The following is a 224,969-nucleotide window of genomic DNA, read 5'->3' as shown; positions in this document are numbered from 1 at the left end:
GATAGTTCACGGTCATCTTGGGCCGCGCCATATATTTCAGCGACAGGCCGATGGCACCGATGACGTCCAGCATCATCGCGCCCTTGGTCGCCTGGACGATACGGGTGAACATCAGGGCTTATCCTTGGGGGCGGGCGTCGTCTTGGGGGCGGTCTGGGGAGTTGTCTGGCTGGCGCGCCAGTCCTGTTCGATGCGGTCCTGGCGTTGTTGCCACTGATAGCTCGACTCCGGCATGCGCGTATTGTCGGGCGCGCAGGCGGCCGTCAGCGTCAGCAGGCCGAAGGCGATGACGAGACCCTTCATCACGACCCCACCACGAAGACGCGCCAGGCCGAGACGATCACGACCGCCACCAGCGAGGTCGGCAGGAAGATCTTCCAGCCCAGGCGCATCAGTTGGTCATAGCGATAGCGCGGCACGAAGGCCTTCACCATCGAGATGCACACGAACCAGAAGACCGTCTTGATCATGAAGGTCAGCAGATAGATCGTATAGGCGATCCAGGCCGGCAGTCCGTCCATCCAGGCCTGCGGCACGCCGGGGTTCCAGCCGCCGAAGAACAGCAGGCTGATCATCGCCGACATAAAGACGATGTTGACGTATTCGCCCATCATGAACAGCAGGTACGGGGTCGAGCTGTATTCGACCTGATAACCGGCGACCAGTTCGGACTCGGCCTCGGGCAGGTCGAACGGCGGGCGGTTGGTCTCGGCCAGGGCCGAGATGAAGAAGATGATCGACATCGGGAACAGGATCACGACCAGCGGCCAGGTATCCGCGCCGCCGCCGAACCCGTACCAGTTCCAGAACATGCCCTTCTGGCTGTCGACGATGGCCGACAGGTTCATCGTGCCGGCCAGCAGGATCACATTGATGATGATCAGACCCAGCGAGACTTCATAGGACACCATCTGCGCGGCGGAACGCAGCGAGCCCAGGAACGGATACTTCGAGTTCGAAGCCCATCCGCCCATGATGATGCCGTACACGCCCAGCGACGACACCGCGAAGATGTACAGGATGCCGACGTTCAGGTCCGAAACCACCCAGCCGGGCGCGAACGGAATGACCGCCCAAGCCATGAAGGCCAGGATCACGGTGATGATCGGGGCGATGATGAAGACCGCCTTGTCCGCACCGGCCGGGATCACGACCTCCTTCAGCACGAACTTGATCATGTCCGCGAAGGACTGAAGCAGGCCGAAGGGACCGACGACGTTCGGACCCTTGCGCATCTGCACCCCGGCCCAGACCTTGCGGTCGGCCAGCAGCAGGAAGGCGACGGCGATCAGCACGCCGACGGTGATCAGCAGGACCTGACCGACGGTGATCAGCGTCCAGCCCAGAGGCGTGGCCCAGAAGGAAACGGGGTCCATGGCTTACTCCGCCGCCATTGCGACCGGGGCGATCCGCAGGGCGGACAGCTCGGCCATCGTCGCGCTGGCGCGCGCTATCGGATTGGAAAGATAGGGGTCGGTGATCGCCGAGGCGAACACCCTGTCGCCCAGATCACCCTTGGCGCCCAGGGCCGCCACGTCGAACGACGCCGGCGCGGGCAGATAGTCGATCCGGCCGAAGGTCGGATGATCGCCCATCAGCTTGGCGCGCAGCTGCTCCAGCGTGTCGTAAGGCAGGGTCTGATCGACCCGAGCCGACAGGGCGCGGATGATGGCCCAGTCTTCCTTGGCCTCGCCCTTGGGGAAGACGACGCGTTCGGCCATCTGCACCCGGCCCTCGGTATTCACATACAGGCCCGACTTCTCGGTGTAGGCCGCGCCCGGCAGGATCACGTCGGCGCCGTGCGCGCCACGGTCGCCGTGGCTGCCCAGATAGACGCGGAAGGCGTTCGAACCGGTCGGATCGACCTCGTCGGCGCCGAGCAGGAACAGCACGTCCAGCGCATCCGGCTTCAGCATCTCGGCGACCGTCAGGCCGCCTTCACCAGGCACGAAGCCCATGTCCAGACCGGCGACGCGCGCGGCGGCGTGATGCAGGACGTTGAAGCCGTTCCAGCTGTCGGTCACGACGCCGACCTTTTTCGCCAGGGCGCCCAGAGCGTTCAGGACGGCCGGGCCGCCCTCCCCGTTCAGCGCGCCGGAGCCGACGATGATCGCCGGACGCTCGGCCTTGGTCAGGAAGTCCATCGCCGACTTGGGCAGCTTGCCCAGGGTCTGCGAACCGGCGCCCAGATAGGCGTAGTCGAACGTCAGGTCGGCCTGTTCGCCGATCAGACCGATCTCGACGTCGCCCTTGATCCAGCTCTTGCGCAGACGGGCGTTCAGCAGCGGCGCCTCGATGCGCGGGTTCACACCCACGATCAGGATGGCGTCAGCCTTTTCAATGCCTTCCAGGCCGGTGTTGAACAGCCAACCCTCGCGCGGACCATAGCCCAGGGCGGCGCCGTCCTGGCGGCAGTCGGTGTTGTTCGAACCCAGGGCGCGGAACAGGTCCAGCGTCGCCTTCATCGACTCGGCGTCCTGCAGGTCGCCGGCGATCACACCGATCCGGTCGGCCGGGGCCGCCTTCAGCTTGGCGGCCACGGCGTCCAGCGCCTCGTTCCACGAGGCGGCGCGCAACTTGCCGTTCTCACGAATCCACGGGCGATCCAGACGGCGTGCGGTCAGACCGTCGACGACGTAACGGCTCTTGTCCGACAGCCACTCCTCGTTGATGCCCTCGTTGACGCGCGGCAGGACGCGCATCACCTCGGAGCCACGGAAGTCGGCGCGGATGTTCGAGCCAAGGGCGTCCATGACGTCGATGGTCTCGGTCTTCTTCAGTTCCCACGGACGATAGTGGTACTGCCACGGACGGTGCGTCAGGGCGCCGACCGGGCACAGGTCGTTGACGTTGCCGGACAGTTCCGAGGCGACCGACTTCTCCAGATAGGTCGTGATCTCGGCGTCCTCGCCGCGCGAGATCATGCCGATGTCCGGCACGCCGGCGACTTCGGTGATGAAGCGGACGCAACGCGTGCACTGGATGCAGCGCGTCATGAAGGTCTTGATGGTCGGACCCATGACCTTTTCTTCGACCGCGCGCTTGTTCTCCGAATAGCGCGAGCCGTCGCGGCCATAGCCCATGGCCTGGTCCTGCAGGTCGCACTCGCCGCCCTGGTCGCAGATCGGGCAATCCAGCGGGTGGTTGATGAGCAGGAACTCCATCACCCCTTCGCGGGCCTTCTTGACCATCGGCGTGTCGGTGAAAATCTCCTGACCTTCGGCGGCCGGCAGGGCGCACGACGCCTGCGGCTTCGGCGGCCCGGGCTTCACCTCGACCAGGCACATGCGGCAGTTGCCGGCGATGGACAGGCGTTCGTGGTAGCAGAAGCGCGGAATCTCCTGCCCCGCGCGCTCGGCGACCTGGAGCACCGTCATGCCGGGCTCGAACTCGGTTTCGACGCCGTTGACCTTGGCGACTGGCATCAGCGGGCCTCTTCTTCAGCGGGAACGGCCAGTTCGGCCTGTTCCGTGGTCCCATCCGGGAGCGTCTGTGTGATGGTGATCGCGTCGCCGTCCATGACGTAACGGATCACCGGGTCGCCCGACTGGTTCATCCAGCGAACGAGCGTTGCATCGGGCAGATCGAGCGGCTTCCACACGATCAGATCGTTTTCGACGCGGCAGTCGGCGCGCATCCGCCCGCCATCGACCGGCGCGCGCCATGAGGCGTGGACCACGCCGTTCTCGACGCCGTCGACGGCGACCGCCGACGGCTCCTGGCCATGCACCTGGGCCAGACCGGCCTGGCACACGCGGCGCAGTTCGCCGACGGTCAGAACCTTGGGCGCCGTCTGCACGGCGTCCGAAGCCTTGACCTCGGCCGACACCTTTTCCGCAGGCGTGGGCGCAGCGTCACGCTCGCCGCAAGCGGCGAGAGCGAAGGCTCCGATCACGATGGCAGGCGAAAGGCGCATTCCTACTCCGCGGCGATCGCATGGCCGGCGAAGTTCGCGCGGCGGCTGCGGTAGTTGGCGATGCGGTCTTCGATCTCGTGACGGAAGTGACGGATCAGGCCCTGCACAGGCCAGGCGGCGGCGTCGCCCAAGGCGCAGATGGTGTGGCCTTCGACCTGGCTGGCGACGTCCAGCAGCAGGTCGATCTCCGACGGATCGGCCTCGCCCACGGCCATCCGCTCCAGCACGCGCCACATCCAGCCGGTGCCTTCGCGGCACGGCGTGCACTGACCGCAGCTCTCGTGCTTGAAGAAGTAGCTGATGCGCGCGATCGCCTTCACGATGTCGGTCGACTCGTCCATGACGGTGACGCCGGCCGTTCCCAGCGATGAGCGAACCTCGCGCATGGAATCGAAGTCCATCATGACCGTCTCGGCCTGTTCGCGCGTGATGACCGGGCAGGACGCGCCGCCAGGGATGATGGCTTTCAGATTGCCCCAGCCGCCGCGAACGCCGCCGCCGTGATCCTCGATCAGCTGACGCAGCGGGATCGACATGGCCTCTTCGACGACACACGGCGTGTTCACGTGCCCCGACAGGGACATCAGCTTGGTGCCGGTGTTGTTCGGACGACCGAAACTGGCGAACCAGTCCGCGCCGCGACGCAGGATCGTGCCGACGACGGCGATGGACTCGACGTTGTTCACCGTGGTCGGGCAGCCGTACAGGCCCGCGCCGGCCGGGAACGGCGGCTTCAGACGTGGTTGGCCCTTCTTGCCTTCCAGCGATTCCAGCAGGGCCGTCTCTTCGCCGCAGATGTAGGCGCCGGCGCCGTGGTGGATATAGACGTCGAAGTCCCAGCCGTGGACGTTATCCTTGCCGATCAGCTTGCCTTCGTAGGCCTGCTTGACGGCGGCTTCCATGCGTTCGCGCTCCAGCACGTATTCGCCGCGCAGGTAGATGTAGCAGGCATGGGCCTGCATCGCGAAGCTGGCGATCAGCGCGCCTTCGATCAGCAGGTGCGGATCATGACGCATGATCTCGCGGTCCTTGCAGGTCGCGGGCTCGGATTCGTCGGCGTTGATGACCAGGTAGTGAGGACGATCCTTCACTTCCTTGGGCATGAACGACCACTTCAGGCCTGTCGAGAAGCCCGCGCCGCCACGGCCGCGCAGACCCGAGGCCTTGACGTTGTTGATGATCCAGTCACGGCCAAGGTCCAGCATGTCCTTGGTGGCGTTCCAGGCGCCGCGATTCTTCGCCCCGTCCAGCGTCCAGTCCTGGAAGCCGTACAGGTTGGTGAAGATGCGATCCTTGTCTTCGAGAATGCCGATCATGGCCCTCAGAGTCCTTCCGCCAGACGGCGCTTGTGGTGACGAGTGCGCATCCAGATGGCCGCAATGACCATCACCCAGCCCGCCGCCAGCATGAAGTAGGAGAGATTGACCGCCCACGGTCCGACCGCGCCCTGACGCGAGATCAGGATCAGAACGGCCGCGCCGACGACCATGGCCAGTCCGCCCGCGCGCAGCGGACGCCCGACATTGCGCAGTTCCTTGCGATAGGCCGCACGGCCTTCGTCGGTGCTCAGATCTGGCGGCGCCATCAGGCCGGCGCCTTCTCGACCGGCGCCGGGTCGCTGTTGGGCAGCTTCTTGATCGGCTTGGCGGCCGACCCGTCGTAAAGCGCGGCGTCCAGCAGCGTCTTGGCGCCGCCCGTCGGTTCCGACGTAATGCGACCCGCATATGATCCCGGTTTCGGCGTCTTGCCGGCGGCGAAATCGTCGATGATCTGGCCGATGGTCTCGGGCGTCAGGTCTTCGAAATAATAGTCGTTGATCTGGGCCATCGGCGCGTTCGAACAGGCGCCCAGGCATTCGACTTCCTGCCAGGTGAAGCGGCCGTCGGCGGACAGATGGTCCTTGGGACCGATCTTGTCCTTGCAGACGCGCATCAGCTCATTGGCGCCGCGCAGCATGCACGGCGTCGTGCCGCACACCTGGATCAGGGCGGTCTTGCCGACCGGCTCCAGCATGAACATGGTGTAGAAGGTCGCGACCTCCAGCACCCGGATGAAGGGCATGCCCAGCAGTTCGCCGACGGCGCGGATGGCGGGTTCGGAGACCCAGCCCTCCTGCTTCTGCACCAGCCACAGGACCGGGATCACCGCCGACTGACGACGGCTTTCCGGGTATTTCTTGATCCACCATTCGGCCTTGGCCGTGGTGTCGGCTGTAAAGGCGAACGAGGCGGGCTGTTCCTTGGCGAGACGACGAACGCTCATCGGTCCACTTCTCCGAAAACGATGTCGAGCGAGCCTAGGATGGCGGACACGTCGGCCAGCTGGTGACCGCGGTTCATCCAGTCCATGCCTTGCAGGTGACGGAAGCCCGGCGCGGATATCTTGACGCGATAGGGTTTGTTGGTGCCGTCGGAGACCAGATAGACGCCGAACTCGCCCTTGGGTGCTTCGACCGAGGCGTAGACCTCGCCCTCGGGCGTCCTGAAGCCTTCGGTATAAAGTTTGAAGTGGTGGATCAGGGATTCCATCGAGCGCTTCATCTCGCCACGGCGCGGCGGCGTGATCTTGTTGTCTTCGACCAGCACCGGCTCGCCGGGACAGTTGCGCAGCTTGTGGATGCACTGCTCCATGATCCGCACTGACTGCTTCATCTCTTCGATGCGCACCAGATAGCGATCCCAGCAGTCGCCGTTCTTGCCGACCACCACGTCGAACTCCATCTCGGCGTAGCATTCGTACGGCTGCGACTTGCGCAGATCCCAGGCGACGTCCGAGCCGCGCAGCATGACGCCGGTGAAGGCCCAGGCCAAGGCCTGTTCCTTGGACACCACGCCGATATCGACGTTGCGTTGCTTGAAGATGCGGTTCTCGGTGACCAGGCTTTCGATGTCCTTCAGCGCCGGCGGGAACTCGTGGCACCAGCGACCGATGTCGTCGATCAGGTCCATCGGCAGGTCCTGGTGAACGCCGCCGGGACGGAAGTAGTTGGCGTGCAGACGCGAGCCGGACGCCCGCTCGTAGAACACCATCAGCTTCTCGCGTTCCTCGAAGCCCCAGAGCGGCGGCGTCAGGGCGCCGACGTCCATGGCCTGGGTCGTCACGTTCAGCATATGCGACAGGATTCGGCCGATTTCCGAATACAGGACGCGGATCAGCTGCGCCCGGTAAGGCACCTCGATGCCCAGCAGTTTTTCGATGGCCAGGCAGAAGGCGTGCTCCTGATTCATCGGCGACACATAGTCGAGACGATCAAGATACGGCACGTTCTGAAGATAGGTGCGGGCCTCCATCAGCTTTTCGGTGCCGCGGTGCAGCAGGCCGATGTGCGGATCGACGCGTTCGACGATCTCGCCGTCCAGCTCCAGCACCAGGCGCAGCACGCCGTGCGCGGCTGGGTGTTGCGGACCGAAGTTGATGGTGAACTTGCGGTCTTCCATGTCGCGCGCATGGGCGGTGCGCGTGTCGAGATCGTCCTCGAACACATCGACGCCCATCGGCAGGGTGGGGTTTCCGTCAGCCATTACGCCTGGCCTCCCGCCTTCTCGTCGCCCGGCAGGACCGGAGCGGGGTATTCGGCGCCTTCCCAAGGCGACAGGAAGTCAAACGTACGGAACTCTTGCGTCAGCTTGACCGGTTCGTAGACCACGCGGCGCTGTTCCTCGTCGTAGCGGACCTCGACATAGCCCGTCATCGGGAAGTCCTTGCGAAGGGGATGCCCCTCGAAGCCGTAGTCCGTCAGCAGGCGACGCATATCCGGGTGGCCCGAGAACAGCATGCCGTACATGTCGTAGGCTTCGCGTTCGAACCAGTTGGCGGCCGGATAGGCCGAGATGACCGAAGGCACCGGCTGGGTCTCGTCGGTCGACACCTTGACGCGCAGGCGCGCGTTCCGGGTCATCGACAGCAGATGATAGACGACCTCGAAACGCTCCTTGCGATCCGGATAGTCCACGCCGCAGAGGTCCAGCAGCTGCTGGAAGCCGAACTGATCGCGCAGCGCCGTCAGAACCTCGACGATTCGCTCGCGCGGCGCCACCAGCGTCAGCTCGCCAAAGGCGATCTGCGCCTCGACACCCAGCGCGCCGACCATCTCGGCGCCCAGCGGCGTCAGGGCGGTTTCTTGTTGCGCTTGAACAGCCAGAGACGTCATCGGTCGATCGTCCCCGTGCGACGGATCTTCTTCTGCAGTTGCAGCAGGCCGTAAAGCAGCGCTTCCGCTGTCGGCGGGCAGCCGGGCACATAGACGTCCACCGGCACGACGCGGTCGCAACCACGAACGACGCTGTAACTATAGTGGTAGTAGCCGCCGCCGTTGGCACAGCTGCCCATCGACACGACGTAGCGCGGGTCGGGCATCTGGTCGTAGACCTTGCGGATGGCCGGGGCCATCTTATTGGTCAGGGTGCCGGCGACGATCATCAGATCCGACTGACGGGGGCTGGCGCGTGGCGCCATGCCGAAGCGTTCGACGTCGAAGCGCGGCATCGACATCTGGATCATCTCGACGGCGCAGCAGGCCAGGCCGAAAGTCATCCACATCAACGAGCCCGTGCGCGCCCAGTTGATGACGTCGTCGGCGGCGGCGACCAGATAGCCCCGCTCACCGAGCTCCATGTTCACGGCCTCGAAGAACTTGTCGTGGACCTTGGGGTCATAGCCCTCGACGGTCGAGCGCGCGGCGGCGCCGGCCGGAACCAGCGGCGCGCCGGAAGCCGTGACCAGGGTCGTCGGCGTGGAAGTGGCGACTACTCCCATTCTAGGGCTCCCTTCTTCCACTCGTAGATAAAGCCGATGGTCAGCACGCCCAGGAAGACCATCATGGACCAGAAGGCGAAGACCATTCCGGCGTGCGACAGGTCGAACATCGACACCGCCCACGGGAACAGGAAGGCGACTTCCAGGTCGAAGATGATGAACAGGATCGACACCAGATAGAAGCGGATGTCGAACTTCATGCGCGCGTCGTCGAAGGCGTTGAAGCCGCACTCATAGGCCGAAAGCTTTTCGGAATCCGGATTCTTCGGCGCCAGCAGAAGCGGCAGCGCGATGAACAGGATGCTGATCAGGCCGGCGACGCCCGCGAAGATCACCACCGGAAGATATTCGAGAAGGAATGCGTTCATTCGAAGAACCTCGTCCGCCGGGGAGAGGCGGGATTCGGCGCTTCTTAGACCCAAGAACGTCCCCGTTCAAACCCCTGCGGACATTGGCTTTTCATTGAGAATGGATCGCAAGTTTCTGCGCCATATGTCGCAGGCCCGACGCTTGCGCGGCTGGCGTCCGCAAAGCCCTATTGCGGGCCTGATCGTGTAACCGAAAGTCATCCGAATGAGCGCAGCCAGCCGCGCCCTGAACGCCGTGGAGCGGATCGGGAATCGCCTGCCCGATCCCGTCTTCCTGTTCCTTTGGCTGATCGCTGGACTGATCGTCCTCAGCATGGTCGGCGCGGGCCTGGGGTGGTCCGCCGTCAATCCCGTCACCGGCGATCAGTTGGTCGCCAAGAGCCTGCTGTCGCCTGAGAACCTGGGCCAGCTGATCATCGGCATGCCGCGCACCCTCGCCGACTTTCCGCCGCTGGGGATCGTCATCACGATCATCTACGGCGCATCGGTCGCCGAGCGGACAGGCCTCTTCGCCACCGCCATTCGTGGCGCCCTGCTCAACGCGCCGCGCGCCATACTCACGCCGATCGTCGTCGTCACCGGCATGGTGTCCCACCACGCGTCGGACGCGTCATATGTGGTCGTCATTCCCCTGGCGGCCGTAATCTTCGCCGCGGCGGGCCGCAATCCGCTGGCCGGCCTCGCAGCCGGTTTCGCCGCCGTCTCGGGCGGTTACGCCGGCAATCTGTTCCCGGGCGCCAGCGATGCGCTGATCCTGGGCATCACCGAACCGGCCGCTCAACTGATCGACCCGTCCTATTCGGTGAATATCGCCGGCAACTGGTTCTTCATCGTCGGGGTCGTCTTCGTCTTCACCCCCATCGTCTGGTTCCTGACGGATCGCGTGATCGAGCCGCGCCTGGGCGTCTGGAAGCCGGCCGAGGGCGTCGCCGCCCCCAATGCCTCGGAAAAACAGCCCCTGACCGCCGCCGAGAAGCGCGGCCTGCGGTTCGCAGGCCTGGCGGTTCTGGGCATGATCGCCCTGTGGGCCACGCTGACCTTCCTGCCCGGCTCGCCGTTCGTCGATCCCGAGGTCGACCCGGAGCAGAAGTTCAATCCGCTGTACAAGTCCCTGGTCGCCTTCTTCGCCATCACCTTCTTCGTCGCCGGCGGGGCCTATGGCGCGGGGTCCGGCACGATCAAGTCGCACCGCGACATGGTGACGATGATGCGCGACGGCATCGCCCAGCTGGCGCCCTATATCGTGCTCGCCTTCTTCGCCGCCCATTTCGTGGCGATGTTCAACTGGTCGGGCCTCGGGCCGATCCTGGCGGTGAATGCGGCGGCCGGACTGAAGACCCTGGCCCTGCCCGCCCCGCTGCTGCTGATCTGCGTCGTCTTCGTTTCCTGCTTCTTCGACCTGTTCATCGGCTCGGCCTCGGCCAAATGGTCGGCCCTGGCGCCCATCGTCGTGCCCATGTTCATGCTGCTGGGCATTTCGCCCGAGATGACGACAGCCGCCTATCGCATGGGCGATTCGGTCACCAACATCGCTACGCCCCTGATGAGCTACTTCCCGCTGATCCTGACCTTCGCCCAGCGCTGGGATCCACGATTCGGGCTGGGATCGCTGATGGCGACCATGCTGCCCTATGCGGGCGCCTTCCTGGTCGCCGGTCTGGCCATGGTGGCGGCCTGGGTCGCCTTCGACCTGCCGCTGGGGCCAGGGGTCGGCGTCCACTATGAACCGCCCGCCCCGGCCGTGGCCGCTCAGGAGCCCACCAGCGGCGGCCTGGCGGGCCCGCACAGCCCGCCCCAGGCGGCCATCGTCACGCCGTCCACAGCCCCGTCGCGTTGAGGGTCGCGTTTCTCCGAAAAGGTCGCTTGACGCGATGTGCCAGCCCGCCTAAACGACGCCCCTCGCCGGGGCGCACAGCCGCTTCGGCCGGGAAACGCGGGTGTAGCTCAGTTGGTTAGAGTGCCGGCCTGTCACGCCGGAGGTCGCGGGTTCGAGCCCCGTCACTCGCGCCACTCTCTCTAGCAATAGATGGAGTGGCGCACACCGCCTTCCCAAAAAGCTTTCGAAACAGCTCAAAAGTTTCGACCTGATACGCGGGTGTAGCTCAGTTGGTTAGAGTGCCGGCCTGTCACGCCGGAGGTCGCGGGTTCGAGCCCCGTCACTCGCGCCACTTCTTTTCCAGACATTGCAAAAAGAAGTGGCGCGCCCCCGTTTCGGAACGCGCCTAATTCAATCGCTGATCGCCGTGCGTCTGCACGACCGATCAATGGAGCGGCAGCGCCGTATCCGGGTTAACGAAGGCCGCCTCGCCCGTCAGCTCGCCATAGACCACGCACAGATCCTCGAACACGCGGTTCCAGGCGAACTGGCTGACCGCCTTCTCGCGCGCCGCCCGACCGATGGCTTCGATGTCGCGGGCGAACAGGGCCTCGACCGCCTGGGCATAGTCGTCGGCGTCGGCGCTGACGGCCAACTGGCCCACGCTCTCGTCCACCGTCTCGGCGACGCCTCCTGCATTGACCCCCACCACGGGCCGCCCGCACGCCATGGCCTCCAGCACGATCAGACCGAACGGCTCCTTGTCGTTGGCGTGAACGAAGGCGTCGCAGCTGGCGATGATCTTGGCGACCGCCTTGGGATCGCTTTCGTACGGCATGGAGATGACGCGATCTTCCTCCGGCATGCCGGCTCCCGCGCCGACCAGCACCAGATAATAGGGCGCGCCCAGCTTCTGGACCGCCTCGATCAGCACGTCGACGTTTTTCTCCTTGGCCGGCCGTCCGGCGAAGCAAAGCAATCGCGCATCCTCGCCCAGGCCCAGCTTGTTCAGCAGCCATTGACGGTCCCGGCGTTCCGGCCGGAAGGTGTCGATCTCCACGCCCAAGGGACGGATGACGATATTGTCGACGCCGGCCTCCTCAAGCCGCCGCGCGATGAACCGGCTCGGCGACACCACACGATCGAACTGGGAAAATAGTTTGGCCCAGCGCTTCTCGACCGGCTTCTTGGCCCATTCGCCGAAGTGCAGCGCCGCCAGACCCGCCGGATCGGAGTGGCAGAAACCGACGACCGGGCATCCGACCCGCTGACCGGCCTCCAGGGCGCCCTGCCCCGGCGTATAGGGATCGCCCGCCTCGATGATCGACGGCTTCATCGCCGCCACCCAGGCGCTCCAACGCTTGACCGAGCTGGGCCAGCGATAGCCGTCGCCGAACGGCAGCTTGGTCGCCCGCAGTTGCACGATGCCGTCGGCGCGCGCCTTGTGCCGGGCGCCGGGCACGATCAGCGAATGGCTGACGCCGGGCCGGTTTGATTCGATCCAGGCCTTCTTGGACAGGATGTAGCGTTTCACCCCGCCCGAACGCGGCGCATACAGCATGGTGGTGTCCACCAGGCGCGGCCGCTCGTCCATCGCCGCCGCCTTCAGGGCCCGCAAGGTATCTGCGACTTCCACGTCCAGCCCCGGAATCAGTCGGAGTTCGCTTTCCTGAACGTCGAGGTCTGTCATGCTCATGGAGTGTTCTCGCCTGGTCTGGGCTGTCGAACGCCGAAGGGGTTCGTTGGATGCGTCGCCGGGACGCGGCCTTTAGACCTTGCGTCGGCCGTAAACCCCGTCGCGGCAAAGCTCAAGAGCGGCGCGCTGCAAAACGCTCCGTATCCCCCGCAACGCTCGCGAACCGCAGAACGCCGGTCCGGTTATAGCGAGGCGCACGAGCTATTGCGGCCTTGTATTCGCCTCAAATTCGATAAACTTGGAAGGCTGGCGCGGACCCTGCTAAGGGATCGACCGTACCGTGATGCGTGACCACCAGGGGTTTCTACCGAATGCGTATTCTGCTCGCGACCGCCGTAGCGATCGCCCCCTTGATGGCCGCCGCCGGAGCTCAGGCCGAGATCGTCATCTCGACCGCCCGGACCACGCCGATCCAGACCTCCAATGCGACCGGCACAGCCGCCGATAACATCCGCATCGCCAGCGGCGGCAGCGTCGCCGTTGGGACGGGAGCGGCTGTAACGCTGAACTCGAACAACAGCGTCGACATCGACAGCGGCGGCTCGATCACCATCGCCAATGCGGCTGACGGCGCGACCGGCATTCAGGTGAATGGCGGTAACACCGGCACGGTCACCGTCGGCGGCGCGATCAACATCACCGACACCCTGACGGAACCCAAGGACGCGGACGAAGACGGCGATCTCGATGGTCCGTTCGCCGTGGGAACCGGCCGCTACGGCGTGCGTGTCTCCGGTGCGGCGCCGTTCACCGGCGACATTAACACCGAAACGTCCGGCTCCATCCGGGTCGAGGGCAACAACAGCTACGGCATCGGCGTCGAAACCGATGTCGTCGGCTCGATCCAGAGTCTCGGCACGATCGGCGTGCTGGGCGACAACAGCACCGGCATCCGTGTCGCTGGCGATGTGTCTGGCGACGTCGAGGTTCTCGGAACCGTCACGGCGAACGGCGCCGGATCTCAGGGCGTAGCGGTGGAAGGCGACGTTGGCGGGGTCTTGAAGCTTCAGGGCCAGATCGCATCGACCGGCTACCGCTACACCACTCCGCCTCCCACCCGTCCTGAAACCGGAGACTATGCCGACTCGATCGTGTTTCTCGACGAGCTCGACGCCGACGACCTTCTGCAAGGCGGCGCGGCCGTGAGCGTCGCCGGTAATGTCGCCAAGGGTGTGCTTCTCGACGTCGCCCCCACCTATGCCAACGGCATCGAAGGCGATGACGACGGCGATGACGTCAAGAACGGTGACGAAGACGACGACGGCGATGGCAAGAAAAATCGGGACGACACCGACCGCGACGGCGACGGCATCCTCGATACCGCGGAAACCACGGCCACCATCACCTCGCTGGGTGGCGCGCCCGCCCTGCAGGTCGGATCTTCCACGCAAAGCGTGAATGTCGGCGTCGTCGGCACGGGCGCGGACGCATTCGGTCTGATTAATCGTGGCTCGGTTACAGCCAGCGGCGTCTACACGGGCGTCGCCAGCCAAGCCTTGGTTGTGGGTGTGAACGGCGGTCAGACCACCACGATCCGGGGCGGCATATCCAACGCCGGCACGATCGCTTCGTCGGCCCTCAACGCGAACTCCACCGCCATCCGCCTCGGCGCCGGCGCCTCCACGCCGACCATCGCCAACTCCGGTTCGATCCAGACGACGCTGACCAGCAATGTGGCCAGCACCGCAACCGCCGTCCAGATCGATGCGGGCTCCAATCTGTCCTCTTTCACCAACTCCGGAACCATACTCGCTGGGGCCGCCGGTAATCGAGTCGACGCGACGGCCATCAGGGACGCGTCGGGCACGCTTGCCAGCCTGACCAACACGGGCAGTATCCGCGCCATCGTTGCAGCGGACGAAGATGACGACACGCCCGTGGACAGCACCGCCACCGCCATCGACGTTTCGGCCAACACGACCGGCGTGACGCTCGTTCAAAATGGCGTGGTCGATGTCGAAGACGACGACACCACCACGGTCGATACCGACGGCGACGGCGTGTCCGACACGCAGGAGCCCGCAATCGAGGGAAATATCCTGTTCGGATCCGGCGCCGACACGCTGGACGTTCGCAACGGCACCGTCGTCGGCGACATCAGCTTCGGTACTGGTGCAGACCGGCTGTCCATCACCGGCGGCGCGACCGTCTCCGGCGCGATCACCGACGCCGACGGCCTGCTGGACATCAATGTGGCGGACGGCACCCTCATTGCCGGCCAATCGACATCGACGACCATCTCGAACCTGGACATCGGCGCGGACGGCACCCTGCTGGTCTCGCTCGACCCGGCAAACGACACGACGCCCGGCTTCAATGTCACTGGGACGGCGAACCTGGCGGAAGGCGCCGGCCTGGGCGTGCGCTTCACCTCGCTGTTGGAAGGCCCCGAACGGTTCACCATCATCCAGGCCGGCACGCTGAACGCAGGCACTATCGACCAGACGCTGGTCGAGGCGAACTCGCCTTATCTGTACGTGGTCAACGCCGCGGCCGACGAAGCCGCCGGCGAGGTCTATGTCGATGCCCGCCGCCGCACCGCCGAGGAAGCCGGGCTCATCTCAGTCGAGGCTTCAGCCTATGACGCGGTCTATGGCGCGTTGGGCGACAATGAAGCGTTGCGTAACCTGTTCTTGTCGCAGTCCTCACGTGAGGACTTCATCGACGCCTATGAGCAGATGCTTCCCGATCACTCCGGCGGCCCTCTGATGTCGCTTTCTGCCGGGGTCGATGCGGTGACGCGGGCGCTTACGGGTCGCAACGCCTCAGCAGCGCCGGGCGAGACCAGCGCCTGGGTGCAGGAGATCAACTTCTACGCCGACAAGGACAAGACCGATTCCTACGGTTTCCGCTCGGAAGGCTTCGGCGTCGCGGGCGGTGTGGAGAAGGGCTCCAGCCTGGGGGCCTTCGGCATCTCCGCCGCCTTCACCTCGTCGGACATCAAGGACCCCGAAGCCGAGGCCGAAGAGGTGCTCTCGGCCAATCTCTTGGAACTGGGCCTCTACTGGCGCGCCCAGGGTCAGTACTGGACAACCTGGGCCCGTGCGGCCGGTGGTTACGCCTCCTTCACCGCCGACCGCTCTCTGGTCGCCAGCGGCGTCTATCTGAACAACAAGTCCGACTGGCACGGCTGGACGGCGGCGGTCGCCGGCGGCGCATCCTATGAGCGCAACTTCGGTCGCCTGAACGTTCGCCCAGAAATCTACGGCGAGTATTTCAGCCTGTCGGAAGGCGCCCGCAGCGAGACCGGCGGCGGCGACGGCTTCGACCTCGACATCGATTCGCGCGACAGCCACATCTTCTCGGCGGTGGCCGCCATGAACATCGGCTACGGCTTCGGTCGTAACGGTTGGGTACGTCCCGAACTGCGCATCGGCTATCGCCAGAACATCTCGGTGGACGCAGGCGAGACCATCGCGCGCTTCGCCAGCGGCGGCCCCGACTTCATCCTGTCGCCGGACGCCGTCGAGGGCGGCGGACCGATCCTGGGCTTCCGCCTGAACTTCGGCAACGAACTGGGCATGCTGTCGGTCACCGGCGACGCCGAACTACTGGAAGACTACGTCCGCTACTCGCTGCTGCTGCGCGCCAGCTTCCGCTTCTGATCAAAAGCGAACGCCAGAAACACGAAAGGCCGCCGGAGCGATCCGGCGGCCTTTTTGTTTGGTAGGCGGCGACGGGTTCGAACCGCCGACCCTCTCGGTGTAAACGAGATGCTCTGACCAGCTGAGCTAGCCGCCCCCAATGCAGAGCCGGGCTTATGCCCGTTGGACTTCAACCGTTCAAGGCGCTTTTCAAACCTTCCCCAGCACGAAAGCGCGCGGTGCGGGATGCGGGGCGCGCCACGGCGGCCCCCGTCTGGGGATTGCGGGCGACGCCGGCCTTGCGTTCGACCGCGACGAAACTGCCGAAGCCGATCAGCTTGACGTCCCGGCCGTCCGCCAGGGCTTCGGCCACACCATCGGTAAAGGCCTCAAGCGCCGACTTGGCCTGGTCGCGGCTGATGTTCGCCGCGCTGGCCATTCGGCCGATCAGTTCCGCTTTGGTCATCTGTTCCCCCGGGCGAATCACTAAAGGACAGATCGACGGTTGCGTCAAAAACGAAAACGCCGCCGGCATGCTCACCGGCGGCGCTCTCTATTCAACTCGACGTTAGTGGCTGACGGCGGCCGGCGGCCCGTCGATGAGCGGAACAGGCGCAGGCAGCGGATCCGTCGCCTCGTCCCATTCGACCGGGGTCAACGTACCGACCAAGGCCCACTTTAGCGCCTCGTCCGCCGTCGAGATCGGCACGATCTCCAGCGCCGACTTCACATTGTCGGGCACGTCGGCAAGGTCCTTTTCGTTCTCTTGCGGGATCAGCACCGTCTTGACGCCCGAACGAAGGGCCGCGAGCAGCTTCTCTTTCAGCCCGCCGATGGCCGTGACCCGGCCGCGCAGGGTGATCTCGCCGGTCATGGCGATGTCCTTGCGGATCGGGATGCCCGTCAGGACCGAGACCATGGCCACGGTCATGGCGACGCCGGCGGACGGACCGTCCTTGGGCGTTGCGCCGTCCGGCACGTGGACGTGGATGTCGGTCTTCTCGAACACCGGCGGCTTGACGCCGAAGGCGAGCGCGCGCGAGCGGACATAGGAGGCGGCGGCGGAGATCGACTCCTTCATCACCTCCTTCAGGTTGCCGGTCACGGTCATGCGGCCGCGGCCCGGCATCTTGATCGCCTCGATGGTCAGGATGTCGCCGCCGAACTCGGTCCAGGCCAGGCCCGTCACGATGCCGACCTGATCCTCCTCGTCCGTCTCGCCGTAACGGAACTTCTTCACGCCCGCATATTCGGCCAGCTTGGCGTCATCCACCGTGATCGACTTGGCGCCCGTCTTGGCCATCTCGCGCACTGCCTTGCGGGCCAGACCGCCCAGGGCGCGTTCCAGCGACCGCACGCCGGCTTCGCGGGTGTAGTAGCGGATCAGGTCGCGGATCGTATCTTCCGGGATGATCAGCTCATCGGCCTTCAGACCATGGTCCGTCAGCTGTTTGGGCAGGACGTGACGCTTGGCGATCTCGACCTTCTCGTCCTCGGTGTAGCCCGACACCCGGATGATCTCCATCCGGTCCATCAGCGGCTGCGGCATGTTCAGGCTGTTCGCCGTCGTCACGAACATCACCTGGGACAGGTCGTAGTCCACCTCCAGATAGTGGTCGCCGAAGGTCGAGTTCTGGGCCGGATCCAGCACCTCAAGCAGGGCCGAGGACGGGTCGCCGCGCCAGTCGGACCCCAGCTTGTCGATCTCGTCCAGCAGGACGAAGGCGTTGGTGGTCTTGGCCTTCTTCATCGACTGGATGATCTTGCCGGGCATGGAGCCGATGTAGGTCCGGCGGTGGCCGCGAATCTCGCTCTCGTCGCGCACGCCGCCCAGCGACATGCGGACATATTCACGCCCGGTCGCCTTGGCGATGGACTTGGCCAGCGAGGTCTTGCCGACGCCGGGAGGGCCGACGAGGCACAGGATGGGCCCCTTCAGGCTGCCGGTGCGGGCCTGGACAGCCAGATATTCGACGATCCGTTCCTTGACCTTCTCCAGGCCGAAGTGGTCCTCTTCTAGGATCTCCTCGGCCTTGATCAGGTCGATCGGCTTCTGCTTGGCCTTGCCCCACGGCACGGACAGCAGCCAGTCGAGGTAGTTGCGGACCACGGTCGATTCGGCCGACATCGGGCTCATGTTGCGCAGCTTCTTGACCTCGGCCTCGGCCTTGGTCCGGGCTTCCTTGGACAGGCGCGTCTTACGGATGCGCTTCTCCAGATCCATGATCTCGTCGCGCGCGTCGTCGGTCTCCCCCAGCTCGCGCTGGATCGCCTTCATCTGCTCGTTCAGATAATATTCGCGCTGGGTCTTCTCCATCTGGCGCTTCACGCGCGAGCGGATCTTCTTCTCGACCTGAAGGACCGAAATCTCGCCTTCCATCAGGCCGTAGACCTTCTCCAGCCGCTTGGGCACGTCGAAGGTTTCCAGAAGGCCCTGTTTGTCGGCGATCTTGACCGACAGGTGGGCGGCGACCGAATCCGCCAGCTTGGACGCGTCGGTGATCTGGGGGATGGAGCTGAGGGCCTCGGGCGGGACCTTCTTGTTCAGCTTCACATAGTTTTCGAACTGCTCGACGACGGCGCGCAGCATGGCCTCGGTCTGCGAGGCATCGCCCGGCTCGTCCTCGATCTCGACGGCCTCGGCCTCGAAATACTCCTCGCGGTCGGTGAAGCGGGTCAGGCGCGCCCGGCCCTTGCCCTCGACCAGCACCTTCACCGTGCCGTCAGGCAGTTTCAGCAGCTGCAACACAGTGGCCAGCACGCCGATGGGATAGATGGCGTCGGGCGACGGGTCGTCATCGACGCTGTTCTTCTGGGTCGCCAGCAGGATCTGCTTTTCGCCCTTCATGATTTCGTCCAGCGCCTTCACGGACTTCTCGCGGCCCACGAACAGCGGCACGACCATGTGCGGGAAGACGACGATGTCTCTCAGCGGCAGGACGGGCAGGATCTTTGGTTCAGTCATGATGCGTACTCCTGGGCCATTGATCATCTCCGGCCCGCCGCCACGGTCCGCCGGGCAAGAGGCCCGACCGGCGCATGACGGCCCGTCGATTCCGACGGCGTTCGGATGAGTATGTGGTTTGAAAGACCCACGGTTCAAGCGTGACCGATGAACCACCCACATCTGCGTGGTCGCACGGCCCGCGATCGCGTCGCTTTAGGCCCGCATTATGCGACGCGGCGCTTTCGACATGGCGGCTTTACGGGGTTCGGGCGTCTGCTTGGGATCCAAGGAGATGCCCCATGAGCCGTTCACATCTGCTGGCGGAATCGCTGAAACGCCCCGCCCCAAAGCCGACCTCCGTCCAGATGGCGATGACCTTCATCGGCGCCCTGTTCGGCGCGCCGATTCTTCGGGGGCCGTCGCGATGATGCAGGGCCATGTCGAAGGCGGGGCCGCAGCCCCCGTCCCACCCCGACGATACAGGGTGGTGCCCCGCGCAAGCGGCTGGGCGGTGGCGATCAACAGAGCCACGACCCGCCCCCTGCCCGACCGCGCCGCCGCCGAACGCCTGGCTGCACGATTGCAGGCCGAGGCCGACCGCCTGAACCGCGACCAGCACAGGCGCACCCAATGATCGCCGCCCCGCCCGTCCCACCCGCCGTAGAAATTCTGACGATCCAGCCCATCGGCAATCGCTGGCGCGTCACCTCAAGCGACGGTCTGTTCGAGGGCGTCTTCACCGACGCCAAGAGCGCCGTCCGATGCGCCAAGGCCGAGGCGGAGGCCCATCCCGGTCACATACTGTTGCTAGCCGAACCCCGCATGGCGGCTTAAATTAAAAAAGGCCGGAGCGATCTCTCGCTCCGGCCTTCGCCTCTATCGCTTCTGGCGGCCCGATCAGGCGGCGCCGTCGGCCTTTTTCTTCGACACTTCGGAATAGATCAGCAGGGGCTGAGCCTTGCCTTCGATCACCTCGGCGTTGACCACCACCTCTTCGACGCCTTCGAAGGTCGGCAGTTCGAACATGGTCTCCAGCAGTATGCCTTCCAGGATCGAACGCAGGCCGCGCGCGCCGGTCTTGCGGGTGATGGCCTTCTTGGCGACGGCGATCAGGGCGTCGTCGGTGAAGGTCAGCTCGACATTCTCCATCTCGAACAGGCGCTTGTACTGCTTGACCAGCGCGTTCTTCGGCTCGGTCAGAATGGTGACCAGCGCCGCTTCGTCCAGGTCTTCCAGCGTCGCCAGAACGGGCAGACGGCCGATGAACTCGGGGATCAGGCCAAACCGCATCAGGTCGTCGGGCTCGACGCCCTTCAGGATATCGCCCGTGCGACGCTCGTCGATTTCCTTGACCTTGGCGCCGAAGCCGATCGAGGCGCCCGCCCCTCGCGCCGCGATCACCTTCTCAAGGCCGGCGAAGGCGCCGCCGACGATGAACAGGATGTTGGCGGTGTCGACCTGCAGGAACTCCTGCTGCGGATGCTTGCGGCCGCCTTGCGGCGGCACGGAGGCGACGGTGCCTTCCATGATCTTCAGCAGGGCCTGCTGCACGCCCTCGCCCGAGACGTCGCGGGTGATCGAGGGATTGTCCGACTTGCGCGAAATCTTGTCGATTTCATCGATGTAGACGATGCCGCGCTGGGCGCGCTCGACGTTGTAGTCGGACGCCTGGAGCAGCTTCAGGATGATGTTCTCGACGTCTTCGCCCACATAACCGGCTTCGGTCAGGGTCGTGGCGTCGGCCATGGTGAAGGGCACGTCGATGATGCGCGCCAGCGTCTGGGCCAGCAGCGTCTTGCCCGAGCCGGTCGGCCCGATCAGCATGATGTTCGACTTGGCCAGTTCGACGTCGTTGTTCTTCGTCGCGTGGTTCAGGCGCTTGTAATGGTTATGGACGGCGACCGAGAGCACCTTCTTGGCGTGCGACTGACCAATGACGTAGTCGTCCAGGACGTCGCGAATCTCCTTGGGCGTGGGAACCCCATCGGTCGTCTTCTTGAAGCCGATCTTGTGCTCTTCGCGGATGATGTCCATGCACAGTTCGACGCATTCATCGCAGATGAAGACGGTCGGGCCCGCAATCAGTTTGCGGACCTCGTGCTGGCTCTTTCCGCAGAACGAGCAGTACAGAGTGCTTTTGGCGTCTGAGCCGGCTGCTTTGGTCATAGACCCTTATCTCACTCCCGCGGGGCGAACCGAAATGGCCCGAAACGCGCTTCCCTCACATTGATGCCAGTACTCTGGCTGCGAAGGTCTTCAAAAAATGACAATTACCCATCCCACGTGCGACGACAACCCCGAAGGCGGCAAGGGATTGTTGCAGTGCGTGGATGGATCAGTGTCGGCGGGGATCAAGGCGAATGTCTGACATGGGGATCGTGCAGGATTTGCGCCAGTCCAAGGCTAAGGGGCGTCCCATTGTCGCGTTCGATTTCGATGGGACACTGACGATTCGCGACAGTTTCACCGAATTCCTGCGTTGGCGCGCCGGTCCCGGCGCCTGGGCTTTGGGTTTGGTCAAGCTCGCGCCTGCCGTGGCGGCCTATGCACGGGATCGCGACCGGGGACGGATCAAGGCGGCGTCGGTGAAGGAGTTCCTGCAAGGCGCCGATCGTCAGACCCTTGAAGCCGAAGCCGAGCAATTCGCGCAGGACGTCTGGCCGCGCTTCATGCGGCCCGATGCGCTTGCGGTCTGGAACGACTGGGGCGAGCGCGGTGCCCATCGCGTGATCGTGACCGCCTCCCCCACCACGACAGTCGCGCCTTTTGCCCGAAAGCTGGGCGCGGAAGCTCTGCTGGGCACCGAGTTCGTATTCGACACGGACGACCGAATCACAGGCGCCTTTGCGGGTCCGAACTGTCGGGGTGAAGAGAAGGTGCGACGGCTTAAGGCGGCCTATGGCAACGACATGACCCTGGTCGCCGCCTATGGCGACACCTCCGGCGATACCGAAATGCTGGCCATGGCGCAGGAGCCGGGCTTCAGAGTATTCCGCCAGAAGCCGTGACGCCCTTCAGTTGCCGTCGGCGTCCACGTCGAACACGACGGCCTTGCCGCGCGAGGCCGGATCCCATCCGGCTGCGATAGCCGAGGCGATGGCGGTGCGCACTGCATCGACATTGACCCGCTGCTTTTCGACATCCGGCCGGCCATTGGGTCGCAGCGGCGGCGGGAACTGCACGATGGCCTCGCGCTTGAAATCGACATGGCGCAGGGAGACGGCCATGCCTTCCCAGACGTTTCCGCCCTTGGGCTGAGGCTGGCGACGAAGTTCCCAGGCATAGGTTTCGCCGTCGACTTCGACCGTGCCGCTTGGATCTCGTGTGAACTGCATGGCGGTTCCGATAGCACAAAATGAAAAAGGCGCGCCGCGATCGGCGCGCCTTTTTTGGTCGTTTTTCGGGCGGCTTAGTTGCCGGGCGATTTAGTTGCCGGGCGTCTTCACGCCGTCGGCGTCCGCCTGTTCGCGGCGATCATAGACGTGGTCCACGATGCCCCAGGCCTTGGCTTCCTCGGCCGACATGAAGTGGTCGCGGTCCAGGGTCTTTTCGACTTCCTCATACGTCCGGCCAGTGTGGTGGACGTAGATCTCGTTCAGACGCTTCTTGGTGTAGCGGATGTCGGCAGCATGCAGTTCGATGTCCGACGCCTGACCACGGAACCCGCCCGACGGCTGGTGCACCATGATGCGCGCATTCGGCAGGGCGATCCGCTGACCCGCCGCGCCGGCCGTCAGGATCAGCGAGCCGGCCGAGGCGGCCATGCCCATGACCACGGTCGAAACCGGGCTCTTGATGTATTGCATGGTGTCGTAGATCGCGAGCGCCGAGGACACCTGTCCGCCAGGGCTGTTGATATACATGCTGATTTCCTTCTTCGGGTTTTCCGACTCCAGGAACAGCAGTTGGGCGCAGATCAGCGACGCCATGCCGTCCTCGAACGGCCCCGTCAGGAAGATGATCCGCTCGCGCAGCAGGCGAGAGAAGATGTCGAAGGAGCGCTCGCCACGGCTGGATTGCTCCACCACCATGGGAACGAGGTTCATGTTCATCAGTTCGATCGGATCGCGCATGGATGCCTTTTCGGGATGCCATGGGCGCGATTCAAGCCGCGCCCTTCGTCCTAGCATATCGCGTTCGCGTGCCCCTGACGCAAGGCGGGACTTTGTGATCAGGGCTGTCGGTCGTTCGCCTCGACACGGTCGTCGCGCTCACCGACCATGCCGCGCACAATATCCCGCGCCTGCTGAGTGGGGCGGGCCCGATTGCGATTGGCCCGATACAGGGACGCCAGATAGTCGCGATCCCACTGGGTCAGCCCGGCCAGTCTATCGGCCTCGGGCGAGAACAGGTTAAGGACGCTGTCATAGCCATTCGCGTCGGCGTCCGGCTCGACCTGGGCCAAAGCGATCATCGCCACATAATCGCTGAGCGCCCCGAACCCCACCGTACCAATCTTACTGACATCGAGGATGATGATCACGCGCGCCAGGTCGTCACGAATATTGGAACGCAGCCGCGACGCATCCCTGACCGTTATGGTCGGCGGCTCTTCGTTATCCAGTCGAACCGCGATCTCGCCGGTGTCTGCACTGACCGGCAGGCTGACATGCCACCAACGGACCGGAGCGTCCGTGGTTTTGAACCGCCTCAAGGCCTGAGATCCGAGATCCGTGTTGCTGCGCGCGGGGCGAAACCCCTGAGGATTGTCGTCCACCAGCGCCGAGGCCAACGCCTTGGCGTCGGCAGATGCCACAACCATGATGTCCGGGCGGCATCCGGGCTCGCCGACCTCAAGGCCCACGTCCACGGCGGCCTTGGCCACGCGATCAACCATGAACTGCGCATACCGCTCGTCCATGTTGGCGACGCCTACGCAGATCGTACGATCCCAGCGCGCGAGACCTCGCCCACGAGGCGGCGCGGCGATGTCGTCGATGAAGGACTGAACCTGCGGTTCGAGCCGCCGCCCGGTGACCTCGACGTCTCCCAGTTCCGCTGGCGTCTGCGGGCTCGCGGAAGCCTGTTCCTGAGCGAATGCCGGAACGGCGATGGACAAGGCGGCGGTCGAAAGGAGCGCGACAAGCATGTTCATCGAAGTTCACATCTGATTGTTCTGGAAACAGAAAAGGGCCCGCAAATTGCGGACCCCTCACAACTATCACTTCGCAATGAAATAACCAGTTACGCTTCTGTAAGAACGAGACTTACGCCTCCTCGTCTTCCTTCAGCAATTCTTCCTTCGTGATCGGCGTATCGGTCACGTCGGCGACGCCCACGATCAGGTCCACGACCTTCTCTTCATAGATGGGGGCGCGCATCTGGGCGGCGGCGTTGGGGTTCTGGCGGTAGAAGTTCAGGACGGCCTGTTCCTGGCCCGGATAGTTGCGGGCTTCCTGCAGGATGGCGGCGTTCAGCTCCTGGTCGGTGACCTGAACGTTGTTGGCGCGACCGATCTCGGCCAGCACCAGGCCCAGGCGGACGCGGCGCTCGGCGATCTTGCGGTATTCGGCCTTCAGGTCTTCGTCGGACTTGGCGGCGTCTTCTTCAGGCAGACGGCCGGCGGTCTTGTCGGCCTCGACCTGTTGCCAGATGCCGTCGAACTCGGCGTCCACCATCTTCGGCGGCAGCGGGAAGTCATGGGCTTCGTCCAGTTGGTCCAGCAGGGCGCGCTTCAGCTTGAAGCGGGCGGCGCCGGCGTATTGCTGGTTCAGGTTCTGGCCCAGCAGTTCCTTCAGCTTGTCCAGCGACTCCAGACCGATGCGCTTGGCGAAGTCTTCATCGACCTTGGCTTCGACCTCAGCCTTGATGGCCTTCACCTTGACGTCGAAGGTGACCAGTTTGCCGGCCAGGTGAGCGGCCTGATAGTTCTCGGGGAAGGTGACCTCGATGGTCTTCTCTTCGCCGACCTTGGCGCCCGTCAGCTGCTCTTCGAAGCCGGGGATGAAGCGGCCCGAGCCGATCACCAGGTCCGCATCCTCGGCCGTGCCGCCTTCGAAGGGTTCGCCGTCCAGCTTGCCCAGGAAGTCGATGGTCAGTTGGTCGCCCTCGGCGGCCTTGACGGTCTTGCCCTTCTTGTCCTCGTAGGACTTGGCCTGACCGGCCAGTTCCGTCAGGGCCTCGTCCAGATCGGCGTCGGACGCTTCATAGGTCGGGCGATCCAGCTTCAGGCTCTTGGGGTCGATCGGCGTGAAATCAGGCATGATTTCCAGAGCCATCTCGTAGGCCAGGTCTTCCTCGCCCTTAATGACCTTGTCCATGTCGGACGTCAGCTTCATCTCGGCGGGAGCGGCCGGACGGACCTTGGCCTCGTCCAGGGCCTTCTGGCTGGATTCGTTCAGCTCGGCGTTGATGATCTCGCCCATGAACTCACGGCCGAAGGTCTTCTTGACGTGGGCGACCGGCACCTTGCCCGGACGGAAGCCCTTCAGCTTCACCTGAGGCGCGACTTCCTTGACGCGGGCTTCGAGCTTCTCGTTCAGCTCCGCAACGGGAATGGTCACCGCGATCACGCGGCTGAGGCCTTCGTTCGACTTTTCGACGACTTGCATGGTCGGGATTCTGACGCTCTGTGGCGCATGGGCCTTAAGGAGGGCCGGCGCGGAATGGATAAAGCAAGAAGGCCGCCCTGACCCAGGTCTTGGGAAGGAGCGGCGCCTCGAAGCCCGCCCTTATGTCGAGAAGGGCCCCAAAGGTCAACGCGGGCGTGATCGCGGCCGGTGGTTTCGCGCATCAGGCAGGGTTATGTTGGCCGCATGAGCCAGCCCGCCTCCCCCATCGGCGTCTTCGTCACGCCCGTCACCCCGCTTCAGCAGAACTGCACCACCGTCTGGTGCACAGCCACAAACAAGGCCGCCGTGATCGATCCGGGCGGATCGGTGGATGTCGTTCTGGGTGAGGTTCAGCGGCGCGGCCTGACGCTTGATCAGATCTGGATCACACATGGCCATCTGGATCATGCGGGCGGAGCCGCCGAGATGCAGGAGAAGACCGGCGTCCAGATCACCGGCCCTCAGAAGGCTGATCAGTTCTGGATCGACCGAATCGTCGAGAGCGGACGGATGTATGGCCTGCCCGACGCTCGCCCTTTCACGCCTGACCGCTGGCTGGAGGACGGCGACACCGTCAGCCTAGGCGAGACGACTTGGGACGTGCGCCACTGCCCCGGCCATACGCCGGGTCACGTCATCTTCTTCAATCGCGCGGCGCGATTCGCCCAGGTGGGGGACGTATTGTTCAAGGGATCTGTCGGCCGCACCGACTTCCCGCTCAGCGATCCGCCAGCCTTGATCCGCTCGGTGATCGAAAAGCTCTGGCCGCTGGGCGACGACGTCACCTTCGTGCCGGGACACGGACCGATCTCGACCTTCGGCGAGGAACGCCGCACCAATCCCTTCGTGTCGGACGCTGCAATGAGACAGGCCCCGATCCAGCGTGAGCCGGCGGGGCCTGCCTAAAGCTCTCGCCTGGATCAGCGGCGCAGGATCATGCCGATGATCACGCCGATGCCCAACGCATACAGGGTCGCCTTCATCGGACTGTCCTGAATGTCTTCCTGGACGCGATGCACGCGACCTGAAATCTTCTCGCGCACCAGACCTACGTCTTCGCGCACGGCCTGGCGAATGGAGGCGGTTTCGCCGAAGGTGCGGCGTTCACCACCGGCAAGAATGGCGTCGGCTTCGCGGTCCAGACGCTGCGTCAGATCGTCATCATCCAGAACGATGTCGTCTGGCGAAGGCGAAGTAATGGTTGTGTTGGTCATGTCGATCTCCGGGTTCGCACAACAAACCGACCGGGCGACCAGTGGTTCCTTTGAACGTCCATGGCGGGGTCGCGTTGGTTACGGGCAAGGAGAAGATCATCATGACCTACATCGAACCCACCCCCACGACACCCCAGCCGGAAATCCAGCCCGAGACCACGCCTCAACCGGAAATTCAGCCGTCCGACACGCCTGACGAAGTTCCACCGATGGAACCCGATGGCGGGGGCGAAGGTGATTCCAGGCCTTATGGAGCCGGATGAAGTCAAACCACGAAGACGCTCAGGGGTGTGACAGTAAAACAGGGTTCCGAACGGAACCGTCACGGAGTCACTGGGTTCATTTCAGCAAGCGCAACGGCAGCACTGAAAGGATACCGATGGACAGCCAGCCCTCACGACCCTCCGGCGTTTCCAAGAGAGGTTTCGCCTCCATGGATCCAGAACGTCAGCGCGAAATCGCGCGCAAAGGGGGCGCCAGCGTCCCCAGCGAAAAACGAAGCTTCTCCCAGGATCGCAGCCTCGCCGCACAGGCCGGCCGCAAGGGTGGAGAAGCGTCTCACGGAACCAAAAAAGACGCGGACGCCGCAGACGGCGAATAACCCGCTGAGAGCTATAAAAACAGGGCGGCCCGTCGATCGACGCGCCGCCCTTTTTCTTTGTGTTTGGCGCGTCGCGCTGTGCGACGCGCCAAAGCCGATTCAGGCCCTGAGCAAAGCCAGAGCGACGCTGGGTTCAGGCGACACGTCAGTACGCACCACGGACCAGCCGGACGCCTTCGCCATGGCTTCGACGGACTCTGGAGTGAACTTGCGTGAGCTTTCGGTGTGGATCGTCTCGCCGCTCATGAAGCGGAACGACTGATCGCCGATGCGAACCGTCGTCGGGGTGATGGCCTGCAGATGCATTTCCATCCGTGACGCCTCGGCGTTCCACACCGCCCGATGCGTAAAGGCGTTCAGATCGAAATCGGCGTCCAGTTCGGCATTCGCCCGAACCAGCAGATTGCGGTTGAAGGCGGCGGTGACGCCTTGGCTGTCGTCATAGGCGGCGACCAGGATCGCCGGATCTTTGACCAGATCGACGCCCAGAATGAACAGCGCCCCCTCCCCCAGCATCCGACGCGCGGCCGCTAGAAATCGTTCCGCCTCGTCCGGCTGAAGATTGCCGATGGTCGAACCGGGGAAGAAACCGATGCGGCGGCCGTGCGGCAAATCGTCCGGCAGGGGCGCCAGATGTTCGAAGTCGCCCAGCACCGACTGAACGGTCAGGTTCGGATAATCCGCGCGAATGCGGGTCGCGGCATCCAGCAGGGCCGTCTCGCTGATATCCAAAGGCACATAGGCCCCCAGGTCGGGCACGGCGTCCAGCAGGATACGAGTCTTCTCGCTGGCCCCGGACCCGAACTCCACCAGCACGGCGTCCGGCCCGAAATCGGCGGTCAGGGCCGCCGCGCTCTCACGCAGCAGCGCCGTCTCCTGCCGCGTCGGATAGTATTCCGGCAGGGCCGTGATGTCTTCGAACAGCCGCGAACCCTCGGCATCATAAAACCATTTGGGCGGCACGGCCTTCTGGTCGCGCGACAGGCCATCGACAATGTCGCGCCGGAATCCTGCGGTCTGGGCGTCGTCCGTCGGCGCGGCGTGCCTGTGCGGGGCGTGCCTGTGCGGGGCGTCTTCGGCTAGTCTCAGACCCATGAAGGCCCACCTTTGTTGCGGGTAGAAGAAGTTCCGATACGTCACTCGGGCATGATCGGACGGCGTGGCGAAGGCACCGCCGCGCAGAACCATCTGATTGGCCATGAACTTGCCGTTGTATTCAGCGGCTGTGCCGGACGTCGGCTGGAAGCCGGGGTAAGGCGCATAGGCGCTGGACGTCCACTGCCAGACCTCGCCAGACAGGTTCGAAAACCCCTCGGGCGCGGTCGTCGCCGCATGTTCCCATTCCGCCTCGGACGGCAGGCGTTTGCCGGCCCAGCGCGCATAGGCGTCGGCCTCGTAGAAGCTCACATGGCGCAAGGGCGCGGCGGGATCGACCGGGGTGCGGCCGGTCAGCCCCATGACCGTCCAGTCGCCGCCGTCGCAGCGCCAGTACAGCGGCGCGGTCCAGCCTTGGGCCTTCACCGTCGCCCAGCCGTCCGAAAGCCAAAGGTCCGAGCGGGTGTAGCCCCCGTCCTCGATAAACCGTATCCAGTCGCCGTTGGTCACCAGATCGGCAGCTAAAGCGAACGGCTCCAGCCAGACCCGGTGTGCGGGGCCTTCATTGTCGAAGGCGAAGCCGGCACGGCCATGACCGATCGACACCAGGCCCGCGTCGAACGAGACCACGCCGCCGCGCGTCGTCTCGACCGGCTGCTCGCGGGGTTCGACCTCATAGGCGGCCGGGTCGAGCGGCGAACGCGACATCAGGTTCAACAGATCCATCAGGAACAGTTCCTGATGCTGCTGGTCGTGATGCAGACCCAGTTCGAACAGATACCGCTCCAGCCCGCTCGACGGCCCCTGCGCCAACCAGGCGGCCATGCGCCGGTCGATCTCGCGGCGATACGCCAGAACCTCATCGACCGAGGGGCGGGTCATCAGCCCACGCTGGTCGCGCGGCACCCGCTCGCCCAGCGCCTCATAGTAGGAGTTGAACAGTTGCTGGAAACGCGGATCGACAGGCCGATAATCTGGATCGCACGCCAGGATCAGCGCTTCGAAGAACCAGCTGGTATGGGCCAGGTGCCATTTGCCGGGGCTGCAATCGGCCATGGACTGCGCCGACAGGTCTTCGACCGACAGTCCCTGGGCCAGGGCAGGCATCGCCGCCCGAACGCACCGGAACCGCGCCACGTCCGACGCCGCCCGCGTATCGGGCTCGAATCGAGCATTCATATCAGCCGTTCCGTTCCGCGCCAGTCCCGCTGCCCGGACCGGGCGTCGCGTCGTTCAAGCAGATCGAACGTCACGCCACGGTCGGGGTTCCCCGGTGAGTCGTCAGGGATTTGGTAAGTCTGGCTGCGAATTCAACGCACCGGCCTGCCGCCATGCTTGGCGTATTCCAGCCGGGCGATGGTGCGGTTGTGGACCTCGTCCGGGCCGTCGGCGATTCGCAGGGTGCGCACCGTCGCATAGAGTTCGGCCAACGGCGTGTCGCCCGAAACGCCGGCGCCGCCGAACGCCTGGATGGCGTCGTCGATGATTTGAAGCGCCATGCGCGGCGCGGCGACCTTGATCTGCGCAATTTCGGAACGGGCGTTCTTGGCCCCTGCCTGATCCATCATCCAGGCGGCCTTCAGCACTAGGAGGCGGCACATCTCGATATTGGTGCGGGCGTCGGCGACCCGCTGCTCCCACACCGAATGTTCGGCCAGCTGCTTCTTGAACGCCGTCCGGTTCAGCAGCCGCATGACCATCAGCTCCAGCGCCCGTTCCGCCGCCCCAATCACGCGCATGCAGTGGTGGATGCGGCCGGGGCCAAGCCGCCCTTGCGCGATCTCGAACCCCCGGCCCTCGCCGGCGATCAGGTTTTCGACCGGCACGCGGACGTTCTCCAGCACCACCTCGGCGTGGCCGATGGGGCGTTCGTCATAGCCGAAGACCGTCAGCATCCGCTCGACCCGGAAGCCAGGCGTGTCGACGGGCACGATGACCTGCGACTGCTGGGCGTGGCTGGCGGCGTCGAAGTCGGTCTTGCCCATGACGATGGTCATGGCGACGTTCGGGTGCGCCATATTGGTCGACCACCATTTGCGGCCGTTGATGACATAGTGGTCGCCGTCGCGCTCGATCCGGGTCTGGATATTGGTGGCGTCGGACGAAGCCACTTCGGGCTCGGTCATCAGGAAGGCGGAGCGAATCTGGCCGGCCATCAACGGCTTCAACCAGCGGTCCTGCTGGGCGGCGTCGCCGTACATGTGCAGGACTTCCATATTGCCGGTGTCGGGGGCGTTGCAGTTGAACACCTCGGACGACCACAGATGGGCGCCCATCATCTCGGCCAGCGGCGCATAATCGAGGTTGGTCAGGCCCGCGCCCCCATTCTCACCTTCATGGCCGCCCGGCAGGAACATGTTCCACAGGCCGGCGTCACGCGCGGCGGCCTTCATCGCTTCCATGACCGGCGGCTGACGGGTCGAGTCCTCGCGCACCTGCGCGAAATATTCGTGCTCGCGGGGGATGACTTGTTCGTCCAGGAAGCGGCGGACCCGGGCGTGCCAGTCCAGGGCCCGGTCTGAATGTTTGAAGTCCATGGCGTTTTCCTCTTCCCGTTCGCGCCTCTGCCGGGCGCTCGATACGAAAACGGCGCGGCCCCGATCAGGAGCCGCGCCGCCATAACTGGTCGTTCAGGCCGGCATCAGCGCTTCAGCAGCGGAGCCAGCTTCTGGGCGATCATCATGTCGCCGGCGATCTTCAGCTTGCCCTGCATGAAGGCCATCATCGGGTCCAGCTTGCCTTCCGACAGGGCCATGAAGTCATCCCACTTCATCGAGACGGTGGCGTCGGCGGGCTTGTCTTCGTTGGTGACGGTATTCGGCACCGAGGCGCCGTCGATGTAGATCTTGCCCTCGTCGCCGAGGTCGAGCTTCACGGTCTTGCCCAGACCGGAGTTGTCGCCGACGGCGCCGCGGATGTGTTCAGTGACTTGTGCGAGATCGGGCATTGGGGGCGTCTCCCTAAAAGGACGTTGTGAACTACGGGTTAGCCCGCATCGACGAGGGCGCCAAGATCACGTCGGGTAAAGGTCGCATCACTTCTCCGGATCGCCATCCCGAAAGCGCCATTTCATCGCCAGCACGCCCGACGCCATCACAAGGGCGCAGGCGTTCGCCACCGTCACCGGCCAGGCCTGCGTCATCACGCCATAGATCACCCACAGGACAAAACAGGTCACCGTCAGCGAATAGGTCTTCAGGCTGACCGAAGACGCGTCGCGCTCCTTCCAGATTTTGATCGCCTGGGGCGCGAAACTGGTGATCGAGCAGACGGCCGCCGCCGAGCCGACGATGTTGGCGATCAGGTCGCTCACGCGATGATCCGCCGTTGAAAATGAAAGTCGCCGTCGGTCATGCCGCAATCCCTCGCGGCCGCCCCGAACCGATGTCACGGACGAACGACAGGCGGCGGCCGCCGCGCCTGCGTCGCCTGTTCGAAGGCGTAACCCAACGAAAGGATGCGTGCGTCCTCCCACTTCCCGCCGAGGAAGCTCAAGCCCACCGGCATCCCCCGATCAAAGCCCATCGGGACGGTCAGGTGCGGATAGCCGGCGACGGCGGCCAGCTGGCTGGCCGAGCCCTCCATGTCATCCTCGTCCTTGGGATCGTTGGTCCAGGCCCGCGAAGTCGTCGGGGCGATCAGGGCGACCAGGGCATTGTCGCGCATCAGCCGGTCGATCCCCTCCGGTCCCGCCAACCGCAGCGATGTCGCGCGCGCCTCCATGTAATCAGCCGCCGTCAGATCCCCCATCGCCTGAGCGCGCTCGAAGATGTCCTGACCGAACAGCACCGTCTCGCGCGGTTCGGCAGCATTGAAGGCGATCACGTCGGCCAGGGTGCGGGTGCGGACCTGTTCCGGGTCGGTCGAGGCCAGATAGGCGTTCAGGTCGTGCTTCAGCTCGTACAGCAGCACCTTGAACTCGGCCGCTCCGATGACCCGACCATCCGGCCCCTCCGGCAGGTCGACCAGCACGGCGCCCGCATCGCGCAGGGCTTGCAGGTTCTGCTCGAACACAGCCTGGGTCTCGGCCGAATACCCCTTCAGGAACCGCATCACCCCGATCCGTGCGCCGCGCAGAGAACCGGCGTCCAGCCCGGCGGCGTAGTCCACCTTTCGCGCGTCGGCCTCGACCGTTGCTGGATCGGCCGGATCGGACCCGGCGATGACCGTCAGCACCTTGGCGGCATCCCGGACCGTCGTCGCCATCGGCCCGGCCGTATCCTGGGAATGGCTGATCGGCACGATATGGGTCCGCGACACCAGGCCGACGGTGGGCTTGAACCCGACCACGCCGTTGACCGAGGACGGACAGGTGATCGACCCGTCCGTCTCCGTCCCGATGGCGACCGGCGTCAGGCCCAAGGCCACCGCCGCCCCGCTGCCTGACGACGATCCGCACGGCGTGCGCGCGGGATCATAGGGGTTCAGCGTCTGCCCGCCGACCGCGCTCCAGCCGCTGATCGAGTCCGAAGACCGGATGTTGGCCCATTCCGACAAATTGGTCTTGCCGACGATCACCGCCCCGGCGGCCCTCAAACGGGCGACGAGAGGCGCATCCCGACCCGGCGCATTGCCGGCCAAAGCCAGCGAACCGGCCGTGGTCGGCATGTCGGCCGTCTCGATATTATCCTTCAGCAAGATCGGCATACCGGAAATCGCCGACGCGCCCCGGCTGGGCGAGGTCTCGGTCCAGCGCAGCACCGCATGGGCGGCGTTGTTCGCCCGCCCCGTCGCGACCACGGCGGACGCGGACGGATAGGCGCCCTGCCCGGCCGCGCAGCCCGCAAGGGCCAGCGCGGCCGCAGCGGCCAGGATCAGTCGGCGGCTGGTTCCGCCCGCTCGCCGATCGTGCGGTCCAGGAAGTCGAGATAGGTGCGCCATTGCTGAAGTTGCCTCGGTTCGCCGCGGACGCCGTGTCTCTGGCCGGGATAGAGCATCATTTCGAACGGCATGCTCTTGGCCTGGAGGGCGTCGATCACGCGCGTCGCATTGCCCAAGATGACATTGTCGTCGGCCATGCTGTGCAGGATCAGCAGACGGCCGGTCAGGTCGTCCAGACGCGGCAGGACGTCGGTGGCGGCATAGCCTTCAGGATTGTCCTGGGGCGTGGACATGTAGCGTTCGGTGTAGTGGGTGTCGTACAGGCTCCACTCGGTCGGGGCGGCGCCGGCCAGGGCCGAGGCCAGACCGGCCTCGGGCTCGGTCACGGCCAGCAGGCTGAGGAAGCCGCCGAAGCTCCAGCCCATCATGGCGATCCGGTCCGCATCGACATAAGGCAGTGTCTTCAACCATTTGGCGGCTAAAGTCTGATCCTCGACCGCAGGAATGCCCAGACGGCGATAGATGCTGGTCTCGAAGGCCTGGGACCGGTCGCCCTCGCCGCGATTGTCGACCCGGAAGACGATATAGCCCGCCTCGGTCAGCAATTGGTTGGTCAGGGGCTGCCAGCTCTTCTGCACGCCCGCGCCGGTGCCGGGGCCGCCATAGACCTGCATCACCACAGGATATTTCTTGGACGGATCGAAGTCGGGCGGTGTCGTCATGCGCCAGACCAGGGTCTGGCCGTGGCTCTGCATCGTACCGAACTCGGGCGCCCGCAGCCGCGAGACGTAGGGGGTGAAGGGGTGTGCAGCGTCGAGCCTGTTCTCCTCGATCCAGCGCACGCGCGTCCCGTCGATCCGGTACAGAGCCGATTGCGTCGGCGTCGCCGGATCGGAATAGTTGCCGACATAGGCCGTCGCCGGCCCGTTGACCGAAACGCTCCACCAGCCGCCGCCCGGCGTCACCGCGACCGGATCGACCGTCCGGTTCAGACTGGCCCGGAACATCTGCTGTTCGATCGGCAGTTCCTCGCCGTCGCGCATCGAGGCGGTGAAATAGACGTCGCCGGTCTGTTCGTTGACGCCATCCAGATGCTTGACCGGATAGTCGCCGCGCGTGATCGCCCGCAGCCGCCGCCCGTTACGGTCGTACAGATACAGGTGCCGCCAGCCGCTGTCCTCGTTGGACCAGATGAACCGGCCGTCGGCCAGCACGCGGAAGTCGTTGTTCAGATCGACCCAGGCCGAGGCCTTCTGGCTCAGGATCACGCGCGAGGCGCCGGTGGTCGGATCGACGCTGAGCAGGTCCAGCGTCTTCTGATCGCGCGACTGGCGCTGGACATACAGGGTCTTGCCGTCGCCGGCCCAATCGACCCGCGCCAGATAGATGTCGGTATTGGAGCCCAGGTCCACCTTGACCCGTCCTCCCCCCTGCAGATCGCGGACATAGAGTTCGACCACCGCATTGGGGCGGCCGGCGCGGGGATAGCGCTGCTCGACCATGGTCGCGCCGGCGCCGGTGATCTCGAAGCGCGGCACGATGTCCACCGGGCTTTCGTCGACGCGGGTCAAGGCGATGTAGCGTTCGTCGGGGCTCCACCAATAGCCGGTGTCGCGGTCCATTTCCTCCTGGGCGATGAACTCGGCCGTGGCCCAGGTGATCAGACCGGCGCCGTCGTCGGTGATCGGCGTCTCCTGGCCGCTGGCCAGATCATAGACGACCAGGTTCTGGTCGCGGACATAGGAGACATAGCTGCCCTTGGGCGAGACCTTGGCGTCGATCTCGTCGGCGGGCGTCTCGGTCAGGCGGCGCACCTCGCCGTCCGCCCGATTGGCCAGGAAGATGTCGCCTTCCAGCGGCGCCAGGATATAGCGCCCCTGCTGATCCCACGAATATTCGACCACGCCGCGCGCGCTGATCCGCATCCGCTCGCGCCGCGCCTTCTCTGCCTCCGACAGCTCGCCCGCGTCGGGAACCAGCGCCCGCGCGTCGATCAGCTTGTAGGGTTCGCCCTCGCCGGTGGGCGCGGCCCACAGGTCCTGAACGTCCACATTGTCTTCGCGCGAGCGCAGGAAGGCGACCAGTTGCCCGTCCGGCGACAGGCTGACGCCTTTGGCCACCGGGCCGTTCAGGCTGGGGCTGGAAAACACCCGCTCGGGCGTCAGGATGTTGGACGGCGTCTCCTGGGCGAGTGCGGAACCGGCCGACAGAAGGATGGTCGAAGCAAGAAGGACTGTGCGCATGGTCGGTGACGCTAGCGGCCCTTCTGCAAGCCGTCACGAGGAAAAGTCGTCGTCTAACGAAAGGCTTTTCCTTCCCTGCGAGCGGGTCTCAGATTAGAGAGACCGCACCATGACCGACGCCGCCCTCTCCCCCGCTCCCGTGAAAGCCAGCCCGTTCAATGAACTGGAGGTTCTGTGGGTCCGCCATTGGACTGACAGCCTGTTCAGCTTCGGCGTGAAACGGCCCGAGGACTTCCGCTTCCGCTCGGGCGAGTTCGTCATGATCGGCCTGCCGGGCGAGGATGGCGGCAAGCCCGTCCTGCGCGCCTATTCCATCGCCAGCCCCTGCTGGGCCGAGGAGCTGGAGTTCTTCTCCATCAAGGTCGCCGACGGCCCCCTGACCTCGCGCCTGCAAAAGATCGTCGCCGGCGACACGGTCCTGATGGGCAAGAAGCCGACCGGCACCTTGGTTCTGGACGCCCTGACCGGCGGGGAGCGGCTGTTCCTGATCGGCACCGGCACGGGGTTGGCGCCGTGGCTCAGCGTCGCGCGCGATCCCGACACCTATGCCCGCTTCGGCCATGTCTATGTGATCCACACGGTCCGCAGCGTCGCCGACCTGGCCTATCGCGACTTCTTCACCCGCGAAATCCATGACGATCCCCTGGTCGGCGAAGAGGCTCAGGCCCAGTTGACCTATTATCCCACCGTCACGCGCGAGGATTTCGAAACGCCCGGCCGGATCACCGACCGCATCAAGTCCGGCGACTTCTTCCGCGACCTGGGCCTGCCCGAGGGCTTCGATCCCGCCCGCGACCGCGCCATGCTGTGCGGCTCCATGGCTATGATCAAGGAAGCCGGCGAACTGCTGGAGACCTATGGGCTGAAGGAAGGCTCCAACGCCGAACCCGCCGACTATGTGCTGGAACGCGCCTTCGTCGGCTGACGTCTTGGCTTGCGCGGCCTGAGCGGCTAACCCCACCGCCATGCACCACCCTGCTCTTGTCGCCGTCGACGCCCGCGTCGATCCCGCCGAATGCCAGTCGATGGCCGATGTCCGCCAGGGCGTCGATGCTCTCGACCGCGCCCTGGTCGCCCTGCTTGCCGAACGCCAGCGCTACATGGACGCCGCCGCCCGAATCAAGCCCGACCGCGACGCCGTCTTCGACCAGGCCCGCATCGACGACGTGGTGGCCAAGGTTCTCGTCGCCGCCGAGGCCCATCACCTGTCGCCCGAAATCGCCGAACCCGTCTGGCGCCTGATCATCGACCGCTGCATCGCCCACGAGTTCGCGACCTACGACCGGACTCGCAGCTAGGTCAGCGCACGTCAGCCATCCTATCGGCGCGGGAAGTTCGACCTGATTTCAGAGTGTTGAGCCGCGGCAGCGTCAATCGACCTGGCGCCGCTTCCGGGCGCCGTATAATGGCTGTCCGATCTTTGACATCGCTGCGCGCCTTGCCTGCCGAATTGCACTTTCTTGCACTTTGCACGCGTTTTCGGAGTGAAGTGCAATTTCGGCGTCCGCTGAAGTTGGACTCGTTTGGACACTTGGACTGTTTTTTCCGAGTCCAACTTTCACCCCGACGGCCTCAGGCTTTGAGGCCCCGCAGCATCAGTTCGTGGCGATAGGCGGCGACATCCGCCAAGGCCGCCTGAAGCGCATCGCGAACCCGCTCCAGCGCCGGCGCGGCCAGCGTCTGGTCCGCGCCCTCCGCCTCGGCGCAGATCGCCGCCAGGTCTCGCGCGCCGATGCCCGCCGCCGCGCCCCGGATCGTGTGAACCCCGTCGCGCCAGCCCTCGGCCTTGGGATCCAGCATGACGGACCACAGGCCGGCCTGCTGGACGAACAGGCCCAGCACCTCCTCGTTGATGGCGTCATCCCCGCCCGTCATGCCGTTCAGCACGGCGAAATTCACCGCGCCGGTCAGATCGCGCAACGCCATCAGGCCGCCGTCTCCTCGCCCTTGGCCAGGCGCGAGTTCTTGGACGACCAAAGCAGATAGATCGCCACGCCGATCACATTCCAGACCAGGAAGCCGATCTGCGTCACCGGCTTCAGGCTCAGGAAGAAGACGATGCAGCCGATCACGCTGACTGCGCCCACGACCGGCCACAGCGGCGCCTTGAACACCCGCTTGCGGCCGGGCTCGCGGATGCGCAGCACGATCAGGCACACCCCGACCGAGCAGAAGGCCGCCAGAGTGCCGGCGTTTGCCAGGGACGCCAGCTCGTCCAGCGGAAGCAGCCCCGCCAGGATCGCCACCACCACGGCGGTGAACACCGTCACCACCGCCGGCACGCCCCGGCTGGACACCTTGGCCAGGCGACGCGGCAACAGGCCGTCGCGCGCCATGCCCAGGAAGATGCGGCTCTGACCGAACAGGAAGGCCAGCAGCACGGTCGGAAGCGCGATCACCGCTGCCGCCGCGATCCACTGGGCCGCCGTCCCCTGCCCCATCTCACGCAGAATCAGCGCCAGGGGCTCTGGGCTGCTGGCGAAGCTGGCAACCGGCCGCGCGCCGATCGCCGCCGCCGCCACGACCAGATACAGCGCCGTACAGATCAGCATGGAGCCGACGATGCCTATGGCCAGGTCGCGCTCGGGCTTCTTGGTCTCCTCCGCCGCCGTCGAGATGGCGTCGAACCCATAGAAGGCGAAGAAGATGATCGCCGCCGCCGCCATCACCCCCGTCTGGACGAAGGGCGCGCCGAAGCCGTTGGGCATGAAGGGCGTGAAATGCTCGGGCTTGAACGCCGGCAGGGCAATGGCCACGAACACCACCAGCGCCGCGATCTTGATCAGCACCAGCACCGCGTTCAGCGTCGCGCTCTCCTTGGTGCCCAGCAGCAGCAGGCCCGTCACTACGCCGATGATGGCCACGGCCGGCAGGTTGATGATCCCGCCTGCGTGCGGCCCGGCGACCAGCGCCAGCGGCAGGTCGATCCCCAGCCCGCTGAGAAACCCGACGGCATAGCCGGACCAGCCCACCGCCACGGCGCTGACTACCAGCGAATATTCCAGGATCAGGCTCCACCCCACGACCCAGGCGATCATCTCGCCCAGTACGGCATAGGAATAGGTATAGGCGCTGCCCGCCGTCGGCATCATGGTAGACAGCTCGGCATAGGCCAGGGCCGCGCAGGCGCAGACCAGTCCCGCCAGGCCGAAGCTGATCATCACCGCCGGCCCCGCCAGCCCCGCCCCCACGCCGATCAGCGTCAGAATGCCGGTCCCGACGATGGCGCCCACGCCCAGCGCCAGCAGGTGCGGCCAGCTCAGCGTCGGCTTCAGACGCGGTCCGTCGTGCGGCGCCATCATGACATCGATTGATCGACGCCGGTTCCAGAAGGCCATGAAGCTCGCTCCCCCGCCGCTTGCCGCGGCTGATTCCACGGGGACCATACCCCGCCGAAGAAAGTTTGCGAAAGCGCTTGCCAACCCCCGAACCGCTGGGTAGTAGGAGCGCCCTTCGGCAAGGCCTCTGGTCCCCGAAAACGCAGACGATCGGTCGGGTGATTAGCTCAGTTGGTAGAGCAGCTGACTCTTAATCAGCGGGTCGTAGGTTCGAACCCTACATCACCCACCATCGTCTTATTGATTTCATTGCATATTTAGGCAGACGAACCGAGCGCCTATCGTAAGGCTATCCTTTAGGACGGCTATTAGGACGGTGGTTAGGACGGTGGATTACGGTCGGCGTTGCCTGACGATCTGGCCGTCGCGACCCCGGCACTGTTCCGACCGTAAGCTCGCGGATGGTCGGAGATGACACCGCCACTCAAACTAATGCCCCTCGCTTCCGAATCGGAGGCCTCTGATGGCGGCGCACATGGCAAACTCAACTGACTCCCCTGCACGCTCTCGCTATCTGAGGACGCCCGAAGCAGGCCACTTTCTGGGCCTTTCAGGGCGAACCCTTGAGAAACACCGCACGTACGGAACTGGACCGACCTACCGAAAGATCGGAGGTCGAGTGATCTATGCAGTGCACGACTTAGAAGCTTGGGCAGATCTCGGTCTACAGAACTCGACTGGGGAGCCCAGGAGTCAGATCCGAGCCGCTAAGCCACAGGATGGAGGACGTGCCGCGATTTGAGGCGCGGCGTTTGAAATATGCCCACTCGATGGTTCGATTGCTCATAAGGCTCAGTCGCTCCGGCGATGAGTTCGCGTCGGTTCATTGCGCATTTCCTTCAACGCGGCGGCAAACTTCATGGTCCGCCCAGTGGCCTAGGACTAGGCTGGCGCTTTGGGACGATGGATGACACAATCACCGTGATGCATGACTAACGTCCGGCAACGCGCCTGTTGGCGGCGCCGACCCCCTGACACGCATGCTCCGGTCTCTTCGGCTGGAGGGCCTGGAGTACGGCAGACGGCGCCTGCCAGGGGGATGGGCGTACAGCTTCCCCGAAAAAGACAATGCGTACTTTCATTTCATTGGAGAAGCTTCCTGCTGGCTGCTTGCGCCAGGCGGGAAATGGGTCGAGCTTCAATCGGGTGACGCCATCCTGCTGCCGCGCGGCGACGCCCACGTCCTAGCCAGCGCGCCCGACGCGAGCCAACCCCCATTCCCGGCATGGCAGTGCCGTCCGTTGTGGGAGGACCGATACGAGCCTGATGCTGCTCACGCGCCGGATGAAGTGATCCTCTTCTACGGATCGATGCGTTTTAATCTCGATCGTTCGCACCCTTTGTTTCGCGGCATGTCGCCGGTCCTACACGCGCGGGCGTTGATCGGATCGGAGTGTCTCATTTCGCCGCTGCTCGATGCACTCGCCGCTGAGATGGTAAGCTACCGCGTCGGGGCAGCAGGAATTGCAGCACGATTAGCCGACGTTCTTGCCGTCCAGATCATCCGCTCATGGATGGAAAGCGGAGCATCGAGCGAAGGCGCCTGGATCAGGGCGGCAAGACAGCCAAGGATTGGCGAAGTCATCGCCGCGATCCATGACAATCCCGGTGGGAATTGGTCGGTCGCGAGCCTTGCCGCGATCGCAGGCATGTCGCGTTCCGCCTTCGCTACAGCCTTATTCCGATATCTTGGGGGACACACCCGCACGTTACCTGACGGAGGTTCGGATGCAGCAGGCAAAGCAGTGGATCGCACAGGACAGTGCCCGCATCGCTGAAGTCGCCGAGCGCTTGGGTTACGATTCAGAGGCGTCATTCAGTCGAGCGTTCAAACGCGTCATGGGCGCGTCCCCAAGTCGCTATCGTGTGACCAAGGGCTGAAACGCCGGGACACGACTTTTCCGCCGGCAGTTATCGTGTGTCATCCTGCAGGACACGCGACCTGGATGTGAGCGTCGGTGGTTATCACGCGATCAGGCAAGATTTCCCAAGTCCGGCGCATAGCGCTCGCCTTCGACATCTAAAATCTGCAGGGCTCCCCCGATGCTGTGAACGATGGCGGCGGAAAAGCTGTCTTCGTACAAGAAGTAGTTGCTGATCAGGCCGTCAGAAAAGTCGAAACGGAACGCGATTTCCCATGTGCCGGTTCGACCCGTCTTTGGGCTTTCGGCGTGAACGGTAGCGAACCCCACGACGGTATCGTCATCGGCAACCCAGCGCTCGATACCATCGACGCGACTGATTTGGGCTGCGCCGAGGCGTCGCTGATAAACTTTCACAGCCTCACAGCCGCGATGGTTGCCCGACCAGGGAATAGCCGATGAAGGATGAGGCGAAGCTGCCGATATAACTGTGTAATTGACGTCAACCGCCATGGTTCGTCAATCACGGATAGGTCGCCGAAAAGTACTCCGTCTATATATTTCTTTGCGACGGCGAGGTTTTGTTTCGATCGGTCGGACATCATGGCTCCTTAAGCGGATCGCCGACGTGCGCGCCCGTTTGGAGGCATGCTTCACGAAGAGCCGATCACAGTCTCTACTGTTCTACGAGGCGGCGGTCCGTCCATGATCTAAAAGCCGTTTTTATATGCCGTTTGTCTCGCCAAGTCCGGCTGCGCCACTTTTTCCGCGGCCGCAGCCCACACCGCTACCCCCGCCCGAAGCCGCCTTTCCGCTTCGGGTGCAGGAAGCTCATCTGCAATGCAGCCTGGACGTCCGGTTTCCACCCTCAACAGCCATAGGCGGCGTCTGCTTGTGTGCGACGCGATCAAAGCACTGATGTCAACCTCGCAAGCCGACCCATTGCTGTCATTGGGCTAAGCTCCCAAATCAGGATTATGACCTTGTTCGATCAAATGGGGCTCCGGCTGCCCATCATCCAGGCTCCAATGGCAGGGGTCTCCACTCCCAAGATGGCGGCTGCAGTCAGCAATGCCGGGGCGCTGGGTTCCATTGGTGTCGGCGCGACGAATGCCGCCGGCGCGGCGGGGATGATCGATGATGTTCGCCGGCTCACCGATGCCGCTTTCAACGTCAATGTCTTCGTTCACAATGCGCCGTGCCGTGATGCTGACCGCGAGGCGTCTTGGCTGACTGCAATGGGCCCCTTGTTTGAGGAGTTTGCTGTCGCGCCGCCATCTTCTCTCACGACGATCTATAGGAGTTTCGCCGACGATGATGACATGCTGCGCGTGTTGATCGAGCGAGCGCCTCCTGTTGTCAGCTTCCACTTCGGTTTGCCGGAAGAGGCAAAGGTGACGGCGCTGCGGCAGGCGGGATGCGTCTTGATCGCCACGGCGACCAGCCCGGGAGAAGCCCTCGCTGCGAAGAAGGCTGGCATGGACGCCGTTGTGGCCCAAGGATTTGAAGCCGGGGGGCACAGGGGCGTGTTCGACGCCGCCGGTGATGATGCACAGTTAGGAACACTCGCGCTCACGCGGCTCTTGGTGGCGAAGGCCGGATTACCTGTCATCGCCGCTGGCGGGATCATGGATGGACAGGGCGTAAGAGCGGTCCTGGACCTCGGGGCGACAGCGGCCCAACTGGGGACGGCGTTCATTGCCTGCCCGGAAAGCGCGGCTGATGACGCGTATCGCGCAGCGCTACAGAGCGACGCCGCTCACTATACCACAATGACAAACGCTATCTCGGGGCGGCCTGCACGTTGCCTACGAAACCGCTTCACCATTTGGGCCGAGAGCGCCATTGAAGTCACGCCCGACTACCCTGTCGCCTACGACGCAGGAAAGGCCGTGAACGCAGCCGCCAAGAAAATGGGCGAGGGTGGCTTTGGCGCGCAGTGGGCCGGTCAAGGCGCTCCCCTGTCCCGATGCATGGGCGCTGCCGAACTCGTTCAGACGCTCGAACGCGAACTTATAGGCTAGATCTGCTTCGCAGCTAAAGCGGATCTGGGGATTGTCCGCTTTCCGGCAGGATGCCCAAGCCGGTTCACCGGTCGATCTGTGCTGCTGGGCCGTCATCCACGGCTCAGCGTCGCGATCCCCGGCTCAACCCTCTCAGGCCGCCCTAGTCATACAGCGCACTGTAACTCGACGAGAAGGGTCGCAATGGCCTTCTTTTTAGCTAAAGCGGCCTCGATCAGCCGGTCGATCTCCGCTTCTTTCTGCTGAAGTGCCGCGACCAGCATCGAGGGCGATGGCGTCGCCCCGTTAGGGTCGGGCATGCCTCTTTTGATTTCAGCCAGCGAAAAGCCCAGGCGCTGAGCCTGGTCCAAGAACCGGAGGGCATCGGCAGCATCAGCGCCATAGCTTCTATAACCATTGGCGGCGCGCGGCGCCTGCGCGAGCAGTCCGCGCGCCTCGTAGAAGCGTATCCGGGAAATGGATATCCCGGTTTGTCTCGCCAGCTCACCAATACGCATAAACGTCTTGACCCTCGATCTAGGTCGAGGGTTCATACCCGTGCTCGACGAGGATACCAGCCGAAAAGGCAAAAGAGTTGAGCGCAAAGACAATCATCATCACTGGAGGCACGTCCGGCATCGGACTTGCTGCGGCCAGGGCATTCGCTGACCGGGGGCAGCGCCTGATCCTCATCGGGCGTGATGCGGATCGGGGTCGTGAGGCTATCGCCCGTCTAGCCCCCTCACCGGCAGGACCCCACCGTCTGATTTCAGCGGACCTGTCGCTGATGTCGCAAGTGCGGAGCGTCATCATGGACATCGAGGCCACAGAAGAGCGTATCGACGTTCTGGCCAACAATGCCGGCGCCTGGTTTCAACATCGCGCGCTGACGGCAGAAGGCATCGAGCGCACCGTGGCGATCAACCACCTCGCCCCTGTCGCGCTGACCCTCGGCCTGAAACGCCTGCTGCTGGCGGCTCCGGCCGCCCGCGTCGTGAACACCGGGTCGTTCGTCTACAGGCAGGCGCGATACGATCCGGATAATCTGCAAGCGGAGAAGCACTTCTCGACCAACGCCACATACGCGGCGACTAAGCTCTACAATCTGATGGTCACCCGTGCCCTGGCCAACCGTTGGCTGGATACGGGGATCACCCTCAACTGCTTCAGCCCCGGCTTCGTCGCCACGGAGTTCGGCCGCGGAGAAAGCGGCCTGCTCGAACCTCTTTATCGCTTCACCCGGCTGTTCGCGATCCCCCCGGAGAAGGGCGCCGCCACACTCATTCATCTCGCTGATACCGCCGTATCGGCAGGCATCAGCGGAGCTTATTTCGAGAAACGCCGCCGCCGCGATGTCCGCGGCCCTGCCGCAGACTTGGATCTGTGCGAGGCTCTGTTGGACTGGAGCGTCCGCTTCACCGGTTTCGACGCGAGAACGGTTTGATCGTTAGTCGGACACGCCCGCCTCAGTTTACGGGACGTGGAAACGCCGATGGCGGCCCGCAGTCTCGACATCAGCAACTGCTGGACCATCAGGTCGGGCTTCCGTGTCGGCGCAGATCCGGCCTGGGTGGCTGCCGCCATCTGAGATTTAGTCGGGCAGTCCCCGGGTCCAACTACCCTCCATGCGCCTTCTTGGCCTTGGTCAGTTCGATCATGCCCTGAGCGATGCCCATCTCCGGAACGATCTCGCCGGTGCGGTCCGAGATGGCGTCGAAGCGGGCGGCGACCTGTTCGGGCGCATCCTCGCCAGTAATGAACGCTCCTTGCGTCAAGGTGACATAGGCGCGTTCGAATCCGCCGGCCCCGGCGGCCAGGATGGCGCGGCTGGGGGCGTCGCGGCTGACCAGATACAGCAGGCCCGGCGTGACCAGGGCAGGAGACAGGGCCTCCAGCGGAAGCGCCGCGCCCAGATCCTCGGTCATGCGGGTGTGGGCGGTGGGCGCCAGGCAGTTGACGCGGATGTCGTTCTTGGCCCCCTCGATCGACAGGGTCTGCATCAGGCCGACCAGGGCCATCTTGGCCGCGCCATAGTTCGACTGTCCGAAGTTGCCGTACAGGCCTGACGACGAGGTGGTCATCACGATCCGGCCGTAGTTCTGCCCCCGCATGATCTCCCACACCGCCTTGGTGCAGTTGACCGCCCCCATCAGGTGGACATCGACGACGAAGCGGAAATCCTCGATCTCCATCTTGGCGAAGCTCTTGTCGCGCAGGACGCCGGCGTTGTTCACCAGGATGTCGATCCGGCCCCATTTCGCCATGGCCTGATCGACCATGGCCTGGACCGCCGCATAGTCCGTGACGGAGGCGGCATTGGCGATGGCCTCGCCGCCGGCCGCCTCGATCTCGGCGACCACGGCCTCGGCGGCGCTGGCCGATCCGCCCGAGCCGTCGCGGGCCCCGCCCAGGTCGTTGATCACCACCCTGGCCCCGCGCGCCGCCAGCGCCAGGGCGTGCTCGCGCCCCAGGCCGCCGCCCGCGCCCGTCACGATCGCCACCTGTCCGTCGAACCGCATCGTCATACCCCGTTCTTCGATTAACTGTTATAAATCCGCAGGCTTGCGTGACCGGCGCTTCATGCCAACTCAACAGCAGGCAACGGCCTCTTAAGGAGGCCCCTCAGAGTGTCGCGCGTCTGAATGTATGAAGCCACGATGTGGTAAAGCGAGCTGGCCGGCGCAGGCTCATCTAAGAAACTCTTAGATTCAAACATTTTGTCACGCCACACGCCGTGTTCCATCAAGTAGCTCAAAAGCGCTCTTAGGGCGAGACTTGCTTGACTTATGAATTCATTCTGATGGTGACTATCGCAGTGAGATGCAAAAAACATTGAGGCCTTGAGCCATTCGGTCTGAGGCCACAATCTCGCGCGCGACAGGCGTAAAGAACCATCATCATTCATCTCATCGACGGCCACGCGACGGCTCGGATCGACCCCTTTCAGGCCCGCCGCGTAGATGCGTCGCGCGTCATCGATGACGTTTTGGTCAGCACGCGCTTGGCCGTAGCGTGCCAGGAGCCAAGCCCACTCAAATTGATGACCTGGCTCCACAAGACGACCATCAAGGCCGTCCGCCGGCGACCAGTCCGCCTCAAAGAATTCTCGAATGTATCCGCCTTGACGGTCGATGAAACGGGTCTGTGCCAGGCGCACGATCTGATCGGACATGAGCCGCCAGCCTGGATCACGCCCCGCCTCTTCCCAAGCGAGAGACGCTTCGAGAAGGTGCATGTGCGCGTTGGATTGATAGGGGTGGGCGCCAGCCTCCCGCATGCCGCCTTGGATGTCGGCCGCCTCACAAAGTCCGTCACGCAAGGCGACAGCGTCGCGCTCGAAAATGGTAGAGCCATAAGCCCGCGAGATGCTCGCCAGAGCGAGCAGATAGAAGGCCTGGTCATATAGGTAGGCCGTCTCATCGAGCGTCTCCCCCCCATACGCTACGCGCGTGCGCATCAGTCCGTCGGATCGTAGGAAGACCTCATTTAGACGCTTGAGACCCATCTCGATCGCCGGCCTCCACGGACCATTCCAACCGCACCGTCCCGCCTCAGCGAAGACATACAGTTGCCGGGCCTGAACCCGTGCACGACGAGGCTCGACAAGTCGGCGGCCATCTTGGCCCAGGCGTTCTTCAAATGCCCCGACCGCGTTGAGCCCTAGCGTGCACCAAACCGGCAGCGCCGCTTGCCGAAGCCATGTTGTCAACGCGGCTGCGTCTGCGAGGAGTTCCTCATCAAAGCCTTCCGAAGAGTGCGAGACAAGTCCATGTTCGGGCAAACTCATCGGATGGCGCTCAACATCTGCTGTTGTGGAGCGAGGCTTGCTGGTTGGCCCACCCAATCCCGATTTTCGCGCCATGTCGTCGAAACTGACGGCGCTGTTCCTTGGCGACGATCGTTCGTTCTCTTATTCATGATCTGATCTTCCCAGGGTCGGATTGGGAGGCGGTCCGGGCCATGATCAACGCGCCTTCGAGCCCTGCATGCTCAAGCGCAGCGGCAATGATGTAGGGCGAACTTTCCGCCACGGCCGACGCGCCGTAGTCGTTGAGCTCCAGCTTCATCCGAGCTTCGATCTCGGGCAGAAGCTCCGGCGTGGACATGACCCCGCCGCCCATGATGATCTTTTGAGGCGACCATGCCAGGAGAAGCGATGCGGCGAGCTGACCGAGGTAGTCGCAGACGATCGCACGCACCTCCGGCGTCTCATCAAGACGCCGTCCCCCAAGGCGCACTGCCAGCGCTGGACCTGCCGTCAGCCCTTCCACACAATCTCGGTGGAAGCGACAGGTGCTCGGGTGCGCATCGCCCTTGGCGCGCCTGACGGGAAGGTGGCCGATCTCGGGATGCAGTCCGCCTTTTAGCGTCCGTCCATCCATTACGAGCCCCCCGCCAATGCCGGTTCCGATGGTGACGTAGGCGACGCTGTGAAACCCGCGACCCGCGCCCAGGGCGTGTTCGGCGAGCGCCGCAGCGTTCACATCCGTGTCGATGACGACAGCGGCCTTGAGGCGCGTTTCAAGAGCACGCATCAGATTGAAACCCGTCCAGCCCGCCTTGGGCGTGGCCAGCATACGGCCGAAATCGGGAGAGGCCGGATCGACGATGACGGGGCCGAAGCTCGCGACGCCGACCCCTCCAATTTGCGCGCCGACAGGAAGCGCGGCCTGGATCGTCGCGACTAGGGTGTCCACAACCCGTTCCGGTGTCACAGTCGGAAATCGCGTCTCGGTCAGAGTGCGACCCGTTTCGTCGATCACACGACACACGATCTTCGTGCCGCCGGTTTCAATCCCGACCAGCACCGATGGAGGAGACGTCATGGGATGGGCTCGGACAGCGGGGCCGGCCTAGCGACGCGAGACGTGACGGATCGATCGCCGCCATGTTCCGCGCAGGCCTCGAGCGCAAGAAGGATTTCAAGCACGTGAGCGGCAAGCCGGCCGCTGACGCGGGGTTCACGCTGCTCGCGTATCGCGCGGACCAGTTCGATCAGACCCAGCCCGCGTCGGTCTCCCAAGATCGGTGGTGACGTCGGGCCGATCGGCTGACCGGTCGCCGGATGCAGCCCGGCTTCGATCGTCTGCATCGCGTTCACGATGGTCGCGGCATCGAGAGGCCCGGTTCCGCCGGGTTCGCCGGCGATGGTCGTCCAATCGCCCTGCCCGCGCCCAAGACTGACCTCACCCCCGAAAGCGTTCGGATCGGGACATGCCAAGGTGCCGGTCTCGCCGTAGAGTTCGATCGGCGGACGACGATGCTGGCGCACGTCCCAGGACAGGGTCAGCGCGACGTTCGCTCCGCTCTCGAACAGGAGGACGCCGTTGACGGTCGTGCAGACCTCGACCTGGATGGTCTGGCCCGCACGGGTCGGGCTGGTGACCGTGCGCTGGGCGCGTGGCGATGATCCGATCGCTGCGACCCGTTCGACCGGCCCCAACAGGTTGATGAGTTGGGTGACCGCATAAGGACCGATGTCCAGCAAAGGCCCGCCGCCCCGACCGTAGAAGAAGGCGGGGTTCGGATGCCAATGTTCCATGCCGCGTGACGCCATGGTCGCCGCCCCGCCGACGATCTTGCCCACAACGCCATCGTCCAGCAGCTTCCGGGCCGCCTGGTGGCCAGGCCCCAGGAAGGTGTCCGGGGCGCAACCGATCTTTAGTCCCAGCCTATCCGCCAGCGCGATCAGCTCGTGGGCATCCGATAACGAAGTCGCGAACGGTTTCTCGGTGTAAAGATGCTTGCCTGCCTCAAGGACGGCGCGGCCGATCTGATGGTGAAGTTCCGGCGGCGCGAGGTTCACCACCACCGAGATCTCGGGATCGGCCAGCATGGCTTCGGTGGTCATAGCCAGACCGCCATACCGCTGCGCCTGAGCGGCGGCAGAGACCATGGTTCGGCTCGACACGGCCTTGAGCCGCAGTTCGGGCGAACGACTTATCGTGCCGAGATAAGCATGACTGACCATGCCGGCCCCGATCACACCGATCGCAGGCAGTGATGGATCTTTTTTCAACACTTCAATCATCCGAAGCGGTGCGCCCGCGCAGGCTGCGCCGCGAGGCGCGGCAATCCGAGCGGCAGGCTGTCGTCGCCGTCAAGAAATCGACGAAGAGAAACCAGCCGAGATGACATTTCGGTCGCTTGCCGTTCCAGTTGTTGGCGCAGCACTAGAACGCGCGTCGCTTCGGGAATTGCGTCGTCCATGAAGGCGCGGATATCCGCGATCGCGACGTCCATGCTCCTGAGCTGGACAACGAGATGCGCGATGTCGCTCTGGCGGGGCGTGAACAGGCGCTCACCCTGACGCGTCCGGCTCGAACAGATCAGGCCCTCGTCTTCGTAATGGCGCAAGGCCCGTTGCGTCACCCCGCATGACCGGGCCAGATCGCCGATGCGGGTCGCCGCGACGCCTGCGCGATCCCGGCTGGCGTTCACAGGGCGCCTGGAGCCCTCGTCGGCGAGACTGCGCAAGTCGCAGCTTCCGCCCCGCTCTACTCCCAGATGGGCGATTTCATTCATCCAGGCCACCATTCATCTTACCCGGCGAGGTTTCTGCAAGCTTGTCGAGGGATGAAGGCGGTAAAGGCGCGTTGACCATCGCGACCCAGATGCCGATCAACGAAATGATTCCGGTCACCACGCCCAACCAGGCGAGCGCCATGCCCAGACTACCGGGTCCGGAGATCACGGAGCTGATCCACCCGATGACGACAGCGGTCACCGGTCCACCAATGACCGTGCCGACGATCTTCAACGCGGCCAAGCAAAGCGCGCGTTCTTCATTCGGGATAAGGACGGCAATGGCTGCGTTGTTGACCAGGCCCACGATCACACCTCCGATGAGCAGGGCGAATAGCACCCAGGCAAAACCGCCGACCGTCGGCATAATCGGATACAGGCTGGCGGGGATGCTGAGCGCGGTGGCGATCAAGGCAGGCAACAGGATGCCGCCGCGCATCTTCAGCTTGTGTCCCGCATCGGCGGCGAATCCGCCGATCACGGATCCGATGATGCCTGACGCCAGGATCACAACACCAACCCAGGCGCCGAACTGGCCCGGCGTCTGATTATACTGTCGGATCAGCACCGAGCCCATCCAGATCGCGGCAGCGCCTTCGGCCATGCCACCCGCGAAGTTGCCGATAAACAGCGGTCCAAGGAACGCCTTTTGTCGCCAGAAGGCTCGCAGCGCCTCGCCCACCGAGGGGTTGGGATTGGCGACCTCGTGGCGTTTAGGTTCCTTCATCAGGAACAGAGGCAAGACACACAACGCCGATCCAATCCCGACCAGCAGGTGGGTCTGACGCCACGCCGCCATATCCGGAAATGCTGTCAGAGGGTGGGCCTCAAGATAGCCGAACAAGGTTCCACCGATGGCAAAGGCCGCCGCCGCGCCGGCCCAGGCGCCGACAGAGACAACCAACATGGAGCGCCCGCGACGCTCGGGAGCACAGACGTCGGCGAGGAGGGAAATGAGGACTGGAAAGGCGGTACCGGCCCCGATGCCGGAGATCAGTCGGGCAGCGAACAGGCCATAAAAATTCTCGACGAAGGCCATGCCTATCGCCCCTAGCGCCCACATTGACGCCAAAAAGATCAGCAGGCGCGTGCGTGTCCCATGGTCCACCATCCAGGCGACCGGCAGAGCCAGGAGGGTGGCGGGAATGGCCCCCGCCACGCCAACGACCAGCCCAAGCTGGAGATCGTTCAGACCCAGGTCCGCCTTGGCCGCTTCCTGTAGCGGTGCAAGGATGCCGCCGACCGTCAGGGCCGAGAATATGGTCAGCGTCAGGAGCCATATCACGCTCCACTTGGTCTTTCGGAAAACGCTCGAAGCAGGCGTCGCAGGCCCCGAGTCCGGGTCGATCGGCACGGTTGTCATTAAGCTGTCCTCTGACACGGGCGCCGGGCCCGGTTTGATTAGGTGCTGCTGCTGAAAAGGGTCTCGGTCCTGGGCCCGTCGATGGCCTGACCGGCGCATCTTGCGGCGGCTTCAGGCTGCGACCGAAGGCTGCCGATCATCCCTATGCGCCCCCGTAGACAGCGCGGAGCCGGGTCTTGTCGATCTTGCCTGTCGCCGCCAACGGCATGCTCGGCACACTGACGATCCGGTCCGGGATCCACCAGTCGGCCACCCGCCCCTTCAGCGACGCCACGACGGCCGCCTGGTCCACGTCTTGCCCCTGACGCGGTTCGATCACCATCAGGGGACGCTCGCCCCATTTGTGATCGGCGCGACCGATCACCGCCACCAGGGCGACATCGGGAAGCGCGCCGACAAGACCTTCCATCTCGACGGGATTGATCCACTCACCCCCCGACTTGATCAGGTCCTTGGATCGACCCGCGATCGTGAGAGCGCCCTGATCATCGATGACGGCCAGATCGCCGGTGTCGAACCAACCCTCCTCGTCAAGCGCAGGCGCCTCGGCGTCGAGATACTGACGCAGCACGCTATGGCCGCGCACCTTGAGGTGACCCTCGACGTTCCGTTGCTCCGACAAGGGACTGTTGTCAGCATCCGTCAGCCGGATATCGAGGCCCATCGGCACCTGGCCCGAAGCCCGCGCGGCGCGAGGCTGGGTTGACGGCGGAGAGATGGTTCCCAAGGGCGACAGTTCGGTCATGCCCCAACTCGTCTGGACCGTGACGCCGAGACGATCCTCGATCCGCTGCAACAAGGCGTCGGGACAACTGGCGCCGCCGAGCGCCACCCGCTTGAGGCTTGGAAGCGCCTCGCCTGTCGCATCGAGATGATCCAGCAGACCCAGCCACACGGTCGGCACGCCGGTCGCGACGGTTACATTGTGGCGCTTGATCAGTCCTGCCAACGACGCGCCGTCGGTGTGACGGCCCGGCAGAACCATCGCCGCCCCGACCGCCGGCGCGGCGAAAGGGATGCCCCAGGCGTTGGCATGGAACATCGGCACGGCGACCAGGATGGTATCCGCCGCCGTCAGGGCGAGCGTGTCCGCCTGCATCATCCGCAGCGTGCTCAGATAGTTTGCGCGGTGGGTGTAGAGGACACCCTTGGGTGCGCCGGTGGTGCCCGAGGTAAAGCATAGACCGGCGGCCGCGCGCTCGTCGAAGTCACCCCAATCCACGGGGCGGCCCTGGGTTGAGAGAAGGTTTTCCAGGCCGATCCGGTCACCGCGGCCCCCGTCCCCGCGGCTGTCATCCCCCTCCCCGTCGAGGATGACGACCCTTTCCAGCCTTGGACAGGCTTCGACCAGTGCGTCGGTCAGGGTGGCCAGCCCGCCCCCGACAAACAGCACCCGATCATCGGCCTGATTGACCATGGCCGCGAGTTGCGCCGCCGTCAGACGCGGATTGAGGGTGTGGCAGACCATCCCCACGCCCATGGCGGCATACCAGACCTCCAGATGGTGCTGGGTGTTCCACGCCAGGGTTGCGATCCGATCTCCTGGGTTCAATCCGATCGCCAGCAGCGCCCCGGACAGGCGGTTGGCGCGATCTCGCAATTCCCCGTAATGGATGACCGCATCGCTCCCGACCGCACGGCCAGTGATGACGGGCGCCCGACCATGCCACTTGGCGGCATGGTCGAGAAACCGATCGACCGTCAGGCCGTAGTCCTGCATGGACCCTGAAGTATTGCGCGACACCCTGTCGTTCCCCGACACTAAAAAGTTTTCGTCAGACGAACGCCGTACTGGCGCGGCGGACCGGCGTAGCGTTGGCCGCTCTTGACCGCACCGACGTATTCCAGGTCGCCCAGGTTCGTGCCGTAGGCCTGGAGTCGCCAATCCCCCGCCGCATTCTCGTACGTCAGTTGCGCGTTGAAGATGTCTCGCGCCTCCAGACGATCCCCGAGGGCTTCGTTGGCGAAGATGGTGGCCCAGGTCTCCGAGATATGGCTGTAGTCCAGCCGGGGCGTCAGTCGGCCGGACCCGAGAGCGAAGGTATATTCCACCCCGGCGCTGACCGTCAGTTCGGGCGCATACGTCTGGGCGTTGCCACCGACATTCCGGCAGGTCGCCGAAGCCGGGCCTGTCGACGGATTGCAGTTCCCCGTCAGCGGCCCGCGGGCGTCGAGAGCGAAGAAGTCGGGCAGTTCCGAATGGGATACGGAGGCTCCGAGATCGAAGCCGAGATTGCCGAATCGACCCTGAGCGGACGCCTCCAGGCCGTAGATCTCGGTCTTTCCCGTGACGTTGCTGATTGCGCTGGACGTCGGTACGACGGGGTCGCCGAGAATGATCTGGAAATTCTCGTAAACATTGTAGTAGGCGCCCAACTGGGTCCGCAGCCGCCCGTCCAACCAAGTGCTTTTCCAACCCGCCTCATAGTCGAGAACGTCTTCGGATTCGAAAGGCTTGGGCGCCACGAGGGCGAGGTTTGGCCCGTTCAGACCGCCGGCCTTGTGACCTGTCGCGACGAAGGCATAGACGAAGTTGTCCGCATCCAGGGTCCAGTTGACCGCGACCTTGCCGGTCACCTTCTCGTGGCTTGTCCGGTCGTCCTGCACCAGAGACAGTCCCAGCAGCGGGATCGCGGTCAGCCCCCGGTTCTCCGCAGTCGAGCGAGAGTAGCGAGCGCCCACCTGGATCTCCAGCGCATCGGTAAGCTCGTAGGTGATCTGTCCGAAACCTGCGGCGGTGGTCTTGGGATTGTCGCCCTCGGTCGTCAGAGTGACGAGGAAGGGCAAGGGCGGGAACAGCGTCGCGGCGACAGACCGCCCCTGCGGAAACTGCGTCCGGTCATCCTGGTAATAGGCACCAAGGATCCAGCCCAGACGCCCTGTGTCGGGCGAGATCAGGTTCAGTTCCTGTGACAAGATGCGCTCGGTCGCGTAGATTTGGACCGTCTGATTGTTGATTGGCAGCAGGCCGAAGCCGCCGTCCGAATCCGATCGGACCTGGGTCGTGCCGTCCTGATATCCGGTGATCGAGCGCAGCGTCACGCCGTTTTCGAATGTGTAACTGACGTTCAGAACAGACCGGACCGACTCGTCTTTGGCGAGGAAGGGACCATTGGTTCTGATGTTGAACAGCCCGTCGTTCGCGCCGAGCAAGGTGGTCGGATAGCCCCCCAGATCGATGTGGCTGTAATCGGTCTTGAACAGCACGCGCAGAGCGTCGTTCGGCTGCCAGAGAAGGCTGATGCGGGCGCTATTGCTGTCGACTGCACCAGGCTCCCCTAGCGAAGCGGCGCCTTGGATCACGGAGTAGAAGCTGTCGCGGGTCTCGCGATTAGCCGCGAGGCGGATCGCCAACGTGTCGCTGATCGGCAGGTTGACCGCACCGTGAACCCTGATGTTGTCGTAGGTTCCATACTGGGCGCTGACATAGCCGCCGAAGCCGTCAAGATCGGGATTGCGCTGGGTGATGAAGACCGCGCCGCCCGTGGCGTTCTGACCCGCGAAGGTGCCCTGGGGCCCCCGCAGCAGCTCCAGGCTCTGAATGTCATAGAAGGGCTCGTTCTGGAAATAGGCAGGGAAGACCGCCACACCGTCACGATAGGTGACCACGCCGACGCCGATGTTGGAGTTGTTCTCGGTCTTGCCTATGCCGCGGATGTTGAAGCTATTTCCCTGACCTGAATTCTGAACCGTCACGGACGGCATCGAGAACTGAAGGGTCTCGATGTTCGTGACCCCCTTGTCCTGCAGTTGCTCGCCGCTGAGGACTGAGGCCGCCACGGCGGTGGTCTGCAGATTGGTCGTTCGACGCTCCGCCGTAACGACCACTTCCGCAAGCGTCGCCGCCTGCCCCTCCACCACCTGGGTGGCTTGGGCGTGCGCCGCCCCGCTCCCAAGCAAGGCGATGACGGATGTCGTGATCCAAAGCTTTCCAGCCATGATTTTAGCCTCCCTCGATGTCTGCGCTTCCAAAGGCGATCTCCGTCGCCTGCCCGGCCTGTGTTCCACCAAAAAACTGAGCCGTCAACATTCATTAGTGACACAATGAATGTTGACATCGCGACGGGGTGAATGGGAGGGTTGGTTTACTGTGCCGCAGAGCGCCGATCGAGAACGCCGTTCCGGCGACAATAGGAGGAAGACCAGTGCCCTACACATCCAACGGCGGCATCCGTCTCTACTGGGAGGCGCAAGGCGAAGGGCCGCCGATCCTTCTGATCATGGGACACAGCCTTAGTTCGGCCATGTGGTACGCCGCCAAAGAAGGGCTCGGCGATCGCCATCGACTGATCTGGTTCGACAACCAGGGGACAGGACAGAGCGGGTCGCGCCGGCGAACGTCGATCGCGGAAATGACCGCCGACGCCGTGGCGGTGCTCGATGCGGCGGGGGTCGACAAGGCGCACATCTATGGCGTCTCAATGGGCGGGGGCATCGCGCTGGAGTTCGGCGCCCGCTATCCGAACCGCGCCCGCTCACTGATCCTCGGCTGCACCAAGGCCAAGCTGCCGGATGGGCCGCCTCGGGGGAAGTGGAAGGTCAGCGTGATCTATCGCCTGCTGCCGCTGCTCAAACTCTTCGCCAAGCCCGGACCGTTCAAGAACGGTTATGGCGACAACGCGCCCGACGACGCGATCGCCCGAGACAAGGCCATGGGCAAGAATGAAGTCTTCTCGATGCCGGGCGTGATCGCCCAGAGCCATGCCATCATCGACTATTCGATCACGCCTGAAGAGGTCGCGGCGGTGAAGCTGCCGGCCCTCGTCCTGCACGGCGACCAGGATCAGGCGGTGCCCTACGAAGACGGCAAGAGGCTGGCGGAACTCTTGCCCAACGCCCGGCTCGTCACCTTCGAGGGCATAGGCCACAACTATTTCATCGGCGCCGGTGACCGCGCAAATGCCGAAGTCGACCGCTTCATCCAGGCCGTCGAAAAAGCGGCCTAAGCCCTCGGTTCAAACCATCGCCTCATTCGTGCGGAGCACAGACATGTCCAGAACCCTTGTCGCCGGCGTCGGCATGATCCCCTTCGCCAAGCCCGGCCAGAGCGCCGACTGGGACGTCATGGCCGAGCAGGCCATCCGCCTCGCCCTGACCGATGCCGGTGTCGGCTATGAACAGATCCAGCAGGCCTATGCCGGCTACGTCTACGCCGACTCGACCGCGGGACAGTCTGCGCTTTATCGCGTTGGCTGCACGGGCATCCCGATCGTCAACGTCAACAACAACTGTTCCACCGGCTCCACCGCCCTGTTTCTGGCGCGCCAGATGATCGAGGCGGGCGTCGCCGACTGTGTCCTCGCCTTCGGCTTCGAGCAAATGATGCCCGGCGCGCTTGGTGCGGTGTTCAACGACCGCAAGCGGACCCTCGACCATCATCTGACCGTGCAGGAACAAATCCTCGGCTACGACGACACCTCGCCTCTGGTGGCCCAGCAGTTCGGCGGGGCGGGACTGGACTATCAAAGCCGCTACGGCGCGGCCGACGAGGTGTTCGGGATGATCTCGGTCAAGGCGAGACGCCACGCCGCCAACAATCCCATGGCCCTGTTCCGTGATCCCCTCTCGTTGGATGAGGTGATGCAATCGAAACATCTCTACGGCCCCCTCACCCGTTATCAGGCGTGTCCGCCTACCTGCGGGGCCGCAGCGGCCGTGCTGGTCTCGCCGGCTTTCGCGGCTCGGCATGGGCTGGACGCCCGGGTCGAAATCCTCGGCCAGGCGATGACCACCGACTATGCCGACACCTTCACCGGCCGCTCGATGATGAGCGTTGTCGGCTTTGAAATGACGCGCGAGGCCGCTCGCTCGGTCTACGAACAGGCGGGCGTCGGACCCGACGATATCCAGGTCGTCGAGCTGCATGACTGTTTCACCGCCAACGAACTGATCAGCTACGAGGGCCTGGGTCTGTGCGACGAAGGCGAGGCCGAATCCTACATTCGTGACGGCCAGAACACCTATGGCGGGCGCCACGTCGTCAATCCGTCGGGCGGGCTTCTGTCCAAGGGCCACCCGTTGGGCGCCACCGGCCTAGCCCAGTGCTACGAGCTGACCCAACAACTACGGGGGTCCGCCGACCGCCGTCAGGTCGATGGAGTCAGCCACGCCCTGCAGCATAACCTCGGACTCGGCGGCGCGTGCGTGGTCACCCTGTACGGGGTCGCTTGAGATGACCCTGCTTAGTAGATGGGAACTGAAGGATTTCGACCCCGGAACGGGTCTGGGCCAAGGCGCCGCTAAGCAGGACGGCGAAGGCTGGCTTCCGGTCTCGGCCCCCGGCGACACCTATCTGGCCCTGGTCGAGGCGGGTCGGCTGGCGCATCCTTATCAGGGGCGTGGCGAGGACCCAGCCGCGTGGGTCAGGGACCGGGAGTGGTGGTGGCGGTGCGGGTTCCTGACCCCCTCGGCGTCTTCCGGCGACCGGGTCGAGTTGACGTTCGAGGGGCTGGACACCTTCGCTTCCGTTTATCTGGACGGCGAACTGCTGGGTCGAACCGACAACATGTTCCTGCATCATGCGTTCGACATCACCGAGCATGTCCGCCCCGGCGAGAACCATCTGCTGGCGGTCTGTTTTGATCCTCCAGCGCAGTCAGTCGGCGCCAATGTCTTGCCTATTTGGAGCGCCTTCAGCGACCGGATCAGCCATTCCAAACGCAATCAGATCCGCAAAGCCCAGTTCGGCTGGGGTTGGGACTGGGGTCCTGACCTGCCCACCGTCGGCGTCTGGAAACCTGTCCGCCTCGAAACCCGCCCGCAGGAACGGATCGGCGGCGTCCGGTTCGACACACTTGTCGCCTCCGCCGAGGCCGCGCAGATCCTGATCACGATCGAGTCTCCGGCCGACGAGGCGCTGATGGTCGAGGTTATTTTCGCCGACCCTGACGGTGCCGTGGTGCTCCATCGGCGCTTACAATCGGGCGACGCCTCGCTTGAACTGACCCTAGAGAGTCCAATGCTCTGGTGGACGGCGGATCTGGGTGATCAACCGCTCTACACTCTGACCGTTCGTCTCTCTGCGGACTATCGTCTTCTGGACGAAATCCGCCAGCGGGTCGGGATTCGCACCATAGCCCTCGATCAGTCGCCCGATCCTGGAGAGCCGGGCGCGACCTTTTTCCGCTTCCTCCTAAACGGCCATTCCATCTTCGCAAAAGGCGCCTGCTGGGTGCCGACGACCTCCTTCGTCGGCGACACAGCGTCCGAACCCTACGAGCGGCTCATCGATCAGGCCGTGAGCGCGAACATGAACATGATCCGTGTCTGGGGCGGCGGCATCTATGAGCCGGACGCCTTTTACGACCTGTGCGATCGCAAGGGTCTCCTGGTCTGGCAGGACTTCATGTTCGCCTGTGCCCATTATCCCGAAGACGACGCATTCGTGACCTCAGTGCAGGCGGAAATCGAACAGCAGGTTCGGCGTTTGCGCCACCACGCCTGTCTCGCCGTCTGGTGCGGCAACAACGAGAACCAGGCGATACACCGGATCAATGAGGACAATACCGGCGTCACGTCTCTCCTCTTCGGCCTTAAACTGTACGACGATCTGATGCCGGCCCTGCTCGAACAGCTGGACCCGGCCAGGCCCTACCGACCCAGCAGCCCTTTGGGTGGAACCAATCCTAACAGCATGAAAGCAGGCGACGTCCATAACTGGACCGTGTGGCACGGGCTTCCACCGATCCCCGATGACCGGATGGTCGGAGAGTTCCGGACCGATCCGGAAGGGGTGTCCTACCTACGCTATGCCGAGGACACGTCTCGCTTCGTCTCGGAGTTCGGATTGCAGGCCGCCCCGGCCCAGGCGACGCTTAAGCGTTGGATGGAGTCCGACGACCTCCACCCCGACAGCGAGGGCTTTCTTGCCCGGATCAAGGACGAGGCGCGCAAGGCCTATGCGATGATGGAGCCCGTCACCGGCCTGCCGTCAACGTTGCAGGAGTATGTGGACTTCTCCCAATGGTGTCAGGCTGAGGGGCTGAAGTTCGGGATCGAGCATTTCCGGCGTCGCCGCCCCCACTGTTCCGGCGCCCTGTTGTGGCAGTTCAACGACTGCTGGCCCTGCGTCAGCTGGAGCCTGATCGACTACGACGGCGTGACCAAGGCCGGCTATCACGCCGTGCGACGCGCCTTCGCCCCGATCCTAGCCTCCTTCCGTCGCGCGGATGACGGCCGGATCGAACTCTGGATCAGCAACGACGGCGCGCAGCCCATCGAGGGTGTGGCGACCCTCGTGCTACAGGGCCTGGACGGCACGGAGCGATGGCGAGAAGAGCTGGCGTATTCGGTCCCGGCCGGGGGTCACGCCATCGCCTGGCAAGGCGACTCGCCACAGGGCGACGACATTGTCCTGAGGGTCTGGTCGATTGACGACGCCTTCGAGGCCAATCGATATCTGCCGGTCACCATCTCCCGGCTGGCGCTCACTCCCGGCGCCAGGCCCGTCGCTTCCGTGACCCGTCTGGGCGCTACGGCGCTCCGCATCGATCTGACGGCGGACGTCTATCTCGCCTTCGTGCATCTCACCTCTGATCGCTCGGACCTGACGTTCAGCGACAATCATTTCGACCTTGCGGCGGGTGAAGCCAGATCCGTCGTTGTGCGCGCGCGCGGGCCGCTGGGGCCTGACGATGTATCGATCAGATGCTGGAACGATCGCGGGTCCTGATTGAAACCCGCTATGGAGGCCTAGATCGGCGTGGTTCCGGTGCGTTCCTGCTCGTAGATCGCCCGGAAGCCGCCGGCCATGAAGGTCGCCATACGCCGCTTGATGGAGGCAAAATCTTCGGAATGGCAGAGCCCGCCGGACAGGACGTCGATCCGGCCGGTTCGCGCCAAAGTAGTGATCAGGGATCCGGAAACGAAGTGATAGCCCCAGAAGATGTCTTCGTCGGACATCTCCGGCATCGCCTTCTTCAGCAGGGCGATCAAACGGATGACCACCGGGTCCATCAGTCGGTTCAGGAGTTCGGATCCCCACTGCGGCGTATTCGCGACCTGGGCGGCCAGGGCGGCGTAGTTGCGCCACGCCTCGCCGCCTGTTCGATAGGAATCTAGGTCGGTATCGAGAAAGGCGTGCAGAGCGCCTTCAAGCGTGACCTTGCCGCCTACCGAAGCTTCGTAGGCATCCATGGCCTCGATCCGCCTGTTGGCGGTGACAGGCGCGCGCCGTTCGACGACCGCGTCGAACAAGGCTTTCTTGTCGTTGAAATAATAGTGCACCAACGACGTATGAACGCCGATCGCCTTGGCCACCTGCCCGAGCGACACTCCGTGCAAGCCATGCTGCGAAAACAAGGTTTCTGCGGCATCGAGAATCTGCTGCATCGTTTCCGCGCGCTGTTCCGACTTGGATCGAGCGCTGGATTTAGGCGTACCGGCACGGCGGGGCGATTTGGATGTTACCAACAAAGGACTCCTGAACTCAGGCAAGGCCAGACTTCATTAGACGTTCGACAAAGATAGTGCAGCCCTTGCGACTTCGCTTCCAGTTCGGCCGTAGCCGCGAAGGCCGTTCGAGGGACTGCGAAGCCTTAGGACTTCCGTCAAATTCCATGACTCCCGATCCAGGCCAAGGCGACGCACTGCCACCGCGGAAGTTTAAGGGTGGCGCGGCGACGCGTCACTCTCTCGCACGCCGGAGGAACCACCACTCCCTCATTACATTCATTATGTTGACAATGAATGTAAATTTGGCGTTATTTTGCTGCTCCCTTGGATCGCTAGGGAGATTGTCCAGCATTTGCCGCGATCCGGTCAGGAGCCCCTAATGCGTCTGAGCACTTTCGGCATATTGTGTGGCGCGGCCTCGCTTGCGGCCTGTAGTCCCACTGGGCCTGATTCCGCTGCGAATCCCGTCGAGGCCACAGAATTGGCCATTGCAAGCGAGCCCGAAACAGAGGTGCCGCTCCCCGTCGGTCCGACTTCTCCGTCGCCTGGGTCGAACGCCTCGGATCAATCCATCAACCCAATACCGACCGCCCCGATGAGTCTGACCGGATGGACGGGGGAATGGTTTGGTCCAGAGGGTCTGTCTCTGACGATCCGATCTGATGGTCCACGACGTGTTCGGATTAATTTGAAGGACTCGCTGGACTCCAGTGCTCAGTACGTCGGCCAGGTGAACAGCGACTCCATCTCCTTCGAGCGCCAGGGCGTCACCGAGACCCTGCGGCGCGGCGTTGGAACGGAAACAGGCTTCTCCTTCCTGAGGTCGCGCAAGGACTGCCTGATCGTGAGAACGAACCAGGAGGGCTATTGCAGGCGCGCCGCCTCCCAAAACGCTTCTGCGCTGACACCCTGGCTTGGTCGCTGGCAGGGCCCGGAAGGTTTGTTCATGGACGTCCAGCCTGGAGCGTCGGGCGACCAGGTCCGGCTGACCGTGAAAGACAATCTCGACAGCCAGGATAACTATGTCGGACGGTTCGACGGCTCGGCCATCCGTTTCGAAAGACGGGGCCGGACCGAGGCAATCCGTCGAGGAAACGGATCTGAAACCGGCTTTTCGTTTCTCCGCTCGCGCCAGGACTGTCTGATCGTGATTGCCGGACGCGAAGGATATTGCCGCCCATAACGCGCGCAGTGGAGCGATTTACGTAACCAACTGCGACCGCAGATCGTCCGTCCTGGAGAAGCCTATTGAAACCGATGATCGCGCCAGAGTGGGCGATTGGCCCGTTCAGTCGCCCGACGCGACTGTTGGAGAACCGCCGCGACGTGCGGTTCGACTGCCCCGTGTCGCTGAAACAGGTCGAATGGGCAGCCAAGGATCTGTTTAACCCCGGCGCCATAGTCCACGAGGACAAGGTCTGTCTGCTGGTACGCGCCGAGGACAATGCTGCACGATATTCGGGGACGTCACGCATCGGTCTCGCCACAAGTGTGGACGGGCTGACGTTCGAGCTAGAGCCGGAACCGGTTCTCTTCCCGGCAGATGACCGATGGCAGGCGTGGGAGTGGTCGGGCGGGCTGGAAGATCCCCGCGTCGTGCAAGCGCCGGACGGTCGATTCATCTGCACCTATACGGCGTTTGATGGAAAGGTCGGTAGCCTGTTCGTGGCGTCATCCACCGATCTGAGAACCTGGACCAAGCATGGACCGGCCTTTGCTGAAAGCAACTACGTCCGCCTTCCCACGAAATCCGGCGCCATCATCACCCGGGTGCAGGATGACCGGTTGGTCGCGGCGCAGATCGATGGTCGCTACTGGATGTACTGGGGCGAAGGCATGATCTTCGCAGCGGTCTCAGACGATCTTATCCATTGGCGACCGATCGAAGCGGACGGTTATCCAGACAAATATCTGACCTGGGATCCCCAGAGCGTCGGTCCATCAGGACACTGGAGCAGAGACCGCCTTGAAGGCCGTCCCGGCCTTCGATCACTGGCCGGTCCAAGACGTCGGCGCTTTGATTCCTGGCTCACCGAACCAGGCCCTCCCGCCGTGCTGACGAACGACGGCGTCGTGCTCATCTACAACGGCGCCAATGCGCCCGATGACGGCGCCGAAAATGTCCCGCCGTTTGCCTACCAACCGGGTCAGATGCTGTTCGACAGGGAAGATCCCACGGCGGTGATCAGTCGCGTCGAACAGCCCTTTTTGACCATAGATCCGGTCGAGGCGCATGGGCAGGTCGGCAATGTCTGCTTCGCCCAGGGTCTGGTGTTGTTCAAAGGCAAGTGGCTGCTCTACCTGGGCTTGGCCGACTCACGTGTCGGCGTCGCGACCGCTGAGTTCAGACAGCGCTGACGAATGACGACGAGCCAGGGACGTCCGCCGTGAGCGACTTCATTATACCTTCGACGCGTCGCAGACATGGCGGGCCTAGACGTCGGATCTGCGTCGACCAAGGCCTCGACGACTATGTCGGCTCCCATCAGCGGCGCGGCACAGGCTCGGCTTGCGGCCCATACCGATAACGCCCTGGAAATCCAGCTAAGCCTCGTGTCCTTGCTAAGGCGGGGGAACTGAGTCGCGCATCGTCAGAATTCGACCCGCCGTCGACATCGGCGAATTTGAATCACGTGATTGATTACGCGCCCCCCCTGGTCCTGGTTCACCATGCGGTGAAGACGGACAGACATCAGTCATGTGCTTCTACGCTTCGGCCTAGCCAGAGCGTCTTGGCCTTGCCGGCCGCCGCAGAGATGAGAATGGCGGGGATCGCTTCCAACGCAAGCCATCCCAGAGCAACGACGAACAGGGGCTCCAGGCCTGTTTGCACCAGCATCACAGGCGCCTGACCAAACACCATGATCGGCCCCCAGCGCCATGATCTCGTGGGGAAGAACCAGCTAAACGTTGCGCCGATCACCAGGGACGCCAGAAACCACGCAAGATAATAGGGAGAGTCCCACGGCTCTACTGCGGCCAGCGTGACGCTCGCGGCCGCCCAGAAGCCGGTACCGATAATGGACACAGCGAGAAGGCGAAGACTGTCTTTTTTCATGGTGTTTTTATCCAAAAGTTTCATGGTCATAATGAGCCCCGCGCCAAACAGCATGGACGTTGCTCGTCGGCTCTCACGCCGGCAGGCTGCGGCGACGCCGAAGTCCCAGAGAAAGCAGCAGCAAAAATTCACGCCGCCATAAACGCGATTTGTCGTCCATGCGCCATGAGCAGTCATGCAGAGGCATGGCCAGGCGGAGCTTCCGTCGCGGCCTCTTGCCAGACGACCTACTGCTTCATGGTCGGGGAGATAATCTGCTAACTTCGAGAAAGATCATCATCGAGAAAGAGAAGACGATGGACCGCCTCGAAGGCATGACGATCTTTCTGATGGTGATCGAGAAGGGCAGCTTCTCCGGCGCCGCCCGCGAACTTCGCATCCCGGTCCAGTCGGTCAGCCGTAAGGTCGCCGACCTTGAAAATCATCTCGGGACCCAGCTGCTCACCCGCACGACCCGCAAACTCAGCCTGACGGATGCAGGCATCGCCTTTGCGTCTACCTCACGCCGGATCGTCGATCTGGTGGATGAGGCGGAGCGTGAAGCGGCCGGGGAGTTCGTCACGCCTCGGGGCGATCTTGTGGTGACCGCCCCGGTCTTTTTCGGCCGGCTGCACCTCGTCCCGATCGTGGCGGATTTCCTGGCCATGTTCCCCGACATCAACGTCCGGCTTGTGCTCGGCGACCGGAACCTGGACCTGCTCGACGACCAGATCGACATGGCTTTGCGCATAGGGCGGCTGCCCGACAGCGGAATGATCGCCACCCGAGTGGGCCAGGTGCGAGGCGTCGTCTGCGCCAGCCCGCGTTTCCTTGCCGCCCATGGCGCGCCGCGCAGGCCCGCCGATCTCGCTCACTTCCCCTGCATCGCGACCGAAGGCCCGACCTCGCCCGCGGGCTGGCGCTTCCGTGACCCAGGACGTGACAAGGTTATCGAGGTGGCGGTTCGCGCGCGGCTGACGACGGCGGCCGACGCCGCGATGGAGGCCGCCGTTCTGGGCCTCGGCTTCACACGCCTGCTTCACTACCAGGTTGAAGCGGCGCTTCGTTCAGGCAGCCTCGAACTGGTCCTTGAGGATTACGAGGATGAACCTTTTCCTGTTCACCTCGTGCACGCGCCACGCGCGCACATGCCCCTCAAGATGCGTCGTTTCATCGACTTCGTCGCGCCGCGCCTTCGAGACATCCTCATCCGGATCGAGACCGGCGCCTGAGACGACACAGGAAGCGGCGGCAGACCGGTTAGCCGAGGGCCTTAGAGTTGGCGGACCGTGCCAGTTCGCGAATAGCGCCGGTCTCAGTTATGCGAACGAAGCCGCAGGCCTGATCAGGATTTACGGCTCAGAATCCGCCGCTTACTTTCACGGCATGATTGAAGGTCTATCGCAAAATCGGCGCATTATCTCCCAGGCTCTGATGATGCACAAGTCATGGGCACCGCTGCGCCGTCGCGCACATGAAGGAATGACCAATGACCGACCCGACTCTCGCTCGCCGCTCAGTGATGAGCCTCATGGCCGTCGGCGGCGCCCTCGCGCTTGGAGCGCCTTCCACGCAAGCACAGACCGCCGCCCCCGCTGGCCCGGCGGCCTCCCCAGTTCGCTACAAGACGCAGCGGGTCGACGACCTTGAGGTCTACTACCGCGAGGCTGGCCCCGCAGACGCCCCGGTCATTCTGTTGCTCCACGGCTTCCCGAGTTCGAGCCACATGTTCCGCGACCTCATCCCCGCGCTGTCGGATCGCTACCGCGTCATTGCGCCGGACCTCCCCGGCTTCGGCGAAACCAAGGCGCCGTCGCGCGCCGACTGGACCTATTCCTTCGCCAACCTGGCCAAAACGATGGAAGGTTTTGTCGATGCGATCGGCCTGGATCGCTATGCGATCTACATCTTCGACTATGGCGCGCCCACGGGTCTGCGGCTGGCCCTCGCCCAGCCGAACCGCGTCACCGCGATCATCAGTCAGAACGGCAACGCCTATGAAGAAGGCCTGAGCGAGGGCTGGAGCCCGATCCAGCGGTACTGGCAAACCCCCTCCAGCGCCAATCGTGAAGCCTTGCGCGGCTTGTTCGCCTCCGATGCAGTTCGCGACCAGTACGTCACCGGCGTCAGCGACCCATCGCAAGTGTCGCGCGACGGGTCCAATCTGGACTCGTGGTTCCTGGGCAAGCCTGGGCGAGATGAAATCCAGCTGGACCTCCTTCTCGACTACCGCACCAATGTGGATCTCTATCCGGCGTTCCAGGCCTATTTCCGCGACAAGAAGCCTCCACTCCTCGCCGCTTGGGGACGAAACGATCCATTCTTCCTTCCGGTCGGCGCCGAGGCCTACAGGCGAGACCTGCCGGCCGCCGAAGTCCACTTCTTCGACACCGGTCACTTCGCCCTGGAAACCCACAGTGCCGAGATCGCCGGACTGATCGGTGATTTCCTCGGTCGGCATCTCCAATAGTCCCGCCTAACCCCGGCGAGAAAGCCAAAGCCATGTCCGAAACCCTCACCGACGGCGTCCACCACATCGGCCTCGCCGTCCGAGATCTCGACGAAGCAGCGAGCTTTTTCTGCGGGGTTCTGGGCTTCTGGGAACGGGGCCGGAATGACGACTATCCGGCCCTGTTCATTTCAGACGGCAAGATCATCTTGACGCTGTGGCAAGTCGCCGATCCAGCCTATTCCATTGCGTTCGACGGGCGCGGCAACATCGGCCTGCATCACCTCGCCCTCGCCGTCCAAGATAGAGCGATGCTTGACCTCGTGCATGACCGGGTTCGGACGCATCCTGGCGTCACGGTAGAGTTTGCGCCTGGGCCGACGAAGCCCGGTTCAGATAAGCTGCACATGATCTGTGCAGCAGCAGGAGGCATCCGTATCGAGTTCATAGCACGATGAGACTCAGCCAAGCTCGAATCGTCTCAGTGCCGATCATAAATTTGGGCGGTTAGAACACGCGTTGCACCGGTAGGCTTCTTGAGATCGCCCGCGACCAATAAGCAGACGTTGCCGATGACCGCCGTGATCCAAAACCGGTCATCCCTTGCTCGTCATTTGAGGGGCCACCGGTTCACATCCCCAATAGCGCGCCAAGAGCCCCTCGTCGTTGAGGAGGACTACGAGCCGCTTGAGGATCGCCCACGCCGTTTCCGCGTCGGGCGGATGCGCCCTGGATTTCGGCTGTCGCCTGAGATTTCGTCGGGGTGGCTGAGTGGTGGCCCGCGACGCCTATTCTGCCAGCGCGCTTCGGTTTGCCTCGGCCAAATCAGCGACCGATCGCCCGGCTCAAGTCCCGTATCGAAGAATAGGTTTCCCCATTCACGCTGTACCCTCGCGGCGAGTGGCGAATGACCAGGTCGGCGCTGCCCTCGCCCGTGCTGGTCACGAAGCCCATCCGCTCGACGTAGCGCGCCAACCAGACTGCCGTCGTATCGACGGCGTCGATAAAGACCGCGCCTCGCGCCGCACCGCGCGTCTCGAACCGTCCCGATTGAAGCGAGAAGACAAGATTGGCCTGATCAAAGGCCTCGCCGATCGCACCGGACAATGCGACATCCTCGGGCGCGCCATCGATGAAGCGGCCGTGACCCGGCAAGAGCCAGATCCGGTCCGCCGCATTCAAAGAGAGCTCCAGGTCGTGACTGGACAGGATGATCGAGACGCCCGTCTCATGCGCGATCCGCCGCAAGGTCGCTGTGATGGTCACGCGGCTGGGCAGGTCGAGGAAGGCGGTGATCTCGTCCAGCAGCATGACCTGCGGACGTTGCGCCAGCGCGCGGGCGATCATCACCCGCTGTCGCTCGCCGTCAGAGAGACTGTCGACGAAACGATCTCGCAGGTGCTCACCCTCGACCTGCTCCAGCGCCTCCGTCGCGATCGCGCGATCCTCGTCCGACAGCGCACCCGTCCACCCCGTGTAGGGCTGTCGCCCCATTTCGACGAGTTCGCGGACGCGCAGGGCGCCGACCTGGGGCCGGTCGGTCAACACCACGGCGACCTTGCGCGCCCGCTCGGCGGTGGGCCAGGCCCGCACAGGCCGATCATCGAGCCGGGCTTCGCCGCTGATGGCGGGGATGAAGCCGGCGAGCGTGCGCAGCAGCGTCGACTTGCCCTGGCCGTTGCGGCCCAGAAGGCAGATGAACTCGCTCGGCTCAACCGTGACCCGGTCCAGCGTCGACAGGACGCGTCGGCCATAGCCGATCTGTAGATTGGCGATCGCGTACATCAGCCCTCCCCTCCGCGCAGACTGCGCGACCGCAGCAGCAACAGGATGACGAGCGGCGCGCCGATCAGCGCCAGGATGGCGTTGAGGTGCAGGAAATGCTGCTCCCAGGGCAGGTGGACCACGAGGTCCGCCGCCAGGGCCAGGACCGCCCCGATCAGGGCGGTCGCCGGGATCAAGGCTCCGATCCGCGCTGATCCTATTAGGCCGCGCGCCAGATGCGGTACGATCAGACCGACGAAGGCCACCGGCCCACAGAAAGCCGTGACCGGGGCGGCGAGCAGGATGGTGGCTCCCAGAACCAGCCGGCGCAGACGGTGAACATTCACCCCGAGGCTCTCGGCGTAAACATCGCCCAGCAACAGGGCCGTCAGCGGCTTGGCCAGCACGACGGCGCCGAGGAGACCCAGGGCCAGGAGCGGCCCCAGAGTGACGAAATCGCTCCAGACCACATTGGCGAAGGTCGCGTCGTTCCAGGCGGCGAAGATGCGCCCCTGGCTGCGGTTGGTGAAATGCAGCAGGACGCTGATCAGCCCCTGGGCGAGGAAGCCCAGCATCAGCCCGAGCACCAGCAGGGTGACCGTCCCCACACGGCGCGCCATGGCGCTCATCGCCAGCGCCACGCCGAGCGTGCCAAGGACCGACCCGACGACGACGCCGAGACCCGCGAAGCCCGTGAGGATCATGAGGAACCCCGGACCGACGATTGCACCCGCCACGATCACCAGGGCCGCACCGAACTGCCCGCCGGCCATCAGACCGAGCGACCAGGCATCGGCGAGCGGATTGCGGAACAGGGTCTGCATCAACAACCCGGCCAGCCCCAGGGCCGCGCCGCCAATCACAGCGGCCAAGACCCGAGGCAAACGCAGGTCGACGACGATGCGGGATTCCATCGATCCGGAGCCGATCGATCCCAGCCCCGCCACGACGTCCCCTGCGCTCAACATCACCTGGCCGATCATCAGGCTGGCCAGACTGACGATCACCAGCACGGCGGCCAGACCCAGTCCTACGGCCAATGACCGCATCGAACCCGCGCTCATCGGTACACACCCCGGTCCACCGCCTTCAGGAACCGGAAGGGCTCCGCCACCAGCTCCGGATGCAGCGCCTTGACGAAATCGGCGAGCACCCAATCCGGTCGGACGAAGACGGTCTGGTACCAGTCATAGGCGTTGGCGGAGAGATTGCTGCGCCCCGTGTTGGCGAACAGACGGCCGTCACGGAATGCCGGAGAGACGCGTTCGATAGTCGTGCTGCGAGGCGGGGCCGCGTGGAGATCGCCGATGATCCAGGCCTCCGCCTTTGCTGCCACAGGCAGGATCTGTTCGGTCGACAGGGTTTCGGACGACCACTGGCGAGGGTCCTCCGGCCGGAGCAGCAGATTGAGCCCTCCGGCGTCGGCCAGATAGGCCTGTTCCGCGCCTCTAACCGTGGCGACCCAGCGATCTCCGCCGGCTGGATAGGCCCAGAGCATGGGCACGGCGGGCCTCGCCGCGACTGCCGTTTTCAGCGCCTGCACCCTCATGTCGATCTGGGCGAACAGCCGGTCGGCCTCGGCCTCTCGACCGGTGAGGAGGCCGTGGAGCCGGATCCATTCGGCGCGTCCGAGGTAGGTGGGCTCGTCCTCGGCGAACGTCGGCACGACCGTCAGGCCGAGACGCCGGGCGCGATCCAGGACGGGTGTTTGCGCCAGGTCCGACAGACGCATCAGAAAGACATCCGGACGGACGGCCAGCAGGACGTCGAGATTGGGCGGAGCATGCCAGTTGTAGCCGATCTGGCCGATGCGTCCGTCGATGACGCCCTGACGTACCGCATCGTCGAAGGACACGCGACCGCCGACGGCCACCAGCCGATCCTTGACGCCGAGCTGGCCGAGGAAGGCCTCGTCTGAGGCTGCGTTGGCCGCGATCCGTATCACCGGGGTGCGGATCACCGTCGCCTCGCGCAGCGAATCAGGAAGCGTTGGCGCCGCAGCTCCCCGGGGCGCGAGAACCAGGACGGCTTCCTGCTCCTGGGCCTGTCCGCCGCTTTGATCTGCGACCGGCGCCCTAAGACGCGCGACGACGTAGCCCTCGTTCTGCTCCAGCCGTAGGTAGCGCGCATGGCGAAGCGGAATTGTCTCTCCGCTTGGCGCTACGGCGTCCGTCCCTCGAACTTGAGGTTCTGAACAGGCGGACAGGGTCGCAGCGCCCGCCGTCAGCAGAAATGATCGTCTCAGCATTGCGCTTTACACCCCCTGTCGGGTCCGGATCCGGGCGAACAGAAATATCAGAAGAGGGGGTGACTAACTGCAATGTTATAGCATAACAAGCCCGACCATTTCGGGGGACTTGATGAAACTGCTGCTCGCCACCGCCAGCCTCGCCGCCCTGTGCGCGGCGCCCGCATTCGCCCAGGACGATTCGATCCTGCGCCAACAGGATGACGCATCCGAGCTCGATGCGATTACCGTCTTCGGACGCCGACTCGGACGCATACCCGGCGAGACCGCCACCAAGACCGGCGCGCCCGTTCTGGAGACGCCGTTCACCGTCAACATCGTCACGCGAGAGCTGCTCGACCTTCGCAACGTCTCCAACATCGGCGAGGCGGCCGAGACCGTCAGCGGCGTCCAGCGCACGATCGGCTTCTCCGGCAATCAGCGCTTCCGCATCCGCGGCTTCCAGAACATCTCGACGCTGCGCGACGGGTTCCGCCAGTCGGTCAGCCAACCCGAGATCGATCTCCAGGGCGTCGAGAGCATCGAGGTGCTCAAGGGGCCGGCCTCAGCCCTCTATGGCCGCTTCGAGCCCGGCGGCGTCGTCAACTTTGTCTCGAAACGCCCTTATGCAGAATCGGGCGGCGAGGCCTTCATCGTCGGCGGCTCCAACGCCTACTGGCGTGGCGGCCTGGACGTGAACGCCCCCCTCACGGCCGACGGCACGGTCCTGGCGCGCCTGAACGTCGGTTACGAGAACGCCGACAGCTACCGCGACCTAGTCGACAACGAGCAGCTCTACATCTCGCCTGTCGTCGAATGGCGGCCTGACGCCGACACCAGCCTTCTGGCCCGGCTGGAATATCTGCAACGGGACGCCGCCTTCGATCGCGGCTTCGGCGCCAACGCCGCCTTCCTCGATCAGCCGGTCAGCCGGAACTACGGCGAAGAGTTCATGCGGATCGAGAAGGAGCAATGGGTCGCAGGTCTGGAGTTCAACCGTCGCCTGAACGCCGACTGGCGGCTTCGGCTAGGGGGCTTTGTGTCGGCAGTGGATGTGCCGGAAGAGCAATTCTTCAACTATGGCTTCCCGCCCCTGTCCGGCACGACGGTCAATCGCAGTTTCGTCAGCTATGACGAGACCCAAGACGACCTGACGCTGCAGGCCGAACTGTATGGCCGCCTCGTCACCGGCCCGCTGATCCACCGCCTGCTGATCGGCCTCGATCACAGTCGTGACGAGCTGTCCTTCCTCAATGGTCAGATCGCCTATGGCCAGCCGATCGACCTGCTCAACCCGGTCCAGACCGGCCGACCAACGACCTATCTCCCGGTGGGCGACAGCCACTACGACTACACCGCGACCGGCCTCTACGTTCAGGACGAGATCGCCTGGAACAACTGGCGGCTTCTGCTGGGTGGCCGGCTTGAGGAGGTCGAGACCTACGCCTTCAGCGCCGATTTCGTGGATCCTGGCGTCAGCCGCACGGACAGCCCCTTCTCTCCCCGCGCCGGGCTGACCTATCTGCTGACGCCGCACTGGTCGCTGTATGGCAGCTGGGCCCGGTCCTCGCGCAACGAAGGCGATGCAGGGCTTCTGGAAAGCGGGCTGACGCCCAAGCCGACGCGCGGCGAACAGTTCGAGTTCGGAACCAAGGCGCTGGCTTTCGACGGAAGGGCCGAGCTCACCCTGTCCGCCTTCGAGATCACCAAGACCGGCGCGGTCGTTTCCGATCCGGTGGACTTCAATCTGGTCATCCAGGCCGGAGAAATCCGCATGCGCGGCGTCGAGGCCGAGGTCTCGGCGCGGCCGCTCGATCCCTGGACCCTGGTGGCGTCCTACGCCTACAGCGACAGCGAGATCGTCGAAGACACCAATAGTGTCATCGTCGGCAACCGTCTGGCCGGCGTTCCGGACCACCAGGCCGCCCTGTGGACCTCCTGGGCGTTCGACGGCGCCCTTGACGGCCTGACCGTCGGTGGCGGCGTCTTCCATGCCTCCAGTCAGGCGGCCACCACCAGCAACACCCTGGACCTGCCCGGCTACACCCGAGTGGATCTCAACGCCGCCTATGCCTTCGGAGACGGCTACGAAGTGCGGGTGAATGTCGACAACGTCACGGACGAGACGATCTTCATCACCGGCGGCTTCTCCCAGATCTATCCGCAGGCGCCGCGCACGGCGCGCCTGACCCTGAGCAAGCGCTGGTAGGATGCGGGCCGCCCTCGCCTTCACCGCCGCTCTCGTTCTGGCCGAGGCGGCGCAAGCCCGCGCCGCACCCGCTCAGCCGGCGATGACGGAAAGCCAGGCGCCGCGACCGCCCGCCCTGAACCATGTCTATATCGTGGTGGATGGACCGACCTTCGAGGCCCTGCGTGACGCCCCCGAACTGGCGGCGCTGCTCGGCCGAACGGACGGCGGCTTGCCCGACTACGCGCCCCCCGCCCCAGACGCGGACCGCGTCTTCTTCCGGGGGCGCCAGACCTATCTGGAAATCTTCGCGCCGGAGAACCGGTTCAACGAACCTGTCGGCAAGGTAGGGCTGGGCCTTGGCCTGGATGCCCCGGCCGAATTCGAGGCGGTCGAGCAGGCTTGGCGGAAACACTGCGGCCACCGCGCCAGACGCACGCCGGTCGCCTACAGCCGAACCAAGCCGCCGACACCCTGGTACGACGCGGCCCAATGCGATGACACCGCTGTGGGACCCGAGCTGGCGGTCTGGGCCATGGTCTACCGGCCGGAGTTCCAGCGCTGGCAGGCCGAAGCCGGCCCCTCCAGCCTCCCCGTCACGCGCCGGGCCGACATCCTGGCGCCCCGCGCCTTGGCCGGTCAGGGACGGTTCGATATCGCGGGACTAACCCTGGCGCTGTCGGCTGACCTGCGCGAGCGGCTCATCGGCCAACTGGTCGTAGCCGGTTTCCAACGCCGGGACGTGCCGGACGCCGTCGAGCTTCAGGCCGACGCCTTCCTCCTGAGGCTGGTCGAACCGTCGGGCAGAACAGGTTTGATCGCCATCGACCTGGCGACCGCATCCCAGTCCCCGCCTGACCGCGTGCTGGGGGCCGCCCTGTTGACGGCAGAGCCTGGCGGTCGCGCCCTCCTCCGCTTTCCCCCCGATCAGAAAACGCGCGCCGAACAGGACCAGCCATGACCGAAACCGCACCCATCCGGATCGAAGACCTCGTGGTCGATTACGGCGCCGACGCCGTGCTGACCGGTCTTTCGCTCTGCGTGCCCGCCGGCAGCATCACCGCCTTGCTGGGCGGAAATGGCGCCGGCAAGTCCACGACCCTCGCCACCCTTCTGGGTTTCGTGCGCGCGCGCTCGGGCACGGTGCGGGTCGATGGGATCGATCCTGGGGCCGATCCCGATGGCGCGCGGAGGCGCATCGCCTACCTTCCTGAGAACGTCGCGCTTTACGAGCATCTGAGCGCTTCAGAAAACGCCGAATATCTGCTGGCCCTGTCCGGCGAGACGCCTGCGCGGGAGGCGCTCTGCGAGGCCTTCCGCGCCGCCGGCCTGCAGGAGGCCGCCTGGTCCCAACGCCTGGCCGGTTTCTCCAAAGGCATGCGACAGAAGGTGGCCATAGCGGTGGCTCTTCTGCGCCGAACGCCCGTTCTGCTGCTGGACGAACCGACGTCCGGCCTTGATCCTCGCGCCACGGCCGACTTCAACGCTCTGGTCAGCGCGGTCCGGGACCGGGGCGCCGCCATCCTGATGGTCACCCACGACCTCCTGAGCGCCGCAAACGTCGCAGACAGAATCTGCTTCCTCGACGCGGGACGCATCGTCGAGGACCTCGAGGCCGAGGGTCCTGACCGGTTCGACATCCGCGCGCTCCACAGACGCTTCGCGGTCACCGAGCGAGCGGCCGCCGCATGAGAACCACGCTCCTGATCGCACGCGACGAGCTGCGATTGATGATCCGTAATAAGGTTGCTCTCATCGCCGTCGTGCTGATGACTCTGCTGACGCTCACCGCCGTCGCCAGCGCCTGGTCGCATCAGCAGCATGCGGCCGACCTCCGCGCCCGGCATCAGTCGGAGGCCGAACAGGCCTTTGACGCTCAGCCTGACCGGCACCCGCACCGAGTCGTCCACTATGGGCACTTCATCTATCGTCCATTGAGCCCGCTCGCGGCCTTCGATCCTGGCGTCGACGCCTTCACCGGCAGCAGCCTCTTTCTCGAAGGCCACCGGCAGAACACGGCCAACTTCGGTGACGTGCGTCAGAGCTCCATGCTCGTCCGCTTCGGCCAGCTTACGCCGGCCTTTATCCTTCAAACCGTCGCGCCGCTCCTGCTGATCTTTCTGGGCTACGGCGTGCTGTCGCGAGAGACAGAGCGCGGCACCTTGCGGTTGCTGCTCCTGCAGGGCGCTCGACGCTCACAGGTCGTCGGCGGCAAGCTGATCGCGCTCGGCGCCGTCACGCTTCTGGCGGGCCTGCCGGCGATGATAGGCTTCGCTTTAATAGCGGGGAAGCCCGGCGCCTCGGCCCTTCCCATGATGATCACCGCGTTGGGTTACGGCGCCTATCTGGCGCTTTGGGCGATAATCATCGTCTTCGTTTCCGCTTGTGTCCGCCGCAGCCGCACCGCCTTGATTGGGCTCATCGGTTTCTGGGCTGTGACGGTCATCCTGCTCCCGCGGGTCGCGCCCGACATCGCCAACGCGGTCGTGCCGCTAGAAAGCCGGCTGCAGACGGATATTGCCATCGGCCGCGACCTGCGTCGTGCCGGTGATAGCCATGACGCCAACGATCCGCATTTCGCGGCTTTCCGGCAGTCTGTGCTCGATCGTTACGGCGTCGACCGGATCGAGGACCTTCCCGTCAACTACAAGGGTCTTCAGGCGATCGAGGGCGAACGCCTGACCTCCGAATTGTTCGATCAATATGCGCGCAGGGCCCATGCGGCCCAGCTGCGCCAGAACCGAATTGTCCAGACTGCCGGCCTGTTCAGTCCCGCCATCGCGCTTCGTTCGATGTCGATGGCCGCAGCGGGCACGGACCTGGCCGCGCATCAGCGTTTCCTGGACCAGGCTGAAGCCTATCGTTTCGATCTCGTCCAGCGACTGAACCGACTACAGGCTGAAAGCGTCAGCTATGCGAATGACACCGCCAGTGACGCCGGCGCCGACCGCCGCAAGCGGATTGCCGCCGACCACTGGCGACAGATGCCGCAGTTCCTCTACCGACCGGCAAGCGCATCGGACCTGGCTCGCGCCGCCTTGCCCGGCCTTCTCGTCCTAGTCGCCTGGCTGAGTCTCGCCGGCCTGCTGCTGACCGCCGCCTTACGCCGCCTGGGAGGCCGCTGATGTCCTTGTGGATATATGAAGTCGGATTGATCCTTCGTTCGCCCGTCGCCCTGATCGCCACGCTTCTTCTGGCAATCTTCGCGGGTGCCGCCGTCCTGGCCGGTTTGCACGAGGTCTCGCGTCAGCAGGCCGCCATCGCAGCCATCCCCGCCGCTCAGGCCGAGGACAACGCCGCTGTCGCCGTTCGCGTGGCGGAAAGTCAGGACGCCGGATCGGCCGCCTACTACAGCTTCCATCCCACTTGGAACGCCCCATCGACGCTGGCCTTCGCCGCCTTGGGTATGCGGGACGTCTCGCCCCACATGCTGCGCATTCGCGCGCTCGGTCTGGAGGCGCAAATCTACGACGGCGAGACGTTCAACCCCGAACTGGCGCTTCCAGGCCGGTTCGACTTCGCCTTCGTCCTTGTTTTCCTAGCGCCGCTGTTCGTCATCGCCCTATTCCACGACCTGACGTCCGGCGAACGGGAGGCGGGGCGACTTCGCACGCTCGAGGCGCTCCCCCACGGCGGTCGTGCTCTGTGGCTTCGACGGTCCGGTCTGCGCTTCATCATGCTGTGGACGGCTCTGGGCGTTCCCTTCTTGCTGGGCGCGTTGGTCTCACGCGCGCCCCTTGCGGGGACCGCAGCCTTCGTTGTGATCGTAGCCGCCTACCTCCTGTTCTGGATCGCCGTCGCTCTGCTCGTAAGCCGGCTGCGCTGGAGCTCGGTCGCCAACGCCGCGGCGCTGGCAGCGATCTGGCTCGTGCTCGCCCTGGTGCTTCCCACGCTCGCCAATGTCGTCATCAACCGCGCCCTTCCGGTCGAGCAGGGATCGGAGATCGCCCTTGCGCAGCGCGAGGCGGTCAACGGCGCCTGGGACATTCCGCGCGAAGACACGATGCGCAGGTTCTACGCAAATCATCCCGAGTGGGATGGCATCGCGCCGCTTCCCGAGACCTTCCACTACAAATGGTACCTCGCCTTTCATCAGGTGGGAGACGAGAGCGTTGCGGATCAGGTCCAAGCCTACCGGACGGGCCTGGAACGCAGAGACGCCGCCGCCAGAACACTCGGCGTCTTGCTGCCGACCGTCGGCGTCCAGGCCGTCCTGACCCGGCTGGCCCGGACGGACCTCCAAGCCCAGCTGGCCTATCAGAACGATATCCGCGCCTACCACCAGCGACTGCGCGCCTTCTATTACAGCTACCTCTTCCATGACCGCCCGTTTGCCGCCGCAGATTTTGGGCGGGCGCCGACGTTCGTTGAAGGTGGCTGATTTCGCATGACCGCCCAAGCGCCACGGACGGCGCCGCTTCGACGATTGGACGCGCTCGTCACTATGCGTCGCAATCCATACCGACCCGCTGCATCCAGCGACATCACACACGCATTTACCTCCCTCTGATGAGCCTCGAACCATGTCTTTGCGTCAGCCTTCAACCCGGCTGCGGCTTCTTTGCGCCGCTTCCTCGATCATCCTCATGCCATCGCTGGCAATGGCCCAAGACAAAGACATTGCGTCGCCGCAGCTTACGGGGGTCGGCCAACTCGACGAAGTCGTGGTTACGGGCAGATCGCTGGGCGAGCTGGGCAGGCAGTCGCACCTGCCGGTGCAACTGCTGGCCGGAGAAGAATTGGTCCACCGGCGACAAGGCGGTCTGGGCGAGACGCTTGCAGGGCTGCCCGGCGTGCACCTCGACAGTTTCGGCGGCGGCGCCTCCCGGCCGGTGATCCGAGGCCAGACCACGCCAAGGATCGAGATTCTCTCTGACGGCGCAAACCTTTTCGACGTGTCATCGACCTCGCCTGATCACGCGATCACGACCGATCCGCTTCTGCTGGACGGCATCGAAGTGCTGCGCGGGCCCGCCGCCTCCCGCTACGGCGGCAATGCGATGAATGGCGCGATCAATCTGATCGACAGCCGCGTGCCCAAGGTCCTGCCCCAAGGCGGCCTGACCGGAGCCGTCGAGGCGCGCTATGGCACAGGCGACGACGAGCAGGCGTTCGTTGGCCGTGTCACGGCCGGGCTCGAAGCCTTCGCCGTCCACCTTGAAGGCTCGCATCGCAGCGCCGACGACTACCGGATACACAGCGCCCATGGATCTGACAGGCTGACGGACTCTTTCGCGGAAAGCTCGAACTACGGCGTCGGCGCGTCCTGGATCACGTCTAAGGGTTATATCGGCGCCGGCTGGTCTCGGATGGAAAGCGAGTACGGCCTCCCCGGCCACACCCACGCCAATGGCGTCTGCCACACGCACTATTACAATGACTACCTCGACCTGCATTGCCGCGGACATGGAGGATTTGTCGATCCGATCACGACGCCCGACGACCACACAGCCTACATCAAGCTGACCAGCGATCGTGCCGATCTCCGCGCGGACTATGACAACCTGCTGCCGGGGCTCACCCACCTTCGCCTGCGTGCGTCTTACACCGACTACCGACATGACGAGTTCGACGGCCCGACCCTCTTCACCCGATATGCCAACGAGGTCTGGGACGGCCGGGTCGAACTGACCCACAAGCCCCTGTTGGGCTTCACGGGCACCTTCGGCATTCAGTACACCGACGGAACCTTCGCCGGTCTGAACATCAACGATTTGGCCCTGCCCTTCCCCGAAGACGACTATGGCTTGGACGGGGTCGCCGACTATCTTACTGATAATGTCGCCGTTTTCCTGAGCGAGCGTCGATCAATCGGTCCCATCGACTTTGAAATCGCGGCTCGCAAGGATTGGCGCACGATCAGCGCCAGCCCCCCGCCCTTCCGGACCACCCTGCCCGAAGACAACTGGGCCTCCGAGTACTATGGCCCGAACTGGCGCGAGGTGCTCGAGGGCTTCGCTCTCGACAGCTTCGATCAGTTGCACCCTCGAACGGAGCACAACCCATTCTCGGCCTCGTTGGGGGCGACTTGGAACATCGACGCCGAGTATGCTCTGGCGCTGTCTTTGGCTCACACCGAACGGGCTCCGAGCGTGCGCGAGCTCTATGCCAACGGCAACAACCTGGCGACCAACAGCTACGAAATGGGCCTGACGCAATCGCCAGGCGACTGGCTGTGGGACGACTTTCCGGTGTCGTTCCCGCGCAGCGCGCCTGACCTGCTGGAGGAGACCCGCTCGATCAATCTGACCTTGACCAAGGCGACCGGCCCGACGCGGTTCGAGATCAGCGCCTTCCATCAGCAGATCGACAACTACATCTTCGCGCGCCTCATCGACACCGACAGCGAGCGCGGCGCGGCGCATAACTGGCTGCTCTATGTCGCCGCTGACGCCGCATTCAGCGGGATTGACGGTCAGATCAGCCACGATCTGAGCCGCGCGGCACGCGTCACCATTTTCGGCGACTATGTGCGAGCAGAAATGAAGAGCGAGAACGACAACCTGCCCCGCATCCCGCCGGGTCGTCTGGGCGTCCGCTACGCGTGGAGCTCCGGCCCGCTGTCCGCCGACGCCGAATACTATCGCACCTTCGAGCAGGATCGGGTCGCCGCCTATGAGACACGCACCCCCGGCTTCGACATGCTGAACGTCACGGTTTCCTACCGTCTAGATGTCGGCGCCGAGCGCAGCGTCGATCTCTTTCTTCGCGGGACGAACCTGACGAACGATCTAGCATATGTGCATACCTCCTTCGTCAAGGACCAGTCACCCATGCGCGGCCGCAACTTCGTCTTCGGCATGCGTCATCGTTTCTGATGTCTCCGATCGCGAGCACCGGACGTTTTCAGATCAGAAGATGTCCGGCGCCCTTGGAACAGCGGATGCTAAATGTCGCCGGTCTTGGATTTATCATCGCTCGCCGCGCCCTCCGCTTCTGACCACAGGCCCAGCGAGACATCTACTCGCAGGTCAACTTCGTAAATTGGCGCTTGCGCCCAAACCCCCTAGCCCTCTTCGAGCTGATAAAGTCGGCAGTGCGCCAGTAAAGGACGGCGCTGCCAGTCTAACGTTAAATTGTTTCCACTTCAGACCGCCTAACGGTCTGATCGGAGATCGCATTTCGTGAAGCAGCTATCCTTCAAGCGTCATCGCTTTCTTGCGGGGGTGATCCGCCACGCCGTATGGCCCTACTTTCGCTTCAGCCTCAGCCTTACCGACGTTGAGGAGTTGTTGGCCGAGCGGGGGATCGACGTCAGCTATGAGACGATCCGCTGCTGGACGATCAAGTTTGGGCCGCAGATCGCACGACGGCTGAAGAAGCTCCGCCCCTCCCCTTCTCCTCGCTGGCATCTCGACGAAGTCGTTTGCTCAATCGGCGGAAAGCGCATGTTTATTTGGCTCGCTGTGGACGAAGAAGGTGAAGTGCTTGACGTTGATGTTCAGCGACGGCGAGCCACTGACGCGTCCTTAGAGCTGCTAGAGCGTCTTCTGCGAAATCAGCCTGTCGAGCATGAAAAGATCGTGACCGACGGTCTCGCATCATACCAACCAGCCTTAGGTCAGCTTGGTCTGCGGCATCTGCATTCCCTTGGCCGGCCTCGAAAAAACAATCGGGCTGAGAACTCTCATGTGCCGATCCGACGACGAGAGCGGCAGCAGCAATCCCAAGCTTCGGCCCAGCGCTTTCTCACCACTCACGCCTCGGTCTCCAACACCTTCTACACCCAACGACATCTCATCAGCCGACCCATCCTTCGTAGTTTTCGCGATAGCGCTGAGGCAGCTTGGACCGAAGCTACTGGATGAGATTTCGTGTGTCTGGGACAGGGTCCAGCCATGCCGTTAACCTGACAGCGCTTTCGGCGGGGTCTTCCAGACCCGTTTGCATTCGAAGGGGGGGGCGGGAGATCGGTCACACGCCCCCTTTTACGGCCGCCAGCCGGATGTCAGGGCGCCCGATGCGCCGCACGCCAAGCCGAGATTCGCGTGACGGCATTTTCCCTCATCGCCCCATAGAACAGACCATACTCGTTCAGGTGATAACTGCCCGCCAGCCGCGTCAGCTGATCGCTGTAGGCCTCGGGCGCCTCCCCGAGGTCGACCTCCAGCATTCCGTCGTGGCAGCGCGCCCCCGTCAGGCCGGGCGTCGGGGCCGGAACGGGCGTGGTGTGAGGCAAGGGAATGCTGCCGGGGTTCTGCGCGGCCGGTGTCGCCGTCTCCATCGACCCCGCCCGCCAGGTCAGGGGATTGACGCAGATCGCCGGCGGCTGGTCCGCCTCCTTCAGCGCCCCCTGCCACCAGTAGGTCTTGTCGTTGATGACCATGCGGGAGATCGCGCTGCCGATCTTGGAGGCGTTCCAGCTCAGCACGCAGCCTGTCTGCTCCGCCGCGTCGCAGATGGGCAGGCCGATCTCCGGGAAAGCGTTCGGCGTATAGCCGCCGATCAGATAGGCGACGACCATTCGATCCTGCAGCGGCGTGCCCAGGATTTCCCGCTGCAGCAGCTGAGCCGCGTGCAGCGTCCCCTGGCTGTGCGAAGCGAGGATGAAGGGGCGCCCGTCATTGTGCTCGGAGATGAAGCGGCGAAAGGACGTCGCGACGTCCTGATAGGCCAGATCGACCGCGCCCTGGTCGCCCAGGCCCGTCAGCGTCGCCTGGCGATAGCGTGGAGCGTAGATGCGGCAGCAGCCGTTGAAGACGCTGGCCTGGCCCAGCAGGACGGCGGGATTGAGCGGGGCCAGTGTGTCGTCGGCATCCCACGACCCGTTCAGGCTCTCCTTGTCGGCGATGGTGGTGGGGGAGATGAAGAATACATCGGCAGGGGCCTCGGCCTCCACCACCGGCGTGAGGCCCAGGGGCGTTGATCGCTCCAGGCCACCCCGTCCCGGAAAGGCCAGCCAGGCCTCGTCTCGGGCATAGTCCGGGGCGGCGGGTGCGGTCAAAGGGTCAAACGGAGGGGGCTGCTTGCCACCGCAGCCCATCAGGAGGAGGACGCCAAACAGAACGGCGGCACGGCGGGTCGAAGCGCGTGACATGTGGTGATCCTCAAACGTCTTTTAGGATGGTCGCCTGAGCTGAGGCTCCCACCACGAGAGCGCCTCGTCAACATTCATTATAGCATTAATTAATGTATGCATTTACTCTCGCCCGGCCTTGAGCGGCCAGGACAGCAGGCTCGCAATTACCGCGTCGGCAGTCGTCTCCCTGGCCAGAAGCGCCCCATGGCCTTGCAGATTGGCATATCTGCCCGGGCATGGCCCTAGAGCACGAGCAGCCAGGCCCATTCGAACTGGTGTCCCGGTCGGATCAAACGACCGTCTGCGCCGAGCGAGTCGGACATCTACCCAGTCCAGCTTCCGCGAATGCCGCCGCCGCAATGTCCGCGGCCCTGCCGCAGACTTGGATCGATGCGAGGCTCTGTTGGACTAGAGCGTCCGCTTCACCGGTTTCGACGCCAGAATGGTTTGATCGTTAGCCGGCCACATCGTTTGGCTGGACGCGCGCACCCGATTCAGGTGCGAGCGTCCGCCTCGTGCGCAAAAAAGACGATGGTCTCGCGTCTACGGCGCCGCTCACAGGTTTCGCCAGGCCGATCGTGGACCACTATGAAATCGGGTGACGATAAAGGCCAGATATCGCCGGATATTGGAGCGAGGAGAGCAGGCGCGGGTGGATCCGACCTGATCGTCTTTCAGATCCCGGCCCTCGAACTCCAGGTCTGGAACGTCTCCGGCTCAGCTTCGTCAGCAACGGACTTCAGATACTTCGGCGCCCAACTGTCGCGGAGGAAGTCCTCCATGCGCGTGGGCAAGGGCGCGCGTTCGCCGTGAAAGCGGACCCGGCCGCTGTTGAGGGCCTCGATCGTCTGGTCATCGTCGAGCCAGTTTTCCTCCGAGCCGAAGCGTTTGAGGTATTCGTCCTTGATGTCGTCACGCGTTCTGTCGATGAACCGGTACTCGACCGGCCGTCCGATTTCCCGGCTCATCAGGGCCGTAATCTCCGGCATGGTGAGATCCTCCGATCCGACCTCCCGGATGACCCGGCGCTCTCTGGTCGGATGGGTCAGTTCCTGGGCCGCCAGATCGGCGATGTCCCGGGTGGCGACCCAAGGGGTCTTGAGATCCGGATCCAGAGACCAGCCGATCCCGCCGTGCCGGGCGACAGCTTCAGTCCAGAACAGAAGGTTTTCCATGAACCAGGCGGCGCGGAGATGGACGAGGTCGATATCTGTCAGCGCGTTCAACGCCTCTTCGAGGTGATGAAAGCCCTCGAAATGGCCAGTGTCGCCCCGGACATCGGATCCGATAGCGGTCAGATTCACCGCAAGCTTGACGGGCGAACCCTTCAGTGCGGCGACGAAGCGGCGTGCGACCGCTGGATAATGGCCACGCAGGTTGCTCCAGTCGGTCTTGACCATGAGGAAGGCCGCCTCGACATCCTCAAATATCGCGTCCAAATCCCCCGCCCCCGTATCGAAGCTTCCGATCACGGGTTGGGCCCCTTCGGCGACGAGGGCGTCCAAAGCGGGGCCGCCACGCGAGAGCGCCTTGACTTGATGACCCTCGGCCAGAAGAGTTCGGGTGAGTTGGGCGCCGATCCTTCCGGTGGCCCCGACGACAGCAATGCGCATCACGTTCTCCAAGACTTGTGAGCGCTCGGGATAGCGGGTTTGCACCCTGTCCGGATTTAAAGATAATGCCATATGATCTCTAAATTCGGCCAAATCGATCAAGGAGCACCCGTCTGTGGGCTAGGCTTCGACCCGGATCGATCCGATCATCCAGCGGTCGCCTTCGATGTCGATTTCAAGGACTACCAGGCGGAGGTGCCGCAACACAGCCACCGACAGGGCCAGTTGGTGCTCGCCCTCCACGGCGCGGTGACCTGCACGGTGGCGGACAGCCTCTGGATCGTCCCACCGGACTGCGGGATCTGGATTCCGGGCGGGATCCCGCACAGCAACTCGGTCACCGCCAACGCCCGCCTATCCTATCTGTTTGTGGAGCCGGCTGCGGCGGCGATGCCTGACGAATGCTGCACGCTCTCCGTCTCGCCCATGGTCCGCGAGATGATCCTGCGCTTGGCCGCCGAACCGAACAAGGCCCGAACGGGGGATCATGCCGGCCGGCTTGTCCGCGTGCTGCTCGATGAGCTGGCGCGGATGCCGAGACAAGGGCTGAAGCTGCCCGTCTCCAAACATCCCAAGATCGCCGCGATCACGGCCGCCCTGACGCTGGAGCCTGCTGACCGGCGCACGCTCCGGCAATGGGCGTCCCATGTCGCGATGAGCGAGCGTTCTCTAAAACGATTGATGGTTCAGGAAACGGGACTGACCTTCGGTCGGTGGCGCCGCCAGCTGCATCTGGTGATCGCCCTTCGCGAGCTCGCCGGCGGCGCGACGGTGCAGAGCGTCTCCATTGACCTCGGTTATGAATCCCCCACGGCCTTTATCGTGATGTTCAAGAAGGCTCTTGGCGCTACGCCGACCCGCTATTTCAAGACCTCGGCGCCCGACCGCCACTAGCCGGAAAGCCCTCGCGACGCCCGCGTGGGTTTTTGGCGGACGCCGATTGTCAGCAACTGGTGCGTCGGGGCCCAGAATCAACGTCGGTTCGCCGTCCGCATTGACGTCCGCTGTAGGATCCAAGGTTAAGATCACAGGCGTTGCGGAAATCGACTGGCCCTAGCCCCATGCGATCGACAACGCCTTGCATCACCACTGTCGCGTGCGGCGTCGCGCGTGGATTGCGTCTGACGTGACCCCCGTCTCTCATCCAGCCATAACGAGAGAGCGGAAAGTAGGCTCCAGACTCAATCTGCATTGTGGTTTTTGGTAGCCTTGGGCAGTTGCATCAACTCGATGGTCGCGCCATCGGGGCCGACGGCGTAGATCACCTTCGTTCCCGCTCGGGTACCGCCAGAGATCACCTGCGGCTTTCCCTGTGGCATCCATTCGTAGACTGCAATCCGTTCCAGAAGACTGTCTATGTCGTCCACAATAAGAGCTAGATGAGCAAATCCCGGATCGAATGGCCTTGAGGCTCGATGTTGCAAGTCGACACCACGATATTCCAGCAGTTCGATCATCTGCCCTGCCAGCGACACTACGGCCATGCGGACGGTAGCTCCGTGAGCCCCGGTCACCTCCCCAAGGAATTCCCCATCCATATCGCCAACCCGAACCAGTTGCCCACCCAAACCTTCAACCCAAAAACGAAGGGCCGAGTCCAGCGAAGCAACGGAGAACCCGACATGGTCAGCGCGACGCACGGCGAAATCTGAATTCTCAAGCACATTTCTCTCCAAAGCGGTATTAGACTGTGGTTCGGTATCTTCAGCTTCGGCAGGCCGCAATGGCGCAGGCTCTTTAGGCGCTAAGCCATGGCCAGCTTCTGGTATCGCCCAACTATGCGCCGGGGCTCGACTTGTTAACGGCTGTGATCGGTCCTAGCCACCAGCGTGCCTATCACCGGACGCTCCGAACGGCAGCTTCGGGTCGAGTAGTGACGAAGGCCCCCGATCAACAAGCGGACATTCAGGCGTGGCGACCAAGCAGCCCGAAAGCGGCCTCCCGGATTGGCCGAGATGCGTCATGAGCCGACGTGGCCGCCTTCCCAAACGCGACCTGGTCTCCCCGATCTGCTGGCTACAACCTTGTCTGTCTGCGACATTCGTCAAAAGTAGTTTGTGCCGGCTTGGCATCTACAGCCAACCCCGTAAAAATGCCGGGCGGCGGGCCTCGACCGGATAGCCTTCGATCTTGAGCCAGGGGACGTTCTGCGTCGGCGGCGATCGCGGGTGAAGACGTTGAACTTCACACAGAAGTTCCCGGCCCGCCCCCTCCCCCTGTGCAACCCGTCACGGACGTCGTCGTCACCATCGGGCTCTACTCAGCCGTAGCCATCGATCTTTTTCGGACACCGGGACCTCCGCCAAATCCGCATGGTCGCGCCAGTGCGTAATGACGCCCTGCTGGACCTCAAAGACGCTGATGGCGCGCACGTCCAGCAATCCTCCGCAGCGTGCCGCAAGGAGGTAGGCGCTGTCTGCGATCACGAGATCATCTTCGGCGACGCATTTGAGGATGTGCAGTTCGAAGAGCGAATAGCTTTGAAAGAGCCGGCCCCAGAACCCGAGCAGCGCCGTTCTGCCGATAAGGTCGCCCGCGATGTCGAACCGTGCCGCGACATGCTCAGCAAGATAGGTTTCAAGCCGTCGTACGTCGCGACATGCGATCTCCTTGGCGAAAGCTTGGACAACAGTTCCGGGCATCGACGACATGATCACAGTTCAGATGAGCGATCATGATCCGATTCTTAATCAAAAATCGCGCGCTGCGTGTGGGACCCAATTAATCCGGTTCAATCACGCCGGCCCGCACCGCGACTGCGACCGCCTCGATTCTTGTCCGGACCCGGAGTTTCGAACAGACCTTCTCCAAATAGCTGTCGACCGTGCGGGGCGACAGCCCAAGGATACCACCTATATCCCCCGAACTCTTTCCGCGAGTGACCCAGATGAGGCATTCGAGCTCCCTCGGGCTCAACGCGAAGCGCTGCGATCCGACATCCATTTGATGGTCTGGGGGCATGATTTACCTCGCCTTTGACTTTCGCATCGTGGCCCGCCCTCTCCGACCCGACAACGCAAACCCGTTGCGGCGACCCCGCAAGGATCTTGCGGAAATGCGTCAGCCAAACCCGGTCTTTCCGGTCGCGTGCCGTGCTTCGCGGATCACTTGCCCTGGCGGATCACGGCCCCTAAACGGGTTGGTGTCGGGCGCCGTCATATAGGGGCGGAACTTGAGCCGGGGCCTGCCTTTGGCGGAGGCGGCGTTTCACCCTGAAGTCGCGGGCCTCTTCGCAGAGGATTCCTCGCCCGACCCCTCCGCCTTGCACACAGACTCGGTTTGATTCATGCTCAGCCGTCGGCGTTCGCGTCGATAGGGGCCGGGAATCCCCTGTGCGAAGCTCAACCTTTACGACCGCGCCCTAACGCGCGGCGTCCGTCCGCCATCGGCTGCGGCGCACCCCTGAGTGCGTCCGGCCCGCGCGGACGCGCTCTCGGATTCCCGCCGTCTGACAGCCGGCTGGAGGTCGCGTTGAGCGATGTGAAGGAGTTGAATCCGGACGCAGCGGCGAGCCTCAACGGGCTCTACCGCCGCTATTCGGGATGGCTGGAGAAGCGGCTTCGCGGGCGTGTGGGCATCGACGAGGCGGACGACGTAGTGCAGGAGACCTATCTGCGTCTCACCCCCTATCTCCTTGAGGACATCCGGCACCCCAAGGCGCTGCTCCTTCGGGTCGCCCTAAACCTTGTCCGCGACGAGCATCGCCGTCTGGTCCGGCGGGACCGCGCGTTGCAAGGTGAGGCTCCGATCCTGGGCACCGCGGCTGACGCGCCTGTTGATCGCCTCCATCTCAAGCAAATCCTCCAGACGATGCCGCCTCTCTACAGGGACGTCTTCGTCTTGAGCCGGTTTGACGGTATGACATACGCAGAGATTGCTCTGGCTCACGGGATCAGCTTGGCTACAGTCGAACGACGTATGGCCAAGGCTGTCGAGCACTGCATGGCGCAACTGGACGTCTAAGGCGCGAACGATGACTGCCGACAAAGACCTGGACGCAAGACGCCGCGAAGCCGCGTCATGGTTCGCGACCCTCAACCAGAAGCGGGTCGCGGCTTCGGACATCACAGCCTTCAGCCAATGGCGCCGCAACCCGCAGAACGCCGAAGCCTATTCGCGCATCGAGACCATGTGGGAGGCGGCGGGAAGCCTCAAGGGGGACGCCGATATCGCCGCCTTGACGCAGGGTGCGCGCGCTCGAGCCGACGCGTCGCGCCAATCCCAAAGCCGGTTGGCCAAAAGTGTCGTTCCCATAGGGGCGATCGCCACGGTCGCCGCGCTCGCGGTCGGCGTCGCCCTGTGGTCCAGCCGACCTCAGTCTTACGAGACGGCTATGGGGGAGCGCCGGGTGGTGGTTCTGGCTGACGGGTCACGGGTGACGCTGGACACCGACTCCAGCATCCGCGTGAAGCTGACCCGCGGGCGACGCGCCGTGGAACTGGCGAGCGGTCAGGCCTTCTTCGAAGTTCGGGGCGATCGTGCCCGCCCGTTCATCGTCCGCGCTGGGGACACCGACGTGACCGCCGTCGGCACCCGGTTCGACGTGCGTCGATCGGGGGACGGCGCTCAGGTGACCCTCGTCGAGGGCAAGGTCGATGTCAGCGATCGTTCGGCGGTCTCTCAGGCGTGGTCCCTCACGCCGGGCCAGCAGATCGTCACGACCTCGCCGCGTCACGCCGTCCGGACCGTGGACGTCGCCTCGGAAACGAGTTGGACGACGGGGCGACTGATCTTCGCTGGCGACACCGTCGAAACCGCCGTCGCCGAGGTCAATCGCTACAGCCGCACCAAGGTCGTACTTCAGTCGCCTGGCATCTCCCGCATCGCCGTCAGCGGCGCTTTCAACACGGGCGACGTCGAGGGGTTCGTCTCCGCGCTCGTCGAGCTTTATCCCGTCGTCGCCGAGCGAACTCCAACCGGTCAGATCATCATTCGTGACGCCCCTGCGAAAAATGCGGCGGTGCGCTGAGGGGTTTTGCCGCGCCCCTTCGTCTCTTCCCCGACCCGCGTCTGTGCGGGTATCCATTTCGGGGGAGTGTTATGCGTATCGGTCCTTGTTCCACTGCGCTTGGCGTATTGATGCTCGCTGCGGCGACGCCCGTCATCGCCCAGGCGCAAACGGCTGCCGTGCAGTTCCGCGTTCCCGCCGGCCCGCTGCAAACCGCACTGCCCCTCTTCGCGGCCCAGAGCGGCGAGCAGATTCTCTATTCCACCGACCTTGTCGCCGGTCGTCAGTCTCCCGGCGTCAATGGCGCGCTTCGGACTGACCAAGCCCTCACCGCCCTGCTGCAGGGCACCGGACTGCGCGCCCGGCGGACGAGCGCCAACACGCTCGTCGTCTTCGATCCCTCCGCCCGTGCAGAGGCGACGGACGAGGCGGTCGAGATCGCGGAAGTGATCGTCACTGGCAGTTTGATCCGCGGCGTCGCCGACGGCCCCTCGCCCGTCATCACCGTGACCCGGGACGATATCGACCGGCAAGGACATGGAACGGTCGCCCAAGCGCTTGCCGCCCTGCCCCAGAACTTTGGCGGCACCGGTAACGATGCCGCCATGAGCAACGGCGGCGACCGGAGGGGTACGAACAGCTTTTACGCCTCGGGCGTCAATCTGCGCGGCTTGGGCAGCGATGCGACTCTCGTTCTGGTCAACGGCCGACGAATGGCGGGCACAGGAAACAAGGGCGACTTCGCCGATGTCTCCACAATACCGACCAGCGCCGTGGCCCGCATCGACGTGCTGCTCGACGGTGCGTCAGCGCTTTACGGAGCGGATGCCGTGGGCGGCGTCGTTAACATCATCCTGCGTGAGGACTATGACGGCGCCGAGACGCGGGTCCGGTACGGCGTCACCTCGGATGGGGCGAGCGATGAGTTCCAGATTGCCCACACCGTCGGGGGGCGGTGGTCGTCAGGCTCGATCCTGGGCACCTATGAATACAATGACCGCAGCCGCCTGGCGGCATCCGAGCGGGACCGGGCGAACGACGCGGACTTGCGGCGGTTCGGAGGCGCCGACCGGCGTCGCATCTTCAGCAACCCCGGCAACATCGTCGTCTTCGACGCCGCAGCCGGCGGCTATGTCCCCACCTTCGCCATCCCCAGTGGGCAGAATGGCGAAGGCCTGAGCCCGAGTGACTTCATCGCCGGTCAAGGCAATCTCTACAATCACCGCGAAGGCTTGAACGTCCTGCCGGAGCAAACCCGACACAGCGCCTATCTGATCCTCAATCAGGACCTCGGCGACCGCGTCTCGGTCAACGCCGATGTTCGCTATGGCCTGCGCGAGTTCGAGGCGGTGTCTCAAGGGTTTCCAACGACCTTCACCGTGACCGCAGCGAACCCCTATTTTGTGTCTCCGACAGGCGCGACATCACACATCATCGCCTATAATTTCGGCCGCGATCTCGGCAATCCGAGGATCGAAGGCCGCGCCGAAAGCCTGGGGGCCTCGATCGGGGCCAAGATCGATCTGGCGGGAAGCTGGCGGCTGGACACTTACGCCGCCTACGCGCGCGAACACGGTGAAAACTCAAGCAGCAATCAGCTGAACTCCACCTTCCTGCGCGAGGCGCTCGGCGCGATCGCCGATAATCCGGCGACCGCCTACAGCGCACCGCGCGATGGATACTTCAATCCCTTCGCCGACGGCTCGAACAGCTCTCCGGCAGCCTTGGCCTTCATTGGCTCCGGCTGGGCGCGCGGGGTCGGGGAGACGACGGTTTCGTCCGTCAATGCCCTGGCGGACGGGTCCCTATTCACCCTTCCCGCCGGGGAGGCCAAACTGGCCGCCGGCGTCGCCTTCCGCCGCGAGACCTTTGGTCGCTGTCGCCAGCCTACGACATCACCTGGAGCTACAATCCGACCGGCCTGTGGACGGCGCGGCATCAGATGTCGATGAACGGCAAGCGTGACGGCTTCACTCTCGACGATTTCGACGCCAGCGCCCGCACTGCGTCGATCAATGCCCGCCGCGCCCGGGCGATCGTCCAGGAGGTCCGCGACGCGGTCGAGCGGTGGCCGGAGTTCGCCGACGCCGCCGGCGTCGGCGCGGACTGGCGCAAATCCATCGATCCGTCACTGAGGACGGTGCTCTAAGTCGACCGCCCGTCGCCTTGTTTGAGCGCGCCTCGGTTACGGGCGGGTGGTTGAGGTCCGGCTTCGCCGGGACGGCGCATCGATCAAAACCGACGGCAGGGCATGCACGGCCAGGCGCGCCGCCTGAACCTCAAGCTTGCGGATCGCCGCCCGAGGTCCGGCCTTCAGCCGAACCGCATCCGGATCTTCCGCCATCAGATCGTCCAGCAAAGTGCGACTGGTGCTGTTGAGCCACCGGCTCAGTTCGTCACTGGACGGACGCCCGCGTTTTACCGCAGCGCCGATGAAGAAGGCTGACAATCGCTCCTGCTGGGCGCGCAGATGATCCCGCATCAGCTTGGATCGCGTGATGTAGCCCGAGTTCACGCCCGGCAGTGCGTGGTTCATCAGAAGGTGCATGTCGACCTCGGAGACCTCGGCGGCCTGGGCCAGCGTCCGGTAGGTCTGACGCAGGTCGTTGCCCCAATGGCTGAGGACCGCCCGGTCCTCCTTATGCTCTGTCATGTGACCGCAGGGCGCATCGCTCGGGAACAGCCACACGCGACCGCTCTCCGGATAGATGATCGGCGCGATCCGCCTGAGCCGGAAGATGGATTCCATCATCGCCCGCGACAGAGGCACGTCAAAGGCCTTTATCTCTCCGCCCTTGGGCTTGGAGAGATGCATGATCCGGTGTTTCAGATCCAGATCGGTGACGCGGACGTTCTTGAGCACCTCCGGCCGGGACCCCGACAGCAGGGTCATCAAATGGAACTCGCGGCGGATCGGGTTCGTGATCCTGGCAAGTTGTTCGAACCAGCCCGGTAGGTCTGTGACCCCCATAGCGGTGTCCTTGCGCTTCTCCGGGTTCCAGTCGACGGCGGCTGCCGGGTTCTCCGGCGGAAGCGCACGGCACGTCTTGCGGGCGTGATTGTAGACGGCGCGGAAGGTGCGCATGGCGCCGTTGGCGATGGCGGGCCCGTTGTTCGCGCTGATCAGGTCGTGACGATCCGCCAGGAGGCGAGGCTCGTCACCGAGCTCGGAGAGCGGCCGGTCGAGCCAGTCCGCGAACAAACGCTCCATATGATCGGTGTACCCCCGGATCGTGGCGGGGCTGCGCTGTTTCCGTTCGAGGTGGGAGACCCTGAACCGCGACCAGGCTTCCCGCACCGTCGGGACGCCCAACGGCGCGGCGCGCGCGGCCTCGTCCTCGGCCTTCTCGGCGGCCTTGGCCGCGGCCAGAATCTCTACCTTCTTCTTGGGACGCGGATCCTCGCCAGCGGCAATGAGCAGCAGGAGTCCCCTCGCCTTCGCGCGTGCGGCGCGCGTGTTCAACTCGCCGACCTCGCAGACCTTCATCTTGATGGTTGAGCGCGTGCCGTCGTCGCGGCGCAGATCAGCCTAGATGATGAAGGTCTTGGTCGAGGCGCCGATCCGCACCGCGAAGCCGGGTTGTTCGGTGTCGCGGACCACGATCTGCCCGCTTCTGGCGAAGGGCATGCCGATGAGAATTTTGTCCGTTAGAGCGAGGCGCTGATCTGGCATTTGCTGACGTTTTCGGCGTTAGGACGGTGCCGAAACCCCCTATTAGGACGGTGATTAGGACGGTGAACTCCGGCTCGAGAGTCTCTTTCTCGAAATGCGAAGAAGACGCCAAATGTGCGCTAGAGGGTATATAATGTCAATTATTTCAATTGCTTGATCGCGCTCTAGCGTGCAATCGGCGGGGTCAGGAAAACCGAAGAACGGGTTCTCTTAATCAGCGGGTCGTAGGTTCGAACCCTACATCACCCACCATCGTCTTCTTCTTCTAAAATGAGAACTGCCAAGAGCTTGTCCGCCGGACGCTCGACAGCCTGCCGTATCTCACCGCTCGCTCGCGCAGATTTTAACGCGGTCGTTGACCCAGCACCCTTCGCTGAACCTGGCCGCGCCCAAAGGGTCGCCGGCGCGCGTGTCGTCGGGATCGGCGTTCCATGTCGCGGTCGCGGTTCCGTCGCCATTGGTCGTGACCACGGCGAAATGAGACTGCGCCGGCTTGCCGTCCGACCAGGCGTTTAGCGTGTAGCCGCCATCGCCGAATGGAAACACCAGGCACGGCCCATCGACATGCACACGGCCATCGACCGCGAGGTAGCACGCCTGCCGCGAAGACGTGGGCGAGGCCGTCGATGCGGCGGCGGCCGACGGAGCCGGCGCCTGGGCCTCGACGCTTGATCCATATCCTTCGGACGAGACGGACGACGAGGCATGCGCATCGGCCCGAACCGGATCAGAGCTTTCGCCGCAGCTTGCGACCAAGCCGCCGAGAAGTCCGCAAAGGACGCCGATCGACAATCGCGATCCGCGCTTGATCTGGTGCATCACGACGCGCTTTCCTTCAGCCGGTTTCATCCTCCAACCCCGGCTTAACGCCCTTGTTCCGCCCGCAGCACGCGTTTTCGGGATCGCGGTTGGGTTCTGACCCAAAAGAAGCTTTCGGGCTTGGATTTCGCCTCGCTCGGCTTAAATGCCAGACCCCGCTTTCAGTTGGGGCCCTTGCTCGACGGAACCCGCACCATGGCCGACTACGACTACGACCTCTTCGTCATCGGCGCCGGTTCGGGCGGGGTTCGGGCGGCGCGGCTGACGGCGCTGGACGGCAAGAAGGTCGCGGTCGCCGAGGAATACCGGGTCGGCGGCACCTGCGTCATTCGCGGCTGCGTGCCCAAGAAGTTCATGGTCATGGCCTCCGAGGTCAGCCACGCGCTGGAAATCGCCGAAGGCTACGGCTGGTCGTTCGACAACGCCAAGTTCGACTGGCCCACCTTCCTTGAGGCCAAGGACGTCGAGATCGCGCGCCTGTCCGGCATCTACGCCGCCAATCTGGGCAAGGCCGGCGTCGAACTGGTCCACGGCCGCGCGGTCCTGAAGGACGCCCACACCGTCGAGATCGTCGGCAAGAACCGCACCATCACCGCCGAGAAGATTCTGATCGCCACGGGCGGGCGGCCGTGGAAGCCGGAAGACATGCCCGGCATTGAACACGCCATCACTTCGGAAGAGGCCTTTCACCTGCCCGAACTGCCCAAGCGCATCCTGATCGCCGGCGGCGGCTATATCGCGGTGGAGTTCGCGGGCATCTTCGCCGGTCTGGGCGTCGAGACGACCCTGATCTATCGCGGCCCCAACATCCTGCGCGGCTTCGACGACGACGTGCGCGCGCATCTGGCGGGCGAGATCGAGAAGCGCGGCATCAAGGTCGTACTGGGCTGTCAGCACGAGAAGATCGAAAAGACCCCCACCGGCCTGGTCAACCACCTCGAAAACGGCATGAAGCTGGAAGCCGACGTGGTCATGTTCGCCACCGGCCGCATTCCCCACGTCAAGGACCTGGGCCTGGAGGCTGCGGGCGTCGAGCTGAACGACGAAGGTGCGATCAAGGTCGATCCCTATTCGAAAACCACGGCCGACAACATCTGGGCCATCGGCGACGTGACCGACCGGATGAACCTGACGCCCGTCGCCATCCGCGAGGCTGTCGCCTTCCACCAGACCGTCTATCGCGACAACCCCCAGCACTTCGACTACGAGGCCGTCGCCACCGCCGTCTTCAGCCAGCCGCCGGTCGGCGTCGTGGGCCTCAGCGAGGCCGAGGCGCGCCGGTCATGCTCGAACGGCGTGGACGTCTATGTCACCCGCTTCCGCCCGATGAAATACGCCTTCACCGGCTCGGACGAGCGGGTGCTGATGAAGTTGGTGGTTGACGCCGACAGCCAGCGCGTCGTCGGCGTCCACATCGTCGGCCCGGACAGCCCTGAGATGATCCAGTTGGCCGCCATCGCCGTAAAGGCCGGCCTGACCAAGGCCCAGTGGGACGCCACCTGCGCCGTCCACCCGACCATGGCCGAGGAACTGGTCACGCTAAAAGAGAAGCAGTCCGGTGCCACCTCGGCCGGCTGACGCCCTTACGGACGGGGCCGGTCGCGGAACCGTTCCAGCAGGTCCAGCCGTGTGCTGAACGGAACCGGCGTCACCGTCGGCCCGGCGTTGCCGAAGTTCATCAGCCGGGTATCCCCTGCCCTGGCGCGCGGCCATTCGATCCGGCCGACGCCATTGGGATCGCCCGAACGCGCAAAGGCGGTCCAGTAGCCGATCATGGCCTCCGACGCCTTGCGATCCCGATCCTCGACCGGATACGGCAGGGTGTTCAGCGTGCCGAACACATAGGGCCGCTCGATCGCATGGGTCGCCCCGCCGTGCGGCTCGGGATTCTGCGGCGACGAGATGTCGAACCGATAGAGCCAGGCCGGATGACCGGCCTTGTTGTGCAGCCGCGCCAGCATCCGCGCCGGCTCCGAGAACACCAGGTCCGTAATGGACAGCTTGTCGAACGCCTCCAGACCGCCATAGGCCTGAACCGCGTCGGCCCGCTCCAGCCAGGTCATGTCGTCGTCGATCTGGCCATAGCCGTTGCGGTCCGTCGGTCGCATCCACCAGAACTCGGCGCTGTTCGTGCCGATGATCATCGGCACCGGCGCCTGCCGCCCCGCCTTGAACGCCGCCTCGACCGTGGACGGCACGATCCGCCCGTCGATCAGCGTCAGGTCTCCGTTCGCGAACACCGGCGGCGGCGTCAGAAACATCTCCGCCGGCGCGGCGCGCAGATCGGCGGCGGTTCTCAGACCCGCGCCGAATGACCAGACCTCGCCCCGCTCGCGCGCCGACGGGGCGCCGTGCGGTCCCTTCTTGTCCAGCGGCGTCTGCAACTCGCGCCCCAGGCCCGACTGCACCACGGCCCGGTCGAACAGGCCCCGCGCTGGTGGCGAGATCATCAGCCGCGTCACGATGGCCCCGCCTGCCGACTCGCCGAAGATGGTGACGTTCTCGGGATCGCCGCCGAAGTCCGCGATATTGGCGCGCACCCATTTCAGCGCCGCCGTCACGTCCATCAGGCCATAGTTGCCCGCCGCCTCGCCCGTCGGACGCTCGGCCGCCAGCGCCGGGTGATCGAAGAAGCCCAGCCGCCCCAGCCGATAGTTAAGCGTCACCACGACGACGCCGCGCTTGGCCAATGTCGTGCCGTCATACAGCGGCGCCGTGCCCGACCCGTTCACCAGACCGCCGCCATGGATCCACACCATGACCGGCGCCGGCTGGCGCGTGCCCACAGGCCGCCAGACGTTCAGGTTCAGGCAGTCCTCGCTCATCGGCAGAGGTCCCACGCCCGGATCGCCGTTCGGCGGCGCCTGGATGCACAGGGGCCCATAGGTCGAGGCGTCACGCTGACCCTGCCATGTCGGCGCCGGGCCCGGCGGGCGCCAGCGTCGCTCGGCCGTCGGCGGTGCGGCGTAGGGGATATTCTTGAACGCGGCCACGTCGGCATCGGCGCCTCCGATCAGGACGCCTTGCTGAATGCGGACAGTGGGCTGGTCGGCTGCGGGCGCCATCATGAGCGAGAGGGTGGCGAAGACGCCGGCGATTGTCATCCCCGCTGCTTAGCAAATCCTGTGATCGCGCCAATGACCTTGCGATCACAGTTCACGACATCTCGCTGTAGAACCGATTTCAAAATCGTGCGTTATCGCCAAGCTGGACGGGGTAGGCGTTGAACGACACGACACAATCAAGCGACCTGACCGTCAATCTGGGCGCGGCCTTCGAGGCTTCGCCCAACCCGTATCTGTTGCTGACGCCCGACCTGCGCATCGCAGAATTCAATCAAGCCTATGTGGACGTCACAGGCGCCAGGCGCAGCGAGGTGATCGGCCAGCTTCTGTTCGCCGCCTTCGACTCCGGCCCCGGAACCGAGGCGCCGGAAAACGTGCGACAGGTCCGCGCCTCTCTGGAAAAGGCGCGCGATACCCGACAACGCGATCACCTCGCCGTCGTGCGCTATTCGATGCCAAAGACCTTGCCGGACGGCAGCGAGGCCTTTGTTGAACGGATCTGGAGCGCCACCCACACGCCGATCCTGAACGACGCGGGCGAGGTGGTGCTGCTGCTTCAGCACACCATGGACGTCACGGATCTGTCCCCGAACATTCAGCCGGACGAACCGACCACGGCGCTGGATGCGATCATCGGAGGCTCGGTCCTGCGCCGCGCCCAGTCCGTGCAGGAAGACAATCGACGCCTTGAGACCGAACGCAATCGCCTGGTCGAGATGTTCATGCAGGCGCCGGGCTTCGTGGCCATACTGTCTGGCCCGGAACATCGGTTCCAGATGCACAACGACGCCTACAGCCAGTTGATCGGCCACCGTGACATCGCCGGCAAATCCTTGCGTGACGCCCTGCCGGAACTTGAGGGTCAGGGCTTTTACGAGTTTCTGGACGAAGTCTTCGCGACCGGCGAGCCCTATGAAGGCCGCGAAAGCGTGGCCCAGCTGCAGCGGACTCCAGACGGCCCGCTGGAAACCGTCTATCTCAACTTCATCTACCAGCCGATCCGCGACGGCGCGGGCGCGGTCGTCGGCATCTTCGTCCAGGGCCACGAAATCACCGACAACGTCCTGGCCGCCCAGCGTCAGAAGCTGATGATCGACGAACTGAACCACCGGGTGAAAAACACCCTGGCCACGGTCCAGTCGATCGCCATCCAAACCGCACGTTCCAACACCGATCCCGCAGGCTTCGCCGAGACCTTCCAGTCCCGGATCATGGCCCTGTCGCACACCCACAATCTGCTGACGCAAAGCCATTGGGAAGGCGCCGACCTGCGCGCCATATTGGAGCACGAGACCGAGGCCTATGGTCATACCCGCATCAGCCTGAACGGACCGCCGGTGTCGCTGGAGCCCGCCATCGTGCTGTCTCTGGGCATGATCTTCCACGAACTGGCCACCAATGCCGCCAAATATGGCGCTCTGCACACGCCAGAAGGTCGCATCCTGATCGACTGGGCGCTGGCGGATCAACGCGCGCCCAAGCTCAAGCTCAGCTGGCGCGAAATGGGCGGGCCGAAAGTTACGGCGCCGGACAGAAGAGGCTTCGGTAGCCGCTTGATTGAACGAAACATTCGCCATGATCTGGCGGGCGAGATCGATCTGGTCTACGCCCCCGATGGATTGATCGCGGAACTGACGGTTCCGCTCGACAGGACGGCTTCACGATGACCCAACCCCTGAGCGGCCGCCGCGTCCTGGTCGTCGAGGACGAATCCCTCGTCGCCATGCTTTTGGAGACGATCCTGGAAGACATGGATTGCATTCCGGTCGGTCCGGCGTCCAACATCGACGACGGCGAGGCCCTGGCCCGCGACACCGAAAACCTCGACGCCGCCCTGCTGGACGTCAACGTCGCCGGCCGTCAGGTCTTCCCCGTCGCCGAGGTGTTGAAGGCGCGTGGCGTGCCCTTCGTCTTCTCGACCGGCTATGGCGAAGGCGGCCTGCCCGAAGAATGGCGCGGCCAACCCACCATCCAGAAGCCCTTCACCGAAGCCGCCATCCGCGACGCCCTGATGAAGGCCATGGGCGTCGCCCAGGCCTGAGCCCTAACTCGGCATCCGCCGCGGCGCGAACCAGCCCGTGTCCGTCATCTGAACCGATCCCGCAACCGCCAGCACCTTGAGCGTATGGGTGATCAGCCGCTTCGCGCGCGGCCGACTGCCCTCGAACTCGTCGATCAGCTCGGTCGGCGACATCGGAACGCCCTGTCTGCGAAGGATTGAAAGCAGGCTCGACGCCAGGACGCCCGGTTGTTCAGGCAACAGCGCCTTTTCCTTCGATGTCGGCAGAAGAGGCTGCGCCGGTCTCGCAACGCCTTGGCGGACCTTGCCGGCCTGATAGGCAGGTCGCAGGAAGCGGATGTCGCCCTGCTCCTCCTGCTCAGCCCTGGCCTGGTTCAGTTGGATCAGGCGCTCGACGATCTGGCTGTCCGCCAGATCGTCAGGCCAGCCATAGGCCTTGGCCACCAGTTGATCGAGACGCTGGTGCAGATGGTCGATGATGCCGACGCGCCCATGGTCGTAGATCGCGCGTTCGGCGTCCGACACGTGATCGCCCAGGCCTATTCTTGCTCTGGCGTTGTAAAGCCCGGTCATCGTCAAGGCGTCACTGTCGCGCAGGACGCCAGCCCTCACGGCATCGAGTTCCTCGGCCAGGACGCCGATCTCGGCCGCCAAGGCGGCGCCGGCATCCGGAAATGGGAAGGTGTCGAAACAGGCGCCTTTCACATAGACGGCCTCGCGTTCGTATTCGCCGATACGGCCCGCGTTGGCGGCGAACCATGCGCGATGCTGGCGCGACGACAAGACGCCGAGCACGAACGGATCGTCGCTGGCGATCACCACCAGCTTGTTGTCCGGCAAGGTGGCGGCGTCCATGAATCGAAACCAGCGATGTTTGGCGGTTTCTATGGTGACGATGAAGCGGCTCAATCCTTCCAGGGCGTCCCGCAGATCGCGACGCGGCTCTCCGAAAATCCACCAGTTGTCACGATAGGCCGCCCGGTTGTTGCGATCCCGATCCGGCTTCACCGTCTCCAGAAGATGCTGGAACAGCAGCGGATGACGACGACGCGCCTCACCCTCGTCCCAGCCGAAGAAGTCGATGACCTGCAGACCGCGTGACCGATCCGCCAGATCGCGGCCATTGCGATAGTCGCGAACCGGCGACGGCGCCTGCGGGTCCGAGCCGGACAGCAGGCGTTTCGCCTCCTCCGGCGCGACCTGAAAGCCCGCGCCCATCAGCTGCACGCCACGATAGGCCAGCACGGCGTTGGCCTTCAGCTGTCGGATACGCGTCAATCGACTGTCCAGCATCAGGTCCGGGCCGATGTCTCCGTGCCGCTCTTCAAACGTCTTGGCATCCGCATCCTTGACTCTCAGCCAGCGTCCCTGCCCGTCAGGCTCGCCGCGCTCGGCGACGGACATGGCGATCCTGACGTCGGCGCATCCCGCGCCCCTGGCCCACGGATGGTCCGCGATGGCGAAGACGATCCTGATCGGCGGCCGTTTGGCCAGATGGTGCGCGATCACGCGTCGCGAGAAAGTCTGGGTGATCGAGTTCGTCGTGATGAAGCCGAACCGACGCAAACGCGTGTCGGGGCGAGCAAGGATTTCCGCGGCTCGATCCCACCAGGCCATGACGAGGTCTGCAGACAGAAATCGGCCGTCCCGGATCGCCGCGAGGGCATCGACGTAGCCGTCGCCCAACTCTCGTCTCAGGCCCTTGCCGCCGATGAAGGGCGGATTGCCGACGATGAAATCAACCTCTGGCCAGGGCGTCGGGCGCGGATCGACATAGCGAATCGTTTGTCGCTCGGCCTGATCCCGCCGGTGGACCACCTCGACGCGCGAGAACTCCAACAGGGCGTCGGCCTGCCGAATGGTGCGAAAGTTCTTGAGGATGGGCTCCGACGGCATCGGCGCGCCGGATATGCGGAAGTGCCACTGAAGATGGCCGATCCACATGACCATCTCGGCGATCCAGGCGGCGTTGGCGTTCTTTTCGATGCCGTAGAACTGCTCGGGGCTGACCACCCGCCCGTCGAAAGCCAGCACGCCCTGGTGTTCGCCCATTTCTCCCAGCGCGCTGAAGATCTCCTCTTCCAGCTCCTTCATCATCCGCGTGGCGACATAGAGAAAATTGCCCGTGCCGCAGGCGGGATCCAGCACGCGCGTCTTGCACAGCCGGTCATGAAAGGCGTGCAGACGGCGACGCGCCTTTACGACGTCGCCCTGCATGAAGTCCGCAACGGCTTCGCCCTCCACCGCCTCCCAATCCGCGCGCAAAGGCTCCATGATCGTCGGCTCGATCAGGCGCTCGACATAGGCGCGCGGCGTGTAATGCGCCCCCAGTTCGGCCCGCTCCGCCGGGTCTAGCGCCTGCTCCAACAGAGTTCCGAAGATGGCGGGCTCAACATCGGTCCAGTCGCACTTCGCCGCTGCGATCAGGGCGGCCAACTCGCCTTCCTCGATCGGCAGCGTCTCGACCGTACTGTAGAGGCCGCCGTTGAACCGGCGGATGGGCTGGCGGGTGGCGACGCAATAGCCGCCCTGATCCATGGCCGTGAACAACGACCGCGCGCCCTGATGGAATCGCTCCGCCTCCCCGCGATAGCTTTCCAGCAACCCCAGAAAGCTTCGCCGTTCGATCAAACCGACGCTGTCCGCAAACATGGCGAAGATGCACTGCATCACGAAACGCGCGGTCTTGCTCGCCTGGGCGGCGCGATCGACGGGCCCGAGCCCGGCCTGACGCCGACCGTTGATCGACTTCACCAACCAGGCCAGAGACGTCGCGATCTCGGTCGTCACCGCCGCCGACCGCGCCGCCGGATCGAGCGACATCGGATCGGTCCAGACCCGACGCAGCCGCTCGCGGATCTCGGGCGAGCGCAGCTGGTCCAGAGTGATCCGGTAGCCCGCCCGATCCGGGAACGGCGCATAGATCTTGCCTTGCCGCGCAAAGTCGGACCACAGCTCTATCGACCGTCCGACATCCACCGCGATCAGGAAAGGCGGCCATTCGGCCAAGGCCTTGGCGTAGTTTTCGGCCTGGCGCTTGGCGACCCGCATAACCCGATCAACGGCGTGCGGCGATGACGCGAGTCCGCGTTTGGAAGACTTGCCCAACAGGGGCCAATTGGGCCGCCGTGTCCATCGGTCCGCCGTCACGACGTTTGTCCGACTGTTTGGCCTCAAGAACAAAGCACCCTAGCTTGGCGCAATCGATCCGTCCCGCTGTGGTCGATCCATCATCATGACGAAACTGGACCGAGCGTTCGAAGCAATAGTCGAGGTCGCCAGCGCGCACGTCGTCCGGCGCCGGTACCCCGATCAGTCTGCACAGTTGTATGATGAAGGTCTGATACTGAGACCGCTCGCTGATCGGCGCAGCGGACCAGTGTTTGATGAAGGCTTGAACATCGTTTGATTGTTCTGCGGCCATGCAGACAATCTATGGTTCGATTCATAAATGCAATCTATACGTGCTTTCCGCCTCGGCATGCCGCGTTCAGCAAAGGCTTGCCCAGCCAATAGCAAAGCTCGGCCGGTCGCGAGATGTCCCAGATCGCAAGGTCGGCGGCTTTGCCGGCTTCGAGCGTCCCGATCTCGGCCAGCATCCCCAGCGCTCGCGCCGCCTCTCGCGTCGCGCCCGACAAGGCCTCCTCTGGGGTCAGGCGGAACTGGATGCAGGCGAGGTTCAGCGCGGCGGTCATGGAGGCGACGGGCGAGGTGCCGGGGTTGCAGTCGGTGGCGACGGCCATCCGCACGCCGTGGCGGCGCAGCAGATCGACGGGCGGCGTTTGGGTCTCGCGCAGCATCAGATAGGCGCCGGGCAGGAGGACAGCAACGACGCCGGCGGCGGCCATGGCGGCGACGCCGTCTTCGGTCGCATGTTCGATATGGTCGGCGGACAGGGCCTGATAGCGCGCCGCCAGGGCCGCGCCGCCGCCGTTCGACAACTGGTCAGCATGCAGCTTGACCGGCAGGCCAAGCGTACGGGCCTTGTCGAACAGGCGCGACACCTCGTCGCTCGAAAAGGCGATGGGCTCGCAATAGGCGTCGACCGCATCGACCAGACCTTCGGCATGGGCGGCGGGAAGGATGTCGTCGATGGCCAGATCGACATATGCGGCGCGGTCGTCGCGATATTCGGGAGGCACGGCGTGCAGGCCGAGGTAGCTGGTGCGGACGCGCACCCCGCCTTCGCGTCCGATCCGGCGCGCGACGCGCAGCATCTTCAGCTCGGTCTCGCGATCCAGGCCATAGCCGGACTTGATCTCAACGGTCGTGACGCCAGTATCTTTCAGCCCCGCCAGCCGGGTCATGGCCGAGGCGAACAGGTCGTCTTCCGATGCCGCCCGCGTAGCCTTGACCGAGGAGACGATGCCCCCGCCGGCACGGGAGATCTCTTCATAAGTCGCGCCGCCCAGTCGCTGCTCGAACTCGGCCGAGCGGTCGCCGCCGAACACCAGGTGAGTATGGCAGTCGATCAGGCCCGGCGTGATCCAGCGACCGTCCAACCGCTCGGTTTCGGCCGCATCCACGGCGGGCAGATCGGCCCGCGGCCCCACCCAGGCGATCCGGCCGTCGGCGACGACCACGGCCGCGTCCTGAATGGCGCCGTAGGGAACCGGCCCCTCGACCATGGTGGCGACGTGGCAGTCGATCAGCAGACGGTCGGCCTTCATCGGCGGGCCTCCTTGGCCAGAACGGGGGAATGGGCTGACGAGAAACGCGCCACCAGATCATAGCGGTCGCCGGGGAAGGTCTGCCAGACCCGCGTCACCCCCTGCCCGTCCCGCCACGTCCGCCGCTCGACGCACAGGCAGGCGGCGCCGGGCTTGAGTTCCAAAAGGCGTGCGGCGCGGGCGTCGGCCGCGATGGCCGAGATGCGGTTCTCCGCCTCGGTCCAGGGGGCGGAGTCCAGCAGCCAGCTTCCCGGCGGAACCGTCTGAAAATCAACATCTATGGCTTGCGACGCTGCGCCCAGGGCGATCAGCCGGTGCTCCAACGCCAGCGGCGCCCCGTCGGCGCTGTGTAGACAGGTCAGGTCCAGCAGACGACCGCCCGACGCCAGTTCGATTTCCTCCGCCCCCTCCGGCTCGCGCTCGATCCGCTCCAGAAGGACATAGGCGTAAGCCTGCCCTCGCTCGATCACCTCGGCCCGCAGGTCGGGAATGGCCAGGACGGCGGCATGGGCCTTGGGCTGGGCGACGAAGGTGCCGGCCCGGCGACGGCGCGTCACCAGCCCCCGGCCCGCCAGCTCGGAGATGGCCTTTGACACCGTCATGCGCGAACAGCCGTAGCGGTCGGTCAGTTCGTGCTCGAACGGAATCCGGTCGCCGGGCGACAGATCGCCGGACAGGATGCGCCCCTCCAAATCGGCGTAGATGCGGCGGTGCAGGCTCACTCCAGCACCGTCGCCAGCGCGTTGCGATAGCGCGCCTTGATGGCGTCGCGCGCGATATGGCGGCCGTCCTTCACGACCTCGCCCCCCGCGCGCCAGACTGACGAAATCGAGCCCGTCGGCGCGCCGAAGATCCAACTGTCGAGCACCGCATCGCCTGATCGTCCGGCGAAGGCGACGCCGCTTGCATCCAACGACACGATGTCCGCAGACGCCCCGACGCTCAGACCCGATACGGCGCCGGTGGCCTGGGCGCCGCCCGCCAATGCGCGCTCGAACAGAGCGCGGCCCGTCGAGCGCTGGAGGTCCGCCATGACCGCCCGACCGCGCAGCGCCAGGCGCTGGCTGTATTCCAGCATACGCAGTTCCTCGGCCACGCCGATCTGGACGTTGGAGTCCGTGCCGATCCCGAACCGCCCGCCGGCGCGGGTGAACTCAGCCGCCGGAAAGACGCCGTCCCCCAGATTGGCCTCGGTGATCGGGCACAGGCCGACGACGGCGCCACGCGTGACCACGCCGCGCCATTCGGTCTCGGTCACGTGGGTCGAGTGGATCAGGCACCAGCGCGCATCGACCGGCGCATTGGCCAGCAGCCATTCGACCGGCCGCGCCCCCGACCAGGCCAGGCAGTCCTCGACCTCCTTGGTCTGTTCTGCGACATGGATATGGACCGGCCCCTCGCCCGCCAGCGCGGGCATGGCGGCCAGTTCGTCCGGGCTGACGGCGCGCAGGCTGTGCGGCGCCACGCCGACCACGGCGTCCGGCAGATCGGCGGTCAGGATGCGGCATCGCGCGATCAGATCGGCGAACCCATCCAGGTCATTGATGAAGCGCCGCTGGCCGTGCGACGGCGACTGTCCTCCGAACCCGGCATGAGCATAGAAGACCGGCAGCATCGTCAGGGCGATCCCGGTCGCCTGCGCCGCCGCGACGATCCGCGTCGCGATCTCGGCCCGGTCGGCATAGGCGGCGCCCGAGGGGTCGTTATGCAGATAGTGGAACTCGGCGACGCGGGTGAAGCCGCCCTCCAGCATTTCCATGAAGGCCAGGGCCGTGATGGCCTCGATCTCTTCCGGCCCGCCCCGGTCGAGGAAGCGATACATCAGTTCGCGCCAGGTCCAGAAGTCGTCATCGGCCCCATCTTGGTTTTCTGGCCCGCGCGCCTCTGTCAGGCCGGCCATGGCCCGCTGAAACGCATGGCTGTGGACATTGGCGACGCCCGGCAAGGCGACTCCGCCGCCCCCATCCCCGCCAATGCCCGCCACGCCCGCTTCGAGACTGACGATCCGCCCGCCCGCCACGCCGATGCGGACATCGTGCGCCCAGCCCTCCGGCAACAGGGCCGCCTCGAACCAGAGGGAGCGATCCACGGGCTGCGGCTGAAGGGTCACTGGACAGGTCCGTCGTGTTGCGATCAATATGTCTAGACATACCACGACGGATCGATTTGGCGAGGGAGGCTGGACGGATGCAGGACTGGCTGACCGTGCATGAAGGTTCGGCGCCGCTGGTGATCGGCCTGCCGCACACCGGGACCGACATTCCCGCCGCCATCGAGGCGCGGATGACCTCCGGCTGGCTGGCGCGCAAGGACGCCGACTGGTGGGTGGATCGGCTGTACGACTTCGCCGTCGACATGGGCGCGACTCTTGTCCGCACCGGCGTGTCCCGCAGCGTCATCGACGTGAACCGTGATCCGTCGGGCGTCTCCCTCTATCCCGGCATGACCACGACCGGCCTGTGCCCTACCGAGACCTTCGATGGCGAGCCGCTGTATCGGGCGGGCCAGGAGCCCGACGGGGCCGAGATCGCCGAGCGACGCGCGACCTGGTTCGATCCCTATCATGCGGCCCTGCAGACCCAGTTGGATCGGCTGCGCGGCGACGGTCCAGTCGTGCTCTACGATGCCCATTCGATCCGCTCGATCGTGCCACGCCTGTTCGAGGGCGAACTGCCTCAGTTCAACATCGGCGACAATGACGGCGCGACCTGCGCTGGAGACCTGACCCAGGCTGTCGAGGCCGCTTGTGCGATCAGCGGCGCCAGCCTGGTCGTCAACGGCCGGTTCAAGGGCGGCTGGACCACGCGCCACTATGGCCGGCCCGAGACCGGCGTCCACGCCATCCAGATGGAGCTGGCGGACCGGGGCTACATCCTCGATCCATCAGGACTCGTGTCGCCGGACAACTGGCCCAGCCCCTACGAACCCGAACGCGCCGAACCTATGCGCCAGCATCTGCACCGGGTGCTGACCGCCTGCATCGCCTTCGCCGAGAGCCAGAGATGAACACGCCCAACGCCCGGATCGTCCGCAGCCCGCGCGGGCCGGACAAGACCGCCAAGACCTGGGCGGCCGAAGCCGCCATGCGTATGCTGATGAACAACCTCGACCCAGAGGTCGCCGAGCGGCCCCAGGACCTCGTGGTCTATGGCGGCATCGGCAAGGCGGCGCGCGACTGGGCCGCCTTCGACAGGATCGTCGAGACGCTGAAGACGCTGGAAGCCGACGAGACCCTGCTGGTGCAGTCGGGCAAGCCGGTCGGGGTGTTCCGCACCCATGCCGACGCCCCACGCGTCCTGATCGCCAACTCCAACCTGGTGCCCAAATGGGCGACCTGGGAGCATTTCAACGCACTCGATCGCAAGGGCCTGATGATGTACGGCCAGATGACGGCCGGGTCGTGGATCTACATCGGCACCCAGGGCATCGTCCAAGGCACCTATGAGACCTTCATGGAGGCCGGTCGCCAGCACTATGGCGGCGACTGGTCGGGCAAGTGGATCCTGACGGCCGGCCTGGGCGGCATGGGCGGCGCCCAGACCCTGGCGGCGACCATGGCCGGCGCCTCCTGCCTCGCCATCGAATGCCAGCGCAGCCGGATCGAGATGCGGCTGAAGACCCGTTACCTCGACGTCATGGCCGAGACGCTGGACGAGGCTTTGGCGCTGATCGAAGACGCTGGCAGAACGGAAAAATCCATATCTGTCGGATTGTTGGGCAATGCAGCGGATGTTCTGCCTGAAATGGTCCGACGTGGCATTCGCCCCGATCTGGTCACCGACCAGACCAGCGCCCACGACCTGATCAACGGCTATCTGCCCTCCGGCTGGACCGTCGCCGAATGGGAAGACAAGCGTGTCAGCGATCCCGACAGCGTCGCCGCCGCCGCGTGCACCTCCATCGTCGAACACGTCAAGGCGATGCTGGCCTTCCAGGCGATGGGCGTGCCGACGACCGACTATGGCAACAACATCCGCCAGGTCGCCTTCGACGCGGGCGTCGCCAACGCCTTCGACTTCCCCGGCTTCGTGCCCGCCTATATCCGCCCGCTGTTCTGCCGCGGGATCGGCCCCTTCCGCTGGGCCGCCCTAACCGGCGATCCAGACGATATCCGAAAGACCGACGCCGCCATGAAGCGGCTGTTCCCCGACAACGCCGGCCTGCATCGCTGGCTGGACATGGCGAGCGAGCGTATCGCATTTCAAGGCCTTCCGGCCCGTATCTGCTGGATCGGATTGGGTGATCGCCACCGCGCCGGCCTGATGTTCAACGAGATGGTGGCGTCGGGCGAACTGTCCGGCCCCATCGTCATCGGCCGCGATCATCTGGACAGCGGATCGGTCGCCAGCCCAAACCGCGAGACCGAGGCCATGATGGACGGCTCAGACGCCGTCTCCGACTGGCCCCTGCTGAACGCCCTGCTGAACACGGCCTCGGGCGCCAGCTGGGTGTCGCTGCACCACGGCGGCGGGGTCGGGATGGGCTATTCCCAGCATTCGGGCGTCGTCATCGTCGCCGACGGCACCCCTGATGCCGCCAGACGGCTGGAACGGGTGCTGTGGAACGACCCCGCCACCGGCGTCATGCGCCACGCCGACGCCGGCTACGACATCGCCAAGGCCGCCGCTCGTGAGCACGAACTGAACCTTCCCAGCCTCGCCTGATCTAATGTTCCAGGCCGGTCGACTGCCGGCCCTCATCTCCTAGGAAAGCCGCATGGAATTCGCCGCCGTCGCCCTGCCTCTGGCCCTGGGGATCATCATGTTCGGCCTCGGGCTGGATCTGACGCCAGCCGACTTCGTGCGCGTGGCCAAACAGCCCAGGGCGGCCGCCGTCGCCCTGGGCTGTCAGTTGCTGGTGCTGCCGGCCATCTGTTTCGCCCTTGTGCTTCTGTTCCGCCTGCCGCCCATCCTGGCGGTGGGGATGCTGCTGCTCGCGGCCTCGCCCGGCGGCACGACCGCCAACCTCTACAGCCATCTGTTCCGGGGCGATGTGGCGCTGAACATCTCGCTCACGGCGATCAATTCGGTCATCGCCGTTGTGACCCTTCCGGTCATCACCAACCTGGCCATCGCCTGGTTCCAGCCCGGCGACCTCAGCGTCGGCCTGCAGTTCAAGAAGACGCTGGAGGTGTTCCTGATCGTTCTCGCGCCGGTCGCACTGGGCATGACGGTGCGGGCGCTGAAACCGGGCTTCGCCAAGGCCATGGACAAGCCTGTCCGCATCGCCTCGGTGGCGATCCTGGTCCTCGTGATCCTCGGATCGGTCGCCAGCAGCTTCGACCTTCTGGCGGCCAACGTCCTGCTGCTCGGCGGGATCGCCATCGTCTTCTGCGTCCTGAGCCTGACGGTCGGCTACGTCGTTCCGCGCCTGCTGAAGATCGAAAAGTCCCAAGCGGTGGCCAGCGCCTTCGAGGTCGGCATCCACAACGCCACCCTCGCCATCGTCATCGCCCAAGGCGTGCTGCAACAGCCGGAAATGTCGCTGCCGGCGGCGGTCTATGGCGTCTTGATGTTTCCCATCGCGGCGCTGTTCGGCCTGTGGGTTTCACGGCGGCCCGGCTGAGCCGCAGACAGGAACAAGCAGACATGACCCTTATCCTCGGCCACTCGCCGCTCACACTCGCCCAGTTGCGCGCCGTCCTTAACGGCCCTGTCACGGTCGAACTGGCGCCCGCCGCCTGGACCGACGTGGACCGGGGCGCGGCCGTGATCGCCGACATCGTGGCCCAGGGCCGCACCGTCTATGGCGTCAACACGGGTTTCGGCCTGCTGGCCAACACGTCCATCGCGCCTCAAGATCTGGAAACACTTCAGCGCAACCTGGTGCTGAGCCACGCCTGCGGCGTCGGACCATTGCTGCCCGATGCGGTGACGCGCCTGTTGATGGTGCTGAAGATCGCCAGCCTGTCGCGCGGCGCCTCGGGCATACGGCGCGAGACGCTTGAGGCCCTGATCGCGCTGGTCAACGCGGATATCCTGCCCTGCATTCCGTCGAAGGGCTCGGTCGGCGCCTCGGGCGATCTGGCCCCGTTGGCGCATATGAGCTGCGTCCTGATCGGCGTCGGTGAGGCGCGCGTGCGCGGCCAGACGCTTGAAGCAGAGGCCGCGCTGGCGACGATCGGCCTGACGCCCCTGACACTCGGCCCCAAGGAAGGCCTCGCCCTGCTGAACGGCACCCAGTGTTCGACCGCCCTGGCCCTGGCGGGCCTGTTCGCAACCGAAGCCGTGTTCGCCGCCGGCATCGCGGCCGGCGCCCTGTCGGTCGATGCGCTGAAGGGCTCCGACGCCCCGTTCGATCCGCGCATCCATGCCCTGCGCGGCCAGCCGGGTCAGATCGCCGTCGCCGGCCGCCTTCGCAACCTGATGACCGGCTCAGCCATCCGCGACAGCCACCGCGACGACTGCGCCAAGGTGCAGGATCCATACTCCCTGCGTTGCCAACCCCAGGTCATGGGCGCGATCCTGGATGTCCTGACCGGCGCCGCCGCCACGCTGGAGCGCGAGGCCAACGCTGTGACCGACAATCCGCTGGTCTTCATCGAAGACGAGGACATCATCTCGGGTGGCAACTTCCATGCGGAACCCGTTGCTTTTGCAGCCGATCAGATCGCCATGGCGCTGTGCGAGATCGGCAATATCTCCGAGCGCCGCACCTCGATCCTGGTCGATCCGAAGATGAGCGAACTGCCGGCCTTCCTGGTCAAGGAAAGTGGTCTGAACTCCGGTTTCATGATCGCCCAGGTCACGGCCGCCGCCCTGATCGCCGAGAACCGGATGGTGGCCCATCCATGCAGCGTGGACACGGTGCCCACCAGCGCCAATCAGGAAGACCACGTTTCCATGGCCACCCACGGCGCGCGCCGCCTGCTGGACATGGCCGAGAACGCGGCGACGGTGGTCGGCATCGAACTTCTGGCCGCGGCGCAGGGCCTGGAATTCCATCGTCCGCTGACCAGCTCCCCCGCCCTGGAACAGGTCTTCGCCATCGTGCGAGAGGCCGCCGCTCCCTATACCAGCGATCACTATTTCGCGCCTGACATCGCACGCGCGACAGACGGCGTGCGCGCCGGTCGCTATCGGGCTTTCGCCGCAGACCTCCTGCCCTCGGCCTGACGGCTTAGCCGCCAAGAATACCCAGGTGCTCCAGCAGGATCGCCGTGCCCAGGCCGATCAGGGCCACGCCGCCGACGATCTCGGCAGACTTGCCAAATCGGGTTCCCACGGCCTTGCCGATCAGCATGCCGATGGTGGTCAGGACGAAGGTGGTGAAGCCGATCGAGGCGGCGATCACCCAGATGTTCACGCCGATGAAGGCCAGGCCCACGCCCACGGCCGCCGCATCGATGCTGGTGCCGATGGCGGTGGCGATCAGGGCCCAAGGGCCGGACCGGCGCGGCGCAGCGTCGTCTTGCGCATCGCGTGGCTTGGCGCCCTCCCAGATCATCTTGCCGCCGACGATCAGCAGAAGCGTGAAGGCGATCCAGTGATCCACCTTCTCGACCAGGCCTGCGGCGACGATGCCAAGCCCCCAGCCGATCAGGGGCGTGATCGCCTCGATGACCCCGAACACCAGCCCCGCCTTGATCGCGTCCTTCACGGCCGGACGATGCGAGGCTCCCCGGCCCACGGCGGCAGCAAAGGCGTCCGTGGACATGCTGAGGGACAGGATGGCGATTGTTCCCGGGGTCATGGACTGCACTCGACCGGACGCAAGACAGCGGTTCCACTCCGGCCGGTGCGGCGGTGGAACGCGCTGGTCTCGCTAGGCGGTGATGGTCCGCTGATCGCGCCACGCGCCGAAACGCGAGTGTGTTGACACGATCCCGACGTCTCGACGTCGGAAGCTACTCCCCAACAGGAGGCGGTCCTCTACACGGGCCGCCGAAGGATTGGCAACCGTGCAGATCAGTCGAAGGGGTGCAGCGGCGCCCGTCTCAGAGCCGCCAGATTGGCTGAGTCGGTGCAGAAACAGGCGGTTCTCAGCTGTCGAATGACCAGCTGAAAATGATCTACGACCGCCTCGGTCGAGATCGTCGCCGCCGCCAGAACCCCCGCCGCCTGCCCCGCCACGTCCGCGCCGAGACGAATCGCCTTGGCGACATCCAGGCCGTTTCGCACGCCGCCCGATCCAATGATGACGGCGTCCGGGCAGGCGCGCCTGACGTCCACCAGCGCGCGGGCCGTCGGCGTGCCCCAGTCGGCGAAGACGGCGGCGTGGGCCTTGTCCGCCGGATCGACGGCGCGTTCGCTCTCGACAAGCCCCCAGTTGGAACCGCCGGCCCCGGCGACGTCCACGGCGGCCACGCCCATGTCCACCAGTCGCCGCGCCGTGTGACCCGACAGGCCCGCCCCCGTCTCCTTGACGACGACCGGAACCTCCAGCTTGCGGACCAAGGCTTCCAGCGCCGCGCCGACGCCCCACCAGTCGCGGTCACCCTCGGGCTGACAGGCTTCCTGCAACGGATTCAAGTGAACGACCAGGGCGTCGGCGTCGATCATCTCGACCGCCCGCCGGGCTTCGTCCAGCCCGAAGCCACGCGTCAACTGGGCCGCCCCGATGTTGGACAGGATGAAGGTGTCCGGCGCCCGACGACGCAGCGTCCGGTCCAGACCGCCCGCCGCCCCGCCCTCGACCGCCGCGCGCTGCGAGCCGACGGCCAAGGCGATGCCCAGATGCTGGGCGGCCTCGGCCAGGCGCGCATTGATCGCCTCGGCGCGCGTCGGTCCGCCGGTCATGGCGCTGATCAGCAAAGGGGCCTTCAGCCGCCTGCCCAGGAAGTCGGCGCCGAGGTCGATCTTGTCGTGATCCAGATCCGGCAGCGCCTCATGGACGAAATGCACCCGGTCGAAACCCGCGTCGCGCGCGTGTCGGCCGCGCCCGGCCAGCACCACGTCCAGGTGTTGATCCTTGCGATTTGGCGGGGTGGCGTCGGTCATCGCCTTATTTCGGCGTCACGACGATGGGCGCCTCATCGTGGGCGGCGACCGACGCGCCGGCCGGCTGACGCTCCACCGTCAGAGCATAGGCGCCCGTCTGATTGGGGCCATAGGCGCGGGCGCGCACCAGATACCAGCCGTCGTCAGGCGCGGTCCAATCCAGCTTGGCGTGGGCGTCCGACAGGCCGTCGTCGTCGGTGGCCAGGCTGGAGAAGTCGCCGTCGTCATCGACTTGACCCAGGTCGATGAAGGAATCGAAGGCATTCGAGACCATGGTGATCCGCAGTTTCTCGTCCTTCTTGGCCTGGAACCGATAGGCGTCGAAATAGGCGCCTTCGTCGCTGAGCGCCGCGCTGTTGGACAGGGTTCCGCGAACGGTTCCGCCGACCAGCAGACTGCCCGGCTTGGGCTCAGGCCCACGATCCAGCAGTTCGAGCGAGTAAAGTCCCTTGCCTTCCGAATCCAGCGGCGAGGCCCGCACCACATAGTCGTCGGCCGACGGCAGGGTGAAGTTCAGGCGCGAATCCGTGCCTTCCGCCAGGCCGTCGTCATCGCTGGCCAAGGCTTCGAACGTATCACCGACCTCGCCGATTTCCAGATAGGCGTCGAAGTCGCCCGAGCGCAGAATGGCCTGGACGCGCTGCCCCTCCGTTCCGGTGAAGACATAGGCGTCATAGCGTTTGCCGTCGTCGCCCTGAGGGTCCTCGTCCGTGATCTCGCCCTCGACCTTCTGCCCGAGGGTCGCCGGGGTCGGTGGAGGCGGCGGCGCGGTTTCGGTCAGCGTCAGCGTATAGTCGCCCTCCGCCTCGTCGCTGAAGCCCCGCGCCTCGATGATGTAGTCGCCGTCGGCGTCCAGGGTGCGGGCGATGCGCGAATCCGTTCCCGATCCGGCGCCGTCGTCATCCTCGGCCAACACGGTATCGTCCGACGCGCGCCGCAGGGTCAGATAGGCGTCGAAGTCGCTGGACTTCATCTCGATGGCGACGCGCTGGCCGTTCGTGCCGGTGAAGCGATAGGTATCGGCGCGCTGACCGCCGTCGTTGACGGGGCTGTCGGACCCCAACTCGCCCTTGATCTCGTCGCCCACGGCGATGGGCTTGGACGGCGCGGCGGGCGGCGCCTCGGCCAGACCCACCTCATAGCGGCCCAGGCCGTCTTCCAGCGACGTGGCCCGGATCACATATTCGCCTGCCGTCGGCGCCGTAAAGGTCAGGCGCGAATTCAGCCCGCCGCCGGGCGCGTCGTCGTTGGAGCCGATCTCCACGAAGTCGGGACCGTTCATCCGCCCGACCCGCACCAAGGGATCGAAGGCCTCGGAATCCAGCGTCACGACGAACCGGTCGCCGGCGTTGGCGCGGAAGGCGTAGGCATCATAGCGGCCGCCGTCCTCCTGCTCCGGATCGCGCGCGGTCAGTTCGCCGCTCTCGGTCGCACCGAGGCGGATGCCGCTAGGGCGCGGGGCACGCGGCGCGGCCGGGCGTTCCTGCAGCGACAGGCGATAGTCGCCGCCGTCCAGCCCGCTCAGTGTCCTGGCCCGCAGCACATAGGCGCCCGCCCGTTCTGGCGTGAAACGCAGACGCGCGTTCGTGCCGTCCTCCAGCCCGTCGTCGTCGGTCGCCAGCGGCTCGCCCTCTACGCCGTCCGCATAGACCGCCAGAAAAGCGTCGAAGGCGTCGGACCTCAGAATGGCTTCCAGACGCTGGCCTGCGCGTGCGTCGAACCGGTAGTCGTCATAGCGATAGTCGTCGTCCGCCGCCTTGCCGTCTGCGTCCGTCAGGGCGCCGTTCACCGTCGCGCCGATCCGCAAGGGTTGCGCGTCCTGGGCCAAAGCCGGCGCGGCGGCCCACAGAAGGGCGACGGTGCTGACTGCGGCGGCAAGAGACGGACGATTCATGAATTCCTCCAGCATTGGACGGGGATCATAGACGCCGAACCGTGACGGCTGTAAATCGCCGCCATCCTCATTTCCCGCCAGACGGAGCTGCCATGTCGGCCCAATCCACGCCTGCGACCCTGATCGACGGCAAGGCCTTTTCGGTCGCCCTGGTGGAGCGTGTCGGCGCGGCCGTCGCCCGGCTGGAGAGCGCACACGGCGTAAAACCCGGCTTGGCCGTCGTCATCGTCGGCGAGGATCCCGCCAGCCAGATCTATGTGCGTAACAAGGGCGAGACGACCCTGCGCGCCGGCATGCGCTCCGACACCCACCGCCTGGCCGACACCACCAGCCAGGACGAACTGCTGGCCCTGATCGCCCAGTTGAATGCGGATACGGGCATCCACGGCATCCTCGTTCAACTGCCCCTGCCCGCTCACATCGACGCCTCGGTCGTGCTGGACGCCATTTCCCCGGACAAGGATGTGGACGGCTTCCACGTCGTCAATGCGGGTCGTCTGGCCGTCGGACTGCCGGGCCTCGTGCCCTGCACGCCGCTGGGCTGCCTGATGCTGCTCAAGGATCAGCTGGGCGACCTGTCGGGTCTGAACGCCGTCATCGTCGGCCGCTCCAACATCGTCGGCAAGCCGATGGCCCAGCTTCTGCTCGGCGAGAGCTGCACCGTGACCGTCGCCCATTCCCGCACGCGCGACCTGCCCGACGTGTGCCGCAGCGCCGACATCCTGGTCGCCGCCGTCGGTCGCCCCGAGATGATCAAGGGCGACTGGATCAAGCCGGGCGCGACCGTCATCGACGTGGGCATCAACCGCGTCCCCTCGGCCGATCCCGTCAAGGCCGCCGAGGGCAAGACCCGCGTCGTCGGCGACGTGGCCTTCAAGGAGGCGGTCGAGATCGCCGGTCGCATCACCCCGGTGCCGGGCGGCGTCGGCCCCATGACCATCGGCTGTCTGCTGGCCAACACCTATTCGGCGGCCTGCCGCATCAACAATATCCAACCGGAGCCATTGGACGCTTGATGCATTCATGCGGCGGGTCAATATTCGACCCGACGGCGATCAGCGCCGACAGGGAGATGTCATGGTTCGCCTCAACGCTCGCGCCCTTGCTCTGACGGCCGCACTCCTCATCACCCCGGCTGCGGCTGCCTGTGGCTACAACACCATCCCGACCAAGCAGGAACGCGCCGAGGCGGCCTGGGCGGACGTGCAGAGCCAATATCAGCGCCGCGCCGACCTGGTTCCCAATCTGGTCGCCACCGTCCAGGGCGCCGCGATCCAGGAACGCACCACCCTGACGGACGTGATCAACGCCCGCGCCCGCGCCACCTCGGTCAACGTCTCGGCCGACGACTTGGATAACCCGCAGGCTTTCCAGCAGTATCAGGAGGCCCAGGGCCAACTGTCCGGCGCCCTGTCGCGCCTGCTGGTCACGGTCGAGGCCTATCCGCAACTTCAAGCCAACCAGAACTTCCTGACCCTGCAGTCTCAGTTGGAAGGCACCGAGAACCGCATCGCCATCTCGCGCCGCGACTACAATGAGGCTGTTCGCGACTACAACACCACGCTGCGCACCTTCCCGCAGGTGATCTGGGCCAAGACCCTGCACGGAGGCTCGCAGCCGATGCAGTTGTTCACCGCAACCGCCGCGGCCCAGTCGGCGCCCCAGGTCAACTTCAACCTGAACGCCCCGCCCGCAAACGCTTCGGCGCCCGGCGGCGGCGCACCGGCCGTGGCGCCGGGCGCGACCCCGCCCGCGCAGTGACAGGTCTTCAAGCGGCGGCGCGGCGTCCGACGGGCCTCGCCGCCCTCCTTCTGTGTCTGGTCGCCGCCCTGCTGTTTGCCTTTCCGGCGACGGCCCAAACCAAGCTCGACTTCCCGCCCCTGACCGGGCGGGTGGTCGATCAGGCCAATCTGCTCGATCCCGCGACCGAACAGGCTCTGACGGAAAAGCTGGCGGCGCTGGAGGCCAGCAGCACCGACCAGCTTGTCGTCGTGACCGTGAACAGTCTGCAGGATCAGGAGATCGAGGACTACGGTTATCAACTGGGTCGCGCCTGGGGCATCGGCCAGAAGGAAAACGACAACGGCGCCTTGCTGATCGTCGCCCCCAACGAACGCAAGGTCCGCGTCGAAGTCGGCTATGGGCTTGAGCCGATCCTGACCGACGCCTTCTCGTCTCAGGTCATCCGCGACGACATCCTGCCGTCCTTCCGCGACGGCGATTACCAGGCGGGCGTGGTCAAGGGCGTGGATGCACTGATCGGCCAACTGTCGCTCGACCCCGCCGAGGCGCAGGCGCGAGCCCAGGCGGCTGCGGCGCAGCAGACTGACACCAAGCCCGAGTCCATCATCCCAGTGGTCATCATCGCGGCCATCTTCCTGTTCATGTTCCTGATCGCCATGCGGTCCGGGCGCGGGCGGCGCAGCAACGTCGGATCCGTGCTGCTGTGGGCTGCGTCCGAAGCGCTGCGAAGCTCGGGACGCGGCGGTGGCGGATGGGGCGGCGGTGGCGGTGGGTTCGGCGGAGGCGGCGGCAGCTTCGGCGGCGGCGGCGCCTCGGGGGGATGGTGATGCAGATCACGGACAACGACCGCGCCCGGATCGCCGAGGCCATCTCGGCCGCCGAGCGACAGACGTCGGGCGAAATCTTCTGCGTGATCTCGCGACGGGTCTCCACCTATCTGGACGTCAGCCTGGCCTGGGCGGCAGGCGCCGCCCTGCTGGCGCCCATCGTCTTCATTCCCTTCTTGCTGGATTTCCGCTGGCCCGGCGATGGCTGGGAAGCCGCGCATGATGCCGCCCAAGCCGCCACCACGGGTCAGGCCCTGGCGCTCTATGCCTTGTCTCAAGCCGTGGTCTTCGTCGGCATCTTTCTGTTGACGCGCATTCCCGCCGTTCGCAGGCTGGTCACGCCTGCCGGTGTCCGGCGTGGTCGCGTCAGAGAAGCCGCCTTGCAGCAGTTCATGGCCCAGGGTGTCCATGTCACCACCGAACGCACCGGCGTCCTGCTGTTCGCCGCGCTGGACGAACATCAGGTCGAGCTGATCGCCGACGAAGGCATCTACGCCAAGGTGGATGAGGACGCCTGGGCCCAGGCCGTCGCCGTCCTGACCCGCGAACTGCGGGCCGATCGTCCAGTCGAGGGTTTCGCAGCCGCTGTCGACCTGTGCGGACAGGTTCTGGCCCGACACTTCCCGCCGCGCCCCGACAACCCCAACGAACTGCCCGATCACCTGATCCTGCTCTGATCGTCGTATCGGGGTCGCATTCGCGCGTCAGAAGGCCTAGCCCACGGTCAACGTCCAAGAACCGACACGTCCCCAAAACCCTCATGCCTCGCCTTCTCACCTATAATGTCCACCGCTGCGTCGGCACGGATCGCCGGCTGGATGTCGGCCGGATCGTCGCCGTCATTGGCGAATACGAGCCAGACATCGTCTGTCTCCAGGAACTGGACGTCGGCCGCGTTCGCACGGGCAGCGTGGATCAGGCGCAGGCCATCGCCACCGGCCTCGCCATGACCTCACGCTTTCACCCGGCAATGCGGGTCGAGACCGAACAGTATGGCGACGCCATCCTGACCCCCCATCCTGAACGCCTGATGCGCGCCGGCGCCCTGCCCACCGTATCCGGCATTCCGGGCCTTGAGCCGCGCGGCGCCATCTGGTCCGAGATCGAGATCGACGGGACCGCCATCAATGTCCTGAACACCCATCTGGGCCTGGTCCCCCGCGAACAGCGGCTTCAGGCGGCGGCTCTGGCCGGGTTGGGCTGGGTCGGCGCCTGCACAGGACCGACCTTGCTGGCGGGCGATTTCAACGCCACCTCCATCACCCGCCCCTATCAGACCCTGTGCCGCAGCCTTCAGGACTGCCAGCGCCAGCTTGGCCTGAAGCCCAGCGTGAAGACCTTCCCTTCGGCCTTCCCCGCCATCCGCATCGACCACTGTTTCGTCAGCCCCGAAATCCGCATCCGTGCGGTGCGCTCGGCCTTTTCGCCCCTGGCGCGCGTGGCGTCGGACCATCTGCCGCTGATCATCGATTTCGATGTGGTTCAACCCGGCGCGTGACCGCCCTCGGACGCCGGTCGGGTGCGTTGGGACCGTTTCAGCCGCTTCCAAGGCCGCCAGGCGTCGGTCGAGGAGGTCGGGTCGCCCAACTGCCATTCCGCGAACATCCGCTGGATGCGCGTCGGCGGGTCCGACCCCAGCGGCTTCAGCCGGTCAGTCTCGAAGCTGCAGATGGCCGCCCCGACCGAGCCGAATACGCCCTCGACCGCCGCATAGTCCTTGGTCGCCACGCCCAGCCAGTGGGCGATTGTGCGGTGGCGATAGGCGGCGATCACGGCCCGCCCGGCGTCATCCGTCGGCTCGGCGGCGATGTCGCATTCGGTGTCCAACCCCATCGAGCGGTTGTTCAGGTTCGTGGATCCGATTCTCAGCAGTCGGTCGTCGATGATCGTCACCTTGGCGTGAACGATGATCCGGTCGCCATGCTCGGTCAGCGGGGCGAAAGCGAAGAAGCGGTTGTAGGTGTCGGCCTGCTCCAGCCGATGCAGCACCTCGGCCCGCGCCGTGTCCATGGTCAGGCTGTCGAACCAGCTGGGGCTTTTCGCCGTCGAGATGACGATCACCTGCGGCCCGTCCACCTCGGCCAGCCGTTCGGCCAGGGCCGCGGCGATGACCGGCGAGGTGAAATACTGGTTTTCAAAATAGATCAGTCGCCTGGCGCGGCGAATGGAGTCCAGATGCAGCGCTTCGCTTTCGCGCACCTCGTGACGACCGGACCATTTGGGCTCGGTGCGGGCGATGCCGACGGGAACGTCGGTCATCTGCACAGGTACACCATCGGGCCAGGGATCGCTTTCGACCTCATCCGGAGTGGTGCGTTCCCAGGTCGCCTTGAACCAGCGTTCCCGCGCCAGATCACCCAGCGCGCGCGCCGCCGGCCCGTCCATCACGGCCATCACCTCATGCCGCGCCTTGCAGATCAGGCCGCTGGGCAGGGCGCGGCGCGGGTCGCCGTCCAGATGCTCGTCGGAATCCCAACGGTCGGTCGAGATGTCCCCGCCGCCGCAGAAGGCCACCTTGTCGTCGATGACGATGACCTTCTGATGGTGACAGGCGCCGATCGGCCCCGGCGAATCCAGCCGGAACTCGACCATTCGCTTGCGGAACCAGCGCTGCGCCCGGTGCGGATAAAAGCCCTGCGACGCCGCGATCAGCAGGGGCGACTTCCAGATCAGCAGCCGCACGTCCAGATCCGGCTTCTTCTTCACCATCATGCGCAACTGGCGACCGATCTCGGCTGATTTGTCGCCGGGCCGCGTCTCTGGGTCCAGGTGCGTGCGGGGATCGAACTGCCAGCCCAGCAAGACGATGGACCTCTCGGCCTTGTGCAACGCCGACGACAGGGCGTCGAAATAGGCCTCGTTCTCCATCAGCACCGAAAAGCGATGCGCGACCGCAGAGGTCCACAGGCCCGGACCGGGCTCCAGAAGACTGCCTTCGTAACTGTCGCCGCCTTGCGTCATGCGACCCATCTGCCTGATTCGCATGACACGGTGTCGGAGCGTCCGCATCCTCCGTTCCACGCACGTCTCGTCGGGTCAATCTTTCAGGGCGGGATTGTGACGTTCGTCGATTTGGCGCATAAGGAGCGTAGCCATACAGGCTGCGAGGGAGGGTAGAATGCAGGCGCTTGTCGAACTGATCGCTGGCTTCATCGCCCTGCTGGCCGCCGTCGTCCTGTCGCAGTTCGGCGTGGACACCCAAACACCGAACCATGCCGACCGCGAAGTGCGCCGTGTCGCCGAGTGTCGCGACGCCGGATCGCAAGCGCCCCTGCTGTCCGAAACCCAGCGCGACTGCTGATCGGATCGCGCCTTCTGGTGCGTCGGCGCAGCGGTTCATCGACAGGTTGCGGTCTTGAGTCGGTTTCGTCCGCACCAATCATGCTCTAGGGTTTCCTCGGCGCTGTCGGACGCCCGCGTAGAGATCGAGTTTTAGAGCTGATGAAGTCTCCCAAACGGCCGCCGCTTAAGCTGACCGACGACGAAGGCGTTACGCCCGTCGAACTGTCGATCACGGACGAGACGCCGTCGGATGATGCGACTTCAGAACTCGAACCGATCCCCGAGCCGGATTTCGAAATCATTCAGCCGACGTTCGAGGCGCCCCCGTTCGACCCACCCCCATTCGACCCTCCCATGTCCGAGCGCCGTCGACGTCGCCTGCTGGAAGAACAACGCCTCGCCGAGGAACGCGCCCTGGCGGCGGAACGTGGTCCCATCGAGCCCGAGCCCATGGCAACGCCTGAACTGAGCGCAGAGCCTATGCCGGAATCGACCGCCGCCGTCGAAATGGCCGTCGCCGCAGGAAAGCCGCCCGCAACCTTCGAACTGTCCAACCCGCCTGCGGTGAAGACGGTCGCAGCCAAGACCCAGCCCGAACCGTCCGGCCGGCACGCCTATCTGATATCCGGCATCGCGTCCGCCCTGTGGATCGGCGGGGTCGCCTCATGGGCCGCCTATGAGTTTGGCGCGGGCGGGGCCGAGTTGGACCCGCTGCGGATCGCCATCTATGTCCTGATCGCCCTGGCCCCGGCCGGGCTGGCCATCATGCTGGCCCATGCCGTGCGTCAAGGGGCCGGCCTCGCCGCCGAGACCCGTCGCGCCCGACAGCTGGCCGAGGCCCTGGTCGCCCCGACCGCCCTGGCCGCCCAACAGACCGGCGAAGTCCTCCAATCGCTGCGTTCCGACATCGACCATGCGACCTTGGCGGCCGAACGCGCCCGCAACGACATGGCCCTGCTTCGCGAAGCGCTCTCACAGGAAACCACGCGTCTGAACGAGGCGGCAGAAAACGCGGGCCGCACCGCCCGGTGCCTGACCGAAAACCTGGGGCGCGAGCGCGACCAGATGCAGACCCTGGGCATTCATCTGGACACCCAGGCCGCCGGCGTCATCGACGCGGTGGAACGCCAATCCCGCATGGTCGCGGACGCCTCCGACCTGGCGCAGGCGCAACTGCGTGAGGCCGAGGCCGCCCTGGCCGCCCGCGCCGCAGATCTGGCCGCCGCCGCCGGCGAGGCCCAGGACGCCGCGCGTGTCGCCTCCGACGATCTGGCGCGCCAGACGATCCGTCTGGAAAACGCCGGCACCGGCGTCGCCGAACAGATCCAGTCGGTCGAAGAAGGCCTGGGCCAGCAACGCGCCGCCCTGGTCACCGCCGCCTACGCCCTGCGCACCGATCAGGAAGACTTCTCCGCTCAGGTCGAGAGCCAGCGCGCGCAGTTGATCGAACACCTGTCCGCCACCCGCACCGCCGCCGGCGATCTGGATCGCACGTCCCAGACCTCGGTCGAGTCGATGCGCGACCTGGTCGAGGCCGCCGCCGATCAGTTCCGCGCCCTGGTGGACATGTCGCAACGCGAGGCCGACGGTTTCGATTCCGCCACCAAGGTCGCCCTGGACCGCTTCGAAGCCCTGGCCGCCGAGGCTCGCGACGCCCTGATGGAAGAAACCCGCCGTGCGCTGGAGCAGATGCGCGCCACGGCCGAGGATTCCCGCGCCGCCGCCGCCGATGCCGCCGAACAGGCCCGTCTGCGCACCGACCGACTGGGCGAATCCCTGTTCGAAGCCGCCCAGAAGGCGGACACGGCCGCCGACGCCCGCATCGCCGACGCCCGCCGGATCGTCAACGAAACCTCCGGCCTGGTGGACGAGGCCGGCGAGCGGATGGCCAATCGACTGGAGACCCTGGTCACTCGACTGAGTTCGGCCCTGTCGGAGATCGACACCGCCGTCGCCGACATCGACGAACGCGCCGCCCGCCTGCCCCAGGAAGCCCGCGCCCGCGCCGACGCCGTGCGCGCCACGGTCGAGGACGGTCTCGCCGCCCTGTCCGCCGCTTCGCGCAAGGCGGCAGAAGATACCGAGGCGCTGGATGTCGGGTTCCAGGAGCGTGTGCGTCGCAACTACGACATGCTGACCGAGGCCGTGCGCCTGATGGGCGTGGTGTCGGGCGACGCCTCGCCACCTCGCCGTCGCGAACCGACGCCCGAAATCGAACCCCATCCCGAGCCTCGCCAGTCGCGCATGTCACCGCCGGAGACGCCGCCAGAAGAGCGCCGGTTCGGCCTGCGCAGTCGCCTGCGGCTTGAACCCGCCGAAACCCCGCGTCCGCCGTCGGAAAATCGGCTGGACTGGAGCGATCTGATCTCCGGCGACGACGAGAACGAGGCCCCGCTGGAGTTGGACACACCCTCCCCTTCGCCCGCCGAAGCCGAGGCCCTGTCCGAACGCGTGGCCGCCGCCATCCGGCGCATGGGCGTGGATCCCAACGCCCTGTTGCCCCGCTCGCGCGTCGAGGAAGCCGCGCGCGCGATCAGCAAGGGCGACCCCGACGCCGCACGCCAGATCGTGCGCCGCGTCGCCCCCGCCGCCGTGCGCAGCGTCTCGCGCCGCGTGCTCAGCGACGCCGAACTGCGTGGCGACGCCGAACGCTATGTCCGCAACTTCGCCGTCATGTTGAACGCCTCGGCCCGCGCAGGCGACAGCGCAGCGGTCCAGACCAGCCTGGCGTCCGACGGCGGCCGCGCCTTCATGTTGCTGGATGCGGCCGTCGGCGACCTGGGTTAAGGATCATCAGGGCTTGACCGCGTTCGGAAGTTACAGCCTCCTGCGCGTCACCGAACTGTCATGGATGGGGCTATGGCCGGCACGATGAACGAGATCGACGGCCCTGCGAGCGTTGACCGCCGCCCTGGCATAATAATCTGCGCCTACGATGGCGAGGACGATGGCTGGGATCTGGTCGAGAATCTGTCCGGCGAAATCTGGAGTCCCGTCGGCGCCCGCGCCGTGCCCATCGCCGCCGCCGACCCCGACGAACTGGCCTCGACCCTGGCCGCACGCCTGAGCAGCGGCGATTGCCGCGCCGTCCTGCTGGTCGGGCGCACGCATAAGGGCTCCGGTTTTCGGGTTCAGATGCGCGCCGAGAACCGCACGCTGGATTACAAGAACCGCCTGTCCAGCACCGGCCCCGGCATCGCCCGCACCACCGCGCCCGTCGCCGACATGCTGCGCGCCCTGACCGCCGCCGGCCTGCAAGCCGACGCCTCGTCGGAGGCCGAGGAAGATGTCGGCTCCTACCTTCTCTACCGCGTGCTGGCGGACCTGCCGGACGGCCCGTTGACCCCGTCGGTCGGCCTGTTGCGCGCCCCCGCGCCCGCCAACGAGGCCGCCGTGCGCAAGGGCATCAAGGCCGCCGCCTCCGCCATGGCCAGCCATCTGACGCCGCTGCCTCGCGCCGGTTAATCCTTCCTGATCACAGACATTCGGGATGCGCCGGGCTAGGGTTCTGGAATGCCAGTGAGTCGCAATCTGATCGTCTTCGCCGCCCTGAACGGCGCCATGGCCGTCGCCGTCGGGGCCTTCGCCGCGCACGGGGCCGGGCCGCAGATCAAGACCCTGCTGACCACAGGCGCCCAGTATCAGATGGTCCACGCCGTCTTCGCCTTCGGATGCGCCCAGTGGATTGTCGGCGGTCGTTTGGCGCAGATCGCCGGTTGGCTCGGCGCCTTAGGAGGCCTGATCTTCTGCCTCTCCCTGGCCCTGATCGCCTTCCTCAGCGCCCCCGCCTTCGGCGCGGTCGCACCCGTGGGCGGCCTGCTGATGATCGCCGGCTGGGTCTGCCTGGCCGTCGCCGCGCTTCGTTCCTAATCGCTTCGTTCTCGCAGAAAGACCGTTCCTTCATGGCCTTCCCTACGCCCGCCGAGCCGCGTCGTGTGCTCCACCCCGAGATCGAGTCCTATGCCTCGGGCTGGATGACGACCGAGGGCGTGCACGAGATCTATTACGAGGAATCCGGCAATCCCCAGGGGCTGCCTGTTCTGGTGCTGCACGGCGGGCCGGGCGGCGCGGTCAACCCCGGCATGCGGCGCTTCTTCGACCCGGCCGTCTATCGCATCATCATGTTCGATCAGCGCGGTTGCGGCCTGTCGCGCCCCCACGCCTCGCTGGAGGACAACACCACCTGGACCCTGATCGACGACATCGAGCGGCTGCGCGTCCTCTGTGGCATCGACAAATGGGTGGTGTTCGGCGGTTCGTGGGGCTCGACCCTGTCGATGGCCTACGCCATCACCCATCCTGATCGGGTCAAGGCCCTGCTGCTGCGCGGCATCTTCCTGCTGACCAAGAAGGAACTGCACTGGTTCTATCAGGACGGCGCCTCGATGATCTTCCCCGACGCCTGGGAACGTTTCGTCGCCCCCATCCCCGAGGCCGAGCGCGGCGACCTGATGGCCGCCTATTACAAACGTCTGATCGGCGACGACGTAGCCGAGCGCGAACGCTGCGCCGTCGCCTGGTCCAGCTGGGAGGGCGAGACCGTCAGCGTCGAGGGCCCCAACGCCCGGCCGGACAAGTTCGCGGAGCCTGACTTCGCCGTCGCCTTCGCCCGGATCGAGAACTGGTTCTTCACCAATGCCGGCTTCTTCGAGGAGGACGGCTGGCTGCTGAAGAATGTGGACCGGATGCGCCACATCCCCTGCTGGATCGCCCAGGGGCGGTTCGACGTAGTCACGCCGATCTCGGGCGCCTGGGCCCTGCACCGCGCCTGGCCCGAGGCCCATCTGGACATCGTCGGCGACGCCGGCCACGCCTCGTCCGAGCCGGGCATCGTCGACAGCCTGGTCCGCGCCGCCGACTGGGCCGCGACCCTCCAGGCGTGAAAAAGCCGCCGCGCCCGACGGCGCGGCGGCTCTCCTTGTCTAAGAAATCAGAACCGCTTTGCGCTGCGGTCGTCGATGCTCCACGCACCGGGACCGGCCGTGAAGATGTAGAGAAAGACGAAACAGAACAGGATCGCCGCATCGCCGCCGTTCACTGCGGGATGCGGGCTGCTGGGGAAGTGGAACATCCAATAAGCCACCGCCATCTGGCCCGAGGCGATCAGTGCAGCCGGTCGCGTGAACAGGCCCAGGATCAGCAGCAGGCCGGTGACCAGTTCGATTAGGCCGCCGATCCCGAACAGCGACAGCAGCTCCTGCTGACCCGGCTCGGCCCCGGTCGGAAAGCCGAAAACCTTGACGACGCCATGCGCCAGGAACAGCAGGCCGGCGACGATCCTCAGCGCCGCCAGCGCGCGAGAAGACCAGCCATTCACTTGATTGAACATTTCTTTCCTCGGCTTTCAAAAGCAGACGTCACGGTCGGAACGGGTCCGACCGTGAAGCTTGATCCTAAAATCAGGCGGCGTCCACCAGCACGATCTCGGCGTCGGACAACGCCTTGACCGTCACGACATCCTCCTGCGCGATGGCCGCGCCGTCGCGAGCGCTCAGCTTGACGCCATTGACCTCGACCTCGCCCTTGGCCGGAACCAGATAGGCCCGACGGTCGGCGCCCAGCGAATACTCGGCGCTGTCGCCCGCCTTCAGCGTCGCCGCCACGATCCGCGCATCGGTGCGGATCGGCAGGGCATCCGCATCGCCCTCAAAGCCCGACGCCAGGACCACGAACTGGCCCGAACGCTCGCCCTTGGGGAAGGGCTTGGAGCCCCAGCTGGGCGCCTCGCCACGCTTGGTCGGCTCGATCCAGATCTGGAAGATCCGCGTCAGCTCCGGCTCGGCGTTGTATTCGGCGTGGCGGATGCCGGTGCCCGCGCTCATGACCTGGACATCGCCGGCGACGGTGCGGCCCTTGTTGCCCAGGCTGTCCTCATGGGTGATGGCCCCGTCGCGGACATAGGTGATGATCTCCATGTCGGCGTGCGGATGCGGCGGAAAGCCCGAGCCGGCGGCGATCTCGTCGTCGTTCCAGACCCGCAGATTGCCCCAGCTCATCCGCTTGGGATCGTAGTAGTTGGCGAAGGAGAAATGGTGTTTGGCGTTCAGCCAGCCGTGGTTGGCGCCGCCAAGGGTTTCAAACGGTCTGCGCTCGATCATCGAACTCGTCCTTTCGCGTCGGAACCGTCCGACGCCTTTGCTTGACGCCAAGATAGAGATCGGCGACCGAACAGAAATAGAAACAACCGAAACTCATCGTTTCACGACGCGGAGCCACCCATGTCCCGCCTGCCCGACCTCGAAGCCTTGGCCATCTTCGCCAAGGTCGCCGACAGCCAGTCGTTCTCCGCCGCCGCTGAGACCCTGGGCCTGTCCAAGGCCACGGTGTCCAAGGCGGTGACGCGGCTGGAGCAACAGCTGAAGACCACCCTGCTCCACCGCACGTCGCGCCGGTTCGCCCTGACCGATGCAGGACGCACCCTGGCCGCCCGCGCCGCCCATATGCTGGCCGAGGCCGAGGGCGCCGTGTCCGAGGCGCTGGACATGTCTGTCACCCCGCGCGGCCTGGTGCGGCTGGCGGCGCCCATGTCGTTCGGCATGGCCTATGTTGCGCCAGCCCTGCCCGAGTTTCTGGCGACCCACCCGGATGTGTCGATCGACCTGCATCTGTCGGACGAGGTGATTGATCTGGTCGGCGGAGGCTTCGACTGCGCGCTGAGGATCGCGGCCCTGGCGGACTCTTCGCTGACGGCGCGCAAGCTGCGGCCGGTGGCGCGCGCCCTGGTGGCCTCGCCGTCCTATCTGGAACAGCGCGGTCGTCCGACCCACCCCGACGACCTGGCTCGCCACGCCTGCCTCGGCTACGCCTACATGCCCAGCCCCGACACCTGGCGGTTCAGCAATGATGCAGGCGAAGAGGTCGTCGTGCATCCCCGCGGGCCGCTGAGGGCCAACAACTCCGACGCCCTGACCGCATCGCTGTGCGCGGGGCTGGGCCTCTTTCCCCAGCCGGACTTCATCTACTGGAAGGATGTCGCCGACGGCTGTCTGGAGACGGTGATGACCGACTGGCGCCTGCCGCCCATCGCGCTTCATCTGGTGGCGCCCAGCGGCGGACCGCGACCCGCACGGGTCACGGCCTTCATGGATTATCTGGCCGCCAAGTTCAGCGGGCCGCTCTGGCCCGGCGATACCGTGGGACGCTGAGCGTCAGCCGCACTTCACTTCGCGAACGATGCTGGTCGCCTCGTCATAGACGAAGTTCACCCGGTTCTCGCGATAGTCCATCGTCGCCGCGCAAGTGGTGCAAAGGACGCGGAAGGTCTGGCCCTCAGGGGCGGTCGGGATGGTCGAGCGGTTGCGCCCGACGTAGCTCTGATAGTCCTCGACCTTGCAGGCCTTGAAGGCGGTGTCCGACCCCGGCGTGGGATCGACAGTCTGCGTCGGCGCACAGGCCGACAACGCCAGGGCGGCGACAGCCGCCAGTGTGCTGAGAAGGGTCTTCATGATCGTCTCCCTATGGGCGCGGCCGACTAGCCGCAGCGAACCTGTTCGATGACGCCGGTCTGTTCGTTGTAGAAGATATTCAGCCGAAAGGCTGAAAAATCCTGCGTCACCGGGCAGGTGGTGCAGGTCACACGGCGGTTGACGACGTCCACCGGAACCGGGATTTCGGTGCGCGACTTGCCGACAAGATACTGCATCTCGCCAGCCTTGCAGACGTCATCGGTTTGCCCGGTCGGCATGCGGCTTCCGACGGGCGGGTTCATCTGCGCATGTTCCACAGCGCGCGGCGCGGGGGCATCGGCGACAGGCGTCGAGCAGCCCGCTAGCAAGACCAGCCCGATCAGGCCGCCTTTTCCCAGCGCCCTTCGTCGGTCTGACGCCAATAGGCCAGGTTCGCGCCCTGATCTTTCAACGTCTTCCAGCGTCCGCGCGCGTGCTGCAGGGCCGGCTCGTCCCGACCGTCGAAAATAATGAAGCATCGTTCGAACCCTTCCGTCGCGCCCAGTTCTGCGTCGTCAACGATGAACAGCGCCTGAGCGCCGTTCAGGTTCTCTCCCGATTCGCTCAACAGCACAGGCTGGCGGTCGGCATTGGGCTGATCCGCCCGGCCGTGCGGCAGGAAACTGTCGTCGCGAAAGGTCCACAGCGTCTCGTCGACCTCGTCCAGCCGATGCGAATGCGACGACTTGATCAGCGCCCGCCAACCCCGCTCGATCGTCTTGTCGAGCAGGGTCGGCAGCACCTGATCCAGCGTCGACCGCTCCAGGTGGTAGAACCAGATTTCGGGCTTGTCGCTCACCCGGCTCTATCTCCGGCGATCAGGCTTCGTAGGTGTCGGCGACCATGCGATCCAGCGTGCGCACGGCGAAGCCGACGCCGCCTTCCGGCACGGTGGGGCTGGGGCTCTTGTTGGCCCAGGCGGTCGGGGCGATGTCCAGGTGCGCCCACGGCACGCCGTTGGTGAACCGTTGCAGGAACAGGGCGGCGGTGATCGAGCCGCCGGCGCGGCCGTTGCCCGTGTTCTTCACATCGGCGATCTTGGAATCAATGTGCTGCTCGTAGATGGCCGGGATCGGCATGCGCCAGAAGTTCTCGCCGACTTTCGTCGCCGCCGCCAGGATCGGATCGGCCACGTCGTCGGAGTTCGAGAAGACGCCTGCGTAATCCAGGCCCAGGGCCACGATCATGGCGCCCGTCAGGGTCGCCAGGTCGATCATGAATTTCGGCTTGAAACGCTGCTGCGTGTACCAGAGGGCGTCGGCCAGAACGAGGCGACCCTCGGCGTCGGTGTTGATCACCTCGACCGTCTGGCCCGACATGGACACGACCACGTCGCCGGGCCGTTGGGCGTTGCCGTCCGGCATGTTCTCAACCAGGCCCAGGACGCCAACGGCGTTGACCTTGGCCTTGCGGCCGGCCAGGGCGATCATGGTTCCGGTTACGGCGGCCGCGCCGCCCATGTCCCACTTCATGTCCTCCATACCGTCGGCCGGCTTGATCGAGATGCCGCCGGTGTCGAAGCAGACGCCTTTGCCGACGAAGGCCAGGGGCTGGGCCCCCGCTTCGCCGCCGTTCCATTTCATGATCGCCAGTTGGCTCTCGCGACGGCTGCCCTGGCCGACACCCAGCAGGGTGCGCATGCCCAGTTTCTCCATCTCGGCCTCGCCGAGGATCTCGACCTCCAGGCCCAGGCTTTCCAGCGCCTTGACGCGCTTGGCGAACTCGGCCGGATACAGGACGTTGGCGGGCTCGGACACCAGGTCGCGGGCAAAAATCACGCCGTCGGCGACGGCCGACAGCGGCTCCAGCGCGGCCTCTGCGGCGCGCAGGTCAGAGGTCACGACGCGGATCGCGGTGATCGACGGAATCTTGTCCGGCTTCTGCGTCGTGCGATATTTGTCGAAGCGATAGGCGGCCAGACGCGCGGCGAAGCCGACGCGGGCGGCCTGCTCCGGCGCCAGGTCCGAGGCGTCGATGGTCAGAACCTCGGCGCCCGACAGCTTCACGGCCGCATAGGCGTTGCCGCCAAAGGCCTCGACCGCCAGGTCGTCCTGCTTGTCCTTGGCGCCCGCGCCGACCAGCAACACCGTGTCGGCGTTGACGCCGGCCGGGGCGGCGACGCTCAGGCTCTGACCGGCCTTGCCGGTGAAACGCCCCTTGCCGGCGGCCTTGGTCAGGGCGCCGCTGGTCTTGGCGTCCAGAGCGGTTCCTGCCGGCGTAAACGCGCGATCTTCAAAAACCGGAACCGCCAGAATCTCGGCGGCGTCCACGGCAGCGACGAACTCGATCTTCATTCAAACAACTCCAGCCAGGCCCCACCCGGCGTCTGCAAAGGCAAAAAGACAACGGCGCGTCTGCTTGTCGCGGACGCGCCCTGATGTGCTACTAGATGCGCCTCAATATCGCCGCCTGCAACCGGGCGAAGTCCAACCGCCCATGACCCTGATTCAAAGATACCTTTTTCGCCAGATCCTGTTCCCCGTGGTCGCCGCCTGCGCAGCGCTGGCGGGAATCGGAATTCTGAGCCAGAGCCTCGACCAACTCCAGGTCATCGTGGAGCGGGGCCAGAGCGTGTGGGTCATGGTCAAATTGACCTCGCTCGCCCTGCCGCAACTGCTCGCCGTGATTCTGCCCATCGGTCTTTTCGTCGGTGCCCTGATCGCCCTGACGCGACTGCAGCGCGAGCAGGAACTGACGGCGGCCTTCGCCGGCGGCATGACCCGCTGGCAGGTGATTTCTCCCGCCGCCCGCATCGCCGTGCTGGTCGCCCTGGTCACCCTGCTGGTCAACGTCTTCATCCTGCCCTGGGCGCAGCAGGAGGCCCGGCGTCAGGCCTTCGACATCCGCACCGACCTCGCCGCCCTGCTGGTCGAAGAAGGCCAGTTCGTCCAGGGGCCTGACGGCCTGACCGTCTATGTGCAGCAGATCGAACAGAACGGCCTGCTGAAGAACCTGTTCGTCTATCTGGACGACAAGGAGAAGGTCACGACCTGGAACGCGTCGGAGGCCCGATTCAGTCGCGATGCAGGCGGGACGCCGGTCCTGACCATGCTTGACGGCTCGGCCCAGCGTTACTCGTCGGGCGGCGTGCTGGAGACCTTGTCGTTCGGCCGATACGACTTCTCGCTCGCCCCCTTCGTCGGCGTCACCGACACCATCCGCTACAAGCCGACGGACCTTTATCTGCGCCAACTGCTTAACCCGACGGCCAAGGTGATCGAAGTCGCGGGATCGCGCGGCGAATTGCTGGCCGAGGCCCATTCGCGCCTGTCGTCGCCGCTCTACGCCCTGGTCGCCATGGCTCTGGCCCTGTCCGCCATCCTGGGCGGCGCCTTCAGCAGGACCGGCTATACGCTGCGGATCGCCAAGGCGGCGGGCCTGTTCCTGCTGCTGCGCGTCATCGGCTATGGCCTCGTCGCCGCCAGCGCCTGGAATGGCTGGATGAACATTCTCCAATATGTGGTGCCCGTCATCGCCATCGCCGTCGCCCTGCGCGTCCTGTTCCGCGCGCTGAAGCCGCGACGCAGCAAGCGCTGGCTCTTCGTGCGCGACCTGAAAGCGAGGTTCGCATGACCACCGCGCTCATGCCGGCCCGTCGTTCGCCGCATATTCCTCGTCTCGGCGGGATCGAACGCTATGTGTTGGTCCAGCAGCTCAAGTCGCTGGGCGTGGCCCTGGCCGTGATCTCGGCCCTGGTCATGCTGATCGACTTCGTCGAGGTCTCGCGCGGCGTCGGCTCGGCCCAGGACCTGTCGGCGGTGCGGATCTTCGGCCTGGTGCTGCTCAAGTCGCCGTCGGTCATCGTGCAGCTGATGCCGTTCGTCTTCCTGTTCGGCACCCTGTCGGCCTTCATCAGCCTGAACCGGCGCAGCGAGCTGATCGCCATGCGCGCCGCCGGCGTGTCCGCCTGGCGCTTCGTCCTGCCGGCCGCAGGCATGGCTTTTGTCCTTGGCGTGCTGACCGTGACCGTGCTGGGACCGCTGGCCTCGGCCGGCGACGGCCTGTGGCAGCGCGAACGCGCGCGCATCTCCGGCACGGCGCCCGGCGGCGATCCCAAGGAGGCGATCTGGCTGCGCGAAGGCGACGACCAGCGTCAGATGATCATCCGCGCCGGACAGCAGGACCGCGCCAACGCCCGTCTGTTGAACGTCAGCTTCTTCATCTACACGACCGCACCCGGCGGCGGCCGCACATTCTCCGAAAGGATCGACGCCAAGTCGGCCTCGTTGAATGCGGGCGCCTGGCGCCTGACCGACGCCGTCGGCGCCCAGATCGGCCAGCGCGCCGTGACCTATTCCAGCCTGACCCTGGTTTCCAGTTTGGCCGACGAAGAGGCCTTCGACCGTTTCGCGCGGCCGCAATCGACCCCCTTCTGGTCCCTGCCCAATCAGATCAGCCGCATCGAAAACGCCGGCTTCACCTCCACCGCCTACCGCCTGCGCTTCCAGCAGCTGTTGGCCACGCCCCTGGTGTTCGCCGCCATGTCGATTCTGGCCGCCGCCTTCTCGCTTCGGCTGATGCGTCTGGGCGACCTGGCGCGGATGAGCGTGTCCGCCGTGGTGCTGGGTTTCGCCTTCTTCTTCCTGAACCAGTTTTCTTCGGCGATGGGATCGGCCGAGGTCGTTGCGCCCTTTGTCGCCGCGTGGCTGCCGCCCGTTCTGACGGCGCTCGCAGCCTTTACCTTGCTGTTCTATACCGAAGACGGCTAATCGGGCGCTCGCTTCTCAGAATACGGATGGCCTATGCAGGGTGATCGCCGCGATCGGCGCCTCAACGCTTTCAGAGCAAGGCTTCTCGCCGGTGCGACATTGGTCGCCTGCGCGCCCTTCGCCATGCCTGTTCTGGCGCAAACCGTTCCGGCCGCGACCACGACCGCGCCTGCCGACGGCCTGCAGCCGGAAGCCGTCTATGTCGATGCCGACAACGCCCGCCGCGAAGGCGACAACATCGTCGTCAGCGGTACGCCCGAGAACCGCGCCTATGTGCGCACCCGCGGCCATGTGCTGCGCGGCGAGAACCTGTCCTATGACCTGAACGCCGGTTCGGCGACCGGCGAAGGCCAGGTCGAGGCCATCGCGCCGGACGGAACGGTCGTCTACGCCAGCCGTCTCGAACTGGACAAAGACCTGACCACCGGCGTCGCCGTCGATTTCGCCACGCGCCTGTCGAACGGCGCCAGCCTGATGGCCGCCACGGCCGTGCGCCGCAGCGAAAACGTCAACGAGCTGAACTATGCGCGCTTCACCCCCTGCCCCATCTGCGACGACGGCGGGCCGAAGACGCCGACCATCTCGATCCAGGCCGAGAAGGTGGTGCAGGACGAGCAACTGCGCGCCATCCTGTATCGTAACGCGGTCTTCTACATCGGGCCGGTGCCGGTCTTCTACACCCCCTTCTTTGCCCACCCCGACCCTACGGTAGAGCGGGCGTCGGGCTTCCTGGTGCCGATCGTCAACTATGACGAAGGGCGCGGCGTCTCGGTCGAGGTTCCCTACCTCCACGTCGTCTCACCGTCCGAGGACTGGCTGATCAGCCCCCAGATCAACACGTCCGTCGCCCCGCTGCTGAACCTGCAATGGCGCCGCCGATTCGCCGACGGCATGATCGTGGCGCGTGGCGGCTATACCTACGCCCGCGAGTTCGGCGATTTCGATCTGGACGGCGACGGCGACTTCGAGAGCAATGTCGATTTCGGCGACCGCAAGAGCCGCAGCTATCTGCTGTCGCACGGCGAATTCGACCCCGACGGTCCGTGGCGCTTTGGCTTCACGGCCGAACGGACCTCGGACAAGACCCTGTTCGACCGCTACGATGTCCGCGATCCCTATCAGGACAACGGCCTCTACTACGGTGACCGCCGCCGTCTGATCAGCCAGATCTACGCCGAACATCAGACCGACCGTTCCTATGTTTCGGTCGTCGCCTTCTCGATCCAGAGCCTGCGCCTGAACCCCGCCTTCGCCGCAAACGACTTCCGCGACGCCAACGGCTTCAAGGTGTTCGAGAACGACGACACCCTGCCCCTGGTCGCGCCGCTGATCGACGCGCGGTGGGAGCCGCACGAACTGGTCTTTGGCGGGCGTCTGCGCCTCAAGGGCTCGGCCGTTTCGCTTTATCGCGACGCCTTCGTCGGCGCGCCGATTCTCAACCCCGAGATCGTGCCGCCCGTCACGACGGGCCTCAGCGGCGTCGACAGCCGCCGCATCACGGGACAGATGGAATGGCGTCGCACCGTTATCCTGCCGGTCGGGATCCGTGTCGAGCCCTTCATCGACACCCGCGTCGATCTCTATTCCATGTCCGATCTGCCCCCCATGATGGGCATAGACAGTGACTCAACCGTCAGCCGTTCGCGCCTCAGCGCCGGCGTGGACGTCAGCTATCCTTTGGTCAAACGCATCAGCGACGCCGACATCATCCTTGAGCCGGTCGGCCAGCTGTCGGTCTCCAACAAGGTCAGCTTGGATCGTCGCATCCCCATCGAGGACTCCCAAGTTCTGGAACTGGACGAATCGTCCCTGTTCCGTATGGACCGCTTCTCCGGCTACGACCTGCTGGAGGGCGGCGTGCGCCTGACCGCCGGTGGACGCGCCACCATCCGCTGGGCCGAAGGTCGCAAGGCCAGCCTGTTCGTCGGCCGGAGCTATCGCTTCGACCAGCAGGACGACTTCCGCACCTCCATCCCCGACGATCCCGCTCGCCTCTACGATCCGACGGGGCTCGCGGCGGAGACCTCCGATTGGGTGGTTCAGGGCGATTATTCGCCGTCCGACCGCATCCGCAGCTGGGTTCACGCCACCATCGACGGCTCGGGCGACGTGCGTCGCGCTGAGGCCGCCGTCGATGGCCGCTGGGGCCGTCGCAACCTGGCCACCGTCAGCTACATCCTGGATCAGTCGAATCCGATCGATGGACCGCTGAACCGCAACTACGAGTTCGTCCAACTGGCGGGTCAGCAGTTCGTCTATGGCAACTGGGGCGTCGCGGTCGCCGGCATCGCCGATCTGGATCAGAACGAGATCACCCGATCCGAGGTCGGCGTGCTCTTCGACGACGATTGCCTTCGCTTCGAACTGGGCTATCGCCGCGACAACACCCGTGCGCGGCCCGGCGGCCCGTCGGAAGGCATCTATGTGCGCCTAAACCTCGCCACTTTCGGAGGTTCAGGTTATGGACAGGGCGATATGCGTTGAGCATGACGCTTTACGGGGCGCGACCGCCTGCCGGCCTGGCTGGCGGACCGCTGTGAGGAATCAGGACGACCAATGGGTTTGATGCGTTATTCGACGGGGGCTGCGCTCGCGGCGTTCCTGCTCGCCGGTTCTGCCCATGGCCAGACGGCGCCCGCGCCCGTTCAGGCTCCCGCGCAAGGCCCCGCGGCCGGCGCGCCCAATCCTGCTGGGGAGGAGGCGCCCGCCGCCGCTCGCGCCGAACCTCAGTTCGAGATGGCCGACGGCATCGTCGCCACCGTCAACGACAAGATCATCACCGGCTATGATCTGCGCCAGCGCATGCTGATGCTGATCGCCTCATCCCAGGTCCAGCCGACCGAGCAGAACCTGCCTGCTATCCAGCAGGCCGCCCTCAACGCCCTGATCGAAGATCGCCTGAAGACCCAGGAGATGGCCAAGTTCGAGAGCCTGCAAGTCACGGACGAAGAGGTCGACGCCGAAATCGCCGAAATGGCGCGTGCGGCCGGCACGGCGCCCGCCGCCTATCTGCAGTTCCTGCAACAGGGCGGCATTCAGCCCGCCGCCTTCCGCGAGAACCTGCGCACCCAGATCGGCTGGGGCCAGCTGATTCCCGGCCGTTTCAACAGCCGCGCCCGCCCCAGCACCCTGCAGGTCGATCAGGAAGTCCGTCGCCTGAACGAGGCCGCGTCGAAGCCGCAGTTTCTGATCGGTGAAATCTACATCGACGCCGCGCGCGTCGGCGGCGCACCGGCTGCGCTGAATGGCGCTCGTCAACTGGTGCAGCAGATCATCGGCGGCGCGCCCTTCCAGGCCGTCGCGCAACAGTTCTCCTCGGCCCCGTCCGCCAACGCCCGCGTCCCCGGCGACGCCGGTTGGGTGGTCAAGGATTCGCTGCAACCGGCCGTTCAGTCTGTGCTGGAACAGCTCCAACCGGGCCAGTTGTCCAACCCCATCGTCGTCGATGGCGGCGTCTATATCCTGTATCTGCGCGACAAGCGCGACGGCGCCTCCACTAGCCTGGTTTCGCTGCGTCAGGTCATGGTCGAACTGCCCGAAACCGCTTCTGAAGCCGATGTCGCGGCCGCCAGCGCCAAGCTGGAAGCGATGCGGACTGGCCTGACCTGTGACAACATCATCTCCCAGGCGCGCGCGACCGAGGGCGTCCTCGGCGCCGACTTGGGCGAATCCGACGTCGCCAACCTCGCGCCCCAGTTCCAGCAGTTCGCCCGCACCGGCGAAATTGGCACGGTCTCCACGCCGATCCGCACGCCCCTGGGCCTGCACCTCGTCGCCGTCTGCGGTCGTCGCGTGGGCGGCCCGGAGGCGCCGAACCGCCAGCAGGTCGAAAACCGGCTGCGCAGCCAGAACCTGGCCGTGCTGGAGCGTCGCTATCTGCGCGACCTGCGCAGCGACGCCCTGATCGAGTTCAAATGACCCCAGCGGTCGCGCCTCTGGTCCTGACGCTCGGCGAACCCGCCGGCGTCGGGCCCGAGATAATCGCCGCCGCCTGGAAGGCCCTGAACGCCCAGCCTCTCGACTTCGCCGTCATCGGCGACGCAGCCCTCCTGCGCGCACAGAGCATCCCCGTCGTCGAGGTCAATGGGCCCAGCGACGCCCATGGCCGCTTCGCCTCGGCGCTTCCGGTCATCCACCGCCCCCTTCCCGCGCCGGTCGAGGTCGGAAGGCCCGATCCCGCCAATGCCTCCGCCGTCGCGGACGGGATCGAAGAAGCCGTCAGCTTCGCCCTGTCCGGCGAGGCTTCCGGCGTTGTCACCGCTCCTATCGCCAAGGCGCCGATGTACGCCTCTGGCTTCCGCTTTCCCGGCCATACCGAGTTCATCGCTGAACTGACCGCCGATGCGCCCTACGCCGGCACGCGCGGCCCGGTGATGATGCTGACGGCGCAAAACCTGCGCGCCTGTCTGGTCACCATCCATGTGGCCCTGGACCAGGTGCCGGAACTGGTCACGGCCGAGCGCGTCGCCCGGACGGCCCGCGTGGTCCACGAAAGCCTGAAGCGCGATTTCGCTATCGCCCGCCCGCGCCTGGCCATGGCCGCCCTGAACCCACACGCTGGCGAGGGCGGCGCCCTCGGGCTTCAGGAGATCGACATCCTGATACCGGTCGCCCAACAGCTCCGCGCCGAGGGGATCGACATCACCGACCCTAGACCCGCCGACACGATGTTTCATGACGAGGCGCGGGCCGGCTACGACGCCGCCATCTGCATGTACCACGACCAGGCCCTGATCCCGGTCAAGACGCTGGACTTCTGGGGCGGGGTCAATGTCTCGCTGGGCCTGCCCATCATCCGCACCTCGCCCGACCACGGCACCGGTTTCGACATCGCCGGCAAGGGCGTCGCACGGCCCGACAGCCTGATCGCCGCCATTCGTCTGGCATCGGAGATGGCGGCGGCCCGCGCCGCGCGCTAACAGGGCGTGTGACCGACCTTCCCTCCCTCCGCGAAACCCTCGACGCCCACGGCCTGCTGGCCAAGAAGAGCTTCGGCCAGCATTTCCTGCTGGACCTCAATGTGACGCGCAAGATCGTCCGCATGGCCGGCCCGTTCGACGGCCGGGCCGTGATCGAGGTCGGCCCCGGCCCCGGCGGCCTGACCCGCGCCCTGCTGGAATCCGACGCCGGCCCGGTGGTCCTGGTCGAGAAGGATCCGCGCTTCATCCCCCTGCTGACCGAACTGGACGACGGCTCCGGCCGCCTGACCATCGTCGAGGCCGATGCGCTGAAGGTGAAGGAGGCCGATCTCGTCTCCGGCCCGACCCATCTGGTCTCCAACCTGCCCTACAACGTCGGCACCCCCCTACTGATCAAATGGCTGACGGGCCCCTGGCTCCCGCACAGCCTGACCCTGATGTTCCAGAAGGAGGTCGCCGAGCGTGTCGCCGCGGGTCCGGGCGAAGACGCCTATGGCCGTCTGGCCGTGATCTCCCAGGCCGTCTGCACCGCCCGCATCGCCATGCACCTGCCCGCCGCCGCCTTCACCCCGCCGCCCAAGGTGGCCTCGGCCGTGGTCCACCTGGTACCTCTGGACGAACGCCCGTCGCCCGAACGCCTGAAGAAGCTGGAACGCGTCACCGCCGCCGCCTTCGGCCAGCGCCGCAAGATGCTCCGCTCCAGCCTGAAACAACTCGGCGGCGCCGCCCTGTGCGAGGCCGCCGGAATCGAGCCGGACGCGCGCGCCGAGACCATCGATGTGGCGGGCTTCCTGCGTCTGGCGGATGCGCTCCCATGACGGTCGAACCCTTCCGCGCCATCTCCATCAGCCGACTGGCGCACCAGTTGAAGGCCGAAGGTCGGTCGATCATCCATATGGAGTTCGGCCAGCCCTCGACCGGCGCCCCCGCCGCCGCCATCGCCCGTGCGCATCAGGTGCTGGACGCCGACGCCATGGGCTATTGGGAAAGCCCCGATCTGCGCGCCCGCATCGCGCGCCTGTATGACGACCGGTACGGCGTCACGGTTGACCCCGACCGCATCCTGCTGACCTGCGGCGCCTCGCCGGCCCTGGTCCTGGCGCTCAGCACCCTGTTCAAGCCCGGCGACCGCGTCGCCTTGGCCCGCCCCGGCTATGTCGCCTATCGCAACACCCTGCGCGCCCTGCACCTTGAACCCGTCGAGATCGCCTGCGGCCCCGACACCCGGTTTCAGCTGACCGCCGCCCAGCTCCAGGCCCTGGATCCCGCCCCCGCCGGCGTCATCATCGCCAGCCCGGCCAATCCGACCGGCACCATCATCCCCGACGCCGAACTCACCGCCATCGCCGAGGTCTGCCGCGCGCGCGACATCGCCATCGTCTCGGACGAGATTTATCACGGGCTCAGCTACGTCGGCCCGACCCCGTCGATGCTGCAGTTCGCCCCCGACGCCGTGGTGATCAACAGCTTCTCCAAATACTGGAGCATGGCCGGCTGGCGCCTGGGCTGGCTGCTGGTGCCTGAGAGCCGGATCGACGCCGCCCGCGCCTATATCGGCAACATGTTCCTGACCCCGCCGTCGCTCAGCCAGCACGCCGGCCTCGTCGCCATGGACGCGGTCGATGAGCTGGAAGGCCATATCCACAACTACGCCCGTAACCGCCAGCTGATGCTGGACGCCCTGCCCGCCCTGGGCCTGAAAAAGATCGCGCCACCGGACGGCGCCTTCTACATCTGGGCCGACATCGGCCATCTGACGGACGACAGCGTGGCCTTCTGCGAGCGGTTGCTGCGCGACACCGGCGTCGCCACCGCGCCCGGCGTCGATTTCGACCCCGTCGACGGACATCGTTTCATTCGCTTCAGCTTCGCCGTCTCGACGCCGGAGATCGAAGAGGCGCTTAACCGCCTGCGCCCCTGGTTCGCCGCCCTGGCCTAAGCCGCTTCGGCCTGCCCGCCCGACGACGTCGCCTTGTGCAAGGCGTCGTAGAGCTTGCGAGGCTCCAGCGGCTTGGCCAGCCAGTCCGTCATCCCGGCTGCATAACAGGCCTGAACCTGCGCCGCCTCGGTCCCGGCGCTGAACCCGATCACCGGAACCGCAGCATTCAAACCGCCCGATGCGCGCAGGCGGCGCGTCGCCTCATTGCCGTCGATGCCCGGCATGTTGACATCCATCAGCACCACGTCGAACGGCCGCTCGGCCAGCAGCGCCAGCGCCAGATGACCGTCCGAGGCGGTCGCCAGGTCCACGTCCAGCGGCTGGAGCACTAGGGAGATGGTGCGACGGTTGATCTCGTGATCGTCCACGGCCAGCACCCGGATACGGCGCGCCAACACCGGCGCCGCAGCATCCAGGCTATTCTCGGCTTGCGTCGGCTCGCCCGCAGGCAGGTCGATGCACAGGGTAAAGGCGGCCCCCTGCCCCGGCACGCTCTCGACCGTCAGGTCGCCGCCCATCAATCGCGCCAACTCGCGGCTGACGGTCAGGCCCAGCCCCGTCCCGCCATAGGTGCGCGCCACCTCGGCCGATCCTTGAGCGAACGGCGTGAACAACCGGCTCATAGCTTCAGGCGTGATGCCTGCACCCTGATCGGTGACGGTCAAGGTCAGACGATGGCGGCCGTCGGCGCCCGGCGCTGCGGCCTGCAGCCGGATCGTGCCGGCCGGCGTGAACTTGATCGCATTCGACACCAGATTGTTGATGATCTGGCGCAGACGATAGGGATCGCCCCGCAGCCAGACGGCGTCACCTTCGCCCCCCGACATCTCCAGCGTCAGTCCCTTCTCGGTCGCCGGCGCCGCCCAGAACCGCGCTGTGTCGCGCATCAGGTCGCCCAGTTCGAAGTCGCGGCTCTCCATCGACATCGCCCCGGCCTCCATCTTGGAATGGTCCAGCAGGTCGTTCAGCATCCCGGTCATCAGCTGCCCGGCGTCAATGATCAGGTCGGCGGTCTCCTCGCGCTGCTCGGGCAGCTTGCCGCCGCGAATGACATGGGCGCCGGCCAGGATGGCGCTGACGGGCGTGCGCAGTTCGTGGCTGACGATGGCCGCCATCGCGGCGCGATCCGCCATGGCCGCCTGGGCCTGCTCCAGCCGCTCCTCGGCCTCGGCGCGCGACTGGATTTCGGCCTGACGCGCCGCGTGCACCCGCCAATAGACGTTCAGGATCGCCCCCGCGAACAGGGCGGCCGACAGGGTCATCACCACGACGCCGTGAGTGTTGCCCTGAAGGATCTTGACCACAGGCATCAGCGTCAGCACCGCCAGATAGGGGCCACCGCCGATGAAGAAGATCGTGCGCGAGCCGATCCCGGACGCCACATTGGTCAACAGACCGCCCGCCAGCGTCAGGGCGGCCAAGGTCACCAGGGCCGGATGATTGGACGACCAGATGATCAGCGCCATGCCGCCATAGGTCGTCGCCATCAAGGTCGTGGAGGCCAGGGCCAGTGCGACCCAAAACCGTCGGCGGGAAGGTTCTGCACGCCTGAATGGCGCCATGGCGACTAATTCGAACGCTTGAACCAGCAGCGCGACGGCAAGCCAGAGGGGAATCCACCGCCCCATGTCGGCCGCATACATCGCCCAGGCGACCACCACTGCCAGCAGAAGCCTCACCGGAACCTGCTTGACGCGTTCCTTGGCGCTGCTGGCCAAGAGAGGCCCGATTGAATCCAGAAAACGCATGATACCCCCGTTCACCGCCTAACGTTAGGTCAAGAGGGCGAACAGGACGTAAACCAAGCACATACAGCCGCTAGGGAATGTTCCCTATCGCCTCATTTACCGTCTGAAACCTTCTGTCCGGCGATAAGGGCTTCAGTAGCGTAGCGTTGAGTAACCCGCAGCGCCGCCGGTCACCCCCACGGCTTGCGGCGCTGCTTTTTATTCAGACGACCTCGCGCAGCAGCGCGGTGCGATAATCCTCGACCCACAGGTTACGGAACCGGCGCGACCGCTCCGCATGATAGATGTGGGCGAGTTCGGCGTAGGATCGGTCGAAGTCCTCGTTCACCAGCACATAGTCGAAGGCGTCGCAGTGTTCGATCTCGCCCTTGGCGTTGGCCACGCGGCGCTCGATCACGTCGTCGGCGTCCTGCGACCGCGTCACCAGGCGTCGGCGCAGCTCTTCCAGACTGGGCGGCAGGATGAAGACGCGCACGGCGTCCTCCGGGCATTTCTCGGCCACGTCGCGCGCGCCCTGCCAGTCGATGTCGAACAGGACGTCGCGCCCCTCGGCCAGCGCCCGATCCACCGGCGCGCGCGGGCTGCCGTAGCGATTGCCGTGAACGTCCGCCCATTCCAGGAAGGCGTCTTGGTCAATCAGCCGCTGAAACTCGTCGTGCTCGACGAAATTATAGTCGCGCCCGTGCACCTCGCCCGGGCGAATGCCGCGCGTGGTCATGGAGACGGACAGCTCCAGGCCGCCGTGATCCGCCATCAACCGGCGACACAGCGACGTCTTGCCGGCGCCCGAGGGGCTGGCGACGATCAGGAGGACGCCCCGGCGGGGCGTGCGTTCATTCGACATTCTGGACCTGCTCACGCAACTGTTCGATGACGGCCTTGAGCTCCAGGCCGATTCCGGTGAGCGCGGTCGTAGCGGATTTCGAGCACAGCGTGTTGGCCTCACGCATGAATTCTTGCATCAGGAAGTCGAGTTTACGACCGGCGGGCGCCGAGGCCACAAGCTGGCGCGCCGAGGCGACGTACGCCGTTAGCCGATCCAGTTCCTCGCGCACGTCCGCCTTGGTCGCCAGGGCGGCCGCTTCCAGAAAAATCCGGTCTTCCAGACCCGGCGCATCCGGCGCCAGTTCAGTGATTCGACGCGTGAAACGCTCGCGAATGGCTTCGACCTGGACTGTCGCCTCGCCTTCGGCCTGCATCGTCAGCGTCTCGATCCGGGCGATAAAGTCTTCCAGCACCGGCGTCAGCTGCGCGCCCTCGTTCTGGCGCGAGGCCTTCAGCGCATCCAGCGCTTCCTCGACCGTGTGCGCCATGGCGGCTTCCAGCACGGCGCGATCTTCGGGATCATCCACCTCTTCCGGCGCCTCGATCACGCCGCGCAGGGCCAGCAGGCCGTCGGCCGACGGCGGCGTCGCGCCGTCCTCGGCCAGTTCATTGGCCAGGGTCAGATAGCGCGCCAGCACGGCGGCGTTGATCGTGACCGCCGCCTCGCCTGCCTCGACCCGCTTGGCCTGGACGCCAACGGTGACCTGGCCCCGCGCGAACCGCGCCTGGCCCGCCGCCTTGGCCGCGCGCTCCAGCGCATCGAAACCGTTCGGTCCCCGGAACCGGATCTCCAGATTGCGCCCGTTGACCGAGCGCGCCTCGACCGACCAGGTCCAACCCTCGCCGGCCCCATCCGCCCGGCCAAAGCCGGTCATTCCAGAGAGGCTGCTCATAGTGGTCCCTGCGTCGCGCCTGCCGGAAGCGTGATCGTCGCCTGTCCGCCGGCAACGGGCGCAGCGGCCGGCTCGGTCGTCATCGGCGCCGCACTGGTCCCCGGCGTCACAGGCGCAGCGGCCTCGGGCGGTAGGCCCGCCTTCTGACGCTCGATGTGGCGCCAGCGCGCCACGTTCTGCAGATGCTCGTCATAGGTCAGGGCGAAGGCGTGTCCCCCTGATCCGTCCGCGACGAAGAACAGGGCTGGATCAGCCGGCGGGTTCAGCACCGCCTGCACCGCCTCCTTGCCCGGATTGGCGATGGGCGTCGGCGGCAGGCCGTTGATCTGATAGGTGTTCCACGGCGTCGGCGCCAACAGCTCGGAACGCCGGATGCCGCGTCCCAGCGGCCGTCCCTTGGTCACCCCATAGACGATGGTCGGATCGCTCTCCAGCCGCATCCCAGCCCGCAACCGGTTCGAGAACACCGCCGCCACGCGCGGACGCTCGGCCGCCAAGGCCGTTTCCTTCTCCACGATGGAGGCCAGGATCACCGCCTCCTCGGGCGTGCGCGCGACCGTAGCCGGCGAACGCTGGCTCCACAGCAGACGCAGGTTCTCGTTCGCCGCGCGCTGCATCCGGTCGATCACAGACTGACGCGTATCGCCGCGCGACACCTCATAGGTGTCAGGCCACAGGCTGCCTTCCTCGGGCGTCTCGACCACAGTTCCAGTCAGCACCGGCTCCTTGTTCAGGATGTCCACCGCCTGCATCGACGACCAGCCTTCGGGCAAAGTCACGAAATGGCGCACCACCCGTCCCTCGACCAGCAGGTTCAGCACACCGGCCAGGGATGTGCCCGACGGCACCTCGTATTCGCCGGCTCTCAGCCGACGATCCGCCCCGGTCAGGGTCGCCGCCGCGCGGAACAGGTCCGTCGAACGGATCACCCCCGCCGCCTTCATCCGCGCCGCGATGGCGGAGACGCCCGTTCCGCTGGCCAGGGTCACGACCGTTTTGTCGCCCTGCCGCGCCGACGGCCCCGGCGCATAATAGATCGCCCAAACCGCGATCAGCGCGGCGAGCAGGAACAGGCCGAAGGTCGCGGACGCGGTCAGCAGCGAGACCGTGAACCCCGACCGCCCGCTGGATTTCTCGACCCGTCCGCGCCCGAACATCTCAGTCGACCTTCTTGAAGATCACCGAGGCGTTGGTGCCTCCGAAGCCAAAGCTATTTGACATGGCCACCTCGATCTTCATTGGCTTGGCCTTGTTGGGCACCAGGTCGATGGGCGTCTCCATCTCCGGGTCGTCCAGATTGATGGTCGGCGGCGCGACCTGATCGCGGATCGCCAGCACGCAGAAGGCCGCTTCGATGGCCCCGGCCGCGCCCAGCAGGTGCCCCGTCATCGACTTGGTCGAGCTGACGGTCAGGTTCTTGGCGTGATCCCCGGCCAGGCCCTCGATGCCCTTCAGCTCGATCCAGTCGGCCATGGTCGAGGTGCCGTGGGCGTTGACGTAGTCCAGATCCGACGGCTGCATCCCCGCCCGTTTCAGCGCCATCTTCATGGCCCGGACCCCGCCTTCGCCGTCCTCGGACGGGGCGGTGATGTGATAGGCGTCGCCGCTCATGCCGTAGCCGACGACCTCGGCGTATATCTTGGCCCCGCGCGCCTTGGCGTGTTCGTATTCCTCCAGCACCAGGATCCCGGCGCCTTCGCCCATGATGAAGCCCGCGTGGCCCCGGTCATAGGGACGCGACGCCTTCTCCGGCGTGTCGTTGTAGGCGGTGCACAGCGCCTTGCAGGCCAGGAAGCCCGCGATGCCGATCGGCACGACCGAGCTTTCGGCCCCGCCCGCCACCATCACATCGGCATCGTCCAGGGCGATCATTCGGGCCGCATCGCCGATGGCGTGGGCGCCGGTGGCGCAGGCAGTCACGGCCGCATGGTTCGGCCCCTTCAGGCCGTGGCGGATCGAGATCTGCCCCCCGGCCAGATTGATCAGGGCGCTGGGGATGAAGAAGGGGCTGACGCGGCGCACGCCCTGTTCCTTCAGGACGATGGCCGTCTCGGCGATGGGGCCCAGGCCGCCGATGCCGGAGCCGACCATCACGCCGGTGCGCTCCTTGTCCTCGTCTGTCTCGGGCTTCCAGTTCGCATCGGCCAGAGCCTCGTCCGCCGCCGCGATGGCGTACAGGATGAAGTCATCGACGCGCTTTCTGTCCTTCACGGACATGATCTTTTCGGGGTCGAAGTCGCCTTCGCCGCCGCCGCCGCGTCCATCGACGCTCGGGATTTCACCGGCGATGGTGCAGCCATAGCCCGTGGTGTCGAACGACGTGATCGGACCGATGCCCGATCGTCCCTCGACGATACCCTTCCAGCTCTTCTCGACGCCCCAACCCAGGGGGGTCAGCAGACCGATGCCCGTAACGACGACGCGGCGCATGGTGCGTGCTCCCTTATCTCCAGCCCGACCTTTCAGAATCATCGCGGATTCCCAAGGGTCAGAAACAGTAAAGGCCGCCGGGCGTCTCCGCTAGGAGCGCCGGGCGGCCCTGTGAACCGTCAGCCTGTTCGGCCGATGTCGGCGACTGAAATCAGCCGGCTGACTTTTCGTCGATGAACTTGACCGCATCGCCGACCGTCTGGATGTGCTCGGCGGCGTCATCCGGGATCTCGATGTCGAATTCTTCTTCGAAGGCCATCACCAGCTCGACGTTGTCGAGCGAGTCGGCGCCCAGGTCGTCGATGAAGCTGGCCTTTTCCGTAACCTTGTCCGGATCGGCGTCCAGGTGGTCGATGACGATCTTGCGAACGCGCTCTAGGGTGTCGGACATGAGTGTCTCTCTGCCTGTTTGAAATCGCCGCGGAGGCGGGGGTAGCTAAGAAATCGCCGTCTCACGGCAGCGATGGCGACGCAAGCCCGAAAGCCCGAACCGCCGTTGCATCAAGCCCTTTAGCACAGGCTTTCGGGCTGGAAATAGTCTGTTGCGCGTCGTGATGACGGCAGACGACCTTAAATCATCGCCATGCCGCCGTTCACATGCAGGGTCTGGCCCGTCACATAGGCGGCTTCGTTCGACGACAGATAGACGGCGGCGGCCGCGATCTCGTCGCCCGTGCCCAGTCGTCCGGCCGGGATACGGCCCAGGATGGTCTCGCGCTGCTGATCGTTCAGCACATCCGTCATCGGCGAAGCGATGAAGCCCGGCGCGATGCAGTTGACGGTGATGCCGCGCGACCCGACCTCCTGCGCCAGCGACTTGGAAAAGCCGATCATGCCGGCCTTGGACGCGGAATAGTTGGTCTGGCCCGGATTGCCGGTCACCCCGACGATTGAGGTCACGCCGATGATTCGCCCCGAGCGCCGCTTCATCATCCCCTTCACCGCCGCGCGGGTCAGGCGGAAATAGCTTTCCAGATTGACGGTCAGGACGGACTGGAAGTCCTCGTCCTTCATCCGCATCAGCAGGCCGTCCTTGGTGATGCCCGCATTGGCCACCAGGATGTCCAGCGGCGCGCCCGCCGCCGCCTCGGCCGCCGCGACCAGATTATCGACCGACTCGGGATCCGACAGGTTCGCCGTGGCGAAATGCGCTCGCTCGCCCAACTCTTTGGCCAGATCCGCCAGAACCGCCTCGCGCGTGCCCGACAGCACCACGGTCGCGCCCTGGGCGTGCAGCCCCCGCGCCACGGCCCCGCCGATCCCGCCCGTCGCGCCGGTCACCAGCGCGGTCTTGCCTGCAAGATTGAACATTTAGATTCTCCGCTCATCCCGGCGAAAGCCGGGGCCCAGTGCTTTCATACGCAGGATGGCCGGGATCACCGTTCCTGCGCAAACCCAAACGCTCATCGCCCAAAGATCTGGGTCCCGGCTTTCGCCGGGATGAGCGGCTAAATCAAAGAGCCTTGGCGAACGCTTCCAGCTCTTCCGGCGTATTCAGCGGCAGGCTCTCGGCCTCCGGCGCAATCCGCTTGGCCATGCCGGTCAGCACCTTGCCTGAGCCGATCTCGACGAAGCGGGTCACGCCGCCTTCCGTCGCCATCCACTCCATGCTCTCGCGCCAACGCACACGGCCGGTGACCTGCTCGACCAGCAGCCGGCGGATGACTTCAGGATCGCGCTCCGGCCGCGCCAGCACATTGGCCACCACGGGCACGACCGGCGCCACGATGGTCGCCGAGGCCAGGGCCGCCGCCATCTCGTCCGCCGCCGGCTGCATCAGCGGGCAGTGGAAGGGCGCCGAGACGTTCAGCGGGATCGCCCGCGCGCCCAGTTCCTTGGCCTTTTCGATGGCGCGGTCCACCGCCGCCTTCTCGCCCGAGATGACGATATTGCCGTTGTTGTTGTCATTGGCGACCACGCAGACGCCGACCTCGGCGCCCGCCGCCGCCGCCGCTTCCGCCAGGGCCAGATCCGTCTTGGGGCCGATCAGCGAGGCCATCGCCCCCTGCCCCACCGGAACCGCCAGCTGCATGGCCTGGCCGCGCAGCTTCAACAGCCGCGCCGTATCCGACAGCGAGATCGCCCCGGCCGCCGCCAGAGCAGAATATTCGCCCAGCGAGTGACCGGCGACATAGGCCGCCGTCGTCACGTCGAAACCGAACTCGACCTTCAGCGCCCGGATCGCCGCCACCGACACCGCCATCAAGGCGGGCTGGGCGTTCTCGGTCAGGGTCAACTGGTCTTCAGGCCCCTCGCGCATCAGCACGGACAGCTTCTGCCCCAGCGCCTCGTCCACCTCGGCAAAGACGTCGCGCGCAGACTGGAAGGCGTCGGCCAACTGCGCGCCCATGCCGACGGCCTGGCTGCCCTGCCCCGGAAACAGAAGTGCGAGGGTCATCGACCCCTCCCTGAATCATTGATCAAGAGCGCGGACCCGTAAGGCCAGACTTCCGTGAGGGCAAGGCGGTAGCGGCTCCGCCACGCTCACCTCCCCGTCGGCGAAGGCCGACGGGGAGGACAGGCGATCGCGTCAGCGAGCGCCAGAAGGGGGCGCCTCGGTCTCCGAAGCTGGCGTGGTCATCACCCTGTCAGAGTCGCCCCCTGTGGTCGCTCCCGCTACCTGTTCTCCCCGCGCCTCCACGCGCGGAGAGGTTAAGCCAACCCGCACAAGCTCGCTTGGCCTGCGACCTTGCGGCGGCGGGAGCGGATGGAATGGGGGCGGGTCTGGAACGGCTCGTGTTGACATCGACTCATGGAGCGGTGTCGGAGGGGCGCGGGGGATACTCGGCCGCACTCGGGACAGTCCTCGCAGGGACTGCCGACCCGTCGCAGGCTTATGGGGTTAGGCGATAAGACCGCCACCGCTCGACGCCCCGTCCTCGGGCTTGACCCGAGGATCAGCAGACCAACCAACCGCGCGGAGCGTCAAACCCTTCGTCGAAACGGTACTTACAAACTCACACTCCGGGCGAAGGCCCGGCGCTCCGCCCAGCCCTCCAAGAATGGGCCTCCTTCCACGCCCCGCCTTACGCCGAAGGCGGGCTCAGACGCGTCCGGTCTTTCTCAACAGTCTATCCCGCGCCGCATTGACGCGCACGGCCAGGCCTTCGGTGCCGCCCTGATCCGGGTGAGCGCGCGCCATGGCCCGTTTCCAGGCCGCCCGTATCTCGGCCTCGCTCGCCCCCGCCCCCACGCCCAGAACGGCGCGGGCGTCGGCTTCGCTGATCGGTTCGGATCGGATCACGGGCCGAACGCGCGAGGACCAGGCCAGATAGAGGCCAGCCGCCGCCAGAGCAGCCGCCGTCAGCCACGACCCGCGAAACGCCGCCAGGGCGCCGCCGGCCAGCATGACCGCCCCCAGCAGGGTCGCCGTCACGCGCCAATGCGCCCGACCGCGTCGCTCGGTCTGCCGGCCCAGTCGCACCAGCGCCCAGACGGCGATCGCCGCCAGGGCCAGCCAGATCAAGGCCATGGAGAAATCAGGCCGCCACGTCCAAAGGGCTGAGCGCCTGTTCCAGTCCCATCGCCTTCATCAGGTTGCGCATTTCCTGACGCGCGGCGACGTGGGCCAGCGACACCGCCACCGGCCGAATGTCGTTCGACAGGTCCGCCACCGTCAGGCCGAAGGGGAAAAGCTCGCGATAGATGACCCGGTCGCGCAGGCCCGGCCCGACGCGGAACCCGACCCGTTTGGCCAGCTTGGTCATCCGCTCTTCCAGCCGCTTGCGGTTGCGCGCCTCGGCGACCGCCAGGCGGTTAGTGACCACCAGCCAATCGATGGTGGCGTGACGCCCCTGGGCGATGGCCCGCTGCTTGCGCGCCTCCCAGACGCTCTCGGAATAGATCGACGGTTTCAGCAGATCCAGCGTCACCGGGTCGACGTCGCCCAAGAGGTCGAAATCGACGAAACTGTCGTTCATCGGCGTCACGATCTGATCGGCGCGGGCATGCGCCGCGTTCGACACCGCCGTATCACCGCCCGGCGTGTCGATCAGGATGCAGTCCACGCCTTGCGCCGCCGCCTCGTTGAAGGCACGGTCGAAAGCGGCGATCTGTTCGGCGACCTCAGCCTTGGCCAGGGCCTTGCCGTCGCCCATGTCGGGGATGAAGGGTTGGGGCAGTTGCTGCCCGTTCGCGGCCAGCCAGGCCAAGCGATTGTGGAAGAAGCGCTGCATCGACCGCTGGCGCAGGTCGAGGTCGATGATCGCCACCGTCCGGCCGGCGTGCAGCATGCCGGTCACGATGTGGATGGCCAGGGTGGACTTGCCCGCCCCGCCCTTTTCGTTGCCGAGGACGATCACATGCGGCTGCGTCATTCGAGGGAATCCTCTGTGCTGACCGCGCGACTCAAGCTGCGCGGTCCTAGGTCCGGTGAGATTCGGCCTCAATGCCGCAAACGTCAACGGAACCTTAACGCACACCTGTGGACGGCGAGCGGGCGGGCCTCAGCTGTTGCGCGCGCACCATGCGTCCGCGACATCGGCGGACTGGCACACGGCGGCGGCGGTCTCGGTCGAGACCGGCCCGACCTTAAGCCGTGTCAGGTTGCGGCCGTTGACCTGAACCTCTTCGAACACCGGCGACAGGCCCGCCAGATCGGACTTGGCCCTCAGCCGCACCCATGCCTGCTGCGCGCCGGCGGGACTGGAATAGGCGCCCAGCTGGATCGTGCGCCCTTGCGTCGGAACACTCAGGCTGGCGGGACGCAACAGGGGCGCCTGAATCCGCGCGCGCGCCTCGTCCGCTGCGGCCTTGACGACGGCGGGCGCAGCCGCCTGAACCACGGGCTGGGTGACGCGGATGACGGCGTCGCGCAGACCCGTATCCTCGGCCTCGGGACGAAGGCCGGCCTGGGCGTCGCGGGCGTCCCACATGGCATGCGGGTCCATGACGGCGACCTTGACCGGCGTAAACCGGGTGGGGCGCAGACCCTCCTGCTCGGCGGATCGATGTCCGGCGTCGCGGGCGCCGGGCGTCAGAGGAACGTCGATCGCGGCGACGTTCTCGGCCATCGAACGGAAACGATGAGGATCGCTGTCCACCGCGCCGCAACCGGCCAAGGCCAGGCCGCCGGCGCAGGCCAGAGCGATCAGAACTGGACGGGTCGCTTCTGCGGGCGTCATAAGCACGACCCTAGAGCCCAGACTTTGAGGTCTGGTGCATCAACAGGCTTAAGCGGAAAGGTTAATCGCTTCATAATGATAGACGCCGCCCCCCTCCCCGTCGTCCGCACCGTCGCCGAACTGCGTGCGATCGTCCGGGACTGGAAACGACAAGGCTTGAGCGTCGGCATGGTTCCGACCATGGGCGCCCTGCATGAAGGCCACCTGACCCTGGTGCGCGAGGCCGCGCATCGCGCCGACCGCGTCGTCGCCTCCAACTTCGTCAATCCGACCCAGTTCGCCGCCCACGAAGACCTGGGCAAATATCCCCGTCAGCAGGAAGAGGACGCGCGCCTGCTGGCCGGCGCCGGCTGCCACCTGATGTTCGCCCCCCCGGCCGAAGAAATGTATCCCGAAGGCTTCGCCACCAGCATCGCCATGACCGGCCCTGCCCTTGGCCTGGAGGGGGATTTCCGGCCGCAGATGTTCGGTGGCGTCGCCCTGATCGTCACCAAGCTGTTCAACCAGGTCCAGCCCGATGTCGCCGTCTTCGGCGAGAAAGACTATCAGCAACTGATGGTCATTCGTCGCTTCGTGCGGGATCTGGATCTGCCGGTCGAGATCGTCGGCGCCCCGACCGAACGCGACGGCTGGGGCCTGGCCCTGTCCTCGCGCAACGGCTACCTGTCAGAGGCGGAACTGGAGATCGCGCGGCGTCTGAACGGCATTCTGGCTGAAGCCGGCGTCCAGGCCGCCAGCGGGCGCCCCCTGCCCGGCGTCGAGCGCGAAGCCTATGCCGCCATCCTGAAAGCCGGGTTCGAGCGCGTCGACTACGTCGTCATTCGCCACGCCGAGGATCTGACGCCGTTCCGCAACGACATCGTCGACGCCCCCGCCCGCATCCTGACCGCCGCCTGGCTGGGCAAGACGCGCCTGATCGACAATATGGCCGTCTGAAACGACAGGGGCCGCATCCGTTCGCCGAATGCGGCCCCTTTCAGATCAGCCGATGGCGCCGACGCAGCCCTCGGCCTCGCCCGGCGCCAGGTGGGCGTCGGTCAGGGCGATGGTCCAGCCGTGATGGGTATTCAGGCCCCAGCGCCGCGCGCCGCCGCCGTCGCCCGCATCTCCGCCCGCCGTCACCACGACGCGGCGGCCTTTCGGCAGGGCCGGCGGATCGATCTTGCCCACGGCCAGCGACGTCGGCGTCTCTCCGCCGTATCCGTCGAATACGCTGAGCATCGACCATTCGCGACGCAGGCCCATCCACCAGGCGTCCTCGGTATTGATCGCCAGCACCGCGATGCCGTGCCCCTCGGCGGCGAAGGCCAGGGCCTTCTGTGGATCGCGCACCATTTTGATGTCGGCGGCGGCGCCGAAGCGCAGGCGGGCGCCGTCATAGGCGCGGGTCGGTTCGATCGGAGCCCAGACCTGCACCTGCAACCGCCCCTGGCGCGCCAGGCCCCAGCCGACGATCTCGCGCCACAGATGCTCGACCGCCTCGGCGTTCTCGGGCTGAGCCTGTTTCAGCATCCGCGACAGCACGGTCTGCTCGCGGTCGGGACGAAGCTTGGTATGCGGGCCTGTCGGCGCATCCTTGGCGCGGCCCACGGTGGCGGCGACGGCGAGGCGTTGCTCGAACAGGGCCAGGATCTGATCGTCGATGCTGTCGATCTCGGCGCGCAGGGCGGCGAGCGCCTGTTGCTCGGGCGTCAGGTCGGCCATGTCAGGCCACACTTGCTGGACGTTGGAATTGGGCATGGGATCGGGCTTTCGGCATTCTGAATTTCGATATGTGCAGGGGCGAACAGCCGCTCTGATCCAGAGCGGTCGCCGGTGAGACGGTCAGGGACGAAAAGCGCCCGACGCCTCAGCCGGCGTATCGAAAGCCGTAAAAGCCGTAGCCGAAATAGAGGCCGGAAACCGCGCGCGAACGGTCGGAAGAAACAGAAAGGGCGCGCTGGCGGGACATGGTCCGGTTCCGGTTATGCGGATCGTTTTGCGATCCGTGCAGGTCTTAAGGACGCAAAGACCGTGCGCCGTCAACCCTCAGGGAAGCTCAACAGGACAAAACGCGTCTGATTATCGCTGGAATCCTGCAAGTCGTTGCGCAGGATCGACAGGCCATAGACCTCTGCGGCGCCGACCGGGGCGATGGCCGCCCGCGTCGGATCGCCCGCTTCGGCGACATCGCGCGCCGCGCCTGCGGTGTCGAAATGCTCGATCACCTCGACGTTCAGCCCGGCCAGCGTGCCCTTGCACTGAGCCAGGGCGATGGGGTGGCTTTCCACCGTTTTGATGTCAGACAACCGCGCGCCTGGCGTCGCCATCAGGGCGTGACGGATCGGCCGCCAGACCTCGGCCACAGGCTTCACGCCAAGTCCGCCCACCAGCGTCGCCGCCGGCTCCACGAGGCCGATGGTCGAGTTCTCAACGGGGATCAGGGCGCAGCCGCAATCGCCGGCCCGAAGCGCATCCAGCGCCTGGGCGAAGGTCTCGAACGCCACAGCCTCGTCCCACGGCCGCAGGGCCAGGCAGGCCTCGTGGCTGAACGAGCCGGGCGCGCCCTGATAGGCGACCCGACCGGGCTTTTCGTCAATCTGAGCCGCAACTTCCATCGATCACTACCTCGGAATCGTCCCGATCAGGCGCTGCGGAGATGGCGTCACCATGACCGGATCAGCCCGCATTTTAGGCGCTGACGGCGGCTAGGCCGCCGCCGACTGCGCCACCCGCCCCGCCTTGAGCCGCTCGGCCACCAGGAAGGCCAGCTCCAGCGCCTGGTCGGCGTTCAGGCGCGGGTCGCAATGGGTGTGATAGCGGTTGGACAGGTCGTCCTCGGTCACGGCCTGGGCCCCGCCGATGCACTCGGTGACGTTCTGGCCGGTCATTTCCAGGTGGACGCCGCCGGGGTGGACGCCCTCGGCCTCGGCCACGTCGATGAAGGTCCGCACCTCGCCCAGGATCCGGTCGAACGGCCGTGTCTTGTAGCCGTTGCCGGCCTTCAGCGTATTGCCGTGCATCGGGTCGATCGACCAGATCACCTTGCGGCCCGACGCCTTCACTTCGCGCATCAGCTTAGGCAGGCGCTCGCCGACCTTGTCGTGACCGAAACGGCCGATCAGGGTCAGGCGACCCGAGACATTGTCCGGGTTCAGGGCGTCGATCAGCGGCAGCAGGTCGTCGGCCGTCATGGTCGGCCCGCACTTCACGCCGATGGGGTTCTTGATCCCCTTCATGAACTCGACGTGGGCGCCGTCCAGCTGACGGGTGCGCTCGCCGATCCACAACATGTGGGCCGAAGTGTCGAACCATTCGCCCGAACCGCCGTCCAGACGCGTCAGGGCGCTCTCGACGTTCAGCAACAGGGCCTCGTGGCTGGTGAAGACCTCGACCCGGCTCAGGTCCGGATGGGTCTCGGGCGTGACGCCGACGGCCTCCATGAAGGCCAGGGCCTCAGTGATCTTGTCGGCCAGTTCGCGGTACTGGGCCCCGGCGGCGTTGTCACCCGCGAAGCCCAGGGTCCAGCGGTGAATGTTGTACAGGTCGGCATAGCCGCCGCCGGCGAAGGCCCGCAGCAGGTTCAGGGTCGAGGCCGACTGGTTATAGGCCCGGATCAGGCGCTGCGGATCGGGCACGCGCTCTTCCGGAGTGAACCCCATGCCGTTGATGATGTCGCCGCGATAGCTGGGCAGCTCGACGCCGTCGATCTCCTCCAGCGGCGACGAACGCGGCTTGGCGAACTGGCCGGCGATCCGGCCGACCTTCACCACCGGCTTGCGGCCGGCGAAGGTCAGGACCACCGCCATCTGCAGGATCAGGCGGAAGGTGTCGCGGATATTGTCGGTCGAGAACTCCTTGAAGCTCTCGGCGCAGTCGCCGCCCTGAAGCAGAAAGGCCTCGCCGCGCTCCACCTGGGCCAGTTTCGACGTCAGGCGGCGCGCCTCGCCGGCGAAGACGAGCGGCGGCAGGGCGCGCAACTCGTCCTCGACGACGGCGAGGGCTTTGGGATCTGGATAGTCCGCCGGCATGTGCAGGGCGGTCTTGGTTCTCCAGCTTTCGGGGGTCCAGCGTGTCATCGTGCAAGAATAGGACTTTGCGCCTGTCCAAACAACGAAAAGACGGATGGATTTTGCCGTAAGACGTCAGTCTTCGGCGGGCGGCGCCTTTTCAGTCGCGGTTTCAGCCTTGCGCTCGGCCTTGGCCGCCGCCTTCTCGGCTGCCTTTATGGCTGCCGCGCGGTCGCGTTCCTGACGCTCGAAGCTGTAGTTGGGTTTGCGGGCCATTGGCGTCCTCGTCTCATGTCCTAGTCTGGCGGTGAAGGTGGCGATGCATCGCGTTCAACGCAATCGCCAAATCCTGCCGCGCACGGATTGCTCCTCAGAGCAGCCGTTCCTTGCGTGTCAGAATCTTCGTCGTGGCGTCCAGCGTGATCAATATGCGAGCAAGAAGTGTCATGGGCGATAAACGCCTTAAGGCACTCCGCGTTCAGTCCCGCAAACCTTTGTCGCACCCAACAGGCGAGCCACAATGACCCAACCCATCCTGCTCGGCGGCGTCGAGGCCGGCGGCACCAAATTCATCTGCGGCGTCGCGGACGTCGGCGGCAGGATCATCGACCAGATCCGAATCCCCAACACAACGCCTGACGAGACGCTGGACGCGGTCGCCGCCTTCTTCGTCAAGGCCCAGGCGCGCCACGGCAAGCTGGCGGCGCTGGCGATCGGCAGCTTCGGTCCCCTCTCCTTGCGCTCTGACGCGGCCGATTACGGCGCGATCACCACGACGCCCAAACCCGGCTGGAGCAACATCAATCTGCTCGCCCATCTGCGGCGCACGCTGGATGTACCGATGACGCTGGACACCGACGTGAACGGCTCGGCCATTGGCGAACACCTGTTCGGCAGCGGAAAGGGGTTGGACAGCTTCTGCTACGTCACGGTCGGGACCGGCGTCGGCGTCGGCGTGATGATCGACGGCGCGCCTCATGGCGGGGCGAACCATCCCGAAGCCGGTCATATCCGCCTGCCCCGCGCAAAGGGCGACGAGACGTTCGCGGGCGTCTGCCCCTTCCACGGCGACTGCCTGGAAGGCCTGACCAGCGGCCCTGCCCTTCACGTCCGCTGGGGCGCGCCGGCCGAGACCTTTGCGACAGACCACCCGGCTTGGGCGATGGCGGCCGAATATATCGCCGGCCTCTGCACGAACCTGACGTACATGCTGCGGCCCGAGCGAATCATCATCGGCGGCGGCGTGATGCAGCCGCAGATGTACGATCTGGTTCGGCAGGCGCTGACAAGACAGTTGGGCGGTTATGACGCCAGCCTCCGCGATCTCGACATGGAGGCCTATGTCGCGGCCCCGACCGCCGGCGCCTCGGCCGGCTTGATCGGCGCCTTCGCAATCGCCTATCGCTCGATCACAGGCCAATGGCCGCCAGACTGGGCGACGCAAGGGTAGACTGGAAATGGGGAAGATGGTGGACGCGACAGGGATTGAACCTGTGACCCCCTCGGTGTGAACGAGGTGCTCTCCCGCTGAGCTACGCGTCCTTGCCTTGCGGAGGCGGCGACATAGCCCGGTCGCCGTCCCCGCGCAAGCGCCTGTTTCAGATTCCGGCGGCGCGAACACCTTCGGCCGTGTCGGCTTCCGGGTCGCCCGGCAGCCAGGCGACGTGACCATTGTAAATGTCCTCGTTCAAGATCCCCTCCTCCTTGGCCACCAGCACCGGCACCAGCATCTGGCCGGTGACGTTCGTCGCCGTGCGCATCATGTCGATGATCCGGTCAATGGCGACGATATAGCCGATGCCTTCCAGCGGGAGACCGGCCGTAGACAGGGTCAGGGTCAGCATGACGATGCTGGTTCCCGGCACGCCCGCGGTGCCTAGCGAGCCCAGCACCGCCGTCAGGCCGATCAGGATATACTGCGTCAGGGTCAGATCGATCTTGAAATACTGGGCGATGAAAATCGAGGCGATGGCCGGATAGATGGCGCCGCACCCGTCCATCTTCACATTGGCGCCCAACGGTACGGCGAAGGCGGCATAGGCCTGGGGCACGCCCAGACGCTCGACCGTCTGGCGCAGGGTGATCGGCAGGGTGCCGAGCGACGACGAGGTCGCGAATGCTGTCTGCTGCGCCGCGAAGGCGCCGCGGAAGAAGCTGGTCACCTTCAGACCGTGAAGCTTCAGCAGGCCCGAATAGACGATCAGGATGTGGAACAGGCAGGCGGCATAGATGGCGCCGATGAACTTCAGCAGGGGCAGCAGGGCTTCCCAGCCATAACCGCCGACGACCGAGCCGATCAGGCCGAACACGCCGATGGGCGTCAGCTGGATCACCCAGCGGGTAATGCGGAAAATGACCGCCGCGCCTTCGTCCACCAGCCGTCGCACCCCCTGCGCCCGGTCGCCCAGCGCCACCAGCGCCATACCAACCAGGGCAGAGAAGAAGATGATCTGCAGCACCTTGCCCTCGGCGAGGGCCGCAAACGGATTGGTCGGCACCACGCCGATCAGCACTTCGAGCGGCGTGGGGATCACCCGATCCTTGACCTCGCCCAGCGGCAGGTTGGACAGGCCGACGCCCGGATTGATGATGTGCCCGAACGCGAACCCGACCAGCACGGCCAGCAGCGAGGTGATGGCGAACCAGACGATGGTCCGCACGCCCAGCCGCACGGCCCCCGCACCCTCGCCTAGCTTGGCGATGGAGCTTGCGATGGTGAACAGCACCAGGGGCGCCACCACCATGCGGATCAGGTTCAGATAGACGTCGCCGATCGGCTGAAGCCAGACCTCGGCCCGCTCCCGCAGGATCAACCCGGCGATGATGCCGAGGATGAAGCCGGCGGCGGTGCGCTGCCAAAGCGGAATCTTGAAGAAGCGAGCGAACATAGAGGGACTTTCAACAGGGGTGCGCCAATCTGTCCATCGCCGTGTCGATCCGCAATCGCTCGGGCGATCATTCAGCCGACAGATTTCCTGTCGGCGCCCCTCAGAATTTCAGCGCCTTCATGACGTAGAAGTCCGACAGAATGCCGTCGATGGCCTCTTCGACGTCCTCGAATTCGTCGATCAACACGTCGGCGCCCAGGTCCTCGACCGGCACCGGCGTGAAACCGAAGGTGACCAGGATGCACGGCATGCCCGCATCCTTGGCCGCATCGGCGTCGGGCGCCGCGTCCCCGACCATGATGGCGCGTTCGGGATCGCCGCCGGCCTTGACGACCGCCTCCTTCAGATGCGCGCCTGACGGCTTGCGCGCGCTGACCCGATCCGGCCCGACGATGGCGGCGAAATGCCGATTCAGATCCAGCTTTTCCAGCAGCAATTCCGATAGATCCGACCGCTTGTTGGTCGCCACGACCAGGATCGCTCCGCGTTCGCTCAGCCGCTCCAACGTCTCGACCACCCCGTCGAACGGTTGCGACCCGTCGGCGATGTGGGCGGCGTAATCGACCAGGAACCGTTCGAACAGTTCGTCGGACTGCGCCCGTTCGACCGAGGCCCCGGCGGCCTCGAACCCATGAACCAGCAGCGCCCGCGCGCCCGAACCGATCAGGGTCGAGGCGGCTTCCATCGGAACGGGCGGCAGTCCCTCCTCGACCAGCAAGCGGTTCAGGGTTCCGATCAGATCCGGCGCGGAATCGACCAGCGTCCCATCCAGATCGAAGGCGATGGTCCAGCCTTCCAGGTCGCGATCGGTCATCCACATCTCCCGCTGGCCCGCATGATGGGCTAGATCGCAGGACGACTAGACCGCGAGACGATTCATGACCAGCCAGACGCGCGCCCGCGCCGCCATCATTCTCGCCGCCGGCCAGGGCACGCGGATGAAGTCACCCCTGCCCAAGGTGCTGCACCCGGTCGCCCACCGCGCCATGCTGGACCACGCCATCGATGCGGCCGAGGGCCTGGGCTGTGAACGGATCGTCGTCGTGGTCGGAACCCACTCGCCCGAGGTCCGCGCCCATGTGGTCAAGCGGTTGGGCGAGGCGGCCATCGCCGTCCAAGACCCGCCGCTCGGCACCGGCCACGCCGTCCGCGCCGCCGAACAGGCGCTCTCCGGTTTCGACGGCGAGGTGGTCGTCACCTACGGCGACGTGCCCCTGCTGAAAGCCGCCGACATCGAGCCTGTGTTCAATGCCGATGGTGTGACCGTGATCGGCTTCGAGGCGCACGATCCCGGCGCCTACGGCCGGCTGATCCTCGACGGCGAGACCCTGACCGCCATCACCGAGGCCAAGGAAGCCTCGGCCGAAATCCTTGCCATCACCGCATGCAACTCTGGCGTCATGGCCGCGCCTGCCGCCCTGCTGTTCTCGCTGCTGGCGGATGTCCGCAACGACAACGCCAAAGGCGAATACTATCTGACCGACGTGGTCGAACTGGCGCGCAAGGGCGGCCACCCGACCCGCGCCGTCTTCGCCGCCGAGGACGCCGTCATGGGCGTCAACTCTCAGGCCGAACTGGCTCAGGCCGAGGCCCTGTTCCAGAGCGTCCAGCGGGACTTCTTCCTAGCCGCCGGCGTCACCATGGCCGCGCCCGACACCGTCCATTTCGCCTGGGACACTCAGATCGGCGGCGGAACCGTGATCGAACCCTTCGTCGTCTTCGGTCCCGGCGCGGTGATCGAGGGCGGTGCCCGCATCCGCAGCTTCAGCCATGTCGAAGGCGCCCGTGTCGCTTCCGGCGCCGAGGTCGGTCCCTACGCCCGGCTGCGGCCCGGCGCGGATCTGGCTGAGGGGGTCAAGATCGGCAACTTTGTCGAGGTGAAGAATGTGAAGATGGCCGAGGGCGCCAAGGCCAACCACCTGGCCTATCTGGGCGACGGCTCGGTCGGGGCGGGGACCAATATCGGCGCTGGAACCATCTTCTGCAACTACGACGGCTTCAACAAGGCCCGGACCCAGGTCGGCGCCGGGGCCTTCGTCGGCTCGAACTCCAGCCTGGTCGCCCCGGTCGTCATCGGCGACGGCGCCATCGTCGCCTCGGGATCGGTGATCACCGAGGACGTGCCGGCCGACGCCCTTGCCTTCGGCCGTGCGCGACAGACCCTCAAGCCGGACGCCGGCGCCGCCTTCCGCGAGAAGGCGAAAGCTCAGAAAGCCGCAAAATCCAAATGAGCGACATCCAGAAAAAGAACGCCGGCGAGGCCGCCGCCGCCCATGTCGAGGCCGGCATGGTCGTCGGCCTGGGCACCGGCTCGACCGCCGCCTGGTTCGTCAAGGCGTTGGCGGCGCGGGGCCTGCCCGGTCTGCGCTGTGTCCCGACCTCGGAAAAGACCGCTGACCTGGCGCGCGAACTGGGCCTGACCCTGTCGACGCTGGAAGACACGCCCCGCATAGACCTGACTGTCGATGGCGCCGACGAGGTCGGCCCCGGTCTCGCCCTGATCAAGGGCGGCGGCGCGGCCCTGCTGCGCGAAAAACTGGTGTGGGAGGCCTCGGCCTGCTGCATCGTCATTGCCGATGCGGCCAAGGTGGTTCCGGTGCTGGGGATCTTCCCCCTGCCGATAGAGGTGGTCGCCTTTGGCCACAAAACCACGGCCAACCGCATCGCCGACGTCCTGATCGATCATGACATCAATCAGCCCGCCCGCGTACGTCAGGCAGATCGCGGTCTGGTCCGCACCGACGGCGGCAACCTGATCTACGACGCCGGCTGCAAGGCCATCCACGATCCGGTTCGCTTGGCCGACGATCTGAAACTGATCACCGGCGTCGTCGAGCACGGCCTGTTCCTGGACCTTGCGGACCTGGCCATCATCGGCACGGATGAAGGCTTCGAGGAACGCCTGCCCTGACCGCTATTTCGCCGCCAGAGCCCCTTCGACGCTCAGGGTCGCATCGGCGTTCTCGACCACGTTGAGGCTGCTCGCCTGAATGCCGCGCCCGTCCAGCGCCGCCAGCCAGCCGAAGGCCCCAGCGGTCGAGACATTACTCAGGGCGAACCCCAGGCCGCCGTCGGGAGACATCCCCATGACGGGTGAAACGCCGCCGGCCGCGCTGACCTCGGCCACGACGCCCTGAACGTCCACACCGCTCGCCCCCGTCGAACGGGGCGCCGCTTCGCCGAGCGCGCGCCGGATCGTGGACAGGTCCGCCTCCGCCGTCACACGCTGATCGGCCGCATCGGCGCGCCAGGCCCAAACCGGCCGCACGATCAGCAGCCACGCCAGAACCGCGAACATCAGCAGCCCCATCACTGCCAGCATCCGCTGCTCGCGCAGGGACCGTCCGTCCCACCAGGCCATGGCCTGTGCGATCATCCCGTTCATGACGCGCCTCCCAGCACGACTTCGCTGACCACGCGACCGCCGTCCTCGACGGTGCTGGTGTCCGACAGGCTCAAACCCGATCCGTTCAGCGCCGTCCGCATGGCGTCCAGGTCGCCGAAAGCGGGATAGCTGACGGTGGCCCTAAGCCCCTGGCCGGCCAAAGACGACATGCCGTCCAGTTCCGCGTCCTCAACACCCTCCACCGCAGCGAACAGGGCGGCGGACGCTGCGGCCATGCCGCCGGGCGGCGGGGCCGCAGCCAGCTGACGGCGCGCCTCCGCGATCGGATCCGCCGCCTTGGCCGCGTCCGGCAACGCCTCCGCGATCAGGGCCAGCGTCGCTTCACGCGCCTGACTGGCCTCATGCCGGTCATGCGCGGCGCCCGCGACGGCCAGGATCAGCGGCGAGATCACCACCGCCGCAGCCAGGGCCGCGACCCGACGCCAGCCGCCGCTCGATACCTGGCGTATCCGCTCCACGCCGGACAGCAGATTGACCGGCAGCGGCGCGGTCGCCAGCGCCGACAGGGCGGCGTCCCAATCCCCGACCGGCGCCAGCGACCGATCGCCCGCTATGGCTTCCACCAGATCGGCTTGGACCGTGGCGGCGAACCCGCGCCCGCGCAGAGCCACATCGCCGCCGACCGCGACCGTCGCCAGGGTCAGGTCGTCCTGAGGCTCAGGCAGGACCAGGCAGTCGGGCACCACGGCCTCGACCGAGACGCCCAGGGCGGCCAGATAGTCGATCCAGGCCTCCAGCAGGGTGGCGCTGACGGCGGCGGTCAGGCGGGGACCGTCCGCGACGCCGGGCGCGCCGACGGCGACCACGGTGCGATCCGGCAGGGCCGCCAGGTCGTCCTTCAGCATCCAGCGCGCCGCCGCCCGCGTTTGGGCCGCGCCGCCGACCGGCAGGTCCAGCCACCGGATCAGGACATCGGCCCCCGGCGCGACCGCAATGGTGCGCACCTCGGCGTGCGGCGCCTCGCCTTCCAGCAGCAAGGCGCCGCGCTGAAGCACCCGGCCGTGGCCATCAAAGACGACGAAGGGCGCGGGCATGGACGCCGCCGGGGGGATCTGGACAATGCGGGTCGTGGTCATTCTTCGGGTATCCAGCGGCGGATGACGGTGCGCACGCTCCCTTCGGGCGCGGCGTACAACAGGGCGGTGCGGACGGCGTGGGCGCCGCCGTAGTCGACATCGACGGTCAGGTCGAAAAAGCGCGTCAGCAGCGTGGCCTGCGCGCGCGTCTCGTCGTCGGGCGTGAAATCCTGCAAGGCCGGCTGCGCCCAGAAGGCGTCGGCGCTGGCCCAACCGGTCGCCGGACGCGCGGCGATGGCGGTCTTCGCCGCCGCCGGCCCCAGCGCGCCGCGCGTCAGCATCGTCAGCAAAGGCGCCTGATCCGGTCTCAGGGTGTTCACATTGATCGCAGACAGCCGGGTCGTCGGCAGGGCGCAGACATAGGGCCTCAGACGCCGGTAAAGCCCCTCGTCCATCCCGGCGACGGCGCGCATCTCGCTGACATCAGCCAGCATGATACCGGCGGTGCGATAGGGAACCGACAGTCCTGCGTATCGCGCATCCTCCGCGGCCCCCGGCAGGGGGTCGCCGTCCGCGTCCATCCAGTCGGTCAAGGCGGCGCCGACCGTCGCCATTCGCGTGCGCGGCAACCCCAGCGCCGTCCCCAGCGCCACGAACTGCGCCAGCCCCTCCGGTCGTGCCACCAAGTCCTCGCCCTGGCCCAGCACCAGACTGTTCAGGTTGAAACAGGCCTGGCCGTCATGGACCACCGCCTGGATCGCGCCGTCCTCGATAGGGAAGCTGAGCACCCTCCCATCCCATCGCGGCTCCAGCGGCGTGCGGACGGAGTCTGCGGCCATCAGGTCCTCGATCTGGCGCCTCGCCAGGCTTTCTGCGCCGGCGGCGTACCACTGGGCCTGGGCCTGGGTCTCGACATTGGTCGTGCGGCGAACGGAAAAGCGCACGTCGTCCAGAATGGCCACCGCCACGACGGCCATCACCGCCACCAGCAGCAGGACGGTCAGCAGGGCCATCCCCTCGCGTTCTCGACGCCGCCCCCTCACGCCGCCGCCACCAGGAACAGCTGTTCGACGCGCCCAAGGCCGTCCAGCGTCATGATCACCCGCACCGCGTCGGGCAAGGGCCGCGCGCTGGTCGAGATGAAGGCGGGGGCCTCGCTGCCGTCCTGCAGGAAGGTGACCGCCACGTCGCGGACCCCAGTATAGAGCAGCTGGGCGTTCTCGGCCCGCGCCCCGTCCAGATAGGACGACACCCGCCGCTCCAACCGCCCGTCGGTCAGCCGATATTCCACGCGTTGCAGCGACGGCCGCGCCGCAGCGTCGGGATTGCTCCATCCGTTGCGGACCAGGACCAGAACCGGATCGCCGGGCGCCTGCGCCCCCATCAGGGCGCGCGGCAGGGGACGTCCGCTGGGCCCGCGCGTGCGCCGGTCGGAGGCCTGGGCCAGATCGGCCTTCAGCAGTGCGCGCGTCCGTTGCAGGGCGGCGGTGCGTTCGACGTTGCTCTGGACGGCGAACCGCGTGTCGATCGTCTGGCCCAACACAAGAGCGCCCGCCGCCGCCAGCAGGGCAAAGATCAGCAGCGAGACCAGCACCTCGACCAGGGTGAAGCCCGCGCGGGCCTTGGCGATCTTCATGTGCCAGCCGCCCGGAACAGCACGCGATCCGCCGCCTGGCCCTCGTCGTTGGCGACCCGCACGTCGATGCGGCCCACGCCTGGAACCTCCGTCCCGCTGACCACGCGCCGCCAGCGCCAGACCTGGCCGCCCAGCGTCGTCTGACCCGACGTCTCCCCGACCGGCAAACTGGGGGCGATAATGGCCTCCGCCGCGACGTTCTCCGCCACGATGCCGCCCAGGGTGCGCGCCTCGACACGGGCGGCAGAGCGCGTGCTCTCTCCCGACAGGTTCAGCAGGGCCATCGCCGCCAAGGCGAACACCGCCAGCGCGACCAGCATTTCGATCAGGGTGAAGCCGGCGCGGTCAGCCATCGACCACCACCTCGCCTGCGCCGTCCACGACGACGGTGCGCCCCTTGCCGTCGCGCATCAGCCTGATTTCGGCCGGGTCCGTCACGCCCGTCGGGTCGAAGACGATCCGCGCCCGTCCTGGCGCGCCCAGGCCCTCGTCCCAGGTCTGGGCCGTAAAGACGCCGTTCAGGGCCGTCCAGTCCCGCCCGTCGAAGTTGGAAAAGCGATAGCCGACGCGGTCCACATCCACTGCGACCGGCCGGTTCGTCAGGATCGCCTCTTCCCTGGCGCGCACCAGCCGCGCGGCGAACCGTTCCGCCTCCATCCCGACCGAGGGCCGGGGATCGGGAATGGACAGGACGACGGCGCCGGCCGCCAGGCCGATGATCGTCATCACGACCATCAGCTCGACCAGGGTGAATCCGGCCCGAACGGCGGGCCTAGCCCTGCCAGTTTCCAAGGTCGGCGTCATTGCCCTCCCCTCCCTCCTTGCCGTCCGCCCCCAGCGAGAAGACGTCGAACTGCCCGCCATGGGCGCTCTGGCGCCGATACTGGTAGGCATTGCCCCAGGGATCTTCCGGCAGACGGCGCACATAGCCGCCCTCGCGGTAGCGTTCGGGCTGGGTCAGGCCTGCGGGCGGCGCGACCAGGGCCTGCAGCCCCTGCTGGTCGGTGGGGAAATTCAGATTGTCGAGCCGATAGGTCTCGATCGCCTGTTCGAGCACGGAGATGTCGGCCTGGGCCTTGCCGACCATGGCGCGGTCCTGGCTGGGCAGGACGTTGATGGCCACCACCGTCGCCAGCAGGCCGATGATCACGATGACCACCATCAGCTCCACCAGGGTGAAGCCTGCGCGCTTGCGGCGGCGGGTCCGGGGTTCGGTCTTGGTCATGAGAAGTCCTTTCATCCCATCGCCAGGGTGTTGATCTGAAGGATCGGCAGCAGGATCGACAGCACGATCAGGGCGACCACGCCGCCCATGACGACGATGATGGCCGGCTCCAGCAGGCTCAGCATCACGGCCGTAAAGGTCGAGAACTCGCGCTCCAGATAGTCGGCGGCGCGCTCCAGCATCGGCTCCAGCCGTCCGCTGCTCTCGCCCGAGGCGGTCATGTAAACCAGGATCGGCGGAAAGACGTCGGCGCGGCGCATGGCGGCCGACAGGCCCCCGCCCTCGCGCACGGCGTCGGCCATCGCCTCGGTCGCCTGGCGAAGCGCCCGGTTGGACACCGTGCGCGCCGTGATCGTCAGCCCCTCCAGCACGGGCAGGCCCGCGGCGATCATGGTCGATAGCGTCCGCGCCATCTTCGCCCCATGCAGGTCGCGCGTCAGCCGCCCGACCAGCGGCAGGCGCAGCACTGCGCGGTCCATCGTCATTCGGATTTCCGGTCTGCGACGCGCCACGACGCCCGCCGCCGCCAGGACGGCCAGGACTACCAGCACCAGCCAACCCCAGTTCCGCATCAGGTCCGACACGCCGATCACCAGCCGCGTCAGCAGCGGCAGCGTCTGGTTCATGCTGTCGAACTGATCCACCACCTTGGGCACGACGAAGGTCATCAGGGCGCCGATGACGCCCAGCGCCACGACCGCCAGAACGCACGGATAGACCAGCGCCGTGATCACCTTGCCGCGCACCTGCTGGTCGCGCTCCAGCCCGTCGGCCAGCCGCTCCAGAATCGGTTGCAGGGCCCCCGACTGTTCCCCGGCCGAGACCATGGCCCGATAGAGCGGCGGAAAGGCCTGGCCCTGGCGGCTCATGGCGTCGGACAGGCGACGCCCCTCCATCACCCCGGCGTGGACGCCTTCCAGCACCCGGCGAACCGCGACGCGGTCGGCCTGAAGCGCCAAGGTCCGCAGGGCCTCCTCGATCGGGGCCACGGAAATCAGGGTCGCCAGCTGCCGGGTGGTCAGGGCCAGGGTCTTGGCGTTCAGCTTGCCGCCCGGCCGCGCGGCGGTCTCGGCCCGGCCGACCACGCGCGCGGGCGTGATCTCCAGTGAGGCCAGACGACGACGCGACAACAGGCTTCGCGCCGCGACCTCGTCCGCTGCGGTCAGTGCGCCGGACACCGTGCGTCCGGCCGCGTCCACGGCGACATAGTCGAACGCCGCCATCAGCCCGCCTCGCCCGAGCTGTCGCCGTCCAGATCGACGGCGGTTTCCTGACGCGACACCCGCACCGCTTCCTCGATGGAGGTCACGCCTTGCAGGACCATATCGCGCGCGCGATCCGCCAATGTCCCGCCCCCCGCGAAGGCGGCGGCGCTCAGGGCGTCGCCGTCGGCCTCGGCGGCGATCAGGCGACGGACGCGGTCGTCGATCTTCAGCACTTCATACAGACCGACCCGGCCGATATAGCCGGTGTTGGCGCAGTGGGCGCAGCCGTGCGGACGCCAGACGCGCACCCCGGCCTTGGCGCCGATCAGACGGGCGGTGGTCTTGTCGGCGATCTCGGGCGTCCGGCACTCGCTGCAAAGCCGTCGCACCAGCCGCTGGGCCACGACGAGACGCAGGGTCGATGCCAGCAGGAAGGGCTCCCCCCCCATGTCGCGCAACCGCGTCACCGCCCCGACCGCATCGTTGGTGTGAACGGTCGACAGCACCAGATGCCCGGTCAGCGACGCCTGAACGGCGATGCCCGCCGTCTCCACGTCGCGGATTTCGCCCACCATCACCACGTCCGGGTCCTGGCGCAGGATGGCGCGCAGCCCGGCGGCGAAGGTCATGCCGACCTTGGTGTTGACCTGGGTCTGGCCCACGCCGTCTATGGCGTATTCGACCGGGTCCTCGACGGTCAGGATATTGCGGGTCTGGTCGTTCAGAAGCGACAGCCCGGCGTACAGGCTGGTGGTCTTGCCCGAACCCGTCGGCCCCGTGACCAGGATGATCCCGTTCGGCTCGGCCAGCGCCCCCTTGAAGGCGGCGAAGGCGTCCGTATCCATGCCCAGCCGATCCAGCGTCATGCCCGCCTGATCCTTGTCCAGGATCCGCAGCACCACCCGTTCGCCGCCCCGCGACGGCAGAGTGGACACCCGCACGTCCAGCGTCTTGCCGCCAAGCGCCAGCGGAATCCGCCCGTCCTGCGGCACGCGTTTTTCCGCGATGTCCAGCCGCGCCATGACCTTGATCCGCGACACCAGCAGGGGCGCGATGCGCGGGTTCAGGCTCAGGACCTCGCGTAGCACTCCGTCGATCCGCATACGGACCAACAGCGCCGTCTCATAGGTTTCCAGGTGGATGTCCGAGGCCCCGGCCCGCACGGCCTCGGCGATCACCCCGTTGATCAGCCGGATGACCGGCGCGTCGTCGGCGGTGTCCAGCAGGTCAGCCGCCGCCGGAATGTCGTCGATCAGGCTTTCCAGCCCCGCCGGCATGTCCAGATCGTCGCCATCCCCGCCCGTCAGGTGGTCGCCGGCGTAGATTTCCGACAGCTGCCGGTCGAACGCCGCCTGGGTCAGGGGCTCGACCGCCAGCGGCCGACCCAGCGCACGCCGCGTCTCGATCAGGGCCATCGGATCCGCGCCCTGCCGCAGCCCCACCCGCGCCACGTCATCGATGTCCAGCAACAGCACGCCGTGCCGCTTGGCGAACCCATAGGGCAGGCTGGGGCTGACAAGCGTGATCACGGATCAGCTCCCCGCAGGCGGCAGGGGCGCGACGTCGACCGGCGCGATGGGGGCGGTCGGCGCGATCACCATCGGCTCGCCCACGGCGGGCGCCGCCGGCGGCTGGGTGCGCATATAGTCCCGCACCAGGGCGTCCAGGCTGGGCTCGCGATCCGGCTGAACCGCCTGCTGCTGGGCGCGCATATAGCCCCAGCGGTCGGCCGCCAGGCCTTGGGCCTCGGCCGGGGTGCGGATGATGGTAGGGCGCAGGAAGACCATCAGATTGGTCCGCCCCCGCTGTCGGCTGGTCGAGCGGAACAGCACGCCGACGCCCGGAATGTCGCCCAGCCCCGGCACCTTGTCGGTGGCCAGCCGGTCGTTCTGGTCCAGCAGGCCGCCCGCGACGGCGATGTCGCCGTCATCCACCACCAGCGTCGTCTCCAGCTCGCGCTTGTCCAGTACGAGATCGGACGCGCCGTTCGTCAGCACGCCGTTGATGGCCGACACTTCCTGACGCAGGGTGAGGGTGATGGAGCCGCCCGCGTTGATCTGGGGCTTGACCGTCAACCGCACGCCGATGTCCTTGCGGTCGGTCGTGGTGAAGGGGTTGGAGTTTCCGTCCAGCAGGGTCTGGCCCGTCGTGATCGGCACCTCCTGCCCGACCAGGAAGGTCGCCTCCTCATTGTCCAGCGTCATGATCGACGGCGTCTGGAGCAGGTTGGAGCCTTCGTCGGTCTTGGCCGCGTTGATGATGAAGCCGAACAGGCCGTTGCCGATCTTGCCCCCGCCCCCGCCGACGAAACCGTTGGCGCCCAGCAGGCTGTTCAGCGCCAGGCTCTGAAGCTGTTCGCGCAACGGATCGTCTGGATCGAGCTGGCCCGCCGCGGCGCCGCCGGCCAACGGGACCAGAGGCGAGGCGCGGTCGGAATAGTTGGTCAGGCCCATGCCGTTCTCGCCGCCGTACAGCCACTGGACGCCCAACTCGCGCACCGCATTGTCGCTCAGCTCGACCACGATGGCCTCGATCAGCACCTGCTGGCGACGCACGTCCAGGCGACGGATCACATCGGCCAGCGTCCGCTGCATATCCGCCGGCCCCGAGATGACCAGGGCGTTGGCGCCGGGGAACCGGGCGATGGTCGCGCGCTGGCCTGTCGCCGTGACCGTGGAAGAGCCGATGGTGCCGGTGTCGGCGTCTGCGCCGTCCAGGCTGGACGCCGTGCGCGACAGACCGCCGGAGCCCGCGTTCGTCGTCCCCGTCGGCGGGGTCCGCAGCCGTTGCGTCCCCTCCGTCGATGCGCTGACCGGCTGACCGACGACCTGTTGCAGCACCGGCAACAGCTGCTCGGCGCTGGCGTGTTCCAGGAAGATGACATTGACGTCCTGGCTGGCGCGCGACCGGCCGTCCAGATCGTGGATCAGCCCCCGCACCCGGGTCAGCGCCTGGCCGTCGCCGCGCAGGACGATGGAGTTGGAGCTCTCGACCGGCGTAACCGTGACCATCCCCTGCCCGCCGGCGCCCGGCGCCGACATCACCTGTTGCAGCACGCCTGCGATCTCGCGCGCCGAGGCGTTCTCCAGCGAGACGACCTCATAGCTGGACCGATCCACGTCGATCCGCGCGATCAGCGACCGGACCCGCGCCAGGTTGTCGGCGAAATCCGCCACCACCACGCTGTTGGCGCCGGGATTGGCCAGCACCTGCCCCTGGGCCCCGACCAGGGGCCGGATGGTTTCGGCCGCCGAGGCCGCGTCGATGTTGCGAAGCTGGAACACCTCGGTCGAGAACCGCTCCACCCCCACGGTGGACGGCCCTTGCGCCGCGCCCTGGGCCGGGCTGATGCGATAGGCGCCCGATTGGGTCGGCGTGACGACCAGGCCGTTGGCCCGCAGGGTCGACAGGAAGACCTCGAACAACTGCGTGCGGCCCAGCGGCCGGTCGCTGGTCACCGTCACCGTGCCCGTCACCGCCGGATCCACGATGAAGGTGCGCCCCGTCGTGCGGGCCACGTCCTGAATGAAGGCGCGAATGTCGGCGCCCTGAACGTTCAGCGTCTGGCGCGCCTCCTGGGCGAAGACCGGCACGGCCGACAGCGGGCCTTGCAGGACCAGCACGGCGGCGAGCGCGCCGACGCCGGATCGCATCAGGCGGTTGCGCAGAGAGGCGGTCATGGACGCGTCCTTATGGTGGTGGTGCGCGTTTCGCCGGCGCGCTCGTACTGGATTTCGGCGGCGGGCGCGCTGGCCAGCTGGCCGCGCAGGGCGCCGATGGCCTGGGGGCTGTTCAGCGCCACGCCGTTGACCGACAGGATGACGTCGCCGGACTGAAGCCCCGCGCTGCGCAGCTCGGACGCATTGCCGGCCGAGGATACGGTGAAGCCGTTGACGCCTAGTCCCTGGATGCGGGGACGCAGCGACGCCTGGGCCATCAACCGCTGGGGATCGACGACCGCGCCCTGGGCCGAGGCCGGCGCAGGGCTGGGCGGCGCCACGACCTGGGGCGTCGAGGGCGGCGGAGGCGGCGCGGCGGCCCCAACGGGGGCGTCGGTGAATTCGAGGCGGCTGAGCGACTGGCCGCGCGCCAGGGTGACGAAGTTGGGGCCGACAGCCTGCAGCACCAGCCCCGGCTCGACTTCTTCACCTACGCCCACGGACACCTGGCGGCCGTCGGCCAGACCGATAATGGCCGATCCGCTGCCTACGCCTCCCGACCGCACGCCGAACAATCGCATCTGGCTGGATTCCGTGCCCGAAGCGCCGGCGAGCGCTCCCTGCCCGCCCGTGCGGAAGAAGGCGTCGAACCGCGAGAGAATGTTCACGTCCACGGGCCGAGTCGCCGCCGCAGCGGCCATCTGCTCGGGCGCCGCATGCGGCGCGACGAATATCCAGACCAACCGCCCGCCCTGGATCAGCAGCAGCAGGATCAGGATCGATTCGACGATCCGGCGCAGCGGCAGGCGACGGGCCGTTCCGGCCGCCGACGTCAAGCTGAAGTTGCGGAAGGCAGCGATCACGGCGCCATGCTCGTCACGGCCCCCGACGGCCGTGACGCGACTTAGACTAATCGTCCGTATGCGGGCCGCACCAGAGTGTGAAGACACCAAGAACATCTCGTGACAGTCACGGTCCATACGGACGATCCCGAAACGAAAACGACCGGGAAGCCGAAGCCTCCCGGTCGCAAGGTCGCAGCCTGTTTCTGGATCAGAAGCGGGCGGTCAGGCTAACCGAGGCGCTCTGGCCCAGGTCGTAGTTGTTGACCCGGATCTTGTTCCCAAGCTCCTGATATTCGTCGAACTCGGTTCCAAGCAGGTTCCGCAGCTCCAGGGCGAAGCCCATGTCGCGGGCCATGACGGTGAAGTCCTTGCGATAGACGAAATCGAGGAAGACGCCGGGCTCCTGGATGAAGTCCGGTTCACGGCCGCTGCCGACGCCTGCGCCCCGCGCGGTGATGCGATCGCTGACGTAGTTGACGATGATCGTCGCCTGCGACCGGGCGGTGTCGTCTTCCCAGCCCAGTTGCAGGTTGGCGACGTGTTCCGACTGGCCCTGAAGACGGCTGCCGTCCTGGATGAAGAACGAAGCCTGCTCCGGCGTGCCCGCGCCGCCCAGCGTCAGGACGGTGTCGTCCTCGCCGACCTCAACATCGGAGTCCGAATAGGTATAGTTGGCCTGCACCAGCCAGCGCTTGTTGGCGATGAAGGACATGCCCTGGTCGGGGAACTCGAAATACTTCTTCACCTCGACCTCGGCGCCCATGATGGTGGCCTTGGGCGCGTTGAGGAAGGATTGCTGACGCTGGTTGCCGACGTCGACGATGACGGATTCAACCGGCTTATCCAGGTCCTTGTAGAAGACGCCGGCCGTGATGAACTGCTGGCGGGCGAAATACCATTCGTACCGCGCATCCAGGTTCAGCAGTTCGGTGTCCACCAGATAGGGGTTGCCGATGAAAATGCGGTCGCTTTCCGGGTCGGTATAGGCCTGAGGCGCCAGTTCGCGGAACTGCGGACGACCGATCGTCTTCGATGCGCCGAAACGCAGTTGTTGATCCTCAGCGAAGTTCCAGGTCGCGGTGAACGACGGCAGCCAATACTGTTCGTCGATCTCGGTGGCCTCGAAGGTCGAGGCGCCGCCGAACAGATCGCGCGGCGTGACGCTCTGCTGACCGTCCTCGAAGCGAACGCCGACCGTGGTGCGGACCAGCGGAATGATTTCCGCATCGACCATGGCGTAGGCGGCGTTGACCTGCATCTCGGCGTCATAGGCGCTGGCGCCGTTGCTGCCGGCGATCTCACGCAGCTGCAGGGTGTTTGGGTTGATGTTGTAGTCCGAGAACAGATAGTCGATCCGCGAGTGGCGCTGATCGTCCGTCAAACCGTTGACCGCCTCGAACTGAAGGTCGTGACGCGAGGCTTCGCGGTTGTTGTCCAGCGAGGCGACGCCGGCGCTGATAATGGCTTCACGCGCCGACGACAGCGGCAGGGTGTAGGCCACATCGACGCCACCCGAGACGATGTCGTCGTCCAGTTCGCTGAACGAGATCAGATTGCCCTGGACGTTGTGGATGAAATCGCCGTCCGCATCGACGCCGTACTGGAAGCGCGATTCATAGGGAGCGTCGCGCGACGTCTTGGCGTAGGCCGCGCGCCAATCGACTTCCAGGGAGCCGTCCATGAAGTGGTGTTCGCCGGCCAGTTGGCTGCTGAACAGCTGGCGAACGAACCATTCGGTATAGTCGTTGCGGATCACGCCGCCGCCGGCGTCGAAGTCCGGTCCGGCGACCGTGCGAGCTTCCTTGGACGTGTTGCGGACGTAGAAGTTGGTCCACTTCACCTCATGGTCCTCGTTCGACAGCGACAGGCCGCCGAGGAAGTTCAGGCGAATGTCGTTCTGGTTCGATTCAACCGCATAGGTGGAGACCGGCACCAGGACATCGCCCTGGAACTGCCCCTCCTCCTGCACGCCATTCCGGGCATGCCAGCTGTTGTCATACCCCGCGACAGCCACGACACCCAGGGTGCCCAGGCCGGTTTGTTGCGAGAAACCGCCGGCCAGTTCCACGCCGCCGTCGATCGGCGTCTTTTCACGCTGCAACAGACGTAGAGGCGCGTTGACCAGCGACTGCCCCATGGTCTGGAGCTGGTCGGCCGAGAAGTTGGCGGTATTGATCTGCTTGCCCTGCGCGAAGGCGATGCCGATCGCGCCGGGCACTTCTCGGGTGTCGTCATCGAACCCTGTAAAGTCGGTGCGCGAGCCGTAGTAAATCAGGTTGTCCTTGCCGGTCGACTCGGTGTTGCCGGCCAACGAAAGCTTCATGTTGAAGAAGGGTTCGGTCGGCGCGTCGATGGTGCGCAGGTCGATGACGCCGCCGCCGAACTCGCCGGGGAAGTTGGGCGAATAGGTCTTCTGGACCGTCACGCCGGCCAGGATGCTGGAGGGGAACAGGTCCAGCGGCACGACGCGTTGCAGCGGCTCAGGGCTGGGCAGCGGCGAACCGTTCAGCAGGGCCGACGAATAGCGCTCGCCCAGGCCGCGCACATAGATGAAGCGGCCTTCGACGATCGACAGGCCCGTGACGCGGGTCAGGGCGGCGGCGGCGTTGCTGTCGCCGGTCCGCTCCAGATCCTCGGACGTCAGGAAGGCCGCGACCTCGGAGCTTTCGCGGTTGGGTTCGGGAATGTAGCGACCCAGGACGACGATCTCGCTGACCTCGGACGGCTCCTGCTCGATCTGTTCGGCGGGCGTTTGGGCCGTGGGGGCGGTCGGCTGGGCGGCGGTTTGGGCGAACGCCAGGCTGGGCGCGATCATTGCGCTGCTGGCGAGAAGGACCCCGCTCAGGGTCAGAGTAAGTCTATTCATGGTCTGCGCCTTGAAGGGATCGGGAAACGCGAAGAACCGGCGGCGACCCCATGGTCGCCGCCGGCGCTGTCATCGTCAGCAGGTGGAGCCGGCGGTCAGGCCGCAGGTCCAGCCCTGCCACCAGGTGTCGGACGCGTTGCGCACGGCGCCGACGTAGGTGGTGGTGTCGAAGAACGGATAGACCGTCTTCGCATCGATCGCCGTCACGGCGGTTTCGTTGGCGCCGTTGATGAAGGCCAGGTTCTGGTTAGTCAGGGTCGTACCAGAAGCCGGGGCTGTCAGGGTCGATGTGCCCGCAGCGGTCACATTGGTGTTGCGGGCGTTGGTGAACACAGCCGTCGAGCGCGCGACGTTCGCCGGACGGTAGGAGACCGAGCAGGACATGTAGATCGAACGCAGCGACGGCGTCGTACCGCTGTCGAAGCTCGTCTGGGTATCGACATCGGCGATGTCGAAGCAGCCGGCGACCGAACCCGCCGTCGAGGTGGCGACGATGTTGATCAGGTTCGGATTGGTGCCGGTGTCGAAGTGCATGACCGTGTGCGCGTCGATCGAAGAGTTACGACCGACCAGGGTCCAGTTGGCGATCTTGGGCTGCGACAGGTAACGCGAGGCGTAGGCCGTCGAAGCGGGGGCGGACGAAAACTCGAAGGCCGCCGAGCGGCTGGTCGAGTTCGGCGCACGCTGGGTCACGATGCCGAACTGGGCGCCACCGCGCCAGCCGGTATCGGTGTCCAGACCATCGTCGTCGGCGCCGTTGATGACGATGTGCTTCAGGTTGGCGTTGCCGCCGAAGATCTCGATGCCGTCGTCAGAGCTGTTGTACGACTGGATGTATTCCAGGGTCGTGCCCGAGCCGACGCCGGCCAGGGTCAGAGCTTGAAGCTCGTTGCCGGTCGAGATCTCGAAGCCCGAATATTTGATCTGGACGTAACGCAGGCGGCCCGAGTTATCGGCGGGCGTATTGCCGCCGTAGAAGGCGTTGGTGCCTTCGACCTGTCCGGTGCAGGTGACGGGAGCCGTCAGCTGGCAGTTGGCCTGCGGTGCGCGGCCGGTCAGGACGATGCCGCCCCACTGGCCCTGCGAGGACTCGGCGGTCGTGCCCTCGATGTTCTGACGGCTGGTGAAGATGATGGGGTTGGTCGCGGTGCCTTCGGCGAAGATCTGCGAACCGCGGTTGACGATCAGATAGTCGCCGCCGCCGGAAGCGAACACCTTGACGCCCGGTTCGATGGTCAGGATGCCCTGCGTTCCCGTCGTCGACGCCGGGTCGATGCCACGGTCCGTGCCGACTTCGGTGCGGCCGGTGATCGAATAGATGGTGCCGGCGCGCACGGCGAGGGTCAGATTGCCCAGAACCTGTTGCGGCAGCTGGCAGACGCGCAGGCTGTTGTTGGCGATGGTGCCGACGTTCGACAGGCCGGTGGGGCAGTCGGCGGCAGGTGTGCCAGGAGCAGGGGTGGTCGGGCCGCCGCCGCCGCCATTGCCGCCGCCGTTGCCGAAATCGCCTTCTCCAGGCGAGGCCACTTCGGCGGAGCCGCAGGCGGCGAGGGCGAGCGCGCTGGCGCATGCCACGAGCAGGTTTTTCATCTGAAGGCCGGTCATCGTCAGTCCACCGTGTGTCTGGTCAAAGAGCTACGGCAGGGGACGTCCGAGCTCATGCCCGGCCGCATCGACGTGATCGCCCCTCCTGCCCGGCTACAGTCATTAGGGACGCCGTGTGACGGCGCATGCGCTGGATCATGAAGGTTCGGCGGAAGTTTTACGGATGATCGACGGCTCTTTTGCGAAAACCGATCCGCCCGCCGACGATAACGACGATCTCGTCCTAACAGGCGCCTCTTCGGCTCAAGACAGCGTGGATCGTCCGGGCCAGGATCATCAGGTAGACGCGGACCGAGGCGTTTCTGACCAGCCAGACATCCATGGCCACGCGACGGCAATAAGCCACGTCGTTGCGGCCGGAAATCTGCCACAGACCGGTCAGGCCGGGCCGCACCGCGCAATAGGCTTGCAGCCGCCGTCCATACAGTTGCGCCTCGCCCAGCACGATCGGACGCGGCCCGACCAGGGACATCTCCCCCCTCAAGACGTTGATCAGTTGGGGCAGTTCATCCAGGCTGGACAGCCGCAGCACGCGCCCCAGGCGGGTCACGCGGGCGTCGCGCCTGAACTTGCGCGCCGCCGCCCATTCCGCGTCCATCAGATCGGGCAGACGGGCCTCGGCGTCGACGGCCATCGACCGGAACTTCAGGCAATCGAACAGCACGCCGCCCCGCCCCAGCCGCGCCTGACGAAACAACGCCGGCCCGCCATCCTGGCCCCGGATCGCCAGCGCCGTCAGAACCATCAGCGGGAGAAAGAACAGAATCGCAGCCAGCGAGACGACGACGTCGAGCACGCGGATCCACCGCGCCTGGTCGCCACCACGTCGAGACGTGTTCGGACGCACCCGCGCCTGCCGCCGCCCAGCGGCCTCCGCTATCGCCATCGGTCCGCCCTCCCCGGCGGACTATTTCTCAAGGTTGCAATTTTGGCAACTCCTCATGCGTTTACGGCCTGGACGCGCAAGCCCAGACTTCTTGACCGGCGTCTTCTTCGCTATCACAGGTTGCATCGTGCCCGCCAAACCCTCCCGCCCGTCGCGCCCCTCGCCTCTCCGGCGGACGTGAATCTGAAGCGATCCCCCACCGGGCCCCGCTGGTCGGGAAAACGCTCCGTCGGCCTTGCTGGTGGGGCTCAGCCTTCTGCTGTGGGCCGCGATCGCCGGAGGGGTGTATCTGCTGGTCCGCCTGGCGCTCTGATCAGTCCCCGCCCCACCGGCTCAGGATGACGGCCGTGCGCCGTCCGTCCACTGTCACCGTCCCGGTAAGGACAGGCGTGTGGTCCCCCAGGTTTCTACGCGCGGTGGCCAGCGCGCCCTGGTCGAGACGAGCCTGAAACTGGACAACTCCACCGTCAGGCGTCGCGCCCCTCATCTGCACGGAATCGTCGGTGACGACATAGGCCTCTGGCGTGATCCGCGCCTCCCCACCCGGCCCCGTCAGCGTCAGAAGCAGCGGCGGCGCCGTGCGATCTCCCGCCTCCCAGCTGGCGAAGGCCGTCGTCTGCCCGATGAACAGCGACGTCGTGCCGCCTTCCGCATCGGGCGCCGAGCGATATTCGCCGGAAATGTCCTCGCTCAGCCGGTGGCTGAACGCCACGGCCGCAGGGGGCGCACTATCTGCGACGGGCGCCTTCGCCTCCCGTCGTTCGCACGCCCCCAACGCCAGCACGCAGAGCGACAGCGCCGCCGCAAGCCGACGCATCACCGGTCCATCGCCCTGTCCAGCGCCCGGAACCCGGCGATGGCGATCTCGGTCGCGCTGGTGAAGACGGCCGGGGTGATCCGCTCGAAGTCGTCGCTCGGGCGGTGATAGTCGGGGTGATAGTCCACGCCCATATAGAGGAACGGCACGCCCGCCTCGTGAAAGGCGCCGTGGTCGGACGCATCGACCCAGTTGTTCTCGCCCGTATCCTGCGGCGTGTCCTTGCCGAAGGCGAACGAGACCTGCCCTTGCTGCGCGACGGCCTCCAGAACGGGGCGCAGCTGCGGGTGCTGATAGGTCCCCGTGACCCACAGATGACCGTCCGTCTCGGCCCGCGCCGTCATGTCGAAGTTCAGGTTCAGGCTGATGGACGATAGCGGGACCGGCGGCGTCCGCACGAACTCGCGCGCCCCCAGCAGCCCCCGCTCCTCGCCGTCCAAGGCGACGATCAGCACACTGTGCTCGGGCGGGTTCGCCTTCAGCCGCGTGGCCATCTCCAGCATCGTCGCCACGCCCGAGGCGTTGTCGTCCGCGCCGTTGTAGATCTGGTCGCCGCTGACGCCGACGTGATCGTAATGGGCCGTCACGACGATATAGCGATCCGGCACCCGCGTCCCGGGGATCAGCCCGACGATATTGACCCCGCTGAAGGCTTTCACCCCCTCCGCCGCCCGACCCGAGGCCTGGAACGGCTGCAGCCGTCCGAACGGCGGCGCCTGCACCCCGATCGCCTCCAGCCGGGACACGATATAGGCCCGCGCCCGCTCGCCGCCCGGCGATCCGGTGTCGCGCCCCTCCATGTCATCCGCCGACAGGATGCGAACGTCCTCCAGCAACTGGCTCGGCCCCATCTCCACCGCTGCGGCGGGTGCCTGCTCGACCGGGGCGGCGGGCGCGGCCACACACCCGCTCAGCACCAGCGCGGCGGTCAGGAGGATAGGAAAAGGCGAACGATTCATGCAGGCTCCGAGGCTGGGTCGTCAGCCTAGCGTCCCTTCCCCCGGCCGTCAGCATACGGTTCTGTCATGCAGGCGCCGCCGCAGATGATAAGACGATCCTCATGGCCCCGATGATTCCCTCACCCGTTTCCATCGACTCCCTGACGCCGGACGCGGCGGCGGAGGAGCTGGCCTGGCTGGCCGACGAAATGACCCGCCACGACGCCCTCTACGCAGAGGCGACGCCCGAGATCTCAGACGCCGACTACGACGCCCTGCGCGCCCGCAACTTGGCGATCGAGAACGCCTTCCCCGACCTGGTCCGCCCCGACTCCCCGTCGAACAAGGTCGGCGCCGTCGCCTCCAGCCAGTTCGCCGAGGTCCGCCACGGCGTGCCCATGCTGTCGCTGGACAACGCCTTCGACGAGGGCGAGGTGCGCGACTTCACAGCCCGCATCGCCCGCTTCCTGAAACTGCCCGCCGATGAACCCATCGCCTTCGTCGCCGAGCCCAAGATCGACGGCCTGTCGGCCAACCTCCTCTATGTCGACGGCAGGCTGACCATCGGCGCCACGCGCGGCGACGGTCGTGCGGGTGAGGACGTCACCGCCAATCTGAACACCATCGCCGATGTGAAACAGACCCTAGCCGGCGACGACTGGCCCGACCGGATCGAGATCCGGGGCGAGGTCTACGCCCCCAACGACGCCTTCGCCGCCTTCAACGCCGCAGCGGAAGCCGAAGGCCGCCGCACCTACGCGAACCCCCGCAATTTCGCCGCCGGCTCCCTGCGCCAGAAGGACGCCCGGATCACGGGCAAGCGCCCGCTGAACTTCTCCGCCTACGCCTGGGGCGAACATTCCAGCGACTTCGCCGAGACCCAGTGGCAGGCCCTGCAAAAGCTCAAGGCCTGGGGCTTCCCCGTCAACGCCCGTTCGCGCCGGGTCGAGGGCGCCGAGGGCCTGATCGCCGTCTATCGCGAACTGGAACGCGACCGTGCGACCCTGGGCTATGACATCGACGGCGTGGTCTACAAGGTCGACCGCCTCGACTGGCAGCGCCGCCTGGGCTTCGTCGCCCGCAGCCCCAGATGGGCCATCGCCCACAAATTCCCGGCGCAACAGGCGACCACGGTGCTGGAGGGCATCGACATCCAGGTCGGCCGCACCGGCTCCCTGACCCCCGTCGCCCGGCTCCACCCCGTCACCGTCGGCGGCGTGGTCGTCCGCAACGCCACCCTGCATAATGAAGACGAGATCGAACGTCTGGACGTCCGCATCGGCGACACGGTGCGCCTGCAACGCGCCGGCGACGTCATCCCCCAGATCCTGGGCGTGGTCCCCGAGTCACGTCCCGCCGACGCCGTCCCCTATGTCTTCCCCGACAAATGCCCGGTCTGCGGCTCGGAGGCTGTACGCGAGGGCGACGAGGTCAAGCGCCGCTGCACCGGCGGCCTGATCTGCGACGCCCAGATCGTCGAACGGCTGAAACATTTCGTCGGCCGCCGCGCCTTCGACATTGAGGGCCTGGGTGAAAAGCAGTTGGTCGCCTTCAACGTGCGCGGCTGGATCAAGGAGCCGGCCGACATCTTCCGCCTTGCCCGCGACGAGGCGCGGCTGAAGGAACTGGAGCGCGACGACGGCTATGGCGAGACCAGCATTCGCAACCTGGTCGCCGGCATCGACGCCCGTCGCGTCATCTCGCTGGACCGGTTCCTGTTCGGCCTGGGCATCCGCGACATCGGCGAACAGACTTCCATCGTCCTGGCCCGCGCCTTCGAAAGCTGGTCCGCGCTGAAGGCCGCCTGTCTCCAGGCCGCCTCGGGCGTGCCGTCCGACGCCTGGACCGCCCTCGCCGCCGCCCACGCCATATCGCCCCGCGTCCTGACCCTGATGGCCGAGGCGACGCCCCCCGTCGCCGATCCCTGGCCCGAAGCCACGCTGGACATGAAGATCAGCCAGGCCTTCCCCGGCATGGCCGCCCCGGCCCGCCGCTCGCTGTCGACGATGACGGACGACTGGTCCGGCCTAGTCGAACTGGCCCGCGTGGCGCGCGAGGAAGGCCCATCGGAAATCCTGAATCAGATCGCCGGCGTCACCGGCGTCGGCCCCGTCGCCGCCCTGGCCCTGGCCCACTTTTTCCACGAGCCGCACAATCTTCAGGTCGTCGCGGCGCTAGAGGCCGAACTCACCGAAATCCTCGACGCCGAACGCCCCAAGTCCGACACCCCGGTCGCGGGCAAGACCGTGGTCTTCACCGGCGCTCTGGAACGCTTCACCCGCGACGAAGCCAAGGCCCGCGCCGAAAGCCTGGGCGCCAAGGTCTCTGGCTCGGTGTCGAAGAAGACCGACTATCTGGTCGCCGGCCCCGGCGCCGGCTCCAAGCTGAAGGACGCCGAGAAGCACGGCGTCCAGGTCCTGACCGAGGACGAATGGCTGGGCCTGATCGACGCTCAAAGTTGACTTAAGGTCCGGTTTTCGTTGGCGATACCCGTTGTTTCAGCCTTGTTTTCAACTGAAACCGGGATCAACGTCGCCTTCAACGGGCGGCGAAACCGCCCGACGAAAGGGAACGACTATGAAGATCAAGATCATGCTGGCCGCCGCCACCCTGGTGGCCGCCCTCGCCTCCCCGGCCCTGGCCGGCGATCCGACCGGCCTGTGGCAGACGCCGACCAACGGCGGCCAGGTTCGCATCGCGCGCTGTGGTCAGGCGCTGTGCGGCACGCTGGTCACGTCGAACCATATCCGCGCCGACGCCAACGCCCGCGACACGCAGAACCGCGACACCGCCCTGCGCAGCCGCACGCTTCGCAACCTGCCCATGCTGACGGGCTTCACCGGCGGCCCGACCGAATGGCGCAACGGCTCGGTCTACAACCCGGCTGACGGCCGCACCTATCGCGGCACCATCACCATGACCGGTGACAACAGCCTGAATCTGCGCGGCTGCGTCGTCGCCCCCCTGTGCAAGACCCAGACCTGGACCCGCATCCAGTAGGATCGAAGCGCCAGACAGACGAAAGGCCCGGCCGGAGCGATCCGACCGGGCCTTTTTTTCATGTCCGCCTATCGGCCTTAGCGGTTCAGGGCCGCTCGCGCCGCCTCGGCGTAACGATGCCCCGTCGCGGCGCCCTTGGGGAAGACCGCCTCGATCCGCGCCAGATCTTCGAGCGTCAGAAGGACATCCGCAGCCGCCGCATTCTGCTCCAGGGTCGCGATGCGGCGTGTGCCGGGGATCGGGACCAGATCCTCGCCCTGCGCCAGCACCCAGGCCAGGGCCAGTTGGGCGGCGGTGACACCCTTGTCTGCGGCGATGGTCTTCACGGCGTCCACCAGATCCAGGTTCTTCTGGAAGTTCTCGCCCATGAAGCGCGGATTGGTGCGACGGAAGTCGTCGGCGTCCAGATCGTCGATCGAGGTGATGTCGCCCGACAGAAACCCCCGGCCCAGGGGGCTGTACGGCACGAAGCCGATGCCCAGTTCGCGCACGACCGAGAACAGCTCTTCCTCGGGATCGCGCGTCCACAGCGAATATTCCGTCTGCAGCGCCGTGATCGGATGAGTCGCATGGGCCTTGCGCAGGGTCTCCGGCGCGGCCTCGGACAGGCCCAGGAAGCGGACCTTGCCCTCTTTGACCAGTTCGGCCATCGCCCCGACCGTCTCCTCGATCGGCGTGTCCGGATCGACGCGGTGCAGATAGTAGAGGTCGACGTGATCGACGCCGAGGCGTTGCAAACTGCCCTCGATGGCGCGGCGAACGTTTGCCGGACTGCCGTCGGTCATCAGCTTGGTGCGGTCGGCGTTGTAGTTGATGCCGAACTTGGTGGCGATGAAGGCCTGATCGCGCCGGTCCTTCAGCGCCTTGCCCACCAGGACCTCGTTGGTGTGGGGGCCGTACATCTCGGCGGTGTCGAACAGGGTGATGCCGAGATCGAGCGCGCGATGGATGACCGAGATGGACTGGGCCTCGTCCGAGCCGCCGTAGAAAGCGCTCATGCCCATGCAGCCCAACCCTATGGCCGAAACCTCGGGACCGTTCGGACCCAGCTTGCGCGTCTTCATGAGGCTTTCTCCTGTCGATGTTGGGGATCGACCCAAAACCCTAAAGTGGCGGCCGATGATCAGGAGATGGTCGCTGCGACGGCGGGCTGCAAGCCCGGCCGTGCTTTGCGATGGTACCGCCTCTCAGGCTTGAACTGAGGACCTCCGGTTCCACAAACCGGCGCTCTAACCAACTGAGCTAAGGCGGCCCGCGCATCGCGAGGCGCGTTCTCTACCGAGGCCTCACCAACCAATCAAGCATAGAGTGCGGCATGAACAAACAAAAACGCCCCGGCGGATGCCGGGGCGTTCTGTTGACTGCAAGACTAGGCCTACTGGAGGCGGAAGCGAACCGTGAAGCGCGCTTGTCCGCCTTGAGCGACACCATCCACCGTACCTGGCGCAAAGCGCGCAGAACGCATGGACGCCACAGCTTCACGACCAAATCCGGCGCCTGATGGCGTTTCGGAAACGATACTGCAGTTCGTAGCCGAACCATTGGCCTGAACCGAGCAAAGCAGGACGACCGTTCCCTCCTCGATACCACGCTCTTGGGCGCGGGCGGGGAACTCGGGACGGGGCTGGCGCGACCACGAGACGTTCGTGATGGTCGCCGGACGGGCCGGAGCCGGAGGGGCGGGCGGAGGCGGCGGTCCAGGAATATTGACGGGCGGGCCCGTATATTCAACGCGGTCTTCCTTCTTCGTCGGCGTGATGTTCACCGGCGGAGGCGGCATGACGTTGGGGACCGGAGCCGGCACGCGAACCTGAAGCTTCGGCGGCGGAGGCGTATCCGTCGGCGGAGGCGGCGGGGGCGGGGGCGGCGGAGGCGGCGGAACCGGCTCGACCAACTCGACCTCGACGGACTCGTCGACGTAGTTGAACTCCTTCAGCTTGAACTTCGACTGTTGCAAGAAGAAGATCAGCAGAGCGAACAGGATGGTGACGACCAGCAGGCAGACGATCAGCACGGGGTAGGAAACCCCCATGAAGCCCTTCTTCTTGGGTACGTCGTAACGACTGCGATGATATTCGACGTCTGTCATTCTATCTCCGCACCCTAACTCGTCGCCTGGTCTTCGCCGACCAGTGCAACACTATAGAAGCCGTTATCCTGAAGCGCATTCATGACCTGCATGAAGTCGCCGTAACGGGTGTTCTGGTCGCCCCGAATGAAGATCCGCTCATCCGCCGGGTTCCGGGCGCCGATCTGTTCTTTCAGATCTTCACCCAGGGATCCGACGTCGGTCCTGAAGTCGCCCACATAGACGTCGCCGTCGTTCTGGATCGAAATATAGACCGGCTTGGGCGGGTTCGGGGCCGCCTTGGCGACGGCGATTGGCAACTCGACGGGCACCGACACGGAAGCGAGCGGAGCCGCGACCATGAAGATGATGAGCAAGACCAACATGATATCAACAAAAGGCGTGACGTTGATATCGCTGTTGGCCTCGACCTGGTTGCCGCCGCCGCCCGTTTTAATCTTGGCGGCCATCCGTCTTACGCTCCCTTGTCGAGCTGACGCGAGATGCCGTTCAGCAGCTCAGCAGCGAAGCCGTCGGCGCGGGTGCCGTAGGCGGCGATCCGCGTGTTGAAGTAGTTGTAGAACACAACGGCCGGGATAGCGGCGAACAGACCGATACCGGTGGCCAGCAGGGCCTCGGCGATACCCGGAGCAACGACGGCCAGGTTGGTCGTGTTGGACTGCGCGATGCCGATGAAGGAGTTCATGATGCCGTAAACGGTGCCGAACAGTCCGACGAACGGACCGATGGAGCCGACCGAAGCCAGGAACTGCTGTCCGCCCGAAAGGCGCAGGGCCAGACCGGATTGAACGGCGGTGACGGCGGCGGCGGCGCGGCCCAGAGCCGAGTCGAGGTGATCGCCCGTGACGGACAGACCGGCCTGACGCGACAGCTCGACTTCCTCGGTGGCGGCGGCGGCCATGTCGGCCAGCGGGTTGCCGTCGAACTCTTCCTGGGTCGAGACGGCGCGCATGTCAGCGATGGTGCGAGCGCCGCGGAAGCTTTCGAGGAAGTTATCCGTCTTGCGGTTCAGAGCGCCGAACTCGAACAGCTTGATGAGCAGCAGGGTCCACGAGAGGATCGAGGCCAGCAGCAGGCCGGCCATGACGACCTTAACGACGACCGTGGCTTCCATGAACATGGAGATCGGCGTGATGTCGCCGCCGTGACCGCCGCCAACGGCTTCGTTCATGCTTTCGGGGTTGGCCGCGTCGGCGGCCGGAGCCATTGCCGTCGGGGTCGCCGCAGGTGCGGCAGCCGGGGTCGGCTCGGCCGGGGCCTGAGCCAGGACCGGCGAGCTCGCCATCAGCGCGGCGGCGCCCGCCATGGCGAGAAGGATGTTCGTCTTTTTGCTGTTCAGCATAATTCGCCAGTTCCTGCTTGGTCTGACTCGTGGAACCAAAGGTGCGGCCATAGTCAGCGACCGCCCCCCAACCTGAAATGTTTCCTTCAACGCGCCCCGTCCTATCGAGGATCCGGGCCCGTTGAAATCTTCGGTAGAGGCCGTCCGGTCGCCCGCCCAGCCTCTGATGATCGAACCTTCGGAGAGCGCGTCTCCTGTAATCCGTATTAACGCCTTCTTGGGAAGGCGTCTCAACCCTTTGACGAACCCTTACCGGAGCGTCAAGGGACAAGAGCGGCTTTTAACCCGTCGAGAGACATGGAGAAAAGTTCCACTCGACCTTGGCATTAAAACGCCGACGCGCGACATTTTCATGATGATCGCGCGTCATTTGGAGCAAGCTTGTCGCAGATCGTCGCATTGCGGCTAAATCTTACCAGATCGAACGAAACAACGACCAATCAAGCCTCATACGCCAAGGGTAGTCACGCGACAGCCACACGCAGGAGCATCATGTGATGCCTCAAACGCATAGTGATCGATGTGAGGAAAGTGATGGTGCCTGGAGGCGGGTTCGAACCACCGACACGCGGATTTTCAATCCGCTGCTCTACCAGCTGAGCTATCCAGGCGCCGACGCGGCGTCGCGAGAGGCGGGTCTATAGGGGAGGCTTTTCCGCCTGTCCAGCGCCCAATCAGTCCTTTTCGCCATCATCTTCGGCGCCCTCGTCCAGGGCGGCCGGAATGGCGTAGCCGCCTGTGAACCAACGCTGCAGGTCGACCTCGGAGCAGCGGCGCGAGCAGAAGGGCTTGTACTTGGGATCGGCGTCGGCCTTGCGGCAGATCGGGCAGGTCGCCATGGCTCAACTCTCTTCTATATTGCCGCGTCCGACGGGGACGGCGACGTCGGCCTGCACATGGGCCCGCGGCCCCAGTCGCGCCGCCATTGGGCTGGCGATGGCGGCTTCCTCCGGCGCGCAGCGTGCGGTGATGCGCGGGGATAGAGTGTCGGACAAGAGCTGACGCCGTAGATGCCGCACAAGCGATAGGGCGCGCGTCTGGACCGACGGCCGTCCACTGGCGTCGAGCAACACCTCCTCGATCGGCGTGCGTCGCCAAGGCAGCGACACCTGCAACAGGCCGAATCGACTGACGGGTCCGAAAACGGCCTGCGGTTCGTGGGCGAAGGCGGCCCTGGCGCTCTTGGACTGCGCCTCGGCGTCCTGACCATCCCCGACCAGGTCGATGACGACCAGACCGGACCAGTTCCGAAGCCCGATCAGCCGCGCCGCCTGTCTTAGCCCCTCACGATTTGCGACCGCTCTCGCCTGTTTCGGATCACGACCGGGCATCGAGGCGAAATCGATGTCCACGGCCACCAGGGCGCGAGTGCGTTCGATGGCCAGGTCGATTCCGTGCGACCCGAAGACGCAGGACCGGGCCAGCGCCTCTTCCTCAGCCTCTATGACCGCGTCGATGGCGGCGATTCCGACGATTGATTCCTCGTCGGGCGCGAGTTCGCGCAACTGTTCGGCGATACTGGGCGCGGCCTGAAGCAGGCGGGGCGTTCCCTCCCCCGGCCCAAGGCGACGAACCACGGCGCCCTTCCCGGTCCGAGGCTCGGCAGTGACGACGACTTCCAGCCGTTCGCCTTGGCTCAGGCGCTCGTTGCGAGGAAAGGGCAGGAAGGCAGCGGTATCGGCGCCGATATCGACGAAGGCGCCGCGCAGGCCCTGATTCACTTCGGTCACGCGGCCGATCAACCGGGCGCCGAGCCGCGTCTGGGCCGGGTCGTTTTCGCGATGGATCAAAAGATGGGTGTAGCGCCCGTCACGCATGACCACGCCGCGCGTCTCGCCGGGCGTCTCGTCGAGGAAGACCTCGACCGCGCCGCTCATGCGCGCCAGCCGACGCCGTTCAACAGCTGGACGGCCTCATAGACCGGCAGACCCATCACCGAAGGATGGCTGCCGACGATTCGCTGGACGAAGGCGCCGGCCGGCCCCTGGATGCCATAGCCGCCGGCCTTGCCACGCCAGTCGCCTGTGGCGACATAGGTCGCGATCTCGTGGTCCGACAGCGGCTTGAAGGTCACGCGCGTCTCGTTGACGCGCGACGACAGCTTGCCGTCACGCACCACCGCCACGCCGGTGAAGACGCGGTGATTGCGGCCGGACAACAGCTTCAGAAAACGGATCGCCTCAGCCTCGTCCGCCGCCTTCTCCAGGAAGCGACGACCGACCGACACGACCGTATCGGCGGCGATGACTACGGCGTAGGGACGCCGTGCAGCCACGACCTGAGCCTTCGAGGTCGCCAGACGTTCGGCGAGACGCGGTGGCGTCTCGCCCTTCAGAGGCGTCTCGTCGATGTCGGCGGGATCGATATGGTCGGGCGTGATCCCGACCTGCGCCAGCAGTTCGATGCGGCGCGGGCTGGCCGAAGCCAGCACCAGTTCGGGACGACCCGCGCTCACTTACTTGAAGCGATAGGTGATGCGACCCTTGGTCAGGTCGTAGGGGGTCATTTCGACCAGGACCTTGTCGCCGGCCAGCACGCGGATGCGGTTCTTGCGCATCTTGCCCGCCGTGTGGGCGATGATCTCGTGGTCGTTCTCAAGCGTCACGCGGAAGGTGGCGTTCGGCAGCAGTTCGCTGACGGTGCCGGGAAACTCAAGTAGTTCTTCCTTAGCCATGCGGCCTCTCACGCCCGATTAAAATGCGTTCGACCCCACGCCGGGCGGGCGCGAGGGGCGGAATGGAGGGGCCTAATGCCCGAAAACGCAGAGATAGTCGAGGTCAGCCGCGACGGTAGAGCGCACACAGTAACGTAAACAGCCGCCGCGCCGTTTCATGATCGACGACGATCTTGCCGTCCAGTCGTGTCTTCAACTGGTCGGCCCCCTCGTTGTGCAGGCCACGCCGGCCCATGTCGACCGATTCGATCTGGCTGGGAGACGAGCCGCGCAGGGCCTCGTAATAGCTGTCGCAGATCAGCAGATAGTCTTTGATCACGCCCTTCAGCGGCGTCAGGCTGATGGCGTAGGTGCGGTTGAAGTTCTCGCCGTCGATGTCGAACACCAGACGATTGTCCTGCAAAGACAGCTTCAGCTTATAGGGTCCACCTTCGGCGCCGACGGGCTCGAAGCTGTTCTTCTCGACCAGATCGAAGATGGCGACCCGGCGCTCATGCTCGATCTCGGCCGTCGCGGCGGGCAAGGTGACCGCGTCCAGTTCGACCGACGCCAGCTTGTGGGGACCGCTCATGCCGCATTCCCTTCATCGCGTTTGGGGGCGTCCAGGTCCGGGCCGTCGAGGTGGGTCGGCGCCACACGCGCCGGCCACCGCTCAGAAATATCCGTGACCACCGCGTCCAGGCATTCGACGTCGACCCGTAGATCCCCGCCGCCGGCGAACATCAGGATGACCTTGCCGCCGGGCGCATCCGTCGGGATGAAATCGAGCGCCAGCAATTCCAGCGAGGCGTCTGGGCTGCGCGACAGGCGACGGCTCTTGACCGCCAGCACGTCGCCGAACTGCATGGCGCACATCACCCGCGTCTCGCCGCATTCCCAGCAGAAGCGGCTGAAGGCGATGGTCAGAGTGCGCGCACTCTTCTCCCACACGATATCGACCGGCCGCAGGATGGCGTCCTGCAGCGCGGCGGAAATGATCTGAAGATCGTCGGCATCCTCGGCCAGCAGGCGCAGCGGTTCGACCGGCGCCTTCGCTTCGGAAATGACGCCGTCGATCTCAGTGCTCATCACCTGTTCCTTTTATGCGTCGAATGTCCGCCCCGCACGCGCCGAGCTTTTCTTCCAAACGCTCGAAGCCGCGATCCAGATGATAGACGCGTCCGACCGTCGTCTCACCTTCGGCGACCAGGCCCGCGATGACCAGGCACATGGAAGCTCGCAGATCGGTCGCCATGACCTGGGCGCCGTGCAGCACCTCGACGCCGTTGACGTGGGCCTCGCCGGCGTGGACCGAGATGTCCGCCCCCAGCCGCGCCAGTTCCGGCACATGCATGAAGCGGTTCTCGAAAATGGTCTCGCGCACCGTGCTGACGCCCTCGGCCGTCGTCATCAGGGCCATGAACTGGGCCTGCAGGTCGGTGGCGAAGCCCGGATAGATGGCCGTCTCGACATCGACGGCCTTCAGCCGCTGCTTCGGATCGCGCTTGATCAGCACGCCATCGGCGGTGGGCGACACCTCGATCCCGGCCTCAATCATCTTGTCGGTCAACGAGCCGATCAGTTCGGCCCGCGCCTTGGTCAGTCGCACCTCGCCCCCCGCCATGGCGGCCGCGACGGCGTAGGACCCCATCTCGACTCGGTCGGGAATCACCGACCAGGTCGTCCCGTTCAGCGACGAGACGCCGGTGATGGTCAGAACATCCGTGTCGATGCCCTCGATCTTGGCGCCCATGGCGGTCAGACATTGAGCCAGATCACCGATCTCGGGTTCGCGCGCGGCGCGGCGAAGCACGGTCGTCCCCTGCGCCAGTACGGCGGCCAGCAGCGCGTGTTCGGTGGCCCCGACCGAAACGAACGGAAACTCGATCTCGGCCCCTTGCAGCCCCTTGGGTGCGCGAGCAGTGACATAGCCTTCGTCCAGCTCGATCTCGGCGCCCAGCGCGGTCAGCGCCTGGAGGTGCAGGTCCACCGGACGCGCGCCGATGGTGCAGCCGCCGGGCAGCGACACCTTGGCCTCGCCCGTGCGCGCCAGCAGCGGCCCCAGCACGTTGAACGAGGCCCGCATCTGGCGAACCAGATCATAGGGGGCGAAGGTCGAGGTCAGCTCGGCCGCATGAAACAGGCTCTCCTGCCCGTCTGCGCCGTCGCGCTCGGTCACTTCGATGCCGAACTGGCGCAGCAGTTGGCCCAGGAACCGGGTGTCCGCCAGACGCGGCATATTGGTCAGCAGCAGAGGCTGATCCGTCAGGATCGAGGCGGCCATCAGCTTGATGGCGGAGTTCTTGGCGCCGCTGACGGGGATGTCCCCGAAAAGCTGGGCGCCGCCCTGAATGGCGATGCTGTCCATGACGTCCTTAAGCGCACCCGAAGGAAACGCCTCGGGGGATGGTTCTCTAGCAAGCCGTTGGACGCTTGCCAAAGGGCTGCGAGGTCGCGAGCCGATGACTTTCAGTTGCGATGCGTCAGTTGCTGTCGCGCGGCGTCGCAGGCGTCCGCGCCGGGGCCTTGCGACGACGCAGGTTGGCGCGAAGGGCCGAAGCCAGACGGATCGCCTTCTCGGCCTTGGCCCGCGCGATTTCGAATTCCGGCCCCGATTCGACGGGCGGCGTCGCAGCAGAAGCGGCGGCAGGCGTATCGGCATCATGCGGAGGGTGAGTCATGGCCGGATGATGCCGTGATACCGGGCCATGTCCAAACTTTCTTTCGGAGGATCAAAAAGGCGCTTCCCTCCCCGGAAGGGTTTGGCTATACGGCCGCTTCCTCAGTCGGGGCCGCCGTAGCTCAGTGGTAGAGCGCATCCTTGGTAAGGCTGAGGTCGTGGGTTCGATTCCCCCCGGCGGCACCATCTGAGAACTGAAAAGGCCCGGCTTTCGCCGGGCCTTTTTGAGTTTCAGCGATAGTCGCGGCGACCATCAATCGTAGCCGTATAGCCCTCGACGATACGTATCGCGCTCGTCCGCGTCGCCGTCCTTGTTCCAGCTGAAGCCCATGGACAGCGACTTGGTGGTGGTGTCCGCGCCATAGCCCCGACCGCGCCAGCCGCCGCCGTATGGCGAATAGAAGCCCGGTCCGCGCAGGCCATAACCGCCGTAGCCATAACCCCAAGGCTCGTTGCGCCCCTCGCGATAGGCCAGGTCCAGACGACCGTTCTCGCCGACAGGGAGGGAGACAGCGGCGCCATAGCTGCGATAGCCGCCGGTGCCGATTCCAGCCTCGACCATGCCGTGCATCTTGCGCTCGGCCGGCGGACCGACCTCGGCGCCTTCGTCGAAGCTGGCGCCCGGCGTGCGCGAGCTGATCCAGTTCTGGATCTGCTGTTCGGTCGTCAGGCCGTGCGGAGCAGCGTCCTGAGCCGTCGGAGCGGTCACCGATTCCTGAGGCGCGGCCGCCATGGCCTGGGCCAGGGTCGGGGCGTTGGACGGCGCGGTCGTAACGACGCCGTCGGGATCACCGACCGCCGCGACAAGAGCCGCACTCGCCAAGAAACCTGCAATCAGCATGGGCCGCCTCCGTTCGAAATCATCCTAGCACAGCGATTGAGGCCAAGGTCAGGCGACGCCGTCACCCCGGTGCAATGGGTCAGGCAAGGCCTCGCCTTCGGCGACGAAACTGAGCGCGACCGAGTTGATGCAATAGCGACTTCCAGTCGGCGGCGGGCCGTCCGGGAAGACGTGGCCCTGGTGGCTGCCGCAGCGGGCGCACTGGGTCTCGATGCGGACCATGCCGTAGCTGGTGTCGCGAATCTCGTGGACGTGGCTGTCGTCCACAGGCTGAGTGAAACTGGGCCAGCCGGTGCCGCTCTCGAACTTGGTTCCGCTCCTGAACAGCGGCAGGCCGCATTCGCGGCAGCAGAAGACACCCGCCCGCTTCTCACCCAGCAGGGTGCCGCAGAAGGGCGCCTCGGTGCCGTGGGACAGCAGGACGCGCTTTTCCTCGGCGTTCAGGTCCGCTTCCAGACGGGCGCGCTCTGCGTCGTCGGGAGGAGTCAGATCATAGCCAGAGGGCGAACGCAGGGTTTCGGAGGTTTGGGCGAGATCGGTCATGGTCTGCAAATGGGAAGGGCCGGGCCGAGGTTCCACCCCCTGCCCGCCCCCTGATCCGTTCGGCGCTGCGTTTTTACTGGAACAGCGTGCCGACCCAGGCGCGCACGGCGGTCTCGTCGGTCGCCGAACCCGTGTAGGCGAGGCCCTGCGCCGGGGTGAAGGGTGCGTCGTTGCCGCGCTGACGCGTCGTCCAGGCCTTATGACCATAGGTCAGCTCGGCATAGTTCGACGGCAGGCGCAGCACGGTCGGCTCAATGAAGATCGAGTCTTCCGCCGTCACCGATCCGGCCAGGCGCACGTTCGGCAGGCGCGTCAGCAGGTCCAGCGTATCCAGGCAGCCGCTGGTGCAGCCGCTGTCGACCAGGACCACCACCTGACCGGCGACCGGGTTGGCCGCGCCGGTATCCGCCACGGACGGGCGGCCCGGCATGGTGAAGGTCGGCTGATTGGCGGCGAGCGCCGAATCGAAGGCTGCGACGATGGCCTGGGTCTGTTCGATCACCGGACCGGATTCGGCGACGAAGCGCGGATCGGCCTGCATCCGAGCCAGGGTGTCGGCGAACCACTGACGGTTGGCCGTCGTGGCGCGATAGGTGATCGAGCCGGCTTCCGGCTGACGGCTGACGGTGAATTCCGGCGTCCAGATGCGGTTGGCCAGGCCATAGCCCTTGCCCGTGGCGTTCAGCGATGCGCCGTTCGCGCCGCGCAGATCGATGACCAGACCTTGCGCGCCGCGAATGGCGGGCAGTTGGGCCTCGACGGCGGCGAAGAAGGCGTCCCATCCGGCGTCATCCGCCAGAGTGTGGACGTGGATCCAGGGACGGCCGTCGACCGTCTCGACCGACAGCGGGTTGGCGCCGGGCATGTAGATGGTGGCGCGGTAGGCGGCCTCCAGGCTGGCGGCGTCGGCCGGCTGGGGCTGCATCTGGAAGTCACGATCGCGACGACCGACCTTGAAGGTGCATAGCGAAGGCACGCCGCCGGTGAAGGGGTTGTTGCGGTTCCACAGCAGATAGGGGGCGGTGCGGACGCGTCCGGCCTCGGTCGTCAGGTCGCCTTCCCAACGGTCCAGCCGCTCTTCGGCAAGTTGAGCGGCGGTCTTGTCGCCGCATTTGACCAAGGTCGCGCCGACCGGCGGCACGTTGCGCACGCCCGGCTTCACATAGGAAACGACATATTCGCCATTGCGCCAGGCCGTGGTCACCCCCGGCCAGCTGGTCGCGAAGAACGGGCCGAGGCCCTCGTAGGTCGGGCGGATCGCGATGTTCGAATCGCGGAAACCGTTGGCGTAGTAGCGCATCAGATAGGCGTGGCTGTCGCCGCTGTTGACGCGCCCGACCTTGCCTTGCGCGTCGGCCAGACCAGCGTCGATCCAGGTGCGGAAGGCTTCGCTGGGCGCGCCGGGGATCACGGCGGCGGGATGGTTGGCGGCCAGGGCGTCATGCGCGGCCTGAAGGTCCTGTTGCGCCAGGGCGCGAAAATCCTGTGCGACTGCAGCGCCGGCGGCGACGGTCAGCGACAGAACGGCGGCCGATGCGGCGGCGATCATGCGGTTCATGGAGGTTTCCTGCGGCCTTCTATTTCAAGCTCGTGGCGACGGTTAAACCTCATGCGTCACGCGCTTGCCAACCCCGCAGGTCAGGATTTCGCCCGATTGTCACACGCCCTGCGGCGATGCGGCGCGCTTTAGAACGGCGCCTTGGCCTCGACCGCGGCGCCGAATATCCGGTCGAAGCTGCGTCGCAACGCCTCATCCGCCTCGTCCATCGTCGCCAGCACGCCCAGATCGACCAGGCTAGTGACGCCATGATCCTGAATGCCGCACGGCACGATGCCGCCGAAATGGTCCAGGTCCGGCTCGACGTTCAGGCTGACGCCATGGAAGCTGACCCATTTGCGGACTTTGACGCCGATGGCGGCGATCTTGTCCTCGCGCGACCAGCCCGGCCCCTTGCGCGCGACCCACACCCCGACGCGGCCCGGCCGGATGTCCGCCTCGACGCAGAACCGGTCCAGTGCGCCGATCAACCACAGCTCCAGCCCGCGCACGAAACACCGCACGTCCTTGCCGCGGCGGTTCAGGTCCAGCATCACATAGGCCACGCGCTGGCCGGGGCCGTGATAGGTGAACTGCCCGCCCCGCCCCGTCCGGTGCACCGGGAACCGGCCCGCATCCAGAAGATCCTCGTCCTTGGCCGAGACGCCGGCGGTATAGAGCGGCGGGTGTTCCAGCAACCACACCATCTCCTGCGCCTCCCCGGCCGCGATGGCGGCGACGCGCGCCTCCATGAAGGCCTCGGCGGCGGCATAGTCGACATAGCCCTGCGACACGGCCCATTCGACGGGCCGCCCGTCGTCGAGACGCAGTTTCTGAAGGGACGGGCTTAACGGCTCAGCAAGCATGACGCTTCAATGTGGTCGGCGAGGCGTTTGCGCAAGAGACGGCCTTTCAGTGATCGAGAGCTTTACGTGACCCAAATCAACGCCGTCGACGTCGAAATCTCCGTGGTTCTGGGTCGATCGGTGCTGCCGATGTCGCAACTGCTGCGCATGGGCCGTGGCGCGGTGATTCCCCTGGACGCCGCAGAGGGCGACGAGGTCTGGATCCTGGCCAACAACTACCCCGTCGCGCGGGGCGAGATCGAGATCCGCGACGACCGAATCGCCATCACCGTCACCCGCCAGGCCGACGTCTATGACTTCATGGCTGGATCCGCCTGACTGCACGAGTGGCGAGTGGCGAGTGGCGAGTGAACGCGTTCTCCGTTTTCCTGCGAAGAGTTTAAACCCAGGCGTCGCGTGAATCCCCGGAAACTACTCGCCACTGACCACTCGCCACTCGCGACTAAATTCGCCCCTTTCCTTTTCCAGCGGCTTCGTCTATTCGCCGCCGCTCCGATGCGAGCGGTCGTGGCGGAATTGGTAGACGCGCAGCGTTGAGGTCGCTGTGGGGCAACCCGTGGAAGTTCGAGTCTTCTCGACCGCACCATCTGGCTAAACAGGGCGATTCATCGGCTAACTACGGCTGGACATACCAAGGGAGGCGACCACGTGAACACCACGGACTCCGCCTTCGCTCCAGCCGAAGCGCCTGATAACGAAGACCACGCCGCCCTGGACGAGGACTATGTCCTCACCCCTCAATTCGTCGAGAAAGTCGTGGACGCCGCCGACGACGGCGATGGGGTGCGTCTGCGGTCACTGCTGGAAGACCTGCACCCGGCCGACGTCGCCGACCTGATGGGCTTTCTGACGGCGGAACACCGTGCCGTCGTCGTGCTGTGGCTGCCGCCGGAGCTGCTGGCCGAGACCCTGCCCGAGCTCGATGACAACATCCGCGAGGAGGTGCTTGAGCGGGTGCCGCACGGCACCCTCGCCGTGGCGCTTCAAGAACTGGATTCCGACGACGCCGCCGCCGTGGTCGAGGATCTGGAGGACGACCAGCGCGAGCGCGTCCTGGCCGCCATGCCCGAGGTCGATCGCGCCGCGATCGAGAACAGCCTGGGCTATGACGAGGAGTCCGCCGGCCGCCTGATGCAGCGCGAGGTGATGGCCGCGCCCCAGTTCTGGAGCGTGGGCGACACCATCGACCACATCCGCAAACAGGGCGACGACCTGCCCGAGCTGTTCTTCGACATCTATGTGGTCGATCCCCTGAATCGCCCCGTCGGCGGCGTGCCGATCAGCGGACTGTTGCGCGCCGCGCGCAGCACAGCCCTGTCCGACCTGATGGAGCCGATCAACGTGATCGCCGTCGGCCAGGACCAGGAAGAGGTCGCCTATATCTTCGAGAAGTATCACCTGATCTCTGCGCCGGTCGTTGACGCCGGCGGGCGGTTGGTGGGCCAGATCACCGTCGATGACATCGTCAACATCATTCAGGAAGAGAACCGCGAGGACATCCTGCGTCTGGCCGGTGTCTCTGACGAGGACCGCGGCTCGTCCGTGTCCGAAATCGTGCGCGGTCGCGTGCCTTGGCTGGCGATCAATCTGGCGACAGCGGCCCTGGGCGCCAGCGTCATCGGCCTGTTTGAAGGCACGATCCAGCAGATCGTCGCCCTTGCCGTCCTGATGCCGATCGTGTCCGCCATCGGCGGCAACGCCGGCACTCAGGCTCTGACCGTGACCGTACGTGCGCTGGCGACGCGCGAACTGAACAGCTCGAACGCCCCTCGCACCTTCTGGCGCGAGATGGCGGTGGGCCTCGCCAACGGAATGATTCTGGCGCCCCTGATCGGCATCGCGGCCGGCTTCTGGTTCCGCGACGAAGACTGGAAGATCGGTCTGGTGATCGGCGCCGCCATGATCCTGAACTTGCTGATCGCCGCCAGCATCGGCGTCCTGACGCCCCTGACCCTGTCCAAGCTGAAGTTCGACCCCGCCGTGTCGTCCGCCGTGTTCGTCACGGCGACCACCGACTTCTTCGGCTTCCTGATCTTCCTTGGTCTGGCCACACTGGTGCTGCTCTAGACATCATCCACGCCGATCCGGCGCGGCCCTTGCTGATGATCGTGCGAGCGCCGCGCGCCTGTTTCCAATTGGGTCAACTGTGTCTGACGTCCTCCCCAAGCCCGGGCCCAAACCCGGCCCCAAACCCAGCAAGGTGTCCCGCGAAGGCGTCCTGCTGATCAAGAGCTTCGAAGGCTTCCGTCCTCGCGCCATGCAGCGCAGCGACGGCCGCTGGGTGATCGGCTACGGCCATACCCATTCGGCCCGCGAGGGCGCCACGGTGTCCGAGCAGGACGCCGAATTGCTGATGCAATACGACCTGATCCCGGTCGTGAAGGCTGTGGCCGATCATGTTCGCGTGCCCCTGAACCAGCACCAGTTCGACGCCCTGGCCAGTTTCGCCTTCTCCATCGGCGCGGATCGGTTCGCCTCATCCGACGTGGTCGAGCAGTTGAACGCCGGCGCCGCTCGCCAGGCCGCCTTGGCCCTGTCCGAATGGGCGGATGACGCCGCCGCCGAAAAGCCGACGCGCCGACGCTCGGCCGAGCATGCGCTGTTCAACGCCGCGCCCGGCGCGCCCGTGACCCTGGCGGACCTGCTGGCCGCCCCTCTGCCGTCTCCTTTCGAGACGCCCCAGCCGACCCTGGCCGCCGTCGAGGGCGCGCTGGACGAAGCCGTCGCCTCCTTCCCCGCGCATGAAGAGACCGCCGCCCCGGCTGCGCCTCAGCCCCATTCCATCTATCCCGCCACGGCCGTCGGTCCCGTCGCCGACATCGCCCCTCTGATGGGGCAATCGGAAGCCGTCTCGACCCAGGCGCCGATCGTCGTCGCCAATGACCTGCAGGCGCCGCTGGAAGCCCAGCCCACTGCCGCCACGACAGAGTTCGCGCCCGCCGAGAAAGCCAGCGTAGTCCTGACAGCGCCAGGCCTGTCCGAACAGGCGGCGCCCGTCGATGCCGAAGCCGCGCCGACCTCCGAACCGGACGCGACACCCGTCGAACAGACACTGAGCACGCGCGAAGTCGTCGCCCGCGCTCGGGCCGCGAAACGCCCCGGTTGGGGCGAGACGGCCACCTTCCTGATCATGGGCGGCCTGGGCATGCTGTCCTTGGGCGTCGCCATGGCGGCCTTTCGCCGCGCGTCGGTGTCGAACAGCAGCGACACGGCCACCGTCGCCTGGGTGCTGGCCCTGATCGCCGTCGCCTGCGTCGGGGTGTCGGGCTACAATCTCTATCGTCGCTGGGGACGGGCTGACCGCACCTGACGGCGCTTGGCGAAAGGCTATGCGCAATGCTACGCCCTAGCGCATGAGCATTCCCTTCGCGCCCCAATCCATGGAATTCGGCCTTGGCGAGAACGCCGACGCCATTCGCGACACGACCGCCCGCTGGGCCGCCGATCGCCTGGCCCCCCTGGCGGCAGAGATCGACGAGAAGAACGCGTTCAAGCGCGAGCTGTGGCCTGAGATGGGCGAACTCGGCCTACACGGAATCACTGTCGAGGAAGAGTTCGGCGGCCTGGGTCTGGGCTATCTCGAACACGTCGTGGCGATGGAAGAAGTGTCGCGCGCCTCGGCCTCGATCGGCCTGGCCTATGGGGCGCACTCCAACCTCTGCGTCAATCAGATCCGTCGCTGGGGCACGCCCGAGCAGAAGCTGAAATATCTGCCCAAACTCATCAGCGGCGAACACGTCGGCTCTCTGGCCATGTCCGAGGCCGGCTCCGGTTCCGACGTGATGTCGATGCGCACCCGCGCCGACAAGAAGGGCGACCGCTACATCCTGAACGGCACCAAGTTCTGGATCACCAACGCCCCCCACGCCGACACCTTGGTCGTCTATGCCAAGACCGATCCCGAGGCTGGCTCGAAGGGCTGCACCGCCTTCCTGATCGAAAAGGGCATGAAGGGGTTCAGCGTCTCCAAGAAGCTGGACAAGATGGGCATGCGCGGCTCGGACACCGCCGAAATGGTGTTCGAGGACTGCGAGGTTCCAGAAGAGAACATCATGGGTCCGCTGGGCGGCGGCGCCGGCGTGCTGATGAGCGGACTGGACTATGAGCGCGCGGTCCTGGCCGCCGGCCCCTTGGGCATCATGCAGGCCGCGTTGGACGTGGTCCTGCCCTACGTTCGTGACCGCAAGCAGTTCGGCAAGCCCATCGGCTCATTCCAGCTGATGCAGGCCAAGGTGGCCGACATGTACGTCGCCCTGAACAGCGCCCGCGCCTATGTCTATGCCGTCGCTCGCGCCTGCGATCAGGGCAAGACGACCCGCTACGATGCGGCGGGCGCGATCCTGCTGGCGTCCGAGAACGCGGTGAAGGTGTCGCTGGAGGCCGTCCAGGCCCTGGGCGGCGCCGGCTACACGAAGGAGTGGCCGGTCGAGCGCCTGGTCCGTGACGCCAAACTCTATGACATCGGCGCCGGCACCAACGAAATCCGTCGCTTCCTGATCGGCCGGGAACTGCTGGGAAGCTGATGGTTTCTTCAGGGCGGAAGGAGACATCCCATGCCCGCAAAATCCGCAGCCCAGCAAAAGGCCGCCGGCGCCGCCCTGTCGGCCAAGCGCGGCGAGACGCCGAAGTCGAAACTTAAGGGCGCGTCCAAATCCATGGCTGCGTCCATGACCGAGACGCAGCTCGAAGAGCTTGCCGCCACAAAGCGGAAGGACAAGCCGGAGCATGTGCAGGACTGAGACAAAGGCGAATTATCTGACCGCCTTTCCGTTCTGTAAGTGGCGATCCACGCGCCGACCGCCTAGATGGGCGCAATCCCCAGCCGAGCGCCCTGCCTGATGCCCGCCCAACCGCCTCCGAACGACGACCTGCGGCGGTTTTCCGACGTCCTCGAAGATCTCGGCCACGCCCCAGAACCCAAGCTGACCATGGCCGAACTGGTCGCGTCCTTCGGCGAGCGCGGCTTCGGGGCCATGATCCTGATTCTGTCGCTGCTGGCTCTCCTGCCCTGGCCTCCCGGCGGCAAGGCGGTCTTCGCCGTGCCGATCATCCTGATGTCGCTGGAACTGGCATTCCAGAGACAAACCGTCTGGCTACCGCGCTGGATGTTGAAGGCCTCGGTCTCACGCAGCGCCTACAACGCCCTGATCGCCACGCCCTTCGCCGCCCCGGCTTGGCTGCGTCGCTGGGTCCTGTCGTCCAGAGTTCGGATCGCGCACCGCCGCTACATGTTCGCCGACCGCATCCGGCGCGCCGTACGTCGACGGCCAAAGGGCGCCAGCGTCCTGAAACTGGTCCGCGCTATCGAAAGGCTGACCCGCCCGCGCCTGCCCCTGCTGACCGGCGATGTCGCCGACACCTTCACTGGCCTGGTCTGCGTCGTGCTGGCTCTGATCATGGCCCTGCCCATCCCGTTTGGAGACGCCCTGCCCGGCATCGCCCTAGTCCTGTTCGCCCTGGGCATGATGCAGCGCGACGGGGTGGCGATCCTGCTGGGCATGCTGGCGACAGCGGCGAGCGCCCTGTACCTGTTTCTGATCTGGGCGACCGTGGTCGAGGTGGGCCATCACGTCGCCGGCTGGTTCGCCCGCTTGTTGCACTGACCGCCAAGGAAAAGGGCCGCCGAGTTTCCTCGACGGCCCTCCACTGTCTGACCGCAAACGGTCCGACTGCAACTCTGTCTGAAAGGCTCAGACCAGGCCCTCTCCGAGGACCAGGGTCGCGGTCGCCGCTCGCGATTGATGACAATGAGACACTGGATCACCTCCTTTCGACTGTTGAACAGGGAGGTGAAACATAAGACGCCTCAACGCCTTGCGCCAAGAGGCTTCGCGTTATCGTGACTGCGTCGGTCTATTGCGTGGGCGACGCCCCGCCCGACAGGCCCTGCATGATCATCCGATTGATGTCGATCAGGTCTTGAAACGTCTCTTCGCCCCGCATCACCGCCGAAGAATGGCGATTGATGAACAGGCTCAGTGAAATGATCTGCGCACGCATGGGCGCCCCAAGAGCATTGGTGGGATCGCTGCAATCGCCGGCCAGCGTCGACCACAGGCGCCGGTTCCAGTCCAGCGCATCGATGCGCGTGGCGATGTCCGACGCATCGACCGTGGAGGCGTGGACCAAAGCGCGTGTGACCTGACCGAACAGTCGGTACTCCAGGTCGCGTGGGCTCTCAGCTCTCGCTGTCGCCGCTGTGTACGCCTGAAGCGACATTCAGCACTCTCTCTTCATATTCGACAATCTTACGCGCCGACATCAGGGCCTTGTAGTATTCGCGCGCCAGCACGTGACGCGAGGCCGAGACGCATTCGGCCAAGATGTCCGGGTTCTGCGTCGCGCCCATGAATTCGGTGATCCGCAGCGCCAGCTCGTCATAGAATTTCGCCGCTGCGCTCTCGTCCAGATACATCATCATGATCGGGAAATAGATCCGCCGGCCGGGCGTGGTGACGTCCTCGGCCTGCATGATGTCCTTCTCGCGCAGCACGCTGGCGCGGTTTTGCAGAATCAGCACGCCACGGCGGTCGCCATTTTGGACCACGGCGCCATTCAGGACGAACTTCTCGCCGGGTTTCAGCGACAGCTTCAGGGCCATTGAGCACCGAACTCCAGACAGGAATCGAGCCCGCCGCGCGGGACAGGCTCAGTTGAGTCGAACCTTAGCCCGCCATCAGTTAACCATCCCTTGTGCACCGCCTCCGCTGGAACGCGTATCGTCGCCGCTGCGTTGGTTTGTCGAAGAGGAGACGACAATGCCGGACAACGATTATCAGGACGACCAGGAACAGTCGGAAACCTTCGACGAAACCCATCTGGACGACGAAGGCGACGGCGAGTTCCTGCTCGACGAAGCCGATCAGGTATTGGACGTCACCCAGGCCGACGGCGATGCCGAAGAAGAGGATTTCGACGAGGACGCCGAGGTCGATCTGGATGACCAGCTCGCGCTGGACGGGATCGAGCGAGAAGCCGATGCGCTGTTGGGCGTCGATGGCGAAACCCTCAGCCAGATCGACGCGGACGGCGAGCCTCAGTCCGCCCCAGACGAAATCGAACTGGTCTATTCCGGCTTGATGGAAAACGAACGCGGCGCCCAGGCCAGCGCCGCGCACTGGGAGGCTAAACGCCTCTCGGACGACGACATCGCCGACCTGGGCTATGGCCCGGACGGCGACCAAGACAGCCCGGCTCGATAAGGGAGAGATCGACATGGACCACAGCAACGCCCGCAACGATGCGTCGTCGGACGCCCCGCACGCAAAGCGCAGCAAGTCCGAAGACGGCGTGCCCGATCAACTGGACAAGATCGACAAAGACGAGAGCCGCCAGGAGGCCTTGGTCGATGAAGGGCTGGAGGAGACCTTCCCCGCCAGCGATCCCGTCTCGGCCAAACGCATCACCTGATCACTGTTCATGCGGATGACGATCCGCTACCCACTTCGTGGAGACACGGAGTGGGTTTTTCATGAGCCGGTTCGAAGGCACAGATCGATACATCGCCACCGGCGATCTGAAGGTGGCGGTCAACGCCGCCGTGGCGCTTGAACGCCCTTTGCTGATCAAGGGCGAACCCGGCACCGGCAAGACGGTTCTGGCTTACGAGATCGCCAAGGCGTTCGACGCGCCCCTGATCACCTGGCACGTCAAATCCACGACCAAGGCCCACAGCGGCCTCTATGAATATGACGCCGTAAGCCGCCTGCGCGACAGCCAACTGGGCGAGGAACGCGTTCATGACGTCCGCAACTATCTGAAGAAGGGCAAGCTTTGGGAGGCTTTCACCGCCCCGGCCCGCCCCGTCCTTCTGATCGACGAGATCGACAAGGCCGACATCGAGTTTCCCAACGATCTGTTGCAGGAACTGGATCGCATGGAGTTCTACGTCCAGGAAACCGACGAGACGATCCGTGCCGAGGTCCGCCCGATCGTCATCATCACCTCGAACAACGAAAAAGAACTGCCCGACGCCTTCCTGCGCCGCTGCTTCTTCCACTTCATCCGCTTCCCCGATCCCGAAACCCTGTCGGCCATCGTCGATGTCCACTTCCCCGGCATCAAGCCACGCTTGGTTTCCGAGGCGCTGAAGACCTTCTACGAGATCCGCGACACGCCGGGCCTCAAGAAGAAGCCTTCGACGTCGGAACTTCTGGATTGGCTGAAGCTGCTGCTGGTCGAGGACATCGACGCCGAGACCCTGCGCGAGAAGACGCCCAACAAGCTGATCCCGCCCCTGCACGGGGCCCTGCTGAAGAACGAACAGGACGTGCATCTGTTCGAACGTCTCGCCTTCCTGAACCGCCGCGAAGGCTCGCGCCCCGGCGGCTGACCTGTGATTACCGCGATTTCACTGGATAGTACGGCGCCAGCGCGCAGTATGAAGGCCACGAGAGGTTCGACCATGCGTCATATCCTGCTTTATCTAGCCCTGAGCGCCAGCCTGGCCGCGTGCGACGGCGACAACTCGGTGCGGATCACCACCACCTCGTCCGGCGACGACCAAGGCACGGGCGTCCTGAAGGTCATCGACGCCCTGCAGTGTCCCGACAATGTCGGCGTGTTGACGCGCAAGGGTCTGATCGCGGCCGGCGGCACGAGCTGCGTCTATGGCGGACCCAAGGGCGCCGACGTGGTGCTGCATCTGGTCAAGCTGGACGGACGTTCCGTCGATGACGTGCTGCGCGACTTCGAAGAGCGCGCCAGCACCGACCTGCCCCACACTGTGGCGCGTCTGGCTCCCGGCGCCGGCGACGCCCCGCCCGCGCCATCGACGACAGAGCCGACCGAGACCGCCTCGGTCCAGGCGCCCGGCGTCGATATCCGGGCGCGTGGCGACGACGCCTCGGTCAATCTTCCCGGGCTGAAAATTGAGACCCAGGGCGATAACGCCAGCGTCCGTATCGGCGGCATCAACATTCAGTCCAAGGACGGACAGAACACCCGCACGGAAACCTCCAGCGTCAGCATCGACACCAACGACAACTCCACACGCGTGCGGACCCGTGCGCCGGGCGCCGCCACGCGCATGACCTACATCCTGGCCGACGATCAGCCCAGCAACGCCGGCTGGCGTCAGGTCGGGTTCGAGGCCAGAGGCCCCAGCGGCGGCCCCATCGTGGTCGCCGTGGTCCGGTCCAAGGATCGCGAGAACGGCCGCATCTTCGACGACGCCAAGGATCTGGTCGCCCTGAACGTCGGGCGCTGACGCTCGTCGAAGGGCTGGTTTTCCCCGTCCATCGGCGCGGATGGCGCCGTGCGGCTTGATCCCGGCGCGTCTTTGGGTCACCTGACCCCCCGACAAGCGATCAGGACACGCCCTTTGGCCGAGCGCACACCCAAGAAGAACGCACCGCGCGCATGGCAGCGCATGCTGTCAGGCCGTCGTCTGGACCTGCTCGATCCCTCGCCCTTCGACATCGAGATCGAGGACATCGCCCATGGCCTAGCTCGCGTCGCGCGCTGGAACGGCCAGACCATCGGCGAGCACGCCTTCTCGGTCGCCCAGCACTCGTGCGTCGTCGAAGAGATCGCCGCCCACATCAAGCCCGGCCTGGATCCGAAATGGCGCCTGGCCGCCCTGCTGCATGACGCCTCGGAATACGTCATCGGCGACATGATCTCGCCGTTCAAGGCGGCTCTGGGTTCGGGCTACAAGGACTTCGAAGCCCGGCTGGAGGCCGCCATCCACCTGCGATATGGCCTGCCGCCCAAGACGCCGCAGACAATCAAGACCCTGATCAAGAAGGCCGACAAGGCCTGCGCCTTCTTCGAGGCGACGCAGTTGGCCGGTTTCACCGAAAAGGAATCGCTCGGCTTCTTCGGCAGTCCGCCCGAGGGCTACAGCCTGACCATCGAGCCCCAACCCGCTCCGGTCGCCCAGGCCCGTTATCTGGAGCGCTACCGCGTCCTCGCCGGGGCCGTCGGTCTAATTCCCGCCGACGACGCCTGGCACACGGAATAGATCGATGATGCAGGGGGCGGAGGACGGCGTGCGCATCGGTCTGTCGGCGGTCGTCATGACGCTGAAGGATCGCCAGGCCGTCGTCCTGACCACCCCGGCCGAGGACGGCTCGCGCGCCCTGCCCTTCGGCCCGTTCGATCCGTTGCGCGACCGCACGTTCGAGCGCGCCCTGCGTGACTTCGTGACGGCCCAGACGGGATTCCGGCTCGGCTTCGTCGAGCAGCTCTACACCTTCGGCGACGCGGGCCGCGCCTCGCCCCGCGCCACACCCGGCCCCGGCCGCCACCGCGAGGTCTCCGTCGGCTATCTGGCTCTGACGCCCGACGCCTCGGAAGGCCAGACCCACGACGCCCGCTGGGACGCGGTCTTCGACTTCTTTCCCTGGGAAGACCGGCGCGGCGACCACGACGCCGCCCTGACCGACGGCCTGCTCGCCTGGGCCGCCGGCGACGAACACCGCCTGGCCCGCGCCCGCGCCCTGTTCGCCCTGACGCCCGAGCATCGCTGGAACGAGGAGCGGGTGCTGGAGCGCTACGAGCTGCTCTATGAGGGGCGCCTGGTCGCCGAGGCCTGGCGCGATGCCGATCAGCCCCCACCCGAGCCCATGCCCGGCCGCATCATGACCTCGGATCACCGACGCATCCTGGCGACTGCTCTTGGCCGGCTGCGCAGCAAGCTGAAATACCGCCCGGTCCTGTTCGACCTGACCCCCGGCGTCTTCACCCTGTCCCAACTTCAGGCCGGCGCCGAGGCCGTCTCGGGCCTTAGCCTGCACAAGCAGAACTTCCGGCGCGGGGTGGAGCGAACAGGCCTGGTCGAACCCACCGGACAGCTCTCCTCGACCACCGGCGGCCGCCCCGCCGAACTGTTTCGATTCAAGGGCGTGGACGCCCAAACCGGCGCCGCGCCGGGCTTGTCCCTGCCTGCCCAAAGATAGCGGCGGATTTCTTTAACAGACGGGTTGCGAAGCGCTGCGGCTCCGATTAGAGAAGCCCCTCGCTCGACCAAGCGATATCGGCGCCGCGGAGAGGTGGCAGAGTGGTCGAATGTACCGCACTCGAAATGCGGCGTGCCTGGAAGGGTACCGTGGGTTCGAATCCCACCCTCTCCGCCATCGTCTCTTGAAAAGAGCCGTTTTTCAGTGCCTTGCCGGGGTCGTTGCATCCGGCCCTAAGGCAGCCCCTAAATTGCTATTTTGTTGGGGATAACCCTTACGCGGCTTTTTTGACCCGCTGCGCAATGAGGATTTCTTCAGTCGTTCGGATTGCGAAGTTAGCCGCTTTAGCCGAGTGCTTGTGCGTACGCCAGAAGCATTTCTGTGTGACGGTGTCGATCAAAGCAAACCGCCAGTTGGAGTACGCGTCTTTTTGAAGCCCGACTTCCAACAGATGCACCCCAATGCTCGCCACCTGAGCCGTGAGCCGAACTTCTTTGAACATCCAAGGCACATAGGCGGTTGTCACACCCTTCCGTTCAACGGCGAAGCAGGGCTTCAGGCTAACGATCAACTCGCCCTTTGGGCCTGCAAGTTCGCCTGAGGGAGGCTCTTTGCCAACACCGGGATTTGCGATCTTCCAGCCGTACAGTCCCTTCAGCGCCTCTTGGTTGTCCAAACGCTGGTGTGAGCGGCTAATCTTTGACATCGTGTCGGCGACAGCCTGATCGTAGGACACGTCGTCCCCGAACATCTTCTGCGCGCCAAGCTTAGCAGCCCAGTGATAGTCTCTGCCACCCGGATCATCCGCATATTTTGCGAGCCTCGTTGTCCGAGAAACGGAATCAAGGCAATCAGAGAAAAGAAAAGCTACCAGACCCATGCGCGTCATTTGTCGCCCTTTCACAGCGAATCAGCATGAGTGACCGATTCCCGTTCGTTAACAAGCGATGAATCTGGTCAGCGCCATCTAACGCGCGGTCCGCCGTGCGCCGCCACAGAAGCTTCCTCTAACGACCTTCGACGGCCTCCACCTCGGCCCGAGTGAAGAACACGTTCTCAGGCACACCGCCCATCCGGCAGCCACCCCCCTTGAGAGCGATGAATTCCTCAGCCATTGCGCTGAACGAGGGGGCGGAGCTTTGCTGGTCGAACTTGGCTAGCGGGTCCACGCCAGATTTCACCAGTGCTCGTGCGGCTGCACTTTTCGTACGGGCTTCGGCCAACGACGTATCGGAGAAGCCGCCAAGGCCCATCTCTCGGCGACGCCCCTTCCACTGGTATACGTAGACCCAGCTTTTCCGACGATCAGAGACGCGCAGATAGAGGCCTGCTCCGTCGTTGTGAAAACCAATGCCAAGCGACTTGGCGGCGAGTGCTGTAAGGCGATTTGTTGTGCTCATGAGGGCGACGTGGCCCTAAGCCCGACCCTAAAACAACCGGTTGGATTGTCAGCAACGGTGGTGGACACCACTGGACGGAAACCACGATAACCAACTGTTAATAACCGTGATTTTGACAGTTAGGTACGACGGCGGATGAGCGTCCTGCGGGCACCCTCTCCGCCATCCGTCAGCCTCATCGCTGACGACCGCCGAATAAAGCTATCTAACTACAGAATATGCGCGCTTCGGGAGAATATCCCTGCGGCCTCAGTCCGCCTCGTCCTAGCTACGAGCACGGAAAAACGGGCGGCCTTTCGACCGCCCGTTTGTTATTTCCAACTTAGAGCGACAAGCCCCTGACGCGACCCTTACCGCGCATCAGAACCTGTAACGCGCGCCCACGAACACCTGACGGCCGGTGTGGTGGTAAACGTAGGTGCTGTCTCGAGGCCCGTCGAGATCGCCGTGGTTCTGGCGATTTTCCTCGTCGGTGAGGTTCAATCCCTCCAGCGTCACGCTGAGGTTTTCGGTGAGATTGTACGAGGCCGAAGCGTCGATGGTCGTCGTCTCGGTCTTGCCTTGGTAGGGGATACCGTTCGAGCCGCCGTTCGAGCCAGGTACGGACTGGTAATAGGCGTCACGATAAGCCGCCGATACACGCGCATTGAACTTGCCGTCGTCATAATAAAGCGTGGCGTTCCAAGCATTTGGCGACAAGTTCACCAAATCCTCGGTCACGAACACACGGCAGGACGAGTCCGTGCAGTAGTCGATTTCCGATTCGACGTGTGTGTAGTTCAGCTGAGCACCCAGGTTCGCGAACAGACCAGGCAGGAAAGTGAAGGTCTGCTGGTAGCTGATCTCGAAGCCCTTCAGAGGGCCACCTGGAGTGTTAGTCGGCGTGCTGAAGACATACTCTTCTCCGACGGGACGGTTCGGTGCTGCGGGGAAGGCGACCGGATTCAGGGCCGTAAGTTGGGCGTAGGTCAGAGTCTGCTGCGTCGTTTGCACATAGGTCGAGATGTCCTTGTAGAAGTAGGCAAAGGACAGCAGGGCCTCAGGCGCGAAATAGTACTCGACTGAAAGGTCGTACGTCTTGGCGCGATACGGATCCAGCGCCACGTTGCCGAGCGACGCCGTACGGTTAGCGGCATCGAATGCACTGAGGCCGAACACTGGGATCAGACTGCCGACCGGCGGACGCGCCATGACCTTGGCGGCGCCGAACCGGACGATCAGATCCTCAAACGGTTCCAGCGAGACGTTCAGCGACGGCAGCGTGTCTTCATACTCGTTTTCACCGGTCGTGGGCGTCGCAACCCCGCCGACGTTGGAATAGCCGAGAGCGTTGACCTCGGTCTCGACCTGACGGACGCCGACGTTCCCGCGGAAGGGTATGGAGCCGATCGTCGTGTTCCAGTCAGCTTGGACATAGGCGCCGGTGTCTTCTTCCGACACGTCCCGCCAGCCGCCGAAGGTCGAGATATTTTCGTTGAGGCCCAGCAACCGGAAATCGCCACCCGAAACGCCGGTGTCGCAGTTGCAACTGTAGTTCCAGACACCATCGAGCGCGCCCAGATCCGGACGGACCCAGGAGGTCGCCGAACCCGCAGGCAGGTCCAGGTTTTTGCCGAAATCCTCCAGCATGTTCGTGACGTCGGCCAAGCTCACGCCGGCGGGCAGTTCAGGGGCGCCGTTGTTGAGACGCGCGAAGCTTCGGCTGCTGGATTCGAACTTCTTCCAGCTGACGCCGGCCTTCAGCGTCAACCAGTCGTTCAAGTCGTAGACTAAATTGGCCTCGGCGGTCGAATAGACGTTGTCCTGGAAGTTCGAGCTGGAGCGGAGTTCGGAACGGGGTTGGGCGCCGGTCGGCCCCACGATCGACCACTGGGCCGGATCGGTGACGTCGAAACCGTAGCCGATCAGGGGAAGGTTCCGATCGTCGCGGAAATCTATCGTGTAGCCATCAACGTTTTGACGGTCGATGATCGCACTGACCTGCGTCGGGTTGCCGAACTGAGAATCCGCGCGACCGACTAGGCCGTTGAAGCGGAACTTGTCCGAGAACTCGTGTTCGACACCGAACGTCAGCTGGGTGAACTCGGTCTCCAGGACGTCAAAGCGCTGCTCGCTGCGGATATCCATATTGTCGAGCTCGGCGTAGATCATCTCGCCGGTGTTGGGGTCGATCTCGTAATCGACGATTTCCACCTCGGGCTTGCCGCCCTGGCTCGCATTGCGACTAAGCGACCAAGCCTGCAGGAAGTTCTCGCTGCGGGTCGAATCCAATTTCGAATACAGGGCGTCGAAGGTGAACAGGGTCGGGCCGTTATCCGGACGCGCCTGGAACGACAGAGTTGCGCCGAGACGCTTCTGCCCATGCTCAAGACTGCCATAGCGTGGAATACGTGGGTGATAGGTTCCGGCCGGATTTGGCAGAATGCTTGTGTTAAGGAAGCCGTTATCGGCGTTGGCCGGCCCCCAGCGAACCGAGCTGAAGCCTTCTTCCAGGCTCTCCTTCTCGCTGTAGGCGATCGAGAACAGCGCGCCCAACTGCCCGTCGGCCCAGGTGTTGGAGATCAAGCCGGCGAACCGCGGGTCCCAGTTCTCGGACAGGTCGTTGTAGCCATACTGTCCAGAGATCGCACCCTGGAAACCCGGCTTGTCAAACGGGCGGCTGGTCTTCAGGTCGACAGTGGCGCCCAACGACCCCTCTTCAACCTCTGCAGAAGCGGTCTTGCGCACCGTGATGTTGTTGAAGAGTTCGGACGCAAAGACGTTGAAATCGAAGCCGCGGCCGCGGTTCACGCCGCCCGAGGAGTCAGTCGCGCTGGTGGTGGCCTGAGCCTCGATGCCGTTGATGCGGGTGCGGGTAAACTCCGAGCTCAGGCCCCGCACGGTGATCGAACGGCCTTCGCCGGCGTCGCGGTCGATGGAAACGCCGGGAATGCGCTGGATCGACTCGGCCAGGTTGGTGTCTGGGAAGTCAGCGATATCTTCGGCCGAAATGGCGTCGACGACGCCAGCCTCGTTGCGCTTTATGTTCAGGGCGTTCTGCAGGCTTGCGCGGAAGCCCGTGACGACGATCTCGCCGACTTCGGTTGCATTGTCGTCCTGCGGCGCGGCAGAGGTATCGGCAGTTTGTGCGGCGGCGTCGTGCGCCACCATGGCCAGGGCGAGCGCGCCCAGCGAGGCGGTGGCGACCAGTGCGTGGCGCGCAAATTTGTGGCGTTGGGTCATTCTATTGTCTCCTCCCAAGTGTGGCGATCTCGGGGATCGAAATGTCCCCGTTCCAGCCGCCCGCTGCTGGCGGGCGACACCGGTGTCAACGCTTGTTCGCCAAGCTGCTGCTACCGGTGTCATAAATGTTTAGCCACACATGTCGCCGTGTGGCAAGAACGTGACCGCCATGATCTCAAATTTGTAATCTAACGAATACAGCAGTGCTCAGAGGCTTCTGAACCAACGCCCAGCGCGCAAGACGCTGGCGAGAGGAGGGAAGAATGATCTTCAAGACATACACTTCAGTGTTTTACACGCCGATGGCGGTAAGAACGGTGTTCCAGCCCATTGTCGGTGTTGCGACATGATCACCAGACGCTCGGCTATCGCCGCCGGCCTCGCAGGCGCCGCCTTACCCTTCGCGGCAAGAGCTGATTCTTACGATCCCCAGGTGCGCACCACGGCTGGGCCGGTGGTCGGACTGCGCCGCGACGGAATCAGCGTGTTCAAGGGCGTGCGTTACGGCGCGCTGACCCGACGTTTCCAACCGCCGGAGCGGCCGGCGCCGTGGCGCGAGCCTGTTCGCGCGACGACCTATGGCGCGGCCAGTCCCCAACGCGGTGACGAGGCGAATCAAAGCGAGGACTGCCTGTTCCTGAACGTTTGGACGCCGGGGACCGACGCCGCCCGACGGCCGGTGATGGTCTATATCCACGGCGGCGCCTATTCGAGCGGGTCTGGATCTGACCCGCTGTATGACGGGACGCGGCTGGCGGCGCGCGGCGACGTGGTGGTGGTCACGCTGAACCACCGGTTGAACGTCTTTGGCTATGCCTATCTGGCGCGGCTGGCGCCAGGGTTCGAGGATTCGGGCAACGTCGGTCAGATGGATCTGATCCTGGCGCTGCAATGGGTGCGGGACAATATCGCGGCCTTCGGCGGCGACCCGTCGCGCGTCATGCTGTTCGGCCAGTCGGGCGGTGGCGCCAAGATCGCCACCCTGATGGCCACGCCCGCAGCCCAGGGCCTGTTCCACCGCGCCGCGACCATGAGCGGCCAGCAGGTCACGGCGTCCGGCCCGATCAACGCCACGACGCGAGCGACGGCCTGGCTGAAGGCCATTGGCCTGACGCCTGACCGGGCGGCCGAGGCGGCGACGATGCCGGTCGAACGGCTACTGGAGGCTCAGACCGCCGAGGATCCCATCCTGGGCTTCGGCGGCCTGTATTTCGGGCCGGTGCTAGATTTCCGCACCCTGCCCCGCCATCCCTTCTATCCCGACGCGGCGCCTCTGGGTCGGTCGATTCCGATGATCATCGGCAATACCCGCGAAGAGACGCTGGGCTTCATGGGCAATGATCCCAAGAATGTCGGCCTGACGTGGGAGACCCTGGCGACGCGGCTGTCGCCCGGCGTCATGCGAATCGACATCACGCCCGAAGCGGTGATCGCCGGCTATCGCGCCATGCATCCCGACTGGTCGCCCGATCAGGTGCTGATCGCCGCCACGACGGCGGGCCGGTCCTGGCGCGGGGCGGTGATCGAGGCCGAGGAGCGGGCCAAGGCCGGGGCGCCCGCCTGGGTCTATCGGCTCGACTTCCCCGGCGAGATGGCGTCGGGTCGCAAGGGCGCCTTCCACACCGCCGACATCCCCTTGGTGTTCGACAATGTCGAGGCGGCCGGCTCGCGGACGCGAGGACCGGGCGCGCAAGCGCTGGCGGATCGGATGAGCGACGCCTTCATCGCCCTGGCCCGCGACGGCGATCCGAACCATGCCGGACTGCCGCCCTGGGACCGCTACGAACTGCCGCGCCGCCAGACCATGCTGATGGACGTGCAGCCGCGCATGGCCGATGACCCGCGTGGCGACGAACGGGCCTTCTTCTCGGCCATTCCCTACATCCAGCCGGGCACGTGAGCGGACTTGGACTCCAACTCGGAAAAAAACAGTCCAGCGAGTCTAACTTCCGGTCCCTCTCGTGTCATTGACTGAAGACCGGGGAGTATAACGCGGCCCGGAGGGCTGTTAGGTCGATTCTCGTTGGCGAGCGAAAAAGCTGGAAAAATCAATTCCTTTCACTGTCAAAATAGGATGGCTAGCCCAGGGACGGCGTTAGATGCGCCGATCAAGTCGTCATCGCGGCCTGCAGAAGACCCGCAGTCGAAGTTGGACTCACAGAGCTTCTAAAGTGGGAAATCTAACCGCGCCGCCCAGGCGCGGACCAGGTCAGGCCAGACTTGGGCCGGTCGTCCCTGGATCAGGCGGATGCCGAAGCCATGGCTGCCTTCCTGGAACAGATGCACCTCGGTCGGAACGGCGGCGGCCTTGAGCGTGGTCAGCAGTTGCAGGCTGTTCTCGACCGGCACCGAGGCGTCGTCGAGCGCGTGCAGAAGGAAGACGGGGGCCGCGCCCCGCCAGTCCATCCGCTCCAGAGAATAGGCCGCTATCCGCTCCGGCGACGGCGTCTCGCCTAACAGGTGGGTGCGCGATCCGGCGTGGACATAGGGGTCCGCCATGGTCGCCACGGGATACATCAGGACGGTCAGGTCCGGGCGAAGCGACAGGGCGTCGGCGGCGTCCGTCGCCGCATAGGCCGCATCCGTGCGCGCACTGGCCAGGCCCGCCAGATGCCCTCCGGCCGAAGCGCCCAGGACGCCGATCTTCTTCGGATCGACGCCATAGTCGGCGGCCCGACTGCGGATGAGGCGAATGGCGCGCTGTGCGTCCTGAAGCGGCGCGTCGGCTCCGGCTGCCCATCCGTCGGCCGGCAGGCGATAGCGCAGCACGAAACAGGTCGTGCCGCTGGCCGCGAAGACGCGCGCCACATCGTAACCCTCCTTGTCCAGCACCGCCCAGCGATAGCCTCCGCCGGGGATCAGCAGCATGGCCGATCCGTTCGGACGCTCCGGCCGAAACACGGTCAGGATCGGATCGGTCGTGTATTGGGCGTAACGGTCGTGGAAGGCGGGATCGGTCGAACGCTCGGGCACGATCGGTGTGACCGTCACCCCCTCCCCGCCTGGCGTGCCGTCGGGCCACAGGCGGATGATCTCGGTCGGATCGGCCGGGCCGGCGCGTCCGCCGTCCGCGATCGTCTGCGCCCTTGCGCCCGTGACGCTCAAGGCCATCCCGGCCCCTGCCGCCAGCCCCAGAAGCGTCCTGCGTTCCATATCCATCGTCGTGCCTCGCATCTTTGAATGGAAAACGGCCGGACGATCGTTCGCCCGGCCGCTCTCATCGCATTGATCAAGCCGGGCGAACCCGACTCAGCCTTAGAGCTTGGCCGGCTCGTACTTCGGCGTGATCAGGTGGATCACCAGCAACGCCAGCAGATAGGCGGAAGCGGCCACTACGAAGATGGGCGTATAGCTGCCGATCTGATCCAGGACGTAGCCGGCGTATTTGGCCATGGCCATGCCGCCGAAGCCGCCGATCATGCCGCCGATGCCGACGACCGACCCCACGGCCGAGCGCGGGAAGACGTCACCCGGCATGGCGTACAGGTTGGCCGAGAAGCCCTGGTGAGCGGCTGTGGCGACGCCGATGATCAGCACCGCGACCCAGACGTTGGCGGCCATGCCGGCAAAGGCGACGGGCACCACGGCCAGGGCGCAGATCAGCATGGTCAACTTGCGCGCTGCATTCAGGCTCATGCCGCGCTTCAGGAACTGGCCGGACAGCCAGCCGCCACCCACCGAACCGACGTCGGACATCAGATAGATGGCGATCAGCGGCGGGCCGAAGGTCAGTAGGTCCAGATTGTATTGCGAGCCCAGGAAGCCCGGCAGCCAGAACAGGAAGAACCACCAGATCGGGTCGATCAGGAACTTGCCCAGTGCATAGGCCCAGGTTTCCTTGACCGTCAGCAGCTTCAGCCAGCCGATCTTCTCGGCCGGATCGGCGGGATCCTGTTCGATGAAGGCCAGCTCGGCCGGCGTGACCTTCTTGTGCTGGCGCGGTTCGCGATAGATCAGGAACCAGATCGGCGCCCAAATCAGCCCGGCGACGCCCAGAATGATGATCGCCATTTCCCAGGCCGGGTTCTCGCGCGAACCAAACCAGACCGTGGCGATCAGCGGGATCAGCAGCGGCGTCAGAATGGCGCCGATATTGGTGCCGGCATTGAAGATACCGACGGCGAATGCCCGCTCCTTCTTGGGGAACCACTCGGTGACGGCCTTGATGCCGGCGGGGAAGCCGCCGCCCTCGCCGATGCCCAAGGCCACACGGGCCGCGATGGCGCCGCCCATACCGCGGATGCCGGCGTGAGCGATAAAGGCGATCTGCCAGATGATGAAGGCCAGGCCGAAGCCCCAGCGGGCGCCGATCCGGTCCACGATCCTTCCCCATAGCAGGTAGGACACGGCATAGGACGCCTGGAACCAGAAGATAATGTCGGCGTAGTTGGTCTCGGTCCAGCCGAACTCTTCCATCAGGGTGGGTTTCAGAACCCCGATCGCCTGACGGTCGACGTAGTTGATCACCATAGCCGCGAACAGCAGCCATACGACCACCCACCGGTATCTTCCCGGTGATGGCGCCTTGATCTTGATGGGACCTGCGCTTGCAGCGTCAGTCATGGTTTAGCACCCGTTCCTGTAGTCCTCGACGCGTCCCTGCTCTTTTCCGTCCCTGAACGGCGGCGGGGTGGGCGTCCGATGATGTTTACTTGGGCTCGGCCCTGACGACCGAACAATGAAGTTCTGCGATACCTTTGAAGATGCACACGGCCTCGTCGCCCGCGTGGACACGGTGGACGCCGGTGACGGCGCCGGTCGAGACCAGCGTGCCCGCCTTCAGCGGACGGCCCCAGCGCGCGCAATGCTCCAGCAGAAAGCGTACAGATTCCATCGCGCCGCCGGCCAACGACAGCGAGCCGCCCGTGCCGACGCTGGCGCCGTTGATGACGGTCTCGACCTCGATGCCGTCCAGGCGCTCGCGCCAATTCTCGACCTCGGGACCGATCATCAGCCCGCCGTTGTTGCCGAAGTCGGAGGCGACGACGGCCGAACCCAGCTCATTGATCGCCGACAGCGGGCTGCCGGCCAGTTCGACGCCGATGAAGACCTTGTCCACGGCGGCCGTAGCTTCCTCGATGGTCCAGTCCGTCTTGGCCGGATCGGCGTCTGCGCCAATGCGGGCGATGAACTCCGATTCGACGGCGGCGAACCCACCCTTGATCTCGGGCAGCGGCACGACGGTGTCGCCGGGGGCCGCCCAGACATTGCGTGCGAAGATGGCGCCGGCCAGGCGGTGGATGCCCAGCTTCGGCTGCTGCGCCGGCGGCACGCCGCCGACCTTCCAGCCCACGACCTCGTCCGGGAACAGGCCGATGGCGATGTCCTGAATGGCGTAGGACTCGGCCATGCTCTGGGGAATTGCGCCCGGATAGTCGGGCGTGCAGCGCGCCGCCAGGCGCGCCTCGACGAACTGTCGGGCGATGTCGGCGTGGTCGGCCGACAGCGAAGCGGCCGAGCCGGAATCCGGGACGGACGTCGCGCTCATCGGGCGTGGCTCGCGAATGAAAGGGTCGAAGTCAAAGCAGTCGCCTCGTGAATAAGCTTCGATAAGAGCGGCGAAGGAAACCGGTGTCAATGCGCTTTAGCAACGCCCCATGGCGCTGACGGCGAGTCGCGGCTATGCCTTTGCATTGCACATAGGGAAGGAGCCGAACCTTGGCTCAAGACGATCCGCGATCCGGCAAACCGGGCAAGCGGGCCACGATCAACGATGTCGCCAGAGAGGCGCAGGTCTCCAAGAAGACCGTCTCGCGGGTCATCAACCAATCGCCGTTCGTCAAGGAAGACACGCGCGAACGGGTCAACGCCGTCATCAAGACCTTGGGCTTCACCCCCGATCCCCAGGCACGCGGCCTGGCGTTCCGGCGCTCGTTCCTGGTCGGTCTGATTTACGACAACCCTAGCCCGACCTATGTCGTGAACATGCAACAGGGCGTTCTGGATGCGCTGAAGGGTTCGGGCCTGGAACTGGTCGTCCACCCGTGCAACCGCAACTCCCCTACCCTGCTCGAAGACATTCGAGGCTTCGTCGAACGCCAGCGTCTGTATGGCGTCATCATGCCGCCGTCGGTGTCGGAGGACGAACAGGTCATCGACCTGCTGCGCGACCTGGATTGTCCCTATGTCCGCATCGCCTCGGTGTCGCTGGACGAACCGCAGGCCATGGTGGTGACCAACGACTGGATCGGTGCTGCCGAGGCGGCGGCGCATCTGGCGGACCTAGGACACCGGCGAATCGGCTTGGTGCGCGGCCCGGACCTCTTCCGCTCGTCGGCCGTGCGGGGCAAGGGGTTCCTGGACGCCCTGGCCGAGCGGGGCATCCCGCTGGACCCCGCCTACGACTTCAAGGGCGCCTATACGTTCGAATCGGGCGTCGAGGCCGGGCACGCCCTGCTGGCGTTGGACACGCCGCCGACCGCCATCTTCACCCTGAACGACGACATGGCCATCGGCGTGATGCAGGCGGCGCGGGATCGCGGGCTGGAGTTGCCGCGCGACTTGTCGGTCGTGGGCTTCGACGACCTGCCGATGGCGGCTCGGGTCTGGCCCAATCTGACGTCGGTGCGCCTGCCGATCCGCGACATGGGGCGGATGGCGGCCGAGAAACTGCTGGCGCCGATGCGCGGCGTCGATCCGGCCAAGATGCAGCAGCCCGAGGTGCGTCCGGCCCTGGTGGTGCGCAAGTCCGCGATCAACGCGGCTTGAAAAAGGTGGATCGGCGCGCGTGATCGCGCGCCGACCTCTAGGCCTTAAGCCGTTTCGAGAACGGGCTTGGCGGCGAGAACACCCTTCAGATAGTCGCGGATGCCTTCGTCGGTGGCGTTGGCGAAGAAGTAGTCCTGGAAGCGCTCGCCGGCGATGGCGGCCTTCAGCAGGTCCTGGTCCATCGTCTTCAGCACCGTCAGCATGTCGTGGCAGGTCACGGCCTTCAGGTCGCTGAGAACGCCGCGATTCTTGCGCATGATCTCGGCGCGTTCCTTGGGATAGCCCAGGCCGCGCTCGCCTTCGAACAGCTTGCGATAGACGTCCTGCAGGTTCAGTTCCGCCGCCCATCCGAAGCCCTTGGCGTAAGGCATGGCGATGGCGTTGCCGTCGTTGATCTGGCCGAACAGGAAGGCGTCGGTCGGGTCGATGATCAGACCGCAGAAGACGCCCGGCATGGCGTTCGCGGCCAGCATCGAGCCTGTGCCCGTGCCGCAGCCGGTGACGACGAAATCGGCCGCGCCCGAGTTCAACAGGATGCCGGTCAGCACGCCGTTCATCACATAGGTCAGCGACGCCTTGTCCTCGGCCGCATACATTCCATAGTGGAAGACTTCATGGCCCAGGGGTTCCGCAACGGCGGTCAGCGCGGCATGCACCGTCTCGCTTTTGGCGGCTTGGCTGTTTTCAATGATGAGAGCGATCTTCATGGGGGAATCCTCAAGACGGTGGCGAAGCGATGCCGAACAGATGTCGGCGATTATGGTGTAATCGATTGCATCATAATATGACACCGGTTACCTAGTCCACAGAAGGACGGACGCAAGATCCGTCACTGTGGCTCGCGCTGTGAGCTCCCAGGGAGACCCAAATGTACGACCCCATGTACGACAAAGTCTATCAGGCCACCCATCCTGACATGATGGACGGCGCCTCGAACCAGCAGCTGCGGGATCGCTATCTTATCGAGGGTCTGTTCGTTTCGGGCCAGATCAGCCTGAACTATTCCCACCATGAGCGCATGATCATCGGCGGCGCGACCCCGGCCGAGACCGCCCTGACCCTCCCCACCCACTCGGAGCCGCCGTCGCTGGCAGGCGCCCCGTTCTTGCAGGCCCGCGAACTGGGCGTGGTCAATATCGGCGGCGCCGGTTCGATCACGGTGGACGGCGAGACCATCGAACTGGGCTTCCGCGACGGCCTGTATGTGCCGATGGGATCGAGCGACGTCAGCTTCGCCTCCAAGAATCCCGCCGAGCCCGCGAAATTCTATCTGGTCGCCACTCCGGCCCACGCCCGATACGACCTGACCAAGATCTCGATCGACGAGGCCGTGCCGCTGGAAATGGGCGCGCTGGAGACGTCGAACGAACGGACCATCTACCAGTATGTCGTGCCGGCCAAGGTGAAGTCCTGCCAGCTATTGCTGGGCGTGACGGTGCTCAAGCCCGGCTCGGTGTGGAACACCATGCCGCCCCACATTCATGACCGCCGTTCGGAAGCCTACCTCTATTTCGGCTTGAGCGAGGACGACCGCGTCTTCCACTTCATGGGCGAGCCGGACAAGTCGCGACACATCGTCATCGCCGACGGCGAGGCCGTGATCTGCCCGCCGTGGTCGATCCACACGGGCGCGGGCACGTCGAACTACACCTTCATCTGGGGCATGGGCGGCGAAAATCTCGACTACACCGACATGTACAAGCTCGACATCTGCCAGTTGAAGTAATCAGGACAAGAGGAAGAAAAACATGAGCAATCCGTTCGACCTGACCGGCAAGGTCGCCTTGGTCACTGGCGGCAACACGGGTCTGGGCCAAGGCATCGCCCTGGCCCTGGCCGAAGCCGGCGCCGACATCGTCTCGGTCGCCCTGTCGGATTCCGACGACACGGTCGCCAAGGTGCAGGCCCTGGGCCGTCGCGCCCACGCCATCAGCGCCGACCTGACCTCGATCGAGCCGGTCGAGCGCGTGGTTCAGGAAGCTCTGGCCGCCATGGGCCGGATCGACATCCTGGTGAACAACGCCGGCCTGATCCGTCGCGCCGACGCGGTGGACTTCACCGAGTCCGACTGGGACTTGGTGATGAACATAAATCTGAAGACCGTCTTCTTCATGAGCCAGGCGGTCGCCCGTCTGTTCATCAAGCAGGGCGACGGCGGCAAGATCATCAACATCGCTTCCATGCTGTCCTTCCAGGGCGGCATCCGCGTGCCCTCCTACACCGCCTCCAAGTCGGGCGTCGCCGGCCTGACCAAACTGATGGCCAACGAGTGGGCGCCGCACCGCATCACCGCCAACGCCATCGCCCCCGGCTATTTCGCCACGGCCAACACCCAGGCCCTGCGCGAGGATCCGGTCCGTTCGGCCGAGATCCTGGGGCGTATCCCCGCCGGTCGCTGGGGCGAGCCTTCGGACCTGGGCGGCGCGGCCGTCTTCCTGGCCAGCCGGGCCTCGGACTATGTCCAAGGCGCCATCCTGCCGGTCGATGGCGGCTGGCAGGCGCGCTAACGCCCCCCCTCCGTCATCCTCGGGCCTGTCCCGAGGATCCAGACTCCCGGTTTCACCGTCGGCGCACCTGTGGAAGCACCGGGAGTCTGGATCCTCGCCACAAGGGCGAGGATGACGACGAAATATTGAAGGCGTTCGCCATCGCATCGCTTTCAGGCACAGTGCCGATCCGATCCCGCTGCGGTTAGTCTTCATGTCCCAGAACGCCCCATCCAGACGCATCCTCTGCTTCGGCGAGATGCTGCTGCGGTTCTCGCCCAATCAGAACGAACTGCTGATGCAGTCCCCCGCCCTGACGATCCGTCCGGCGGGGGCCGAGGCGAACGTCGCCGTGTCCCTGGCCCGCTTTGGCGCGCCGACCAGCATGGCGACGGTCCTGGCCGACAATGCGCTTGGCCGAGGCGTGCGCGACGAGGTGCGCAAGCACGGCGTCGACACCTCGCAGGTCGTATTCAAGCCCGGCCGGATGGGCCTGTATTTCCTGACGCCCGGCGCCGTGCGTCGTCCGTCGGAGGTGCTCTACGACCGCGCCGGCTCCGCCTTCGTCGAACATGTCGATACGGCCTTCGACTGGGATCAGTTGCTGGACGGGGTCGAATGGCTGCACGCCTCGGGCGTGACTCCGGCGACGGGGCCGAACGGTTCGGCCGCCGCCGTGGCCATCATCGAGGCTGCCGTCCGCAAGGGCGTCAAGGTCAGCTATGACGGCAACTTCCGCGGCAAGCTGTGGGAACAGTGGGACGGCGATCCGCCGACCACCCTGGGCAAGATGCTGGCCGGCGCCACGGTCGCCTTCGCCGACGACCGCGACTTCTCCCTGGTTCTGAAGACCAAGTTTGATAACGCCGATCCGGCCGTTCGCCGCCGCGACGCCGCCAAGGCCGCTTTCGCCGCCTTCCCCCGCCTGCAACGCATCGCCTGCACCCTGCGGGTTCAGGGCAGCGTCGCCGACCAGGCCCTGTCGGCGGTCATGCTGACCCGTGATGGCGACAATGTCATCGAAACTAGCGCCGAGGCCATTCACATGGCCGGCGTCGTGGACCGCGTCGGCGGCGGCGACGCGTTCGCCTCGGGCGTGCTGTTCGGTCTGTGGAGCGGATGGTCGGACCAGGAGGCGCTAGACTTCGGCTTGGCGGCAGCGGGCTTGAAACATTCCGTGCCCGGCGACTTCAACCTGTTCACAACCGACGAGGTGCGCGCGGCCATGGGCGACGGTGGGTTCGATATCCGCCGTTGAGGATGCAAACGTCGTGATTTGCTGGAGGCCGCGTGGAGAAGTCCATGCGGCCTTTTTCATTGGCTTCCAAGGACTAGGAAACCGGTGTCAGGCATGCTTGAGTGACGCTTCGAAACGGTCGCCAAGAACCGTCCGAGAGAGGTCACACCAGGAGTTCCCATGTCCGTAACGTCCATGAACCGCCGCGCTCTGCTGGCCGCCGGCGCCGCCGCCACCTTCGTCGCCGCATCCGGCCCCGCCCTCGCCCAGGCATCGCCCGAGCGGGCCGCCGTGCTGGACGCCATGAAGCGCGCCGCCCGGTTCATGAGCGAGGAGGCCGCAGTCGATGGCGGCTATGTCTGGCAATATCTGCCCGATTTCTCGCGCCGTTGGGGAGAGCTGGAGGCCAGCCCGACCATGATCTGGGTCCAGCCGCCCGGCACGGCGACCGTCGGCCACCTGTTTCTGGACGCCTATCACGCCACCGGCGACGCCTTCTACTACGAGGCCGCCAAGAAGGCCGCCGACGCCCTGGTCAAGGGTCAGCACCCATTGGGCGGCTGGAACTATGTCATCGACACCGCTGGCGAGGAGTCGCTGAAGCAGTGGTACGGCACGGTCGGCGCCAATGCTTGGCGGCTGGAGGAATTCCACCACTATTACGGCAACGCCACCTTCGACGACGCGGGCACGGCCGAGGCGTCGCAACTGCTGCTGCGGGTCTATCTTGAGAAGAAGGACCGCAAATATCTGGCGCCGCTGAACAAGGCGATCAGCTTCGTGCTGGAGAGCCAGTACGAAAACGGCGGCTGGCCCCAGCGCTATCCGTTCGTCCAAAACGGCGGCCTGCATGGCCGCGCGGACTATACGCCCTACATCACCTTCAACGACGATGTGGCGGGCGAGAACCTAGAGTTCCTGATCTATGCCTATCACGGCCTGGCGCGGAACAGCCGGGGCGATGCGAAGATTCTGGACGCCATCAACCGCGGCATGGACATCTTCGTGAAGACCCAGCAGCCGCAACCGCAACCGGCCTGGGGCCTGCAGCACTTCCCCGACACGTTAAAGCCCGCCGGCGCGCGGACCATCGAGCCCCAGGCCTTCGTCACCCATGCGACTGGGACCAACATCCGCTCGATGCTGGGCTTCTATCGCCTGACCGGTGACCGGAAATATCTGGCGCGCCTGCCCGAGGCGATGGACTGGCTGGATCAGGTGGCGACCAAGCCGCCGCTGAACACGCCGGGCCGCACGCACCCAACCTTCGTCCTGGAAGGCGCCAATACGCCGATCTATATCCACCGTCGCGGGTCCAACATCGCCAACGGCCAGTATTATTCCGACGACAACCCCACAAATCTGATCGTCCACTACGGCTCGTTCCGCAACGTGGACACCCCGGCCCTCCGCGCCGAATATGCGCGTCTGTCGGCCCTTCCGGTCGAGGAGGCGACCCAAGGCTCGCCGCTGAAGGCGCGCCCCGGCTCGCTGAACCTACCGAAATATTTCACGCTTCAGGACGTGGACGTCTGGGACATGTCCAGCGACGCGCGCCGTCCGACCCGCCCGCACGCCAATCGCGCGGCCGAGGTCATGGCTGGGCTGAACGCCCGCGGCTACTGGCCCACGCCGCTGACGACAACGTCCAACCCCTACAAAGGCCCCTCCCCCACGGCGGTCACCGGCGGCGAATATCAGATGACCCGCGTCGGCGACCTGTGGGACACCTCGCCCTATCAGACGGACTTCCCGGTCGAGGGCGTCTCGACCTCGGTCTTCATCCGCAACATGGGCGACCTGATCGAGGCGTTGGGGGCGTAGGCGAGACCACCCTCCGTCATCCTTGGGCTTGTCCCAAGGATCCAGACTCCCGGTCTCAGGACGGATGCACCGGGGTCTGAATCCTCGCCACGAGGGCGAGGATGACGCGTTGAGGAGTGCGACCGCTCGGCTAGAGCGCCAGCATGTTCCGCGTGATCCCGGCAACCGACTTGGCGCCGGTCAGGGTCATCGCCACCCGCATCTCCTTCTCGAACAGGTCGAGCAGGTTGCCGACGCCAGCCTCGCCGCCCGCCGCCAGCGCATAAACGAAGGCCCGACCCAGCATGACGGCGTCGGCGCCCAAGGCGATGGCGCGGACCACGTCCAGGCCGTTGCGAATGCCGGAATCGACCAGGATCTTCAGATCGCCCTTCACCGCCTCGGCGATGGCCGGAAGCGCCCGGGCCGAAGACAGCACCCCATCCAGCTGGCGCCCGCCATGGTTCGAAACCACGATGCCGTCGGCGCCGAAGCTGACGGCGTCACGGGCGTCTTGGGCGTCGAGGATGCCCTTGATGATCATCGGCCCGTCCCAGAAGTCGCGGATCCATTGCAGGTCCTTCCACGAGATCGACGGATCAAAGTTGTTGGCCAGCCAGCCGATATAGTCGGCCAGGCCCGTCGGCTTGCCCAGATAGGCCGACACATTGCCCAGGTCGTGCGGCCGGCCGTTCAGCCCCACATCCCAGGCCCAGGCCGGATGGGTCATGGCCTGGACCATGCGGCGGATCTCGGCATTGGGGCCGCTCATGCCCGAATGGGCGTCGCGGTAGCGGGCACCGGGGGTCGGCATGTCGACGGTGAAGACCAGGGTCTTCACCCCCGCTTCCTTGGCCCGCTCCAGCGCATTCCGCATAAAGCCCCGATCGCGCAGCACATAGAGCTGGAACCACATGGGCCGGTCGATGGCGGGGGCCACCTCCTCGATCGGACAGACCGAGACGGTGGACAGGGTGAAGGGCACGCCGCGCGACGCCGCCGCCTTGGCCGCCTGCACCTCGCCGCGCCGGGCGTACATTCCGGTCAGGCCGACGGGCGCCAGGATGATGGGCAGGCGCAGGGTCTCGTCGAACAGCCGGGTTTCCAGGCTGAGGCTGGTCATGTCCTGCAGCACGCGCTGACGCAGGGCGATGGCCTGCCAGTCCTCGACGTTGCGGCGCAGGGTCTGCTCGGCGTAGGCGCCGCCGTCGATGTAATGGAACAGGAAGGGCGGCAGCTTGCGCCGCGCGGCCTCTCGGTAATCGCCCGGCGACGAGATGATCACGCGCCCGTCCTACTGGAAGTTGGCGAAGGCGCCGCCATCGACCAGCAAGGCTGCGCCCGACATATAGCCGGCCATGTCCGAGGCCAGGAAGGCGACGACCGAGGCGATGTCCTCGGGCCTGCCCAGACGCCCCAACGGAATGCGGCCTTCCATATATTCGCGCTTGGCCGGGTCGGCGAGATCGTCCTTGTTGATGTCGGTGGCGATGGTGCCGGGCAGGACCGAGTTGCAGCGAATGCCATGGCGACCCAGGGCGACGGCGCAGGATTGCATCAGGCTGTGCACCCCCGCCTTGGTCGGGGTGTAGTGGGTCTGCATCTCGCCGCCGACCAGGGCCGAGATCGAGCTGATGGCGACGATCGATCCACCCTCCCCTTGCTGCACCATCTGGTTCGCCGCCGCCTGGGTCATGAAATAGGCCCCGTGGAGATTGACCTCCATCGTGCGGCGCAGGGTCTCGACCGGCATGTCGAGGAAGGCGTGGAAGGGGCAGATGCCGGCGTTGGAGACGAAGACGTCCACCCGCCCGAACGCCTCGACCGCCGCATTCACGAAGGCCGTGGCGCTGTCCGGCTGGGCCACATCGGCGTCGACCACGATGGCCTTGCGGCCCAAGGCCTCGATCTCGGCGACCACCTCGGCGGCGACCGCCTCATCCTTGTAGGTGTTGATGGCGACGTTCGCGCCCTGGCGTGCGGCCTCGATCGCCGTCGCCCGTCCGATACCCCGCGATGCGCCCGTGATCAGGACGACCTTGTTCTCAAGCAGCATGCGGGCTCCGGCGTTTCACTGTGTTCAGGGTTTCGGCAGCCAACCGAGGTCGGCGCTGATGGCGTTGGCGGCGTCGGTGACGGTCTTGGTCAGTTCCGTCATCCGGGCGTCGGACATGTATTGGGCGGCCGAGGAGACGCTGAGCGCGGCGACGATATGGCCGTCCACCGAACGGATCGGGGCGGCGACGCAGCGAATCTGGTCCTCGTTTTCTTCCAGGTCGAAGGCGTAGCCCTTCTGGGCGTAGCCATGCATCCGCTCCAGCCAGACGGCCCGGGCCGACGAATCATAGGGCGCGCCTTCGGGCGCATAGAAGTCGATCCACTCAGGCTCGGACTTGTCGAGAATCAAAGCCTTGCCCAGACCGGTCGAGGCGATGGGATGCCGTTCGCCCAGGCGAGAGCCGATGTTGATGCGGCGACGACCGGCGACCTTGTCCAGATAGAGCGCGTGGCGGCCATCGAGGACGCCCAGGTGAACCGTGTCGTCGGTCTGGGCCGACAGCTGTTCCAGCCAGGGCCGGGCGACGCGCGGCAGATGCATCTGCTGGCTGGCGGCATGGCCCAGTTCCAGCAGTTTCGGCCCCAGGCTGTAACCCTCGCGCGGGCGGAACGACAGCAGGCGACGATCTACCAGGGCCGAGGCCAGCCGGTGGGTCGTGCTGCGGGTCAGGTCCAGCTTCTCGGACAGCTCGGCCAGAGGCAGCGAGCCCTCCATCAGGGCGTCGATCACGTCCAGGCCGCGCAGCAGGGTCTGACTGCCGGACGCCTTGGCGCCGACTTCTTCTTCCCCATCGACCTGTGCGGTCTTGATTGACGCCACTCGTCCCATTTCGTAATCCTCATTCTCAGAATGTAGCAAAACACGCAAGCTTGTCCGGGGAACTGGGTTGAGTTTGACGCGGCGCACGGAGGAAAGCCAGTGAAATCCCGCATGATGGGAGCAAATCACCAAATGCCGGTGATTTCTCAATGAGCCGCCTGCCGAAGATCAAACACGTCCGCGCCTTCGTCGTGAAGAACGACGGTTCAGGCGGCGGCGCCGACTATCATGACCAGGGCGATGGCCACTGGATCGACGACCATATCGCCACGCCCATGGCGAAATATCCCGAGTATCGCCAGAGCCGCCGCAGCTTCGGCATCAATGTGCTGGGCACCTTGGTGGTCGAGATCGAGGCCGAGAACGGCGTCGTCGGCTTTGCCGTCACGACCGGCGGCGAACCCGCCGCCTATATCGTCGAAAAACACCTGGCCCGCTTTCTGGAAGGGCGCGATCCGTCCGAGGTCGAGAAGATCTGGGACCAGATGTATTTCTCCACCCAGTACTATGGCCGCAAGGGCTTGGTGGTGAACGCCATCTCCGGCGTCGATCTGGCGCTGTGGGATCTGCTCGGTCGTCTGCGCCAGGAACCGGTCTTCGCCATGCTGGGCGGCCCTGTCCGCGACGAGCTGACCTTCTACGCCACCGGCGCGCGACCCGACAAAGCCAAGGAACTGGGCTTCATCGGCGGCAAGATGCCCCTGCACCACGGCCCCGCCGAAGGTGAAGAAGGCCTGCGTAAGAACCTGGCCGAGCTGGAGGCCATGAGGAACGCCTGCGGCGACGACTTCTGGCTGATGTTCGACTGCTGGATGGCGCTGGATCTGAACTACGCCACCCGCCTGGCCCACGAAGCCCACAAGCTGGGTCTGAAGTGGATCGAGGAGGCGCTGAGCCCTGACGACTACTGGGGCTATCAGGCGCTGAAGAAGAATGCGCCCAAGGGCATGCTGGTCACCACCGGCGAGCATGAGGCCACCCGCTGGGGCTTCCGCATGCTGCTGGAAATGGAATGCTGCGACATCATCCAGCCGGACGTGGGCTGGTGCGGCGGCGTGACCGAACTGATCAAGATTTCCGCCATGGCCGACGCCAAGGGCGTGCTGATGATCCCGCACGGATCGTCCGTCTATTCCTACCACTTCGTGGTGACGCGCCATAACAGCCCGTTCGCGGAGTTCCTGATGATGGCCCCCGGCGCCGACGAGGTCGTGCCCATGTTCCATCCGCAGCTGATCGGTGAACCGGTTCCGGTGAACGGCAAGCTCAAGGTGCCGGATGCGCCTGGTTTCGGCGTCGAGCTGAACCGCGACATCGCCCTGCACCGCCCCTACGCGCGCTAAGACGAAAGACACTCAAGAATGAAACTGCTGCGTTATGGCCCCAAGGGCCAGGAGAAGCCGGGCACGCTGGACGCCGAGGGGCGGATCCGCGACCTGTCGGGCGTCGTCGCCGACATCACGCCGGATCAACTGCATGGCGCGGCGCTCGAAGCGCTGAAGGCCATCGACCCGACCACCCTGCCCCTGGTCGAGGGCCAGCCCCGCTATGGCGTTCCGGTGAACGGCAGCCGCAAGTTCATCGCCATCGGCCTGAACTTCGCCGACCACGCCGCAGAATCCAACCTGCCTATTCCGGGCGAGCCGGTGGTCTTCACCAAGGCCATCACCTGCCTGAACGGGCCGAACGACGACGTCATCATTCCGCGCGGTTCGGAAAAGACAGACTGGGAAGTCGAACTCGGTATCGTGATCGGCAAGCCCGCAACCTATGTCACCCAGGACGAGGCGCTGGATCACGTCGCCGGCTATGTGCTGATCAACGACGTGTCCGAGCGCGCCTTCCAGACCGAGCGCGGCGGCACCTGGGACAAGGGCAAGGGTTGCGACACCTTCGGCCCGGTCGGCCCCTGGCTCGTCACCACCGACGAGGTGGGCGACGTCCAGGACCTGGACATGTGGCTGGACCTGAACGGCAGGCGCATGCAGACCGGCAATACGAAGACCATGATCTTTGGCGTCGCCGAGATCGTCTCCTATCTGTCGGAGTTCATGACGCTGGAGCCCGGCGATCTGATCACCACGGGCACCCCTCCGGGCGTGGGCCTGGGCCAGAAGCCGCCGCTCTATCTGAAGGCCGGCGACACGGTTCGCCTGGGCATCCAGAAGCTGGGCGAGCAAGGCCAGACCTTCGTGGAGTGGACGCGATGAGCGCCTATCAAGGCCGTTTTTCGGGCCGCACCGCCGTCGTCACCGGCGGCGCCTCGGGCCTGGGCAAGGCCTCGGCCGCCCGGATCGTCGCCGAGGGCGGCAAGGTCGTGCTGTGGGACCTGAACGCCGACGCGCTGAAAGCGGCGGCCGAGGAAGTTGGCGCGACCCACGTCGTGGCCCTGGACGTATCCGACGCCGACGCCGTCGCTGCGGCGGCCGAGGACTCGAACAAGGCCTTGGGCCACATCGACATCCTGGTCGCCTCGGCCGGCATCACCGGGGCCACCGTGCCGGTCCACGAGTTCCCGATCGACAGCTGGAAGCGGGTCGTCGACATCAATCTGAACGGCGTCTTCTACTGCTCGCGCGCCGTCGTGCCCTTCATGCTGGCCAACGGCTACGGCCGGATCGTCAATGTGGCCTCGGTCGCCGGCAAGGAAGGCAATCCGAACGCCAGCGCCTATTCGGCGTCCAAGGCGGGCGTAATCGGTTTCACCAAGTCGTTGGGCAAGGAACTGGCCGGCAAGGGCGTCATCGCCAACGCCCTGACCCCCGCCACCTTCGAAAGCCCGATCCTGGCCCAGATGCCGCAAAGCCAGGTCGACTACATGCGCTCCAAGATCCCGATGGGTCGCTTGGGTGAGGTCGACGAGAGCGCCGCCATGGTCTGTTTCATGGCCTCGGAAGAATGCAGCTTTACCACCGCCTCGACGTTCGATACGTCGGGCGGCAGAACGACCTATTAGGCGCGCGCGGGTGGCGTCTGATCTTCGCATCGTCGACGGCCACGTCCACCTGTGGGACCTGTCGCGGGCGCGCTATGGCTGGCTTCAGGACGATCCCCTGCCGAACAATCCGGCGGGGGACATGTCGCCCATCGCGCACAGGAACTATCTGCTGAAGGACTACCTCGCCGACACGGCCGGCTGGCGCGTGGATAAGATCGTCCATGTCGAGGCCGGCCAGCCCATCGGCCGGCAACTGGCCGAAACCGATTGGCTCCAGTCGCTGGCGGATGAGTACGGCTATCCGCACGCCATCGTCGCCGGCGCCGACCTGCTCGATCCCGACCTCGACGCCCTGCTGGAGGCCCACGCCGCCCGGCCGAACGTGCGCGGGATCCGCCAGATCGTCTGCTGGCACGAGGATCCGCTGAAGACCTATACCGACCGCGACCTGTTGCGCGATCCGCAGTGGGTCGAGGGGTTCGCCAGGCTGGCGCGCCACGGCCTGTCGTTCGACCTTCAGCTCTATCCGTCGCAGATGGCGACCGCCGCCATCATCGCCGCGCGC

Annotated in this window: 217 protein-coding genes and 10 tRNA genes (2 of these 227 cut by a window edge); 94 read left to right on the top strand and 133 right to left on the bottom strand. The window is 65.6% G+C overall.

The window, feature by feature from the left end:
* The 12 genes from nuoI to EGY25_RS15320 form a co-directional block, all read right to left on the bottom strand.
* On the bottom strand, positions 1 to 112 hold the start of the coding sequence (gene nuoI, locus EGY25_RS15375; protein WP_017503987.1) for an NADH-quinone oxidoreductase subunit NuoI. It extends 380 nt beyond the left edge of the window; 112 of the gene's 492 nt are visible here — the first part of the coding sequence; its start codon is at positions 110 to 112; its stop codon lies beyond the left edge, outside the window.
* Positions 112 to 303, bottom strand: a complete 192-nt coding sequence (locus EGY25_RS15370) for a hypothetical protein (RefSeq protein ID WP_135195885.1) — start codon at positions 301 to 303, stop codon at positions 112 to 114. Before EGY25_RS15370 ends, nuoI begins: the two co-directional genes overlap by 1 nt.
* Positions 303 to 1,376: an NADH-quinone oxidoreductase subunit NuoH gene (gene nuoH / locus EGY25_RS15365; RefSeq protein ID WP_135195884.1), complete on the bottom strand. Its 1,074-nt coding sequence runs from the start codon at positions 1,374 to 1,376 to the stop codon at positions 303 to 305. Before nuoH ends, EGY25_RS15370 begins: the two co-directional genes overlap by 1 nt.
* A gap of 3 nt (positions 1,377 to 1,379) precedes the next feature.
* Positions 1,380 to 3,425, bottom strand: coding sequence for an NADH-quinone oxidoreductase subunit NuoG (nuoG, locus tag EGY25_RS15360; RefSeq protein ID WP_135195883.1), 2,046 nt, complete (start codon positions 3,423 to 3,425; stop codon positions 1,380 to 1,382).
* Positions 3,425 to 3,916, bottom strand: a complete 492-nt coding sequence (locus EGY25_RS15355; protein WP_135195882.1) for a hypothetical protein — start codon at positions 3,914 to 3,916, stop codon at positions 3,425 to 3,427. The genes nuoG and EGY25_RS15355 overlap by 1 nt, the downstream gene beginning before the upstream one ends.
* A 2-nt stretch (positions 3,917 to 3,918) precedes the next feature.
* Entirely contained in the window at positions 3,919 to 5,232 is a 1,314-nt protein-coding gene (nuoF, locus tag EGY25_RS15350) for an NADH-quinone oxidoreductase subunit NuoF (protein WP_135195881.1), read from the bottom strand.
* A 5-nt stretch (positions 5,233 to 5,237) separates the two neighbouring features.
* Positions 5,238 to 5,501, bottom strand: coding sequence for a hypothetical protein (locus EGY25_RS15345; RefSeq protein WP_135195880.1), 264 nt, complete (start codon positions 5,499 to 5,501; stop codon positions 5,238 to 5,240).
* Positions 5,501 to 6,178 carry an NADH-quinone oxidoreductase subunit NuoE gene (gene nuoE / locus EGY25_RS15340; protein WP_135195879.1) on the bottom strand — a complete coding sequence of 226 codons (678 nt, stop codon included), beginning with the start codon at positions 6,176 to 6,178 and terminating at the stop codon, positions 5,501 to 5,503. The genes EGY25_RS15345 and nuoE overlap by 1 nt, the downstream gene beginning before the upstream one ends.
* Positions 6,175 to 7,353 (bottom strand): NADH-quinone oxidoreductase subunit D, encoded by a 1,179-nt coding sequence (locus EGY25_RS15335; protein ID WP_135196079.1) that lies wholly within the window; start codon positions 7,351 to 7,353, stop codon positions 6,175 to 6,177. Before EGY25_RS15335 ends, nuoE begins: the two co-directional genes overlap by 4 nt.
* 83 nt (positions 7,354 to 7,436) lie before the next feature.
* A complete protein-coding gene (locus EGY25_RS15330; protein ID WP_135195878.1) occupies positions 7,437 to 8,066 on the bottom strand; it encodes an NADH-quinone oxidoreductase subunit C in 630 nt (209 codons plus the stop codon).
* Positions 8,063 to 8,692, bottom strand: coding sequence for a NuoB/complex I 20 kDa subunit family protein (locus EGY25_RS15325; RefSeq protein ID WP_135195877.1), 630 nt, complete (start codon positions 8,690 to 8,692; stop codon positions 8,063 to 8,065). The genes EGY25_RS15330 and EGY25_RS15325 overlap by 4 nt, the downstream gene beginning before the upstream one ends.
* Entirely contained in the window at positions 8,662 to 9,039 is a 378-nt protein-coding gene (locus EGY25_RS15320; RefSeq protein WP_135195876.1) for an NADH-quinone oxidoreductase subunit A, read from the bottom strand. Before EGY25_RS15320 ends, EGY25_RS15325 begins: the two co-directional genes overlap by 31 nt.
* A gap of 205 nt (positions 9,040 to 9,244) precedes the next feature.
* On the opposite strand from EGY25_RS15320, the gene EGY25_RS15315 reads away from it, so the two are divergent.
* The 3 genes from EGY25_RS15315 to EGY25_RS15305 all read left to right on the top strand — a co-directional run bounded on the left by EGY25_RS15315 (position 9,245) and on the right by EGY25_RS15305 (position 11,207).
* Positions 9,245 to 10,876 (top strand): AbgT family transporter, encoded by a 1,632-nt coding sequence (locus EGY25_RS15315; protein ID WP_135195875.1) that lies wholly within the window; start codon positions 9,245 to 9,247, stop codon positions 10,874 to 10,876.
* Positions 10,877 to 10,972: 96 nt separating this feature from the next.
* Positions 10,973 to 11,049 (top strand) — tRNA-Asp (locus tag EGY25_RS15310).
* A gap of 81 nt (positions 11,050 to 11,130) precedes the next feature.
* Positions 11,131 to 11,207 (top strand) — tRNA-Asp (locus tag EGY25_RS15305).
* A 93-nt stretch (positions 11,208 to 11,300) separates the two neighbouring features.
* On the opposite strand, the gene EGY25_RS15300 is transcribed toward EGY25_RS15305, so the two are convergent.
* Positions 11,301 to 12,551: a glycosyltransferase gene (locus EGY25_RS15300; protein ID WP_135195874.1), complete on the bottom strand. Its 1,251-nt coding sequence runs from the start codon at positions 12,549 to 12,551 to the stop codon at positions 11,301 to 11,303.
* Between the two features lie 311 nt (positions 12,552 to 12,862).
* On the opposite strand from EGY25_RS15300, the gene EGY25_RS15295 reads away from it, so the two are divergent.
* Complete coding sequence (locus tag EGY25_RS15295) at positions 12,863 to 16,156, top strand: autotransporter outer membrane beta-barrel domain-containing protein (protein WP_135195873.1); 3,294 nt, start codon at positions 12,863 to 12,865, stop codon at positions 16,154 to 16,156.
* 59 nt (positions 16,157 to 16,215) lie between these two features.
* On the opposite strand, the gene EGY25_RS15290 is transcribed toward EGY25_RS15295, so the two are convergent.
* The 3 genes from EGY25_RS15290 to lon form a co-directional block, all read right to left on the bottom strand.
* Positions 16,216 to 16,292, bottom strand: a tRNA-Val gene (locus EGY25_RS15290).
* Between the two features lie 33 nt (positions 16,293 to 16,325).
* Positions 16,326 to 16,670, bottom strand: a complete 345-nt coding sequence (locus EGY25_RS15285) for an HU family DNA-binding protein (RefSeq protein WP_280643963.1) — start codon at positions 16,668 to 16,670, stop codon at positions 16,326 to 16,328.
* A gap of 33 nt (positions 16,671 to 16,703) precedes the next feature.
* A complete protein-coding gene (gene lon, locus EGY25_RS15280; RefSeq protein ID WP_135195872.1) occupies positions 16,704 to 19,100 on the bottom strand; it encodes an endopeptidase La in 2,397 nt (798 codons plus the stop codon).
* Between the two features lie 281 nt (positions 19,101 to 19,381).
* Between lon and EGY25_RS16880 the strand changes: the two genes are divergently transcribed.
* Genes EGY25_RS16880 through EGY25_RS15275 form a run of 3 tightly spaced genes read left to right on the top strand, consistent with a single transcriptional unit; the run spans position 19,382 to position 19,916 of the window.
* Positions 19,382 to 19,510 carry a hypothetical protein gene (locus EGY25_RS16880; protein ID WP_280643961.1) on the top strand — a complete coding sequence of 43 codons (129 nt, stop codon included), beginning with the start codon at positions 19,382 to 19,384 and terminating at the stop codon, positions 19,508 to 19,510.
* 59 nt (positions 19,511 to 19,569) lie between these two features.
* A complete protein-coding gene (locus tag EGY25_RS16615) occupies positions 19,570 to 19,716 on the top strand; it encodes a hypothetical protein (RefSeq protein ID WP_167762590.1) in 147 nt (48 codons plus the stop codon).
* A complete protein-coding gene (locus tag EGY25_RS15275) occupies positions 19,713 to 19,916 on the top strand; it encodes a hypothetical protein (RefSeq protein ID WP_135195871.1) in 204 nt (67 codons plus the stop codon). Before EGY25_RS16615 ends, EGY25_RS15275 begins: the two co-directional genes overlap by 4 nt.
* Positions 19,917 to 19,979: 63 nt before the next feature.
* Here EGY25_RS15275 and clpX read toward each other — a convergent pair whose 3' ends face one another.
* Positions 19,980 to 21,248: an ATP-dependent Clp protease ATP-binding subunit ClpX gene (gene clpX / locus EGY25_RS15270; RefSeq protein WP_135195870.1), complete on the bottom strand. Its 1,269-nt coding sequence runs from the start codon at positions 21,246 to 21,248 to the stop codon at positions 19,980 to 19,982.
* A gap of 194 nt (positions 21,249 to 21,442) precedes the next feature.
* Between clpX and EGY25_RS15265 the strand changes: the two genes are divergently transcribed.
* Positions 21,443 to 22,090 carry an HAD-IB family hydrolase gene (locus EGY25_RS15265; protein ID WP_209308107.1) on the top strand — a complete coding sequence of 216 codons (648 nt, stop codon included), beginning with the start codon at positions 21,443 to 21,445 and terminating at the stop codon, positions 22,088 to 22,090.
* A gap of 6 nt (positions 22,091 to 22,096) precedes the next feature.
* On the opposite strand, the gene EGY25_RS15260 is transcribed toward EGY25_RS15265, so the two are convergent.
* The 4 genes from EGY25_RS15260 to tig all read right to left on the bottom strand — a co-directional run bounded on the left by EGY25_RS15260 (position 22,097) and on the right by tig (position 25,633).
* Positions 22,097 to 22,417, bottom strand: coding sequence for a hypothetical protein (locus EGY25_RS15260; RefSeq protein ID WP_135195869.1), 321 nt, complete (start codon positions 22,415 to 22,417; stop codon positions 22,097 to 22,099).
* 90 nt (positions 22,418 to 22,507) lie between these two features.
* Complete coding sequence (locus EGY25_RS15255; RefSeq protein WP_135195868.1) at positions 22,508 to 23,155, bottom strand: ATP-dependent Clp protease proteolytic subunit; 648 nt, start codon at positions 23,153 to 23,155, stop codon at positions 22,508 to 22,510.
* A gap of 98 nt (positions 23,156 to 23,253) precedes the next feature.
* Positions 23,254 to 24,177, bottom strand: a complete 924-nt coding sequence (locus EGY25_RS15250; RefSeq protein WP_135195867.1) for a hypothetical protein — start codon at positions 24,175 to 24,177, stop codon at positions 23,254 to 23,256.
* 112 nt (positions 24,178 to 24,289) lie between these two features.
* Complete coding sequence (tig, locus tag EGY25_RS15245; protein WP_135195866.1) at positions 24,290 to 25,633, bottom strand: trigger factor; 1,344 nt, start codon at positions 25,631 to 25,633, stop codon at positions 24,290 to 24,292.
* 204 nt (positions 25,634 to 25,837) lie between these two features.
* Here tig and EGY25_RS15240 point away from each other — a divergent pair, with 204 nt between their 5' ends.
* A complete protein-coding gene (locus tag EGY25_RS15240) occupies positions 25,838 to 26,539 on the top strand; it encodes an MBL fold metallo-hydrolase (protein ID WP_135195865.1) in 702 nt (233 codons plus the stop codon).
* Positions 26,540 to 26,553: 14 nt separating this feature from the next.
* Here EGY25_RS15240 and EGY25_RS15235 read toward each other — a convergent pair whose 3' ends face one another.
* Entirely contained in the window at positions 26,554 to 26,847 is a 294-nt protein-coding gene (locus tag EGY25_RS15235; protein WP_135195864.1) for a hypothetical protein, read from the bottom strand.
* A gap of 101 nt (positions 26,848 to 26,948) precedes the next feature.
* On the opposite strand from EGY25_RS15235, the gene EGY25_RS16610 reads away from it, so the two are divergent.
* Both EGY25_RS16610 and EGY25_RS15230 read left to right on the top strand, forming a co-directional pair.
* Entirely contained in the window at positions 26,949 to 27,110 is a 162-nt protein-coding gene (locus EGY25_RS16610; RefSeq protein WP_167762589.1) for a hypothetical protein, read from the top strand.
* 116 nt (positions 27,111 to 27,226) lie between these two features.
* Positions 27,227 to 27,448 (top strand): general stress protein, encoded by a 222-nt coding sequence (locus EGY25_RS15230; protein ID WP_135195863.1) that lies wholly within the window; start codon positions 27,227 to 27,229, stop codon positions 27,446 to 27,448.
* 99 nt (positions 27,449 to 27,547) lie between these two features.
* Here the strand turns inward: EGY25_RS15230 and egtB are convergent, their stop codons facing one another.
* The 6 genes from egtB to EGY25_RS15200 form a co-directional block, all read right to left on the bottom strand.
* The gene (egtB, locus tag EGY25_RS15225; protein WP_135195862.1) at positions 27,548 to 29,722 is read right to left on the bottom strand and encodes an ergothioneine biosynthesis protein EgtB; all 2,175 of its coding nucleotides are present in this window, start codon (positions 29,720 to 29,722) and stop codon (positions 27,548 to 27,550) included.
* 131 nt (positions 29,723 to 29,853) lie between these two features.
* On the bottom strand, positions 29,854 to 31,080 hold the full coding sequence (locus EGY25_RS15220; RefSeq protein ID WP_135195861.1) for an acyl-CoA dehydrogenase family protein: 1,227 nt from the start codon (positions 31,078 to 31,080) through the stop codon (positions 29,854 to 29,856).
* Between the two features lie 104 nt (positions 31,081 to 31,184).
* Positions 31,185 to 31,490, bottom strand: a complete 306-nt coding sequence (locus EGY25_RS15215; protein ID WP_135195860.1) for an SCP2 sterol-binding domain-containing protein — start codon at positions 31,488 to 31,490, stop codon at positions 31,185 to 31,187.
* 87 nt (positions 31,491 to 31,577) lie between these two features.
* Entirely contained in the window at positions 31,578 to 31,856 is a 279-nt protein-coding gene (locus EGY25_RS15210; protein ID WP_135195859.1) for a SemiSWEET family sugar transporter, read from the bottom strand.
* 74 nt (positions 31,857 to 31,930) lie between these two features.
* Entirely contained in the window at positions 31,931 to 33,424 is a 1,494-nt protein-coding gene (locus EGY25_RS15205; protein ID WP_209308106.1) for an amidase, read from the bottom strand.
* Positions 33,358 to 35,607: a S9 family peptidase gene (locus EGY25_RS15200; RefSeq protein WP_135195858.1), complete on the bottom strand. Its 2,250-nt coding sequence runs from the start codon at positions 35,605 to 35,607 to the stop codon at positions 33,358 to 33,360. The genes EGY25_RS15205 and EGY25_RS15200 overlap by 67 nt, the downstream gene beginning before the upstream one ends.
* Before the next feature lie 109 nt (positions 35,608 to 35,716).
* On the opposite strand from EGY25_RS15200, the gene EGY25_RS15195 reads away from it, so the two are divergent.
* Together EGY25_RS15195 and EGY25_RS15190 are read left to right on the top strand one after the other, a co-directional pair.
* The gene (locus EGY25_RS15195) at positions 35,717 to 36,532 is read left to right on the top strand and encodes a ferredoxin--NADP reductase (RefSeq protein ID WP_135195857.1); all 816 of its coding nucleotides are present in this window, start codon (positions 35,717 to 35,719) and stop codon (positions 36,530 to 36,532) included.
* A 40-nt stretch (positions 36,533 to 36,572) separates the two neighbouring features.
* Entirely contained in the window at positions 36,573 to 36,905 is a 333-nt protein-coding gene (locus EGY25_RS15190) for a chorismate mutase (RefSeq protein ID WP_135195856.1), read from the top strand.
* 274 nt (positions 36,906 to 37,179) lie between these two features.
* On the opposite strand, the gene EGY25_RS15185 is transcribed toward EGY25_RS15190, so the two are convergent.
* Positions 37,180 to 37,533, bottom strand: a complete 354-nt coding sequence (locus EGY25_RS15185) for an Hpt domain-containing protein (RefSeq protein WP_135195855.1) — start codon at positions 37,531 to 37,533, stop codon at positions 37,180 to 37,182.
* Entirely contained in the window at positions 37,533 to 38,945 is a 1,413-nt protein-coding gene (locus EGY25_RS15180; RefSeq protein ID WP_135195854.1) for an amino acid permease, read from the bottom strand. Before EGY25_RS15180 ends, EGY25_RS15185 begins: the two co-directional genes overlap by 1 nt.
* Positions 38,946 to 39,101: 156 nt before the next feature.
* On the opposite strand from EGY25_RS15180, the gene EGY25_RS15175 reads away from it, so the two are divergent.
* From EGY25_RS15175 to EGY25_RS16975, 3 genes are all read left to right on the top strand, one after another.
* Positions 39,102 to 39,177 (top strand) — tRNA-Lys (locus EGY25_RS15175).
* A 739-nt stretch (positions 39,178 to 39,916) separates the two neighbouring features.
* Positions 39,917 to 40,723, top strand: coding sequence for an AraC family transcriptional regulator (locus EGY25_RS15165; protein WP_280643962.1), 807 nt, complete (start codon positions 39,917 to 39,919; stop codon positions 40,721 to 40,723).
* Complete coding sequence (locus EGY25_RS16975) at positions 40,674 to 40,826, top strand: helix-turn-helix domain-containing protein (RefSeq protein WP_432417382.1); 153 nt, start codon at positions 40,674 to 40,676, stop codon at positions 40,824 to 40,826. The genes EGY25_RS15165 and EGY25_RS16975 overlap by 50 nt, the downstream gene beginning before the upstream one ends.
* Positions 40,827 to 40,918: 92 nt before the next feature.
* On the opposite strand, the gene EGY25_RS15160 is transcribed toward EGY25_RS16975, so the two are convergent.
* Positions 40,919 to 41,320 carry a nuclear transport factor 2 family protein gene (locus EGY25_RS15160; RefSeq protein WP_135195853.1) on the bottom strand — a complete coding sequence of 134 codons (402 nt, stop codon included), beginning with the start codon at positions 41,318 to 41,320 and terminating at the stop codon, positions 40,919 to 40,921.
* A 470-nt stretch (positions 41,321 to 41,790) separates the two neighbouring features.
* Here EGY25_RS15160 and EGY25_RS15155 point away from each other — a divergent pair, with 470 nt between their 5' ends.
* Positions 41,791 to 42,831 carry an NAD(P)H-dependent flavin oxidoreductase gene (locus EGY25_RS15155; RefSeq protein ID WP_245159496.1) on the top strand — a complete coding sequence of 347 codons (1,041 nt, stop codon included), beginning with the start codon at positions 41,791 to 41,793 and terminating at the stop codon, positions 42,829 to 42,831.
* 146 nt (positions 42,832 to 42,977) lie between these two features.
* Here the strand turns inward: EGY25_RS15155 and EGY25_RS15150 are convergent, their stop codons facing one another.
* Positions 42,978 to 43,328 carry a MerR family transcriptional regulator gene (locus EGY25_RS15150; RefSeq protein WP_135195851.1) on the bottom strand — a complete coding sequence of 117 codons (351 nt, stop codon included), beginning with the start codon at positions 43,326 to 43,328 and terminating at the stop codon, positions 42,978 to 42,980.
* A 77-nt stretch (positions 43,329 to 43,405) separates the two neighbouring features.
* Between EGY25_RS15150 and EGY25_RS15145 the strand changes: the two genes are divergently transcribed.
* Complete coding sequence (locus EGY25_RS15145; protein WP_167762588.1) at positions 43,406 to 44,254, top strand: SDR family NAD(P)-dependent oxidoreductase; 849 nt, start codon at positions 43,406 to 43,408, stop codon at positions 44,252 to 44,254.
* A gap of 172 nt (positions 44,255 to 44,426) precedes the next feature.
* Here EGY25_RS15145 and EGY25_RS15140 read toward each other — a convergent pair whose 3' ends face one another.
* From EGY25_RS15140 to EGY25_RS15105, 8 genes are all read right to left on the bottom strand, one after another.
* Positions 44,427 to 45,335, bottom strand: a complete 909-nt coding sequence (locus EGY25_RS15140) for an SDR family NAD(P)-dependent oxidoreductase (RefSeq protein WP_135195849.1) — start codon at positions 45,333 to 45,335, stop codon at positions 44,427 to 44,429.
* A 53-nt stretch (positions 45,336 to 45,388) separates the two neighbouring features.
* A complete protein-coding gene (locus EGY25_RS15135) occupies positions 45,389 to 46,597 on the bottom strand; it encodes an AGE family epimerase/isomerase (RefSeq protein WP_167762587.1) in 1,209 nt (402 codons plus the stop codon).
* A gap of 127 nt (positions 46,598 to 46,724) precedes the next feature.
* Positions 46,725 to 47,636: an ROK family protein gene (locus tag EGY25_RS15130; RefSeq protein WP_135195847.1), complete on the bottom strand. Its 912-nt coding sequence runs from the start codon at positions 47,634 to 47,636 to the stop codon at positions 46,725 to 46,727.
* A complete protein-coding gene (locus EGY25_RS15125; RefSeq protein WP_135195846.1) occupies positions 47,633 to 48,841 on the bottom strand; it encodes a Gfo/Idh/MocA family protein in 1,209 nt (402 codons plus the stop codon). Before EGY25_RS15125 ends, EGY25_RS15130 begins: the two co-directional genes overlap by 4 nt.
* Entirely contained in the window at positions 48,838 to 49,287 is a 450-nt protein-coding gene (locus EGY25_RS15120) for a MerR family transcriptional regulator (protein WP_167762585.1), read from the bottom strand. Before EGY25_RS15120 ends, EGY25_RS15125 begins: the two co-directional genes overlap by 4 nt.
* Before the next feature lie 40 nt (positions 49,288 to 49,327).
* The gene (locus EGY25_RS15115) at positions 49,328 to 50,698 is read right to left on the bottom strand and encodes an MFS transporter (protein ID WP_167762584.1); all 1,371 of its coding nucleotides are present in this window, start codon (positions 50,696 to 50,698) and stop codon (positions 49,328 to 49,330) included.
* 142 nt (positions 50,699 to 50,840) lie between these two features.
* Complete coding sequence (locus tag EGY25_RS15110) at positions 50,841 to 52,442, bottom strand: AMP-binding protein (RefSeq protein WP_348521872.1); 1,602 nt, start codon at positions 52,440 to 52,442, stop codon at positions 50,841 to 50,843.
* A 17-nt stretch (positions 52,443 to 52,459) separates the two neighbouring features.
* Entirely contained in the window at positions 52,460 to 54,637 is a 2,178-nt protein-coding gene (locus tag EGY25_RS15105; RefSeq protein WP_135195843.1) for a TonB-dependent receptor, read from the bottom strand.
* A gap of 128 nt (positions 54,638 to 54,765) precedes the next feature.
* On the opposite strand from EGY25_RS15105, the gene EGY25_RS15100 reads away from it, so the two are divergent.
* From EGY25_RS15100 to EGY25_RS15090, 3 genes are read left to right on the top strand one after another with little or no spacing between them, the layout of a single operon-like run.
* Entirely contained in the window at positions 54,766 to 55,644 is an 879-nt protein-coding gene (locus EGY25_RS15100) for an alpha/beta fold hydrolase (RefSeq protein ID WP_348521871.1), read from the top strand.
* Between the two features lie 43 nt (positions 55,645 to 55,687).
* Positions 55,688 to 56,869 carry a lipid-transfer protein gene (locus tag EGY25_RS15095; RefSeq protein ID WP_135195841.1) on the top strand — a complete coding sequence of 394 codons (1,182 nt, stop codon included), beginning with the start codon at positions 55,688 to 55,690 and terminating at the stop codon, positions 56,867 to 56,869.
* Between the two features lies 1 nt (position 56,870).
* Positions 56,871 to 59,369 carry a glycoside hydrolase family 2 protein gene (locus EGY25_RS15090; RefSeq protein ID WP_167762582.1) on the top strand — a complete coding sequence of 833 codons (2,499 nt, stop codon included), beginning with the start codon at positions 56,871 to 56,873 and terminating at the stop codon, positions 59,367 to 59,369.
* Positions 59,370 to 59,389: 20 nt separating this feature from the next.
* Here the strand turns inward: EGY25_RS15090 and EGY25_RS15085 are convergent, their stop codons facing one another.
* Positions 59,390 to 60,028 (bottom strand): TetR/AcrR family transcriptional regulator, encoded by a 639-nt coding sequence (locus EGY25_RS15085; protein WP_135195839.1) that lies wholly within the window; start codon positions 60,026 to 60,028, stop codon positions 59,390 to 59,392.
* A 751-nt stretch (positions 60,029 to 60,779) separates the two neighbouring features.
* On the opposite strand from EGY25_RS15085, the gene EGY25_RS15080 reads away from it, so the two are divergent.
* Both EGY25_RS15080 and EGY25_RS15075 read left to right on the top strand, forming a co-directional pair.
* Positions 60,780 to 61,274 (top strand): hypothetical protein, encoded by a 495-nt coding sequence (locus tag EGY25_RS15080; protein ID WP_135195838.1) that lies wholly within the window; start codon positions 60,780 to 60,782, stop codon positions 61,272 to 61,274.
* 74 nt (positions 61,275 to 61,348) lie between these two features.
* Positions 61,349 to 62,449: a glycoside hydrolase family 130 protein gene (locus EGY25_RS15075; protein WP_135196073.1), complete on the top strand. Its 1,101-nt coding sequence runs from the start codon at positions 61,349 to 61,351 to the stop codon at positions 62,447 to 62,449.
* 334 nt (positions 62,450 to 62,783) lie between these two features.
* Here EGY25_RS15075 and EGY25_RS15070 read toward each other — a convergent pair whose 3' ends face one another.
* Positions 62,784 to 63,203: a hypothetical protein gene (locus EGY25_RS15070; RefSeq protein ID WP_167762581.1), complete on the bottom strand. Its 420-nt coding sequence runs from the start codon at positions 63,201 to 63,203 to the stop codon at positions 62,784 to 62,786.
* 242 nt (positions 63,204 to 63,445) lie between these two features.
* Between EGY25_RS15070 and EGY25_RS15065 the strand changes: the two genes are divergently transcribed.
* The 3 genes from EGY25_RS15065 to EGY25_RS15055 all read left to right on the top strand — a co-directional run bounded on the left by EGY25_RS15065 (position 63,446) and on the right by EGY25_RS15055 (position 66,035).
* The gene (locus tag EGY25_RS15065; protein WP_135195836.1) at positions 63,446 to 64,360 is read left to right on the top strand and encodes a LysR family transcriptional regulator; all 915 of its coding nucleotides are present in this window, start codon (positions 63,446 to 63,448) and stop codon (positions 64,358 to 64,360) included.
* Between the two features lie 257 nt (positions 64,361 to 64,617).
* Positions 64,618 to 65,598, top strand: a complete 981-nt coding sequence (locus EGY25_RS15060; protein ID WP_245159495.1) for an alpha/beta fold hydrolase — start codon at positions 64,618 to 64,620, stop codon at positions 65,596 to 65,598.
* 32 nt (positions 65,599 to 65,630) lie between these two features.
* Positions 65,631 to 66,035: a VOC family protein gene (locus tag EGY25_RS15055; protein WP_135195835.1), complete on the top strand. Its 405-nt coding sequence runs from the start codon at positions 65,631 to 65,633 to the stop codon at positions 66,033 to 66,035.
* A gap of 367 nt (positions 66,036 to 66,402) precedes the next feature.
* On the opposite strand, the gene EGY25_RS15050 is transcribed toward EGY25_RS15055, so the two are convergent.
* From EGY25_RS15050 to EGY25_RS15040, 3 genes are read right to left on the bottom strand one after another with little or no spacing between them, the layout of a single operon-like run.
* Positions 66,403 to 67,362, bottom strand: coding sequence for an ABC transporter ATP-binding protein (locus tag EGY25_RS15050; protein ID WP_135195834.1), 960 nt, complete (start codon positions 67,360 to 67,362; stop codon positions 66,403 to 66,405).
* A complete protein-coding gene (locus EGY25_RS15045; protein ID WP_209308103.1) occupies positions 67,362 to 68,405 on the bottom strand; it encodes a FecCD family ABC transporter permease in 1,044 nt (347 codons plus the stop codon). Before EGY25_RS15045 ends, EGY25_RS15050 begins: the two co-directional genes overlap by 1 nt.
* Complete coding sequence (locus tag EGY25_RS15040; protein ID WP_135195833.1) at positions 68,402 to 69,589, bottom strand: ABC transporter substrate-binding protein; 1,188 nt, start codon at positions 69,587 to 69,589, stop codon at positions 68,402 to 68,404. The genes EGY25_RS15045 and EGY25_RS15040 overlap by 4 nt, the downstream gene beginning before the upstream one ends.
* Positions 69,590 to 69,701: 112 nt before the next feature.
* On the opposite strand from EGY25_RS15040, the gene EGY25_RS15035 reads away from it, so the two are divergent.
* From EGY25_RS15035 to EGY25_RS15005, 7 genes are all read left to right on the top strand, one after another.
* Positions 69,702 to 71,777, top strand: a complete 2,076-nt coding sequence (locus tag EGY25_RS15035) for a TonB-dependent siderophore receptor (protein WP_135195832.1) — start codon at positions 69,702 to 69,704, stop codon at positions 71,775 to 71,777.
* A gap of 1 nt (position 71,778) precedes the next feature.
* Positions 71,779 to 72,717, top strand: coding sequence for a DUF5829 family protein (locus tag EGY25_RS15030; RefSeq protein ID WP_135195831.1), 939 nt, complete (start codon positions 71,779 to 71,781; stop codon positions 72,715 to 72,717).
* Positions 72,714 to 73,448: an ABC transporter ATP-binding protein gene (locus EGY25_RS15025; protein ID WP_135195830.1), complete on the top strand. Its 735-nt coding sequence runs from the start codon at positions 72,714 to 72,716 to the stop codon at positions 73,446 to 73,448. Before EGY25_RS15030 ends, EGY25_RS15025 begins: the two co-directional genes overlap by 4 nt.
* Positions 73,445 to 74,881: an ABC transporter permease gene (locus tag EGY25_RS15020; RefSeq protein WP_135195829.1), complete on the top strand. Its 1,437-nt coding sequence runs from the start codon at positions 73,445 to 73,447 to the stop codon at positions 74,879 to 74,881. The genes EGY25_RS15025 and EGY25_RS15020 overlap by 4 nt, the downstream gene beginning before the upstream one ends.
* Positions 74,881 to 76,137, top strand: a complete 1,257-nt coding sequence (locus EGY25_RS15015; RefSeq protein ID WP_135195828.1) for a DUF3526 domain-containing protein — start codon at positions 74,881 to 74,883, stop codon at positions 76,135 to 76,137. Before EGY25_RS15020 ends, EGY25_RS15015 begins: the two co-directional genes overlap by 1 nt.
* 220 nt (positions 76,138 to 76,357) lie before the next feature.
* Complete coding sequence (locus EGY25_RS15010; protein ID WP_209308102.1) at positions 76,358 to 78,574, top strand: TonB-dependent receptor domain-containing protein; 2,217 nt, start codon at positions 76,358 to 76,360, stop codon at positions 78,572 to 78,574.
* A 306-nt stretch (positions 78,575 to 78,880) separates the two neighbouring features.
* Positions 78,881 to 79,564: an IS6 family transposase gene (locus tag EGY25_RS15005; RefSeq protein ID WP_135195826.1), complete on the top strand. Its 684-nt coding sequence runs from the start codon at positions 78,881 to 78,883 to the stop codon at positions 79,562 to 79,564.
* A gap of 140 nt (positions 79,565 to 79,704) precedes the next feature.
* On the opposite strand, the gene EGY25_RS15000 is transcribed toward EGY25_RS15005, so the two are convergent.
* From EGY25_RS15000 to EGY25_RS14990, 3 genes are all read right to left on the bottom strand, one after another.
* Positions 79,705 to 80,700, bottom strand: coding sequence for a DUF3089 domain-containing protein (locus EGY25_RS15000; protein WP_167762580.1), 996 nt, complete (start codon positions 80,698 to 80,700; stop codon positions 79,705 to 79,707).
* Between the two features lie 317 nt (positions 80,701 to 81,017).
* Positions 81,018 to 81,098, bottom strand: a complete 81-nt coding sequence (locus EGY25_RS16970; RefSeq protein ID WP_135196070.1) for an AGE family epimerase/isomerase — start codon at positions 81,096 to 81,098, stop codon at positions 81,018 to 81,020.
* A gap of 351 nt (positions 81,099 to 81,449) precedes the next feature.
* Positions 81,450 to 82,388 (bottom strand): NmrA family NAD(P)-binding protein, encoded by a 939-nt coding sequence (locus EGY25_RS14990; protein WP_135195824.1) that lies wholly within the window; start codon positions 82,386 to 82,388, stop codon positions 81,450 to 81,452.
* Positions 82,389 to 82,460: 72 nt separating this feature from the next.
* Here EGY25_RS14990 and EGY25_RS14985 point away from each other — a divergent pair, with 72 nt between their 5' ends.
* Positions 82,461 to 83,282 (top strand): AraC family transcriptional regulator, encoded by an 822-nt coding sequence (locus tag EGY25_RS14985; protein WP_135195823.1) that lies wholly within the window; start codon positions 82,461 to 82,463, stop codon positions 83,280 to 83,282.
* A 287-nt stretch (positions 83,283 to 83,569) separates the two neighbouring features.
* On the opposite strand, the gene EGY25_RS14980 is transcribed toward EGY25_RS14985, so the two are convergent.
* The 3 genes from EGY25_RS14980 to EGY25_RS14970 all read right to left on the bottom strand — a co-directional run bounded on the left by EGY25_RS14980 (position 83,570) and on the right by EGY25_RS14970 (position 85,331).
* Positions 83,570 to 84,112 carry a VOC family protein gene (locus EGY25_RS14980; RefSeq protein WP_209308101.1) on the bottom strand — a complete coding sequence of 181 codons (543 nt, stop codon included), beginning with the start codon at positions 84,110 to 84,112 and terminating at the stop codon, positions 83,570 to 83,572.
* A 519-nt stretch (positions 84,113 to 84,631) separates the two neighbouring features.
* Complete coding sequence (locus tag EGY25_RS14975; protein WP_245159494.1) at positions 84,632 to 85,039, bottom strand: nuclear transport factor 2 family protein; 408 nt, start codon at positions 85,037 to 85,039, stop codon at positions 84,632 to 84,634.
* A 70-nt stretch (positions 85,040 to 85,109) separates the two neighbouring features.
* Positions 85,110 to 85,331 carry a helix-turn-helix transcriptional regulator gene (locus EGY25_RS14970; protein ID WP_135195822.1) on the bottom strand — a complete coding sequence of 74 codons (222 nt, stop codon included), beginning with the start codon at positions 85,329 to 85,331 and terminating at the stop codon, positions 85,110 to 85,112.
* 537 nt (positions 85,332 to 85,868) lie between these two features.
* On the opposite strand from EGY25_RS14970, the gene EGY25_RS14965 reads away from it, so the two are divergent.
* The 4 genes from EGY25_RS14965 to EGY25_RS16605 all read left to right on the top strand — a co-directional run bounded on the left by EGY25_RS14965 (position 85,869) and on the right by EGY25_RS16605 (position 89,485).
* On the top strand, positions 85,869 to 86,351 hold the full coding sequence (locus EGY25_RS14965; RefSeq protein ID WP_245159511.1) for an RNA polymerase sigma factor: 483 nt from the start codon (positions 85,869 to 85,871) through the stop codon (positions 86,349 to 86,351).
* Positions 86,352 to 86,361: 10 nt separating this feature from the next.
* A complete protein-coding gene (locus EGY25_RS14960) occupies positions 86,362 to 87,357 on the top strand; it encodes a FecR family protein (protein ID WP_135195820.1) in 996 nt (331 codons plus the stop codon).
* A 71-nt stretch (positions 87,358 to 87,428) separates the two neighbouring features.
* Positions 87,429 to 89,288 (top strand): TonB-dependent receptor, encoded by a 1,860-nt coding sequence (locus EGY25_RS14955; protein ID WP_135195819.1) that lies wholly within the window; start codon positions 87,429 to 87,431, stop codon positions 89,286 to 89,288.
* Positions 89,213 to 89,485 carry a hypothetical protein gene (locus EGY25_RS16605; protein ID WP_348521876.1) on the top strand — a complete coding sequence of 91 codons (273 nt, stop codon included), beginning with the start codon at positions 89,213 to 89,215 and terminating at the stop codon, positions 89,483 to 89,485. Before EGY25_RS14955 ends, EGY25_RS16605 begins: the two co-directional genes overlap by 76 nt.
* A 36-nt stretch (positions 89,486 to 89,521) precedes the next feature.
* On the opposite strand, the gene EGY25_RS14945 is transcribed toward EGY25_RS16605, so the two are convergent.
* Both EGY25_RS14945 and EGY25_RS14940 read right to left on the bottom strand, forming a co-directional pair.
* Positions 89,522 to 90,823 (bottom strand): integrase, encoded by a 1,302-nt coding sequence (locus tag EGY25_RS14945; protein WP_135195817.1) that lies wholly within the window; start codon positions 90,821 to 90,823, stop codon positions 89,522 to 89,524.
* A 507-nt stretch (positions 90,824 to 91,330) separates the two neighbouring features.
* A complete protein-coding gene (locus EGY25_RS14940) occupies positions 91,331 to 91,858 on the bottom strand; it encodes a hypothetical protein (RefSeq protein ID WP_135195816.1) in 528 nt (175 codons plus the stop codon).
* Positions 91,859 to 92,023: 165 nt separating this feature from the next.
* Here EGY25_RS14940 and gor point away from each other — a divergent pair, with 165 nt between their 5' ends.
* Positions 92,024 to 93,406, top strand: a complete 1,383-nt coding sequence (gene gor, locus EGY25_RS14935) for a glutathione-disulfide reductase (protein ID WP_135196067.1) — start codon at positions 92,024 to 92,026, stop codon at positions 93,404 to 93,406.
* A 5-nt stretch (positions 93,407 to 93,411) separates the two neighbouring features.
* Here the strand turns inward: gor and EGY25_RS14930 are convergent, their stop codons facing one another.
* Positions 93,412 to 94,932: a carboxylesterase/lipase family protein gene (locus tag EGY25_RS14930; RefSeq protein WP_135195815.1), complete on the bottom strand. Its 1,521-nt coding sequence runs from the start codon at positions 94,930 to 94,932 to the stop codon at positions 93,412 to 93,414.
* 119 nt (positions 94,933 to 95,051) lie between these two features.
* On the opposite strand from EGY25_RS14930, the gene EGY25_RS14925 reads away from it, so the two are divergent.
* Together EGY25_RS14925 and EGY25_RS14920 are read left to right on the top strand one after the other, a co-directional pair.
* Positions 95,052 to 96,560 (top strand): sensor histidine kinase, encoded by a 1,509-nt coding sequence (locus EGY25_RS14925; RefSeq protein WP_135195814.1) that lies wholly within the window; start codon positions 95,052 to 95,054, stop codon positions 96,558 to 96,560.
* Positions 96,557 to 96,934 (top strand): response regulator, encoded by a 378-nt coding sequence (locus EGY25_RS14920; RefSeq protein ID WP_135195813.1) that lies wholly within the window; start codon positions 96,557 to 96,559, stop codon positions 96,932 to 96,934. The genes EGY25_RS14925 and EGY25_RS14920 overlap by 4 nt, the downstream gene beginning before the upstream one ends.
* Positions 96,935 to 96,937: 3 nt before the next feature.
* Here EGY25_RS14920 and EGY25_RS14915 read toward each other — a convergent pair whose 3' ends face one another.
* From EGY25_RS14915 to EGY25_RS14900, 5 genes are read right to left on the bottom strand one after another with little or no spacing between them, the layout of a single operon-like run.
* Positions 96,938 to 99,964, bottom strand: a complete 3,027-nt coding sequence (locus tag EGY25_RS14915) for a class I SAM-dependent DNA methyltransferase (RefSeq protein WP_245159493.1) — start codon at positions 99,962 to 99,964, stop codon at positions 96,938 to 96,940.
* A gap of 7 nt (positions 99,965 to 99,971) precedes the next feature.
* Positions 99,972 to 100,337 (bottom strand): type IIL restriction-modification enzyme MmeI, encoded by a 366-nt coding sequence (locus tag EGY25_RS16810; RefSeq protein ID WP_245159492.1) that lies wholly within the window; start codon positions 100,335 to 100,337, stop codon positions 99,972 to 99,974.
* 34 nt (positions 100,338 to 100,371) lie between these two features.
* The gene (hutI, locus tag EGY25_RS14910; RefSeq protein ID WP_135195812.1) at positions 100,372 to 101,583 is read right to left on the bottom strand and encodes an imidazolonepropionase; all 1,212 of its coding nucleotides are present in this window, start codon (positions 101,581 to 101,583) and stop codon (positions 100,372 to 100,374) included.
* Positions 101,580 to 102,305, bottom strand: coding sequence for a histidine utilization repressor (gene hutC, locus EGY25_RS14905; RefSeq protein ID WP_135195811.1), 726 nt, complete (start codon positions 102,303 to 102,305; stop codon positions 101,580 to 101,582). The genes hutI and hutC overlap by 4 nt, the downstream gene beginning before the upstream one ends.
* Positions 102,302 to 103,693 carry a formimidoylglutamate deiminase gene (locus EGY25_RS14900; protein ID WP_245159491.1) on the bottom strand — a complete coding sequence of 464 codons (1,392 nt, stop codon included), beginning with the start codon at positions 103,691 to 103,693 and terminating at the stop codon, positions 102,302 to 102,304. The genes hutC and EGY25_RS14900 overlap by 4 nt, the downstream gene beginning before the upstream one ends.
* Positions 103,694 to 103,770: 77 nt before the next feature.
* Between EGY25_RS14900 and hutG the strand changes: the two genes are divergently transcribed.
* The 4 genes from hutG to hutH are packed head-to-tail and all read left to right on the top strand — an operon-like array spanning position 103,771 to position 108,698.
* Positions 103,771 to 104,589, top strand: a complete 819-nt coding sequence (gene hutG / locus EGY25_RS14895) for an N-formylglutamate deformylase (protein WP_135195810.1) — start codon at positions 103,771 to 103,773, stop codon at positions 104,587 to 104,589.
* Positions 104,586 to 106,247: a urocanate hydratase gene (gene hutU, locus EGY25_RS14890; RefSeq protein WP_135195809.1), complete on the top strand. Its 1,662-nt coding sequence runs from the start codon at positions 104,586 to 104,588 to the stop codon at positions 106,245 to 106,247. The genes hutG and hutU overlap by 4 nt, the downstream gene beginning before the upstream one ends.
* A gap of 52 nt (positions 106,248 to 106,299) precedes the next feature.
* Positions 106,300 to 107,148, top strand: coding sequence for a bile acid:sodium symporter family protein (locus EGY25_RS14885; protein ID WP_135195808.1), 849 nt, complete (start codon positions 106,300 to 106,302; stop codon positions 107,146 to 107,148).
* Positions 107,149 to 107,171: 23 nt separating this feature from the next.
* On the top strand, positions 107,172 to 108,698 hold the full coding sequence (gene hutH / locus EGY25_RS14880) for a histidine ammonia-lyase (RefSeq protein ID WP_135195807.1): 1,527 nt from the start codon (positions 107,172 to 107,174) through the stop codon (positions 108,696 to 108,698).
* A 4-nt stretch (positions 108,699 to 108,702) separates the two neighbouring features.
* Here hutH and EGY25_RS14875 read toward each other — a convergent pair whose 3' ends face one another.
* The 3 genes from EGY25_RS14875 to EGY25_RS14865 all read right to left on the bottom strand — a co-directional run bounded on the left by EGY25_RS14875 (position 108,703) and on the right by EGY25_RS14865 (position 112,416).
* Complete coding sequence (locus tag EGY25_RS14875) at positions 108,703 to 109,275, bottom strand: manganese efflux pump MntP (protein ID WP_135195806.1); 573 nt, start codon at positions 109,273 to 109,275, stop codon at positions 108,703 to 108,705.
* Between the two features lie 215 nt (positions 109,276 to 109,490).
* A complete protein-coding gene (gene fni, locus EGY25_RS14870; RefSeq protein WP_135195805.1) occupies positions 109,491 to 110,522 on the bottom strand; it encodes a type 2 isopentenyl-diphosphate Delta-isomerase in 1,032 nt (343 codons plus the stop codon).
* Positions 110,523 to 110,526: 4 nt separating this feature from the next.
* Positions 110,527 to 112,416, bottom strand: a complete 1,890-nt coding sequence (locus EGY25_RS14865; RefSeq protein WP_135195804.1) for a PPC domain-containing protein — start codon at positions 112,414 to 112,416, stop codon at positions 110,527 to 110,529.
* Positions 112,417 to 112,508: 92 nt separating this feature from the next.
* Between EGY25_RS14865 and EGY25_RS14860 the strand changes: the two genes are divergently transcribed.
* The 5 genes from EGY25_RS14860 to EGY25_RS14840 all read left to right on the top strand — a co-directional run bounded on the left by EGY25_RS14860 (position 112,509) and on the right by EGY25_RS14840 (position 116,484).
* Positions 112,509 to 113,432, top strand: coding sequence for a bifunctional methylenetetrahydrofolate dehydrogenase/methenyltetrahydrofolate cyclohydrolase (locus EGY25_RS14860; RefSeq protein ID WP_135195803.1), 924 nt, complete (start codon positions 112,509 to 112,511; stop codon positions 113,430 to 113,432).
* Between the two features lie 61 nt (positions 113,433 to 113,493).
* Complete coding sequence (locus EGY25_RS14855) at positions 113,494 to 114,177, top strand: LemA family protein (RefSeq protein ID WP_135195802.1); 684 nt, start codon at positions 113,494 to 113,496, stop codon at positions 114,175 to 114,177.
* Positions 114,174 to 114,986, top strand: coding sequence for a TPM domain-containing protein (locus EGY25_RS14850; RefSeq protein ID WP_135195801.1), 813 nt, complete (start codon positions 114,174 to 114,176; stop codon positions 114,984 to 114,986). The genes EGY25_RS14855 and EGY25_RS14850 overlap by 4 nt, the downstream gene beginning before the upstream one ends.
* Positions 114,986 to 115,663 (top strand): TPM domain-containing protein, encoded by a 678-nt coding sequence (locus tag EGY25_RS14845; RefSeq protein ID WP_245159490.1) that lies wholly within the window; start codon positions 114,986 to 114,988, stop codon positions 115,661 to 115,663. The genes EGY25_RS14850 and EGY25_RS14845 overlap by 1 nt, the downstream gene beginning before the upstream one ends.
* An 83-nt stretch (positions 115,664 to 115,746) precedes the next feature.
* Positions 115,747 to 116,484, top strand: a complete 738-nt coding sequence (locus EGY25_RS14840; protein WP_135195799.1) for an endonuclease/exonuclease/phosphatase family protein — start codon at positions 115,747 to 115,749, stop codon at positions 116,482 to 116,484.
* On the opposite strand, the gene EGY25_RS14835 is transcribed toward EGY25_RS14840, so the two are convergent.
* Positions 116,469 to 117,956, bottom strand: a complete 1,488-nt coding sequence (locus EGY25_RS14835) for a phospholipase D-like domain-containing protein (protein ID WP_245159489.1) — start codon at positions 117,954 to 117,956, stop codon at positions 116,469 to 116,471. The two genes, EGY25_RS14840 and EGY25_RS14835, sit on opposite strands and share 16 nt — an antisense overlap.
* A 148-nt stretch (positions 117,957 to 118,104) precedes the next feature.
* On the opposite strand from EGY25_RS14835, the gene EGY25_RS14830 reads away from it, so the two are divergent.
* The 5 genes from EGY25_RS14830 to pip all read left to right on the top strand — a co-directional run bounded on the left by EGY25_RS14830 (position 118,105) and on the right by pip (position 123,151).
* Positions 118,105 to 118,287, top strand: coding sequence for a hypothetical protein (locus tag EGY25_RS14830; RefSeq protein WP_135195798.1), 183 nt, complete (start codon positions 118,105 to 118,107; stop codon positions 118,285 to 118,287).
* A gap of 140 nt (positions 118,288 to 118,427) precedes the next feature.
* Positions 118,428 to 121,055, top strand: coding sequence for a tipN (locus tag EGY25_RS14825; protein ID WP_135195797.1), 2,628 nt, complete (start codon positions 118,428 to 118,430; stop codon positions 121,053 to 121,055).
* Between the two features lie 72 nt (positions 121,056 to 121,127).
* Positions 121,128 to 121,733, top strand: coding sequence for a hypothetical protein (locus tag EGY25_RS14820; protein ID WP_135195796.1), 606 nt, complete (start codon positions 121,128 to 121,130; stop codon positions 121,731 to 121,733).
* A 48-nt stretch (positions 121,734 to 121,781) separates the two neighbouring features.
* Complete coding sequence (locus EGY25_RS14815) at positions 121,782 to 122,138, top strand: DUF423 domain-containing protein (protein ID WP_135195795.1); 357 nt, start codon at positions 121,782 to 121,784, stop codon at positions 122,136 to 122,138.
* A 32-nt stretch (positions 122,139 to 122,170) separates the two neighbouring features.
* Positions 122,171 to 123,151, top strand: coding sequence for a prolyl aminopeptidase (pip, locus tag EGY25_RS14810; protein ID WP_135195794.1), 981 nt, complete (start codon positions 122,171 to 122,173; stop codon positions 123,149 to 123,151).
* 47 nt (positions 123,152 to 123,198) lie between these two features.
* On the opposite strand, the gene EGY25_RS14805 is transcribed toward pip, so the two are convergent.
* Both EGY25_RS14805 and EGY25_RS14800 read right to left on the bottom strand, forming a co-directional pair.
* On the bottom strand, positions 123,199 to 123,597 hold the full coding sequence (locus tag EGY25_RS14805) for a DoxX family protein (RefSeq protein ID WP_135195793.1): 399 nt from the start codon (positions 123,595 to 123,597) through the stop codon (positions 123,199 to 123,201).
* Positions 123,598 to 123,667: 70 nt separating this feature from the next.
* Positions 123,668 to 124,366, bottom strand: a complete 699-nt coding sequence (locus EGY25_RS14800; RefSeq protein WP_135195792.1) for a pirin family protein — start codon at positions 124,364 to 124,366, stop codon at positions 123,668 to 123,670.
* A 120-nt stretch (positions 124,367 to 124,486) separates the two neighbouring features.
* Here EGY25_RS14800 and EGY25_RS14795 point away from each other — a divergent pair, with 120 nt between their 5' ends.
* On the top strand, positions 124,487 to 125,413 hold the full coding sequence (locus tag EGY25_RS14795) for a LysR family transcriptional regulator (RefSeq protein WP_135195791.1): 927 nt from the start codon (positions 124,487 to 124,489) through the stop codon (positions 125,411 to 125,413).
* 3 nt (positions 125,414 to 125,416) lie between these two features.
* On the opposite strand, the gene EGY25_RS14790 is transcribed toward EGY25_RS14795, so the two are convergent.
* The 4 genes from EGY25_RS14790 to EGY25_RS14775 form a co-directional block, all read right to left on the bottom strand.
* Positions 125,417 to 125,713: a hemolysin gene (locus EGY25_RS14790; protein WP_135195790.1), complete on the bottom strand. Its 297-nt coding sequence runs from the start codon at positions 125,711 to 125,713 to the stop codon at positions 125,417 to 125,419.
* A 26-nt stretch (positions 125,714 to 125,739) separates the two neighbouring features.
* A complete protein-coding gene (locus EGY25_RS14785; protein ID WP_135195789.1) occupies positions 125,740 to 125,952 on the bottom strand; it encodes a hypothetical protein in 213 nt (70 codons plus the stop codon).
* A 101-nt stretch (positions 125,953 to 126,053) separates the two neighbouring features.
* Complete coding sequence (locus EGY25_RS14780) at positions 126,054 to 126,512, bottom strand: DNA polymerase III subunit chi (protein WP_135195788.1); 459 nt, start codon at positions 126,510 to 126,512, stop codon at positions 126,054 to 126,056.
* Positions 126,513 to 126,531: 19 nt separating this feature from the next.
* On the bottom strand, positions 126,532 to 128,007 hold the full coding sequence (locus EGY25_RS14775) for a leucyl aminopeptidase (RefSeq protein ID WP_135195787.1): 1,476 nt from the start codon (positions 128,005 to 128,007) through the stop codon (positions 126,532 to 126,534).
* Between the two features lie 142 nt (positions 128,008 to 128,149).
* Between EGY25_RS14775 and EGY25_RS14770 the strand changes: the two genes are divergently transcribed.
* From EGY25_RS14770 to EGY25_RS14740, 7 genes are all read left to right on the top strand, one after another.
* The gene (locus EGY25_RS14770; RefSeq protein ID WP_135195786.1) at positions 128,150 to 129,286 is read left to right on the top strand and encodes an LptF/LptG family permease; all 1,137 of its coding nucleotides are present in this window, start codon (positions 128,150 to 128,152) and stop codon (positions 129,284 to 129,286) included.
* The gene (gene lptG, locus EGY25_RS14765; protein ID WP_236547547.1) at positions 129,283 to 130,422 is read left to right on the top strand and encodes an LPS export ABC transporter permease LptG; all 1,140 of its coding nucleotides are present in this window, start codon (positions 129,283 to 129,285) and stop codon (positions 130,420 to 130,422) included. The genes EGY25_RS14770 and lptG overlap by 4 nt, the downstream gene beginning before the upstream one ends.
* Before the next feature lie 33 nt (positions 130,423 to 130,455).
* The gene (locus EGY25_RS14760; protein ID WP_135195785.1) at positions 130,456 to 132,906 is read left to right on the top strand and encodes an LPS-assembly protein LptD; all 2,451 of its coding nucleotides are present in this window, start codon (positions 130,456 to 130,458) and stop codon (positions 132,904 to 132,906) included.
* Positions 132,907 to 132,978: 72 nt separating this feature from the next.
* Complete coding sequence (locus EGY25_RS14755) at positions 132,979 to 134,340, top strand: peptidylprolyl isomerase (protein WP_245159488.1); 1,362 nt, start codon at positions 132,979 to 132,981, stop codon at positions 134,338 to 134,340.
* Positions 134,337 to 135,341, top strand: coding sequence for a 4-hydroxythreonine-4-phosphate dehydrogenase PdxA (gene pdxA / locus EGY25_RS14750; protein ID WP_135195784.1), 1,005 nt, complete (start codon positions 134,337 to 134,339; stop codon positions 135,339 to 135,341). Before EGY25_RS14755 ends, pdxA begins: the two co-directional genes overlap by 4 nt.
* Before the next feature lie 8 nt (positions 135,342 to 135,349).
* Positions 135,350 to 136,159, top strand: a complete 810-nt coding sequence (gene rsmA, locus EGY25_RS14745) for a 16S rRNA (adenine(1518)-N(6)/adenine(1519)-N(6))-dimethyltransferase RsmA (protein WP_135195783.1) — start codon at positions 135,350 to 135,352, stop codon at positions 136,157 to 136,159.
* Positions 136,156 to 137,280, top strand: a complete 1,125-nt coding sequence (locus EGY25_RS14740) for a pyridoxal phosphate-dependent aminotransferase (RefSeq protein ID WP_135195782.1) — start codon at positions 136,156 to 136,158, stop codon at positions 137,278 to 137,280. Before rsmA ends, EGY25_RS14740 begins: the two co-directional genes overlap by 4 nt.
* Here the strand turns inward: EGY25_RS14740 and EGY25_RS14735 are convergent.
* The 11 genes from EGY25_RS14735 to EGY25_RS14685 form a co-directional block, all read right to left on the bottom strand.
* Entirely contained in the window at positions 137,277 to 139,028 is a 1,752-nt protein-coding gene (locus tag EGY25_RS14735) for an ATP-binding protein (RefSeq protein ID WP_135195781.1), read from the bottom strand. The genes EGY25_RS14740 and EGY25_RS14735 overlap by 4 nt on opposite strands.
* A gap of 202 nt (positions 139,029 to 139,230) precedes the next feature.
* Complete coding sequence (gene gmk, locus EGY25_RS14730) at positions 139,231 to 139,872, bottom strand: guanylate kinase (protein ID WP_135195780.1); 642 nt, start codon at positions 139,870 to 139,872, stop codon at positions 139,231 to 139,233.
* Positions 139,862 to 140,746 carry a YicC/YloC family endoribonuclease gene (locus tag EGY25_RS14725; protein WP_135195779.1) on the bottom strand — a complete coding sequence of 295 codons (885 nt, stop codon included), beginning with the start codon at positions 140,744 to 140,746 and terminating at the stop codon, positions 139,862 to 139,864. Before EGY25_RS14725 ends, gmk begins: the two co-directional genes overlap by 11 nt.
* Positions 140,743 to 141,903 carry an endolytic transglycosylase MltG gene (mltG, locus tag EGY25_RS14720; RefSeq protein WP_135195778.1) on the bottom strand — a complete coding sequence of 387 codons (1,161 nt, stop codon included), beginning with the start codon at positions 141,901 to 141,903 and terminating at the stop codon, positions 140,743 to 140,745. Before mltG ends, EGY25_RS14725 begins: the two co-directional genes overlap by 4 nt.
* A gap of 1 nt (position 141,904) precedes the next feature.
* Entirely contained in the window at positions 141,905 to 143,176 is a 1,272-nt protein-coding gene (gene fabF / locus EGY25_RS14715; protein ID WP_135195777.1) for a beta-ketoacyl-ACP synthase II, read from the bottom strand.
* 151 nt (positions 143,177 to 143,327) lie between these two features.
* Positions 143,328 to 143,567 carry an acyl carrier protein gene (locus EGY25_RS14710; protein WP_008264317.1) on the bottom strand — a complete coding sequence of 80 codons (240 nt, stop codon included), beginning with the start codon at positions 143,565 to 143,567 and terminating at the stop codon, positions 143,328 to 143,330.
* Positions 143,568 to 143,746: 179 nt separating this feature from the next.
* Positions 143,747 to 144,487, bottom strand: coding sequence for a 3-oxoacyl-[acyl-carrier-protein] reductase (fabG, locus tag EGY25_RS14705; protein ID WP_135195776.1), 741 nt, complete (start codon positions 144,485 to 144,487; stop codon positions 143,747 to 143,749).
* 142 nt (positions 144,488 to 144,629) lie between these two features.
* Entirely contained in the window at positions 144,630 to 145,574 is a 945-nt protein-coding gene (gene fabD / locus EGY25_RS14700; RefSeq protein ID WP_135195775.1) for an ACP S-malonyltransferase, read from the bottom strand.
* Positions 145,575 to 146,219: 645 nt separating this feature from the next.
* Positions 146,220 to 146,648, bottom strand: coding sequence for a J domain-containing protein (locus EGY25_RS14695; protein WP_135195774.1), 429 nt, complete (start codon positions 146,646 to 146,648; stop codon positions 146,220 to 146,222).
* Between the two features lie 7 nt (positions 146,649 to 146,655).
* Positions 146,656 to 147,492 (bottom strand): division plane positioning ATPase MipZ, encoded by an 837-nt coding sequence (locus EGY25_RS14690; protein WP_135195773.1) that lies wholly within the window; start codon positions 147,490 to 147,492, stop codon positions 146,656 to 146,658.
* Positions 147,493 to 147,621: 129 nt separating this feature from the next.
* A complete protein-coding gene (locus EGY25_RS14685) occupies positions 147,622 to 148,299 on the bottom strand; it encodes an SPOR domain-containing protein (RefSeq protein WP_135195772.1) in 678 nt (225 codons plus the stop codon).
* A gap of 75 nt (positions 148,300 to 148,374) precedes the next feature.
* Between EGY25_RS14685 and panC the strand changes: the two genes are divergently transcribed.
* Complete coding sequence (panC, locus tag EGY25_RS14680; RefSeq protein ID WP_135195771.1) at positions 148,375 to 149,235, top strand: pantoate--beta-alanine ligase; 861 nt, start codon at positions 148,375 to 148,377, stop codon at positions 149,233 to 149,235.
* 45 nt (positions 149,236 to 149,280) lie between these two features.
* Here panC and EGY25_RS14675 read toward each other — a convergent pair whose 3' ends face one another.
* The 4 genes from EGY25_RS14675 to EGY25_RS16600 all read right to left on the bottom strand — a co-directional run bounded on the left by EGY25_RS14675 (position 149,281) and on the right by EGY25_RS16600 (position 152,564).
* On the bottom strand, positions 149,281 to 150,039 hold the full coding sequence (locus EGY25_RS14675) for a chorismate mutase (protein ID WP_135195770.1): 759 nt from the start codon (positions 150,037 to 150,039) through the stop codon (positions 149,281 to 149,283).
* A gap of 281 nt (positions 150,040 to 150,320) precedes the next feature.
* Positions 150,321 to 150,896, bottom strand: coding sequence for a prephenate dehydratase domain-containing protein (locus EGY25_RS14670; protein ID WP_135195769.1), 576 nt, complete (start codon positions 150,894 to 150,896; stop codon positions 150,321 to 150,323).
* 90 nt (positions 150,897 to 150,986) lie between these two features.
* On the bottom strand, positions 150,987 to 152,357 hold the full coding sequence (locus tag EGY25_RS14665) for a class II 3-deoxy-7-phosphoheptulonate synthase (protein ID WP_135195768.1): 1,371 nt from the start codon (positions 152,355 to 152,357) through the stop codon (positions 150,987 to 150,989).
* 66 nt (positions 152,358 to 152,423) lie between these two features.
* Positions 152,424 to 152,564: a hypothetical protein gene (locus EGY25_RS16600; protein WP_167762578.1), complete on the bottom strand. Its 141-nt coding sequence runs from the start codon at positions 152,562 to 152,564 to the stop codon at positions 152,424 to 152,426.
* A gap of 244 nt (positions 152,565 to 152,808) precedes the next feature.
* Between EGY25_RS16600 and EGY25_RS14660 the strand changes: the two genes are divergently transcribed.
* On the top strand, positions 152,809 to 153,738 hold the full coding sequence (locus tag EGY25_RS14660) for an ROK family protein (protein ID WP_135195767.1): 930 nt from the start codon (positions 152,809 to 152,811) through the stop codon (positions 153,736 to 153,738).
* A 17-nt stretch (positions 153,739 to 153,755) separates the two neighbouring features.
* Here EGY25_RS14660 and EGY25_RS14655 read toward each other — a convergent pair.
* From EGY25_RS14655 to EGY25_RS14645, 3 genes are all read right to left on the bottom strand, one after another.
* Positions 153,756 to 153,830 (bottom strand) — tRNA-Val (locus EGY25_RS14655).
* A 56-nt stretch (positions 153,831 to 153,886) separates the two neighbouring features.
* Positions 153,887 to 155,176: a dicarboxylate/amino acid:cation symporter gene (locus EGY25_RS14650; protein WP_135195766.1), complete on the bottom strand. Its 1,290-nt coding sequence runs from the start codon at positions 155,174 to 155,176 to the stop codon at positions 153,887 to 153,889.
* 100 nt (positions 155,177 to 155,276) lie between these two features.
* On the bottom strand, positions 155,277 to 155,996 hold the full coding sequence (locus EGY25_RS14645) for an HAD-IA family hydrolase (protein ID WP_209308100.1): 720 nt from the start codon (positions 155,994 to 155,996) through the stop codon (positions 155,277 to 155,279).
* 58 nt (positions 155,997 to 156,054) lie between these two features.
* On the opposite strand from EGY25_RS14645, the gene glmU reads away from it, so the two are divergent.
* Both glmU and rpiA read left to right on the top strand, forming a co-directional pair.
* A complete protein-coding gene (gene glmU / locus EGY25_RS14640; RefSeq protein WP_135195764.1) occupies positions 156,055 to 157,407 on the top strand; it encodes a bifunctional UDP-N-acetylglucosamine diphosphorylase/glucosamine-1-phosphate N-acetyltransferase GlmU in 1,353 nt (450 codons plus the stop codon).
* A complete protein-coding gene (gene rpiA, locus EGY25_RS14635; protein WP_135195763.1) occupies positions 157,404 to 158,087 on the top strand; it encodes a ribose-5-phosphate isomerase RpiA in 684 nt (227 codons plus the stop codon). Before glmU ends, rpiA begins: the two co-directional genes overlap by 4 nt.
* Before the next feature lie 3 nt (positions 158,088 to 158,090).
* Here rpiA and gspM read toward each other — a convergent pair whose 3' ends face one another.
* The 16 genes from gspM to EGY25_RS14555 form a co-directional block, all read right to left on the bottom strand.
* Positions 158,091 to 158,561, bottom strand: coding sequence for a type II secretion system protein GspM (gene gspM, locus EGY25_RS14630; protein WP_135195762.1), 471 nt, complete (start codon positions 158,559 to 158,561; stop codon positions 158,091 to 158,093).
* Positions 158,558 to 159,658: a type II secretion system protein GspL gene (gspL, locus tag EGY25_RS14625; protein WP_135195761.1), complete on the bottom strand. Its 1,101-nt coding sequence runs from the start codon at positions 159,656 to 159,658 to the stop codon at positions 158,558 to 158,560. The genes gspM and gspL overlap by 4 nt, the downstream gene beginning before the upstream one ends.
* Positions 159,655 to 160,611 carry a type II secretion system minor pseudopilin GspK gene (gene gspK / locus EGY25_RS14620; RefSeq protein ID WP_135195760.1) on the bottom strand — a complete coding sequence of 319 codons (957 nt, stop codon included), beginning with the start codon at positions 160,609 to 160,611 and terminating at the stop codon, positions 159,655 to 159,657. Before gspK ends, gspL begins: the two co-directional genes overlap by 4 nt.
* Before the next feature lie 26 nt (positions 160,612 to 160,637).
* A complete protein-coding gene (gspJ, locus tag EGY25_RS14615) occupies positions 160,638 to 161,234 on the bottom strand; it encodes a type II secretion system minor pseudopilin GspJ (RefSeq protein WP_135195759.1) in 597 nt (198 codons plus the stop codon).
* Positions 161,231 to 161,587 carry a type II secretion system minor pseudopilin GspI gene (gene gspI / locus EGY25_RS14610; RefSeq protein WP_135195758.1) on the bottom strand — a complete coding sequence of 119 codons (357 nt, stop codon included), beginning with the start codon at positions 161,585 to 161,587 and terminating at the stop codon, positions 161,231 to 161,233. Before gspI ends, gspJ begins: the two co-directional genes overlap by 4 nt.
* The gene (locus EGY25_RS14605) at positions 161,580 to 162,038 is read right to left on the bottom strand and encodes a GspH/FimT family pseudopilin (protein ID WP_135195757.1); all 459 of its coding nucleotides are present in this window, start codon (positions 162,036 to 162,038) and stop codon (positions 161,580 to 161,582) included. The genes gspI and EGY25_RS14605 overlap by 8 nt, the downstream gene beginning before the upstream one ends.
* A complete protein-coding gene (gspG, locus tag EGY25_RS14600) occupies positions 162,007 to 162,459 on the bottom strand; it encodes a type II secretion system major pseudopilin GspG (RefSeq protein ID WP_135195756.1) in 453 nt (150 codons plus the stop codon). The genes EGY25_RS14605 and gspG overlap by 32 nt, the downstream gene beginning before the upstream one ends.
* 11 nt (positions 162,460 to 162,470) lie before the next feature.
* Positions 162,471 to 163,682 carry a type II secretion system inner membrane protein GspF gene (gspF, locus tag EGY25_RS14595; RefSeq protein ID WP_135195755.1) on the bottom strand — a complete coding sequence of 404 codons (1,212 nt, stop codon included), beginning with the start codon at positions 163,680 to 163,682 and terminating at the stop codon, positions 162,471 to 162,473.
* A complete protein-coding gene (gene gspE / locus EGY25_RS14590; protein ID WP_135195754.1) occupies positions 163,682 to 165,193 on the bottom strand; it encodes a type II secretion system ATPase GspE in 1,512 nt (503 codons plus the stop codon). The genes gspF and gspE overlap by 1 nt, the downstream gene beginning before the upstream one ends.
* Before the next feature lie 3 nt (positions 165,194 to 165,196).
* The gene (gspD, locus tag EGY25_RS14585) at positions 165,197 to 167,344 is read right to left on the bottom strand and encodes a type II secretion system secretin GspD (RefSeq protein WP_135195753.1); all 2,148 of its coding nucleotides are present in this window, start codon (positions 167,342 to 167,344) and stop codon (positions 165,197 to 165,199) included.
* Positions 167,341 to 168,186: a type II secretion system protein N gene (locus EGY25_RS14580; protein ID WP_245159487.1), complete on the bottom strand. Its 846-nt coding sequence runs from the start codon at positions 168,184 to 168,186 to the stop codon at positions 167,341 to 167,343. The genes gspD and EGY25_RS14580 overlap by 4 nt, the downstream gene beginning before the upstream one ends.
* A 190-nt stretch (positions 168,187 to 168,376) precedes the next feature.
* On the bottom strand, positions 168,377 to 171,034 hold the full coding sequence (locus EGY25_RS14575) for a TonB-dependent receptor domain-containing protein (RefSeq protein WP_135195752.1): 2,658 nt from the start codon (positions 171,032 to 171,034) through the stop codon (positions 168,377 to 168,379).
* 75 nt (positions 171,035 to 171,109) lie between these two features.
* Positions 171,110 to 172,639, bottom strand: a complete 1,530-nt coding sequence (locus EGY25_RS14570) for a hypothetical protein (RefSeq protein WP_135195751.1) — start codon at positions 172,637 to 172,639, stop codon at positions 171,110 to 171,112.
* A 223-nt stretch (positions 172,640 to 172,862) separates the two neighbouring features.
* Entirely contained in the window at positions 172,863 to 173,525 is a 663-nt protein-coding gene (locus EGY25_RS14565) for a sugar transferase (protein WP_135195750.1), read from the bottom strand.
* Between the two features lie 313 nt (positions 173,526 to 173,838).
* Positions 173,839 to 174,342, bottom strand: a complete 504-nt coding sequence (locus tag EGY25_RS14560; protein ID WP_135195749.1) for a hypothetical protein — start codon at positions 174,340 to 174,342, stop codon at positions 173,839 to 173,841.
* The gene (locus tag EGY25_RS14555; RefSeq protein WP_135195748.1) at positions 174,342 to 175,301 is read right to left on the bottom strand and encodes a M28 family peptidase; all 960 of its coding nucleotides are present in this window, start codon (positions 175,299 to 175,301) and stop codon (positions 174,342 to 174,344) included. The genes EGY25_RS14560 and EGY25_RS14555 overlap by 1 nt, the downstream gene beginning before the upstream one ends.
* Positions 175,302 to 175,411: 110 nt before the next feature.
* Here EGY25_RS14555 and ligA point away from each other — a divergent pair, with 110 nt between their 5' ends.
* Together ligA and EGY25_RS14545 are read left to right on the top strand one after the other, a co-directional pair.
* Entirely contained in the window at positions 175,412 to 177,742 is a 2,331-nt protein-coding gene (gene ligA, locus EGY25_RS14550; protein ID WP_209308121.1) for an NAD-dependent DNA ligase LigA, read from the top strand.
* 115 nt (positions 177,743 to 177,857) lie between these two features.
* Entirely contained in the window at positions 177,858 to 178,280 is a 423-nt protein-coding gene (locus EGY25_RS14545) for a DUF2147 domain-containing protein (protein WP_135195746.1), read from the top strand.
* Between the two features lie 77 nt (positions 178,281 to 178,357).
* Here the strand turns inward: EGY25_RS14545 and EGY25_RS14540 are convergent, their stop codons facing one another.
* The 14 genes from EGY25_RS14540 to EGY25_RS14475 all read right to left on the bottom strand — a co-directional run bounded on the left by EGY25_RS14540 (position 178,358) and on the right by EGY25_RS14475 (position 187,045).
* On the bottom strand, positions 178,358 to 179,344 hold the full coding sequence (locus EGY25_RS14540; protein WP_135195745.1) for an aldo/keto reductase: 987 nt from the start codon (positions 179,342 to 179,344) through the stop codon (positions 178,358 to 178,360).
* 111 nt (positions 179,345 to 179,455) lie between these two features.
* A tRNA-His gene (locus tag EGY25_RS14535) sits at positions 179,456 to 179,532 on the bottom strand.
* 123 nt (positions 179,533 to 179,655) lie between these two features.
* Positions 179,656 to 180,369 (bottom strand): energy transducer TonB, encoded by a 714-nt coding sequence (locus tag EGY25_RS16875; protein ID WP_135195744.1) that lies wholly within the window; start codon positions 180,367 to 180,369, stop codon positions 179,656 to 179,658.
* A gap of 14 nt (positions 180,370 to 180,383) precedes the next feature.
* Entirely contained in the window at positions 180,384 to 180,818 is a 435-nt protein-coding gene (locus EGY25_RS14525; RefSeq protein WP_135195743.1) for a biopolymer transporter ExbD, read from the bottom strand.
* Positions 180,819 to 180,823: 5 nt separating this feature from the next.
* The gene (locus tag EGY25_RS14520; protein WP_135195742.1) at positions 180,824 to 181,711 is read right to left on the bottom strand and encodes a MotA/TolQ/ExbB proton channel family protein; all 888 of its coding nucleotides are present in this window, start codon (positions 181,709 to 181,711) and stop codon (positions 180,824 to 180,826) included.
* A 535-nt stretch (positions 181,712 to 182,246) separates the two neighbouring features.
* Positions 182,247 to 182,322 (bottom strand) — tRNA-Phe (locus EGY25_RS14515).
* 63 nt (positions 182,323 to 182,385) lie between these two features.
* Positions 182,386 to 182,550: a DNA gyrase inhibitor YacG gene (locus EGY25_RS14510; RefSeq protein ID WP_135195741.1), complete on the bottom strand. Its 165-nt coding sequence runs from the start codon at positions 182,548 to 182,550 to the stop codon at positions 182,386 to 182,388.
* Positions 182,551 to 182,553: 3 nt separating this feature from the next.
* Positions 182,554 to 183,588 carry a ribonuclease E/G gene (locus EGY25_RS14505; RefSeq protein ID WP_135195740.1) on the bottom strand — a complete coding sequence of 345 codons (1,035 nt, stop codon included), beginning with the start codon at positions 183,586 to 183,588 and terminating at the stop codon, positions 182,554 to 182,556.
* Entirely contained in the window at positions 183,585 to 184,166 is a 582-nt protein-coding gene (locus tag EGY25_RS14500; RefSeq protein ID WP_135195739.1) for a Maf family protein, read from the bottom strand. The genes EGY25_RS14505 and EGY25_RS14500 overlap by 4 nt, the downstream gene beginning before the upstream one ends.
* The gene (gene infA, locus EGY25_RS14495) at positions 184,167 to 184,385 is read right to left on the bottom strand and encodes a translation initiation factor IF-1 (RefSeq protein WP_008261544.1); all 219 of its coding nucleotides are present in this window, start codon (positions 184,383 to 184,385) and stop codon (positions 184,167 to 184,169) included. It lies immediately after the preceding gene.
* Positions 184,386 to 184,488: 103 nt separating this feature from the next.
* Complete coding sequence (locus EGY25_RS14490) at positions 184,489 to 184,956, bottom strand: UPF0262 family protein (RefSeq protein WP_135195738.1); 468 nt, start codon at positions 184,954 to 184,956, stop codon at positions 184,489 to 184,491.
* The gene (locus EGY25_RS14485) at positions 184,953 to 185,453 is read right to left on the bottom strand and encodes a DUF2948 family protein (RefSeq protein WP_135195737.1); all 501 of its coding nucleotides are present in this window, start codon (positions 185,451 to 185,453) and stop codon (positions 184,953 to 184,955) included. Before EGY25_RS14485 ends, EGY25_RS14490 begins: the two co-directional genes overlap by 4 nt.
* Positions 185,443 to 186,732 (bottom strand): UDP-N-acetylglucosamine 1-carboxyvinyltransferase, encoded by a 1,290-nt coding sequence (murA, locus tag EGY25_RS14480; protein WP_135195736.1) that lies wholly within the window; start codon positions 186,730 to 186,732, stop codon positions 185,443 to 185,445. The genes EGY25_RS14485 and murA overlap by 11 nt, the downstream gene beginning before the upstream one ends.
* 115 nt (positions 186,733 to 186,847) lie before the next feature.
* A complete protein-coding gene (locus tag EGY25_RS14475; RefSeq protein WP_135195735.1) occupies positions 186,848 to 187,045 on the bottom strand; it encodes a hypothetical protein in 198 nt (65 codons plus the stop codon).
* Between the two features lie 110 nt (positions 187,046 to 187,155).
* Here EGY25_RS14475 and EGY25_RS14470 point away from each other — a divergent pair.
* A tRNA-Thr gene (locus EGY25_RS14470) sits at positions 187,156 to 187,230 on the top strand.
* 67 nt (positions 187,231 to 187,297) lie between these two features.
* Here the strand turns inward: EGY25_RS14470 and EGY25_RS14465 are convergent.
* The 4 genes from EGY25_RS14465 to lipB form a co-directional block, all read right to left on the bottom strand.
* Positions 187,298 to 187,885: a hypothetical protein gene (locus EGY25_RS14465; protein WP_209308099.1), complete on the bottom strand. Its 588-nt coding sequence runs from the start codon at positions 187,883 to 187,885 to the stop codon at positions 187,298 to 187,300.
* A gap of 48 nt (positions 187,886 to 187,933) precedes the next feature.
* Positions 187,934 to 188,428: a peptide-methionine (R)-S-oxide reductase MsrB gene (gene msrB / locus EGY25_RS14460; protein WP_135195734.1), complete on the bottom strand. Its 495-nt coding sequence runs from the start codon at positions 188,426 to 188,428 to the stop codon at positions 187,934 to 187,936.
* A 73-nt stretch (positions 188,429 to 188,501) separates the two neighbouring features.
* Positions 188,502 to 189,986, bottom strand: a complete 1,485-nt coding sequence (locus tag EGY25_RS14455; protein ID WP_135195733.1) for a hypothetical protein — start codon at positions 189,984 to 189,986, stop codon at positions 188,502 to 188,504.
* A gap of 128 nt (positions 189,987 to 190,114) precedes the next feature.
* The gene (gene lipB, locus EGY25_RS14450) at positions 190,115 to 190,831 is read right to left on the bottom strand and encodes a lipoyl(octanoyl) transferase LipB (RefSeq protein ID WP_135195732.1); all 717 of its coding nucleotides are present in this window, start codon (positions 190,829 to 190,831) and stop codon (positions 190,115 to 190,117) included.
* 9 nt (positions 190,832 to 190,840) lie between these two features.
* On the opposite strand from lipB, the gene EGY25_RS14445 reads away from it, so the two are divergent.
* The 7 genes from EGY25_RS14445 to EGY25_RS14415 all read left to right on the top strand — a co-directional run bounded on the left by EGY25_RS14445 (position 190,841) and on the right by EGY25_RS14415 (position 196,434).
* A complete protein-coding gene (locus EGY25_RS14445; protein ID WP_135195731.1) occupies positions 190,841 to 191,149 on the top strand; it encodes a FliM/FliN family flagellar motor switch protein in 309 nt (102 codons plus the stop codon).
* A gap of 183 nt (positions 191,150 to 191,332) precedes the next feature.
* A tRNA-Leu gene (locus EGY25_RS14440) sits at positions 191,333 to 191,417 on the top strand.
* Between the two features lie 62 nt (positions 191,418 to 191,479).
* On the top strand, positions 191,480 to 192,898 hold the full coding sequence (gene mgtE, locus EGY25_RS14435) for a magnesium transporter (RefSeq protein ID WP_135195730.1): 1,419 nt from the start codon (positions 191,480 to 191,482) through the stop codon (positions 192,896 to 192,898).
* Positions 192,899 to 192,977: 79 nt separating this feature from the next.
* On the top strand, positions 192,978 to 194,141 hold the full coding sequence (locus EGY25_RS14430) for a lysozyme (protein WP_135195729.1): 1,164 nt from the start codon (positions 192,978 to 192,980) through the stop codon (positions 194,139 to 194,141).
* 43 nt (positions 194,142 to 194,184) lie between these two features.
* Complete coding sequence (locus EGY25_RS14425; RefSeq protein WP_135195728.1) at positions 194,185 to 195,354, top strand: isovaleryl-CoA dehydrogenase; 1,170 nt, start codon at positions 194,185 to 194,187, stop codon at positions 195,352 to 195,354.
* 30 nt (positions 195,355 to 195,384) lie between these two features.
* On the top strand, positions 195,385 to 195,570 hold the full coding sequence (locus tag EGY25_RS14420) for a DUF3008 family protein (protein ID WP_135195727.1): 186 nt from the start codon (positions 195,385 to 195,387) through the stop codon (positions 195,568 to 195,570).
* A 99-nt stretch (positions 195,571 to 195,669) separates the two neighbouring features.
* Complete coding sequence (locus tag EGY25_RS14415; RefSeq protein ID WP_209308098.1) at positions 195,670 to 196,434, top strand: exopolysaccharide biosynthesis protein; 765 nt, start codon at positions 195,670 to 195,672, stop codon at positions 196,432 to 196,434.
* Positions 196,435 to 196,684: 250 nt separating this feature from the next.
* Here EGY25_RS14415 and flaF read toward each other — a convergent pair whose 3' ends face one another.
* On the bottom strand, positions 196,685 to 197,050 hold the full coding sequence (flaF, locus tag EGY25_RS14410) for a flagellar biosynthesis regulator FlaF (RefSeq protein WP_135195725.1): 366 nt from the start codon (positions 197,048 to 197,050) through the stop codon (positions 196,685 to 196,687).
* Entirely contained in the window at positions 197,010 to 197,432 is a 423-nt protein-coding gene (gene flbT / locus EGY25_RS14405; RefSeq protein ID WP_135195724.1) for a flagellar biosynthesis repressor FlbT, read from the bottom strand. The genes flaF and flbT overlap by 41 nt, the downstream gene beginning before the upstream one ends.
* A gap of 157 nt (positions 197,433 to 197,589) precedes the next feature.
* Here flbT and EGY25_RS14400 point away from each other — a divergent pair, with 157 nt between their 5' ends.
* The 7 genes from EGY25_RS14400 (at position 197,590) to EGY25_RS14370 (ending at position 201,909) form a co-directional block, all read left to right on the top strand.
* Positions 197,590 to 198,033, top strand: coding sequence for a hypothetical protein (locus EGY25_RS14400; RefSeq protein WP_135195723.1), 444 nt, complete (start codon positions 197,590 to 197,592; stop codon positions 198,031 to 198,033).
* Between the two features lie 13 nt (positions 198,034 to 198,046).
* A complete protein-coding gene (locus EGY25_RS14395) occupies positions 198,047 to 198,241 on the top strand; it encodes a hypothetical protein (RefSeq protein ID WP_135195722.1) in 195 nt (64 codons plus the stop codon).
* A gap of 61 nt (positions 198,242 to 198,302) precedes the next feature.
* Entirely contained in the window at positions 198,303 to 199,163 is an 861-nt protein-coding gene (locus EGY25_RS14390) for an AAA family ATPase (RefSeq protein ID WP_135195721.1), read from the top strand.
* A gap of 72 nt (positions 199,164 to 199,235) precedes the next feature.
* On the top strand, positions 199,236 to 200,039 hold the full coding sequence (locus EGY25_RS14385) for a methyltransferase type 11 (protein WP_135195720.1): 804 nt from the start codon (positions 199,236 to 199,238) through the stop codon (positions 200,037 to 200,039).
* A gap of 114 nt (positions 200,040 to 200,153) precedes the next feature.
* Positions 200,154 to 200,795, top strand: a complete 642-nt coding sequence (locus EGY25_RS14380; protein WP_135195719.1) for a YfbR-like 5'-deoxynucleotidase — start codon at positions 200,154 to 200,156, stop codon at positions 200,793 to 200,795.
* 4 nt (positions 200,796 to 200,799) lie between these two features.
* Positions 200,800 to 201,732, top strand: a complete 933-nt coding sequence (locus EGY25_RS14375; protein WP_135195718.1) for an NUDIX hydrolase — start codon at positions 200,800 to 200,802, stop codon at positions 201,730 to 201,732.
* Positions 201,733 to 201,819: 87 nt separating this feature from the next.
* Positions 201,820 to 201,909 (top strand) — tRNA-Ser (locus EGY25_RS14370).
* Between the two features lie 97 nt (positions 201,910 to 202,006).
* On the opposite strand, the gene EGY25_RS14365 is transcribed toward EGY25_RS14370, so the two are convergent.
* The 3 genes from EGY25_RS14365 to EGY25_RS14355 form a co-directional block, all read right to left on the bottom strand.
* Positions 202,007 to 202,621, bottom strand: a complete 615-nt coding sequence (locus tag EGY25_RS14365) for a hypothetical protein (protein ID WP_135195717.1) — start codon at positions 202,619 to 202,621, stop codon at positions 202,007 to 202,009.
* Positions 202,622 to 202,739: 118 nt separating this feature from the next.
* Positions 202,740 to 203,132 carry an Arm DNA-binding domain-containing protein gene (locus EGY25_RS14360; protein WP_135195716.1) on the bottom strand — a complete coding sequence of 131 codons (393 nt, stop codon included), beginning with the start codon at positions 203,130 to 203,132 and terminating at the stop codon, positions 202,740 to 202,742.
* Between the two features lie 360 nt (positions 203,133 to 203,492).
* Positions 203,493 to 206,354 carry a TonB-dependent receptor gene (locus EGY25_RS14355; protein WP_167762577.1) on the bottom strand — a complete coding sequence of 954 codons (2,862 nt, stop codon included), beginning with the start codon at positions 206,352 to 206,354 and terminating at the stop codon, positions 203,493 to 203,495.
* Positions 206,355 to 206,700: 346 nt separating this feature from the next.
* Between EGY25_RS14355 and EGY25_RS14350 the strand changes: the two genes are divergently transcribed.
* On the top strand, positions 206,701 to 208,254 hold the full coding sequence (locus tag EGY25_RS14350; protein ID WP_135195714.1) for a carboxylesterase/lipase family protein: 1,554 nt from the start codon (positions 206,701 to 206,703) through the stop codon (positions 208,252 to 208,254).
* A 266-nt stretch (positions 208,255 to 208,520) separates the two neighbouring features.
* Here EGY25_RS14350 and EGY25_RS14345 read toward each other — a convergent pair whose 3' ends face one another.
* The 3 genes from EGY25_RS14345 to EGY25_RS14335 all read right to left on the bottom strand — a co-directional run bounded on the left by EGY25_RS14345 (position 208,521) and on the right by EGY25_RS14335 (position 211,842).
* Entirely contained in the window at positions 208,521 to 209,507 is a 987-nt protein-coding gene (locus tag EGY25_RS14345) for an alpha/beta hydrolase (RefSeq protein ID WP_245159486.1), read from the bottom strand.
* 102 nt (positions 209,508 to 209,609) lie between these two features.
* Complete coding sequence (locus EGY25_RS14340) at positions 209,610 to 210,917, bottom strand: MFS transporter (RefSeq protein ID WP_135195712.1); 1,308 nt, start codon at positions 210,915 to 210,917, stop codon at positions 209,610 to 209,612.
* An 85-nt stretch (positions 210,918 to 211,002) separates the two neighbouring features.
* Entirely contained in the window at positions 211,003 to 211,842 is an 840-nt protein-coding gene (locus tag EGY25_RS14335; RefSeq protein WP_135195711.1) for a 2-keto-4-pentenoate hydratase, read from the bottom strand.
* A gap of 170 nt (positions 211,843 to 212,012) precedes the next feature.
* Here EGY25_RS14335 and EGY25_RS14330 point away from each other — a divergent pair, with 170 nt between their 5' ends.
* Positions 212,013 to 213,062 carry a LacI family DNA-binding transcriptional regulator gene (locus EGY25_RS14330; protein ID WP_135195710.1) on the top strand — a complete coding sequence of 350 codons (1,050 nt, stop codon included), beginning with the start codon at positions 212,013 to 212,015 and terminating at the stop codon, positions 213,060 to 213,062.
* 44 nt (positions 213,063 to 213,106) lie between these two features.
* On the opposite strand, the gene EGY25_RS14325 is transcribed toward EGY25_RS14330, so the two are convergent.
* The gene (locus tag EGY25_RS14325; RefSeq protein ID WP_135195709.1) at positions 213,107 to 213,769 is read right to left on the bottom strand and encodes an RpiB/LacA/LacB family sugar-phosphate isomerase; all 663 of its coding nucleotides are present in this window, start codon (positions 213,767 to 213,769) and stop codon (positions 213,107 to 213,109) included.
* Between the two features lie 173 nt (positions 213,770 to 213,942).
* Here EGY25_RS14325 and kduI point away from each other — a divergent pair, with 173 nt between their 5' ends.
* The 4 genes from kduI (at position 213,943) to EGY25_RS14305 (ending at position 218,609) form a co-directional block, all read left to right on the top strand.
* The gene (gene kduI, locus EGY25_RS14320; protein WP_135196060.1) at positions 213,943 to 214,788 is read left to right on the top strand and encodes a 5-dehydro-4-deoxy-D-glucuronate isomerase; all 846 of its coding nucleotides are present in this window, start codon (positions 213,943 to 213,945) and stop codon (positions 214,786 to 214,788) included.
* Between the two features lie 22 nt (positions 214,789 to 214,810).
* Positions 214,811 to 215,569, top strand: coding sequence for a 2-dehydro-3-deoxy-D-gluconate 5-dehydrogenase KduD (gene kduD / locus EGY25_RS14315; protein ID WP_135195708.1), 759 nt, complete (start codon positions 214,811 to 214,813; stop codon positions 215,567 to 215,569).
* 193 nt (positions 215,570 to 215,762) lie between these two features.
* A complete protein-coding gene (locus tag EGY25_RS14310; protein WP_135195707.1) occupies positions 215,763 to 216,806 on the top strand; it encodes a sugar kinase in 1,044 nt (347 codons plus the stop codon).
* Between the two features lie 159 nt (positions 216,807 to 216,965).
* Complete coding sequence (locus EGY25_RS14305; RefSeq protein ID WP_135195706.1) at positions 216,966 to 218,609, top strand: pectate lyase; 1,644 nt, start codon at positions 216,966 to 216,968, stop codon at positions 218,607 to 218,609.
* A 130-nt stretch (positions 218,610 to 218,739) separates the two neighbouring features.
* On the opposite strand, the gene lldD is transcribed toward EGY25_RS14305, so the two are convergent.
* Genes lldD through EGY25_RS14290 form a run of 3 tightly spaced genes read right to left on the bottom strand, consistent with a single transcriptional unit; the run spans position 218,740 to position 221,475 of the window.
* Entirely contained in the window at positions 218,740 to 219,873 is a 1,134-nt protein-coding gene (gene lldD / locus EGY25_RS14300; RefSeq protein ID WP_135195705.1) for an FMN-dependent L-lactate dehydrogenase LldD, read from the bottom strand.
* A 9-nt stretch (positions 219,874 to 219,882) separates the two neighbouring features.
* On the bottom strand, positions 219,883 to 220,644 hold the full coding sequence (locus EGY25_RS14295; RefSeq protein ID WP_135195704.1) for an SDR family NAD(P)-dependent oxidoreductase: 762 nt from the start codon (positions 220,642 to 220,644) through the stop codon (positions 219,883 to 219,885).
* 24 nt (positions 220,645 to 220,668) lie between these two features.
* A complete protein-coding gene (locus EGY25_RS14290; protein WP_135195703.1) occupies positions 220,669 to 221,475 on the bottom strand; it encodes an IclR family transcriptional regulator in 807 nt (268 codons plus the stop codon).
* Between the two features lie 140 nt (positions 221,476 to 221,615).
* Here EGY25_RS14290 and rhmD point away from each other — a divergent pair, with 140 nt between their 5' ends.
* The 4 genes in view from rhmD to EGY25_RS14270 are tightly spaced (at most 18 nt apart) and all read left to right on the top strand, a layout consistent with a single transcriptional unit that may run on beyond the window.
* The gene (gene rhmD, locus EGY25_RS14285) at positions 221,616 to 222,809 is read left to right on the top strand and encodes an L-rhamnonate dehydratase (RefSeq protein ID WP_135195702.1); all 1,194 of its coding nucleotides are present in this window, start codon (positions 221,616 to 221,618) and stop codon (positions 222,807 to 222,809) included.
* 18 nt (positions 222,810 to 222,827) lie between these two features.
* The gene (locus EGY25_RS14280) at positions 222,828 to 223,676 is read left to right on the top strand and encodes a fumarylacetoacetate hydrolase family protein (RefSeq protein ID WP_135195701.1); all 849 of its coding nucleotides are present in this window, start codon (positions 222,828 to 222,830) and stop codon (positions 223,674 to 223,676) included.
* Complete coding sequence (locus EGY25_RS14275) at positions 223,673 to 224,422, top strand: SDR family NAD(P)-dependent oxidoreductase (protein ID WP_135195700.1); 750 nt, start codon at positions 223,673 to 223,675, stop codon at positions 224,420 to 224,422. Before EGY25_RS14280 ends, EGY25_RS14275 begins: the two co-directional genes overlap by 4 nt.
* Before the next feature lie 10 nt (positions 224,423 to 224,432).
* Positions 224,433 to 224,969, top strand: partial view of an amidohydrolase family protein gene (locus EGY25_RS14270; RefSeq protein ID WP_135195699.1) — the 5' portion only. The gene runs 366 nt beyond the window's last position; the window shows 537 of its 903 coding nt (coding positions 1-537); the start codon lies at positions 224,433 to 224,435; the stop codon falls past the right edge of the window.

It is taken from the genome of Brevundimonas intermedia (assembly GCF_004614235.1).
In the GTDB taxonomy this organism is placed as follows: domain Bacteria; phylum Pseudomonadota; class Alphaproteobacteria; order Caulobacterales; family Caulobacteraceae; genus Brevundimonas; species Brevundimonas intermedia_A.
Note: the sequence above shows the minus strand (reverse complement) of the source record. Positions and strands in the feature narration are given on the sequence as shown.

Coding starts and splice junctions, on each gene's coding strand:
- gmk (WP_135195780.1), bottom strand. CDS start 139,872: ATGTCGAATGAACGCACGCCCCGCCGGGGCGTCCTCCTGATCGTCGCC.
- EGY25_RS14675 (WP_135195770.1), bottom strand. CDS start 150,039: ATGCCCAATTCCAACGTCCAGCAAGTGTGGCCTGACATGGCCGACCTG.
- EGY25_RS14795 (WP_135195791.1), top strand. CDS start 124,487: ATGTCCCGCCTGCCCGACCTCGAAGCCTTGGCCATCTTCGCCAAGGTC.
- EGY25_RS16600 (WP_167762578.1), bottom strand. CDS start 152,564: ATGGCCCGCAAACCCAACTACAGCTTCGAGCGTCAGGAACGCGACCGC.
- EGY25_RS14545 (WP_135195746.1), top strand. CDS start 177,858: ATGAAGATCAAGATCATGCTGGCCGCCGCCACCCTGGTGGCCGCCCTC.
- EGY25_RS14990 (WP_135195824.1), bottom strand. CDS start 82,388: ATGCGCATTGCTGTCGTCGGGGCCACCGGAAGGATCGGCGCCCAACTC.
- EGY25_RS14455 (WP_135195733.1), bottom strand. CDS start 189,986: ATGAACCGCATGATCGCCGCCGCATCGGCCGCCGTTCTGTCGCTGACC.
- EGY25_RS14375 (WP_135195718.1), top strand. CDS start 200,800: ATGATGCAGGGGGCGGAGGACGGCGTGCGCATCGGTCTGTCGGCGGTC.
- EGY25_RS15055 (WP_135195835.1), top strand. CDS start 65,631: ATGTCCGAAACCCTCACCGACGGCGTCCACCACATCGGCCTCGCCGTC.
- EGY25_RS15065 (WP_135195836.1), top strand. CDS start 63,446: ATGGACCGCCTCGAAGGCATGACGATCTTTCTGATGGTGATCGAGAAG.
- EGY25_RS15335 (WP_135196079.1), bottom strand. CDS start 7,353: ATGGAAGACCGCAAGTTCACCATCAACTTCGGTCCGCAACACCCAGCC.
- egtB (WP_135195862.1), bottom strand. CDS start 29,722: ATGAATGCTCGATTCGAGCCCGATACGCGGGCGGCGTCGGACGTGGCG.
- EGY25_RS14310 (WP_135195707.1), top strand. CDS start 215,763: ATGTCCCAGAACGCCCCATCCAGACGCATCCTCTGCTTCGGCGAGATG.
- EGY25_RS14690 (WP_135195773.1), bottom strand. CDS start 147,492: ATGACGCAGCCGCATGTGATCGTCCTCGGCAACGAAAAGGGCGGGGCG.
- fabD (WP_135195775.1), bottom strand. CDS start 145,574: ATGACCCTCGCACTTCTGTTTCCGGGGCAGGGCAGCCAGGCCGTCGGC.
- EGY25_RS14945 (WP_135195817.1), bottom strand. CDS start 90,823: ATGAAGGTCTGCGAGGTCGGCGAGTTGAACACGCGCGCCGCACGCGCG.
- fabG (WP_135195776.1), bottom strand. CDS start 144,487: ATGTTCAATCTTGCAGGCAAGACCGCGCTGGTGACCGGCGCGACGGGC.
- nuoE (WP_135195879.1), bottom strand. CDS start 6,178: ATGAGCGTTCGTCGTCTCGCCAAGGAACAGCCCGCCTCGTTCGCCTTT.
- EGY25_RS15255 (WP_135195868.1), bottom strand. CDS start 23,155: ATGCGCGATCCGATCGAACTGATGAACATGAACCTCGTTCCCATGGTG.
- EGY25_RS14325 (WP_135195709.1), bottom strand. CDS start 213,769: ATGAAGATCGCTCTCATCATTGAAAACAGCCAAGCCGCCAAAAGCGAG.
- EGY25_RS14360 (WP_135195716.1), bottom strand. CDS start 203,132: ATGAGCACAACAAATCGCCTTACAGCACTCGCCGCCAAGTCGCTTGGC.
- EGY25_RS15030 (WP_135195831.1), top strand. CDS start 71,779: ATGCGGGCCGCCCTCGCCTTCACCGCCGCTCTCGTTCTGGCCGAGGCG.
- EGY25_RS14920 (WP_135195813.1), top strand. CDS start 96,557: ATGACCCAACCCCTGAGCGGCCGCCGCGTCCTGGTCGTCGAGGACGAA.
- gspM (WP_135195762.1), bottom strand. CDS start 158,561: ATGAACGGGATGATCGCACAGGCCATGGCCTGGTGGGACGGACGGTCC.
- gspD (WP_135195753.1), bottom strand. CDS start 167,344: ATGACCGCCTCTCTGCGCAACCGCCTGATGCGATCCGGCGTCGGCGCG.
- EGY25_RS14340 (WP_135195712.1), bottom strand. CDS start 210,917: ATGACTGACGCTGCAAGCGCAGGTCCCATCAAGATCAAGGCGCCATCA.
- EGY25_RS14840 (WP_135195799.1), top strand. CDS start 115,747: ATGCCTCGCCTTCTCACCTATAATGTCCACCGCTGCGTCGGCACGGAT.
- EGY25_RS15150 (WP_135195851.1), bottom strand. CDS start 43,328: ATGCGTATTGGTGAGCTGGCGAGACAAACCGGGATATCCATTTCCCGG.
- EGY25_RS14485 (WP_135195737.1), bottom strand. CDS start 185,453: ATGAGCACTGAGATCGACGGCGTCATTTCCGAAGCGAAGGCGCCGGTC.
- EGY25_RS14725 (WP_135195779.1), bottom strand. CDS start 140,746: ATGAGCAGCCTCTCTGGAATGACCGGCTTTGGCCGGGCGGATGGGGCC.
- EGY25_RS14275 (WP_135195700.1), top strand. CDS start 223,673: ATGAGCGCCTATCAAGGCCGTTTTTCGGGCCGCACCGCCGTCGTCACC.
- gspG (WP_135195756.1), bottom strand. CDS start 162,459: ATGACCAAGACCGAACCCCGGACCCGCCGCCGCAAGCGCGCAGGCTTC.
- EGY25_RS15125 (WP_135195846.1), bottom strand. CDS start 48,841: ATGATTGAAGTGTTGAAAAAAGATCCATCACTGCCTGCGATCGGTGTG.
- EGY25_RS14575 (WP_135195752.1), bottom strand. CDS start 171,034: ATGAATAGACTTACTCTGACCCTGAGCGGGGTCCTTCTCGCCAGCAGC.
- EGY25_RS15060 (WP_245159495.1), top strand. CDS start 64,618: ATGACCGACCCGACTCTCGCTCGCCGCTCAGTGATGAGCCTCATGGCC.
- murA (WP_135195736.1), bottom strand. CDS start 186,732: ATGGACAGCATCGCCATTCAGGGCGGCGCCCAGCTTTTCGGGGACATC.
- EGY25_RS14645 (WP_209308100.1), bottom strand. CDS start 155,996: ATGTGGATGACCGATCGCGACCTGGAAGGCTGGACCATCGCCTTCGAT.
- EGY25_RS14350 (WP_135195714.1), top strand. CDS start 206,701: ATGATCACCAGACGCTCGGCTATCGCCGCCGGCCTCGCAGGCGCCGCC.
- EGY25_RS15265 (WP_209308107.1), top strand. CDS start 21,443: ATGTCTGACATGGGGATCGTGCAGGATTTGCGCCAGTCCAAGGCTAAG.
- EGY25_RS14875 (WP_135195806.1), bottom strand. CDS start 109,275: ATGACCCCGGGAACAATCGCCATCCTGTCCCTCAGCATGTCCACGGAC.
- clpX (WP_135195870.1), bottom strand. CDS start 21,248: ATGACCAAAGCAGCCGGCTCAGACGCCAAAAGCACTCTGTACTGCTCG.
- EGY25_RS14970 (WP_135195822.1), bottom strand. CDS start 85,331: ATGGATGTCGGATCGCAGCGCTTCGCGTTGAGCCCGAGGGAGCTCGAA.
- lptG (WP_236547547.1), top strand. CDS start 129,283: ATGACCACCGCGCTCATGCCGGCCCGTCGTTCGCCGCATATTCCTCGT.
- EGY25_RS15130 (WP_135195847.1), bottom strand. CDS start 47,636: ATGACGTCTCCTCCATCGGTGCTGGTCGGGATTGAAACCGGCGGCACG.
- kduI (WP_135196060.1), top strand. CDS start 213,943: ATGTACGACAAAGTCTATCAGGCCACCCATCCTGACATGATGGACGGC.
- EGY25_RS15075 (WP_135196073.1), top strand. CDS start 61,349: ATGATCGCGCCAGAGTGGGCGATTGGCCCGTTCAGTCGCCCGACGCGA.
- gor (WP_135196067.1), top strand. CDS start 92,024: ATGGCCGACTACGACTACGACCTCTTCGTCATCGGCGCCGGTTCGGGC.
- EGY25_RS14520 (WP_135195742.1), bottom strand. CDS start 181,711: ATGCTGAACAGCAAAAAGACGAACATCCTTCTCGCCATGGCGGGCGCC.
- EGY25_RS14855 (WP_135195802.1), top strand. CDS start 113,494: ATGGTTCGCCTCAACGCTCGCGCCCTTGCTCTGACGGCCGCACTCCTC.
- EGY25_RS14365 (WP_135195717.1), bottom strand. CDS start 202,621: ATGACGCGCATGGGTCTGGTAGCTTTTCTTTTCTCTGATTGCCTTGAT.
- EGY25_RS14845 (WP_245159490.1), top strand. CDS start 114,986: ATGCAGATCACGGACAACGACCGCGCCCGGATCGCCGAGGCCATCTCG.
- EGY25_RS14695 (WP_135195774.1), bottom strand. CDS start 146,648: ATGGCCTTGATCTGGCTGGCCCTGGCGGCGATCGCCGTCTGGGCGCTG.
- EGY25_RS15070 (WP_167762581.1), bottom strand. CDS start 63,203: ATGCTGTTTGGCGCGGGGCTCATTATGACCATGAAACTTTTGGATAAA.
- EGY25_RS14555 (WP_135195748.1), bottom strand. CDS start 175,301: ATGAATCGTTCGCCTTTTCCTATCCTCCTGACCGCCGCGCTGGTGCTG.
- pdxA (WP_135195784.1), top strand. CDS start 134,337: ATGACCCCAGCGGTCGCGCCTCTGGTCCTGACGCTCGGCGAACCCGCC.
- tig (WP_135195866.1), bottom strand. CDS start 25,633: ATGCAAGTCGTCGAAAAGTCGAACGAAGGCCTCAGCCGCGTGATCGCG.
- EGY25_RS16880 (WP_280643961.1), top strand. CDS start 19,382: ATGAGCCGTTCACATCTGCTGGCGGAATCGCTGAAACGCCCCGCCCCA.
- ligA (WP_209308121.1), top strand. CDS start 175,412: ATGATTCCCTCACCCGTTTCCATCGACTCCCTGACGCCGGACGCGGCG.
- EGY25_RS15035 (WP_135195832.1), top strand. CDS start 69,702: ATGAAACTGCTGCTCGCCACCGCCAGCCTCGCCGCCCTGTGCGCGGCG.
- EGY25_RS14605 (WP_135195757.1), bottom strand. CDS start 162,038: ATGACGCCGACCTTGGAAACTGGCAGGGCTAGGCCCGCCGTTCGGGCC.
- EGY25_RS14490 (WP_135195738.1), bottom strand. CDS start 184,956: ATGAGCGGTCCCCACAAGCTGGCGTCGGTCGAACTGGACGCGGTCACC.
- EGY25_RS15250 (WP_135195867.1), bottom strand. CDS start 24,177: ATGAACATGCTTGTCGCGCTCCTTTCGACCGCCGCCTTGTCCATCGCC.
- EGY25_RS15180 (WP_135195854.1), bottom strand. CDS start 38,945: ATGGCCTTCTGGAACCGGCGTCGATCAATCGATGTCATGATGGCGCCG.
- EGY25_RS15105 (WP_135195843.1), bottom strand. CDS start 54,637: ATGGCTGGAAAGCTTTGGATCACGACATCCGTCATCGCCTTGCTTGGG.
- EGY25_RS14955 (WP_135195819.1), top strand. CDS start 87,429: ATGCGTATCGGTCCTTGTTCCACTGCGCTTGGCGTATTGATGCTCGCT.
- EGY25_RS14770 (WP_135195786.1), top strand. CDS start 128,150: ATGACCCTGATTCAAAGATACCTTTTTCGCCAGATCCTGTTCCCCGTG.
- infA (WP_008261544.1), bottom strand. CDS start 184,385: ATGGCTAAGGAAGAACTACTTGAGTTTCCCGGCACCGTCAGCGAACTG.
- gspF (WP_135195755.1), bottom strand. CDS start 163,682: ATGGCGGCGTTCGACTATGTCGCCGTGGACGCGGCCGGACGCACGGTG.
- EGY25_RS15090 (WP_167762582.1), top strand. CDS start 56,871: ATGACCCTGCTTAGTAGATGGGAACTGAAGGATTTCGACCCCGGAACG.
- EGY25_RS14815 (WP_135195795.1), top strand. CDS start 121,782: ATGCCAGTGAGTCGCAATCTGATCGTCTTCGCCGCCCTGAACGGCGCC.
- kduD (WP_135195708.1), top strand. CDS start 214,811: ATGAGCAATCCGTTCGACCTGACCGGCAAGGTCGCCTTGGTCACTGGC.
- EGY25_RS15315 (WP_135195875.1), top strand. CDS start 9,245: ATGAGCGCAGCCAGCCGCGCCCTGAACGCCGTGGAGCGGATCGGGAAT.
- EGY25_RS15160 (WP_135195853.1), bottom strand. CDS start 41,320: ATGGCGGTTGACGTCAATTACACAGTTATATCGGCAGCTTCGCCTCAT.
- EGY25_RS15235 (WP_135195864.1), bottom strand. CDS start 26,847: ATGACCAACACAACCATTACTTCGCCTTCGCCAGACGACATCGTTCTG.
- EGY25_RS14710 (WP_008264317.1), bottom strand. CDS start 143,567: ATGTCCGACACCCTAGAGCGCGTTCGCAAGATCGTCATCGACCACCTG.
- EGY25_RS14565 (WP_135195750.1), bottom strand. CDS start 173,525: ATGGCGATAGCGGAGGCCGCTGGGCGGCGGCAGGCGCGGGTGCGTCCG.
- EGY25_RS14670 (WP_135195769.1), bottom strand. CDS start 150,896: ATGGAAGTTGCGGCTCAGATTGACGAAAAGCCCGGTCGGGTCGCCTAT.
- EGY25_RS15015 (WP_135195828.1), top strand. CDS start 74,881: ATGTCCTTGTGGATATATGAAGTCGGATTGATCCTTCGTTCGCCCGTC.
- EGY25_RS14805 (WP_135195793.1), bottom strand. CDS start 123,597: ATGTTCAATCAAGTGAATGGCTGGTCTTCTCGCGCGCTGGCGGCGCTG.
- fni (WP_135195805.1), bottom strand. CDS start 110,522: ATGACCGACGCCACCCCGCCAAATCGCAAGGATCAACACCTGGACGTG.
- EGY25_RS15020 (WP_135195829.1), top strand. CDS start 73,445: ATGAGAACCACGCTCCTGATCGCACGCGACGAGCTGCGATTGATGATC.
- EGY25_RS14505 (WP_135195740.1), bottom strand. CDS start 183,588: ATGAGCGGCGCGGTCGAGGTCTTCCTCGACGAGACGCCCGGCGAGACG.
- EGY25_RS14355 (WP_167762577.1), bottom strand. CDS start 206,354: ATGACCCAACGCCACAAATTTGCGCGCCACGCACTGGTCGCCACCGCC.
- EGY25_RS15095 (WP_135195841.1), top strand. CDS start 55,688: ATGTCCAGAACCCTTGTCGCCGGCGTCGGCATGATCCCCTTCGCCAAG.
- EGY25_RS15025 (WP_135195830.1), top strand. CDS start 72,714: ATGACCGAAACCGCACCCATCCGGATCGAAGACCTCGTGGTCGATTAC.
- EGY25_RS14660 (WP_135195767.1), top strand. CDS start 152,809: ATGACCCAACCCATCCTGCTCGGCGGCGTCGAGGCCGGCGGCACCAAA.
- pip (WP_135195794.1), top strand. CDS start 122,171: ATGGCCTTCCCTACGCCCGCCGAGCCGCGTCGTGTGCTCCACCCCGAG.
- EGY25_RS15370 (WP_135195885.1), bottom strand. CDS start 303: ATGAAGGGTCTCGTCATCGCCTTCGGCCTGCTGACGCTGACGGCCGCC.
- EGY25_RS15240 (WP_135195865.1), top strand. CDS start 25,838: ATGAGCCAGCCCGCCTCCCCCATCGGCGTCTTCGTCACGCCCGTCACC.
- EGY25_RS15275 (WP_135195871.1), top strand. CDS start 19,713: ATGATCGCCGCCCCGCCCGTCCCACCCGCCGTAGAAATTCTGACGATC.
- lipB (WP_135195732.1), bottom strand. CDS start 190,831: ATGCTTGCTGAGCCGTTAAGCCCGTCCCTTCAGAAACTGCGTCTCGAC.
- EGY25_RS15085 (WP_135195839.1), bottom strand. CDS start 60,028: ATGCAGCAGATTCTCGATGCCGCAGAAACCTTGTTTTCGCAGCATGGC.
- EGY25_RS15195 (WP_135195857.1), top strand. CDS start 35,717: ATGACCGACGCCGCCCTCTCCCCCGCTCCCGTGAAAGCCAGCCCGTTC.
- lon (WP_135195872.1), bottom strand. CDS start 19,100: ATGACTGAACCAAAGATCCTGCCCGTCCTGCCGCTGAGAGACATCGTC.
- EGY25_RS15200 (WP_135195858.1), bottom strand. CDS start 35,607: ATGCGCACAGTCCTTCTTGCTTCGACCATCCTTCTGTCGGCCGGTTCC.
- EGY25_RS14650 (WP_135195766.1), bottom strand. CDS start 155,176: ATGTTCGCTCGCTTCTTCAAGATTCCGCTTTGGCAGCGCACCGCCGCC.
- EGY25_RS14290 (WP_135195703.1), bottom strand. CDS start 221,475: ATGGGACGAGTGGCGTCAATCAAGACCGCACAGGTCGATGGGGAAGAA.
- EGY25_RS15040 (WP_135195833.1), bottom strand. CDS start 69,589: ATGCTGAGACGATCATTTCTGCTGACGGCGGGCGCTGCGACCCTGTCC.
- EGY25_RS14540 (WP_135195745.1), bottom strand. CDS start 179,344: ATGAAGACGCGCAAGCTGGGTCCGAACGGTCCCGAGGTTTCGGCCATA.
- hutG (WP_135195810.1), top strand. CDS start 103,771: ATGCAGGACTGGCTGACCGTGCATGAAGGTTCGGCGCCGCTGGTGATC.
- EGY25_RS15185 (WP_135195855.1), bottom strand. CDS start 37,533: ATGGCGTTGCGCGATCTGACCGGCGCGGTGAATTTCGCCGTGCTGAAC.
- EGY25_RS14930 (WP_135195815.1), bottom strand. CDS start 94,932: ATGACAATCGCCGGCGTCTTCGCCACCCTCTCGCTCATGATGGCGCCC.
- gspJ (WP_135195759.1), bottom strand. CDS start 161,234: ATGAAGATCGCCAAGGCCCGCGCGGGCTTCACCCTGGTCGAGGTGCTG.
- EGY25_RS14790 (WP_135195790.1), bottom strand. CDS start 125,713: ATGAAGACCCTTCTCAGCACACTGGCGGCTGTCGCCGCCCTGGCGTTG.
- EGY25_RS14445 (WP_135195731.1), top strand. CDS start 190,841: ATGTGGTCGGCGAGGCGTTTGCGCAAGAGACGGCCTTTCAGTGATCGA.
- EGY25_RS14465 (WP_209308099.1), bottom strand. CDS start 187,885: ATGCTGATTGCAGGTTTCTTGGCGAGTGCGGCTCTTGTCGCGGCGGTC.
- EGY25_RS15300 (WP_135195874.1), bottom strand. CDS start 12,551: ATGAGCATGACAGACCTCGACGTTCAGGAAAGCGAACTCCGACTGATT.
- EGY25_RS16610 (WP_167762589.1), top strand. CDS start 26,949: ATGACCTACATCGAACCCACCCCCACGACACCCCAGCCGGAAATCCAG.
- EGY25_RS14960 (WP_135195820.1), top strand. CDS start 86,362: ATGACTGCCGACAAAGACCTGGACGCAAGACGCCGCGAAGCCGCGTCA.
- EGY25_RS14570 (WP_135195751.1), bottom strand. CDS start 172,639: ATGACCGGCCTTCAGATGAAAAACCTGCTCGTGGCATGCGCCAGCGCG.
- EGY25_RS14510 (WP_135195741.1), bottom strand. CDS start 182,550: ATGGCGACCTGCCCGATCTGCCGCAAGGCCGACGCCGATCCCAAGTAC.
- EGY25_RS14915 (WP_245159493.1), bottom strand. CDS start 99,964: ATGCGGGTCGCCAAGCGCCAGGCCGAAAACTACGCCAAGGCCTTGGCC.
- msrB (WP_135195734.1), bottom strand. CDS start 188,428: ATGACCGATCTCGCCCAAACCTCCGAAACCCTGCGTTCGCCCTCTGGC.
- EGY25_RS14760 (WP_135195785.1), top strand. CDS start 130,456: ATGCAGGGTGATCGCCGCGATCGGCGCCTCAACGCTTTCAGAGCAAGG.
- EGY25_RS14425 (WP_135195728.1), top strand. CDS start 194,185: ATGAGCATTCCCTTCGCGCCCCAATCCATGGAATTCGGCCTTGGCGAG.
- EGY25_RS15295 (WP_135195873.1), top strand. CDS start 12,863: ATGCGTATTCTGCTCGCGACCGCCGTAGCGATCGCCCCCTTGATGGCC.
- EGY25_RS15230 (WP_135195863.1), top strand. CDS start 27,227: ATGGACAGCCAGCCCTCACGACCCTCCGGCGTTTCCAAGAGAGGTTTC.
- EGY25_RS14940 (WP_135195816.1), bottom strand. CDS start 91,858: ATGAAACCGGCTGAAGGAAAGCGCGTCGTGATGCACCAGATCAAGCGC.
- EGY25_RS15260 (WP_135195869.1), bottom strand. CDS start 22,417: ATGCAGTTCACACGAGATCCAAGCGGCACGGTCGAAGTCGACGGCGAA.
- EGY25_RS14735 (WP_135195781.1), bottom strand. CDS start 139,028: ATGCGTTTTCTGGATTCAATCGGGCCTCTCTTGGCCAGCAGCGCCAAG.
- EGY25_RS15330 (WP_135195878.1), bottom strand. CDS start 8,066: ATGACGTCTCTGGCTGTTCAAGCGCAACAAGAAACCGCCCTGACGCCG.
- EGY25_RS15140 (WP_135195849.1), bottom strand. CDS start 45,335: ATGACGATGCGGTTCGACGGACAGGTGGCGATCGTGACGGGCGCGGGC.
- EGY25_RS14305 (WP_135195706.1), top strand. CDS start 216,966: ATGTCCGTAACGTCCATGAACCGCCGCGCTCTGCTGGCCGCCGGCGCC.
- EGY25_RS15215 (WP_135195860.1), bottom strand. CDS start 31,490: ATGCCCGATCTCGCACAAGTCACTGAACACATCCGCGGCGCCGTCGGC.
- EGY25_RS15050 (WP_135195834.1), bottom strand. CDS start 67,362: ATGTACGCGATCGCCAATCTACAGATCGGCTATGGCCGACGCGTCCTG.
- EGY25_RS14865 (WP_135195804.1), bottom strand. CDS start 112,416: ATGAATCGTCCGTCTCTTGCCGCCGCAGTCAGCACCGTCGCCCTTCTG.
- EGY25_RS14800 (WP_135195792.1), bottom strand. CDS start 124,366: ATGATCGAGCGCAGACCGTTTGAAACCCTTGGCGGCGCCAACCACGGC.
- EGY25_RS14415 (WP_209308098.1), top strand. CDS start 195,670: ATGCCCGCCCAACCGCCTCCGAACGACGACCTGCGGCGGTTTTCCGAC.
- EGY25_RS15220 (WP_135195861.1), bottom strand. CDS start 31,080: ATGGACTTCAAACATTCAGACCGGGCCCTGGACTGGCACGCCCGGGTC.
- EGY25_RS15285 (WP_280643963.1), bottom strand. CDS start 16,670: ATGCCGGCGGCGTTTTCGTTTTTGACGCAACCGTCGATCTGTCCTTTA.
- nuoF (WP_135195881.1), bottom strand. CDS start 5,232: ATGATCGGCATTCTCGAAGACAAGGATCGCATCTTCACCAACCTGTAC.
- EGY25_RS14820 (WP_135195796.1), top strand. CDS start 121,128: ATGGCCGGCACGATGAACGAGATCGACGGCCCTGCGAGCGTTGACCGC.
- hutH (WP_135195807.1), top strand. CDS start 107,172: ATGACCCTTATCCTCGGCCACTCGCCGCTCACACTCGCCCAGTTGCGC.
- EGY25_RS14295 (WP_135195704.1), bottom strand. CDS start 220,644: ATGCTGCTTGAGAACAAGGTCGTCCTGATCACGGGCGCATCGCGGGGT.
- EGY25_RS14400 (WP_135195723.1), top strand. CDS start 197,590: ATGCCGGACAACGATTATCAGGACGACCAGGAACAGTCGGAAACCTTC.
- EGY25_RS14385 (WP_135195720.1), top strand. CDS start 199,236: ATGCGTCATATCCTGCTTTATCTAGCCCTGAGCGCCAGCCTGGCCGCG.
- gspK (WP_135195760.1), bottom strand. CDS start 160,611: ATGGCCCTGCTGACCGTCCTGCTGCTGGTGGCGGTGATGGCCGTCGTG.
- EGY25_RS15135 (WP_167762587.1), bottom strand. CDS start 46,597: ATGAGTTTGCCCGAACATGGACTTGTCTCGCACTCTTCGGAAGGCTTT.
- EGY25_RS14885 (WP_135195808.1), top strand. CDS start 106,300: ATGGAATTCGCCGCCGTCGCCCTGCCTCTGGCCCTGGGGATCATCATG.
- nuoG (WP_135195883.1), bottom strand. CDS start 3,425: ATGCCAGTCGCCAAGGTCAACGGCGTCGAAACCGAGTTCGAGCCCGGC.
- EGY25_RS15115 (WP_167762584.1), bottom strand. CDS start 50,698: ATGACAACCGTGCCGATCGACCCGGACTCGGGGCCTGCGACGCCTGCT.
- rhmD (WP_135195702.1), top strand. CDS start 221,616: ATGAGCCGCCTGCCGAAGATCAAACACGTCCGCGCCTTCGTCGTGAAG.
- EGY25_RS14665 (WP_135195768.1), bottom strand. CDS start 152,357: ATGACACGCTGGACCCCCGAAAGCTGGAGAACCAAGACCGCCCTGCAC.
- EGY25_RS15010 (WP_209308102.1), top strand. CDS start 76,358: ATGGCCCAAGACAAAGACATTGCGTCGCCGCAGCTTACGGGGGTCGGC.
- EGY25_RS14985 (WP_135195823.1), top strand. CDS start 82,461: ATGATCTCTAAATTCGGCCAAATCGATCAAGGAGCACCCGTCTGTGGG.
- nuoH (WP_135195884.1), bottom strand. CDS start 1,376: ATGGACCCCGTTTCCTTCTGGGCCACGCCTCTGGGCTGGACGCTGATC.
- EGY25_RS14475 (WP_135195735.1), bottom strand. CDS start 187,045: ATGACTCACCCTCCGCATGATGCCGATACGCCTGCCGCCGCTTCTGCT.
- EGY25_RS16810 (WP_245159492.1), bottom strand. CDS start 100,337: ATGGCCGCAGAACAATCAAACGATGTTCAAGCCTTCATCAAACACTGG.
- EGY25_RS14420 (WP_135195727.1), top strand. CDS start 195,385: ATGCCCGCAAAATCCGCAGCCCAGCAAAAGGCCGCCGGCGCCGCCCTG.
- mltG (WP_135195778.1), bottom strand. CDS start 141,903: ATGTTCGGGCGCGGACGGGTCGAGAAATCCAGCGGGCGGTCGGGGTTC.
- EGY25_RS16975 (WP_432417382.1), top strand. CDS start 40,674: ATGCAGCAGGCAAAGCAGTGGATCGCACAGGACAGTGCCCGCATCGCT.
- EGY25_RS14825 (WP_135195797.1), top strand. CDS start 118,428: ATGAAGTCTCCCAAACGGCCGCCGCTTAAGCTGACCGACGACGAAGGC.
- EGY25_RS14740 (WP_135195782.1), top strand. CDS start 136,156: ATGACGGTCGAACCCTTCCGCGCCATCTCCATCAGCCGACTGGCGCAC.
- gspI (WP_135195758.1), bottom strand. CDS start 161,587: ATGGCTGACCGCGCCGGCTTCACCCTGATCGAAATGCTGGTCGCGCTG.
- EGY25_RS14395 (WP_135195722.1), top strand. CDS start 198,047: ATGGACCACAGCAACGCCCGCAACGATGCGTCGTCGGACGCCCCGCAC.
- EGY25_RS15320 (WP_135195876.1), bottom strand. CDS start 9,039: ATGAACGCATTCCTTCTCGAATATCTTCCGGTGGTGATCTTCGCGGGC.
- EGY25_RS14390 (WP_135195721.1), top strand. CDS start 198,303: ATGAGCCGGTTCGAAGGCACAGATCGATACATCGCCACCGGCGATCTG.
- EGY25_RS15045 (WP_209308103.1), bottom strand. CDS start 68,405: ATGAGCGCGGGTTCGATGCGGTCATTGGCCGTAGGACTGGGTCTGGCC.
- fabF (WP_135195777.1), bottom strand. CDS start 143,176: ATGCGCCGCGTCGTCGTTACGGGCATCGGTCTGCTGACCCCCCTGGGT.
- EGY25_RS14345 (WP_245159486.1), bottom strand. CDS start 209,507: ATGGAACGCAGGACGCTTCTGGGGCTGGCGGCAGGGGCCGGGATGGCC.
- hutU (WP_135195809.1), top strand. CDS start 104,586: ATGAACACGCCCAACGCCCGGATCGTCCGCAGCCCGCGCGGGCCGGAC.
- EGY25_RS15355 (WP_135195882.1), bottom strand. CDS start 3,916: ATGCGCCTTTCGCCTGCCATCGTGATCGGAGCCTTCGCTCTCGCCGCT.
- panC (WP_135195771.1), top strand. CDS start 148,375: ATGATAGACGCCGCCCCCCTCCCCGTCGTCCGCACCGTCGCCGAACTG.
- EGY25_RS14335 (WP_135195711.1), bottom strand. CDS start 211,842: ATGAGCGCGACGTCCGTCCCGGATTCCGGCTCGGCCGCTTCGCTGTCG.
- EGY25_RS14525 (WP_135195743.1), bottom strand. CDS start 180,818: ATGGCCGCCAAGATTAAAACGGGCGGCGGCGGCAACCAGGTCGAGGCC.
- flbT (WP_135195724.1), bottom strand. CDS start 197,432: ATGGCCCTGAAGCTGTCGCTGAAACCCGGCGAGAAGTTCGTCCTGAAT.
- EGY25_RS14785 (WP_135195789.1), bottom strand. CDS start 125,952: ATGCCGACCGGGCAAACCGATGACGTCTGCAAGGCTGGCGAGATGCAG.
- EGY25_RS14860 (WP_135195803.1), top strand. CDS start 112,509: ATGTCGGCCCAATCCACGCCTGCGACCCTGATCGACGGCAAGGCCTTT.
- EGY25_RS14755 (WP_245159488.1), top strand. CDS start 132,979: ATGGGTTTGATGCGTTATTCGACGGGGGCTGCGCTCGCGGCGTTCCTG.
- glmU (WP_135195764.1), top strand. CDS start 156,055: ATGACCAGCCAGACGCGCGCCCGCGCCGCCATCATTCTCGCCGCCGGC.
- EGY25_RS14975 (WP_245159494.1), bottom strand. CDS start 85,039: ATGTCGTCGATGCCCGGAACTGTTGTCCAAGCTTTCGCCAAGGAGATC.
- hutI (WP_135195812.1), bottom strand. CDS start 101,583: ATGAAGGCCGACCGTCTGCTGATCGACTGCCACGTCGCCACCATGGTC.
- EGY25_RS14835 (WP_245159489.1), bottom strand. CDS start 117,956: ATGGGTCGCATGACGCAAGGCGGCGACAGTTACGAAGGCAGTCTTCTG.
- rpiA (WP_135195763.1), top strand. CDS start 157,404: ATGAGCGACATCCAGAAAAAGAACGCCGGCGAGGCCGCCGCCGCCCAT.
- EGY25_RS15190 (WP_135195856.1), top strand. CDS start 36,573: ATGCACCACCCTGCTCTTGTCGCCGTCGACGCCCGCGTCGATCCCGCC.
- EGY25_RS15345 (WP_135195880.1), bottom strand. CDS start 5,501: ATGGCGCCGCCAGATCTGAGCACCGACGAAGGCCGTGCGGCCTATCGC.
- EGY25_RS16875 (WP_135195744.1), bottom strand. CDS start 180,369: ATGACAGACGTCGAATATCATCGCAGTCGTTACGACGTACCCAAGAAG.
- EGY25_RS14830 (WP_135195798.1), top strand. CDS start 118,105: ATGCAGGCGCTTGTCGAACTGATCGCTGGCTTCATCGCCCTGCTGGCC.
- EGY25_RS15205 (WP_209308106.1), bottom strand. CDS start 33,424: ATGGCGCACCTATCTCGACTTCCTGGACCGCACGATCGGCGAGCGGGC.
- EGY25_RS16970 (WP_135196070.1), bottom strand. CDS start 81,098: ATGTCCGACTCGCTCGGCGCAGACGGTCGTTTGATCCGACCGGGACAC.
- EGY25_RS14775 (WP_135195787.1), bottom strand. CDS start 128,007: ATGAAGATCGAGTTCGTCGCTGCCGTGGACGCCGCCGAGATTCTGGCG.
- gspL (WP_135195761.1), bottom strand. CDS start 159,658: ATGACCACGACCCGCATTGTCCAGATCCCCCCGGCGGCGTCCATGCCC.
- EGY25_RS14560 (WP_135195749.1), bottom strand. CDS start 174,342: ATGCGTCGGCTTGCGGCGGCGCTGTCGCTCTGCGTGCTGGCGTTGGGG.
- flaF (WP_135195725.1), bottom strand. CDS start 197,050: ATGTCGCTTCAGGCGTACACAGCGGCGACAGCGAGAGCTGAGAGCCCA.
- EGY25_RS14685 (WP_135195772.1), bottom strand. CDS start 148,299: ATGACGCCCGCAGAAGCGACCCGTCCAGTTCTGATCGCTCTGGCCTGC.
- EGY25_RS14280 (WP_135195701.1), top strand. CDS start 222,828: ATGAAACTGCTGCGTTATGGCCCCAAGGGCCAGGAGAAGCCGGGCACG.